General features: G+C 64.0%; 197 protein-coding genes and 3 pseudogenes (2 of these 200 cut by a window edge). 94 read left to right on the top strand and 106 right to left on the bottom strand.

Annotated elements, in window-relative coordinates:
* The 3 genes from ACX80G_RS01525 to ACX80G_RS01515 all read right to left on the bottom strand — a co-directional run.
* Positions 1-127, bottom strand: the 5' portion of a protein-coding gene (locus ACX80G_RS01525) for an MBL fold metallo-hydrolase (protein WP_459305208.1). Its footprint begins 515 nt before the window's first position; 127 of the gene's 642 nt are visible here — the first part of the coding sequence; it begins with the start codon at positions 125-127; its stop codon lies beyond the left edge, outside the window.
* Positions 128-223: 96 nt separating this feature from the next.
* On the bottom strand, positions 224-1285 hold the full coding sequence (locus tag ACX80G_RS01520) for a LacI family DNA-binding transcriptional regulator (RefSeq protein WP_459305207.1): 1062 nt from the start codon (positions 1283-1285) through the stop codon (positions 224-226).
* Positions 1267-2973, bottom strand: a complete 1707-nt coding sequence (locus ACX80G_RS01515; protein WP_459305206.1) for a glycoside hydrolase family 13 protein — start codon at positions 2971-2973, stop codon at positions 1267-1269. Before ACX80G_RS01515 ends, ACX80G_RS01520 begins: the two co-directional genes overlap by 19 nt.
* Positions 2974-3267: 294 nt before the next feature.
* Here ACX80G_RS01515 and ACX80G_RS01510 point away from each other — a divergent pair, with 294 nt between their 5' ends.
* Entirely contained in the window at positions 3268-3813 is a 546-nt protein-coding gene (locus tag ACX80G_RS01510; protein WP_459305205.1) for a sugar ABC transporter substrate-binding protein, read from the top strand.
* Positions 3814-3826: 13 nt separating this feature from the next.
* On the opposite strand, the gene ACX80G_RS01505 is transcribed toward ACX80G_RS01510, so the two are convergent.
* Both ACX80G_RS01505 and ACX80G_RS01500 read right to left on the bottom strand, forming a co-directional pair.
* Positions 3827-6637 (bottom strand): FAD-binding and (Fe-S)-binding domain-containing protein, encoded by a 2811-nt coding sequence (locus ACX80G_RS01505; protein WP_459305204.1) that lies wholly within the window; start codon positions 6635-6637, stop codon positions 3827-3829.
* Positions 6638-6654: 17 nt separating this feature from the next.
* Entirely contained in the window at positions 6655-7806 is a 1152-nt protein-coding gene (locus tag ACX80G_RS01500; protein WP_459305203.1) for a glycerol dehydrogenase, read from the bottom strand.
* A 166-nt stretch (positions 7807-7972) separates the two neighbouring features.
* Between ACX80G_RS01500 and ACX80G_RS01495 the strand changes: the two genes are divergently transcribed.
* The 3 genes from ACX80G_RS01495 to ACX80G_RS01485 all read left to right on the top strand — a co-directional run bounded on the left by ACX80G_RS01495 (position 7973) and on the right by ACX80G_RS01485 (position 9596).
* Positions 7973-8293: a putative quinol monooxygenase gene (locus ACX80G_RS01495; RefSeq protein ID WP_459305202.1), complete on the top strand. Its 321-nt coding sequence runs from the start codon at positions 7973-7975 to the stop codon at positions 8291-8293.
* 89 nt (positions 8294-8382) lie between these two features.
* Entirely contained in the window at positions 8383-9177 is a 795-nt protein-coding gene (locus ACX80G_RS01490; RefSeq protein ID WP_459305201.1) for an IclR family transcriptional regulator, read from the top strand.
* Between the two features lie 20 nt (positions 9178-9197).
* Positions 9198-9596, top strand: a complete 399-nt coding sequence (locus ACX80G_RS01485; RefSeq protein WP_459305200.1) for a hypothetical protein — start codon at positions 9198-9200, stop codon at positions 9594-9596.
* 12 nt (positions 9597-9608) lie between these two features.
* Here ACX80G_RS01485 and ACX80G_RS01480 read toward each other — a convergent pair whose 3' ends face one another.
* The 5 genes from ACX80G_RS01480 to ACX80G_RS01460 are packed head-to-tail and all read right to left on the bottom strand — an operon-like array spanning position 9609 to position 13535.
* On the bottom strand, positions 9609-9806 hold the full coding sequence (locus ACX80G_RS01480; protein WP_459305199.1) for a hypothetical protein: 198 nt from the start codon (positions 9804-9806) through the stop codon (positions 9609-9611).
* On the bottom strand, positions 9803-10270 hold the full coding sequence (locus ACX80G_RS01475) for a hypothetical protein (protein WP_459305198.1): 468 nt from the start codon (positions 10268-10270) through the stop codon (positions 9803-9805). Before ACX80G_RS01475 ends, ACX80G_RS01480 begins: the two co-directional genes overlap by 4 nt.
* Before the next feature lie 42 nt (positions 10271-10312).
* Positions 10313-11896, bottom strand: coding sequence for a GMC family oxidoreductase (locus ACX80G_RS01470; RefSeq protein WP_459305197.1), 1584 nt, complete (start codon positions 11894-11896; stop codon positions 10313-10315).
* Positions 11893-12495 (bottom strand): gluconate 2-dehydrogenase subunit 3 family protein, encoded by a 603-nt coding sequence (locus tag ACX80G_RS01465; protein ID WP_459305196.1) that lies wholly within the window; start codon positions 12493-12495, stop codon positions 11893-11895. The genes ACX80G_RS01470 and ACX80G_RS01465 overlap by 4 nt, the downstream gene beginning before the upstream one ends.
* A 2-nt stretch (positions 12496-12497) precedes the next feature.
* Positions 12498-13535, bottom strand: coding sequence for an NAD(P)-dependent alcohol dehydrogenase (locus ACX80G_RS01460; RefSeq protein WP_459305195.1), 1038 nt, complete (start codon positions 13533-13535; stop codon positions 12498-12500).
* Positions 13536-13891: 356 nt separating this feature from the next.
* Between ACX80G_RS01460 and ACX80G_RS01455 the strand changes: the two genes are divergently transcribed.
* Positions 13892-16723, top strand: coding sequence for an aconitate hydratase (locus tag ACX80G_RS01455; protein ID WP_459305194.1), 2832 nt, complete (start codon positions 13892-13894; stop codon positions 16721-16723).
* 136 nt (positions 16724-16859) lie between these two features.
* The gene (locus tag ACX80G_RS01450) at positions 16860-17528 is read left to right on the top strand and encodes a GntR family transcriptional regulator (RefSeq protein ID WP_459305193.1); all 669 of its coding nucleotides are present in this window, start codon (positions 16860-16862) and stop codon (positions 17526-17528) included.
* A 68-nt stretch (positions 17529-17596) separates the two neighbouring features.
* Here ACX80G_RS01450 and ACX80G_RS01445 read toward each other — a convergent pair whose 3' ends face one another.
* Entirely contained in the window at positions 17597-19150 is a 1554-nt protein-coding gene (locus tag ACX80G_RS01445; RefSeq protein ID WP_459305192.1) for a flavin-containing monooxygenase, read from the bottom strand.
* Positions 19151-19295: 145 nt separating this feature from the next.
* On the opposite strand from ACX80G_RS01445, the gene ACX80G_RS01440 reads away from it, so the two are divergent.
* Both ACX80G_RS01440 and ACX80G_RS01435 read left to right on the top strand, forming a co-directional pair.
* Positions 19296-20030: a glutamine amidotransferase gene (locus tag ACX80G_RS01440; protein ID WP_459305191.1), complete on the top strand. Its 735-nt coding sequence runs from the start codon at positions 19296-19298 to the stop codon at positions 20028-20030.
* Between the two features lie 114 nt (positions 20031-20144).
* Complete coding sequence (locus ACX80G_RS01435) at positions 20145-21416, top strand: glycerophosphodiester phosphodiesterase family protein (protein ID WP_459305190.1); 1272 nt, start codon at positions 20145-20147, stop codon at positions 21414-21416.
* A gap of 161 nt (positions 21417-21577) precedes the next feature.
* Here ACX80G_RS01435 and ACX80G_RS01430 read toward each other — a convergent pair whose 3' ends face one another.
* From ACX80G_RS01430 to ACX80G_RS01405, 6 genes are all read right to left on the bottom strand, one after another.
* Positions 21578-21898, bottom strand: a complete 321-nt coding sequence (locus ACX80G_RS01430; RefSeq protein ID WP_459305189.1) for a hypothetical protein — start codon at positions 21896-21898, stop codon at positions 21578-21580.
* A gap of 95 nt (positions 21899-21993) precedes the next feature.
* Positions 21994-22692, bottom strand: coding sequence for an SDR family NAD(P)-dependent oxidoreductase (locus ACX80G_RS01425; protein WP_459305188.1), 699 nt, complete (start codon positions 22690-22692; stop codon positions 21994-21996).
* Positions 22689-23453 (bottom strand): SDR family NAD(P)-dependent oxidoreductase, encoded by a 765-nt coding sequence (locus tag ACX80G_RS01420; protein WP_459305187.1) that lies wholly within the window; start codon positions 23451-23453, stop codon positions 22689-22691. Before ACX80G_RS01420 ends, ACX80G_RS01425 begins: the two co-directional genes overlap by 4 nt.
* Positions 23446-24825: an MFS transporter gene (locus tag ACX80G_RS01415; protein ID WP_459305186.1), complete on the bottom strand. Its 1380-nt coding sequence runs from the start codon at positions 24823-24825 to the stop codon at positions 23446-23448. Before ACX80G_RS01415 ends, ACX80G_RS01420 begins: the two co-directional genes overlap by 8 nt.
* A complete protein-coding gene (locus tag ACX80G_RS01410) occupies positions 24822-25712 on the bottom strand; it encodes a polysaccharide deacetylase family protein (RefSeq protein WP_459305185.1) in 891 nt (296 codons plus the stop codon). The genes ACX80G_RS01415 and ACX80G_RS01410 overlap by 4 nt, the downstream gene beginning before the upstream one ends.
* 3 nt (positions 25713-25715) lie before the next feature.
* A complete protein-coding gene (locus ACX80G_RS01405) occupies positions 25716-26783 on the bottom strand; it encodes an asparaginase (protein WP_459305184.1) in 1068 nt (355 codons plus the stop codon).
* 259 nt (positions 26784-27042) lie between these two features.
* Between ACX80G_RS01405 and ACX80G_RS01400 the strand changes: the two genes are divergently transcribed.
* Entirely contained in the window at positions 27043-28107 is a 1065-nt protein-coding gene (locus tag ACX80G_RS01400) for a LacI family DNA-binding transcriptional regulator (RefSeq protein ID WP_459305183.1), read from the top strand.
* Here ACX80G_RS01400 and ACX80G_RS01395 read toward each other — a convergent pair.
* From ACX80G_RS01395 to pxpA, 5 genes are all read right to left on the bottom strand, one after another.
* Entirely contained in the window at positions 28093-29082 is a 990-nt protein-coding gene (locus tag ACX80G_RS01395; protein WP_459305182.1) for a 5-oxoprolinase subunit C family protein, read from the bottom strand. The genes ACX80G_RS01400 and ACX80G_RS01395 overlap by 15 nt on opposite strands.
* Positions 29072-29974 (bottom strand): 5-oxoprolinase subunit B family protein, encoded by a 903-nt coding sequence (locus ACX80G_RS01390; protein ID WP_459305181.1) that lies wholly within the window; start codon positions 29972-29974, stop codon positions 29072-29074. The genes ACX80G_RS01395 and ACX80G_RS01390 overlap by 11 nt, the downstream gene beginning before the upstream one ends.
* Positions 29971-31332 carry an acetyl-CoA carboxylase biotin carboxylase subunit gene (locus ACX80G_RS01385; protein WP_459305180.1) on the bottom strand — a complete coding sequence of 454 codons (1362 nt, stop codon included), beginning with the start codon at positions 31330-31332 and terminating at the stop codon, positions 29971-29973. The genes ACX80G_RS01390 and ACX80G_RS01385 overlap by 4 nt, the downstream gene beginning before the upstream one ends.
* Entirely contained in the window at positions 31329-31568 is a 240-nt protein-coding gene (locus tag ACX80G_RS01380; RefSeq protein ID WP_459305179.1) for an acetyl-CoA carboxylase, read from the bottom strand. The genes ACX80G_RS01385 and ACX80G_RS01380 overlap by 4 nt, the downstream gene beginning before the upstream one ends.
* Positions 31569-31648: 80 nt before the next feature.
* Complete coding sequence (gene pxpA / locus ACX80G_RS01375) at positions 31649-32401, bottom strand: 5-oxoprolinase subunit PxpA (protein WP_459305178.1); 753 nt, start codon at positions 32399-32401, stop codon at positions 31649-31651.
* A gap of 94 nt (positions 32402-32495) precedes the next feature.
* Here pxpA and ACX80G_RS01370 point away from each other — a divergent pair, with 94 nt between their 5' ends.
* The 4 genes from ACX80G_RS01370 to ACX80G_RS01355 all read left to right on the top strand — a co-directional run bounded on the left by ACX80G_RS01370 (position 32496) and on the right by ACX80G_RS01355 (position 36391).
* Positions 32496-33980, top strand: coding sequence for a PucR family transcriptional regulator (locus tag ACX80G_RS01370; RefSeq protein ID WP_459305177.1), 1485 nt, complete (start codon positions 32496-32498; stop codon positions 33978-33980).
* Between the two features lie 62 nt (positions 33981-34042).
* Positions 34043-34981 (top strand): acetamidase/formamidase family protein, encoded by a 939-nt coding sequence (locus ACX80G_RS01365; RefSeq protein WP_459305176.1) that lies wholly within the window; start codon positions 34043-34045, stop codon positions 34979-34981.
* A 118-nt stretch (positions 34982-35099) separates the two neighbouring features.
* Entirely contained in the window at positions 35100-36116 is a 1017-nt protein-coding gene (locus ACX80G_RS01360; protein WP_459305175.1) for an iron-containing redox enzyme family protein, read from the top strand.
* On the top strand, positions 36113-36391 hold the full coding sequence (locus ACX80G_RS01355) for a CDGSH iron-sulfur domain-containing protein (protein WP_459305174.1): 279 nt from the start codon (positions 36113-36115) through the stop codon (positions 36389-36391). The genes ACX80G_RS01360 and ACX80G_RS01355 overlap by 4 nt, the downstream gene beginning before the upstream one ends.
* Here ACX80G_RS01355 and ACX80G_RS01350 read toward each other — a convergent pair.
* On the bottom strand, positions 36388-36939 hold the full coding sequence (locus ACX80G_RS01350; protein WP_459305173.1) for a GNAT family N-acetyltransferase: 552 nt from the start codon (positions 36937-36939) through the stop codon (positions 36388-36390). The two genes, ACX80G_RS01355 and ACX80G_RS01350, sit on opposite strands and share 4 nt — an antisense overlap.
* A 172-nt stretch (positions 36940-37111) precedes the next feature.
* Positions 37112-38200 (bottom strand): alkene reductase, encoded by a 1089-nt coding sequence (locus tag ACX80G_RS01345; protein WP_459305172.1) that lies wholly within the window; start codon positions 38198-38200, stop codon positions 37112-37114.
* A 105-nt stretch (positions 38201-38305) separates the two neighbouring features.
* Here ACX80G_RS01345 and ACX80G_RS01340 point away from each other — a divergent pair, with 105 nt between their 5' ends.
* Complete coding sequence (locus tag ACX80G_RS01340; RefSeq protein ID WP_459305171.1) at positions 38306-38638, top strand: ArsR/SmtB family transcription factor; 333 nt, start codon at positions 38306-38308, stop codon at positions 38636-38638.
* A gap of 48 nt (positions 38639-38686) precedes the next feature.
* Here the strand turns inward: ACX80G_RS01340 and ACX80G_RS01335 are convergent, their stop codons facing one another.
* A complete protein-coding gene (locus ACX80G_RS01335; RefSeq protein WP_459305170.1) occupies positions 38687-39520 on the bottom strand; it encodes an HNH endonuclease in 834 nt (277 codons plus the stop codon).
* 154 nt (positions 39521-39674) lie between these two features.
* Positions 39675-40253 carry a DoxX family protein gene (locus ACX80G_RS01330; protein ID WP_459305169.1) on the bottom strand — a complete coding sequence of 193 codons (579 nt, stop codon included), beginning with the start codon at positions 40251-40253 and terminating at the stop codon, positions 39675-39677.
* A 119-nt stretch (positions 40254-40372) separates the two neighbouring features.
* Between ACX80G_RS01330 and ACX80G_RS01325 the strand changes: the two genes are divergently transcribed.
* Positions 40373-42247, top strand: a complete 1875-nt coding sequence (locus ACX80G_RS01325; RefSeq protein ID WP_459305168.1) for a Na+/H+ antiporter — start codon at positions 40373-40375, stop codon at positions 42245-42247.
* An 82-nt stretch (positions 42248-42329) separates the two neighbouring features.
* On the opposite strand, the gene ACX80G_RS01320 is transcribed toward ACX80G_RS01325, so the two are convergent.
* Together ACX80G_RS01320 and ACX80G_RS01315 are read right to left on the bottom strand one after the other, a co-directional pair.
* Positions 42330-42995 (bottom strand): class I SAM-dependent methyltransferase, encoded by a 666-nt coding sequence (locus ACX80G_RS01320; protein WP_459305167.1) that lies wholly within the window; start codon positions 42993-42995, stop codon positions 42330-42332.
* Between the two features lie 7 nt (positions 42996-43002).
* Positions 43003-44019 carry an NAD(P)/FAD-dependent oxidoreductase gene (locus ACX80G_RS01315; RefSeq protein WP_459305166.1) on the bottom strand — a complete coding sequence of 339 codons (1017 nt, stop codon included), beginning with the start codon at positions 44017-44019 and terminating at the stop codon, positions 43003-43005.
* Between the two features lie 66 nt (positions 44020-44085).
* Between ACX80G_RS01315 and ACX80G_RS01310 the strand changes: the two genes are divergently transcribed.
* Complete coding sequence (locus ACX80G_RS01310) at positions 44086-44673, top strand: helix-turn-helix domain-containing protein (protein ID WP_459305165.1); 588 nt, start codon at positions 44086-44088, stop codon at positions 44671-44673.
* A gap of 180 nt (positions 44674-44853) precedes the next feature.
* Entirely contained in the window at positions 44854-46755 is a 1902-nt protein-coding gene (locus ACX80G_RS01305) for an L-lactate permease (RefSeq protein WP_459305164.1), read from the top strand.
* Between the two features lie 244 nt (positions 46756-46999).
* Here ACX80G_RS01305 and ACX80G_RS01300 read toward each other — a convergent pair whose 3' ends face one another.
* Positions 47000-47914, bottom strand: coding sequence for a LysR family transcriptional regulator (locus tag ACX80G_RS01300; protein ID WP_459305163.1), 915 nt, complete (start codon positions 47912-47914; stop codon positions 47000-47002).
* A 71-nt stretch (positions 47915-47985) separates the two neighbouring features.
* Between ACX80G_RS01300 and hisD the strand changes: the two genes are divergently transcribed.
* The 4 genes from hisD to ACX80G_RS01280 are packed head-to-tail and all read left to right on the top strand — an operon-like array spanning position 47986 to position 51697.
* Positions 47986-49332, top strand: coding sequence for a histidinol dehydrogenase (gene hisD / locus ACX80G_RS01295; RefSeq protein WP_459305162.1), 1347 nt, complete (start codon positions 47986-47988; stop codon positions 49330-49332).
* Positions 49329-50138: an ABC transporter substrate-binding protein gene (locus ACX80G_RS01290; protein WP_459305161.1), complete on the top strand. Its 810-nt coding sequence runs from the start codon at positions 49329-49331 to the stop codon at positions 50136-50138. Before hisD ends, ACX80G_RS01290 begins: the two co-directional genes overlap by 4 nt.
* Before the next feature lie 43 nt (positions 50139-50181).
* The gene (locus ACX80G_RS01285) at positions 50182-50835 is read left to right on the top strand and encodes an amino acid ABC transporter permease (RefSeq protein WP_459305346.1); all 654 of its coding nucleotides are present in this window, start codon (positions 50182-50184) and stop codon (positions 50833-50835) included.
* Positions 50828-51697, top strand: a complete 870-nt coding sequence (locus ACX80G_RS01280; RefSeq protein WP_459305160.1) for an amino acid ABC transporter ATP-binding protein — start codon at positions 50828-50830, stop codon at positions 51695-51697. The genes ACX80G_RS01285 and ACX80G_RS01280 overlap by 8 nt, the downstream gene beginning before the upstream one ends.
* 145 nt (positions 51698-51842) lie before the next feature.
* On the opposite strand, the gene ACX80G_RS01275 is transcribed toward ACX80G_RS01280, so the two are convergent.
* A complete protein-coding gene (locus tag ACX80G_RS01275) occupies positions 51843-53207 on the bottom strand; it encodes an FAD-binding oxidoreductase (RefSeq protein WP_459305159.1) in 1365 nt (454 codons plus the stop codon).
* Positions 53208-53528: 321 nt separating this feature from the next.
* Between ACX80G_RS01275 and ACX80G_RS01270 the strand changes: the two genes are divergently transcribed.
* Positions 53529-53777 carry a helix-turn-helix transcriptional regulator gene (locus tag ACX80G_RS01270; RefSeq protein ID WP_459305158.1) on the top strand — a complete coding sequence of 83 codons (249 nt, stop codon included), beginning with the start codon at positions 53529-53531 and terminating at the stop codon, positions 53775-53777.
* A complete protein-coding gene (locus ACX80G_RS01265; protein WP_459305157.1) occupies positions 53774-54994 on the top strand; it encodes a type II toxin-antitoxin system HipA family toxin in 1221 nt (406 codons plus the stop codon). The genes ACX80G_RS01270 and ACX80G_RS01265 overlap by 4 nt, the downstream gene beginning before the upstream one ends.
* A gap of 57 nt (positions 54995-55051) precedes the next feature.
* Here the strand turns inward: ACX80G_RS01265 and ACX80G_RS01260 are convergent, their stop codons facing one another.
* Genes ACX80G_RS01260 through ACX80G_RS01245 form a run of 4 tightly spaced genes read right to left on the bottom strand, consistent with a single transcriptional unit; the run spans position 55052 to position 58964 of the window.
* Positions 55052-55816 carry an SDR family NAD(P)-dependent oxidoreductase gene (locus ACX80G_RS01260; RefSeq protein WP_459305156.1) on the bottom strand — a complete coding sequence of 255 codons (765 nt, stop codon included), beginning with the start codon at positions 55814-55816 and terminating at the stop codon, positions 55052-55054.
* Positions 55813-56535: a FadR/GntR family transcriptional regulator gene (locus ACX80G_RS01255; RefSeq protein ID WP_459305155.1), complete on the bottom strand. Its 723-nt coding sequence runs from the start codon at positions 56533-56535 to the stop codon at positions 55813-55815. Before ACX80G_RS01255 ends, ACX80G_RS01260 begins: the two co-directional genes overlap by 4 nt.
* Positions 56513-57496, bottom strand: coding sequence for an NAD(P)-dependent oxidoreductase (locus ACX80G_RS01250; protein ID WP_459305154.1), 984 nt, complete (start codon positions 57494-57496; stop codon positions 56513-56515). Before ACX80G_RS01250 ends, ACX80G_RS01255 begins: the two co-directional genes overlap by 23 nt.
* Positions 57486-58964: a four-carbon acid sugar kinase family protein gene (locus tag ACX80G_RS01245; RefSeq protein ID WP_459305153.1), complete on the bottom strand. Its 1479-nt coding sequence runs from the start codon at positions 58962-58964 to the stop codon at positions 57486-57488. Before ACX80G_RS01245 ends, ACX80G_RS01250 begins: the two co-directional genes overlap by 11 nt.
* Before the next feature lie 164 nt (positions 58965-59128).
* Here ACX80G_RS01245 and ACX80G_RS01240 point away from each other — a divergent pair, with 164 nt between their 5' ends.
* A complete protein-coding gene (locus ACX80G_RS01240; RefSeq protein WP_459305152.1) occupies positions 59129-60616 on the top strand; it encodes a GntP family permease in 1488 nt (495 codons plus the stop codon).
* 95 nt (positions 60617-60711) lie between these two features.
* On the opposite strand, the gene ACX80G_RS01235 is transcribed toward ACX80G_RS01240, so the two are convergent.
* Both ACX80G_RS01235 and ACX80G_RS01230 read right to left on the bottom strand, forming a co-directional pair.
* Positions 60712-60939, bottom strand: a complete 228-nt coding sequence (locus ACX80G_RS01235) for a matrixin family metalloprotease (RefSeq protein WP_459305151.1) — start codon at positions 60937-60939, stop codon at positions 60712-60714.
* Positions 60915-61301, bottom strand: coding sequence for a hypothetical protein (locus ACX80G_RS01230; RefSeq protein WP_459305150.1), 387 nt, complete (start codon positions 61299-61301; stop codon positions 60915-60917). Before ACX80G_RS01230 ends, ACX80G_RS01235 begins: the two co-directional genes overlap by 25 nt.
* 540 nt (positions 61302-61841) lie before the next feature.
* Between ACX80G_RS01230 and ACX80G_RS01225 the strand changes: the two genes are divergently transcribed.
* Both ACX80G_RS01225 and ACX80G_RS01220 read left to right on the top strand, forming a co-directional pair.
* On the top strand, positions 61842-63353 hold the full coding sequence (locus ACX80G_RS01225) for an S-layer homology domain-containing protein (RefSeq protein WP_459305149.1): 1512 nt from the start codon (positions 61842-61844) through the stop codon (positions 63351-63353).
* 63 nt (positions 63354-63416) lie between these two features.
* The gene (locus ACX80G_RS01220; protein ID WP_459305148.1) at positions 63417-63866 is read left to right on the top strand and encodes a DoxX family protein; all 450 of its coding nucleotides are present in this window, start codon (positions 63417-63419) and stop codon (positions 63864-63866) included.
* Here the strand turns inward: ACX80G_RS01220 and ACX80G_RS01215 are convergent.
* Entirely contained in the window at positions 63856-64218 is a 363-nt protein-coding gene (locus ACX80G_RS01215; protein ID WP_459305147.1) for a hypothetical protein, read from the bottom strand. The genes ACX80G_RS01220 and ACX80G_RS01215 overlap by 11 nt on opposite strands.
* A 93-nt stretch (positions 64219-64311) precedes the next feature.
* Between ACX80G_RS01215 and ACX80G_RS01210 the strand changes: the two genes are divergently transcribed.
* Positions 64312-64842 (top strand): winged helix-turn-helix transcriptional regulator, encoded by a 531-nt coding sequence (locus ACX80G_RS01210; protein WP_459305146.1) that lies wholly within the window; start codon positions 64312-64314, stop codon positions 64840-64842.
* A 51-nt stretch (positions 64843-64893) separates the two neighbouring features.
* Here ACX80G_RS01210 and ACX80G_RS01205 read toward each other — a convergent pair whose 3' ends face one another.
* Positions 64894-65394 carry a hypothetical protein gene (locus tag ACX80G_RS01205; protein ID WP_459305145.1) on the bottom strand — a complete coding sequence of 167 codons (501 nt, stop codon included), beginning with the start codon at positions 65392-65394 and terminating at the stop codon, positions 64894-64896.
* Positions 65395-65809: 415 nt separating this feature from the next.
* Here ACX80G_RS01205 and ACX80G_RS01200 point away from each other — a divergent pair, with 415 nt between their 5' ends.
* The 7 genes from ACX80G_RS01200 (at position 65810) to ACX80G_RS01170 (ending at position 85886) form a co-directional block, all read left to right on the top strand.
* Complete coding sequence (locus tag ACX80G_RS01200) at positions 65810-66259, top strand: nuclease-related domain-containing protein (RefSeq protein ID WP_459305345.1); 450 nt, start codon at positions 65810-65812, stop codon at positions 66257-66259.
* Positions 66260-66740: 481 nt separating this feature from the next.
* A complete protein-coding gene (locus tag ACX80G_RS01195) occupies positions 66741-68603 on the top strand; it encodes an ATP-dependent nuclease (RefSeq protein WP_459305144.1) in 1863 nt (620 codons plus the stop codon).
* A gap of 123 nt (positions 68604-68726) precedes the next feature.
* Entirely contained in the window at positions 68727-71588 is a 2862-nt protein-coding gene (locus tag ACX80G_RS01190; RefSeq protein ID WP_459305143.1) for a helicase-related protein, read from the top strand.
* The gene (locus tag ACX80G_RS01185) at positions 71588-76198 is read left to right on the top strand and encodes an Eco57I restriction-modification methylase domain-containing protein (RefSeq protein ID WP_459305142.1); all 4611 of its coding nucleotides are present in this window, start codon (positions 71588-71590) and stop codon (positions 76196-76198) included. Before ACX80G_RS01190 ends, ACX80G_RS01185 begins: the two co-directional genes overlap by 1 nt.
* On the top strand, positions 76198-82563 hold the full coding sequence (locus tag ACX80G_RS01180) for a DEAD/DEAH box helicase (protein ID WP_459305141.1): 6366 nt from the start codon (positions 76198-76200) through the stop codon (positions 82561-82563). The genes ACX80G_RS01185 and ACX80G_RS01180 overlap by 1 nt, the downstream gene beginning before the upstream one ends.
* 1 nt (position 82564) lies before the next feature.
* A complete protein-coding gene (locus tag ACX80G_RS01175) occupies positions 82565-84850 on the top strand; it encodes a 3'-5' exonuclease (protein ID WP_459305140.1) in 2286 nt (761 codons plus the stop codon).
* Between the two features lie 43 nt (positions 84851-84893).
* On the top strand, positions 84894-85886 hold the full coding sequence (locus ACX80G_RS01170) for a protein NO VEIN domain-containing protein (protein ID WP_459305139.1): 993 nt from the start codon (positions 84894-84896) through the stop codon (positions 85884-85886).
* 47 nt (positions 85887-85933) lie between these two features.
* Here the strand turns inward: ACX80G_RS01170 and drmB are convergent, their stop codons facing one another.
* The 8 genes from drmB to ACX80G_RS01130 form a co-directional block, all read right to left on the bottom strand.
* Complete coding sequence (gene drmB, locus ACX80G_RS01165; RefSeq protein WP_459305138.1) at positions 85934-88021, bottom strand: DrmB family protein; 2088 nt, start codon at positions 88019-88021, stop codon at positions 85934-85936.
* A complete protein-coding gene (locus ACX80G_RS01160; RefSeq protein WP_459305137.1) occupies positions 88014-91214 on the bottom strand; it encodes a helicase-related protein in 3201 nt (1066 codons plus the stop codon). The genes drmB and ACX80G_RS01160 overlap by 8 nt, the downstream gene beginning before the upstream one ends.
* A complete protein-coding gene (locus tag ACX80G_RS01155; protein WP_459305136.1) occupies positions 91215-93029 on the bottom strand; it encodes a UvrD-helicase domain-containing protein in 1815 nt (604 codons plus the stop codon).
* Complete coding sequence (locus tag ACX80G_RS01150) at positions 93019-97677, bottom strand: DEAD/DEAH box helicase (protein ID WP_459305135.1); 4659 nt, start codon at positions 97675-97677, stop codon at positions 93019-93021. Before ACX80G_RS01150 ends, ACX80G_RS01155 begins: the two co-directional genes overlap by 11 nt.
* Positions 97678-97787: 110 nt before the next feature.
* Complete coding sequence (locus tag ACX80G_RS01145) at positions 97788-98894, bottom strand: DNA cytosine methyltransferase (RefSeq protein WP_459305134.1); 1107 nt, start codon at positions 98892-98894, stop codon at positions 97788-97790.
* A gap of 268 nt (positions 98895-99162) precedes the next feature.
* A complete protein-coding gene (locus tag ACX80G_RS01140; RefSeq protein WP_459305133.1) occupies positions 99163-100365 on the bottom strand; it encodes a GTPase family protein in 1203 nt (400 codons plus the stop codon).
* A complete protein-coding gene (locus ACX80G_RS01135; RefSeq protein WP_459305132.1) occupies positions 100365-100988 on the bottom strand; it encodes a hypothetical protein in 624 nt (207 codons plus the stop codon). Before ACX80G_RS01135 ends, ACX80G_RS01140 begins: the two co-directional genes overlap by 1 nt.
* 378 nt (positions 100989-101366) lie before the next feature.
* The gene (locus ACX80G_RS01130; protein WP_459305131.1) at positions 101367-101795 is read right to left on the bottom strand and encodes a hypothetical protein; all 429 of its coding nucleotides are present in this window, start codon (positions 101793-101795) and stop codon (positions 101367-101369) included.
* Between the two features lie 486 nt (positions 101796-102281).
* On the opposite strand from ACX80G_RS01130, the gene ACX80G_RS01125 reads away from it, so the two are divergent.
* Complete coding sequence (locus ACX80G_RS01125; RefSeq protein ID WP_459305130.1) at positions 102282-103565, top strand: M20 family metallo-hydrolase; 1284 nt, start codon at positions 102282-102284, stop codon at positions 103563-103565.
* Positions 103566-103625: 60 nt separating this feature from the next.
* On the opposite strand, the gene ACX80G_RS01120 is transcribed toward ACX80G_RS01125, so the two are convergent.
* Genes ACX80G_RS01120 through ACX80G_RS01110 form a run of 3 tightly spaced genes read right to left on the bottom strand, consistent with a single transcriptional unit; the run spans position 103626 to position 107961 of the window.
* Positions 103626-104900, bottom strand: a complete 1275-nt coding sequence (locus tag ACX80G_RS01120; RefSeq protein ID WP_459305129.1) for an ArgE/DapE family deacylase — start codon at positions 104898-104900, stop codon at positions 103626-103628.
* An 8-nt stretch (positions 104901-104908) separates the two neighbouring features.
* Positions 104909-106234: an MFS transporter gene (locus ACX80G_RS01115; protein ID WP_459305128.1), complete on the bottom strand. Its 1326-nt coding sequence runs from the start codon at positions 106232-106234 to the stop codon at positions 104909-104911.
* Positions 106235-106236: 2 nt separating this feature from the next.
* On the bottom strand, positions 106237-107961 hold the full coding sequence (locus tag ACX80G_RS01110; protein ID WP_459305127.1) for an amidohydrolase: 1725 nt from the start codon (positions 107959-107961) through the stop codon (positions 106237-106239).
* Positions 107962-108081: 120 nt separating this feature from the next.
* On the opposite strand from ACX80G_RS01110, the gene ACX80G_RS01105 reads away from it, so the two are divergent.
* From ACX80G_RS01105 to ACX80G_RS01090, 4 genes are all read left to right on the top strand, one after another.
* The gene (locus ACX80G_RS01105) at positions 108082-109275 is read left to right on the top strand and encodes a PucR family transcriptional regulator (protein WP_459305126.1); all 1194 of its coding nucleotides are present in this window, start codon (positions 108082-108084) and stop codon (positions 109273-109275) included.
* A 50-nt stretch (positions 109276-109325) separates the two neighbouring features.
* Positions 109326-109568 (top strand): hypothetical protein, encoded by a 243-nt coding sequence (locus ACX80G_RS01100; RefSeq protein WP_459305125.1) that lies wholly within the window; start codon positions 109326-109328, stop codon positions 109566-109568.
* 117 nt (positions 109569-109685) lie between these two features.
* Positions 109686-110903, top strand: coding sequence for an NRAMP family divalent metal transporter (locus ACX80G_RS01095; protein ID WP_459305124.1), 1218 nt, complete (start codon positions 109686-109688; stop codon positions 110901-110903).
* 29 nt (positions 110904-110932) lie between these two features.
* Complete coding sequence (locus ACX80G_RS01090) at positions 110933-111697, top strand: putative hydro-lyase (protein ID WP_459305344.1); 765 nt, start codon at positions 110933-110935, stop codon at positions 111695-111697.
* A 103-nt stretch (positions 111698-111800) separates the two neighbouring features.
* Here ACX80G_RS01090 and ACX80G_RS01085 read toward each other — a convergent pair whose 3' ends face one another.
* The 5 genes from ACX80G_RS01085 to ACX80G_RS01065 form a co-directional block, all read right to left on the bottom strand.
* Entirely contained in the window at positions 111801-112502 is a 702-nt protein-coding gene (locus ACX80G_RS01085) for a GntR family transcriptional regulator (protein ID WP_459305123.1), read from the bottom strand.
* A 34-nt stretch (positions 112503-112536) separates the two neighbouring features.
* Positions 112537-114300: an acetyl/propionyl/methylcrotonyl-CoA carboxylase subunit alpha gene (locus ACX80G_RS01080; RefSeq protein ID WP_459305122.1), complete on the bottom strand. Its 1764-nt coding sequence runs from the start codon at positions 114298-114300 to the stop codon at positions 112537-112539.
* A gap of 5 nt (positions 114301-114305) precedes the next feature.
* On the bottom strand, positions 114306-116081 hold the full coding sequence (locus ACX80G_RS01075; RefSeq protein ID WP_459305121.1) for a 5-oxoprolinase subunit B/C family protein: 1776 nt from the start codon (positions 116079-116081) through the stop codon (positions 114306-114308).
* Positions 116078-116836 carry a LamB/YcsF family protein gene (locus ACX80G_RS01070; RefSeq protein WP_459305120.1) on the bottom strand — a complete coding sequence of 253 codons (759 nt, stop codon included), beginning with the start codon at positions 116834-116836 and terminating at the stop codon, positions 116078-116080. The genes ACX80G_RS01075 and ACX80G_RS01070 overlap by 4 nt, the downstream gene beginning before the upstream one ends.
* 107 nt (positions 116837-116943) lie before the next feature.
* A complete protein-coding gene (locus tag ACX80G_RS01065; RefSeq protein WP_459305119.1) occupies positions 116944-118188 on the bottom strand; it encodes an MFS transporter in 1245 nt (414 codons plus the stop codon).
* Positions 118189-118374: 186 nt separating this feature from the next.
* Between ACX80G_RS01065 and ACX80G_RS01060 the strand changes: the two genes are divergently transcribed.
* The gene (locus tag ACX80G_RS01060) at positions 118375-119634 is read left to right on the top strand and encodes an MFS transporter (RefSeq protein WP_459305118.1); all 1260 of its coding nucleotides are present in this window, start codon (positions 118375-118377) and stop codon (positions 119632-119634) included.
* Here ACX80G_RS01060 and ACX80G_RS01055 read toward each other — a convergent pair.
* The 7 genes from ACX80G_RS01055 to ACX80G_RS01025 all read right to left on the bottom strand — a co-directional run bounded on the left by ACX80G_RS01055 (position 119615) and on the right by ACX80G_RS01025 (position 125166).
* The gene (locus tag ACX80G_RS01055) at positions 119615-120517 is read right to left on the bottom strand and encodes a putative Ig domain-containing protein (RefSeq protein WP_459305117.1); all 903 of its coding nucleotides are present in this window, start codon (positions 120515-120517) and stop codon (positions 119615-119617) included. The two genes, ACX80G_RS01060 and ACX80G_RS01055, sit on opposite strands and share 20 nt — an antisense overlap.
* 134 nt (positions 120518-120651) lie before the next feature.
* Positions 120652-122106, bottom strand: a complete 1455-nt coding sequence (locus ACX80G_RS01050) for an HNH endonuclease (RefSeq protein ID WP_459305116.1) — start codon at positions 122104-122106, stop codon at positions 120652-120654.
* Between the two features lie 173 nt (positions 122107-122279).
* On the bottom strand, positions 122280-123524 hold the full coding sequence (locus ACX80G_RS01045; protein WP_459305115.1) for a metal-dependent hydrolase family protein: 1245 nt from the start codon (positions 123522-123524) through the stop codon (positions 122280-122282).
* Positions 123525-123577: 53 nt separating this feature from the next.
* Positions 123578-123907 carry a type II toxin-antitoxin system PemK/MazF family toxin gene (locus tag ACX80G_RS01040; protein WP_459305114.1) on the bottom strand — a complete coding sequence of 110 codons (330 nt, stop codon included), beginning with the start codon at positions 123905-123907 and terminating at the stop codon, positions 123578-123580.
* Positions 123904-124128 (bottom strand): antitoxin MazE family protein, encoded by a 225-nt coding sequence (locus ACX80G_RS01035; RefSeq protein ID WP_459305113.1) that lies wholly within the window; start codon positions 124126-124128, stop codon positions 123904-123906. Before ACX80G_RS01035 ends, ACX80G_RS01040 begins: the two co-directional genes overlap by 4 nt.
* Before the next feature lie 77 nt (positions 124129-124205).
* Positions 124206-124601, bottom strand: coding sequence for a type II toxin-antitoxin system VapC family toxin (locus ACX80G_RS01030; RefSeq protein ID WP_459305112.1), 396 nt, complete (start codon positions 124599-124601; stop codon positions 124206-124208).
* Between the two features lie 202 nt (positions 124602-124803).
* Complete coding sequence (locus ACX80G_RS01025) at positions 124804-125166, bottom strand: hypothetical protein (RefSeq protein ID WP_459305111.1); 363 nt, start codon at positions 125164-125166, stop codon at positions 124804-124806.
* A gap of 43 nt (positions 125167-125209) precedes the next feature.
* Between ACX80G_RS01025 and ACX80G_RS01020 the strand changes: the two genes are divergently transcribed.
* Entirely contained in the window at positions 125210-125584 is a 375-nt protein-coding gene (locus tag ACX80G_RS01020; RefSeq protein WP_459305110.1) for a glycosyltransferase, read from the top strand.
* 240 nt (positions 125585-125824) lie between these two features.
* On the opposite strand, the gene ACX80G_RS01015 is transcribed toward ACX80G_RS01020, so the two are convergent.
* The 3 genes from ACX80G_RS01015 to ACX80G_RS01005 all read right to left on the bottom strand — a co-directional run bounded on the left by ACX80G_RS01015 (position 125825) and on the right by ACX80G_RS01005 (position 127881).
* Positions 125825-126202: a type II toxin-antitoxin system VapC family toxin gene (locus tag ACX80G_RS01015; protein ID WP_459305109.1), complete on the bottom strand. Its 378-nt coding sequence runs from the start codon at positions 126200-126202 to the stop codon at positions 125825-125827.
* Positions 126199-126447, bottom strand: a complete 249-nt coding sequence (locus ACX80G_RS01010) for a type II toxin-antitoxin system Phd/YefM family antitoxin (RefSeq protein ID WP_459305108.1) — start codon at positions 126445-126447, stop codon at positions 126199-126201. The genes ACX80G_RS01015 and ACX80G_RS01010 overlap by 4 nt, the downstream gene beginning before the upstream one ends.
* Before the next feature lie 153 nt (positions 126448-126600).
* Complete coding sequence (locus ACX80G_RS01005; protein WP_459305107.1) at positions 126601-127881, bottom strand: class I SAM-dependent methyltransferase; 1281 nt, start codon at positions 127879-127881, stop codon at positions 126601-126603.
* Between the two features lie 123 nt (positions 127882-128004).
* Here ACX80G_RS01005 and ACX80G_RS01000 point away from each other — a divergent pair.
* Positions 128005-128173, top strand: a pseudogene (locus ACX80G_RS01000) (LacI family DNA-binding transcriptional regulator); the annotation flags it as partial.
* Positions 128174-128361: 188 nt separating this feature from the next.
* On the opposite strand, the gene ACX80G_RS00995 reads toward ACX80G_RS01000, so the two are convergent.
* Positions 128362-129267, bottom strand: a complete 906-nt coding sequence (locus ACX80G_RS00995) for a hypothetical protein (protein ID WP_459305106.1) — start codon at positions 129265-129267, stop codon at positions 128362-128364.
* 387 nt (positions 129268-129654) lie between these two features.
* Between ACX80G_RS00995 and ACX80G_RS00990 the strand changes: the two genes are divergently transcribed.
* Positions 129655-129840 (top strand): hypothetical protein, encoded by a 186-nt coding sequence (locus ACX80G_RS00990; RefSeq protein WP_459305105.1) that lies wholly within the window; start codon positions 129655-129657, stop codon positions 129838-129840.
* Positions 129841-130020: 180 nt separating this feature from the next.
* Complete coding sequence (locus ACX80G_RS00985) at positions 130021-131004, top strand: threonine ammonia-lyase (protein WP_459305104.1); 984 nt, start codon at positions 130021-130023, stop codon at positions 131002-131004.
* A 296-nt stretch (positions 131005-131300) separates the two neighbouring features.
* Here the strand turns inward: ACX80G_RS00985 and ACX80G_RS00980 are convergent, their stop codons facing one another.
* Positions 131301-131726, bottom strand: a complete 426-nt coding sequence (locus ACX80G_RS00980; protein WP_459305103.1) for a GlcG/HbpS family heme-binding protein — start codon at positions 131724-131726, stop codon at positions 131301-131303.
* Between the two features lie 245 nt (positions 131727-131971).
* On the opposite strand from ACX80G_RS00980, the gene ACX80G_RS00975 reads away from it, so the two are divergent.
* The 4 genes from ACX80G_RS00975 to dhaK all read left to right on the top strand — a co-directional run bounded on the left by ACX80G_RS00975 (position 131972) and on the right by dhaK (position 135325).
* Complete coding sequence (locus tag ACX80G_RS00975) at positions 131972-132832, top strand: class II fructose-bisphosphate aldolase (protein ID WP_459305102.1); 861 nt, start codon at positions 131972-131974, stop codon at positions 132830-132832.
* Between the two features lie 6 nt (positions 132833-132838).
* The gene (locus ACX80G_RS00970; protein ID WP_459305101.1) at positions 132839-133633 is read left to right on the top strand and encodes an HAD-IA family hydrolase; all 795 of its coding nucleotides are present in this window, start codon (positions 132839-132841) and stop codon (positions 133631-133633) included.
* Positions 133630-134268 (top strand): dihydroxyacetone kinase subunit DhaL, encoded by a 639-nt coding sequence (gene dhaL / locus ACX80G_RS00965; protein ID WP_459305100.1) that lies wholly within the window; start codon positions 133630-133632, stop codon positions 134266-134268. The genes ACX80G_RS00970 and dhaL overlap by 4 nt, the downstream gene beginning before the upstream one ends.
* A 61-nt stretch (positions 134269-134329) precedes the next feature.
* Positions 134330-135325: a dihydroxyacetone kinase subunit DhaK gene (dhaK, locus tag ACX80G_RS00960; protein WP_459305099.1), complete on the top strand. Its 996-nt coding sequence runs from the start codon at positions 134330-134332 to the stop codon at positions 135323-135325.
* Between the two features lie 11 nt (positions 135326-135336).
* Here dhaK and ACX80G_RS00955 read toward each other — a convergent pair whose 3' ends face one another.
* A complete protein-coding gene (locus tag ACX80G_RS00955; RefSeq protein WP_459305098.1) occupies positions 135337-137262 on the bottom strand; it encodes a LuxR C-terminal-related transcriptional regulator in 1926 nt (641 codons plus the stop codon).
* A 217-nt stretch (positions 137263-137479) separates the two neighbouring features.
* Here ACX80G_RS00955 and ACX80G_RS00950 point away from each other — a divergent pair, with 217 nt between their 5' ends.
* On the top strand, positions 137480-138508 hold the full coding sequence (locus ACX80G_RS00950; RefSeq protein WP_459305097.1) for a 6-phosphofructokinase: 1029 nt from the start codon (positions 137480-137482) through the stop codon (positions 138506-138508).
* Between the two features lie 43 nt (positions 138509-138551).
* On the opposite strand, the gene ACX80G_RS00945 is transcribed toward ACX80G_RS00950, so the two are convergent.
* The 3 genes and pseudogenes from ACX80G_RS00945 to ACX80G_RS00935 form a co-directional block, all read right to left on the bottom strand.
* Complete coding sequence (locus tag ACX80G_RS00945) at positions 138552-139061, bottom strand: universal stress protein (protein ID WP_459305096.1); 510 nt, start codon at positions 139059-139061, stop codon at positions 138552-138554.
* A 119-nt stretch (positions 139062-139180) separates the two neighbouring features.
* Positions 139181-140018, bottom strand: a pseudogene (locus tag ACX80G_RS00940) (fumarylacetoacetate hydrolase family protein).
* Positions 140019-140057: 39 nt separating this feature from the next.
* Positions 140058-140798, bottom strand: coding sequence for a FadR/GntR family transcriptional regulator (locus tag ACX80G_RS00935; protein ID WP_459305095.1), 741 nt, complete (start codon positions 140796-140798; stop codon positions 140058-140060).
* 156 nt (positions 140799-140954) lie between these two features.
* On the opposite strand from ACX80G_RS00935, the gene ACX80G_RS00930 reads away from it, so the two are divergent.
* From ACX80G_RS00930 to manD, 8 genes are all read left to right on the top strand, one after another.
* Positions 140955-142247, top strand: a complete 1293-nt coding sequence (locus tag ACX80G_RS00930; protein ID WP_459305094.1) for an ABC transporter substrate-binding protein — start codon at positions 140955-140957, stop codon at positions 142245-142247.
* A gap of 166 nt (positions 142248-142413) precedes the next feature.
* Positions 142414-143361 carry a carbohydrate ABC transporter permease gene (locus ACX80G_RS00925; protein ID WP_459305093.1) on the top strand — a complete coding sequence of 316 codons (948 nt, stop codon included), beginning with the start codon at positions 142414-142416 and terminating at the stop codon, positions 143359-143361.
* 3 nt (positions 143362-143364) lie between these two features.
* Positions 143365-144252 (top strand): carbohydrate ABC transporter permease, encoded by an 888-nt coding sequence (locus ACX80G_RS00920; RefSeq protein WP_459305092.1) that lies wholly within the window; start codon positions 143365-143367, stop codon positions 144250-144252.
* A gap of 3 nt (positions 144253-144255) precedes the next feature.
* Positions 144256-144780, top strand: coding sequence for a gluconokinase (locus tag ACX80G_RS00915; protein WP_459305091.1), 525 nt, complete (start codon positions 144256-144258; stop codon positions 144778-144780).
* Positions 144770-145915, top strand: a complete 1146-nt coding sequence (gene dgoD, locus ACX80G_RS00910; protein ID WP_459305090.1) for a galactonate dehydratase — start codon at positions 144770-144772, stop codon at positions 145913-145915. Before ACX80G_RS00915 ends, dgoD begins: the two co-directional genes overlap by 11 nt.
* 70 nt (positions 145916-145985) lie before the next feature.
* Entirely contained in the window at positions 145986-146627 is a 642-nt protein-coding gene (locus tag ACX80G_RS00905; RefSeq protein ID WP_459305089.1) for a bifunctional 4-hydroxy-2-oxoglutarate aldolase/2-dehydro-3-deoxy-phosphogluconate aldolase, read from the top strand.
* A gap of 154 nt (positions 146628-146781) precedes the next feature.
* On the top strand, positions 146782-147723 hold the full coding sequence (locus tag ACX80G_RS00900; protein ID WP_459305088.1) for a sugar kinase: 942 nt from the start codon (positions 146782-146784) through the stop codon (positions 147721-147723).
* 44 nt (positions 147724-147767) lie between these two features.
* Positions 147768-148997, top strand: coding sequence for a D-mannonate dehydratase ManD (manD, locus tag ACX80G_RS00895; protein WP_459305087.1), 1230 nt, complete (start codon positions 147768-147770; stop codon positions 148995-148997).
* A gap of 17 nt (positions 148998-149014) precedes the next feature.
* Here manD and ACX80G_RS00890 read toward each other — a convergent pair whose 3' ends face one another.
* Positions 149015-149665, bottom strand: a complete 651-nt coding sequence (locus ACX80G_RS00890) for an NADPH-dependent F420 reductase (protein ID WP_459305343.1) — start codon at positions 149663-149665, stop codon at positions 149015-149017.
* A 57-nt stretch (positions 149666-149722) separates the two neighbouring features.
* Positions 149723-150091: a hypothetical protein gene (locus ACX80G_RS00885; RefSeq protein ID WP_459305086.1), complete on the bottom strand. Its 369-nt coding sequence runs from the start codon at positions 150089-150091 to the stop codon at positions 149723-149725.
* 213 nt (positions 150092-150304) lie between these two features.
* Here ACX80G_RS00885 and ACX80G_RS00880 point away from each other — a divergent pair, with 213 nt between their 5' ends.
* On the top strand, positions 150305-151033 hold the full coding sequence (locus tag ACX80G_RS00880; RefSeq protein WP_459305085.1) for a FadR/GntR family transcriptional regulator: 729 nt from the start codon (positions 150305-150307) through the stop codon (positions 151031-151033).
* 132 nt (positions 151034-151165) lie between these two features.
* Here ACX80G_RS00880 and rbsD read toward each other — a convergent pair whose 3' ends face one another.
* The 3 genes from rbsD to ACX80G_RS00865 form a co-directional block, all read right to left on the bottom strand.
* Complete coding sequence (gene rbsD, locus ACX80G_RS00875; protein WP_459305084.1) at positions 151166-151573, bottom strand: D-ribose pyranase; 408 nt, start codon at positions 151571-151573, stop codon at positions 151166-151168.
* Positions 151570-152538: a ribokinase gene (locus ACX80G_RS00870; protein WP_459305083.1), complete on the bottom strand. Its 969-nt coding sequence runs from the start codon at positions 152536-152538 to the stop codon at positions 151570-151572. Before ACX80G_RS00870 ends, rbsD begins: the two co-directional genes overlap by 4 nt.
* 77 nt (positions 152539-152615) lie before the next feature.
* Complete coding sequence (locus tag ACX80G_RS00865; protein WP_459305082.1) at positions 152616-152999, bottom strand: hypothetical protein; 384 nt, start codon at positions 152997-152999, stop codon at positions 152616-152618.
* Between the two features lie 193 nt (positions 153000-153192).
* On the opposite strand from ACX80G_RS00865, the gene ACX80G_RS00860 reads away from it, so the two are divergent.
* The 3 genes from ACX80G_RS00860 to ACX80G_RS00850 all read left to right on the top strand — a co-directional run bounded on the left by ACX80G_RS00860 (position 153193) and on the right by ACX80G_RS00850 (position 156860).
* The gene (locus ACX80G_RS00860; protein ID WP_459305081.1) at positions 153193-154698 is read left to right on the top strand and encodes a sugar ABC transporter ATP-binding protein; all 1506 of its coding nucleotides are present in this window, start codon (positions 153193-153195) and stop codon (positions 154696-154698) included.
* A gap of 13 nt (positions 154699-154711) precedes the next feature.
* The gene (locus tag ACX80G_RS00855) at positions 154712-155722 is read left to right on the top strand and encodes an ABC transporter permease (protein ID WP_459305080.1); all 1011 of its coding nucleotides are present in this window, start codon (positions 154712-154714) and stop codon (positions 155720-155722) included.
* A 145-nt stretch (positions 155723-155867) separates the two neighbouring features.
* Positions 155868-156860, top strand: coding sequence for an ABC transporter substrate-binding protein (locus ACX80G_RS00850; RefSeq protein WP_459305079.1), 993 nt, complete (start codon positions 155868-155870; stop codon positions 156858-156860).
* Between the two features lie 103 nt (positions 156861-156963).
* Here the strand turns inward: ACX80G_RS00850 and ACX80G_RS00845 are convergent, their stop codons facing one another.
* From ACX80G_RS00845 to ACX80G_RS00830, 4 genes are read right to left on the bottom strand one after another with little or no spacing between them, the layout of a single operon-like run.
* Positions 156964-157800 carry an amidohydrolase family protein gene (locus ACX80G_RS00845; protein ID WP_459305078.1) on the bottom strand — a complete coding sequence of 279 codons (837 nt, stop codon included), beginning with the start codon at positions 157798-157800 and terminating at the stop codon, positions 156964-156966.
* Positions 157797-158768 (bottom strand): aldo/keto reductase, encoded by a 972-nt coding sequence (locus tag ACX80G_RS00840; RefSeq protein ID WP_459305077.1) that lies wholly within the window; start codon positions 158766-158768, stop codon positions 157797-157799. The genes ACX80G_RS00845 and ACX80G_RS00840 overlap by 4 nt, the downstream gene beginning before the upstream one ends.
* Positions 158765-159088 (bottom strand): L-rhamnose mutarotase, encoded by a 324-nt coding sequence (locus ACX80G_RS00835; protein ID WP_459305076.1) that lies wholly within the window; start codon positions 159086-159088, stop codon positions 158765-158767. The genes ACX80G_RS00840 and ACX80G_RS00835 overlap by 4 nt, the downstream gene beginning before the upstream one ends.
* A gap of 4 nt (positions 159089-159092) precedes the next feature.
* Positions 159093-160412 (bottom strand): enolase C-terminal domain-like protein, encoded by a 1320-nt coding sequence (locus tag ACX80G_RS00830; RefSeq protein WP_459305075.1) that lies wholly within the window; start codon positions 160410-160412, stop codon positions 159093-159095.
* Positions 160413-160624: 212 nt separating this feature from the next.
* On the opposite strand from ACX80G_RS00830, the gene ACX80G_RS00825 reads away from it, so the two are divergent.
* From ACX80G_RS00825 to ACX80G_RS00810, 4 genes are read left to right on the top strand one after another with little or no spacing between them, the layout of a single operon-like run.
* Positions 160625-161521 carry a fumarylacetoacetate hydrolase family protein gene (locus ACX80G_RS00825; RefSeq protein WP_459305074.1) on the top strand — a complete coding sequence of 299 codons (897 nt, stop codon included), beginning with the start codon at positions 160625-160627 and terminating at the stop codon, positions 161519-161521.
* On the top strand, positions 161518-162300 hold the full coding sequence (locus ACX80G_RS00820; protein ID WP_459305073.1) for an SDR family NAD(P)-dependent oxidoreductase: 783 nt from the start codon (positions 161518-161520) through the stop codon (positions 162298-162300). Before ACX80G_RS00825 ends, ACX80G_RS00820 begins: the two co-directional genes overlap by 4 nt.
* A 1-nt stretch (position 162301) precedes the next feature.
* Positions 162302-163936, top strand: coding sequence for a fucose isomerase (locus ACX80G_RS00815; RefSeq protein ID WP_459305072.1), 1635 nt, complete (start codon positions 162302-162304; stop codon positions 163934-163936).
* Positions 163937-163969: 33 nt separating this feature from the next.
* Positions 163970-165481: an FGGY-family carbohydrate kinase gene (locus ACX80G_RS00810; protein ID WP_459305071.1), complete on the top strand. Its 1512-nt coding sequence runs from the start codon at positions 163970-163972 to the stop codon at positions 165479-165481.
* Here ACX80G_RS00810 and ACX80G_RS00805 read toward each other — a convergent pair.
* The 3 genes from ACX80G_RS00805 to sctO all read right to left on the bottom strand — a co-directional run bounded on the left by ACX80G_RS00805 (position 165478) and on the right by sctO (position 167789).
* Positions 165478-166188 (bottom strand): aspartate/glutamate racemase family protein, encoded by a 711-nt coding sequence (locus ACX80G_RS00805; RefSeq protein WP_459305070.1) that lies wholly within the window; start codon positions 166186-166188, stop codon positions 165478-165480. The genes ACX80G_RS00810 and ACX80G_RS00805 overlap by 4 nt on opposite strands.
* Positions 166189-166294: 106 nt before the next feature.
* A complete protein-coding gene (locus ACX80G_RS00800; RefSeq protein ID WP_459305069.1) occupies positions 166295-166768 on the bottom strand; it encodes a VOC family protein in 474 nt (157 codons plus the stop codon).
* A gap of 130 nt (positions 166769-166898) precedes the next feature.
* Positions 166899-167789 (bottom strand): type III secretion system stalk subunit SctO, encoded by an 891-nt coding sequence (gene sctO, locus ACX80G_RS00795; protein ID WP_459305068.1) that lies wholly within the window; start codon positions 167787-167789, stop codon positions 166899-166901.
* Between the two features lie 186 nt (positions 167790-167975).
* Here sctO and ACX80G_RS00790 point away from each other — a divergent pair, with 186 nt between their 5' ends.
* The 4 genes and pseudogenes from ACX80G_RS00790 (at position 167976) to ACX80G_RS00775 (ending at position 175017) form a co-directional block, all read left to right on the top strand.
* On the top strand, positions 167976-170021 hold the full coding sequence (locus tag ACX80G_RS00790; protein WP_459305067.1) for a putative bifunctional diguanylate cyclase/phosphodiesterase: 2046 nt from the start codon (positions 167976-167978) through the stop codon (positions 170019-170021).
* 104 nt (positions 170022-170125) lie between these two features.
* Positions 170126-172336, top strand: coding sequence for a catalase (locus ACX80G_RS00785; protein ID WP_459305066.1), 2211 nt, complete (start codon positions 170126-170128; stop codon positions 172334-172336).
* Positions 172337-172537: 201 nt separating this feature from the next.
* Complete coding sequence (locus tag ACX80G_RS00780) at positions 172538-173536, top strand: D-2-hydroxyacid dehydrogenase (protein ID WP_459305065.1); 999 nt, start codon at positions 172538-172540, stop codon at positions 173534-173536.
* Positions 173537-173631: 95 nt separating this feature from the next.
* Positions 173632-175017 (top strand): annotated as a pseudogene (locus ACX80G_RS00775) (MFS transporter).
* 5 nt (positions 175018-175022) lie between these two features.
* Here the strand turns inward: ACX80G_RS00775 and ACX80G_RS00770 are convergent.
* From ACX80G_RS00770 to ACX80G_RS00750, 5 genes are all read right to left on the bottom strand, one after another.
* Positions 175023-175898, bottom strand: a complete 876-nt coding sequence (locus ACX80G_RS00770; protein ID WP_459305064.1) for an SDR family oxidoreductase — start codon at positions 175896-175898, stop codon at positions 175023-175025.
* A gap of 55 nt (positions 175899-175953) precedes the next feature.
* On the bottom strand, positions 175954-177765 hold the full coding sequence (locus ACX80G_RS00765) for an ABC transporter permease (RefSeq protein ID WP_459305063.1): 1812 nt from the start codon (positions 177763-177765) through the stop codon (positions 175954-175956).
* A 9-nt stretch (positions 177766-177774) separates the two neighbouring features.
* Positions 177775-178788: an ABC transporter ATP-binding protein gene (locus tag ACX80G_RS00760; protein WP_459305062.1), complete on the bottom strand. Its 1014-nt coding sequence runs from the start codon at positions 178786-178788 to the stop codon at positions 177775-177777.
* On the bottom strand, positions 178788-179843 hold the full coding sequence (locus tag ACX80G_RS00755) for an extracellular solute-binding protein (RefSeq protein ID WP_459305061.1): 1056 nt from the start codon (positions 179841-179843) through the stop codon (positions 178788-178790). The genes ACX80G_RS00760 and ACX80G_RS00755 overlap by 1 nt, the downstream gene beginning before the upstream one ends.
* Positions 179844-179986: 143 nt before the next feature.
* Entirely contained in the window at positions 179987-180718 is a 732-nt protein-coding gene (locus ACX80G_RS00750; protein ID WP_459305060.1) for a YoaK family protein, read from the bottom strand.
* A 201-nt stretch (positions 180719-180919) separates the two neighbouring features.
* Between ACX80G_RS00750 and ACX80G_RS00745 the strand changes: the two genes are divergently transcribed.
* Genes ACX80G_RS00745 through ACX80G_RS00720 form a run of 6 tightly spaced genes read left to right on the top strand, consistent with a single transcriptional unit; the run spans position 180920 to position 188676 of the window.
* A complete protein-coding gene (locus tag ACX80G_RS00745) occupies positions 180920-182641 on the top strand; it encodes an ABC transporter substrate-binding protein (protein WP_459305059.1) in 1722 nt (573 codons plus the stop codon).
* A complete protein-coding gene (locus ACX80G_RS00740) occupies positions 182638-183591 on the top strand; it encodes an ABC transporter permease (RefSeq protein WP_459305058.1) in 954 nt (317 codons plus the stop codon). The genes ACX80G_RS00745 and ACX80G_RS00740 overlap by 4 nt, the downstream gene beginning before the upstream one ends.
* Positions 183591-184526 carry an ABC transporter permease gene (locus tag ACX80G_RS00735; RefSeq protein WP_459305057.1) on the top strand — a complete coding sequence of 312 codons (936 nt, stop codon included), beginning with the start codon at positions 183591-183593 and terminating at the stop codon, positions 184524-184526. The genes ACX80G_RS00740 and ACX80G_RS00735 overlap by 1 nt, the downstream gene beginning before the upstream one ends.
* 5 nt (positions 184527-184531) lie before the next feature.
* The gene (locus tag ACX80G_RS00730; protein ID WP_459305056.1) at positions 184532-186340 is read left to right on the top strand and encodes a gamma-glutamyltransferase family protein; all 1809 of its coding nucleotides are present in this window, start codon (positions 184532-184534) and stop codon (positions 186338-186340) included.
* Positions 186324-187994 carry a dipeptide ABC transporter ATP-binding protein gene (locus tag ACX80G_RS00725; RefSeq protein WP_459305055.1) on the top strand — a complete coding sequence of 557 codons (1671 nt, stop codon included), beginning with the start codon at positions 186324-186326 and terminating at the stop codon, positions 187992-187994. Before ACX80G_RS00730 ends, ACX80G_RS00725 begins: the two co-directional genes overlap by 17 nt.
* 34 nt (positions 187995-188028) lie before the next feature.
* Complete coding sequence (locus ACX80G_RS00720; protein ID WP_459305054.1) at positions 188029-188676, top strand: GntR family transcriptional regulator; 648 nt, start codon at positions 188029-188031, stop codon at positions 188674-188676.
* A 180-nt stretch (positions 188677-188856) separates the two neighbouring features.
* Here the strand turns inward: ACX80G_RS00720 and ACX80G_RS00715 are convergent, their stop codons facing one another.
* Genes ACX80G_RS00715 through ACX80G_RS00705 form a run of 3 tightly spaced genes read right to left on the bottom strand, consistent with a single transcriptional unit; the run spans position 188857 to position 190635 of the window.
* Positions 188857-190113, bottom strand: a complete 1257-nt coding sequence (locus ACX80G_RS00715) for a phospholipase D-like domain-containing protein (RefSeq protein WP_459305053.1) — start codon at positions 190111-190113, stop codon at positions 188857-188859.
* A 31-nt stretch (positions 190114-190144) separates the two neighbouring features.
* Positions 190145-190465 carry a hypothetical protein gene (locus ACX80G_RS00710; RefSeq protein WP_459305052.1) on the bottom strand — a complete coding sequence of 107 codons (321 nt, stop codon included), beginning with the start codon at positions 190463-190465 and terminating at the stop codon, positions 190145-190147.
* Between the two features lie 32 nt (positions 190466-190497).
* Complete coding sequence (locus ACX80G_RS00705; protein ID WP_459305051.1) at positions 190498-190635, bottom strand: hypothetical protein; 138 nt, start codon at positions 190633-190635, stop codon at positions 190498-190500.
* Positions 190636-190759: 124 nt separating this feature from the next.
* Between ACX80G_RS00705 and ACX80G_RS00700 the strand changes: the two genes are divergently transcribed.
* Complete coding sequence (locus ACX80G_RS00700) at positions 190760-192049, top strand: ATP-binding protein (protein WP_459305050.1); 1290 nt, start codon at positions 190760-190762, stop codon at positions 192047-192049.
* Positions 192050-192070: 21 nt separating this feature from the next.
* Here ACX80G_RS00700 and ACX80G_RS00695 read toward each other — a convergent pair whose 3' ends face one another.
* From ACX80G_RS00695 to ACX80G_RS00680, 4 genes are read right to left on the bottom strand one after another with little or no spacing between them, the layout of a single operon-like run.
* On the bottom strand, positions 192071-192790 hold the full coding sequence (locus ACX80G_RS00695; RefSeq protein ID WP_459305049.1) for a polyamine aminopropyltransferase: 720 nt from the start codon (positions 192788-192790) through the stop codon (positions 192071-192073).
* A 10-nt stretch (positions 192791-192800) separates the two neighbouring features.
* On the bottom strand, positions 192801-194615 hold the full coding sequence (glsA, locus tag ACX80G_RS00690) for a glutaminase A (RefSeq protein ID WP_459305048.1): 1815 nt from the start codon (positions 194613-194615) through the stop codon (positions 192801-192803).
* A 31-nt stretch (positions 194616-194646) separates the two neighbouring features.
* Positions 194647-195087 (bottom strand): PIN domain-containing protein, encoded by a 441-nt coding sequence (locus ACX80G_RS00685; RefSeq protein ID WP_459305047.1) that lies wholly within the window; start codon positions 195085-195087, stop codon positions 194647-194649.
* A complete protein-coding gene (locus tag ACX80G_RS00680) occupies positions 195084-195380 on the bottom strand; it encodes a FitA-like ribbon-helix-helix domain-containing protein (RefSeq protein WP_459305046.1) in 297 nt (98 codons plus the stop codon). Before ACX80G_RS00680 ends, ACX80G_RS00685 begins: the two co-directional genes overlap by 4 nt.
* 259 nt (positions 195381-195639) lie before the next feature.
* On the opposite strand from ACX80G_RS00680, the gene ACX80G_RS00675 reads away from it, so the two are divergent.
* From ACX80G_RS00675 to ACX80G_RS00660, 4 genes are all read left to right on the top strand, one after another.
* Positions 195640-196281, top strand: a complete 642-nt coding sequence (locus tag ACX80G_RS00675; protein ID WP_459305045.1) for an ABC transporter permease — start codon at positions 195640-195642, stop codon at positions 196279-196281.
* The gene (locus ACX80G_RS00670; protein ID WP_459305044.1) at positions 196274-197599 is read left to right on the top strand and encodes an ATP-binding cassette domain-containing protein; all 1326 of its coding nucleotides are present in this window, start codon (positions 196274-196276) and stop codon (positions 197597-197599) included. The genes ACX80G_RS00675 and ACX80G_RS00670 overlap by 8 nt, the downstream gene beginning before the upstream one ends.
* Positions 197596-198378: an ABC transporter permease gene (locus tag ACX80G_RS00665; RefSeq protein ID WP_459305043.1), complete on the top strand. Its 783-nt coding sequence runs from the start codon at positions 197596-197598 to the stop codon at positions 198376-198378. The genes ACX80G_RS00670 and ACX80G_RS00665 overlap by 4 nt, the downstream gene beginning before the upstream one ends.
* Positions 198379-198476: 98 nt before the next feature.
* The gene (locus tag ACX80G_RS00660; protein WP_459305042.1) at positions 198477-199451 is read left to right on the top strand and encodes a glycine betaine ABC transporter substrate-binding protein; all 975 of its coding nucleotides are present in this window, start codon (positions 198477-198479) and stop codon (positions 199449-199451) included.
* A gap of 27 nt (positions 199452-199478) precedes the next feature.
* On the opposite strand, the gene ACX80G_RS00655 is transcribed toward ACX80G_RS00660, so the two are convergent.
* Both ACX80G_RS00655 and ACX80G_RS00650 read right to left on the bottom strand, forming a co-directional pair.
* The gene (locus ACX80G_RS00655) at positions 199479-200621 is read right to left on the bottom strand and encodes an EAL domain-containing protein (protein WP_459305041.1); all 1143 of its coding nucleotides are present in this window, start codon (positions 200619-200621) and stop codon (positions 199479-199481) included.
* Complete coding sequence (locus tag ACX80G_RS00650; protein ID WP_459305040.1) at positions 200618-200794, bottom strand: DUF1059 domain-containing protein; 177 nt, start codon at positions 200792-200794, stop codon at positions 200618-200620. The genes ACX80G_RS00655 and ACX80G_RS00650 overlap by 4 nt, the downstream gene beginning before the upstream one ends.
* A gap of 244 nt (positions 200795-201038) precedes the next feature.
* On the opposite strand from ACX80G_RS00650, the gene ACX80G_RS00645 reads away from it, so the two are divergent.
* The 7 genes from ACX80G_RS00645 (at position 201039) to ACX80G_RS00615 (ending at position 209628) form a co-directional block, all read left to right on the top strand.
* Positions 201039-202076: a LacI family DNA-binding transcriptional regulator gene (locus ACX80G_RS00645; RefSeq protein ID WP_459305039.1), complete on the top strand. Its 1038-nt coding sequence runs from the start codon at positions 201039-201041 to the stop codon at positions 202074-202076.
* Positions 202077-202130: 54 nt separating this feature from the next.
* Positions 202131-203423, top strand: coding sequence for an extracellular solute-binding protein (locus tag ACX80G_RS00640; RefSeq protein WP_459305038.1), 1293 nt, complete (start codon positions 202131-202133; stop codon positions 203421-203423).
* 11 nt (positions 203424-203434) lie between these two features.
* Positions 203435-204385: a carbohydrate ABC transporter permease gene (locus ACX80G_RS00635; protein WP_459305037.1), complete on the top strand. Its 951-nt coding sequence runs from the start codon at positions 203435-203437 to the stop codon at positions 204383-204385.
* A gap of 169 nt (positions 204386-204554) precedes the next feature.
* Entirely contained in the window at positions 204555-205310 is a 756-nt protein-coding gene (locus ACX80G_RS00630) for a carbohydrate ABC transporter permease (protein ID WP_459305342.1), read from the top strand.
* 6 nt (positions 205311-205316) lie between these two features.
* The gene (locus tag ACX80G_RS00625; RefSeq protein ID WP_459305036.1) at positions 205317-206417 is read left to right on the top strand and encodes a glycoside hydrolase family 130 protein; all 1101 of its coding nucleotides are present in this window, start codon (positions 205317-205319) and stop codon (positions 206415-206417) included.
* The gene (locus tag ACX80G_RS00620; protein WP_459305035.1) at positions 206414-208522 is read left to right on the top strand and encodes a hypothetical protein; all 2109 of its coding nucleotides are present in this window, start codon (positions 206414-206416) and stop codon (positions 208520-208522) included. Before ACX80G_RS00625 ends, ACX80G_RS00620 begins: the two co-directional genes overlap by 4 nt.
* Positions 208523-208716: 194 nt before the next feature.
* Positions 208717-209628 (top strand): phosphodiesterase, encoded by a 912-nt coding sequence (locus tag ACX80G_RS00615; RefSeq protein ID WP_459305034.1) that lies wholly within the window; start codon positions 208717-208719, stop codon positions 209626-209628.
* A gap of 54 nt (positions 209629-209682) precedes the next feature.
* On the opposite strand, the gene ACX80G_RS00610 is transcribed toward ACX80G_RS00615, so the two are convergent.
* Positions 209683-211098 carry a stealth family protein gene (locus tag ACX80G_RS00610; RefSeq protein WP_459305341.1) on the bottom strand — a complete coding sequence of 472 codons (1416 nt, stop codon included), beginning with the start codon at positions 211096-211098 and terminating at the stop codon, positions 209683-209685.
* A 283-nt stretch (positions 211099-211381) separates the two neighbouring features.
* Positions 211382-212011 (bottom strand): DUF1684 domain-containing protein, encoded by a 630-nt coding sequence (locus tag ACX80G_RS00605; protein ID WP_459305033.1) that lies wholly within the window; start codon positions 212009-212011, stop codon positions 211382-211384.
* Between the two features lie 80 nt (positions 212012-212091).
* Between ACX80G_RS00605 and ACX80G_RS00600 the strand changes: the two genes are divergently transcribed.
* Positions 212092-212844: a sulfite exporter TauE/SafE family protein gene (locus tag ACX80G_RS00600; protein ID WP_459305032.1), complete on the top strand. Its 753-nt coding sequence runs from the start codon at positions 212092-212094 to the stop codon at positions 212842-212844.
* An 82-nt stretch (positions 212845-212926) separates the two neighbouring features.
* Positions 212927-214222, top strand: a complete 1296-nt coding sequence (locus ACX80G_RS00595; protein ID WP_459305031.1) for a cell division protein PerM — start codon at positions 212927-212929, stop codon at positions 214220-214222.
* Between the two features lie 100 nt (positions 214223-214322).
* Here ACX80G_RS00595 and ACX80G_RS00590 read toward each other — a convergent pair whose 3' ends face one another.
* Complete coding sequence (locus tag ACX80G_RS00590; protein ID WP_459305030.1) at positions 214323-214757, bottom strand: hypothetical protein; 435 nt, start codon at positions 214755-214757, stop codon at positions 214323-214325.
* 39 nt (positions 214758-214796) lie between these two features.
* On the opposite strand from ACX80G_RS00590, the gene purN reads away from it, so the two are divergent.
* Together purN and ACX80G_RS00580 are read left to right on the top strand one after the other, a co-directional pair.
* The gene (gene purN / locus ACX80G_RS00585) at positions 214797-215366 is read left to right on the top strand and encodes a phosphoribosylglycinamide formyltransferase (RefSeq protein ID WP_459305029.1); all 570 of its coding nucleotides are present in this window, start codon (positions 214797-214799) and stop codon (positions 215364-215366) included.
* A gap of 1 nt (position 215367) precedes the next feature.
* Positions 215368-216384 carry a magnesium and cobalt transport protein CorA gene (locus tag ACX80G_RS00580; RefSeq protein ID WP_459305028.1) on the top strand — a complete coding sequence of 339 codons (1017 nt, stop codon included), beginning with the start codon at positions 215368-215370 and terminating at the stop codon, positions 216382-216384.
* A gap of 4 nt (positions 216385-216388) precedes the next feature.
* Here ACX80G_RS00580 and ACX80G_RS00575 read toward each other — a convergent pair whose 3' ends face one another.
* Positions 216389-219097: an alpha-amylase family glycosyl hydrolase gene (locus ACX80G_RS00575; RefSeq protein ID WP_459305027.1), complete on the bottom strand. Its 2709-nt coding sequence runs from the start codon at positions 219095-219097 to the stop codon at positions 216389-216391.
* Between the two features lie 67 nt (positions 219098-219164).
* A complete protein-coding gene (locus ACX80G_RS00570; RefSeq protein ID WP_459305026.1) occupies positions 219165-220523 on the bottom strand; it encodes an MFS transporter in 1359 nt (452 codons plus the stop codon).
* A gap of 110 nt (positions 220524-220633) precedes the next feature.
* Here ACX80G_RS00570 and purH point away from each other — a divergent pair, with 110 nt between their 5' ends.
* The 3 genes from purH to ACX80G_RS00555 all read left to right on the top strand — a co-directional run bounded on the left by purH (position 220634) and on the right by ACX80G_RS00555 (position 224174).
* Positions 220634-222247 carry a bifunctional phosphoribosylaminoimidazolecarboxamide formyltransferase/IMP cyclohydrolase gene (gene purH, locus ACX80G_RS00565; protein ID WP_459305025.1) on the top strand — a complete coding sequence of 538 codons (1614 nt, stop codon included), beginning with the start codon at positions 220634-220636 and terminating at the stop codon, positions 222245-222247.
* A 26-nt stretch (positions 222248-222273) separates the two neighbouring features.
* Positions 222274-222831, top strand: a complete 558-nt coding sequence (locus ACX80G_RS00560) for a hypothetical protein (protein ID WP_459305024.1) — start codon at positions 222274-222276, stop codon at positions 222829-222831.
* A 110-nt stretch (positions 222832-222941) separates the two neighbouring features.
* Positions 222942-224174, top strand: a complete 1233-nt coding sequence (locus ACX80G_RS00555; RefSeq protein WP_459305023.1) for an NADP-dependent isocitrate dehydrogenase — start codon at positions 222942-222944, stop codon at positions 224172-224174.
* A gap of 140 nt (positions 224175-224314) precedes the next feature.
* On the opposite strand, the gene ACX80G_RS00550 is transcribed toward ACX80G_RS00555, so the two are convergent.
* The 5 genes from ACX80G_RS00550 to ACX80G_RS00530 form a co-directional block, all read right to left on the bottom strand.
* Positions 224315-225412: a Gfo/Idh/MocA family protein gene (locus tag ACX80G_RS00550; protein ID WP_459305022.1), complete on the bottom strand. Its 1098-nt coding sequence runs from the start codon at positions 225410-225412 to the stop codon at positions 224315-224317.
* Between the two features lie 75 nt (positions 225413-225487).
* On the bottom strand, positions 225488-226570 hold the full coding sequence (locus ACX80G_RS00545) for a substrate-binding domain-containing protein (RefSeq protein WP_459305021.1): 1083 nt from the start codon (positions 226568-226570) through the stop codon (positions 225488-225490).
* 51 nt (positions 226571-226621) lie between these two features.
* Positions 226622-227893: a multiple monosaccharide ABC transporter permease gene (gene mmsB, locus ACX80G_RS00540; RefSeq protein ID WP_459305020.1), complete on the bottom strand. Its 1272-nt coding sequence runs from the start codon at positions 227891-227893 to the stop codon at positions 226622-226624.
* A gap of 16 nt (positions 227894-227909) precedes the next feature.
* Entirely contained in the window at positions 227910-229448 is a 1539-nt protein-coding gene (gene mmsA, locus ACX80G_RS00535) for a multiple monosaccharide ABC transporter ATP-binding protein (RefSeq protein WP_459305019.1), read from the bottom strand.
* Positions 229449-229567: 119 nt separating this feature from the next.
* On the bottom strand, positions 229568-230686 hold the 3' portion of the coding sequence (locus ACX80G_RS00530; RefSeq protein WP_459305018.1) for an ROK family transcriptional regulator. The gene runs 84 nt beyond the window's last position; only the last 1119 of its 1203 coding nucleotides appear in the window; its start codon lies off the right edge, out of view; the stop codon is at positions 229568-229570.

Genomic DNA, 230686 nt, shown 5'->3' with positions numbered 1-230686 from the left:
GCAGGGCATCGTAGCCGCCCGGCATGCCCGGGTCGATCACGGCGGTGAACCCGGGGCCGCTCACCAGATAGCCGTTCGACCCCCTGGACTTTTCAAGCTGGTAGCAGTTTTCGGCTATGAGGCGCACTGTGGTTTCTCCTGGCGGTTGGTGTAGCGGCACCGGCAGCGGATCCTGGCAGCATATTCCGCCACCGGCACCGGCACCGGTACTGGTACTGGAAGCCTACCGGCGGGCTGCCTCCTGCGGCGGAGCGGTGGAGGAGCGGACGATGAAGTCGAGCGGCAGTGGATCGTCTGGCATGTCGGCGGTGTCTCCTGAAAGTTGCTGCAGAATCCAGGCGACAGCTTTGGCACCCTGATCGTGAGTGTGCTGGTCAATTGTCGTCAGACCAAAAGACTCGCCGTTCGGGTGGCCGTCAATGCTGACGACGGATAGCTCGGCTGGAACCCTAATGTTCAGTTCACGTGCCGCGAGGATTGCTCCCATAGCCATTTCGTCGGAGGCGCTGAAGATACCAGTGGGACGGTTGCGGGGTTCGGCCAGCAGATTCTTTGTCTGCTGATAGGCATCATTGAGGGTGAAATCAGCGATCAGGGAGTAGTCGGGGTCGGCGGGGATCCCTGCGGCCTGTAGGGCGTCGAGGTAGCCGGCGCGACGGTCGGTGGAGGGCTTGAATTGGCGCCCGTGTTCATGGACGCCGCCCAGGTGCGCGATTCGGCGATGCCCCAGACCGATGAGGTGATCGGTGGCACGGCGACCCGCGGCATGTTCGTCGATGTAGATCGAATCCACGCCAGCGATGCGCCCGCCAATGCCGACCAGGGGGATGCCTGCCGAGAACAATTGTTCGGTCTCGTGGTCGTTGAGATGCAGCGAGACGGCAATGGCAGCGTCGAGTCGTTTCCGGAGCAGGAAGTCAGTGAGTACGGTTTCGCGGTACTGATCTCCCTCGAAGTTGTAGAGCGACAGGTCATACCCGGCCTCGATCATTGCTCCGGCTGCCCCTTCGAGAACGGCGGAGAAATACCAGCGGTCAATGTAGGGCAGGACGATACCGATGGTGCGGCTGCGACCGGTCGCCAGACTTGATGCGTGGTAGGACATGACGAAACCCAGATCGCGGGCTGCCTGCTGCACCCGTGTCCGGGCCTTGGTCGACACCTGGCCGTTGCCGCTGAGCGCCCGGGAAACAGTCGCCGTGGACACACCCGCAAGGGCCGCTACGTCCTTGATGCGGGGCGGGCCCACGTCGGCTCTGCCGCGGGTTAGTCCAGGTGAAGCCATATGCATTCCTCCGAGGACAGCATACGGGAGGAGTCGGCGGCCGGGTTGGAGCGCAAAAGGATGGGTAGATCCGGGATCTCAAGGTCCGTAGGGCTCATATTGAGCAGGACGAGGACAGAGTTGTTGACATATCCAAGGCAACCCTCAGCGAAGTAGTCCTCTGCCCAGGCGAGCGACCCCGAGCCCAGCTGGTGCAGCCGGCGTTGAGCAAGCGCATTTTTGTACAGGGAAAGGACAGACCGAGGGTCCTTCTGCTGGGCCTCCCGGGACAGTTCGGCCCACCCCTCCGGCTGGGGGAGCCATGATTCCCCGGTATGGCTATATCCGAGGGAAGCCCCTTCAGTAGTCCAGGGCAAAGGCACCCGGCAGCCATCGCGGCCGAGCCTGTTTCCTTCGGTGCGGTGATAGGACGGATCTTGTCTGAAGTGATGAGGCATTTCCGTATGATCAGGGAGTCCCAGCTCCTCACCCTGATAGAGATAGACCCCGCCGGGTAGTCCGAGCATAAACGCCGATGCGGCAGTAGCCCGCCGTAATCCCAGCCGGTGGTCCGGTTGCTCGTCGTCGGGTCCGATGCCGTCGCCCTGCCGCCCCGCTTCTGTGGGGCCCTGACCGAGGCGGGTGGGATGCCGGACGACGTCGTGGTTTGACAGTACCCAGGTGGTTGGAGCGGCGACCCGGTCGAAAGCTTCCAGGGACGCGGTGATGATACGGCGCAGTTCAGTGGAATCCCAGGGCGCCGCGAGGTAGGAGAAGTTGAAGGTCTGGTGCATCTGGTCTTCGCGCACCCAATCGGCGAGCCTACTCAACGGGTCGACGCTGGCTTCGGCACACAGGATACGTTCGCCGTCGTACTCACCGAGAATCGACCGCCAGCGACGAAAAATGTCGTGGATTGCGGGCTGCCCGAACATGGGCGCTTCAGTGAAGGGGAATCCCGGGGTGCTGCCCCCGTCGGCCCGCCCGCCCCAGTCGGGTAATCCATCGGCCTTGATCAGTGCGTGGGCAACATCCACACGGAATCCCGCGACGCCTCGGTCCAGCCAGAAGCGGAGGATGCGTTCGAACTCATCGTGCACTGCCTGGTTGTCCCAGTTGAAATCCGGCTGGGAAGAATCGAACAGGTGCAGGTACCACTGGCCGGGACGCCCATCAGCTTCCACGACCTGCGTCCACGCCGGTCCGCCGAAGTGGGATTGCCAGTTGTTGGGAGGGAGTGTGCCCCCCTCGCCGCGGCCGTCCCGGAAGATGAAGACCTCGCGTTCAGGGCTGCCGGGTGCTGCCGCCAGGGCGTTCTTGAACAGCTGGTGTTCCTGGGAGCAGTGATTGGGAACGAGGTCGATGATGACGCGGAGGCCATGCGACGTCGCTTTGGTCACCAGGGCGTCAAAGTCTTCAAGGGTCCCGAAGATGGGGTCCACATCGCAATAGTCGCTGACGTCGTACCCACCATCGAGCTGCGGGGAGCAGTAGAAGGGTGATAGCCACAGCGCATCGATATCCAGCTCAGCAAGCTGGCCCAGTTCGGCGGTGATGCCCTTGAGGTCTCCGATGCCGTCACCGTTGAGGTCCCGAAACGACCGTGGGTACAGCTGGTAGATCACGGAGGAACGCCACCACTGCTGAACGTCGTCCCTTTCATGGAGAGGGGAGAGCTGGAGCTGATCGGTGATTGAACTTGAAAGCATGTCGACAATCTTAGGCCCGAAAGAACCCTCAATGGAACCGGTTGCGCAAATGACGACTCAGACAATGAATTCGCTACTGCACCATCGGTAGGTATTGCACGTCAGAACTGTAATCGCTTACAGTTCCGACCCATCACACGCTTTCGCAGGTTTACGGCTTCCACCCACTCCTTCGGATACGTTTCCTCCGGGTGTTCCGCCCCATCGGCCCCTACCTCATCCGCTTCCGGTGCGGCGTCCACTGAAGACGCACCGGCCGCAACGGGTGCCCCCGACCGCGGAGATGCGGACCTGGTGATCTGGGCCAATGGGCCATTCGTGCAGGCGATGCAGCCGATTGCGGACCAGTTCGGCGAGGAAAACGGCATCACCGTCGAGGTACAGACGGTGGCGACTGACCTGCAGACCAACTTCGTGGCTGCAAACGCCTCAGGGAATGGGCCGGACATTGTGGTCGGCGCGCATGACTGGATCGGCAATCTGGTGCAGAACAACTCGATCGACCCGGTGCAGATCAGCGCGGATCAGAAAGAGGCACTGATTCCTATCGCAGCCGAAGCCGTCACCTACAACGGGCAGACCTACGGGATGCCCTACTCCATTGAGTCGCTGGTACTGACCCGCAACACCGATCTGGCACCCGATGCGCCCTCAAGTGTGGAAGAGCTGCTGAGCATCGGCCAGGCTGCCGTCGACGCGGGAACCGCGGACAGGGCATTGAACCTGCAGAACAACCTTGGCATCTTCGCTGCGGGATCCGTGATGATCGCGGTGCTGCTGCTGTTCCTCTACCTCCAGCGGTTCATCGTCGGCGGGCTGACCTCCGGGTCGGTCAAGTAGCGGCACCAGAGGCCTACCGGCGGGTCGCCTCCGCCAGCAGTTCAAGGACATGCCGATAGTCCTCGCCAGTGGCTCGGGTCATCCCCAGTTCGCAGGTGCGGTTGCAGGAGGCGTGGGCGGAGGCGTCGAAGGTTGCGACGTCGGCGGCCTGCCGGTGGGTGGCCGAGGCGGTGAGCTCAGGGTGGAGCATCCCGCGGTCACCGGCGAAGGCGCAGCAACCCCAGTTTTCCGGAATCAGGACCTCTACCGCGACGGCGTTGGCCACCGCCTCCAGTGCTGGGTTGAGCCCCAACCGGGTTGACGAGCAGGTGGGATGCAGGGCCAGCGAGTCGAGTTGCCCGACCACACCCAGCAACGGCAGGACCCGCTCCGCCACGAACTGCACGGCATCCATCACCACCAGCGGCCGACGGCCGGTCGCTTCCAGCTCTCCGGAGGCCTCCCCGAGTGCGCCGATCAGCCCTTCGGTGCAGGAGGAGGCGTCGCAGACGATCGGGAGTTCGCCGTCGCGGGTGGCCTCCCGCAGCGCCGCGACGGTCTTCGCCCGCATCGTCGCCTCACCGGCAGCCATGCCCTTCGACGACCACGGCGTCCCACAGCATAGCCCGTCAATCCCGGTCGGCACCAGCAGCGAAAGCCCTGCGCGCTCGCAGAGCAGCGCGAAACTGTCCTGTACTCCCGAACCGTTCCCCGCGGGGCCGAACATCGCCCCCACACACGCCGGGAAGTACACGGCGTCGGGTGCCGCAGCGGGAGTCTGCCGTGCCCGGGCAGCCCCGCCCGACGGTAGATCCGAGGAATACAAGGGCACTGTGTCGTCGCCAAGGACGGTCCGCGCCAGTTTATTGGCTGGGACGACGACGGCGCTCGGAACCTTCGCGGCGGCGTCGAGCACCAGCCCGGCACCGCGGGTGACGAGCTTCCACCGGTGTGCGGCGCCCGCCCAGGCCAGGTTCTCCGCCCGCCCGGCGTCGTCGCGGCGCAGCCGTTTGACCAGGGACCCCGTGTTGATTTCGACGGGGCACGCGGTCTGGCACATGCCGTCGACGGCGCAGGTCTGTACCGACTCGTAGTCGTAGTCACTCTCGAGCTGTGCCGCCAACCCGGTGTCCCCGTCGAGCCGTGCCTGCTCAATGGCACGCAGGGTCACAATGCGCTGGCGTGGGGTGAGGGTGATGTCCTTGCTGGGGCAGACGGGCTCGCAGAACCCGCAGGAGACGCAACGATCCACCTCGGGAGCCACCAGTGGGGTGGTCTTGATGTGCCGGAGGTGGGCCTGCGGGTCGTCGTCGAGGATGATTCCCGGGTTCAGCATGCCGGCCGGATCGAACACCTGCTTGAGCTCCCGCATGATCGAGTACAGCTCATCGCCGTACTGCCGACGGACGTAGGGCGACATCATGCGGCCGGTTCCGTGCTCGGCCTTCAGCGACCCATTCTCGCCCAGTACCAGGTCCACCATGTCCTCGGTAAACGCCCGGTACCGTTCCAGCTCGTCAGGGGCCGCGAACCGATCAGTGAGCATGAAATGGATGTTCCCGTCTTTGGCGTGCCCGAAGATCACGCTGTTGCTGTACCGGTGTCTGTCGAACAGCCGGGTCAGCTCGGTGCAGGTGCGGGCCAGCGCCGGGACGGGCACCACCACATCCTCCAGGAGGGCCGTGGTGCCCGGCGGTCTGGCCCCGGACACCGAGGCATAGAGGCCCTTGCGTAGCTGCCACAGGCTGGCCCGGGTCGCCGGGTCGGTACTGAACCGGGTTGGCCCGCTCAAACCGAGGCCGCCCAGCAGCTCCTGGCTGCCGCCCTGCAAACCGTCAAGTTCCGCCGCCGAGCCCGCCGAGTATTCGACCAGCAGCGCCGCCTGGTCCTGGACCGTGAGCGAGCGGACGACGTCGGGGGTCCCCGTCAGGGTTTGTCCCACCTTCAGCGAGACGGCGTCCATCAGCTCGGCAGTCGCCGCTCCGGAGTCGACCAGGGCTGGCAGGGCCGCAGCGGCAGTCTCAAGATCGGGGAACACCAGCAGGCCGGTGGTCGCGAACGCGGGACGGGGAATGGTGCGAAATACTGCTTCGGCGATGAACCCGAGGGTACCTTCACTGCCCACGATCAGGTGGGCGAGCATGTCGGCGGGGGTGTCGAAGTCCAGCAACGCGTTCAGGCCGTACCCCATCGTGTTCTTCATGGAGAACTGGTGCTGCACCGTCCGCACCGACGACGGGTTGTCCCGCAGCCGCCGGGACAACCGCAGCAGACCGTCATGGAGATCGGGTTCGAGGGCACGCAGCCTGGCATCTGCGTCGGCGGCCCCGGTGTCGATCACGGTCCCGCTGGGTAGCACCACTGTCACCGATTCGAGGGTCCGGTAGGCGTTGTCGGTGGTGCCGCAGTTCATCCCCGAGGAGTTGTTGGCCACCACCCCGCCGATGGTGCACGCCGCTTCGCTCGCAGGGTCGGGCCCAAACTTCCGCCCGTACCGGGCCAGCCGGGCGTTCAGGGCCCTGACGGTGACGCCCGGCTGCACGCGCACCCGGGAGCCGCCGTCGAGCACCTCGATCTCACGGAAGTTCCGGCGCACGTCAACCAGCACGCTGTCGGTGACGGACTGACCGCTGAGGCTGGTGCCACCGGCCCGGAGAGTCAGTGGAATGCCCTGCGCCGCGCTGGCCTGCAGCAGGCGCCCCACCTCGGCGGCGTTGGACGGAACCACCACTGCCTGCGGGATGAGCAGGAAGTGCGAGGCATCGTGGGCGTTGGCATGCAGGTCGATGGCGCGGGTTTTGACCTGCGCAGGGTCGGCGACTGCCGAGCGCAGGGCATCGATCACCCGCGCCGCCCCGGTAGTCAGTGCTTCGCCCTGTACTGCACGGGTTCGGGCAGCCCAGCCCGGCTACGGATTCCGGCGGAGAGCCGCTCGATCGATTTCAGGGCGCTCGTCAGATCGTCGACGCCCACCGGGAAGGGCATATTGTGGATGGTTTCGCCCGGTACCGTGGCGGCTTCGGCTACCCGCCGGAGGTCCTCGTCGTCGTCGGGGGACAAGCCCACCTCCGTCAACGTGTTCGGCAGGCCCACCCGGGTGGTGAACTCGACAAAGTCCCTGATGTCGGCGCTGGGCGCACCCTCCAGGACCAGCTGGGTGAGGGAGCCGATGTTGACCTTCTGGCCGTGCGCCAGTCCGTGGGTCTGGGCGGCGGCGGTCAGGCCGTTGTGGATGGCGTGGGCGGCGGCCAGCCCGCCGGACTCGAATCCCAGCCCGGAGAGCAGCGTGTTGGCTTCCACTACCTTCTCCAGCGCGGGGGTGACCACGTTGTCGCGGACAGCGTCGAGCGCTGGGAGTGCGTTTTCCCAGAGCACGTCCCAGGACAGCCGGGCGAGGGCCGTGCCGGTCAGGGTGGGCAGGCCGCCCGCCATGGTGGCGGCAAAGGCCTGGCTGGTGGCACGGGCTTCCAACCAGGTGGCCAGGGCGTCGCCCACTCCTGCGGCAAGGAACGACGCCGGCGCATTGGCCACCAGCTGGGTGTCCACCAGGACCAGGTCAGGGTTGCGGGGGAAGAAGCGGTACTCCTCGAAGACGCCGTCGTCGGTGTAAATCACTGACAGGGCGGACGTGGGTGCGTCGGTGGAGGCGACGGTGGGTACGGTGACCCACCGGATCCCTGACGCGAATCCCGAGGCTTTGACGGCGTCGATGGTGCTGCCGCCGCCCACCGCCACAATCACGTCCGCCTGGTGTTCGGTGATGAGCCCGGTCAACCGGTTGACCTCGTTGGCGCTGGGAACACCGCCGAACCCCACCCGGGTGGTGGGCAGGCCAGCGGCAGTGAGGGAGGCTTCGACGTCGTGTGCGACGAAACCCCAGACCAGATCGTCGGCCACGATGAGCGGCTTGCTGCCCAGCGGCGTCAGGAACTCGCCAACCCGATGAATGGCCCCTTTTCCCTGGACATACCGGGCCGGGCTGATCATGGTGCGGACCTGCAGAGGATGACTCATCTCAATCTCCTTCGATAGAGGGCTGTTCCAATGTCAGCGTAGGCGTGTGCGGGGTGGATGACGCCGGGCATTCTCACGAGGCGAGAACCGGAGTTGGAGGCTGCGGTGATTAACGGCAGACTGCTGGAAACACCGCTTCATCCCCACCACCCAAGGCAGGCGCGCAGTGATCTTCATCGTCGTCAAATTCAACGTCAAACCCGACTGGACGGACCGCTGGCTCGACCTTACCCGCGACTTCACCGAGTCCACCCGGCAGGAGGCGGGAAACCTGTGGTTTGACTGGTCACGCAGCGTTGAGAACCCCAACGAGTTCGTTCTGGTCGAAGCGTTCCAGGACGATGCCGCCGGTGATCACGTCAACAGTGAGCACTTCCAGCAGGCCATGAAGGACATGCCGCAGGCGTTGGTGGAGACCCCGCAGATCATCAGCGAGAAGATCTCCTCGGACGGTTGGGGGCGCATGGGTGAGCTGACCGTCGAATAGCCGGGTGTCCCCGCTATTGCGGGGCGTGTTTGGCACAGGCCTGGCCCAGGTGTTTGGCATTGGGTTGACCGACCGGCGAAGATGGGGTCATGGGACGCAATGATGCCCTTACCGGCATGGCTTCGGTGCAGAAGGCTTTCGCGCTGCTCGACGTCGTCGCGGCCGACGAGCGTGGCCTGTCGGCCAAAGAAGTCGCCGCCGCCCTGGACATGCCGCTGCCCAGCGTGTATCGGCTCCTGAAAACCCTTGTCGAGTCACGGCATCTGGTCCATCTCAAGGATGAGAGTAGGTACGCGCTCGGCTACAAGTTGCACGCCCTGGATGCCTCCCTGCACCGGCAGGTCGGGACGCCGTCCGCAGTGGCCCGGCTGGTGCTCGAACTACATTCACGGGGCGACGCCGCCGCCTACTACGCGGTGCACCGCGGCGATCATATTGTGGTGGCGCACGTGGTGGACTCCCCGGCCCGACGGCGCATCACCCCGATGGGCTTCGGGTTCAACGACGCAGCGCACGCGACGGCGTTCGGGAAGATCCTGCTGGCCGGCATGGACCCGGCACAGCGCCGGGTGTTCCTGGGCAGGCATGGTCTGCCGGCCATGACCGACAACACCATCAGCACCTTGGAAGACCTGGAGCTGGAACTGGACCGGGTCAGAGAAGGCGGGATTGCCGTCGAGCGCGAGGAATTCATGATCGGATCTTCCTGTCTGGGCGCCCCGGTGCGGAATGCTGCCGGTCAGATTGTCGGATCCGTTGCCGTCTCGCTCGACGCAGCAGAGTTCGATCAGCGGTCCGCGCGGATCGCCGTGCTGCTGCGTGATACGGCCGACAAGGTGGGCCGGGCGCTTCGGGCCACGTCGGTGTTGCCGCAGCGTCAATAAATACTCGATAGCATCAAACTATGGAGAACCAGTCTCAGTTGTGGGGTGTGATTACTGAGGTACTGACGTGGGTGGGGCTCGTGCCGGGGATTCTGCTGATCCTGACCGCCTGGATTATCCGCACCTCGCAGCTCGGCTGGACCGCCACGCACGCGGTTGTTTTCGTGACCGGTGAAGGCATCGGCTACCGCTGGCACGACCAGGACTATGAGATCCGCGAGGCCCTGTTTTCCTTCAGGGAGGGCAAGGACCTGGTGCCGGGGACCGAATTCACCATCTACTACAACCGGCGCGATCCGGGACTGTACTCGCTGACCGAACCGGTGCCGCCGGCCCATGCTTTCAGGATCCTGGGCTGGGTGCTCACCGGGATCGGTGTGGCGGCTGCGGTGGTGGGGTTTGTGCTGATCTTCGTGTGATGCTCGCGCAACCTAGGGCTTCAGCCGGGAGGCAACTGTGGCGCGGACTGTCTCGGCTTCGGCCAACACCCGGGCGCTGGGGAGGGAGGCAACCATGATGGTTTCACCGCGCGACGGCAGCACCACGAGGTAGTTGCCAGATTTGATGTCGCGGGTAATGAGGTCGGACCCGATCACGCCTGGCCTGGCCGCCAGCTTTGGTCGTTTCAATAGCCCGGTGTTCGATTTATTGAAAAGTACTTTTTCAGCCATTCCTTCAACCCCTTTCGTCTAGTTCCAGTATCCGCTGCTGTCGGCTCGGTGTACACAATCCGCGCTGAGTTGTCCGGTTCGAGGGCTTCTCGATCGATCAGGGTGTCCTGAACCGTTTTTGCCACCAAATCCACAAGGATTTCGTCCTCGTCTCCGCAGAGATCGCTGATGGCTAGATGGTTCAGGACCGCCAAGCCGACCCGTTGCGTGCCCGGGTCGGCGTCCATCGCCTCATCGATCGCCCATTGGGTGCGTTTCCACCAGAGGTCTCTCCGGTCCGCCGTCCGACGCTGAGCCAGTGCGATCCACGCGACGGTGCCAGCGATTACTGCCGCCACGACCGTCGCTAGTGGCGCCCCGGCAGCAACGATCAGCAGCCAGTCCGGCACCACCGACGGGGTCGCTGCCGGGGCAGGGAACATTGTGCCTCCAGGCTACGCAGCGGACCAGAAGACCCTAGGGTCCTACAGGGCCGACGTCGCCAGCTGCTCCGCGATGTACTCCGCCTGCCGGATCGCCAGTGCCACGATGGTGAGCGTCGGATTCGCCGCCGCCCCCGTGGTGAACTGCGACCCGTCCGACACGAAGAGGTTCTTCACATCGTGGGTCTGTCCCCACTGGTTAACGACGCCGTCTTCCGGACGCTCACTCATCCTCGCGGTTCCCATGTTGTGGGTCGCGGGGTACGGCGGGGTGTGGTGTGAGGAAAGCGCGCCCACCGCCTCGTAGAGCAGCGACGCCTGCTGGTAACCGTGGTTGCGCATCGCCGTGTCGTTGGCGTGGTCGTCGAAGTGCACGTTCGGGACGGGCAGGCCGAGCCGATCTTTCACGCTGGTGTTCAGGGTGACCCGGTTGGTTTCCTGTGGCATGTCCTCGCCGACAATCCACAGACCCGCCGTGTTCTCGTAGTCGTCGAGCAGCGACGCGAAGTTCGGGCCCCAGGCTCCGGGGTCCGCGAAGCTGGCCAGGAACGCTGGCCCCAGCGCAATGGTCTCCAGGTAGTAGCCGCCGGAGAAACCACGGTCGACGTCGTGCCGGGACTCATCAGCCACCAGGCCGGCCATCGTCTCCCCGCGGTACATGTGGACCGGTTTGTCGAACTTTGCGTACACCGAACCGGTGGTGTGGCGCATGTAGTTCCGGCCCAGCTGGCCGGACGAGTTGGCTAACCCATCCGGGAACATGGGGGACCCGGAGAGCAGCAGCAGCCGCGGCGTCTCGATCGAGTTCCCTGCCACCGCCACGAGGCGGGCCTTCTGGCGTTGGAGGTTCCCGGCGTCGTCAATGTACATGACGCTGTCCACAGTGCCCTCGGGGGTGTGGGTGATCTGTACGGCGTGGCAGTTGGGCCGGAGATCGAGCTTGCCGGTGCGCAGCGCCTTGGGGATCTCGGAGACGAGGGTTGACCATTTGGCCTTGCTCTTGTCGCCCTGGAAGTTGAAGCCGTCCTGGACGGAGGCGGGCCGGCCGTCGTAGGGCTCCGCGTTGGTGCCGTACGGGCCGGTGGCGTAGTGCCGGTACCCGATGCGCTCGGCCCCCGCAGCAAGTACCTTGTAGTTGTTGTTGGCGGGCAGTGCCGGCCGGCCGTGGCGGTGGGTGCTGCCGATCTTCTGTTCGGCCTTGTCGTAGTACGGTGCCAGGTCCTCAAGGGTGATGGGCCAGTCCAGCAGGTTGGCGCCGTCGATCCGCCCGTAGGTGCTGCGGGTCTTGAACTCGTGCGCCTTGAACCGCGGGGTGGCGCCGGACCAGTGGGTGGTGGTGCCGCCCACTGCTTTCACAATCCAGGCGGGCAGGTTGGGAAAGTCGCGGGCGATCCGCCAGCTGCCCGACGTCGTCCGCGGGTCGAGCCAGGCCATCTGGTTGAACGACTCCCACTCGTGGTTGATGTATTCGTCGTTGGTGATGTGGCCGCCTGCCTCGAGGACCACTACCTTGATGCCCTTCTCGGTGAGTTCATGGGCGAGGGTCCCGCCGCCCGCGCCGGAGCCGATGATGACGACTACCGAGTCGTCGTCGAGGCCGAAGTGTGCCGATGTTTCGGTGCTCATATGGTTCGTGCTCCTTCAACTTTGTTCTGACCCTTGAAGAGGTCCTCGACCGGCTCTTCAGCCGTGCTGTCTGAGGCTTCCTGCACCCGCTGGGGTGCCTGCTGAGAAATGTCGTAGCCGAGCGGGCCGATCTCGGTGAGCGGTTCGTCGGCTTCCTCGATCCTGGGGCTGGGTAGCCAGTCCAGGTCGTCGAATCCGCGGTGCAGGTAGCCGCCCTTGGAGAAGGATTCCCCTTCGTAGCCGAAGACCCCCCACACCTCGGGGTCGTCGTAGAAGTTCAAGACCGTGGTCCGCCGGATGAAGCCAAAAAACTCCAGATCGGCGATGCGCTGCAGTACGGCCAGGGCGCGGTCGTCGGAGAGGTCTAGGAAATTCTCGCCGCCCTGCTGGTTCAGGGTCAGCAGGCCCTGGGTCAGGGCCACCCTGAACCAGGTGGACTCGTTGGATTCGGTGATGATCTTGTCGGCCATGCGCTCATAGGGTCCGTCCGGAATCTTCGGGTGCGGGAAGGCCACCCTGATGATCCGGACCAGGATCCGGCGGGCCTCCTCAGTGAGCTGGAGCTCGTTGAGGGTCGAGTATTTCGCGGGATACGCCATTGTTATCTCCCTTGGGTGAGGTTGGGGACGAGGATGCCACGGCCGACCAGCTTGCCGCTGTCCAGGTCATGCATGGCCTGGACAGCATCTTCGAGGTCGTACGTCTGGGTGTGGAGGGTGACTTTGCCCTGGGCGGTGAGGGTCATGAGTTCCACGAGGTCGAGGTAGGTGCCCACGAGGTTTCCGACGATGTTGATTTCCCGGGAGATGATCTCGATGGTGTCGATGTTCACCGCTCCGCCGTAGCCGATCGTGTAGTAGCTGCCCCGGTTACGCAGCGCGTTCAGTCCGAGCTCCTCGGTGCCGTGCTCCCCGACGAAGTCGAAAACCACGTGAGCGCCGCCCTCGGTGATCTCGAGGAGCTTCCCGCCGTCGCCAGCTTGTGACAGCGTGTGGTCGGCGCCGAGCGTCCTTGCCAGCTCAAGTGCCTCCTCGGAGGTGTCGACGACGGTGATCTGCGCCGCGGTGAGCGCCTTCAGGGATTGGATGCCGATGTGGCCCAGCCCGCCGCTGCCGATGACGACGGCGTGGGTTCCGGGGTGCAGCAGTGGTGCGGCTTTGCGGACCGCGTGGTAGGCGGTGAGGCCAGCGTCGGCGAGGGCGGCAATGTCAGCAGGCTTGAGGGATGGATCGAGTTTCACCACTGAGCGGGCGTTGGTCTTCATCACTTCGGCCATCCCGCCGTCGACGTTCAGCCCGGGGAAGGTGGAGTTTTCGCAGTGGGAGTCCTGTCCCTCGCGGCAGGCCAGGCACAGCCCACAGGTGACGATCGGGTGCATGATCACGGTGTCGCCGGGCTGGACGTTGGTGACGGCGGAGCCCACCTCGCGGACCCAGCCGGCGTTTTCGTGTCCGAGAACGTAGGGGAGTTGGGGGTGCTGGATAGCGTCCCACTGGCCCTCGATGACGTGCAGGTCGGTGCGGCACAGGCCTGCAGCGCCGATGTCGACGACCACGTCCCACGGGCCGGTTGCCGTGGGCTCCGGCACGTCGTCGATCAGCGGGTCTTCCTGGTAGCGGTGTACCCGAACGGCTCTCATGGTCCTCCTCAGCGATGACTGACGCGGGCAGGCTCCGACGGACGTCAGGCGCTCCCAGCGGTGAACGAGTGCTGATGCAAGTGTGCCCGGGCTCACACTCGTTGGGAAGAGAGTTTCTCGCCGGGTGAGAAAACCTCGCGGTTCCGGGTGGGCGTCGTTTGCCGGGAATCCTGCGCACGGAAAAGTGGCTGCCCTGCAGGTGAGTGGTGGCGCAACCACTTTGCCGCGGGGAAGCCACTTTTCTGGCCGTGAAATCTGGCCGCGTAATCGAATGTGTACGACTGTATACAGATTATTTGCGTTTCAGGATAGGATGGATCCAAAGGCTTCACTGATCCTCGAAGGGATACCTGCAAATGACTGCTGTGGACACATTCGGCTCCAAAGACATACTCGAGGTGGCGGGGGCTGAATATCAGATCTTCCGCCTCGACGCTGTAGAGGGATCGGAGAAGCTCCCCTACAGCCTCAAAGTTCTGCTGGAGAATCTGCTTCGCACCGAGGACGGCGCCAACATCACCGCCGACCACGTCCGTGCCCTGGCCAGCTGGGACCCCGAGGCTGAGCCCGACACCGAAATCCAGTTCACACCGGCCCGCGTCATCATGCAGGACTTCACCGGTGTGCCCTGCGTCGTCGACCTGGCGACCATGCGCGAAGCAGTGGTTGAGCTCGGCGGCGACCCCAAGCGCGTCAACCCCCTGGCACCCGCCGAGCTGGTCATTGACCACTCGGTGCAAATCGACTTCGCCGGCAACGCCGACGCCCTCGAACGCAACATCGAGATCGAGTACCAGCGCAACGGCGAGCGCTACCAGTTCCTGCGCTGGGGCCAGACCGCGTTCGATGACTTCCTGGTGGTCCCACCGGGGATGGGGATCGTGCACCAGGTCAACCTGGAGTACCTGGCCCGAACCGTGATGACCCGCGAGGTCACCAGCGGCGGCACCACCGCGCTCCAGGCTTACCCCGACACCTGCGTCGGCACCGACTCGCACACCACAATGGTCAACGGCCTGGGCGTCCTCGGTTGGGGCGTGGGCGGCATCGAAGCCGAGGCGGCCATGCTGGGCCAGCCCGTCTCCATGCTCATCCCTCGCGTGGTGGGCTTCAAGCTCACCGGCGAGATCCCTGCTGGCGCCACCGCGACCGACGTCGTCCTCACCATCACCGAGAAGCTCCGTAAGCACGGTGTGGTCGGCAAGTTCGTCGAGTTCTACGGCGAGGGCGTCAGCGCCGTCCCCCTGGCGAACCGCGCGACCATCGGCAACATGAGCCCCGAGTTCGGTTCCACCGCCGCAATGTTCCCGATCGACGACGTCACCATGGATTACCTGCGTCTCACCGGTCGCCCTGAAGAGAACCTCGCACTGGTCGAGGCGTACGCCAAGGCGCAGGGCATGTGGCACGATCCGAGCAAGGAGATTGCCTTCTCGGAGTACCTGGAACTGGATCTGTCGACCGTGGTGTCGTCAATCGCCGGTCCGAAGCGCCCGCAGGACCGTGTCGAGCTGACCAACGCCAAGCCTCAGTTCCGCAAGGACCTGGAGAACTACGTGCACCGCTCGGTCGAGGAGGAAGGCGCCACGGTCGACGAGACACTCGAAGAATCCTTCCCCGCCTCCGACCCGCCCTCCTACACCGAGGCCGACACGAAGGTTGTCGACGCCCCACACGAGGTGGTGACCGCCACTGAAGCCAACCGCGATTCCAGCCCGATCGAGGTGACTACCGCCGACGGCCGCAGCTTCACTCTCGACCACGGAGCAGTCACCATCGCCTCCATCACCTCCTGCACCAACACGTCGAACCCTTCGGTGATGATGGCAGCGGCGGTGCTGGCCCGCAACGCGGTCGACAAGGGCCTCATGTCCAAGGCCTGGGTCAAGACCTCGGTCGCCCCAGGCTCGAAGGTAGTCACCGACTACTACGAGAAGTCGGGCCTGATCCCGTACCTGGAGAAGCTCGGCTTCTTCGTGGTCGGGTACGGCTGCGCCACCTGCATCGGCAACTCAGGCCCCCTCGACGAGGAGATCACCCAGGCCATCCACGACGCAGACCTCGCCGTCACCGCCGTCCTGTCCGGTAACCGCAACTTCGAGGGCCGGATCAATCCGGACGTCAAAATGAACTACCTGGCCTCACCGCCCCTAGTGGTTGCCTACGCCCTGGCTGGCACCATGGACTTCGACTTCGACGCCGATCCACTCGGCCAGGACGACGACGGCATCGACGTTTTCCTGCGCGACATCTGGCCGAACCCCGTCGAGGTGCAGCAGATCATTGACGACTCCATCGACAAGGAGATGTTCAAGGCCAGCTACGACACCATCTTCGACGGCGACGAGCGGTGGCAGTCCCTGCCCACCCCGGCCGGCGACACCTTCGAATGGGATCCGGAATCGACCTACGTCCGGAAGCCTCCGTACTTTGAGGGAATGAAGGCCGAGCCGGAGCCCGTCACCGACATCGAGGGTGCACGCGTCCTGCTGAAGCTGGGGGATTCGGTCACGACCGACCACATCTCACCCGCCGGTTCCTTCAAGTCCGACACCCCGGCGGGCCGGTACCTGCTGGAGCGAGGTGTGGAGCGCAAGGACTTCAACTCCTTCGGTTCGCGCCGTGGAAACCACGAGGTGATGATTCGTGGCACCTTCGCGAACATCCGCATCCGCAACCAGCTCCTCGAGGACGTCGAGGGTGGTTTCACCCGTGACTTCAGCCAGGCCGACGCGCCACAGGCTGCTGTCTACGATGCCGCGATGAACTACCAGGCTGCGGGAACCCCGCTGGTGATCCTGGCCGGAAAGGAATACGGTTCGGGTTCGTCCCGTGACTGGGCAGCCAAGGGCACAGCACTCTTGGGTGTCCGCGCGGTCATCACCGAGAGCTACGAGCGGATCCACCGCTCCAACCTCATCGGGATGGGCGTGCTGCCCCTGCAGTTCCCTCAGGGCCAGAACGCCGAGTCGCTGGGCCTCACCGGCACCGAAACGTTCGCCGTGTCCGGCGTGACCGAGCTGAACAACGGCACCACCCCGAAGACCGTCACCGTCACAGCAACCCCCGAAGGCGGCGGCCAGCCCGTCACCTTCGATGCCGTGCTCCGGATCGACACTCCAGGCGAAGCCGAGTACTACCGCAACGGCGGCATCCTGCAGTACGTCCTCCGCCAGATCGCCGTCTAGCGGCACAATACCCGGCGTAGACGTCGACGCGTCCCACCCCCGTTCCATGAGTATTGTCCTAGCCCACACCCGTGGCTAGGGCGCCTACTGTGCAGGACCTACTTATAGGAGCACCCAGTGTCTGAACCGGTTGAAAGTGTCTGATCCGGCAGATTCGACGGGACGCGTCGACGGCTCGGTGGTCTTCCGCGTGCTCCGCAGCGAGATTCTGGCGGGGATTCATCCTCCCGGGACACCGCTGCGCGAGGTGGGACTCTCTGCGCGCTTCGGCGTCTCCCGGACCCCCATCCGCGAGGCGCTCAGCCGGTTGCAGCACGAGCGGCTGCTTGAGCGTGCCGCGCGGGGCCTGCAGGTCCCGCAGATCGACCCGCAGGAAGTTATTCAGATTTATGACCTTCGGGTGATGCTCGAGCAGGAAGCTGCCGGGCAGGCGTCCAGCAGCCGGGGCGTCACGGACATCATGCGGCTGGAGGCGCTCGTGGAGCGGGATCGGGAACTCGAAGCCCCGGACGACCAGACCCGTATCCGCTGCAACGTCGAATTTCATGCGGCGGTCAGCGCCGCCGCGCACAACCGGGTGCTCCAGGACCTCCTCGAACGGCTTTCCACCCATCTCATCAACACGCCGCGGTCCACGCTGTCGGTGGGGAACCGGTGGGACGATGCACTTGACGAACACGAGGCGCTGGTGAGGGCCATCATCGCGCAACGGGCCGACGACGCACGACAGATTGCCCGGCAGCACATGGAAACGGCCCGCGCCCTGCGGCTGGAGCTGCTGAAGTCGGCAGCGAAGACCGAGTAGCGGCCGGTTCTCGCGCCGAAAAAGTGCTGCACTCGCAGATACGCTGTGGGCCAACCACTTTCCTGCAGTTACGGCACGCTTCTGCCGGGTCCGGGTCCGGGTCCGGGTCCGGGGTGGGTGGGTCCGGGGTGGGTGGGGGCCGGGACTGGAACGGCGGCCGGCACGGGATCGAACGACATATGGGCCCCCACCTTCCCCAGCAGCACCGCTGGGGCATCGAGCAGATAGTTGGTGCCGACGGTCCACGGCCGTCCAGACCCCTGCCGGTGGAAGGCATCCGCCGCACGCTGCACGTACCCCGACGACAGGTCCAGCAGCGGCCGCCGTGACATTCCGGGAGCCGGCACCGGGATCGCTACGGAATGCCCGTGCCGGTTCATGTGGTTCAGTAACCGGCACACATACCGCGAACTCAGGTCCGCCCGAAGTGTCCACGAAGCATTCGTGTACCCCACGCAGTACCCCAGGTTGGGCACCCCGCTCACCAGCACCCCCCGGTACACCCACGCGTCACCCAGGTCCACGGGGACGCCGTCCATGGTGAGTTCAGCACCACCGAGCGGCTGGAGAGCCAGGCCGGTGGCGGTGACGACGACGTCGGCCGCCAGTTCCTGCCCCGACGCCAGCTTGATCCCATCCGGTGTGAACCGGTCAATCCGGTCGGTCACCACCGAGGCCCGCCCCGATGCCAGTGACCGGTAGAAGTCGCCGCCTGGCGCGACGCAAAGGCGCTGCTCCCACGGGTTGTAGGCCGGCGCGAAATGCTCGTCGACCTGCTGTTCATCGCCGAGGAGGTCGAGGGCCTGGCCACGCAGGAACACCCTCGCTATCCGGGGCCACCGCTTACACAACTGGTAGAACGCCTGCGGGTAGACCACGTTGCGGGCCCGGGCCACCCGATGCGCCGCGCGTGCGGGCAGCACCCGCCGGACGGCGTCGGCGAACCTGTCTCGGCGCGGTACCGACACGACGTAGGACGGCGATCGCTGCAGCATCGTGACGTGGGCTGCGGTGTCGGCCATTGCCGGAAGGAGGGTGACGGCTGTGGCGCCGCTGCCGATCACCACCACCTGTTGACCGGTGTAGTCCAGGTCCTCTGGCCAGAACTGGGGGTGGACCAGGTCGCCGGCAAACTCTTCCATGCCGGGGAAGTCCGGTTGGTAGCCCTGGGCGTAGCTGTAGTAGCCGGTGCAGGCATAGAGGAACGAGCAGGTGACAGTTCGGCGGTGCGCGGCGCCGTCGCTGCCGGTCTCCAGTTGCAGGGTCCAGCGCGACGTGGTGGAGGAGAAGTCGGCGCCCACCAGGCGGGTGTTGAAACGGATGTGAGGGCCCAGCCCCGATTCGTTGGCGGTGTCCTGAAGATAGCTCAGGATGGAGGAGCCGTCCGCGATGGAGTCCGGGTGGGTCCAGGGACGCCACGGGTAGCTCAAAGTGAACATGTCGGAATCCGACCGCACACCCGGGTAACGGAACAGGTCCCAGGTGCCGCCGATCGCGCCGCGCGCCTCGAAAAGGGCGAATGATTTGTCGGGGCACTCGGTCCGCAGCCGATGCGCCGCGCCAATCCCCGAGAGACCCGCCCCGATAATGGCGACGTCGAGGTGCTCTGCGGGAGGGGACATGACTTCATTATCGCGGTCGACGGGCTCCGGTAACCAACATAGTGGGTGACCCGCAGCCGCGGCGTTGGGCGACCGCTGTTGTGGGGCTCCGCCACTATTGTGCGGCTACGCCACTATCGTGGCCGACGGGCAGTAGTCTCGACAGGTGAAACCGTTTCTGCTGATAGCCACCCGTGCCGAGGACGACGCCGCCGACGGCGAGTATCAGGCGTTCTGCCGCTTCGGTGGCCTCAAGGGGGATCAGCTGCACCGGGTCCGGGCAGAGGCTGGGCCAGTGCCGCACATTGACCTCGCGAGGTATTCGGGGATCATCGTGGGAGGGAGTCCTTTCAACTCCTCCGACGCCGAAGAGGTCAAGTCCATCGTTCAACGGCGGGTGGAACGCGAGATCGGTGAGCTGCTTGACCGGGTCGTAGCGGCCGACTTCCCGTTCCTGGGCGCCTGCTACGGCGTCGGGACGCTCGGGCGCCATCAGGGAGCGCTCATCGACAGGACCTTCGCCGAACCCATCGGGCCGACGCCGATCACCCTGACCCCCGCCGGCGCAGCCGACCCGCTGCTGGCGGGCCTGCCGGCGTCGTTCGCTGCCTTCGTTGGCCACAAGGAAGCCTGCACCACCCTGCCAGAGGGGGCGGTGCTGTTGGCCTCCTCGGACGGTTGCCCGGTCCAGATGTTCCGCATCCGCGCGAACCTGTATGCCACCCAGTTTCATCCTGAGCTCGACGTCGACGGGCTGGTGCAGCGGATCGATGTCTACCGCAATGCCGGGTACTTTCCGCCGGAGGAGGCGGAGGACTACATGGCCCGTGCCCGGTCCTCCCGGGTGGAATGGCCGGCGGCCATCCTGCGGAACTTCGTGGACCGGTACGCGGTGGAGTAGCCCGCGGAGAGTTTCACGCTCCGTTTACCCGGTATTGATGTCGGGGATGCCCTGGTGCGGCAGGGTCTCTGAAGGAGGGGATCACGCCCCTCCACAACGAAGGGAACATCTTCTATGGCATCCCGTGTAGCCAAGACCCTCACCAGCACAACCCTCACCAGCAAGATTCTCAACAGCAAGACCCTGACCGGCGCAGCCGCCGCAGCGGTAGGACTCACCCTCCTGGCAGCACCCGGCGCGTCGGCGCAAGTTCCCGCGCAGGCTCCGCTGAACGAGGATGCATCACCCATCCTCATCGGACACCGTGGTGCCGCCGGAACCGCGCCGGAGAATACTGTTGCCGCGTTCAAGGACGGCCGCAAATCCGGGGCCGACTTCTTCGAAATTGATGTCCAGCTCAGCTCCGACGGTGTGCCGTTCATCTTTCACGACAACACCCCGGCACGCACCACCAACGTCGAGGACGTCTTCCCGGACCGTGCCACCGACCCAATTACGTCCTTCACCTGGGCCGAGCTGCAGCAGCTCGACGCGGGATCCTACTTCGACGACCAGTTCGTTGGCGAGCGCATTCCTCACCTCGACGACGCCGCGAAGGTCGCGACCACCAAAACCGGCGTGTACATCGAGATCAAGTCGCCGGTGAACTCGCCGGGCGTCGAGCAGCTGGTCGCCGACGAATTGCGCACCGACAAGACCTGGCAGCGCCTCGTGGCGGCTGACAAGGTGCAGGTCCTGGGCTTCGATGAGGCCTCCAACCGCACGTTCGCTGAGCTCGCTCCGGAGATTGAACTGCAGCAGCTCGCCGGGGTTGTCCCCAGCCCGGCAGTGCTGAAATCCTGGGCTACCTTCGCCGACTCGGTGGGGACCAACTATCGCGTGCTGACCCCGCAGAATGTCAGCGACGTCAAAGCGGCAGGACTGGTGCTCGGCGTCTACACTGTGAACTCGCCCGAGGCGGTCCAGGCATCGATCGATCTGGGTGTCGACGCCGTCACCACCGATTTCCCCATCCAGAACGCCCGGTACCTCGAGGGGGCGCCGGTGTTTCCAGGCAGCAGCGTGGAGATTGTCGATTCGGTGAACAACCCAGCCGGCGACGACGTCCAGCCCGAAACCGGCGAGCATGTTCTCCTGCGCAACACCAGCGACAGGACCATCGACGTCAGCGGATACCTCCTCCGGGACGCTGCCAACAACATCCTCACCGTGGGTGATGGCTACACGCTCGCAGCGGGCGCCGAACTGCGGGTCTACACCGGTCCGGGAACCAACTCCCCGGAGGCCTACTACAACGGCGGAACGGCATCGGTACTGAACAACGGCGGCGAATCGTTGGGTCTCTGGACCTCACGGGACAAGCTGCAGGACGTCTTCGCCAACTAAAGCGTCGCTGACCCGAAAGGATGTCCCTCCCGAAAAGTGCATGCAGTGCCTGCATTGCATGCACTTTTCGAATCCCGGGTGCATGCGTTGCATGCAGTGCATGCACCTTTAGGATTGTTACCCCGTCGGGAGCCAGGTCAGATCAGGAGTCAGATCGGCAGTCAGGTCAGATCGGGAGTAGCGAGGTAATACGGGGCGCTGAACCGGAGCCCGGCATTCACGACGCTCAGGGCGACACCCGTGTCAATCACGGTGCGGCTCTGCAGCCGGTGCTGCAGGCTGTCCCGATGGAGTGCCGCAGCGGGGTCCTGCAGGATGGCAGACCAGACGTCCGCGACAGTGGTGCAGTGGAGGACAGCGCCCGTGACGCCCCGCACCAGCCAGGTATCCCCGGCAGCCTGGACGCTGGGGATACCTGGCAGGCCGTGGCATAAGGCGTTGATGGTCTGCGCAGCGATCAGCCGGTGGCGGAGCGTGCTCACCGGTCCGAGCACCTCATCGGCAACGACAGTCCGGCCGCACACGCCACACATCTAGCTGCCGCACCTTTCGTCCACGAAGAACCGGTCAGTAAGAATCACTGCATCACGTCGCCGGAGTTGGGTCCCAGTGTCTGGCCGACGAAGAGGTTGCCGCCGGGGTCGCTGGCCAGTAGTAAGGCGACGGGGGCAACCTCGGCTGGCGTGCCGAAACGGCCCAAGGGAAGCTCCTTCCGTTTGGCAATCTTCCAGTCTTCGGAAATTTTCTCGACCAGCGGCGTCTCGATAGGTCCCGGAGCTATGCAATTGACCAACACATTGTCACCAGCCACCTCCAGGGCGAGGGACTTGGTCATACCGATGACGCCGGCCTTCGCCGCACTGTAGTGGCTGAGGCCGGTGCCGCCCTTGATGCCCAGCTGGGACGAGATATTGATGATCCGTCCCCACTTGTTCGCCCGCATGTCGGCGACCACCTCACGGCAGCACAGGAAGACCCCGGTCAGGTCGACCGAAATGGTTTCCTGCCACCGGGCCAAAGACATGTCCTGTAGTGGTGATTCGGTGAGCAGGCCAGCACTGTTGACCAGGATGTCGATCCGACCCAACTCGGTCCGCGCCGCGGCGAAACCAGCAACCACACTTGCCTCGTCCGCCACATCGACAGTGATCGAGTGGGGCGAAGGCGTCCGGTCCAGCAGCACCACCCGGGATCCGCTCGCCCGGAAAGCAGCGGCAATAGCTGCCCCGATGCCGCTACCGCCGCCGGTGACCACCACTGTCCGCGCGGTGCTCATGCCTTCATCTTGACGGTGAGGCCGCCGTCGACAATCAGTGATTGCCCGGTCACGTAGGCGGCGTCGGCCGAGGTGAGGAACCCGATCACGCTGGCTACCTCCTCCGGCCGGCCCACGCGACCCCACGGGATGTCCTGCCCCGCGCGTTCCAGACCGTCCGGGCCCAGCGAGTTCACGGGATCCAGGGACTGCGGGGTTTCGATCAGTCCGGGAATGACCACATTTGCCCGGATCCGGCGGGGACCCAGCTCGACGGCGATGCTCCTGACCAGCCCGAGGATTCCCGCTTTAGCCGCCGCGTAATGTGCGTGATCCTCCCAACCGTAGACTCCGCCCGCGATGGACGAGACGGCGACCATCGCGCCGCCGTCGTCCATCCGGGTGGAACCAGCGCGGAGAGTCCGTAGCACACCCGTCAGATCGACGTCGAGCATGTCGTTCCAGCGGGAGTCCGTGAGCTCATCCAGGGGTGCGTTGCGCAGGATACCGGCGTTGGCCACCGCGTAGTCCAGCCGCCCGAACTCGTTGAGCGCCCGGTCCGCGAAGGTCTCCACCGACTCGGTGTTCCTGACGTCCACCTCCTGGACGACAGCCTTACCCCCGGCCCGCTCGGCCAGGCGGAGCGTCTCCTCCGGGTCGTGCGGATCGCCGGGAAACGTGCCGATGACCGAGCGGACCCCGCGTTGCGCGTAATGCACGGCGAGAGCACGTCCAATACCGCTGGCGGCCCCGGTAATGATGGCGACCGGAGAATCAGACACTCGGGTCCTCCAGCAGCTCCTTCGGGATGGGCTTCGCCATCATCATGAGTAGGCCCGAAACGAGGGTGCCAAGGGCTCCGACCCACAGGGCCGCCGCCGTGGTTCCGGCCGCCGCGGTGACAATGGTGAACAGGGCGCCACCAAGGATGATGCCGGGCTGGCTCATGGCACCGATGAACGCGAGTCCGGTTGCCCGGCAGCTGACGGGGTAGCACTCGGCCATAAAATACTGGATGGCTGCGTAGGGTCCTACCAGGAAGAAAAGCCCGACGCCGTAGGTGAGGATGATGAGGAAAGGGGTGGAAGCGATGGGGCTGAGCATGACCGAGAAGGAAATACCCGAGATGATCCAGCCGATGATGATGGTCTTCTTCCGGCCAATGACATCGCCGAACCAGCCGTGGAAGACGTAGCCGAAATAGGCCAGTGCGTTGATGACGATCAGCATCCAGAAGGCGTCGGACAGTTCCACTCCGCGGGAGTTCACCAGCACCGAGGATCCCAGGATGCTGAAGACCATGATGCCGAAGAAGTTCACAATCCAGGCCAGGGAGAAGACGATGGTGTTGCGTCGCAGCTGTGGTTCCCAGATGCGCTTCAGGGGAGCCGTGGAGGAGTGCTGGACGCCGAAGGAACCGGCCAGTGCGTGGGCTTCGTCGACATTGCCGGACTTCTCCAGCTGGGTCAGTTTCTCGTGCAGTTCAAACTGGGGAGTCTCTTTGAGCTTCTTCGCGATCAGGTACACGATGATTGCCGCGGGGATGGCCGCCATGATGTAGAGCGCGCGCCAGCCGAGAGACGGCAGGAAGGCGAAGGCGAGGGCTGCGGCCAGCAGGAAGCCCAGTGGCCAGCCACCCTGGACGAAGGAGTAGTAGAAGCCGGGACGCTTACGCTTCTTCTCGTCTTCGGTGACCTGGAAGACCTCGTTCATGTAGGTCGCATTGACTGCCTGCTCGGAGAACCCGAGTCCACCGAAGGAGCGGACCACCACCAGCATGGCGTTGCTGATGAAGCCCAGTCCCGCAGGGATCACCGAGGTGAGAGCTGAGACGACGGCGGTGCCACCGACTGTGAGCATCATTCCCTTGCGCCGGCCGAGCCGGTCAATCACCGGTCCGACGCCGAAGCAGACGATCGCCGTACCAACGGCAATCCAGGTGTTGATCGCGTAGGCCTCGGTCTCCGTCCAGCCGAATTCTTCCTGCATGGCGGGAAGCAATGTGCCGAACAACCCGTAGTCGAAGACCGCGATGGTCCATGCAAGCAGTGCCAGGATCATTGCCGTGTTGGTGTTCTTTTTGCTGAAGATGGGCAGCGCGCGTTTTTCGCCGCCGGTGGGTGCGGATAGGTCGATGAGTGCCGGAGCCTTCATGAGTTGGCTTCCTTTCTGGGATTGTCGGACAGGAACTTGTCGGCGATCTGGTCGAAGGTTCGCCAGTTGACGCCGTCGTGCGAGTTGAAGTGCTGAATGAGGCGCTCGAGCATGAGCAGCACCTGGGGGCGGCCCGACACGTCAGGATGAATGGTCATGGTGAAGACGGCCTCGTCCATTTCCTGGTACACCCAGTCGAACTGGTCCCGCCACATCTGCTCGATATCACGCGGGTTGACGAATCCGTGGGAGTTGGGAGCGGCCTTGATGAACATCATTGGAGGCAGGTCGTCGAGATACCAGTTGGCAGGGATTTCGACGAGCTCAGTCTCGTGGCCGCGGACCAGCGGCTTCATCCAGGCCTCAGCCGGCTTGCTGTAGTCGATCTTCGTCCAGCTGTCGCCCACCCGCACGTAATACGGCTCAAAGTCGTTGTGCATCAGGGAGTGGTCGTATTTGATGCCCCGTTCGAGCAGAATTTCGTTGGTGATGGTCGAGAACTCCCACCACGGCGCCACATACCCGGTGGGTCGCTTCCCCGAGACCTGTTCGATGAGTTCGATCGACCGATCGAGGATGGCGGTTTCCTGCTCACGGGTCATCGCGATCGGGTTTTCGTGGGAGTAGCCGTGAACGCCGATCTCGTGACCGGCTTCCACCACCATCCGGGTCAACTCGGGGAAGGTCTCCAACGAGTGTCCCGGGATGAACCAGGTGGACGGAAGGTTGTACTTTTCGAAAAGCCGGAGGAGGCGGGGGCCTCCCACCTCACCGCTGAAGAGCCCACGGGAGATGTCGCAGGGGGAGTCCTCACCGCCGTAGGAGCCGAGCATGCCAGCAACGGCGTCGACGTCTACGCCGAATGCAAGCTGTATGTTTTTTGTCATGGGTCAGCCTTTCGAGGGGGTCAAAGCGGTCAAGGTGTCGCTCTCCTGCGGGACCAGCGGGCCCCGAACGTGGAATTGCTGTTCGATGAGGGGACGGCTCATCCGGAGGGTGAGGAGCAGTTGCAGTAGGATTCGCGCCTGCCCCGGCCGGAGGAGGCCGGAGGGGATGGCTCCCGCAGCGAGAAGGTCCTTTCCGCCACCGGTGCCATACACCGGCACCACAGGGCCGGCATGCACGCGCGTACTGGTGACGACGACGACGCCCCCGGATGTCGCGTCTGCCACCGCCGTGCACATGACGGGGTTCGCGTTGCCGATCCCGGTGGCCTCCAGCACGATGCCTGCCGCTCCCGCCGCCCGCGCCGCGTCGATCAGCACGGCGTCGGCGCCCGGGTAGGAGGTGACGACGTCGGTCCGGGGGAGACCGACGTCGTCACCGGTCAGAGAGCCCGGCGGGGGCAGGGGGTCGAAGCGTGCCGGGCGGGTGCCCATTGACACGTCGCCGGTTTCGGTGACGCTGCCAGCTGGGTGGGTATCAGGGCTGTCGAAGGCCGCGTGGGCGGTGGTGTGAACCTTCCGAACGCCTGCCGCATGGAATATTTTCCCGGCGAAGCTGACCAGGGCGCCGCGGCCGCCCGCTTCGGGGGAAGCAGCGACCGCGATAGCCCGCCGCAGGTTGTCCGGCCCATCGGGCGTGAGGTGATCGGCAGCCAATTGGGCGCCGGTGAAAACAACAGGCCGCCAGTCGTCATGGAGCAGGTCGGCCAGATACGAGGTTTCCTCGGTGGTGTCGGTTCCGTGAGTGACGACGACGCCGACCACCAGTGGATCGCTCAGCGCAGCTTTGACCTCCGAACAAATCTGAAGCATGTCCGGAAAGGTGAGCCGGTAGGAACCCTTCCGCATCACGTCGACCACCTTCACCGGGATCGACCCCGGACCGGTGCTGTGCAGGAGCGCCTCGCCTGAATCTTCAGCTATGGTTGCGCCCCCGGCTTCGGCGGAGTTGCGGGAGGCAATGGTGCCGCCGGTAGCCAGCAGAACGACGTACTGTTCCTCGCCAGCGTTCACGGTCACCTCCATTTCGTTCGACACACGTGTTTACACAATCGTTTGGGTAACCGGCAATTCACGTGCCGGCAGATCTTCCGACCGGTGTCGATCGCCCCAGTCGGCTAAGGTAACCCCTAGTGGTTCTGCAACCCAATCGTTTGGGTTGCGCTGAGGAACAGACTAGGATGTGATCTGGGTCTCGTCAAGAGGTGAGGCAAAAGTTTTACGTCTAAGACAATCGGTCTACCACGCGGGTGCTGGAAGAAGGGGGAGCTTCATGGACGCATCAGGATCAAGCCGTACGCCAATCACGTTGAAGGACCTGGCCAGTGAGCTGGGCATTCACCCGTCGACGGTGTCCAGGGTCCTGCACTCGACGTCGGATGTAGCCCGTGGTGCCGCGTCGTCCTCCACGGCCCAGAAGGTGCGGGACCTTGCCCGCGAGCGCGGCTACTCGCCGGACCCGCAGGCAAAGAGCCTCAGGACCCGGCGCACCCGGGCCCTCGGCGTCATCGTGCCACGACTTTCCGACCTGGTGCTGGCTACCATGTATGAGGGCATCGAGGAAGCGGCAGCCGAAAACAACTACTCGACATTCGTCATGAATTCCCATGACAGCACCGATGAGCAGCGCCGCAAAGCCGAGATCATGCTGGCCCGCCGCGTAGATGGTCTCATCCTCGGCGACGTGCACGCCGGCAGCGACCTGTTACCGGACCTTCGTGCCCGGCAGATCCCGTTCGTGCTGATGAACCGGCGGCACCCGGGGTTCCCGTCGGCAACCTGCGACGACGTCGTCGGTGGTGAGTTGGTGGCCGACCACCTCTGGCGGGCGGGCCACCGGCATGTCTCGCTCATCGCTGGCGAACCCTATGCGAGCACCGCCCTCGACCGCACCGCGGGCTTCCGGCAGCGCTGGCAGGTGCTCGGCGGCGCGCTGCCGGACAGCTCGGTGACCTGGTCGCGCTTCGACACCGAGGGCGGCAGGGAGGCGGCGGAAACCATTCTGGCGCAGCCCGGCCCGGCGCCGACAGCGGTCTTCGCGGTGAACGACTTCGCCGCGATCGGGGCCATGGGAACCTTCCGTGCCCACGGCCTGACGGTGGGCCAGGACATCGCTGTCGTCGGCTTCAACGACACCTCCCTCGCGCCGCAACTTCCCATTCCGCTGTCCTCGGTACGCTCGCCGATGTTCCAGATTGGCCGCCAGGCGATGCTGATGCTCCGGCGGATCATCAACGGGGAGAAGGTCGAGTCCGTCAGGATGACCCCCGAACTCTTCGTCCGCGAAAGCAGCGCAGCGGCCCCCCTCCACGAATCGCACCGTTCACTGGCCAGCTGACCCCCAGATCCGGGACCGGATTGCCTTCCCTTCCGCGCGGGCGGCGAGGGCTTCCTCCATGGTGACCGGCGTGAAGGTGGTCTGGGTTCCGGGAGCACTCCGTGCCAGCAAATCCATGTCGGAACTGATGACCGTGGCCACCATGGCGTAACCCCCGCCGGAAACGGCATCGCGGTGAAGCACAATCGGTTCCTTGCCGCCAGGAATCTGGATGGAGCCGATCGCGTAGCCAGCGTCAACGATGTTCGACGGATCGGATCCCGCACCGAACGGCTGAACCCGCGGCTTCCACGAGACGGACGGGCCGGCATACCGCAGACCCGTACGATCCGCGACAGGCGTCAGCTTCCAGGTGGCGCTGAACAGCGTCGCCAGCCCTTCCTCGGTCAGCCTGTGGTCGTAAAGACCGGGCAGGACCCGGACGGTGATCTCCTTGCCGAAGGTTGGCCGGAGCGACTCATCGATGAAATCCGCAGCCGATGCACGGCGCTCCGCCCCGACAGTCCCGACCGTCCCGACGTCGAGCGTGTCGCCTGCTGCGAGGGCGCGCCCCTTGAATCCGCCCATGGCACCCAATGCATAGGTGGAACGGCTGCCCAGTACCACCGGGACGTCGATTCCGCCCTGGACGGCGACGTAGTAGCGGGTTCCGGCGCGGATCATCCCGAAGGACACCTCATCGCCGGCGACCAGCTCAAGCCGGGTCCACTGCTCCCGGGGCGTCCCGTTGACGAGGACGTCCACCGGGGCACCGGCGACGGCGATGACGGCGTCGTCGTCGGTGGTGAACCGGGGTCCGATGTAGGTGCATTCCAGGACGGCCTCAGCTGGCGTGTTGCCGGCGAGGGCGTTGGCCATCTCCGCCGACAGCTGGTCCATTGACCCGCCCTGGGGGATGCCGACGTGGTAGTAGCCGGGTCGGCCCGTGTCCTGGACCGTCGTGGCCAGCCCGGGCTCGGTGATGCTAATGGCCATTGAGGTGCTCCATGATCTCCTGGTTGTATTCGGTGGGGTGGGCGAGCGCCTGCTCAAGGTCGAACACCACCGGCGCCTGTCGGTAGGTAAATGACCCGTCGGACACTTGTTGCTGGATGCGTCGGTATTCGGCTTCGTCAACCGGCGTGAACTTCACGATGTCCCCGGGTTTGAAGAAGATCATGAAGTCGTCGAAATCCGGGAGGCGCTGGGCAGGATCGAAGATCGGCGCCGCGGCGATCCCGAACATCTGGTACCCGCCGGCGCCGCGGACCGAGTAGATGCAGGCAAAGCAGCCGCCGTGGCCAACGGTCAGGGCTGGAGTGTCGGTGCGCGGGCTCAGATACTTGGGTACCTCGAGCTGTTTCTCCTGCGGGACAATCTGGAACATGAACGGCAGGCCGGCCACGAAGCCGACCATCGATACCAGCCACGGCGACTCATGATGGCGGCTGATGAACTCGGCCGGCGACGCCAGATTGTTCTCCTCGGCCGCGAAGTCGAGATCATTGCCCTCCGGGCGCTGGTGCCCCGAGCGGAAACGCGCCCCCGTTTCCCGGGTGTACGGATCGTCGTACCAGACGGGTACCTCGATGATGCGGGTCTGGAGGGTGTGCTGCGACATCTGCGCCACCTCGGCCTCGACGCCGCGGACCGCGTCTTCGAGGGTGTCGGGCGGCAGGTCGTCCGGGTTGAACCGGATCAGCAGGGACGCGTTGGCTGGGCAGATGTCGGTGATCCCCGGCAGGTCGCGGGATCCCAGGACCGCCGCCATCGCGTTGGCCTTGAAGTTGGCTGCGAGGCTCATCCCCTCGGCGATTTCGACGAACAGGAACTCGTCTCCACCCCAGGTGTAGCGGGCCGCGTCCAGGTGCAGGGCTGTGTCGCTCATGCACTCGCTCCTAACAGGTCGGGTGTTGTTTCAATGAATTTGGAGTGATGCTCGACGGCGGCCACTTCGCTCCGGGCGAGGACGGCCTTCAGCAGCGGGAGAGTGGTCTTCACCCCGTCGATGAGGACTTCGCCCAACGCTCCAGCGGACCGGGTCATTGCCTGTTCCCTGCTGGAATCCCAGACGATGAGTTTGGCCAGCAGGGAGTCGTAGAACGGCGCCACGGCGGATCCGGCCACGACGCCTGAGTCGATGCGGACGCCCGGCCCGCCGGGCCACTGGAGCCGTTCGAGGGTGCCCGGGCTGGGCATGAACCCGTTTTCGGGGTCCTCAGCGTTGATCCGGAATTCGAAGGCGTGACCGGTGAACCCGATGTCCTCCTGCGCGAGGCGAAGTGCGCCGTCGCGTGCCACCAGGATCTGCTCACGGATCAGGTCCAGACCGGTGATCATCTCGGTAACCGGATGTTCAACCTGCAGGCGGGTGTTCATCTCGATGAACGCTGCCTCCTGGGTGTCAGGGTTGTAGAGGAATTCGACGGTGCCAAGCCCGCTGTAGTTGCATTGGCGGCCGAGCTCGATGGAGGATTTCAGGATGGTCGCCCTGACGTCGTCCGGTAGTCCGGGTGCCGGGGCTTCCTCGACGATCTTCTGCTGTCGCCGTTGGAGGGAGCAGTCGCGGTCGCCCAGGTGGATGACCCGCTCGCCGTCGCCGATGATCTGGACTTCGACGTGGCGGGCGCGGTGGACAAACTGTTCAAGGTACACGGTGGGGTCTCCGAAGGCCGCCTGGGCTTCGGCCTGGGCGATCTCCACCGTGGACAGGAGGTCCTGTGCTGCGGTGACGAGGCGGATCCCCCTGCCACCGCCGCCTGCGGAGGCCTTGACCACGAGGGGATAGCCCACCGTCCCGGCGATGCCGAGGATGTCGCTGTCCGGGGTGAGAGCGCCGTCGCTGCCGCGCAGGGTGGGCACGCCCGCTTCCTTGGCTGCCTGCCGGGCGCGGGACTTGTTGCCCATGAGCTCGATCGCAGCGGCGGACGGGCCGATCCAGGTCAGCCCGCGATCGACGACGTCCTTCGCGAAGCCGGCGTTCTCGGAGAGGAAGCCGTAGCCGGGGTGCAGTGAGTCGCACCCCGTGGCTTCGGCTGCCGCCAGGACTGCTTCCGCATTGAGGTAACTCTTTCCGGCGGGGGCCGGGCCGATGACGTGGACCTCGTCAGCCAGGTGCGCGGCGTAGGAGTCTTCATCGGGCTCGCTGGCCGCCAGCACTGTTCGGATGCCCAGCTCGCGGGCGGCCCGGATGATCCGGACAGCGATCTCTCCCCGGTTTGCGACGAGCAGCTTCTCCACGGTCATCCCTCGGTCACCGTCGCAATGACATCGCCGGGGTTGACGGTCCCCGAATCTTCGATGGCGAAGCTTTCGAGGGTCCCCGAGACGTCGCTGCGCACCTCGGAGAACTGCTTCATGATTTCGACGACGCCGACCGTCTGGCCTGCCTCGATCCGGTCGCCAACGGTAGCGTAGGGCTCCTTGTCGGGGCCAGGCTTGCGGTAGAAGATGCCGGGAAGTGGGGAAATGATGTCGGTCATGGGTCGCCTTTCAGGGCTCTGCTCGGGACTGTTGGATGGACTGCTGGATGAACTGTGAGGATCGGGTGGAAACGGTGGAGCTACCCGGAAAGGGCGGCGCGGACGGCGGCGGCGACGTCGGGGGCGTTGGGCGCGTCGGAGTGCACACAGATGCTGTGGAACTCGATCTGCAGTTCGGTGCCGTCTGACGCCTCGACGATGCCGTCCGCCACCGCACGGCGTACCCGCGCGGCGGCCTTGGCGGGGTCGGTGGGTTCGGGGCGGCGCTGGATCAGCAGCTGGCCTGCCGGACCGTAGTTGAGGTCCACATACAGCTCGCTGACGAACTGCACCCCCAGCTGGTCGCAGACCGTCTGGTGTTCGGTGCCGGCCAGACCGTAGAACGGCACGTCGTAGAGGGCGGCGACCTTGGCGGCGGCGGTCATCAGGGCGCGGTCCCTGGACAGCATTCCGTACAGCGACCCATGGGGTTTGATGTGGTTCAGGGTCGCGCCGGCGGCGGTCAGGAAGGACTGCAGTGCTCCCACCTGGTACAGCAGGATGTTCTCCACCTCGTCGGGGGTCAGCTTCATCTCGCGTCGGCCAAAGCCCACGAGGTCCGGCAGCCCGGGGTGGGCGCCGATGCCCAGTCCCCGTTCGGCGGCAGCGGCAACGGTTGCCGCCATGGTGTCTGGGTCTCCGGCATGGAATCCGCACGCCACGTTGATGACGTCGACGGTGTCCATCAGCGCCAGGTCATTGCCGAAGGAGTGCAGGCCCAGCGACTCACCCATATCCGAGTTCAGGGTGGGGGTTGGCGTGCTGGTGGTGTGGGTCACAGCTGGCGAAGTCATGCGCTTCACACTAGTGGCCCCTACGGTGGCCGATATAGTGGACTTCCGCCCTCGAATAAACGGATTCGGTGGGCACTTGCACAGGTGGGCCTTGATGATTATTGCGGATCTGCTGTCCGAAGACACCTTGCAACTTCGGTTGCATACCCCCAGTTCGAGTGACCGGCTGGCACGGGAAATCAGCTGGTGCGCTCCCGCGGAAACCATCGATCCCACACCGTTCCTGAGCCGGAACGTCCTCCTCCTGACCAACGGAATTGGCTTGAATATCGAGGATGACCGCACCTGGTCGGCGTATGTGGAACGGCTGGTCTCCGTGCAGGTAGCCGCCGTCGCGTTTGGTACCGGATTTGCCCACCGCCTGATCCCGCCGGGGCTGGTGCGTGCAGCCGCAGTCCATGATCTGCCGCTGCTGGAGATTCCCAGGTCTGTTCCGTTTCTGCAGGTGCATCGCCATGTCACCAACGTGTTGCAGTCCGAGCGTTTCACGGCGATCACCAGGTCGTGGGAGCTGGCCCAGGCGTGCGCTGGTCTCGCGTCATCGGGTGCCGGACTCCCGGTCATCCTTGATGCTGCCGCTGCGGCGGTCCAGGGCGAGGTGGCAATTGTTGACGCCGTCGGTGTAGTGATCGCCAGGTCGCCGGAACGTTCAGCGTGGAGCCAGGAGGACCTGGAACGGGCAGCGTCGGCTGGGATGGACTCGATAGTTCCGTTGCCGATGGGGACCGGGGATTCTTTCCAGCTAGTGGTGCGGGACGCCGAAGTGGAACATCCCATTTCCACTCTGCTGGCGCCTGTCGCGTCGATCATTGCCGTGCAGTTGCAGTCCGCGTTGCTGACCACCACCTCCAAGCAGTCCGAGCTCGAAACGCTGCTGGGTCAGGTGTCCGACTGGAACGGAGTCGCGTTGGAGCAGTTCGCGAGGACAGTGGTATCCACCGGACTCCTCAGCGAGGAGGCAACAACCGTGATCGCCGTCCGCACGGGCCACGGCACCTTGTCGGATGCCTGGAAGACCCGGCTCATGCTGCAGTCAGTGTTCGACGTCGTCAGGGTCCAGGTGCGCGACGGCACGCTGTTCGCGTTCGCCCAGCAGCCGCGGAAAGGGAACGATCCGGGAGCGACAGCTCCGGAGTCGCTTCTTGCCTGGTTCACCGAAGAGATGCCAGACCAGGCGGTGGTGCTGAAGGGGCCGTGCGCGAGCACCGATGAGCTACGGCTCGGCGTCTACCAGTCCCAGGAATTGCTCGCGAACGTCACCAGGCCAACCCTTGCCCCCGAGTTGGCCATCAGCGCACTGATCGCGTCTACCGCCACCCATGGCGCGCGGGCAGGCGCACGGAAGCTACTGGCTCCGGTGATCGCCTACGATGCAACCCATTCCCTGGGCCTGCTCGACACTCTCGAGTGCTTTTTGGCCCACGACGCGCAACCATCCCGGGCCGCGGCGAGTCTTTACATTCATCGGAACACCCTGAGTCAGCGGATCGCCAAGCTCGAAGGACTGTTGAGATTGTCCCTGTCAACCCTTGAGGGGCAGGCGACCTGCCTGCTGGCGCTGCGGATCCTCAAGGGCTGACACCGCTCACGCCGGAACAAGGCTGACACCGCGCTCACGCCGGAACCTCGTAGGCTGAGCCAATGAGCATCCCCTTCCTTGAGCCCGGCCTGGCCACCACGACCCAGGTGTTCTCCCGCGACACCCCACCGGTGCTCACGGTCAACCCGGGGGACACCGTGCGGGTCCGCTCCCTCGACGCGTGGGGCCACCTGGAACGCCAGACCGTCCCCGGCGAAGACAAGCCGCAGCTCTTCACCGAACGGAAAGGCCATTGCCTGACCGGGCCCATCGCGGTGGCCGGTGCTAAGCCTGGGGACATGTTGACCGTCACCTTCGTCTCCCTGACGCCCGATCCGTGGGGATTCACCACCGCGGGCCGCAAGGATGATGCGTTCACTCGACTGCTCGATGTCGACGGCGGTGTCCCGCACTGGTTGCTCTGGGACATCGACGTGGAGCTGGGGAAGGCGACCAACCAGCTGGGCCAGAGCGTGTCGCTCAACCCGTTCCTCGGCGTCGTCGGCGTACCGCCGAACCGTCCCGGAGACTTCACCACCACCCCGCCGCGCGCCGACGGTGGTGGCAACATCGACTGCAAGGAACTGACCGTTGGGTCCACCCTCTTCCTGCCGGTGAGCGTACCCGGTGCACTGCTGTGCGTCGGCGACGGCCATGCGGCGCAGGGGGACGGCGAGGTGGGTGGCACGGCGATCGAGTGTGGGATGACCACTGAGCTGGTGCTCGACGTCGTGGTGGCTGCCCCGCTGCGGACCATCCACGCCATCACCCCGACGGCGAGGATCACCTTCGGGTTCAACGCCGACCTCAATATCGCGACAGCCGAAGCGCTTAAGGCGATGCTCACCTGGATGCAGGACCTTTACGGCGTGGAACGCACTCAGGCTTTAGCGCTCGCAAGCACTGTTGTCGACCTGCGGATCACGCAGATTGCCAACGACACCTGGGGTGTGCACGCGGTGCTGCGCCGCGACGCGGTGCAGGAGCCGGCGGACGTCTGACCGATGCGGCGACACCCACCCCGCCAAATAGCAAGTAGGCTGAGGACTAGTTCTGTCAAGTGTTTCGCTGCCCAACGATAGGGGTCCCGTCATGAAGCAACCTCAGCCTCGCGGCCCAGTGAGCACGCTGCTCCTGGACATCCTGAATGACCCGGAACGCAGCACCCCCGATACCGTGCACCCGGCCAACGATCTGACCGCAGCCGTGCACGACGCCATCGCGGCCACCCCCGATCTCGCTTTTGACGAAGACCTCCAGCTGACCCTGTTCTGCCTGTTTGAGCTGCATTACAGCGGCATCGATGCCACGGGCGGCGACTGGGAGTGGAGTCCCGAGCTGATCGCTGTCCGGCGACTGTTGGAGCGGGCCTACGAAGCGCAGCTGCGATCAGTAGTTACCCTTCCGGAGTTGCCGGACATCACCAGTGCCTGCGTCGCCGCAGGCCTGTTCGAGCTGACGGGCGCCGACGGCGGTCCGAGTATGTCCCGGTATGTGGCCAAGCAGGCGACCAAAGACCAGGTCGGCGAGTTCCTGATCCAGAAATCCGTCTACACGCTCAAGGAAGCCGACCCGCACACCTGGGCCATTCCCCGCCTCACCGGCCGGGCCAAGGCAGCCTTGGTGGAGATTCAGGCCGACGAGTATGGCGGTGGGGTGGCCAACCGGATGCACTCAGCCCTCTACGCCCAATCAATGAGGGAAGCGGGGCTCGACGACCGCTACGGCCACTACCTCGACGCCGTCCCTGCGATCACCTTGGCGTCGTCGAACCTGATGTCAATGTTCGGCCTCAACCGCCGCCTCCGGGGTGCGACTGTTGGCCACCTGGCGTCGTACGAGATGACTTCGTCGCAGGCGAACCGGCTGTACGCGCGGGGTTTCCGGCGCCTCGGATTCAGCGACGCGACCGCCGCCTACTTCGACGAACATGTGGAGGCCGATGCCGTCCACGAGCAGATCGCCGGAAGGGATCTCGCGGGAGGGCTCATTGAAGCCGAGCCGGACCTGCTGGAGGACGTGTTCTTCGGTGCCGTCGCGGCGATGACCGTTGACACGTGGATGACCGAGCACATCCTGAACGCCTGGAACGCGGGCATCTCATCGCTGCGTTCCCCGGCCACGGTCACGGCATGAGTGCCGTCATGGACGACGACGGCGACGGTGTCGCCGAAGAGGGTGCCGGAGACGAGGTCTCCGCGGTATCGACCGGACCGCGCCAGACGATCGTCGCTTTCCCTGATGGGCCGCTGCTGGTGCGCGGGGATTTCGACATCGTCGACCCGGATGGAAATCAGCTGCGCCGCAGTCGCAAAACCGTTGCGCTCTGCCGGTGCGGGGCCTCGGTGATCAAGCCGTACTGCGACGGCAGCCACAAGCTGATTGGCTTCAAGACCGAACCCGAAAGTTAGCTCCGCTCAGGCAGTGTCAGTTCGAGGATGAAGTCATTTTCGACGCCGGCGCCCAGGCGGAACGTCTTCACGCCCACCTTGGTGAAGCCGTGCTTTTCGTAGAATCGGACGGCGCGGTGGTTTTCGTCGTTGGTTCCCAACCAGACCGCCGCCCCGCCTTTGGTCGCCGCGGTCTCGAGGGTCGCCTGCATCAGGGTGGCGGCCTGACCGCGCCCGTGATGGTCCGGGTGGACATAGAACTTGCTGAGCTCGATGGTGGGGAACCTTGAGAGGGATGACCGCACCCCGGCATCAATGGGGTCGCCCTCGACGAGCATGCTGTAGGCAATGAGGCGGTCGCCGTCACGCAGGCACAGCAGCGTCTTGCCTGGATCGGCGACGTGCTCAAGGAACCGTTCCGGTGAGAGTTCGGTTGCGATGTGGTGCTTGATGTCCTCGGGTCGCGAGGAGGCAGGGCAGGCGAGCGGGAATGTGACGGCAGCCAGCTCAGCGAGCCGCTCTGCGTCGTCGGCGGTTGCCTGGTCAATGAGGAGATCCACGGGATCCATAATTCCATGCTCGCGGGCGCTTGCTGGTGCGAGCGGGCCTGCGGCCGCACTTTGTGACGGCTCGGCTCCGGGATCGTACGTGGTGCTTTTGAAAGGGCTAGGTAGACATCCCGCCCGCCTTCCGCCTGCCTTCCACCGCGCGGGAGCAGCAGAGGGCAGGCGGGGTGTGGTGCTAGGAACTGGTGACGAGGGTGGGGTAGTCGATGTAGCCCACCTCGGTGCCGCCGTAGAAGGTGCTGCCGTCCGCTTCGTTGAGGGGGGCGTCGGTGGCGAGCCGTTCCACGAAGTCGGGGTTGGCAATGAACATGCGGCCGAACGCAATGAGATCTGCGCCCCGTGCCAGCCACATGTCGGCGCGTTCCTTGTCAGCGGCGTCCTGGTTCTGGACGAGGGGGGACGGGTTGACGATGAGCGTTCCCTCCCACAACGCCAGAATGCGCTCGTTGACTTCGTCCTCGCGGGCTTCGATGATGTGAAGATACGCGGGGCCCAGCGGTACCAACTGCTCGAGGAGTGACGTATAGGTTTCCAGGACGTCGTCCTCGGAAATGTCATTGAAGTCATTGCCGGGGGAGAGGCGGAAGCCCACCCGTTCGGCGCCGATGGCCTCCACGACCGCCTGCATCACTTCGACCAGGAAGCGGGTGCGGGCGACGGGAGAGCCGCCGTATTCGTCGGTGCGCTGATTAGTGCCGCTCGCGAGGAACTGGTGGGGAAGGTAACCATTCGCGCCGTGGATTTCGACGCCGTCGAATCCGGCGTCGACAGCCTTGCGCGCAGCGGCGGCGTAGTCGGCGATGGTGTCGGTGATGTCCTGCAGAGTCATTGCTTGCGGGACCACGAAGTCCTGCATGCCGTCGGTGGTGAAGACCTGGCCGGCGGGGAGGACGGCAGAGGGTGCCAGCGGGGTCTGGCCGTTGGGGAGCAGGCTGGGGTGGCCGATGCGGCCGGTGTGCATGATCTGGGCGAAGATCTTACCGCCTTCAGCATGCACTGCGTCAGTGACGGAGCGCCAGCCGGCAACCTGCTCGGCGGTGTGCAGTCCGGGGGTGAATGGATAGCCCTGGCCCAGGGCGTTAGGCTGCGTGCCCTCGGAAATGATCAATCCGGCCGACGCGCGCTGCGCGTAATAGGTGGCCATCATGTCGGTGGGGACGCCGTCGTCGTCGGCGCGGGACCGGGTCATCGGCGCCATGACGGCGCGGTTGGCGAGCTCGATGCCCCCGACGGTTGCGGTGTCAAAAAGTGTGGTGTCAGCCATAGCGATGCCTATCGGTCGATTGGTTGGTACGATAAACAACGTACAACGATGGAAGCCTTAGTACAACTTTTGTCGTACTAGATGTCGATCCGAAGGAGCTCAGCCATGAGTGCAGAACCCCTCCCGCGGCACGTGGGGCACCCGCTGGTCGAGGAGCTTCGCCTGACCGAGGTGTTGCAGGCGCTCTCGGATCCGCTTCGGCTGAGTATCGTGGCAACGCTGGCGGAATCCGGAGCCGAGCTGTCCTGTAGCGCTTTTCACCTTCCGGTAACAAAATCGACCAGCACGCACCACTTCCGGGTGCTCCGCGAGGCCGGCATTGTGTGGCAACGGTATGAAGGGACAGCACGGATGAACAGTCTGCGCAGGGAAGACCTAGACGCCGTCTTCCCGGGGCTGCTCGCGTCGGTGCTCGCGTCGGCGGATCGGCAGGACTAGGGAAGAGGTCGGTCAGCCGGATCGCACGCCCGAAAATAGGTAACGGGGTCAGCTGGGTCCCAAAATCCGGCGGGCATCAGCTTGGGCCCGTAACTCCGCCGGGCTGACAACTGCGCCCTCCAGATGCACCGACCCGCGGATGAGCCGTCGAAGCTCGGCCGGTGAATAGGGGTCGGGTGTCCGCCGGTGGGCCATCGCATGACAGTTGGGGCAGAGTGGAACCAGATCGGTGACCGGATCCAGCACATAGTCCGAAGTGAGCTGCGATCCCGGCACGATATGGTGCACCTGGATGAAGCCGGCCCCCAGCTCGCCGTAGGTCTCCTCGAAGTTGAATCCGCAGACCGAGCAACCGGTCCCGTGGTGGGCAACGCAGAGCCGGCGCGCTTCGGGATCGCGCTCGTAACGGTTCGCCACGGTCCGCGTCAACGCGCTGGCGGGGAGAGTCCCGGGGATGGGGCTCACGGGATCGGTCACCGACGGCGGGACGTAGTCTGCCCACACCGCGCGCAGCAGGTGCTCATCGGTCGCGGCGAGCGGGGTTCCGGAAGCGGGCGGGGCATCCCCGACAAGATTCGGGACCCGGCTGAGCAGCACCGACTCGGGGATGTGTTCTCCGCGGGGGAGGAGCAGGTCGACGTCGACGGTCAGGGAGGCGCCGTCGTCGTCGGCTGACGTGGCGACGATCCCGTGACCGAGCAGACCGCGTTCGGTAGTCCCTTGCACAAGTATCCACGCGTCAGTGCCCGGAATCGCCCCGGAAGGGACAGGCCAGGTGACCGTCGCGAATCCGGTGACGTGCAGGGTATCGAGGATCGAGGTGTAGGCGAACTGCCACCCGTCCCGCCGATCCGGATCCCAGCCGAGCACGATTGCCGTCATGGCACTCATTGTGTCATTGGCCGATCAGACCAGGGTCCGTTAAAGCGGGCGGCTGATAAAGCCAGAGTCCGTTAAAGCCGGTGGACGTTAAAGCCACTGGCCGCACACCGGTTCCCCGGTGCACGGCCAGTGAAGGTACCAAACTGGTGCTCGGTTAGGCGGGGTCGGTGGAGCCCTCGGCTACCGGAGTGGTCGCCGACTCCGACTTTGCGTCGGCCGCCAGGGTCTGGCGACGACGGTACAGCTGGATGCCGATTGCCACGGGAATGGCTGCCAATGCGGTCGCGCGCATCCATGGCCGGTCCAGGACATGCCCGGTGACCGAATCCAGCGACACCGCGCCGGCTCCGGCAATCGCGAACGACGCCGCAGCGACGCCCAGCACAGCCGGGTACTCGAACCCACCATCCGTGGCAAAGAAGCCGTTGGGCGCATGAACGCTGGCAGCGACGCCCATGGTGGTTGCTGCGGCAGCACCGGCGACCGGGGTGCCCAGACCGACGGCGAGAGCCAGACCTGCGCCAGCCTCACCTAATCCGGCGAGGACGGCGCTGGTTTTGGCCGGGCGGAAGCCCATGGCGTCCATGCCCTTACTGGTGCCGTCGATGCCTCCGCCGCCGAACCAGCCGAACAACTTCTGCGAACCGTGGGCGACGAGGACGCCGCCCAGGCCAACCCGGAAGATGGTCTGCGCGGTGGTGGCCGCGACAGGTGTGTGTACGTGGTGCGTCATGGAATTCCTTCAGTGGGGGGTGCTGCTGCGTGCAACTCCTCTTCTACAAGGCACGAAGGAGCTGGTTTCTTCCCGCGGTCACAATTCCCGTTGATCGGCGGGACTGTCAGACTGTGAGCATGGACATCGCATTCGGTCTACTCGCCCTGGTTTTGGTGGTGTGCGCGGGTAGCGCCCTGGGCCGCCGACTCAACATCTCAGTTCCGCTGCTCCTGGTGCTGGTGGGCGTTATTGGTTCCTATCTTCCCTTCATTCCGCCGGTGGAATTGAATCCCGAGCTGGTGCTGATCGGCATCCTGCCGCCACTCCTGTATGCGGCGGCCCTGCGCACCTCGGTGGTCGACTTCCACGCCAACAAACGCAGCATCGGCCTGCTCTCCGTGGGTTATGTCATCTTCGGGACTGTCGCTATTGGGCTGCTGGTGTGGTGGCTGATTCCCGAGGTCCCCCTGCCGGCGGCGCTGGCGCTGGGCGCCGTCGTCGCACCGCCCGATGCGGTGGCGGCCACCTCCATTGCACGCCGGGTCGGGATGCCGCGACGGGTGGTCTCCATCCTTGAGGGCGAGTCGCTGGTGAACGACGCGACGGCGCTGGTGCTGCTGCGGACCTCGATTGCCGCACTCACCGGCAGCGTCACCCTGTTCGACGTCGCCACCGAGTTTCTGCTCGCGGTGGCCGGTGGGCTGGTGATCGGGGCCGCCGCCGCGTGGATCATGTTGCAGATCCGTACCCGGGTGCGCAACGTGGCAGTGAATACGTCGCTGTCGCTGGTGGCGCCCTTCGTTGCCTTTATCCCGGCCGAGGCGATCCACGCGTCGGGGGTACTCGCCGTCGTCGTTGCAGGCCTGATTCTGGGCACCAAAAGTCCGGCGATGCCGGGCGGAGCCTCCAGGGTGAGCGAACGCAGCAACTGGGCCACCGTGCAGTTCCTGCTGGAGAACTCGGTGTTCCTGCTGATCGGGTTGCAGGTGCGGTTCATCATCGAGGCGGTCAATGACGACTCGCTGGGGGCCGGCCGGATCTGGTGGACCTGCGCCGCGGTGGTGCTGGCGGTCCTGGTGCTCCGGCCCATCTGGGTGTTCCCGGCCACCTACCTGCCGCGGCTGATTCCCGCGGTGGGCAGGCGGGACCCAGCTCCCGCATGGCAGCTGCCAGCGATCGTTTCATGGGCCGGGATGCGCGGAGTGGTGACCCTCGCCGCCGTGTTCACCCTGCCCGAGGACGTACCCCACCGTCCGGTCCTGGTGCTCGCCGCGCTCAGCGTGGTGGCCGGGACGCTCGTCCTTCAGGGCTTCAGTCTGCCGTGGCTGGTGCGCAGGCTCGGCGTCCGGGGACCCGACCCGCAGGAGGACGCACTGACCCGCGCGTCCCTCATGCAGCAGTCCACCACCGCAGGGATGCAGCGGTTGGAGGCGCTCACGCTTCCCGACGACCCGCCCGAAGTGCTCGCCATGCTCCAGCGCCGCACCGAGGAACGGAACCTTGCGGCGTGGGAGCGGCTGGGCCGGCCCGAGGCCGAAGCCCGCACCCCCAGCCAGCGCTACGCCGAATTGCGGATCCAAATGCTTGAGGCCGAGCGTTCCAGGATCCTCGAACTGCGTCGCACCGGGACCTACGCGCACGAGGTGATCGACGGGGTGCTGAACCACCTGGATGTGGAGGAGTCCATCCTCGACTCAGTGCTCGACGACGACGGTCCCGGCACCGACGCCTCGCCAGCCGCCGCTCCGTCCGGCGACGGAGACTGCGTGGAGCTGAGGGCAGCCCCCGACGGTGATGCCCCTGGTGACCTGCGATGCCTTGACTGCATCGCCGAGGGAACCGAACCCGTGCACCTGCGGATGTGCCTGCAGTGCGGCAGGATCGGCTGCTGCGACTCCTCGGCCGGGCTCCACGCGTCGCGCCATGCACGCGACAGCGGACACCCGGTAATCCGTAGCGTGGAACCGGGTGAGGCCTGGAAATGGTGCTACGTCCACGAGCTGCTCGGGTAAGGCCGGCGCGCCCGGTCTAGGTGGCCGGTTTTGGTGCCCGGGCTTAGACCCCCGGTCTTGGACGTCCGGGCTAGGTGGCGGGTTACACCGTCCGTTGCGCGCGCAGGACGGTGTCGTGGATGGTGAGGCTGGCGCCGTCGTGATTCTGGGTCCTCTCGCGGGACTCGGTCGCAATCTCCCACTGCGCCGGATCGAGGAGGAGGGCAATCTCTTCGGCGGTATAGAAGAGGTCCGTCCGGGGTGGCCGGTGCGCGCCCGATTCCATGTCCGTCGGATGGTGGCCCACGATCAGCAACGTGCCGCCGGGTGCCACGGCTGCCGCCAGCCGGGTGAACAGCGGTTCACGCTCCTCCTTCGGGAGGTGCATGAACTGGGCCGAGATGAGGTCAAACGAGAACTCCGGCGGTGCCCACTGCAGCAGGTCCTGGCGGGTCCAGGTGATCCGGGCGGCCGACGCCTCATCCGTTGCAGCATGAGCAGCACCGCGGGTGAGGGCCACCTGCGAAATGTCGACGGCCGTGACCGTCCAGCCGCGGCGTGCCAGCCAGATGGCGTCGGCGCCCTCGCCGCTGCCGACGTCGAGCGCCGTACCCGGCGTCAGGTCAGCAACCTCGGTAACCAGCTGCGGGTTAGGTTGTCCGCTCCAGATAGAGGGGCGTTCGTTGTAGAACGCATCCCAATAGGTTTGGTCGAACTCGGGGAGTGCCTGCTCGTGGGCGTCGTGCGAATGGTGGTTGTGGGAGGTCATGAGGCGGTCACCTTTGTACGGTCGGGCAGGGTGGGGTCGGGTCGGTCTGGGCGAGGCCGCGGTGCGCAACGAGGTCGCGCTGCAGTTCCTCCTCCATGAGGTTCATGTTAATCATCGCGCCGGTCCAGGACCCATCAGCCGCCGACGCGAGCACCTGCAGGTGCATCTGCGCCGCGTTGCCGATGGCCCAGACGCCCGGGACGTTGGTGGCGCCGTCGCCGTCGCCGGTAGCAATCAGGGTTCCGAGGCCGATTTCATGCTCGACGGTGACCACGCCGAGGCCGGCGAAAGCCTCGGCGCGCGCCGTGAAGGTGGGCCCGACCACGAGGGCGGTCAGCGGAACAGTGCGGCCGTCGTCGAGCACGACGCCGCGCAGCAAGTCCTCCTCGATGCTGAGTTCCTTGACGGTGCCCTCGACCACGCGGGTGCCGCAGGCGGCGAGCTTCTCGAGCTCCTCGCCGGTGGGTGAGGGATTGGTGTGGAGGAAGAGGGTGATGTCGTCGCTCCATTGCCGGAAGAGCAGCGCCTGATGCACGGCCATCGGGCCGGTGGCGAGGACGCCGATCACCTGGTCGCGGACCTCCCACCCGTGGCAGAACGGGCAGTGCAGGACGTCGCGGCCCCACCGTTCGCTGATGCCCGGGATGGCGGGCAGACCGTCGACCAGGCCGATGGCGATCAGGAGCCGGCGGCCGGTGATCACCTGGCCGCTGGTCAGGGTGACGGTGAAGTCCCCGCCGTCGCGGCCCGTGCTGACGACCTGGCCGTCGACGATGGTGCCGCCGTAGGACTCGACCTCCGCCCTGCCGATCGTGAGCAGCTCGGAGGGCTTTATGCCTTCGCGGGTGAGGAAGCCGTGGACACCCTCGGCGGGAGCGTTGCGAGGCTCGCCGCCGTCGACGACGACGACGGAGCGCCGGCAGCGGCCCAGCATGAGCCCGGCGCTCAAGCCGGCGGCGCCACCGCCGACGATGACGACGTCGTACTTATCTGTGAATGGAGGTGTGCTGGTTCGTGTGGTCATGTTTTTCATCCTGAACCCGTTCGTGAGGTTACGCAAACATCTTTGCTGATATGGCAAACTGCGGTCATGGACAAAGCAATTGACGATGCGCTTGCCGCCGTCGGGCCACGCCTTAAGGCTCTGCGCCTCCGGCGGGACATTACCCTGACGGCGCTCGCCAAGGCGACAGGAATCTCCGTGAGCACCCTGTCGCGGATGGAGTCGGGGCAGCGGAAAGCCACGCTTGAACTGCTGCTGCCCCTGGCGAAGGTGCACCAGGTGCCGCTGGACGAACTGGTGGGTGCGCCCTCCACCGGTGATCCGCGCGTCCATCTGCGGCCGATCGAAAACAGATGGGGAACTGTGGTGCCGTTGACGCGACGGCCGGGTGGTATCCAGGCATACAAGCACATCCTGCCGCCCGGAAAAGCCATGGAAGAGCCAGACCAGCAAGTGCACGAAGGGTATGAGTGGCTGTACGTGCTGAATGGCAACCTGCGGTTGGTGCTCGGCGACAGGGATCTGGTGCTACCCGCAGGGGAGGCCGCCGAATTCGATACCCGGGTGCCGCACTGGTTTGGGCGGGCCGATACCGGGGCCGTCGAGTTCCTGAGCCTGTTCGGGCGCCAGGGCGAGCGGATGCACCTGCGGGCAGTGTCGGACGACGACGACTAACCTCCGGCAATTTCGGCCGCCTGCCGCTCGTCGCGCCAGAGCCGCACGCCGGCCCAACATGCCGGTGAACCATTGACTGAGCCTGTGGTCACACCTAGTGTCGTATTCACTAGAGGAAAATCTTATTCCACAATGTGGAATAAGATTCATGCGGGAATCACAGTCAAAGGGGACTGGATCATGGACAATCTTGCTGTACTGAGCCTGCTGGCGTTGGCCCCGATTCTGGTAGTGGGGGTGCTCCTAGCGGGATTCCGCTGGCCCGCGAAGTACGCGATGCCAGTCGGCTACGTTTTGGCAGTGCTGGTGGCGCTGCTGGTCTGGAAGATGGATTTCACCGGCATCATCGCGGCGTCGCTTGAAGGACTGATCGTCGCGGCAACCCTGCTCTATATCGTGTTCGGTGCGCTGCTGCTGCTCTCGACTCTCACCGTCGGCGGCGCCATGGCAAGCATCCGGGCCGGGTTCAACAACATCTCGGCCGACCGACGGGTACAGGCGATCATCATCGGCTGGTTGTTCGGTAGCTTCATCGAGGGTGCGTCGGGCTTCGGCACGCCGGCCGCCGTCGTCGCCCCCTTGCTGCTGGCGATGGGCTTCCCGGCGATGGCCGCGGTGATGGTGGGCCTGATCATTCAAAGCACGCCGGTGAGCTTCGGCGCGGTGGGCACGCCCATCCTCGTCGGTGTGACCAACGGGCTGGGCGGCGATCCGGCGGTGGAGGAGCGCATCGCGGTCCTCGGGTTGACGATGCCTGAGTTTGTCTCGAACATCGGCTTCCAGGTCGCGGCGATCCATGCGATTGTGGGCATCCTGATTCCGCTGATCCTGGTCTGCATGCTGACCGGGTTCTTTGGGCCGGAGCGGCGTTTCCGCGATGGACTGGCTGTCTGGCCGTTTGCGATCTACGCATCGCTCGCCATGACTGTTCCTTACGTCATCGTTGCGCGTTTCCTGGGCCCGGAGTTTCCGTCGCTCTTCGGCGGGCTGCTGGGGCTGATGCTGGTCATGTTCACCTCGAGCAAGGGCTTCCTGATGCCGAAGGACACCTTCGACTTCGGGCCACGGTCCTCCTGGTCCGACCGCTGGATGGGCACCATTGAGCCGTCCGAGGCGACCGACTCACGCACCCACATGAGCATCATCAGCGCCTGGTCGCCGTACGTGTTGATGGCGGCGCTGCTGGTCGGTACCCGGGTGATCGCCCCGTTGAAGGAATTCCTGACCGGCATTCAGATTCCCTTCGAGAACATCCTCGGCACCGGGATCACCACCAACGTGCAGCCGTTCTACTCGCCCGCGTTCTTGATGATCATCGCCGCCGTCTTCGGGTACCTCCTGCACAGGATGAACAAGCAGCAGATCGCCGAAACCATCAAGGTGTCCGGCAAGCAGCTCGCCGGGACCGCTGTAGCCCTGCTGTTCGCGGTTCCGCTGGTGAGGGTGCTCATCCAGTCGGGTCCGGACCTCAACGCCTCGGGCCTGTCGAGCATGCCGGTGACCCTGGCCGAGGGCGCTGCCGCCATCTCAGGTGTCTCCTGGCCGGTCATCGCGCCCTTTATTGGTGCGCTGGGTGCCTTCGTCGCGGGATCCAATACCGTCTCGAACCTGACCTTCGCCCAGTTCCAGTTCTCCACCGGCGTGGCCATCGGTGTGCCACCGGAGCAGGTAGTCGCCGCGCAGGCGGTCGGCGGTGCGGGTGGTAACCCGATTGCAATCCACAACATCGTGGCCGCCGCCGCGACGGTGGGGCTGCTGGGGCGGGAGGGTGACCTGCTGCGCAAGACCATACTGGTGACCCTGTACTACTGTCTGGCGGCCGGTGCCGTGGCCTCACTGTTCATCTTCGGCTTCGGCCTGAACCTCGGCACCTTTGTGCTGGTGGCTCTGCTGATCGGGCTGGTCTTCCTGGCCCGCTGGATGATGCGTTTCCAGGGTAAGGATGCGCTGTCGCTGGTCGGCGGCGGTCCTCGAGACGGTAGCGATGGTGGGGACAACGTCCGCAGCAGGGACGACGACGTCGATTTTCGGGGTAACGACATTGACGACATTGACGACGTCGATTCCCGAGACCGCGTCTAGACGCGACTCCCAGCTACTAGGGGCGGTCTCCCCAGACCCCGGATGCCGCCCCTAACCTCAGCTCCGCGCGTAGAAAAGCTCCGAAGGTGCAGGATCGTGGTTGGGCAACCACTTTCCTGTGGCAAGCCCACTTTTTTTGGGGTCCAAAGTGCAGTTCGGCCACTTTTCTGGCTTCGGGGCTGCGGCTCGGCCACTTTACTCAGCCCGACGCGAAAGCTTGGGCCGTGCTCCAGCGGGCGGATCGCTAAACGAGGCTGGTCAGCCCGCTCTGGGCGGCGACGGCGTGCTCCGCGAAGGCGGAGAACCGACGCGTGGCGGGTGAGAGGTAGCCGTTTTTACGTTGAATAAGGGCGATCGTGTCGAAGAGGGGCTCGGCGAAAGGGAAGCTCCGCACGTCGTCCTGGCGACGCAGTGAACTGAGGATGCCGCGGGCCATGAACGAGTCTCCTGCTCCGGCCGCCACGAGGCTGTACGCCGTCTCTGCATGTTCGACTTCCATCTGGGCCTCGATGGAAAGCCCTGCCAGATTGGCTCGGTCCCGCAGCTGGCGGCGCGTAGGATCCATCCATCCGGCGTGCGCGTCGTAGAGAACAAGTTTTGCAGCGGCCAGCTCCTGAATGCTCACCGGACCAGCATCGGCGGGCCTGGTCGATGAGATGTAATGCACCTCGTCACGCGCAAGATGTCGAATTTGAAGGTTGTCGCTGTCTACCGGAAGCACGACGAGGCCGCACTCGATTTCCCCGCTCGCTACCGATGCGGCCACGACGTGGGAATTCAAGCCGATCATGCGCACTCTCACACCGGGATACTTCTGGTTGAACTGGACGACAAGGTCCGCGAGATCATAGTTGGCGGCATATCGGAGAACGCCAAAAGTTGATACGCCACCGGTCAGCGTCTGTAGCGCCCGCACGGCTTCGACTCCGTGTCGAGCTGAATTGACGCATTCGAGGGCATGAGGGCGCAGTTCCTCCGCGGCCGGCGTCGGAGAGAGGCCTTTGGAGGTGCGAAGGAACAGCGACACCCCAAGTTCCTCCTCGAGACGCGAGATCAACTCGGATGCCGATGCCTGACTGATCCCCAATTCTCTCGCCGCGGCGCTGATGGAACGGCAGCTGTAGCCAGCGAGGAAGGCTCGCAACTGATTCAAGGTCATAGGGCAACCCTATATCTTCTATCGGCAAAGGGAGGGTTCCCCTATGCAAAAGCGTGTCCTAAGCTCGCCCAATGGAACTCAACGCGCACTACGCATCCTTCATTACGGGATCATACGAATGTCTGAAGAGCGCCGCCATCGGTGGAGTACCAGCACAGCGACTCCCCAAAGTGGTGGAGACGGTATCAGAGATGCTGTCGACCATCGAAAAAGGTGGGCGCGACGCCGTCGCCGAGTACTCGCAAGTCCTGGACGGCTGGGCGGGCGGCGACATCGAGATGGACGCCGACTCCCTCCGGCGGACCGGTGACGCACTGAAACCCAAACTACGGGCAGCCCTCGAGGCAGGGTCGGAACGCACCAAAAGGTTTGCGGGTCTGCAGCTCGAGCATTTGCAGGACTTCGAAACGGAGATGATGCCGGGGGTGGTCGTTGGCCAGCGATACATCCCGGTGAAGCGGGTCGGGGCGTACCTTCCCGCCGGTCGCTTCCCTATCCTCGCCAGTGCGTTTATGACTGTCGGTGTGGCGAAAACGGCTGGCGTGCCCACCGTGATCGCCTGCTCACCACCGACCTCGTCGACAGCTGGTAATCCGGCAGTGTTCTACTCGGCGTACTTATCGGGCGTCGACCGGGCGTTCGTCGTCGGCGGCGTTCAGGCACTGGCCGGCATGGCCTTCGGGCTGCTCGGCGAACAGCCAGTGGACATGCTCGTCGGTGCAGGCAACGCCTATGTCACCGAGGCGAAGCGGCAGCTTTTCGGTCGGGTCGGCATGGACCTGCTGGCAGGTCCGTCCGAGGTCGCCATCATCGCCGATGACACCGCCGACCCGGTCATTGTCGCCGCCGATCTGCTGGGGCAGGCCGAGCACGGCCCGCAGTCTCCTGCTGCACTCGTCACGACGTCGCGGGAGCTCGCCGTCGCAGTCATCGCCGAGGTTGATCGCCAGCTGATCGACCTGAGCACCCGGGATATCGCCGGGGCCGCCTGGCGGGACTACGGAACGGTTTACGTCACCGAGAACAACGCCACCGCCGTCGAGCTCATGGATATCCTCGCACCCGAGCATCTGGAGATCATCACCGCCGACGACGACTACTTCCAGAAGAACCTGACCAACTACGGATCGCTCTTCCTGGGGGAATGGTCAACGGTGGCCTATTCCGATAAGGGCATCACCGGAACCAACCATGTGCTACCTACCGGTGGTGGGGCACGATCCTCGGCTGGCCTGTCCGTGTCGCGGTTCCTGAAACCCCTGACGTTCCAGCGCATCGAGCGTGCAGCGACCATGGACCTGGCACCCCAGGTGTCCGAAATTTCCGCCTATGAGGAGATGGCAGCGCACCAACGTACCGCTGACCTCCGCATCACCCGATTTGAGACCGAAGCAGTATCAATCAAGGAGCAGGCATGAACAGCAAGCACACTAGAGCATCGTTCGTAGCGGGGGCCCTCGGGATCGCCCTCACCTTGGCAGCGTGCGGGGGAGGGTCATCCAGTGAGGGCGAGTCCGGGGGCGGGGAGGGCGAAGCCATCGAGACGATCACCATCGCCACCTCGAATGATGCACCCTTCTCGTTTACCGACGACGCCGGGGCGCTACAGGGCATCGACGGCGAAATGATCAACTGGATTGCGGAGAAGAAGGGCTGGGAGGTGGAGGTCTTCGTTTCCGAGTTCGCCACATTGATTCCGGCCATTCAGGCGGACAAGGCCGACGCCGTCGTCGACGCCATGTACATCACGGATGTCCGCAAAGAAGAGGTGAATTTCACTGACACCTGGTACCAGCAAGGTGAAGGCATGGTGGTGCCCGGCGATTCCACCATGACCAACCGTGACGATGCCAAGGGCACGGTCATCGGTGTCCAGACCGGCACCACCTTCATTGAGCTGGCAGAGTCGCTTGAGCCGAAGGAGATCAAGTACTTTGACTCGCAGGCAGCGCTGCTGACGGCGGTGGAGAACAAGCAGGTTGATGTCGTGTTTACCGACGCCGCTGTCGTCGCCTATAGCCTGGTGCAAAACCCGAACGATGCCATCAAGATCGTGGACCCGTATGAGCCTTTCTTCCCGGGCCTGATCGGCGCGGCCGTGCCGAAGGACAATCCACAGCTGCTGGAGGAACTGAACTCCGGTCTCGCCGAGCTGAAAGCCTCACCCGAATACATGGAGATCCTGACCAAATACGGGCTGACCGAAAGCAACGCCGTCGACTGACCGTTCCTGATTGCTCCACCCAAGTTGAAAGGGAGAACCGGCCATCGATTTCATCCAAGGCACGCTCAGCTACTTCCCACGACTCCTGGCAGCCTCGCCCATTGTGATCCAGCTTGCCTTGGGGGCGATGGTGCTGGCCCTCGTCCTCGGGCTGCTGCTCGCTCTCGCGCGGATCTCGAAGTCGAGGATCCTCCGGGGAATCGCACTGGTTTACGTCGAGATCATGAGGGGAACGCCGTTGCTCGTGCAACTGGTGTACATCTTCTTCGTCTTGCCGGCCATCGGCGTGAATATTGATCCGATACCCGCGGGGATCCTCGGCCTGGGCCTGAACTACGCGGCCTACCTATCCGAGGTGTTCCGCTCGGCCATCCTGTCCGTCGAGGCAGGCCAGACGGAAGCGGCGCTGTCGCTGGGCTACACGCCGAGCAAAGCGCTGTGGAAGGTCGTTCTCCCGCAATCCTTCATCGTGTCGCTGGGACCAATTGGCAACTACTTCATCGCGATGGTCAAGGACACGGCCCTGACCTCGGTCATCGCCGTGACCGAGATCCTGAAAACGGCGAACATCATCAACGCCCAGACCTTCGAGACGACACAGATCTATACGGCAGCCGCGCTGCTCTACCTGTTGATCAGCCTTCCGCTATCCCGCATTGTGAGCGCACTGGAGAAGAGAGCGAGGGTCCATGTCTGAGGAAGTGATCGTCAGTGTCCGGGATGTCCACAAAACGTTCACTGTGACCAAAACCCCCGGCCTGCTGCAGCGCCTCCAGGGGAAGCGGCGGGAGGTCAACAAGATCGAGGTCCTGAAGGGTGTCGATCTTGACGTCCACAAGGGCGAGACAGTGGTCATCCTCGGGTCCAGCGGCTCCGGCAAAAGCACCCTCCTGCGCTGCATGAACAAGCTGGAAACTATCGACGACGGCCGGATTTTGGTCAACGGACACCTCGTCGGTTATGAGGAGCGGGACGGGAAGCTGAAGGATGAAAAGGCGTCGATTACCGCGAAGAAGCGAACTGACCTCGGCATGGTCTTCCAGCAGTTCAACCTTTTCCTGAACAAGACCGCTCTGGGGAACGTCATGGCGCCGCTGCAGGACGTCAAGAAAATGTCCAAAAACGAGGCGCAGGAGCACGCACTGGAAAACCTGAAACGGGTTGGATTGCTCGATCGCAAGGACAACTATCCATCCCGACTGTCCGGTGGTCAGAAACAGCGCGTCGCGATTGCCCGAGCCCTCGCCATGGATCCGAGCGTCATGCTGTTCGACGAGCCGACGTCCGCCCTGGACCCGGAGCTCGTGGAGGAGGTTCTAACGGTGATCAAGCGCATTGCCGCTCAGGGCACCACGATGGTGATCGTCACGCATGAGATGCAGTTCGCGCGCGATATCGCGGACATTATTGTGGTCATGGATCAGGGCATTATCGTCGAAAAGGGCACGCCCGACGAGGTGTTCTTCAGGCCTCAGCACCCGAAGACCTACGCGCTGCTCAAGCGGTCCGGGCTGACCGTCGAACCTCCCGGAGGGAACGGCGCCGCCCCGCCTTCGTAGATCGTCGGCTCGACCCGTTGTCGCGGAAAAGTGCCGCAGGTGCAGGATCGTGGTGGGGCAACCACTTTCCTGCGGCTCGGGCACTTTTCTGGCGCCGGCCGGGCACCCCGTGGGGGCACCCAAGGCCGGGCACCCCCGGGGAGGGCTAGATGGCCTTGCCCGGGTTGAGGATCCCCTGGGGGTCGAGGGCGTCCTTGATGGACCGCATCACGTCGAGGGATACCTCGCCGAGTTCGGGCAGCAGCCAGTCGCGCTTCAGGAGCCCGATGCCGTGCTCGCCGGTCAGGGTCCCACCGAGGCTCTTCGCCAGATAGAACATCTCCCCGAGTGCCACCTTGGCCGGACCCTCCGTGACCGAGTCCTCAGGATTCAGGACGAGCATCGGGTGCAGGTTCCCATCGGAGGCGTGAACCACCGAGAAAATGCGAACTCCGGTGCGTCGGGTGATCTCCTCAAGCCCCACGGCCACCTCAGCGAGTCTGCCCCGCGGCACGCCGATGTCACCGATGGACACCCGGCCTAGCTTCTCCAGGCAGGGAATGGCTTCGCGGCGAGCGGTGATTAGCTGAGCGGCGTGTTCGTCGTCGGCAGCTTTCTCAATCGACGTGGCGAACGGCCTGATCGCCTCGATCAGCACATCCTGTTCGAGGTGGGCGCCGTACCCGTCGGTCTGGCCCAGCAGGAAGGCTCCGCCCTGGGAACGGTAGGTGGTGCCCATCGCCATGTCGATCGCCTCGAGCGTCTGCCCGTCGATCAGCTCCAGCATCGAAGGCTGGATCCGTGACGCAATGACGGCGGATGCTGCCGCCGCTGCGGTGGCGAAGTCGGGGAAGAACGCCGCGACGGTCGCCGTCGCCACCGGCAGCGGGCGGAGCCGCAGGGTGGCTTCGGTAACGACGCCGAGCGTCCCCTCGGAGCCGACGATCAGAGCATTGAGATCGTACCCGGAGACGCCCTTCATGGTTTCGCGGCCGGTCCGGAGTTGGCGGCCATCGGCGAGCACCACGTTCAGTGACAGCACCGCGTCCCGGGTGACACCGTACTTGGCACACCGCATCCCGCCCGCGTTGGTGGCCACGTTGCCGCCGATGGAGCAGATCGCAGTGCTCGCGGGGTCGGGTGCGTAGAATAGGCCGTATTCGCCGGCGGCGGCGTTCAGGTCCGCGTTCAGCACGCCCGGCTCGACGACGGCGAGCTGCTCCACCGGGTCGATCCGCAGGATCTTGTTCATCCGGGACACGTCGAGGACGATCTCTCCCGACCGCGCAGAGGCACCGGCGGCCAGTCCGGTACCTGCCCCGCGGGTCACGATCGGCGTGAGGTGGGCGGCGGCAAGCTTCAGGGTGGTGACGACGTCGTCGGTTGTTCGCGCGAAAACCACCCCATCCGGCACCGACTCTGCAACGTAGCCGGACCGGTCGGTGCTGGCGTCGAGACGGTCTGCTTCGGAGACCGAGGTGCCGCGGCAGCCGTCCAGAACGGCTGAGGTCGAGCTGGTGTGCAGTGACATGTCGTAGAACCCCTTCGTTATACGGACCAGCGATGACTTATTCCATCATCGAATCTCACATGGTGGAATAACACTTCTGCTGATTGGATAAAATTCTAGGGGGTCTCGCGAGGTGGGTCAATGGAGGAATATTGTCACCATCACCCGGGAGAGGTGCGATCGTGCCGATTTGGCCTACCGAGCACGGAAAATGACCATTTGTCCCTCGTTAGAATAGAGATCGGCGCGATCGTGCCGAATTAAGCCCCCGATACTTGATTACAACGATTCTACGCACCATACTGATGTCATAACGGCAAGATCGTGCCGGAAAGGATGGACATGGACTCGGGATTCGAGGTAAGGCTGGCGCAACGGGTGCGTACACGCCGTGTCGCCGAGCGTCTTACCCAGGCGGACCTTGCCGATCTCTCCGGAGTATCCGAACGGTTCATCCGATCCGTCGAACATGGAAAGGCGACTCTCCGCCTTGATTCCGTTTTGGCCGTCCTGCGAACCCTGGGCCTCACCCTGGAGGTGACATCACGTCACGGCGGCGCTGGTCAGCAGGAACCGGTACGCGACCCATGATGACACCCACGGGGTCATCCGACGCCGGCCAGCAGAATCGGCAGCGGGCGGACGTCTACAAACAGGGGGTGCTCGCAGCACGGCTGGAACGCCATGAGGGTGGCACCCGCTTCGGCTACCTCCCGGAGTACCTTGCGACACGCGGGCCCGCCGTAGCGACGACGCTCCCCTTGGCATTCGACCCGGTATTCGCCGCCAGCGGGTCTGTTCCGCCCTTCTTTACCGGGCTGCTCCCGGAGGGTCGGCGCCTCACATCCCTTCGTCGGGCTGTGAAGACCTCAGCCGACGATGAGTTGTCCCTGCTGCTCGCAGTCGGCGGCGATCCGGTAGGTGATGTGCAGATTGTGAGGCCGGGGTCGGTCCCCGCTGACACCCCCGCCGCGGTCCTGATCGATCCACGGGCCCCCCTTGATTTTGACGAAGTACTTGGGAGTATTGGCATCGATCCGAGCGCCCTCGCGGGCGTCCAGGACAAGGTCTCGGCGGGAATGATTACCGTCCCTGTTGAATCGTCCGGCCGACGGTTCATCCTCAAACTCGATCCGCCTGAATTTGCGCACGCAGTGGAGAACGAGTTCCTGATGTACTCGTACGCCCGGCGACTGAAGCTTCCAGTGAGTTCTGTGCGGCTTTTGCACGACGCCGGAGGTCGTCCCGGTCTCCTGGTGGAACGATTTGACCGCCTCGCCGGAGAGGCGAGAGAGCTTCGCCGGCTGGCAGTCGAGGATGGCACCCAAGTGCTAGGGCTCTACCCGGCGGACAAATACGACGTCCCGTATGAAACGGTCTGCACCCGGTTGACGACGCTGTGCGATGCCCCGCTTCCTGCACTCCGCAACATGGCACTCCAACTGGTGTTTGCCTGGTTGACGGGAAACGGGGATCTCCACGCGAAGAACCTCTCAGTGGTGGAAGGCGCAGACGGGAGAGTTTCTATTGCTCCGATGTACGACCTCCCCTCAACAGTGGTTTACGGTGACAAGTCCCTTGCGTTGCCGGTCGGGGGAAAACGGACAGGGATTTCCCGGAAACACCTGCTGGGGTGGATGGTTCAGCAAGGATTGCCGGAACGGGCCGCAGATCGTGTGCTTGCAGTTGCGCTCACAGCGACCCGGACCCTGATCGATGACCTAGCTGGCGGCGCGTCGCCCTTCCCTGACACCAAGACCGGGAGTTGGATCAAGGAGCTACGGAACCGGCGGCGGTTGCTGGACTAGCGGGTGCTTCATGGAGGAAGGCGCGGACCCGTAAACGGGTCCGCCCCTCATCAACTGCTAGGAGATCTGCAGCCCACCATTGATGTCGTAGGTGGCGGCGGTGATGTACCCGGCGTCGGGGCCCACCAGGAAGCAGATCAGGGCGGCGATGTCATCGACGGTGCCGACGCGTCCCATCAGGATGTCCTTGGACATGTCCTGCTTGCGTTCCTCCGTGAGGGTGCCGCCCATGATGTCGGTGTCCACCGGGCCGGGAGACACGGCGTTGACGGTGATGTTGTGCTCGCCCATTTCGCGGGCCAGCGCACGAGTGAAGCCGATGATGCCGGCCTTCGACGCACTGTAGGCTACCTTCGAGTAGGTGCCGCCGCCGCGCTGCGCCGAGATGGAGGAGATGCTGACCACGCGGCCAAGTTTCCGTTCGATCATCCCGTGTAGGGCGCGCTGCGTGACCAGGAAGGTGCCGGTCATGTTCACGGCGAACACCCGGTCCCAGGCGGCCTTGGTTTCCTGCATGAACTCGGTGGGGGAGCTGATCCCGGCCAGGTTCACGACGGCGACGATCGGCGGCACCGAGCTCTCGACAGTGGCGATCGCAGCGTCGACCGAGTCCTCGTCGGACACGTCCGCGGCGACGCCGACCGTCTGCACGCCGTGGCGCTGGGCAATATCGCCGGCAGCTTCTTTCGCGGCCACCCCGTCGATGTCGAGGATGGCGATGGACCAGCCGTCGCGGGCCAGTCGGTCGGCTGTAGCGCGGCCGATGCCGCGGGCCGAGGCTGCACCGGTGAGGACTGCTGTGCGTTCAATCGGAAAGGTCACTGGATCTCCTGCTGTTGTTTTTCTGGGTGAATGAAGTGCTCGTAGTCGTCGTACGTCTGGTTGATGTGGGCCTGCATCGCTTTGCGTGCGACCTCGGGGTTGCGGGTGCGGATCGCCTCCAGCACCAGCGAGTGATGCGCGATGGCGTGCTGCTGCACCTCGTGGAACGACGACGTTTCGCGCCGCATCGCATACAGCAGGTGGCTGAGCGGTCCGAGGATCACTGGCACAAAGGGGTTAGCCGAGGCGCGGAAGATCGCCTCGTGGAACGCGATGTCCGTGGCGGTGACGGCGTCGAGGTCCTTCGCCTCGTGGGCTGCCTGCAGCGCAAGGTTGGCTTCTTCCATCCGCGCGATGTCTTCGTCGGTGGCGTGCAGGGCGGCCAGCTCGGCGGCACCCGTTTCCACCATTCGACGGATTTCCAGGAGGCGCAGCGAGATGTCGGGGGAGTCGGCGGTGGTCGACGCGTACCTGACGATGGCCTGGAGATCGGTCCACTGGGCCGCGGGGTTCACATAGGTGCCAAGACCACGTTTGATCTGCACGATGTGTTGCGCCTGCAGTTGCTTGAGCGCCTCGCGCACCGTCAGCCGGCTCACGTCGAGGGATGCGGCCAGGTCGTTTTCCGGGGGGAGTGTTGCGCCGGGTGGGTAGGTGCCGTCGATGATCCGTTCCAGGAGGTCATCGAACACCGATTCAGCGAGTGGTTTCCGTGTCATCGGTGTCTCCTCCTAGGGCGTCCATTAAAGCGGTGTCCCTTCTAGCTGTGTCTGCCTTAGCAGTGCGCCGCTGCGGTGCGACCACCTTGATCACTGCCGAGTCGTCGGCGGTGCCCATGCCCTGCGTCTGGCCGAGGAGGAACAGCTGTTCGGCTGCCGCAGCCACGGGCGCGGCGAGCCCGGCGCTCCGCGTGGCCTTGCCCACAATGCCGAGATCCTTGACGAAGATGTCCAGCCGGCTCAGCACGTCGGCGTCGGCGTCGTACCCCTCGATCATCCGTGGCCCGCGGTTGGAGAGCATGAACGACGACGCCGCCCCGGTCTCCAGCGCGGCCAGCGCCAGCCGCTGGTCCAGTCCGAGCGCGTCGGCTAGAGCCAGTGCCTCGGCCGCTGCGGCGATATGCACGCCGCAGAGCAGCTGGTTCACCGTCTTCATGGCCTGACCGTCACCGGCCTTGTTGCCCACCACGGTCAGCGTCGAAGCAAGACGTTCCAGCACGGGTCGGGCTATCTCCAGCGCGGCCGGTTCGGCACCCACCACGATCAGCAGGTCACCGTCCCCGGCCCGCACCGGCCCGCCGGACAGGGGAGCGTCGACCAAAGCCACGCCCAGTTCGCCGAGCCGCCCGGTCCAGGAGCCGACGGCGTCCATCCCCACGGTGCTGGTCATCACTACGACGGCGCCCGCTGACAGCGCCGGCGCAATACCGTCCTTGCCGAAGAGGACGCCCTCGACCTGGCCTGCGTCGCGGACTGCGAGCAGCGCCAGCCCGGCACCGCTGACGGCGTCAGCGGCGGTCGAGGCGCAGCTGAGCCCGGTCTTCTCGGCCTTTTCCCGCGATGCTGGCATCGGGTCGTAGCCAGTAACGGTGAAGGCGCCGGCCAGGCGGGTCGCCATCGGCAGGCCCATGGCGCCGAGACCCAGAACCGCGACCTTCGCGGGATCAAAATTAGCGCTCATGGGAGGCACCCGTCATTGCAGCGGCAGTAGTCACGGGGGAGCGGAGGATGTCCACCACGTCGGCGAGGGAGTCGTCGGTGCCGACGTTGCCGGCGAACACCACGAACGGGATGGAGCGCGCAGGCCCGTCGGCTGGCTGCCAGAGGGAGACGATGCCGGGGAGCATCGGTCCGCGCACCAGTGCATGGCGGATAGATAGCCCGTGGGCGGCGACGTCCGAGGAGGTGATGCCGCCCTTGGCGATGACAAAGCGGACGGGCGCCGTCGCGATGGTGGAGCGGACGACGTCGACCACTGCCTGCGAAATGGTCCGCGCAATGTCGAGGCTTTGCTCCGGATCATCGGACCGGATCAGGGTGCGGCTGGTGTGTAGGATGACTTCGCCGGTGGGGAGGCCGTCGACGACGGCGCGCACCGCTTCGGCGACTCCAGTATCCCGGCGTGCGGGATCGAGGACGGCTTCGACGTCGAGCTCCACGAGCCGGGCCTCGGGGCGTCGTGCCACGAGCGCATCCAACTGTCGGGTGGTCAGTCCCACGTGGGAGCCCACGACAATCAGGCCGCCGGATTCCGGTGCGTCGAGGCCAGCGAACACTTCGTCAGCCGTCAGCGGCGGGCGTTCGCGCTGGCCAATCCGGGCCCGGACAAACGGGGGGCCTACCCGGTAGAGCAACTTCTTGCCGCGGCTTTCGGCTTCCTCGAGGCCCAGGGCCAGGGCGCGGAGATCGTCCTCGGTGACAGCGTCGACCACTATCGGGACGGCGTCGGACGCCACATCAAGGGCATCGGCAATGCCCTGCGCGCCACCGCGGATGATCGAGAGGTCCAGCCGGATCACGGCCTCCGCAGACCCGCCGGTCTTCTCCGCCACGTAATCGCCGAGGTCAGAGGACGTGAACCCGAAGGTGGCGTCCTTGGCGAACTCGGTATCGGCAACGGGGGTGAGCGCGCCGTCGTTCCCGCGCAGGTAGTGGACGCTGCCGATGGTGACGCGGCCGGCGTCGGGAAAGGCGGGAACCATGACGACGCCGTCAGTCTGCGCGCCGGTCGAGGACAGCAGGGTCTCGGCGATGACGTCGGTCTCCAGAGGGAAGTGGCCGCGGAGCGTGGAATCGCTTCGGCTGACGAACCCGATGGTGACTCCAGCCGCAGTGGCGGCGTCGAGGGAGTTGGTGACGATCTCCCGGTTGCGCGACGCGGTGGTGGCGGGGTCGAGGCTACGTGTGTTGGTGAGGACGTAGACCGCCGGTGCCGGTGCGCCGCCGATGCGCTGGGCGAAGGCCCACTCGAAGTCGCTCGGCTCCCAGGAGGTGAGGACCGGCAGATCGGCGACGGATTGGGTGCCGGTGGGGTCGTCGTCGAGGACCACCAGGATCCGTCCGGAGGCCTGGACGGCCGTTGCGATCACCTCCGGCGCGATGGCCTGAACAGTCGGGTAGCCGTTGAGCAACTCTTCTTCGAGTATCACGAGACCGCACTTTCATCACTGGGTGTTCGTCACTGGCACTTGTCAGATGTCATATGTCTTCTGCTAGTGTGACAGGCAGCACAGTGCCCGTCAAAGTACCGACCAGGCCGGTGTGAACCCCCTGAGATGGCAACGAGGCCTGCTCAGTGACCAAGGAGCAGTACGTGGATATACAACTTCTTTTGGCGCTTGTTCTGGGTATTGCCACCATTATTGTTTTGGTGCTGAGGACCCGGCTCGATGCGTTTGTAGCACTCTTGATTGCGGCGCTGGTGACCGGTTTGGTTGCCGGGCAGGCGCCACTGGAAATTGTCTCGTCGATTACGACGGGCTTCGGCAACACCCTGGCATCGATCGGTATTGTGATTGGCCTGGGCGTAGTCATCGGCAAGATCCTCGAGGTTTCTGGGGCTGCCAATTCGTTGGCTCTGGCCTTCCTGAAGCTTTTCGGCAAGGGGCGGGAGCCCTGGGCAATGGGAAGTGTGGGCGCACTCGTGTCCATCCCGGTGTTCTGCGACTCCGGCTATGTGATCATGAACCCGCTCGCGCGGTCCATCGCCCGGGTCAAGCGCGCCGGGTATATTACCCTCGCTTTGGCCCTCGGCTGTGGCATGACGCTGACCCACCACCTGGTCCCGCCCACGCCCGGCCCGTTGGCGGTCGCTGGCATTCTTGGAGCTGACCTGGGTGCGCTGATTCTGGTAGGTCTCATCTTCACCGTCCTCCTGCTGCCGATCGTGATCTTCTACGCCAAGTGGATCGGGCCGAAGATTGAACCCTCCATAAGCCAGGAAGTCCGCGAAGCCGTGTACGGTACGGTGCACGCACAGACCGGACATCGTAGCGGCGGTATCGCTGTTGCCGATCACGACGGCGGTGCTGATGACAGTGACGCGTCAAACCTCGACGTCGACAACCGCGTGCTCGGCACGCCTCCTGCTGATGCCAAGCCCCACAAGGTTGGCGCATTTGTCGGGTCGCTGCCGCTGCTGGTGCCACTGCTGCTCATCATCCTCAACACCGTCAGTGGCGCAATCGACCAGGAAAACCAGGGCGTAGTAGGCACCGGCGAGTACACGCCGTCGTCCTGGGCTGCCCCCTTGGCATTCATCGGTAACCCGGTGGTCGCGCTCGTGATCGGTGTCATCCTTGCCGTCTACGTGTTGCTGCCCCGGTGGACCCCGCGTTCGAAGGTGCAGGGCTGGTTTGCTGAGGCAGCTGCCTCGGCCGGTCTGATTCTCCTCATTACCGGTGCCGGTGGAGCACTCGGCCAGGTGCTGCGTAGCTCGGGTGTGGGCGACGCCCTCGCCGAGGCTATCGCCGGTACACCGCTGCCAGCCTTCCTGGTGCCGTTCCTGGTGGCCACCCTGGTTCGCATTGCGCAGGGTTCGGGCACTGTCGCCATGATTACCGCAGCCTCCGTGACAGCACCACTGGTCACCACGCTGGGCATCGACCCAATCGTTGCGGCCATGGCCTGCACTGCCGGTTCGATGGTGTTCAGCTACTTCAACGACTCCTACTTCTGGGTTGTCACCCGCTTCTCCGGCCTTGAAGGCATTGCAGCGCTCAAGGGCTGGTCAGGCATCACGACGGCGGTGTGGCTCGGTTCGATCCCGCTGCTGTTCGTCGCGAACGCGATCCTCGGCTAACCTAGCGAGTTTTTTCCAGCGGTGGCCGGGAGGCTCGGGTGTGAATCCGAGTCTCCCGGCCACTGCTGTTTTCAGGAAAGGCAATCCCTTGCCAGTTACAGCTGGGGAACGCAGGGACCGGCGCCCAGCAGGGCGAGGCCAGCTCTATCTCCGTCGCTAAGGGTGGTCAACCCGTTGGTTCCCTCGTGCATGAGCTGGGTCGGGTCGTCGACGTGATCGAGTCCGACGACGTGGGCCAGCTCGTGCACAATGATCGCCCGCACGTGATCGCGGCCACCCGGATACTGGATGATTTCGTTCAGGTGGGGTGCGTCGAGTTGCACCTGACCGGCAACGTAGACAAAGGGTTACCCGGTGTATGGGCGTGGGGGCTACCGCCAAGACCTGCGGTATCCCCCTCCAGTTCGGGAATTTCCGCCGGGCTGGTCCAGGTAACGAGGATCGGAGCCCATCGTTTGCCGTAGCGATCTGGTTGGTAGGTGTCCCGGTCTTCGCTGGGCGCCTCGGTAGTGATTCCCCGGTGGACGAAGGTCAGTCCGGTAGCAGCCGATATTTCGGCGACGGCTTCTTCAATCAACCCGTCCGTGCCAGCTGGCGCGAAGTCAGGCCGAACCACGTAATCCACGGGTCGGCAGGAATCGTACGCGACAAAGTCCTGTGAATCGTCGGGGGATTCCAGGAACACGAAAGACGTGGCCCCGTTGCTCGCCGGTGGCAGGCCAGTGGGACATCCGATGCATCGACGCCGCGAGGCGGCACGGGGGACCCGGGCAAATAGGGGAGCGCGGCGGCGAGGACGTACCGGTCGAGGATGGTCGGCGTTAGGTACAGACCCACCACGAGGGCAATGACTCCCACCGTGCCCATTCTCAATCCGCGGCCGGACCGTCGACGGCGTTGCCCGCGGACGCGCTTGGGTTTGGGTTTGGGTTCTTGTCCTTATAAAACCACTCACGATCCATCGCCCCATGGCATTGCTTCCCCCGTACTTTTTAATGTTCAAGGTTCAGCATTACCGAGGGCTCTTCGCGGACGGTGATTCTTTCGGCAATCCTGACGCAATGCTGTGCCAAGTCACCCGCTAGAAGGGTTGGGGCGCCCGTAAGCTTCAGTCACGAGCATGAGATGGGGGACATCATGCGCTGGGGGTCCAGGCGTTTAGGTTCTTCTACCTGTGTGTCGCGTTGTGCCATTTTTATCCGCGTTAGCACTCACTGGAGAACCTATGAAAACAATTAGAGCCGCCCTCATGATGCTGGCGGTGCTGGTGATCGGCGCCGGTACTCTGGTAGCCCCCACCCAGGTCAGCGCAGCCACGACTTTCCGGGACGTGCCGTCGACCAGCCAGTTCCATACCGAGATCACCTGGCTTGCCGATCAGGGCATCTCAAAGGGATGGTCAGATGGCACGTTCCGCCCGCTGCAGTCGGTCGCCAGGGACGCCATGGCGGCGTTCCTCTACCGGCTCGCTGGCTCGCCCTCCTATACGGCGCCGTCGCAGTCGTGGTTCACCGATGTGCCGGTGGGCACCCAGTTTTATAAGGAAATCCACTGGCTCGCTTCGCAAGGGATCACCACCGGCTACCCGGACAGGACCTTCAAGCCGCTCAACTCGGTCAACAGGGATGCCATGGCAGCGTTCCTCTACCGGTTCTCCGTCAAGCCCTCATTCACTGCATCGAAATCCAGCGCGTTCCGCGATGTACCCACCGCGAACATGTTCTATAAAGAGATCAGCTGGCTCGCGAACACTGGAATCTCCACCGGCTGGTCGGATGGCCGATTCCTGCCCCTGCAGCCGGTCAAACGTGATGCCATGGCGGCCTTCATGTATCGGACCAAGACCGAGCTTCCGCTGAACCGTCCGGCTGCCTACGGGTCGACGGCGGTCCAGGTGCTGCAGTCCATCCCCGTCAAGGGGCGTGCTCCCAAGACCGGCTACGACCGCGACAACTTTGGGCCCTCCTGGTTCGACACCGACAACAACGGGTGCGACACCCGCAACGACATGCTGACGCGCCAGCTCACCAACATCACCTACACCTCCGGAAACTGTCAGGTCGCTACCGGAGTTCTCAACGACCCCTACACCGGAACACTGATCAACTTTGTGCGGGGGACCACCACCAGCACCGCGGTCCAGATCGATCACGTTGTTGCGCTGTCCGATGCCTGGCAGAAGGGCGCGCAGCAGCTCAGCGCCGATCAGCGGCTGATGTTTGCCAACGATCCGCTGAACCTGCAGGCCACCGACGGTCCAATCAACGGACAAAAGGGCGACGGCGACGCCGCCACCTGGCTGCCGCCGAACAATTCCTATCGCTGTACCTATGTTTCTCGACAGATCTCGGCCAAGGCCATCCACGGTCTGTGGGTGACGCAGGCAGAACGCGACGCCATGGCCGGTGTGCTGAACAACTGCGCCGGCCAGCCTGCTGCAGTTACCCAGCCAGCCCCCGTCGTCATGACCCCGGCACCGAAACCCGCGCCAGCTCCTGCGCCCGCGCCGAAGCCGACGCCAAAACCGACTCCCAAGCCGACGCCGAAGCCCACCCCTAAGCCGACACCGCCTCCCAAGCCGGCTAACCCGGGAGACACCAAGAACTGTGGTGACTTCAGTACCTGGCGCGAAGCGCAGAACTGGTACGAGAAATACTTTCCGTACTACGGTGACGTAGCCCGACTCGACCAGGACAAAGACGGCATCGTCTGCGAGTCACTTCCGGGCGCTCCGTAACTGGCATCGGTAGCGCGGCGCCTGGGGATCCCGGTCTTCAGGCGCCGCTGTTAGGCTTCCGACGTGAGTGACCTTCCTGCCCTGTCCCCGTTCCGAACCATCGCCCGCATCGTGCTGGGGGCCTTTCTAATCTTCGCGGGAACGGCGCATCTGTTCTTTGCCCGTGAAGAATTCGCCGCCCAAGTTCCTGCGTGGATGCCGCTCGATACCGACTTTGTCGTCGTGGCGTCAGGCATCGTTGAGGTGGTTCTGGGCGCAGCGCTGGTTTTCCTCCCACGCTGGCGCGTCCACGTCGGTTGGATCGTGGCAGCATTTTTCGTAGCGGTCTTCCCTGGCAATATTGCCCAGTACGTCGACGGCGTCGACGCCTTCGGTTTGGATACCGACTCCGCCCGCCTCACGAGACTCTTCTTCCAGCCGCTCCTAGTGGCGTTGGCCTTATGGTCCACTGGCGCTTGGCGGGACCGCCGCATGCTTCGCTCCCGTCGAGGTGCTGGCTCGCCTAAGCAGTGATGTCTAGCGTGCGGATCAGCACGTCCTCCAGATCGAAGGTGTACTTCAGATCGACGGTTCCGCCGGGGAAGTTTCCGTCCAACCGGTTCCAGACGACATGGCGGTCTCCATGGCTCTCCGCCCGGAGGAACGTGGTGAACTCGAACTCAATGGTCGTCGTGGTGAGGAACCTCAGAAGATCCTGGCGGCCCGCATAGCGTGTTCCGTTGTCGGTCACCACTCCATCATCCGTAAAGGCACTGATTCCCTCAGCACCAGCGACGGGATCCAAGTAAGTAATGACGGCCGCAGGAAGCTGATCCCGAGCAGTTTCGGTGTCAGCAAGTAAGTCTGAAGCTGGCAGGTCAGGCATGAGAATCCTTCATATAGATGGTTTTATTAGATCACTTCTAATTTAGAAGTGAGTAGTGACTGCTAATCTAGCACTGACTTGGAGGAGTTGACTATGGCTGCAAAGATTCGCCTGGCAGATCGGGAGTGCCCGTTGTCGACGACAGTGGGTTTGATCGGCGAATGGTGGACCGTGCTGATCCTGCACGACGTCTTTGACGGGTTCACGCGCTTCGACCAGTTCCAGGAGAATCTGCAGATCTCGTCCAGCCTGCTGTCCTCACGGCTGAAGGACCTCGTGGCCGGCGGGGTGCTGGAACGTCGACAGTATGAGCTGCGCCCGCCGCGCTATGAGTATGTGTTGACCGACCTGGGCCGCTCCCTGCGCCCGGTGCTGATCGCCATGGCGGCCTGGGGAAACTCAAGGCTGGAGCCGGGGAAGCGTGCCATGATTCTGGTGGACGCGCAGACGGGCGCTGAGGTGGACCCGGTGATCGTGGACCGCGAAACCGGGCGCGAGCTCACTCCGGGCGACTTCCGCTTCGCCGATGGCCCAGCAGCCAGCGCAGTGATGCAGGCTCGATATCAACGGAAGCTCACTGTGGCTGCCGCGCTCCGGGAAGACGCCGGGCTCGCCGAAGCGTAGCGAGGGCAGGCCGTAAGGGGCAGGAGCCTACCGGGTCAGAAGACCCTCCACCTAGTTGATGATCCACCATGCGGCGCCGCCGAGTAGTTCGAGGTCGTCGACGTCGAGGGGGTGGAGGCGTCGGCCGCGCAGAGGGCATCGAACGCGGCACGCCAGTCGCCCTGGGCATGGGTCGACCGCCCGGTACTCAGGAGTGGCGACGACAAAGTGTTGCTCCAGCTCCTGCAGATGGTTGCGCATCGCCCGCAGCTCAGATCCGCCTGGGCCGCCCGCGAGGAACAGCAGGACTGGCTTCTCAACATCGAGGCCGCGCAGCATGATGCCGCGGTCCTTGCATCCGGTCTCCACCGTCGTGAGTTCGTTGATGCCGTTGGTCGCGGGTTCGCCGTCCGCGCTCGATCGGAGCCGTGCCGGCGGGGGAAGCGATGACGACCGCGAGCGCGATGAGTGCCACCCCTGTGAGGGCCGCAACAGCACGGCGGACGACGGCGCTGGCACCCGCCCGACGATGAACGCGAGGATGCCGTAGGGGCTCGTTGATATCTCGTCCACGGTGGGCCCCCGTCCGTGCCGATGCGCGTGAGTTCGAAGACGATGGCGAGGACCACAACGGGCGCGGTCACCATCGCCCACCGCGAGCGGAGGACGAATCTGGCGGCGCGGCTCACCAGTAGTCAGTGAAGCATCGTCTCGAGTAACTCCGTGGTGGTGAGGGGACCGCGGGTAGTCCGCTGGCCTAGCAGGAGGCTGCAGTTGGTCCGGCGCGCGCCTTCCTAATGGGGGCAGTCTGGGAGGACTGGCGGTCCCTGGGGAGCAGGCGGGCGGAGTCCCGGTCCGGAGTCGTGGTTGACTCAGGCGAAGGCCGCAGTGGTCCGCGTCCAACGTCAACGTTCGAGATCAGGTGTCGTGACTCCCCGACGGCGGCCTCGACGGTGGCCCCGGCGTTGACCAGAATGCTGGCTGGGCGATCACGCCGACGACGAGACCGACACCCGCGTGCATTGGCCGGGCTGGCAGGGCGAACATCGATCACCTCGCGGTCGGACCCGGCGGGATCCTGGTCATCGATGCCAAGAACTGGTCGTGTGATGTGGGTATTCTCAACGGGGAGCTGTGTCAGAACGGCTATGCACGGAGGCGTGAAACGCCGTCTCTGCTCCAGCAGTGCAGTGCCGTAGCCGTCCTGCTCGAGGCGCAGCATCGAACCATGGCGCAAGCCTGGATCTGCCTAGTGCAACACCCTGAGATCGACGGATCGACGGATCGACGGATCGACGGATCGACGAGCACGGGCGCGAGGGTCATCTGGATCGATCAGCTGGTGGGTGCTGTGCTCGCGTTACCCCCCCCGTACCCGAGGAGCCGTTCGTCACCGCGATTTATGTCTACCTCACTGAATCACTGGCCAGACCGGTAAGCCCGACAGTGGCCCCCGCTGCGCTGCTCGACCACTCGGGCGCTGTATCCAAGGCGCTCACGGCTCGGCAGGTGGTAGCGACGAGACCAGTACTCGTCCCTCCTCCTCAACCGGACCCGCGGCTGCGTTCGGCCCAGTCGGCCAGCCTTCGACGGCCAAGGAAGGAGTCGAGCCGCCTCGGAGCACTGTGGCGTCTTGTGCTGCTGGCCTGGTGTTCTCGTTTGCGGCCGGAACCTTGCAGTACGTTGGAGTTTTGCTCTCCACGCCGCCTTCGCCGCCCACCCTGAGCATCGAGCGCCCAGTCAGATGGCTGATGGTTAGCGCGGTCCGGCGTTCAATGCACGATCAGCCCCGCACCCAAGACTAGGGTTGATCAGGTCGGGGGCGTCACAGCGGAATTGCATGCGACATCTGAGATATATACTGCATTTTAAAAAGCAGCCGCGTTACCGGCGAGTAAGTGTGGCAGATAGACGACCGAGTGAGGCTGGAACTCGCGCCGAAGATCGAAACCGTACCAGGGGAGAAATTGAGTACTAGTAAAAACGCGTTGAGCGGAATGTTTCAATCTGCGGCATACGACTCGGCGATTCGCCACATTCGCTTCCCTCGATATAAGAATTTGACTCCGGGATTAAAGATCGAATTCACCTACCCGATTACCGCGTTGGTCGGGGGTAATGGCACGAACAAGACATCGATACTTCGAGCGATCGAAGCCTGTCCAGAGGGGCAGGACTTAGGAAACTGGTGGTTCTCCACTTCTATGGACCCAATTGCCTCCGGGGAGCAACCTCGTTACATCTACGGATACCGCAATTCTTCTTCGAAAAAAGTGGTCGAAGTCCGGAAAGTAAGGATTGAGCGAAAGGACCGCCACACAGACTATTGGGAGTCATCAAAGGCGGCGGACGGGATGGATCGAATGCCAGCAGTTGCTGCGGGCGCAACTAGAGAAGGTCGGTCCGGAACACGCTGGAACCCGGTGTCGAAGCCTGTCATTTACTTGGATTTCCGTGGCGAGCTGCCCGCATACGACAAGTACATGCGCAACCCGAGTGCGAAAGAATCAAGTCGTTCTTTAGCGGAAAGGAAGAATTGGATCCGCCAACGCTCGGTGAAGGTAAGAGCCGCGTTCGCTGGAAGCAAGAAGTCCTATTACGGTAAGGTTCGCGTACACGAAGTAGTCGCGTTGAATGCCAAGGAGCTTGCTGCTGTATCAAAGATACTGGGCCGTTCGTATAAGTCGGTCGAGATGGTTCTTCATGAATATTTTGATCGGGTGGGTTGGACGGTAAGTATGCGATCGGGCGCCTTATCCTATTCCGAAGCGTATGCGGGCAGCGGCGAGTTCGCTATAGTTACACTAGTTCACCAGCTTTCTTCGGCATTGCCCGGTTCAATGGTCTTGCTGGATGAGCCTGAAACTTCACTGCATCCCGCTTCACAGCAGCTCCTCATGGATTTCTTGGTGGAGCAGGTGAAATTGCTCCACCTGCAAGTGGTTATGGCAACACACTCCCCGTATCTGATTGCGGACCTCCCCTCGGACGCGATAAAGCTGCTGCAGCAAGATGCCTCTGGCGCCGTTGTCCTGGACAAGCAAGAAGCTTCGCAGACCGAGGCTTTTTTCCGACTTGGCGCACCGAAGAAAGATAAGTTGCAACTCATCGTCGAGGATAAACTTGCGGCTGAAATCCTTCACCGCGGGTTGAAGCCACTCGGCGAAGCCGCTTTGAAGCGGATGGATATATTGCCATTTCCTGGAGGATCCTCGACCATAATCTCTCGATTGGTTCCAAATTTAGCATTCACTGGAACTGTCTCAACCCTAGTATTCTTGGATGGTGATCAGCGGCCGAGCGAGGACGACCGAGTCCCCCTCGGCTCTGATGCGCAAGGGGAGACCAGGTTCGCAAAGACATCAAGCATCTCCGACGATGATCTAAATCAGGCGATTCATTCCTTGTTCCCGGGGACACCGAACCTTCAGATTCCAATGGACGGGGGAGATGATTCGGAAAGTAGTGCGAATCGTGTCTCGACTCTTCGGAGGACCCACTCTTGGATTTACGAGAACGTTCATTTTATGCCCGGTGAGAGCCCAGAGGAGTACGTGTGTGAAATGACAGGGTGCCCTCGGGGAAGCTCTAAGGCCGCAAAGGCGTTCTTGCTAGACAAGACGGCTCAGGAGCTGGACAAGGAACCTTGGGAGTTGCCCAGTATTTCGTCAGAGCAAATCTTTGCCACACAACAGCGCTTGTTGATTGACCTTCCGGTAAACGACCCCTCATGGGAGCACATTCGGAACGTGGTGAACAACAGACTCACTCAGCTACCCTAAGGCAAGGTCTCGGCAAGGACGGTTCAACGCACAAGATGTCCCTGCGGGGGTTTCGGAGGTTGCATAGAGGGTTTGGTCCTTGCTCCGGGGGCTTTGCGGAACTACGAAGCACAGGAGCAGGTCTTGACAGTTACAGCCGAAAACCGGGAACTCAACGTCGCGCCCGGTTCAGTGGTGCGTGTCCGGGACGAAGACTGGCTCGTCACAAGCGTCGAAAAATCGGTAGACGGCACCCTCATCAGGGTGCAGGGCCTCGGCGAGCTTGTCAGAGACACCACCGCGGCCTTCTACTCAGCGCTGGACACCATCGAAGTAGTGGACCCAGCCAAGTCCAAAGTGGTTGCTGACGATACGCCAAACTACCGAAAAGCGCGGCTGTTCCTTGAGACCACTCTCCGCAAGACCCCGACACCCCAGTCGGCGGAATACCTGACCGTCTCCACCCGGATGCTGTCGCGCAACCTCAAGTACCAGCAGATCGCCGTCGCGAAGGCCCTGGACACCAAGAACATTCGCCCGCGCATCCTAATCGCCGACGCCGTGGGCCTCGGTAAGACACTTGAGATCGGTATGATCCTCAGCGAACTGGTCAAACGCGGCCGGGGTGAACGCATCCTCATTGTCACCCCGCGCCACGTGCTTGAGCAGATGCAGCACGAGCTCTGGTGCCGCTTCGCGCTGCCGTTCGTCCGCCTCGACTCCGCCGGCATCCAGAAGATCCGGCAGAAGCTCCCGGCCACCCGCAACCCCTTCACCTACTACAAGCGCGCCATCATCTCCATGGACACGCTCAAGAGCCCCCGCTACCGGGCCCAGCTCGGCAAACTGCATTGGGATGCGGTGGTCATCGACGAAGCCCACAACGTCACCAATACCCAGGCAATGAACAACGAGCTCGCCCGCGTGCTCGCGCCGAACACCGAGGCCCTGATCCTGGCTTCTGCCACCCCGCACAACGGACGCAACGAGTCGTTCGCGGAGATCCTACGCCTGCTGGACCCCACCGCCGTCCGCCCGGACGGAACGTTCGACCCCAAACACGTGGAGAACCTCATCATCCGCCGGCACCGGCACAGCCCGGAGGTCGCCCAGGAAGTCGGCGCGGACTGGGCCGAGAGGGAAGAGCCGGACAACAGGCTCGTCTCAGCCTCCGCCGCAGAGAACTCCATCGCCGAGGAGCTCTCGGACGTATGGCTCCACCCCGAAGGCAAACCGGCACCGTATTCGGGGCAGAACGGTGCGCTGTTTTCCTGGACCCTTGCCAAGGCATTCCTCTCCAGCCCTGCTGCGCTGCTCGAAACGGTCACCGAGCGTCTCAGGAAGCTCGACGCCAATTCCCCCTCCGAGGCCAAGGAAGTCGACGCCCTCAAGCGGCTCAGCATGCTCACCGAAGCCGCCAACACCGGTGACTCCGCCAAGTACACCGAGCTTGTCAGCTACTTGAAGGGGATCGGCGTCGGCAAGGGCTCCCCGATGCGTGCAGTGGTCTTCGCCGAGCGCGTCGCCACGCTCAAGTGGCTGCAAGAGTCGCTCCCCAAGGCCCTCGGCCTCAAGCCGGAGAATGTCGGCCTCCTGCATGGTGGCCTCAGCGATGTTGAACAGCAAGGCATCGTGGACCAGTTCAAGCGCGGCAACAGCCCGCTGCGCGTACTGGTCACCGGCGACGTCGCATCCGAAGGCGTGAACCTCCACGCCGAATGCCACCACCTGATCCACTTCGACATCCCCTGGAGCCTCATCCGGATCGAACAGCGCAACGGCCGCATCGACCGATTCGGCCAGCGCCACAAACCGCAGATCACCACCCTGCTCCTGAACCCGCACAACACCCGATTCTCCGGCGACATCAAGGTCCTCACACGGCTGATGGAACGCGAACACGAGGCCCACACGGTCCTCAACGACGTCGCCTCCCTCATGGGGCAATACAGCGTCAAGCAGGAGGAAGACGCCATCCGCGACGTCCTGCTCCGTAAGAAGGACTTCGACGCCGTAGTCAGCAAGCCTGAAGCGGATCCAGACTCGGGTGACCTCTGGGACTTCCTCGACTTCGAGGCCCTGCAGAACGACGGGCAAACCGAGGCAATCCCTGTGGAGAAGCCATTCGGTCTCTACTCCACCGACCTGGACTTCCTCGACGAAGCCCTCAACGAGGCCTTCGGTGACCCGAGCAAGGTCCTCGGCTGGACCGTCCACACCGGCCACGGCCTCGCCGAGCTCAACCCGCCCGGCGACCTCCAAAATCGTCTGGGCAACCTTCCGCAGGACTACCTGTCCGAGCGGCGCGTCACCGAGCGCCTCAAGCTCGCCACGACCGTCGACGCCGGTACACGGGAACTGAACCGCGCCCGCGAATCCGACGACATGAGCTGGCCCGAAGCCCACTACCTCGGCCCGCTCCACCCCGTCCTGGACTGGGCCAGCGACCGAGCCCTGTCCTCGATGTCCCGCAGCGAGGTCCTCGTTATCCGCGGCGATGTGGACGCCACCCAGGTCCTGCTCATGGGCACGCTGATGAACCGCCGCGGCCAAGTGGTCTCCAAAGCCTTCATTGCGGTGGACTTCCCCGACCCGGCCAATCCCACGTTCTGTCTCAACGAACCCCTCGAGGATCTGGGCGAGCATCTGAGCAGCATCGGCGTCGATGCCAAGGCGACCAACCCCGGGCCAGTCACCATGGACGGGCTACAGGCCATGCTGCCGCAGGCAGTGGAGAGCGCCCGCCAGACCATGCAGCTCACCTTCGAGGCGGCTGAAGCGTCTGCCAACGAGCGCCTGCAGGCGTGGAAGGACCGGGCCACGGCCTGGACACAGCTGTCCTTCGATCTCGCCCAGCGCGCGGAAGTGAAAAAGCAACGCGAGCGTGTCAGCGAAGAGCAGCGCATCGCCGAGTCGCTCGCCCCGGCGCAACGCCTGGTCCGCCCTTTACTTATTGTCGTTCCTCGCGCAACCCCTATCGCTGTCCCGGAAGGTGCTGACCAGTAGTGCCGTCCTTTGATTCCATCGTTGTAGGCGAAGACTGGATCAGCGAACACTTCTTCACCACGGATTCCACCAAGGAATCCTTCCAAGCCGAGGTCGCCAAACTCCGCAGGAGCTGGGACGAGGCAGCGAAAGAAGGCCACTCAGCGACCCCGACCCGGTTCGCTGAGATTCGCGGACGCCTCCAGGTCCTCCTCGCCGGGCTGTCGGAAGACCCGGCGCGTGCGTCTCAGGCCTACGCCCTGCTGCGCGGCGCCCTCGGGTTTCAAGGCACGACGGCGATAGTCACGTTCGAACGAAGTGGGACCGAAACGCTCGTCCCCGGCGTGTGGGCCACGGAGAACTCCGAGGTCCTCTTCGTCGAGGCAGCCCCGGCGGACGGACTGGAAGACGTACTGTCCACGACTTTGCCGCTCGGGCGGGTTTTGGTGGACGGCAAAGAGCCTGACCCGGAGCTGACAATTGCGAAGGTCGTGTCCGAGGCCTACCTCTCGGACAAAGACCCGAAGTTCGTTGTCATCATGGCAGGCCGGTGGTTGGTGCTCACCGAACAGGAACGCTGGGCTGAGGGTCGCTATCTCGCAGCGGACGCGCTCCTGGTCGCGGACCGCAACGACACGAAGAAGAACGCCGAGACTGACCGGTTCCTGGCGCTCTACGGCCGCGACTCTCTCATGCCGTCACCGGACGGCTCCATCTGGTGGGACAGCATCCTCCAGGCCTCCGTCAAACACACCGTGGGCGTATCCCAAGACCTACGAGAAGGCATCCGCCGCTCCATCGAGATCATCGCCAACGACGTCCTGGATCGTCGCCGTGAAGCAGGTCTGGGCGTCGAGGACATCGACGGGCAGATCCTTGCGCGTCAGTCCCTGCGGTTCCTCTACCGGATCCTCTTCCTGCTCTACGCGGAGGCCTCCCCGGAGATGGGAGTCCTACCGGTGGGAGCGGGCGAATACAGTGAGGGTTATGGCCTTGACCGGCTGCGGGAATTGACCCTCATCAATATCGAGCGGCCGGAGTCTCGTCACGGCACGCACATCTACGAATCGCTCGCTCAGCTCTTCCACCTGGTCGACAAAGGCCACGCTCCAGCAGGGGCAAACCCCTCCGACGATGCTTCCGGCGAGAACGAAGGCCTGCTTTTTCAACCGCTCAAGGCCGACCTCTTCCACGACGCCGCAACCTCCCTGATCAATGATTCCAAGCTCAGCAACAGCGAACTTCAGCGCGTCCTGCAGCATCTGCTGCTCAGCAAGGAGGTCAGGGGCAAGGACCGGGGCTTCATCTCCTACGGCGAACTGGGTATCAATCAGCTTGGCGCCGTCTATGAGGGTCTCATGTCCTACACGGGATTCATTGCCGCGGAGCCCCTGCACGAGGTGGCTAAGGACGGGAACTCGGTCAAGGGTTCCTGGGTGGTCCCGGTGGACCGGTCCGAGTCCATCGATGCCAAGCATTTCGTGGTGGAGGAGGACGAACGGACGGGGGAGCGGAAGCCGGTTCTTCACCCTGCGGGCTCTTTCGTTTTCCGGCTTGCCGGCCGGGAGCGCCAGCAGTCGGCCTCCTATTACACCCCCGAGGTTCTGACCAAGTTCGTGGTATCCCAGGCGCTCGAAGAGCTGCTGGACCAGAACGGGCAGAGGACCGCCGCCGATGACATCCTGAAGCTAACGGTCTGCGAGCCTGCACTAGGTTCTGGCGCGTTCGCCCTCGAAGCTGTCCGCCAGCTCGCCGACGAGTACCTCAAGCGCAAACAGGATGAGTTGGACGTCCGAGTTCCTGCGGACGAGTACCCGCAGGAACTCCAGAAGGTGAAGGCCCAGATTGCCCTGCACCAGGTCCACGGTGTGGACTTGAACTCGACGGCGGTGGAACTCGCGGAAGTCTCGCTCTGGCTCGACACCATGGTGAAGGACCTGCAAGCGCCGTGGTTCGGCCTGCGCCTGCGACGCGGCAACTCACTGATTGGTGCCCGCCGGGCCACGTACTCCCGGCAGACTGTGAATGACAAGTCCTGGCTGAAGAGTGCCCCGCGGGACGCGCCCCTCACCGGGCTGGTCGAGGCCATGACTGGTGAAACGGACGATCCAGATGTGCTCGGTCGGATCCACCACTTCTTGCTCCCAGCGGAAGGTTGGGGTGCGGCCGCCGACGCTAAGGAAGTCAAGGACCTGGCAGGGGGGGCCCAGCAGCAGCTGAAGGCCTGGCGTATCAAGATCAGGTCCAAACCCAGCAAGACCCAGGTAGACCGGATGGTAAGCCTCGGGCGCAGGGTTGAATCGCTCTGGAAGCTCACACTCCGCAGACTGCAGGTCGCCGAGGCCGAGGCGCGCCGAGACATTGACTACTTCGGCAAGCAGCCCTCACCTGCTGAGACGGAGGATGCAAGCAATGCGGTCCAAGCCGTCACGCGGGAACAGATCGAGGAGACGCTCAACAACCCTAACGGCGCTTACCAGCGTCTCCGCAGAGTTATGGATGCCTGGAACGCACTGTGGTTCTGGCCGTTGATCGAGCGGGCGACTGGCGGGGCAACACCCCCCACTATGGAGGAATGGCTCGGCGGACTGGAAGCGATTCTTGGGCTACAGGGCAAAGAGTCGAAGATGGTGGGACAGCAGACCTTCGGTGCCGCATCGACTTGGGAAGAACTGAACGACGCCGAGCGGGTCGATCTTGAATTTACCCTGGTGTCCGATATCGAAATGGCCAAGAAGCAGCACTCCTGGCTGCAGGTGTGCGAGAACATCGCCGCCGACCAGGGATTCTTCCACTGGGAGCTGGACTTTGCGTCCATCTTCGGCCGCGGCGGCTTTGATTTGCAGGTGGGTAACCCGCCGTGGGTTCGGCCGGATTGGGACGAAGACGCGTTATACGCCGAGTTTGATCCTTGGTGGCAATTAAACGATAAGCAGACGCAGGCTCTAAAAACTGAAAAGCAAATCGAAGCCAAAGCGGATCATGCGCAGATTCAATTCATGTGTTCCCAGGCCGCCGGGATCGTAGCCTTGCGAGAGCTTTTGACGTCGCCTGCTACTTACCCTATTGTCGCTGGCCTCCGCCCCGACCTCTATCGTTCCTTCATGGAGCGGACATGGAGGTCCGCTTCCCTGACTGGAGTAGTAGCTCTGCTTCACCCGGAATCGCACTTTACCGAGAAGAAGGCAGCACACCTCAGGTCCGAGACGTACCGCCGCCTCCGCAGGCATTGGCATTTCCGCAACAAGCAGAAGCTCTTCGCCGATCTGACAGACCAACTTGAATTCGGCGTCCATGTTTACGGATCTTCACGCAACGAACCGGATTTCATCATGGCCGCGTCCCTCTATCAGCCCGAGACAGCAGAGCGATCGCTATTACACGACGGGTCTGGGGAAGCGCCAGCTTTGAAGACGGTCGACGGAGGATGGGATACTCGGCCACACGCCGAACGCATTGTTAGAGTTGACTCGCAAATCCTGAAAGTCTGGGCTGACCTTCTCGAAGAGGCAGGAACGCCTTCCGTTTCTGCACGCATGCTTTATCCCGTCAACCGTGCGAGTTCACGTGTCATGAGGATGCTCAGCAATGCGCCCCGGGTGCATGCCCTAAGGCTTCAATACTCGTCTGGATGGAATGAAACTTCTGATCGAAAAAAGGGTCTTTTTGAGGTCGGTTCCCGGGTCAATAATTCGTGGTACGACGTGATTCTCCAGGGCCCGCACTTCACCGTAGGCAATCCCTTTGTGAAACAACCGCGACAGGTGGTGAGAAGCAATAACGACTGGGACGAAACCGATGTGGAAGCGCTGCCAAGTGATTTCATCCCTCGGACCAGTTACCAACGGTCTGCACCGGCGGAGACGTTTGCCCAAGATTTCGGCTCTTGGCGGGGCGGAACTGGCAACCACGGCAGGATCATCGATGGGTATCGGATCGTGTGGCGCCAGATGGCTGCTATCGCCAGTCAAAGGACCCTCCACGTTTCGGTTATTCCGCCAGGCGCTACACAAATTTCTTTTACGCTAGGCGGAGCGGATGCGACTGAGCTTGCGAATGTCGCGGGTACATGGTCCTCCATCGTTCTCGATTTCTTGGTGAAGACAGCCGGGGTTGCGAATCTTCACAATTCATTTGTAGAAATGCTCCCTGTCCTCGAGAAGGGACCGCTGACCGCCCTGATCGTCGAGCGGTTTTGTAGGCTCACTTGCTTGACCCAGGCGTATGCCCAGTTCTGGGAAGAAGCAATGGGGAGTTCGTGGTCCGCGGAATCTGCTGAGAGGAACCCTGCCATGCGGCGGAGGCTGCTGGTTGAGATCGACGCAGTTACAGCGCTCGGCTTCGGTATAGGTATAGACGATCTGTGCACTATCTATCGAACCCAGTTTCCCGTTCTTCGAAGCTACGAACAGAATGATCTTTTTGACGGGAACGGGCGCAAAGTCCCTGGAGACATGAGCCGAGAGTATCGCAGGTTGGGAGAGTCCTTGACCCTGGAAGAACGCACCTGGACGCACCCGCAGAGCGGTGTCGAGTACGTCTTCGAGTTCCCGTTCCAGAGTTTCGACCGCGAAGAGGACATGCGGAAGGCATACGCCCACTTCTCGAACATGCTGGAGGAGAAGGACTGATGTCGGAGCTTCTACCCACCACCCAGGCCGGGGACCTGCGTCGGGGGCTCTCCGACTACCTCGCCACCACGTTTGCGCTCACCGACGGGAACGCCCAGTCCGCCATCAAGGACTTCCTTGCGGATCCCGATCAAGGACTCTTCAAGGGAGCCTACGTCCGGCTGCGGCTCCCCTTCGAAACTGCCGAGCCGGGTTGGCGCGATTGCCTCGACTGGTACGAGGGCTTCGAACCCTACGGTCACCAGGCCAAGGCATTCCAGCGGCTCAGCAGCAAGGGTGCTGGCGGGGCACCCCGCCGCCCGGAACCCACACTGGTCACCACCGGCACCGGTTCCGGAAAAACCGAGGCATTTCTCTACCCGATCCTGGATCACGTGCTGCGCGCCAAGCGCGACGGCATTACCGGCATCAAGGCACTCATCCTCTACCCGATGAACGCACTCGCCAATGACCAGGCCAAACGCCTGGCCGAGCTGCTGACCACTTACCCGGAGCTCTCCGGCGTCACCGCGGGCATCTATACCGGACAGAAGGACACCAACCGCACCAGGGTCGCCCGTGACGGTCTGATCAACGACCGCGACGTCTTCCACCAGGATCCACCGGACATACTGCTGACGAACTACAAGATGTTGGACATGCTCCTGCTCCGCCATACAGATGCACCCCTCTGGGAGAAATCTGCAACCAGCCTGCAGTACGTGGTCCTGGATGAATTCCACACCTACGACGGTGCGCAGGGAACAGACGTCGCCATGCTGCTGCGCCGGCTCGGACTGATGCTCAAGAGCTACTGGCCGGATGACTTGACCGACAGCCCCTACGGGCTGAGCGAGGAAGACCGGGCCCGGCCCCTCGGCCGGGCCACCCCCGTCGCCACCTCTGCCACCCTGGGCAGCAAAGGTGACCCGGACGCAATGCTCCGCTTCGCCGGAACCGTCTTCGGCGAGGTGTTCCCCCACGACTCCGTCGTCACAGAGTCTAGGCTCACCCAGGAGGCCTGGACAAAGCTCGGCACCGGAAACGTGCAGGGCCGAGACCTCAATGCCATCGCCCTTGACATCGCTGCGACCAACAACGCCGTCGCGGAACTGCGCGAGTCCGGCGGCACCCCCGAAGCAGTCCTCGGGCCCGTCGTAAAGACGCTCTTCGGTGAACGCCCCACGGACCTTCTGGACGCGATGCGGACGCACCCGCTGACCGTCGCCCTCCTGGAGCACGCGAGTACCGCCGTCGCGCTTGCGGACCTCACGAATGCCATTTTCCCGTCCTATTCGTTGCCCACCGACGTCCGGCCGGAAGCTGCGGAAGAATTCATCTCCCACGTCATCGCGGTGCTCAGCCACATCAGGGCCCGCGAGGGTCGGGCCGCGCTCACCGTCGAGACGCACCTGTGGATCCGCGAGATGTCCCGCGTGGATGCCGCCGTTGACACCTCACCGCGCTTTCGTTGGTCCGACGACGGGGTGGACCAGTCCCACGACCTGTTCCTTCCGGCGCTCTACTGCCGGCACTGTGGGCGCTCCGGCTGGGGCGCCGTCCTGGCCCCGACCGGCATGGACCTCGAGCTGGACGACTCCAAGATCCGTGAAGCTCGCGTCACGAACAACCCGCGCTTCCGCACCCTTATCTCCGCAGCTGCGGAGGCGGACATCATCGAATTCCGTCAGGACGGTTCGGAGGAGGTGCAAGGCCTGCACTGGCTCCACACCGTCAACCGGGGGCTCTCGGCTACACCACCGAAGGCCGACAGCGCCGACCTCGCCGAAGGGCGGATCATCCCCGTCCTGATGCTCACCGGCAAGGACGCGGACGACGACTCGAAGAAGGACGTGTGCCCGTCATGCCTGGCCAAGGATGGAATCGCCTTCATGGGCAGCGCCATCGCCACCATGCTCTCCGTGAGCATCTCCAACCTGTTCGGCGCCGAAGGGCTTAACGACGACGAGAAGAAGGCCCTCGTCTTCACCGACAGCGTCCAAGACGCCGCGCACCGGGCCGGATACGTCCAGTCCCGCTCCCACACGATGACGCTGCGCACTGCTCTGCGGCGCGCGCTCGGCGAGCAGCCCGCCACGCTCTCGGAACTAGTGGACACCGCGATCGCCCGCGCAGACACGCCCGGCGCGCGCTACCAATTGATCGCACCCGAATTCGTGGACCGACAGAGCTTCCGACCCTTCTGGGACCCTAAGGCCTCCCCAGGGGAACGCGTCCGCGCCAGGCGTTTCGCCAAACGCAGGCTGCAGTTCGATGCTCTTCTAGAGCTCGGCCTTCAATCGCGCACCGGCCGCACCCTGGAACTCACCGGATCCCTGGCCGTTGAGACCGACGCCGGTAACCCCACCCGCATGCTCTCCGTAGCACGGAAGGCCTATGAAGCCGCCCTTCACCAGACGATGATCGGTGAGACCGCACCCACGCAGCAGCAATTGCTGCACTGGATCCGCGGCACGGTGGAAAGGGTCCGGCTCCAAGGCGGCGTCCACCATGAATGGCTCAAGGGCTACATCGCGACCGACGGCAAACGCTGGCAGATTTGGGGCGGACGACCCAAAGGCGAAGGCATGCCTGCATTCCCTTCCGGCCGGCCCGCGCCAGTCTTCCCCCGGATCGGCAGCGCCGCCGCGGCTACCGACAACCTGGACGGAGTCACATCCTCAGCCTCCTGGTACGCGCGTTGGACAGCCCGCTGCCTTGGCGTCGCTCCCTCCGACAGCGGCTACTTAGCGAAGGCACTGATCACCGCACTAGCCGAGGACGGAACCTTCGGCAGCTCGAAGACCAACTCCGGCGCGGATGTCTACTGGCTTGACCCGGAGAAAATCGTGCTCTCCGTCCCGGATGCCAAGGATCTGGCCGAAGGACGGCACGCCGTCCAGTGCAAGGTCTGCCAGGCCATCACCCCTGGTAGCCTCACCGTCATCGACCAGCTGGTCGGGGGCCCCTGCACTCTGGTCCGCTGCAGCGGGACACTGCAGCGGCACGCCTCGGACGCCCGCAACTTCTACCGGGACCTCTATTCCTCGCGCGAGAGCAAGCGTGTGGTGGCCCGAGAACATACCTCGCTGCTCGACGACGCGACGAGGATCCTCTACGAGACGCAGTTCAAATCCGGCGCAGACAACCCCCAGGCTCCCAATGTGTTGGTGGCCACGCCCACGCTGGAGATGGGCATCGATATTGGGGACCTGTCCTGCGTCATGCTGGCTTCGTTGCCGACGTCCGTTGCCTCCTACCTCCAGCGGGTGGGCCGGGCAGGCCGTCTGACCGGCAACTCGCTGGTCCTCGCTTTCGTTCGAGGCCGTGGCGAACACCTGCCCAAGCTGAATGAACCGCTTTCCGTCATCAACGGGGAGGTCCGGCCACCCGCGACCTATCTGGACGCCGAAGAGATCCTGGGACGGCAGTACGTCGCCCACATTGCGGACCGCTTCGCTCGGACCGCGGGCCGGGCACATCCAGTCGATGCCATCCAGGCACTCGGGAGCGTAGCGCCCGGATCGTTCATCGGGGACCTGATCGAGGACGCTACGGCGAACGCTCAGACTTACCTCGTCGAATTCCTAGAGCAGTTCGGAGAAAGAATCACTGCGGACAGCGCGGCCCGCCTGACGGCCTGGGCATCACAGCAGGCCGACGGTGAGCCTAGCGACCTCGCCCGTCATTTGATCCGGGCGGCCGGGGAATGGAAGGCGGACGTTGATGAACTCGACACTCGCCGTAAGGAGATCGGCACCGCCCTGCCCGAGCTGGAGGAGGCCGCGGCCCTGGCTGACCGGCTGGACGACAAGACCTCCGACGCGCACCAGGCCCTTCGCACCGCCAAAGCCACCCTCAGAATGATCGGTGACCAGCTCAAGCAGCTCCGCGGCCAGTACTGGATATCGGTGCTGGAAGCCTATGGTGTGCTGCCCAACTATACGCTCCTCGACGACTCGGTGAGCCTGGACGTGGGGCTGTCCTGGAAGGATGCTGATACGCAGGAGTTCGTCACCGACACAGTGTCCTACAGCCGCGGTGCCTCGGTAGCCCTCAGCGAATTCGCGCCCGGTGCCACCTTCTATGCGCAAGGGATGGAGATCCTGATCGATGCTGTGGACCTCGGCCCCCAGCAGAGCCATATCCAGAAGTGGCAGGTCTGCCCGCACTGCGGCTGGATCAAGACCGACCTCGGTACGGCCGCGGCCGTGCAGAACTGTGTGCGCTGCGGCACGTCGGCGATCGCGGACATGGGTCAGGTCCTCGACGTCGTGGTCCTGAAGAAGGTCTCCGCCGAGGTCCGCCGGGACGAGGCCGCGATCAACGACCGCCGCGACAACCGCGTGCGGGAACGCTTCACGATCGTCGCCGCGGCGGACATCGACCCGCAGCACCTACAGAAGCGCTGGTTCGTCGAGGGCTACGACTTCGGGGCCGAGTACTTCAACCGGGTGGATATTCGATGGCTCAACACCGGAAGGACGGCTTCCAACGGAGGTACGCGGGTCATCGCGGGCGACGACGTGCGGACGCCCATGTTCAGGCTGTGCTCGTACTGCGGACAGCTGGACCAGTCCGCTAAGGAGAATCTGCCCACCGAACACCGGTTCTGGTGCAGGTACCGCAAAACATCACAGGAGAGCGTTAAGGAAGTGGTGCTCGCCCGGGAACTTAACACCCAAGGCGTTGTGCTCCATCTGCCCCTTGACGTGACCTACGGCGACGACTTCTCCGTGCCGAGCCTCCAGGCCGCACTGTTACTGGGTCTCCGCGAAGTCCTCGGTGGGGCACCGGACCACCTCGGTGTGTTGCGGATCAATGATCCTGCGAACGGTGGGAACCGGATCGCCCTCATGCTGCACGACAAAGTCCCGGGCGGCACGGGCTACCTCGCCGAGTTCGCAGATGCCGAACGCGTGTGGGAGCTGCTGCACGCTGCGTGGAGGACCGTGCGTGACTGCAGCTGTCGCTTCGACGACCGGTTGGCCTGCCATCACTGCCTGCTTCCCTTCGCCGAGCCGTGGACGGTGGACAAGGTGGCCCGGGCGAGCGCAGAGCGCCTGCTCGGCTTGCTGCTGCGCTCCGGTGAGGCAGCCACGGACGGCGCCGTCCCGCCGTCGTTCTCCGATTGGACTGTCACCGAGGATGCGCCCGACGCCGAGACCTCAATCGAGTCGCTGCTGGAGAAGCGGTTTCGTAAGGCCTGGATGGACCGGCTCAAGGCGGTGGGAGCACATACCAAGGTGACCCCGGGTGCGCTCGCCGACACCATTACCTTCCGGATCCCCGGGCAGCACTTCCAATGGCAGCTCATCCCGCAGGTGGATGTCGCCGGAACCCGTCCTGATTTCCTGCTCAAGGGACCGCCCGACCCCAACTTTCCTGTGCTCGCGATCTACACGGACGGCTTCACCTTCCACGCGTCCACGGAACACAACAGGATCGCGGACGACGCCACCAAGCGCGACAAGCTCCGACACAGCGCTGAACTATCCGGGGCCGCCGTGCCGTGGGCGGTGACCTGGCAAGACGTGGAAGCGTTCGAAGCCGGTCGCGACGCGGCTGTTGTGCTGCCTCCTTGGGCCAGTGCAAAGCTCAATGCACAGCTCATGGCCAACTACCCTGTGAATGCCGAGATCATGGACCTACTGGGGCGTGACGCGATGACGATGCTCTGGGAATGGGTCAACCGGCCAGATCCGGAGGCTTGGGCGGACTTCTCTGAGCTTGTGCCGCTCATGCTGATGGCGCAGCGGCCCGAGCCCGCCGACGCAGACGCGATGTACGCGCAAGCGTCGGCGTTAGCCCAGGGCGCGAATCCACCCCTTCCTGCCGGCACCGTCACAGCGTGGACGTACGGATCGGGGAGCCTCGGGTTCGCGGCGGCCGGGTCGCCCAAGAGCCTGTCGACGATCGCCGTCGGACTATGCCTGGACGACAGGGCGGAAGCAATCGGTTCTCCTTCGCACGAAACATCCTGGCGTGAGTGGCTGAAGCTCTCCAACCTCCTGGCGTTCAAACCAATCGGACTGACGATCGGGTCGGTGCTGTCCACGGTCAGTGCCAGCGGATCCGTCGACGAAGAGGTCGCGCGCCTAGTGATGTCAGACGGGCTCAGCCCCGCCTGGAATGAACTGATGTTGCAAGCCACGGACGATGAAAAGACTCTGCTTGTTGCTATAGCCAATGCTGACATCACCGTCCTACCGGAACTCGGGCTGGAAGTTGACGGCCTGCCTGTTTCAGTTGCCTGGCCGGAGTACCAAGTCGCGGTCGTGCTTGACGGTGACGAGGGGCAATCTGAGCTTGAGGCAGCCGGTTGGGTCACTGTAGGAACAGATGTGGACGATATCCGCGAACTATTGAAGACAAAGGGGGCTTGAGATGGCGCTAGTTACGTGGATCAAGCAAAAGGACAAAATCGACGGCACGATGAAGAATAAGGTGTATTCCTTTTTCGAGAAGCTTCAAAAGGATGACACCGCGCCGGGGTTGCACATCGAACCGATGCACAGTCCCGCGGATTCCCGTGTGCGGACAGGCCGGATTGACCTGAACTTCCGAGCAGTCCTTTTCAAAGTCGCCTTCGATGGCATCCCCCACTATTTCTACTACGGCGCCTGGCCCCACGACGAGGCAATCGATATTGCGCGCTCGAGCGTCCTCCAAGTGAACTCCGTCAACGGTGTCCTTGAAGTTATCCGGGCCTCCACGCCCGACGGCGGGCCGTCTCCCACTTCACATACCCCTCCTGCAGAGCCTCCTGCGACCCCGGATCCCGACGTCGAGCCCCCCATTTCGGCGGTCGAGAACAAAATGGCCCGGGAAGCACCTGCTAGTCCATGGAGCAACCCTCTCCTTGTTTGCGGCATGGATCCAACCGAATTGGTCTCTGAACTTGGCCTAGCCACAGATCTTGTGGGGCAGGCTTTCGCCGCTTCCTCGGACGAAGGCCTTCTAGACGTCTTGGATGGAGCGCCTGAATGGCAGGCGACAGCGCTCCTTGAGCTGGCTGCTGGCACTTCAGTCCAAGAGGTCCAGGACAAGCTCGCCTTGAGCCGCTACGTGGATGACCCACAGGCGACAGACGAGGAGAAAATTCGCAAGTCCCTCGAGCACCCAGCCACGAGGATGCAATTCACCTTCGTCGGTGACAACTCCGATGAACTCAAAAAGGTGATCGAAGGTGGGGACTTCGATTCGTGGCGGACGTTCCTCCATCCGGAACAGCGGGTTTACTCGGAACGCAACTACAACGGGTCCTTCCGCCTGTCCGGTGGCGCCGGAACCGGAAAGACGGTGGTCCTACTCCACCGCGCGCGGATGTTGGCTGTGGCCGACCCGACGTCGCGCATCGTCCTGACCACCTACACTACGACCCTTGCTGAATCGCTTGAGAGCGGCTTATCCAAACTGGACGCCGGGCTCACCCGGGCAGCTAAGCCGGGAGCACCGGGGGTTCATATCTCAGGCGTGGACTCACTCGTCAACAAGGTCTTCCGCGGTGCGCAGGAGACGGAACAGCGCCGGGCCATGAAGGATCTCTTCGGGCTAGAGGTTTCCGCACCCGGCAAAATTCTGGACGCGGACACCGCGCGTCAGCAATGGGAGTCAGCACTGGCTGACGTCGATCACCAGCTGGAACCGGAGCTAGCCAACGCGACATTCCTCCAGCAGGAGTACGAAACCGTGATCCTACCCAATTTCATCAGCGGCAAGGATGAGTATCTGAAGGTGCCACGCGCCGGCCGAGGCACGGCCTTAAACAGGGCGAAGCGTCTTGGAGTTTGGAAGATCGTAGAGGGCTACCGCTACTACAACAGGATCGAGATGCACGCATCGTTTGTGGAGCTGGCGCACCTCGCGGCCCTAGTGCTCCGCCAGCGTGCAGAGAACGGCGGGGCACATCTTATCGATCATGTTCTGATCGATGAAGCACAGGACCTGCACGCAGGCCACTGGCTGTTCCTCCGGGAGCTGGTCCAGCAGGGACCCAACGACCTTTTCATCGCCGAGGACTCGCATCAGCGTATTTACGGCCAGAAAGTCCCGTTGTCTCGCTTCGGCATTGGCATTGTTGGTCGTGCTCGCCGGTTGACGCTCAACTACCGCACCACACAGCAAAACCTGGCGTACGCCGTCGGACTCCTTAATGGTGCTCCTGTGACGGATATTGAAGGCGGGGAAGAGTCGATCAACGGATACACCTCGTCGCGGGTAGGGCCGCGGCCGGAGGAGATAGCTTCGGCTTCTATTCCTGAGGAACTCGACAACCTAGCCGACTGTCTGCGGAAATGGAAAGACGAGGGGGTTCCACTCGAGACCGTCGGAATCCTTGTCCGGTCCAATTTCCAGATCGGTAAGGTCATCAACGGGTTGAACGAACGCGACCTTCAAGCTAGAACGGCGGGTGCGGCGACGGTGCCCGGTGTGCCGTCAGTGATGACCATGCACCGATCGAAGGGCATGGAGTTCACGAGGGTTGTTCTTTTCGGTCTTTCGGACCAATTCTTGCCGGCCTCCTATCAGGTGGGGGGCCTGGCGCCAGCGGAGCGGGCCGATGCCATTCTTCGGGAACGGTCGCTGCTCTATGTGGCGGCGACACGCGCCCGCGATGGTCTGGTCGTGTCCTGGAGCGGTAAACCGTCGGAGTTGCTTGGTACAAAGTAGTTTCTAGAAGCGACATTTCAGATACAAGCAATTTGGGGGAGCTATGACCGTCCGTGCGGTGAGGAAGAAGGCTCGCTGGTGGGACGATGATGCTTCTCAGCGGTATTGGATGGAGGTGGTCTACGAGGAAAGGTTTGGGAGTCAGCTCATCGCTCCGGGGGCCAGTCGGCATGATCGGATGAATGATGTTCAGGTAGGCGATATCGTCATCCACTGGCTCAGCCGAAAGAATCCCATGCGTTGGAAACCAGGAGTGTATGGAGCTTCCGTTGTGGCAGGTGCTCTGCAGAATGGCCGTGGCGACTGGTTGGGTCAAGCCGCAGATGTGATCCCATTATCCAATTACACCGCGCTAAAGAATCCCTTGCTGCTGACCGAGTTAAGAGCGCATCACCAAGAAGACGTTCTCGGTGTCCTTAGGAACCTGACGGAAAAATTCAGCAGCCCAAAGCAGACGATATATTTCCCATTTAATAGACATCCGAGGGCGGGCCTAAAGCCGAACGAGGGCTACCTCTTCAAAATGCCAGAGCAGGTTGTGCGGCTGGTGCCGAGCATGCTCCCTGACAGCGATTGGGGTGGGTTCGACACCCCGCTCGTCTCGCCGCCCATCAGCGGACAGAACGGGGTGCGACAGCGGTACGCCGGCTTCTGTGCCGACCCGATTCTGAAAAAGGCTATCGAGATGCAGGCCGTCCGGCAGGCTATTGCGCATTACGAAGCCGACGGTTACTGCGTAGAAGACGTCGGTGCCTATCGGTCGTACGATCTACTCGCAACGAGAAGAGACGAGGAACGCCACGTCGAGGTGAAGGGCTCACAGGGCTACGTCGAGAAGGTCATCCTGACTCGGAACGAGGTCACCCATGCGAACGACTATGGACTGACCGACCTGGTTGTCGTCGCGGAGATCTCATGGGAACGGCATCTCGACGGTTCAATCACCACCGATGAGGGAACGATGAGCGTTTACCCGGACTGGCGACCTTCGCCGGAGAACTTGAATCCCCTGAGCTACGAATACTTCCTGGACTGAGACGGGGGACTTAGAGGGGGGTCGGTGGCCCGACCCCCCTCTAAGATTTAGTAGGCCCTATCCGCTAATTTATCCGCCAGGTCGCCGGGGGAGAAGTCGGCCGTGTGGTAGACCGTCCAGCCCTCCTCTGCCAGCCAGTCGTCGCGGTTCTCGTCTCTGTTCTCCAGAACTGCGACTCGTGCGCCCGGCCAGGAGAGGTCGATCTGCCACTGGTTGTCCGGACCGATGTCGGAACCCCAATCGCCCGGCTCGACGTCGGCGTCGACGAGCTCTGAGACGAGCTCACGCAAGGTCGGTCCGGATTCGGTGAATACCGTGAGCCAGGGACTTTGACGGACGTTTTCCGGAATTCCGTCATCGACGTCTCCGGCCGAGGTCGCGCCGTCGTTAGCCAGCGACTGCAGTGGATTCAACGTCGCCCAATCTCTGAAGCCGAGCCCGATCTGTCCGTGCACTCCGAACAGCGTTCCCCTATCGAGGTTCGAGTTGAACAGTTCGCAGCTGGTCTCCGGTACCAGCACACAGCAATGGCACGCGGCGAGATTACGAGCGTCGGTACCAGAGCCGCGAGACTCGATACATACAGGGTCTGCGGAACACCACGATGTCCGGAAGAGGCCTTCATCGAGTGCAGCGCCGAGCCGGCCCGGTCCTGCCTGGGCGGCGATGCCGCCCAGGCTCCCTGCCGAGTCGGAAGAAGCCGTGTAGAGCAGTACACCCACCTGGTCCTGTCCAACGTAGAGGCGCTCCCGAATGGACGACGACGGGTAGCCTGCATCGAGCGAGAGCTGATCGATGATGATATGCGACAACGTGTGAATCAAGGTCTCGGCAATATTCACCGGTACGGGATCCTGACCTCGTTGTTCAGCAGCACGCTTCGAGTTCTGCCTGAGAGTCTTTTCTCTTCCTGCTGCGAAGTCCGTCTTGGCCCATTCCTCGACCTGATGACGGTCGAGTGCGATGAACAGACCCTCGCCCAGGGTCTCGATCGCAGGCAACCAATTCTGTTTGTTGTCATCGGGGAATAGCGGGGACGGGGTCGCCTCTGGGTTGTCCTCACTGCGGGGATGCAATCGACTGAAGCCGTATAGAGCGCGAACCTCTCGGAGCCGCGTGACTTTTCGAGTGGCTTTGACCCAGTGCGAATGAGACTCGGGGACAGCAACTATCTCGGAAACGAAATCGGTGTCCGGACTGTCGCGGCGCCCATTGATCAACGCCATGAATTCCTGCTCGCGCAGCTGCTCTTCTGACAACTCTGTCTCGTTGTCGCCATGGAACTGCCGCCTGATCTCCGCACGCAACTCGTCAACAGTGAACCGTCCGTTGAAGCTCTCGGCGATCCCCTCTAGCACCCATGTTGACTCTGCATCGAGTGCCTGAGGTTTGGCGAGCTGCGCGGCGTTCGCCGTGACCACTTTCGCGAGAAATTCCGAATAGGGAGGGATAGAGATGGCAGAGCGGACGACAGGGAACCAGACGTTCGATGCGCCGCGCTGGACGGTCTTCGGAGGCTTTCCGCATTCCCGGTCACGGTAGCCCCAGCCGAGCCACGGCCGGTTGCCCTGACACTTCATTTCTTTGAGCGCGATCGAGTTGAACGCGTCAGCCATCGTTCGGGATTTGCCGCATGAGCAGCGGACTACCATATCGGCGAGCGACGACGTTCGGCCCTCGGACAGGAGGCTCAGTTTGTGCTCGGCGTCGTCGTTCGGCGAATAGCCATGAACCCAGTAGCCATAGGGGAAGTCATCGATGTGACCGTCCTCGCAGGCGATAACAAAACGGGACGGCGTCAATGGCGCCAGCGATTTGCACAGACCACATTTCGGGTCCTCGTACGAGGCCTGCAATTGCTTGGTCGTACCTATCCGATGGCAGACCGGACACACGAGCATGGAAGGAAAGCGCACTACCGGGATTTTGCCCCTCACACCTGCGGGTGGCAGCAAGAGTTGGGTCACGCCCAGACTTCGGGCCAAACGTGGTTCACTGACCGGCTTGAGGTGCTTTCTGTCCCACTGATCGATACTCGTGATCATGAAACTGTTGTTCTCGGCAGGGAAAAGACTTCCTACTCCGAATGTCGAAATCAGCTGACTGCGACGCGCAGCGTAGGTCTTCCTAGCCATTGAAGGCGTCCTTCCTCAAAGGTGCGGGACGGAGAGCGGTTTCGGCGTCGACGTCCCGCATGCTGCGCGGTGTCGGCCATGGGGTGGTGCTGGTGCTGTAGACGAAGTCAGGGTCCTCTAGGGCTTTGCTTGAATCGATGAGAAGGGCCTGTGGGCTGGTCTTCTTCTTCTGGTACGGGAGGTCGGCATCGTCCGAGGCAGCCTTTCGCCAGATATTCAGTAGGCGTTCGAGCTCATCTCGCGTTGCCCCAGCTTCCTCGTGGTCGATAGCCTCCACGCGGTCCCCGATGAGGGACATGACCTGGTCGACCAGATGGGACTCCACTCGCACCTGGCCAGCCTCCTCCCGCAGCTCCGGAACGAGCATTCGGAGAGCCGATACGAGAGTTGCATGAAGACCACGGTCGCGGGACCTGGCAGCGAAAGGTGTAGCGCTGGTGGCTTCCACAGCGCGGTACAGTGCACCGTGAAAGTCGTTGAAGGACTCGTAGTGCGAGCGGTCCCGCGTCCGTGCTGCGTTGAAGATCGTCACGACGAGTCCAGGATGCTGCCGTCCTACACGGCTGGTCGCCTGGATGTACTCGGCGCTCGACTGCGGCTGACCCATGACCGCCATGAGACCGAGCCTGTCGACGTCGAGACCCACCGAGATCATGTTGGTTGCGAGGACGACATCCTCGGGCGTGAGGTCGCTCATCAAGCTCTTCTCAAGCGCCTTAAGTGCCTCCGGGATCTTGTGGTTCTCCACGCGACTCGTTAACTCGCTCAGTTGGATGCTCCGTGACGAGTCGAGGCCCTCTCGTCTCGCCAGGAGCGAGAGGCGGGCACGTACGTCGTCGTACACCTGGAGGTAAGCAGAGCCCAGGACGCGGAGACTGTTGAAGTAACCCACCAGCGTCCAGTAGGGGTCACGATCCGTCTGCTCATTCGCATCGATGACGTTCGCCGAGTGCAATAGCGATGCGTACGTACGGACCATCAGCGTCGCGTGACTAGTGCCCGAAGCGAGTACCCCGACGTACTGCCGGGTGCCGAATCGGTCTGACGGAGCCCTTTCCGCAAAGAATGAGTCGTCAGGGTCGAGCCCGGGGGGTGGGAAGAGTCTGGAATCTCGATTGAACACGGAACGAATCTGCTGTTCAGCCCGGCGGATGGTTGCCGTCGAAGCAATGATCTTCGGCTTGCGTCCGTCCGAACCGCCGGGGCGATTGATTCCACCTGCCGCTAGATCGACAGCCGTCTCGAACAGGCCGACCGTCGACCCCAGTGGGCCCGAGATCAGGTGCAGTTCGTCCTGGATGATCAGGTCCGGCCCGAGATCGGACGCCGAATGTCGGCCGAAGAGAGTCGAAACCTCACCGCGCCACGCCATGCTGGCGAATTTGTCCACGGTCCCGATGACGAGCTCGGGACGCTCGCGGTAGACATCGGTGTCGATGATGTGAACCGGAAGCCCATCTCTGAACTGACAGTGCTCATTCGCGCAGTTCACCGTCATGCGGTCGTAGGGGACCTTAATGATCCGATAGTCGTCGACGGTCAGCCGCGTTCCACACCAGGGACATGCTTCGATCTGGCGCGGATTCCCCTCGACCACGTCCTCGTTCCGCTTGAGTTTGGCGAGGTTCGTCTTGGCGGTGCGGATGTCGTTGGGTGTGGCCCCACCTCCGACCCAGAGCCCGATGCCAAATGACTCTGCGCCGAGACGTTGTTCGTCCTGCTGGCGGACGGACTCGAGCGAACAGATGAGCATGGCAGCACGTTCGAACTGCTGGATGGTCAGGAGCCGTAGGGTGTATCGCATGATCACGGCGACCCCTCGAACGCTGCTGTCACGCAAGCGGCGAAGCAGGAGGAGATATGCGATTAACCCGAGGTAGGCCTCGGTCTTACCACCGCCGGTAGGGAACCACAGAAGGTCCGCTATGTCGCGCTCTTCGTCCTGATCATCAGTGACCGATGGCAGGTTGATGAGGATGAAGGCGATCTGGAACGGGCGCCAGGACTGCTTGCCGAGCTCGAACTCGGCCTGAGCACCTTTACGCACCCAGTCCTGACGTGCGCGCTGCATGTGCATCGCGCTGTTCGCCAGTTGGAAGGCTTCGAAGGCTACGTCGTTCTCAGCCAGAAGCTTTATACCCTTTGAGATTCTTCCGTGCGCTTCGGTAGCCTGCTCCATATGCTTCTCGCCGACGCCCCGAAGGTGCGAGGGGACATGGGATGGCCCGTCGGCGGACATCGATTTCGTGGTTGTCGTTATCCACGACGAGTAGTCCGTGGCCAGTTGAGTCAGTTGGGCGAGAACTTCCTTGCGAGTGCCGGTTCCCAGGAGCGAAAGTGACAGGTCTGCGGCGCTTTCGCCTGCCATCGAGCGAGGGACGTCCTGGCGAGGAATGAAGGTCGTCGTCACTCGGCGGCACCGTGGACTGTCGACGTCTGCGGGGTCCACTTCCACTGCGCAACCGTGACCAGCACCGAAGATCATGTGATTCCGGTAAAGCAATTCAGAAGAGGCAAGGTCGGCGTCCGCCGGAAGGTTTACCCGGAGCTTGGACCGATCGACCAGGGCTGCGTGCTCGGTGCTGACGGTCAGGCCGACCTGGAACCAGCAGGCGATGTCTCTATCATCGGAGCCGGGCGGTTTCGGTTGCGTGTTGCGCAGGACCACGGTGACTGTCACCACACCATTTTCCGCCGGTCGAGCCAATGCGTAGAGTTCGAGCGCACCGCCCTCGAGCAGGTGACGCTGCGGCCCGGGAGATATGAGATCGACCTCGATGTCTCCCAAGTCTGTCGGCTGCCGCTGCCAGTCGTAGACGTCTCGCCTCTTACTTCCGCTCTCTCGATCAGTCTGCACGGGCGTATAGCGTGCTGCGACCGGGTTCACGGTAAGCTTCGTTGCCAGTCGCGTATCGACGGAGACCGTCATACCCACGCTGCTCGGGTAGGTCAGCCGCGCATTTGCCACTGGGCTGTCGACTGAAGCTTCTCCGGCAACGGCGGATACGGACTCGGGTTCGTCCGGCGCCTCGACGTAGGTTTCGTCCTGAGCAGGCCACAGCACACCCGTGACGTAACGCTCGAGCGGGCGTTCCGTAATCAGCTCTTCCTCCGATCCAGGACCGTACAAGTCTGTCTCGAGGCGGTCCACCATTTCTCGGCGGAAGTCGTATTTGGCGTCCAGTGTCGACACTTATTGCTCCTGATTCGTGGTCCGCTTGATCAATCCGGTTAGTCGAGGGACCAACCACATGCCCGAGGATCCCAATCCCGTCAGTTTCGTCTCCTCCGGGTGACCTGTAGCGCACTCGATGGACGTGACGCGTGCACCGGTGAATCCCGCAGGCCATTGGAAACTACCGCCTTTTCTGAACCCCAAACTGTTCTTGAAGGCGTAGGCGAACGATGTGCTCGTCCTACCGATCACTTTGCCGTCATCGGTGGTGAGCTGGTATCGCGGCACTTCACCCGGCTCCGGTTCAAATTCCAACGAACCGGAGACAACCTGACCTAAGAGGTTCTCCAGAACGAGATTCTCTTGGACGGCTGTGGCCTCTCCGCTGGCGGGGTAATAGGGCGATACGTCATCGATGTCCGAGTTGGTGAACTCCATTCGAGCTGTGTACGGGCCATACTTTCCATAGGCCTTTTCCAGCCAGCGTCCTGTGGAGCCGTCGGCGCGTTGAAGGAGCTTCTTGGGAAGCTTCGTGGAGATGATCTCCTCCCGTGCACGGCTCAATGCTACGTACTTCTGCTTCAGCGTCGCCTCGTTCTCCTCAGCCGCCGGTGAGCCGAACTCGGGCTGCATGTAGAGGACGTTGGTGAATTCAAGGCCCTTCGCCCTGTGGACGGTAGAGACCACCAGGTCTGCGGTGTCCGCCACTGTTAATGTCAGTGGTACTGATCGGTTACGGAGACGTCGACTCAGTTGAGGAACATTGAGGGAGTCGTATGCAGCGAAAATCCCTTCAGCCGTTTTGAGTGCGAGCCAGAGGTCACCAGCGGAATCTCCGAAGAGTGTTGTCAGCCTGAACCTGATGTCGTCCGCATCGTAAGTGCGGTCTTCGAGATCCTTGAACACTGCATGCACCCATGGCGCCACGCTCATGTCCTGGGCTTTCCTCCGAACGAGATGCCGGTAGCCGTTCTGCCATAGAAGCTCACTAGCTACAAGAACCTCATAGTTGGTCGAACAAAGGAGGGCTGTTGTCTCACCATCGTTCGGACCTAAAGCTCCGGATTCGTTCAACACCGAGGTGCTGCTTACCTGCCTTCTAAACCCGTCGAGGAGTTGGTGAGCAGTCTTGGCAGTTGCATCGTCCAGCTTCCCGAGGCTTCGAATTTCCTCGCCGACAGTGATCAACTCTTTGGTGCGGTCGGTAAGAGCCCGATAGTGCTTCGACAGCGTCTCGTGCTCTGCGCTGAATTCCGTCTTTAATTTCTCGATAAGCTCGCCCGATGCCAATTTGGATGCAGACTCTTTGAGCTGGAAATCATATATGCCTTGTAGAGGATCCCCGAGCACGGTGAAGCCTATATCGTCGCCGAGCGCTACGAGCAGGGCGAGAACCAGTTCGGCGCGATCCCCTACGAGGTCCTGTGCCTCATCGATCAGAAGGTGCTTCAGTTGAAGAACCCTCTCAGGAGTGTCGTCCCCAGACACATAATCAGTGGCTTTCCTTATTCGTTTTTCGAAGCTGTCCCCCAGCACCTCCTCATCCATATCGAGCAAAATCTGTGCCGCAAAGGAGTCGAAAGTTCGAATCTGGAGTCCGTCGAGGTCATGGGCGCGTGCCCGCTTCCGCACGGCCTCGACAGCAGCTCGAGAGAAGCTCAGTACCAGTATCTCGTCCGCAGGGTTCAAGCCGTCCTCAACCAGAGTCTTCACCCGTGCGAGAAGCACCTCGGTCTTTCCTTGTCCCGCTGCGGCGGTGACGAACAGCCGCGCATCCGCTTCGGCTTCCGCTACCGCTCGCTGACTCTCATCGAGTTCGATGTCAGCGAGCACTTAAAGCCTCGCGATTCCAGAGGTAGTCGAACTTAGTAAATGCCAGTTCAGTCCCATACTGGTCCAAATTGTCCTTAACATTGACAATCAGCACCTCCTCACTCCCGCCGTTGAGAGGTCCTCGTAGACCGCGCCCGATCATCTGGATGTACTTATTTGGCGAGAACGTTGGGCGACAGACGTACACCGCGTCAACTTTTGGCGCGTCGAACCCCTGGGACAGCACATCGAAGTTTGTGAGAACTTGAATTTTGCCGCGGCGAAAGTCTTCGATGATGGATCGTCGATGGCTAAGATCCGTTTTTCCGGAAATGGCAGCTGCGGAGATTCCTTCAACTGAGAGCACTGCGGCTAACGCTTCGGCGTGTTCCACCGAAGCAGCGAAAACCAGCGTTGGCCCCGATGCTTGTTGATTTGTGAGGTGATCGAGGATGACTTCGTTCCGTGCTGAGCTTCCGGCAACCTGTTGAAGGTCAAGACGGGCTTCCAACATTGCGGTCTGGACGTCTTGGTCTTTTGCTGACCTGATATCCCTCAGCTGGAGCTCAATGCCGTTGAGTTCCGCATGCTTCACGTTTGCTAGAACCCCAAGCTCTTGGAGGTACTCGTGGGCCCCGGCAGCACCAAATTCATCTGGCTCGATAAGGTTTCGCCCGAAACGATTGACTAGTCTGTCGGTCTCCTTTTCGTCAGAACCCCGATAAGGGGTTGCTGATAAACCGAGCAATAGTTTTGACTTGTCAGTGTAGGAACGGCCAAACCACGTCAGAACAGGTGTATAGGACGTAGCGATCGCGCCATGCGCCTCGTCGATAATGACAAGGTCCGGGTCAGACATCCAGTCGTAAACTAGACGTCGGGATTCAACGATGCTCGCGAGGGTTTGAATTGTGGCTATAACCAGATGCAACTTAGCGTCCTCTGGCACCGCGGAATTCCCTCCCCAAAGCCTGCTAACAGCCATACGCTCCCCGGGAGGGCCAGCTGCTTGCCACACGTAGGACCAGGTCTCAATGGCTTGCTCACAGAGCTCTTCAGATTGAGCAATCCAAACGACCAGCTTCTTTTCTGATGTCGATACTAGGTGGCGAACTACGGACTCCACAGCAACGCGAGTTTTCCCAGCGCCAGTTGGAAGCTGTACCAGACCTCGTGTTGACTTAGTCCTGCCAGCGAGGAGCTCTGTGATTTTCCGGCTTGTTGATTCCTGGTAGACGTGGAGGGGGTTCATTCGAATCGGTCCAACGAATTCTTCGCGCTCCGGCTTCTTTCGTATGCTTTCTCCTGCCATTTCAGGGGAGAATCCGAGATCACGTACAAACTCTCTCGCGGACCTACTCCCACGGAATTGATCGGGAGTTTGAATGCCCGCTTCCTCGAGAGCGGGTTTCAATACTTTCAATAGGCTCGAGCCATGAAGATTGCTGACGATATCGAACATCCGCTGGTCGGTAAGCTCCTGACCTCGATTCGCCAGTAGATCTAGAACTGACTGCGGGATCAGGGCTTTCAAAGTTGGTCGGCCGACAAGTTCGGCCACCTTGCCCGCATCAGTCTTTTGTCGGCTGACTCGCTCGCGCCGCTCCTGCGCCTCGAACTCTGTCTTTAGCGCAGCCATGTTTGAGATGACAGAAGAAGGAGCTCGTTTGCTATCGAATGCTGCCAATACTGTCTCTACGCGAGGACGCTCGCCCTGTCCTACGCGGTAGTACAACACGTTCTGTTCAAGGTGCCATTCCTTTGGTACAACCTGGGTTCGGGAGTCAAAGCTATTTGTCTGTACTTCCTCGATGGACAAGCACGGCGTGCAGGTAGTTTGCGGCTTCGTCTCCGATGCGACCCGCTTTAGGAAGGGGTAGTGGACGCTGAGGAGGGCCGGCGGTACCTCGTCAGACAGTTTGAAGGTCAGTTCGGTGGAAAAGACTATCTCTCGAAGACTTAGTGCCCAATTTTCTGCCAAGGCGTCATCCAGGTCCCGGTGGCCGGTATGGATGACTGCCTCTCCAGCGGAACGTAGGTGACTGAAAGACTTGGAGTCCATTGCAACCTGGACATGCTTTGTGAGGTACCTAGTGCTGGTTTGATTCGGGAGTTGAACGAGCAGCTCTTTCGGAGCTTTGACCCCATTCTTTGCTAGAAGACCGTAAAGCTCGTGCACCTTCTCGATAGGAAGCCGCTTTTCGACAAGCGGCAGCACATAGCTCCAATTGACTCGTGTTATGTCGGTGTGTAGGCCGAGAGCGCGGGCTTCCTCGTCGCCCGCGAACGGGATGTATGCCTGGGGGACACCATTGATCTGTCCGGTACATTGCTTCGTATCGACCAGTCCCAATGAGGTTTCAAGTGATCCGTACTGCTTTACCCACCACAGGTCGGGGCCATCGATACTAAGAGCCGCTCTGTAGGAGGAACTGAACTCTACCTTGGCGGGATAGTGCGGTCTTGTCAGAAGTAACTTAGTGACCCGCGCTCGAGTCGCAATAGATGCAGAAGCTAGACGATCTAGGCCTTCCGTTGCCAGGGCTTTTGGAAACGCCAATCCGGCTGGCGACGTTGGGGCGGGACTGTCTCGTGTTTCCTCGGCAAGGCGAACCGATTCGGCGCTTTTCCACAGGTTGTAGGTTCCTCCCGCCTTACACATTTCCGCTTCGGGAAGGCCAGCTGGAATGCGGAGCATCCGAAGAAGGGCTACATCGTGCGAGTGGAATCTGTCGTCTAGAAGAAGATGTTCATCTCCGGACGTGTTGCCTGTGATGAGCGGTCCTGGAAGCCAGACCGAGGCCAGGGGGCGCCACTTACTGTCCCTGCAACGAACTAAAATTCGCTCGGGGAGCGTTCGCTCCTTCAAGATGGCGAAGGTTTCAGGAACAGGGAGTGATCGGGTTAAGCGCCATAGGGACTCTGCTAGTTGTATATTGTCCTGATCTTCCCCAACTTCTCGAGCAACGCGGTTGATTCGGCCGCGACCATCCTGGGCTTGCAGGTCAAGGGACCTCAGGTATTTGCTAGTCTCCCCATGGTGGAGGAGCTCATAGGAAACGAGATTCGCTGTCTCGTCACCCTCGTCAAGAGGAAGGAAGACTCTTGACGTTATTGGTGCTTCGACGCTTCCGTCCGCCATTAACACTATTCGGCTACGGCGCACTTTTTCCCGATAATCAGGATGAGATTTTTCCATCATGGACGCGATTTCCAGTGCGTTCTCGAAGTCCTGGAGGGTGCCCCCGATTGCAACTTCCTCCAGCCACTCCTCGATTGATGCGCGCTTGCGGTTAGCCTCCAGCAAGAGGCGCGCAACTTGGGCATCACGACCACGAGCAAGCGCTGTCTCATGCAACCAGGGCCTGTCCCGTCCGACCGCTGCATCCCATAGGCCAGTGAGCTTCGTCGCCTCATCCAAAGCGGGCTGTACTTTCAAATCCCCGATGGAGCGAAGCTTCCCTGATCGATCCGGTAAGGCAGGCACTGCAGCAATTGCTTTGAAAATTGGGGTATTTATGGTGCCGTCGGCCCAGTTTTCCTTTTCCTTTGCTCGCGACGGAAGGATATCCAAATAGGCCCCTGGGTCTTCGGACGTGGTTAGCTGCGGCAATGCTGCAGCGACCATTCGAGGAAGCGCTCTCGTCAGTATCTCCCGGTTATATCCAATCTCTAGCATGCTGTGCCGGTCCTCATTCATCTTGAATGCGGCATTGACTATGCCCCTCAAAGAGGTGAGATGCTGGGTCGGAAAATAATTCCAGAACCGGCCCATTTTACGGCGCGGGTTCCCGCCTTCCGGAACTGCCCATGTCAGTTCAATTTCATTGCGGGCGGCTATGCTTCCTGCTTCGACCGCTGCGGTTGCGCTCACTTCATGGATTGCTCGAAAAATCTTCCAACTGTCTCGAACATGGCCATCTGTGAGTACGACCTGGGTACCATTTCTGAAGGCCTTCCAAGATTTTTCTTGGGATTGTATTTTATCGACGAAATCTATACTGGTGATTTTGGGCGAGAAGAGAAGGAATTCGGGCGGAAATGCTTCCATCTCTTCCGAAAGCCATCGAAAATAGCCAACAAGAGGTAGTTTGACGATCGTCGATGCCCACTCTTGCAACTCAGCCAGGGTCGGATCCGATGCTGCTGCCGTAGTTATATCGACAGGCTCCGCGATTCGAAGTAGTGGATAAGATTCAAGGTCAGGGTATATGTTCTCCAACATCTCCCTGCTTCGGGTTTGACTCCATGCGATGGAACCGGTTTTGCTGAAGATCATCGGAGCGCTAGAGATTTGTATCACGGACTTGAAACCAAGACCGAATCTGCCAATTTGGTCGTCTCGTTTCTCGGATGAATGCGAGAGCATGAGTGTTCGATAGCCGGCCTCGGTGAAAGGGTTACCTTCGTTGGCACAGTAGAGGGCTTCATCGGTGAGGACAATCTCGATGCGTCCGCCTTGGACCGAGACGGCATCAGCAGCATTCTGTATCAATTCGTGGAGCTGTTTGCGACCATAGCCGCTTTGTGAAATCGCTGCCTCAATGTTGCTGTGCTCACGAATCAGGTCAGGTCGAGCCCTATAGGCTGCGAGAGCGCTTTCGGTTTCGGACGCAATGAACCGTCCAAGAGCTGAATCAGGTCGTGCCCATTCGTTTTGAACCGCCATTGGTCCGATTCCCCATCAGATAGTTGCTAGCGGCAAGCGCCGAGACCTTCATCATGGTAACCAGAAGGAACCATAATCTACTGAATCGGGTCGAACATGAGATCCAACCTTTACAAAGACTCAACTAGCTGTCGCGCAATCGCTGACCCAAGAGCGGTTGGCACCGCGTTGCCGATCTGCTTGGCAATGGCAGTCTTAGACCCTATCCACTGGTGATTGTCTGGAAACCCCTGAAGGCGGGCAGCTTCAAGATGGGTAATGGCTCGGTTCGCGATTGGATGGATGTATCTGCCCTTCTCCGGCTTGAAAAACTCGGTCCGGACGGTCACTGAAGGGCGATCCCAATGCATTCGTCCCATTACGTCGCCCGAGCCGCTGTTGTGATTTATCCAGCATTTAGCTTTTAGGCTTTCCGGCAGATCGAATCTGTTCCCCCCCTCCGGTATAACGCTGAAACGAGCAAGGGAAAGATCTGCGTACCTACGCCCGAGGTGAAGTTCGGTAGTGCTGAACGCCCCGGGCATCAGCCGGTTTCCTACTAGCTGTTTCCGATCCGGTAGATCAGTGCCGTCGGCGTCGACGTCGATCCCTTTGAATGCCTTCCGTACAGTCGAGTGACGTCCAATGTGAGTAGGAGGGGGGAAACCCGGAAATTGTAGGTCTCGGTGGTGACCAATTAAAATGGCTCGCTTTCGTGCCTGCGGTGCCCCGTAGTCGGCCGAGTTGAGAATATGCCATTGAAAGGCGTAATCCTCGATTAGTCCACCCTTAGATGTCGCATTCGTGAACTCCTGTAGCTGCTGGGATCGAGCAAACGCAGGTACGTTCTCCACCACAAAATACCTAGGGTTAGCAAGGGCCAAGGTTTCAGCATAGGACTCCCAGAGACCGTTCCGATCGTCTGACGAATCTCGCTTACCGAGCTGCGAGAAGCCTTGGCAAGGAGGGCCGCCAATCACTACGTCGGCCTCAGGTACTTGTTCCTCAAGCAACCAATCCTGAATCGGCCCCGCATAGACTTTGTCGCCGAAGGTTGCGGAATAGCTAGCCGCCGCTGCCGCATCGAACTCAACAGCCCGCTCGGTAACAACTCGCTTAGAGGCTCTATAGAAACCGTGCGTCAATCCGCCAGCCCCGGCGAACAAATCCAAAAGCCTGATGGAAGTGGATGTTCTTTGGCGAAGGTAGGGCGGTGGAGGAGCCGAGAAAGTGGTCATGACGTCCTCAGACTACGGGACCGCTGAAGGTCTGGGTGACATTTTCTGTTCTTGAAAACCGGTTCAATGCTAACCAAATCAATCCTCGCACCCCTACGAGGCCGGTGAAGGAGGAAGCTGACCGGCTGCCGGATGGGCGTGTTTCACTCGAAGCGCTCGCCGTCGGTACACCTGAGGGGGTTGTCGCCGGGACATTCATAGATGCGGTGGTTCGCTGTGATCACGTCGAGCGACCTCGCCTGCCTCTGGTCGGCTTCTAGATTGACTGTTATGACTTCATGATGCGTTGTTCGGTCATCTTGCGGATGACGTCGATGAAGCTCGGAGCGTATTCTCCCCAGGATTCAGCGACCTTGTCCAGATCAACCTTGCCGGTGTGGACTTGTTCGCACAGTCGCAGCCACCCCTCGCCGATGGCAGCCGTGAGTGCAAATGCAACGCTTGCGCTCACGACGCTTCCCGCCCCGGGGATCAACTTAAGGAAGCTACGCGCAAGCGCCTGCCCAGTGATCTGGGCGCCTAACTGCGCAAGCGCTCCCATGGAGAGCATGGTCGTGAGCTCGAGGTCATAGATAGCCGCGATTCGGCCCAGCATGGTCAGCTGGATCGGCGCCAGAATAGCGGCATCCGCGACCGGAACTGGGATCGCAGCCGTGGCAGCCGCTGCCGACGCGGCTGCCGAGATGATTGGGCGCGCCATTTCGCGCTTCCAGGGGAGGTTGAGTCGCTGAGCAATGCGAAAGGCGTCCTTCTCGCTCTCCGGTGAAAGCGTGAGGGTCTCCGTGACGAGTTCACCGAGGCCGTGCCCCATACCCTTCCCGTGCCTTCCGCTCGCTGAAGTCAATATGACCCGCTCGATGGGGATGGTGATCCGCGCGCCATTCTCGTCGACTGGGTCCTCGAGCCAGTCGCGGAACTCCTCGACATCCTTTGGCGCTGAGCGCTTGCCCGTCACCGGGTTCTTGATCCAATCAACCTTCGTAAGAACGAGCACGACCGGCAGCCCTGCTGCATCCATCTCCTTGATCATGTCGATGTCAGGGGATGTCAGACGCGGTAGTTGAGACAACACGCAGTACCAGACGACCGAGACCTGCTCGATGGCCGGTCTCTTCGAAATTGTCTTCAGGTGGTTTCGGAGGATGTCGGCTGGGGCGTCGCGTGACCCGATCTCGAAGCCTTCGAGATCCCAGATCCCAAGCGAGTCATCGTGGAAGTAATGCACACCGCGCGTTACAGGGAGGCCCTTCCCCACCCTCGCCAAGTCACGCCCAAACACAGCGTTGACGAGCGAGGACTTCCCAACGCCTGTTCCTCCCACGACCGCGAGGTTGAAACGGCCATACCGGCTCTTCGCCTGGGCGTTCGCCTCAAGAAAGGGCTGGTCGTCGATCTCGGGCGCGTGGGCTGCGGGTTGCTTTGGTTTCCTTGCCAATGTGGGATCCACTTTCTGTCCGTTGTCAGAGGTCATTATGCGAATTCGAATTCGAGGGCGGCATCCGGATTGATCGCTGTGATTATGTTTGTATAAAAGGTGCGGGCTTGTGTCTCCAGCACAGGGCGCAGGCCATCAACGTGCTCCGCTAAGGCATCGTCGGTGAGGATCTCCTGTGTCAGTTTTAGTGTGTCAATTTCCGGGGTCGCAAAACTGAGAACACCGTTCTCCTGGTTGACAACGGCAAAATTGGGGTCGGCCGTTCCAATGAGGATAAAGTCCGGGATCATCACCCGGAAGGAATTCTCACCGGTCGGGACGATGGAGACCTCGCGGCCCTCTATTCCTACCATTGTGTCGAACTCATACTGCAGCAGCAACGATCGGTCGCTCCACGGAATCACGAAACCATTAATGTCGTTGACCTCGCGTTCCGGCTTGAGGCCGGTGACCCCCGATCTCACCAGCACCACCTGCTCCTGAAGTTCAACTGATCTGATCACTTGGATTTCTCGTTCGTGCGCTGCGCCGAAGAATATGCCAGCCGCCACACCTGCACCGCCCGCCAGACCTGCAACCACCAGGATAAGGAAAACGAAGAGGAGGACCTTCGCCCATACGGGCGTCTTGCGTTTGACGGCGGTGGTGCGACCGATCATGTGATGGATTCCTGCTCGATAGTGACCAAATTGTCGTGTGGTGTGGGCTGTAGGTGGCGCCTGCGGCGGATGCCACTAGTTCAGCATCGCGTATGAGGACCTTGCCCAACAGGAGTTGCGGAGGAACCTGTTGCGTGTCGCTGTGAACTGCCATCCTGAGCGACATGTCTTCCTATTCCTGGCTCATACAGATTCGCGCAGGTATTGTGGCCGAAATACGCATTTGTCCGGAACTGGCGATATCTTCTGCGATTAGCGGTTGGCAGCCGAAGTTAGCTTGGACATTAGCTAATAGCAGGTGCTGGTACCTCGCGGAAGCCCCGTTGGGCGGGGCGCTTATGTGGTTCACTAGCGACTGCCGAATAGGAACTGGCCGGGCTAACGCCCCTCGCAACTCGCGTATGCATCCGCAGGCAACTCCAGCTTTGCCCGGATCTTTTGCGGAGTTCCCGCGGTGGTCGCCTGCGCCGCCGGGTCGATCCAGGCATTCCAGGTGGGAATAAACATTTCTTCGTTGGGTGCCGCCGCGATCTGATCAGTCGCCGCAACATCCCCGTAGATATTCTCAACGAGCGCTTCAATGTCGGGGACTACGATCTCTGGCCACAGGACATCGACAGAGCTGAGCTGGTCAATGGTGGACCGATACGCGTCCCTCGCCTCAGCCGCTTTGGCGTTTACAGCAGCTATATCGAGCGGAGTTCCGACGTCGATTGCTCCGTTCACTTCTTCAGATAACTCCGCTGCAGCTTCATTCGAGGGGCACACGCTATTGAGGTACATATCCCCGGCCGCTGTAATTGTCATTTCTAACGGGACTGTCGCAGTAGTCGAGGGTGAAGGCTGGACCGGCGAAGGCGACGGGGCCGTAAGGGGTCCTGATGAAGCCGATTGTAGGATAGTCGGTTCGCTTTGCGGCGTTTCAGAACTGCTGCACCCTGTGAGGATTAGCAATGCCATGCTCAGTGGTGCCACTAGTCTTTTCATCGTTTCCCCAGATGGTTCGGTGGTAATTTTTCGGCAGTGAGGCCGACGGCAATTCTATGTGGGATTGCCGATGGTGGATGTGACTTCGCGTCGCGGGATGGATCACTCCGGATTCGGCTGAGGAACAACGTTTTTCGCCAATCAGCCTGGGAGCTGAACCAATGTTTGCCTCTGCGTAGGTCGAGCATGCCCCGGTTGTGTAGGCACACAGCGTGCTCCATAGAAATGGTTGACGCAGGCCAGTGCCACTCGGGCGGGCCACTGCGAGGATTGAATAAACTTCCAATCAGTCAAAGGACCAGACAAATGAGCAACGGCGCCGTACCCAAAACAGACCCCTCCCACTTCGAGGGGGGAGACGCTTCGTTCCTCAAGGACTTCGCGACGCTAAGCACCTTCGGGGCCACCGCCGGCGGAGGAGTGGACCGGCAGGCCGGATCGACAGCGGACGGAGAGCAGCGCGCCTGGTTCACCCAGCTGCTCACTGATAGTGGATTTACGGTCAGATTCGATCAGATCGGTAACCAGTTTGGACTCCTGGAACTTGAAGCTGGCGAGCCGTACGTCGTCGTCGGATCACACCTCGATTCCCAGCCCACCGCTGGGCGCTATGACGGTGCCTATGGCGTCCTTGCTGCGGCGCACGCCGCGTTCAAGCTCGCCGCTGAGTGGCAAGCGAGCGGCCTCAGCCCTCGCTACAACCTCGCGGTCGTGAACTGGTTCAACGAAGAGGGATCCCGTTTCAAACCCTCAATGATGGGCAGCTCCGTCTACACCGGAAAGATGACCCTGGACGCGGCTTTCGCCACCACCGATCCGGCTGGCATCACCGTCCGTGAGGCGCTGGTATCCACCAACGCGCTCGGTGAAGGAACCGGACCGCAGGCAGCTTACTGCGCCGAGATCCACATTGAACAGGGCCGCAGCATGGAACGCGACGGCATAGCTATCGGCGTCGTCGACTCCAACTGGGCAGCCAACAAGTACGAGTTTGTGGTCCACGGCGAGCAGGCCCACACTGGGTCCACCATCATCGCCGACCGGCATGATGCTCTTCTAGGGGCCTCATTGCTCGTCGTCACTGCACGCGAAATTGCCGACCACTTTCCCGAAGGCGCCGTCCACACCTCCGTGGGCCAGCTGGATGTCTACCCCAACTCGCCCGTCGTCGTTCCCTCCCGCGTCACCCTGCTGTTGGATCTGCGCTCGGCCGACGAGACTCTGCTCCAGGAAGCAGACCAGATGCTGCACGAGCGGATCGAACAGATTGAACGTTCCGCTCAAGTCAAGATCGAGAAGTTCGGCGCCCACTGCTGGCCGGTCACGCCCTACCAAACCGAAGGTGTCGCCCTCGCGGAGAAGATTGTCGCCAACCGCGGCGTCAGCTACGCACGGGTGAAGACCCTTGCCGGGCACGACTCCACCAACATGAAAGACATCGTTCCGACGGTCATGCTCTTCGTCCCCTCGGTGGAGGGCATCTCCCACAATGAACACGAGTACACCACCGATCAGGACATCGTCACCGGGCTGCACGTCCTGACCGATGTCGTGCGCAGCTTGTGCGAGGGCGAACTCGACCCGCAGTAGGTACACAAACACAAAGAAGGGGACGTCCGGCCGGACCTCCCCTTCTTTGTGCTCAAAGACCTAGGCGGAGCGGGTCTCCGTCACCCCGCACCACTCGGCAATAAACAGTGCGATCGCCTTCGTGACCTTCCGGACCGACTCAACGTGCACCCGCTCATCAAACCCGTGAATCGCCTCCGACACCGGCCCATAAACCAGCGCCGGAATCCCGCCGTACAGCGTAAAAACCCGGCCATCCAGGTAGCCCGGCGTCGTGAACGACTCCAACGCCGACCCGAACACCTCCTGATGTGACGACGCCAGAACGCCCTCGGCGTCGGACCCCTCCTCCAGCACATAACCCTCCGAGAAGAAGCCGCTGCGCACCGCCGACACCTCGGCGCCGGACGTTGAGTCCCGCAGACAAGCCTCGATCTGCGACCACGCGTCGGCAGCCGTTACCCCCGGATACAGCGCCGCCCGCACATCAAACTCACACCACGACGGCACACTCGATGGCCAGTCGCCGCCGGAGATCATCCCGATGTTGAAGTTGATCGGATGATCCAGGTCCTCGAAGTACCGGTGGCTGCCCTTGTCGGCATTCCACTTGTCCTGCAGCTCCCGCAGATCACCCATCACCGTGTAGGCGGCGTCAATCGCGTTGAACCCGGTCGCCATCTCCCGCACATGGGTCGGCTTCCCGGAGACGCGCACCTTGAACCAGATCACTCCCACGTTGGCTCGCACCAGCATGTTCTCCTCCGGCTCCGGGATGACCACGGCCTCCGCCGTGTACCCGCGCTGCAGGGCGGCGAGCGAGCCGTTGCCGGTGCACTCTTCCTCCACCACGGACTGCATGTGAATAACCGCCGCCGGAGCAAGTCCGGCCGCCCGCAACGCATCAAACGCGAACAGGTTAGCGGCCAGACCGGCCTTCATGTCACCGGACCCCCGCCCATACATCCAGCCGTCCTTGATTTCGGCGTCCCACGGACTCCGCGACCAGGTGTCTTCCGGCCCGGTGGGAACGACGTCGATATGCCCGTTGAGGATCAGCGACCGTCCGGTGGCGGGCGCGGCAGGCGTGTACGTGCCGACCACGTTGGTGAGGTCCTCGAGCGCGACGGTCGTCGGCCCATAGCCCACATGCGCGGACAGGGTTTCCTCGTCGAGCTGCCATCGGTCCATGGTGAGCCCACGGAGTTCCATCTGGGAGAACATCAGGTCCTGCGCGCTTGCCTCCTCGGCCCGCAGCGACGGGTGCCGCACCAGCTCTGCGGTGAATTCGAGCTGACGGTCGAAGGCGGTGTCGACGGCGTCGGTAATCCGTTTGGTCATTTCTGGAGTCAACATATGGATCCTTACTGCACAATCGCTTTGTCTTTGAGGCGGAGCTTCTCGCCGAAGAACCCGCCTGCCGCTGTGATCAGCGAGACGGCCATCAGCAGCAGCGAAGCGGTCCACGACCCGCCGCCGGTAGCACCGAGCAGCGCTACAGCAATCAGCGGCAGGAACCCGCTCAGCGCACCGGCCAGGTTGTAGCCCAGGGCCACACCGCTGTACCGCAGGTGCGGTGGGAACAGTTCGGTGAGCAGCGCGCCGGTGACGGCGTACGCTAGGGAGACCAGCGCAATGCCGATGGTCACGGCAACGATGATGGCCGCAGGGTTGCGGGTATCGATCATCCAGAACAGCGGGAACGCACCCGCCGCCGTCGCCAATCCGCCGAAGAAGGTCATCCGACCCGGTCCAATCTTCTCGCTGATCCTGCCGACCAGCAGGACGACGCCGATCTGCACGACGGCGGCCACCAGGGTGGCATTCACCATCAGCTGGCGGTCCATGCCCAGGGTGGTGGTGCCGTAGCTGATCACAAAGGTGGTCATCACGTAGAACCCGCCGACGCCCAGGAACGCTGCGGCGATGGCGACGAGCAGCCGGCCCCAGGCCTGCTTGAACACGTCGACGGCGGGGATCTTGGCGCGCTCTTCGAGCTTGACCAGTTCACGGAAGATGGGGGACTCCTCGACCTGCAACCTGATGTACAGGGCGATGAGCAGCAGCGGGAACGCAGCCAGGAACGGCAGGCGCCAGCCCCAGGCGTCGAACGCCTCGGAGGGCAGCAGCAGCACCAGGGCAAACGCGCCCGAGGACATCAGCGTGCCGACCGGCGAACCGACCTGCACCAGCGCCGCGTACCTGCCGCGCTTCTCGATCGGGGCGTGCTCGACGGCGATCGTCATGGCGCCGCCCCACTCACCACCGACGGCGAGACCCTGCATCAGCCGCAGGACAGCCAGCATGATGGGAGCCGCGAGGCCGATGCTGCCGAAGTCCGGCAGGAACCCGATCAGCCCGGTGGCCACACCGATCATCACGATGGTGATCAAGAGGGCCGGTCTGCGGCCCACCCGGTCGCCGATGTAGCCGAAGAGCACGGCACCGATCGGACGGGCAGCGAAGCCGACGCCGAAGGTCGCGAACGCCGCGAGGGTCGCCGCCGTGGGGTCGAGCTCGGTGAAGAACAGCCGGTTGAACACGATCGCTGCCGCGGTGCCGAACAGGAAGTAGTCGTACCATTCCAGCGCTGTGCCAACGAAGGCGGCGCGGGCAATCTTGCCTGCGTCCTTGCCGCTGACGACCGGAATATCCGGCTTCTCTTCCTGGGTTGCCTCATGTGGTTGCATGCTCAAACTTCCTGCTTCTGAGTGATGGGTTCTTGCTCGGTAAGGGCGTGCTTTGTGGGACGGAAGGTCGGTGAAGTGTCGGTGAGAGAAGTGTCAAGGGTGTCGAGGTAGTCCTGACCGAAGACGCCGACGCCGTCGATCACCGTCGCGAGGACGGTGATGGCGCCGATCTGCTCGGGCGGGACGTCGGCGGGGTGGTCGGAGAGGATCACGAAGTCGGCTAGCTTGCCGGCTTCGAGGGTTCCGCGATGGGCTTCGTCGCCGGCCATCCAGGCGGTGTCGACGGTGTAGGCGCGGAGGGCTGTCTCGGCGTCGACCCGTTCTTCGGGGCCGAGGATCGCTCCGCCGGAGGTCTGCCTCAGCACCATCGACTGCATCCCGAGCAGCGGAGCGCCGGACGCCACCGGGCGGTCCGAGCTGCCAGGCACCCGCACCCCCTGGTCCAGGAAGGAACGGTGCCGGTAGACCCACGGTTCGCGGTCGACGCCGACGGCCTGCGCCATGGTGTCGCCCACTTCGTAGAGGAAATGCGGTTGCGGGACGGGGGTGACATTGAGGGCGGCGAACCGGGCTAGCTGGTCCGGCCTGACGATTCCTGCGTGTTCGATCCGGTGCCGGACGTCCTTGCGGGGGCGTTCGTTCTGGGCCACCTCGAAGGCGTCGAGGGCGACGTCGACGGCGGCGTCCCCGATGGCATGGGCGGCGACGGTCCAACCGGAGACGTGGGCGTTGATGATGCGGCGCGTGAGCTCGTCGATGGAGAGCTGGAAGCTGCCGGTGGAATGGTCATGGTCGCAGAACCCTTCGGTGACGGCTGCCGTCCGGCCGATCAGTGATCCGTCGACGAAGATCTTCATCGCGCCGAGGCGGATACGGTCATCGCCGAACCCGGTGGTCAGGCCCAGGTCCAGGCCGAAGCTGATCTTGTCATCCTCGGCGGCGGTCAGCGGGTGGAGGGCGTCGCTGGCGGCCATCAGCTGGACCCGGGTGGTGAGGGTGCCGCGGTGTCGGGCTTCGGTGTAGGCGGCGAGCTCCACCGGGCTGCGCCCGATCCAGCCTGACCCGATGCCGGCCTCGGTGACGTGGGTGAGGCCCTCGGAGGTGTAGACGGCGCTCGCCGCACCGATTGCGTCGGCGAGATCGGCGATGGGGTAGGGGACCACCAGCGCGGTGACCAGTTTCTGGGCCTGCTCCTCGAGGAGGCCGGTGGGGCCGGCGTCGTCGGTCACCACGGTGCCGCCCTCGGGGGTGGCCACGGAGCGGTTGAGGATGCCGGCGCGTTCCAGCACCTCGGTGTTCACCGTGCAGAGGTGCCCGGAGCGGTGCTTGAGCCAGACCGGGCGGCCGGGGGCGGCGGCGTCGAGCCCGTCCCGGTGCGGGTGGGCGCCGAGCACGGTGTCGTCGTAGCCGGAGCCGACCACCCAGGCGTCGTCGTCGAGGTTCTCGGCGAACTCGGTGACCGCTGCGTACAGCTCATCCAGAGTTGTGCAGGTGCTGAGGTCCAGCTCAGTGAGCGATTGGCCAAACCACGCCATGTGGTTGTGTGAATCCCCAAACCCGGGGACGACGACGGCGCCGGCGCAGTCGAGCGTGCGGGTGGCGGGGAGGTCGATGACGTCTTCATCGAAGCCGACGATGCGGCCATTCAGCACGCCCATGGCCGTGGCGGTGGGAGTGGCTTCGGCCAGCGTGAAGAGGCTGGCGTTGACGAGCTTCAAATCGAGCATGAACTTCCAAGGGGTTTGGGGGTGGGGGCCGGCTGACAGTGGCGGCACCTCCAATGGTGGTCTGGATCACGTCGGTAAACAATGGGTGAACACCATCGGCCATCCCGCTAGGATGGGCAGATGCCCAATGGTGAGCCTTTCACGTCCGAGAATGCCCCGGTCCGGTCAGTGGTGTCCGATGTTGTCTCTGACTGTCTAGCTGACATCGACAGTATTACCGACCAGTTTCTGCTGGATGTCCAGGAGATTGAGGGGTATGCCGGGTCGACTGTTGACGACCGCGATCTGCGGGAAACGGCCGTTGCGTCCCTCGAGTTGCTGCTGCGTCTGGTGGGGGAGTTGCCGCTGCCGGACCGTTTGACCGGGGTGTCCTTTGCCCTCGGTCATCGGCGGGCGCAGCAGGGTGTTCCGCTCGAGTCCTTGCTGAAGGCGGTCCGGATGGACTTTCGGCTGCTGTGGGTGGCGATGTTGGAGAAGGTGCCCGCCGCCTCCCTGCCGGACTTCACCCAGGACGCGGTGCGGGTGTGGGAAGCGGTCGAGTTTCACACGATCCGGGTGCACGCCGGTTATCTTGACGAGCTGGCCAGCATGGCGCAGGCGAAGGAGCAGCAGCGGGCATTCCTGTTGTCCCGGCTGCTGATTTCCGATGGGAAGGACCCGCAGTTGCTGGGGCAGGCGGCCCGGGCGCTCGGCGTGGATGCGGAGAGCCAGTTCATTGTGGCGGTGGCCGCCGACCACGCGCAGAAGGCGTTCCGGGAGCGGGTGTTGGCTGCCGGCGTCGGGCAGTATCTTCACGAGCGCGACGGCGCTCTGATCCTCATCATGGAAGACCTGCCGGCCCGTGCCGGCAAGGATCCGGAGGGGACCCGGCCGTGGCTGGACCCGCTGGGATGCTTCCTCGCGCCGCCGGCCCGGTCGCTGGCCGAGGTGCCGTTGATGCTGCGGATTGCGTTGCAGGCGGTCGAGTCGGTGACTCCGGAATCGTCCGGGCGGCAAACGATCCGTGACGCCTGGGGGTTTGTGGCGGCGACCCAAATGGGGGAGTTCGGGCCGGTGCTGGCCGACACAGTGTTGGGGCCCCTGGCGTCGATCTCGGATCATGAGCGGGAACGGCTGGTCGAGACGCTGCAGTCCTACTTCAGTTCGGGATCGGTGTCCGATACCGCCAAGGAGCTGTACTGTCACCGCAATACCGTGTTGAACCGGTTGGCCCGGTTCGAGCAGCTCACCGGGTATAGCCCGAGCCGGCCGGTGGATGCTGCAGCGGTGCTTGCTGCGCTGAGTGTTCAGGCTCCGGTCGGTGACGGCGGGTAGTCCTGCTGGAGCGGTGCTGAATTGTCGGTGCCCGGATCTAGCATGGCCGCATGAAACCTATTCAGAAGGCCAAGGTTACGCGCACCCGCAAATGCCCGGTCTGCGGAAGCGAATCCTGGCGGATAGCCTACGGAATGATTTTGCCGGACGCGCGGGAGCTGATGCCGAAAACGGTGTTTGCCGGTTGCTGTGTCTTCATGGACGAGCGACTCAATCTCCAAACGGGGGAGCGGGAGCTTGGCTCCCCCGACTGGGAATGCCAGAATGCCGAATGTCGGCATCAGTGGTGGTGAGCCCCGGTCAATCCCTTAAATTGTTGAACAATACCTTGCGCCGATTGTTCAACAACCTGTAGGGTCGTCTCAAATACAAAATGTGACTCCAATCACCTTGACGTAACGGACGGACCAATGGCAGATACCGAGAATAAACCGAAGCTGAGCTCCTCCGCTCGGCGCACCGCGCTCCTGGGAGCCATGTTCCTCATGGCGACCAGCGCCATCGGGCCTGGTTTCATCACCCAGACCACAGTCTTCACCGTTCAGATCGGCGCGGCGTTCGCCTTCGCGATCCTGGCGTCGATCCTCATCGACATTGCCGTACAGATGAACGTCTGGCGGGTCATCGGCGTCTCCGGCATGCGCGCCCAGGAACTCGGCAACAAGGTCATCCCCGGTGTCGGCTGGTTCCTCGCCGGGCTGGTCTTCATCGGCGGAGTGGTGTTCAATATCGGCAACATCGCCGGAACCGGCCTCGGCGTCAACGCCATGTTCGGAATGGACCCGAAAATCGGTGGTGCCATCTCGGCGGTGATCGCCATCCTGATCTTCGTCAGCAAGAAGGCCGGCATGGCGATGGACCGCATCGTGGTGCTGCTCGGTGCCATCATGATCCTCCTCATGATCTACGTGGCCATCGTCGCGGCCCCTCCCGTCGGCGAAGCACTCAAGAACGCGATCCTCCCCGAACAGATCGACTTCCTCATCATCACCACCCTGGTGGGCGGCACCGTGGGCGGTTACATCACCTACGCAGGCGCTCACCGGATGCTCGACTCGGGCGTCACCGGTCCCGACAACGTCGGAGAGATCACCCGCAGCTCAGTGATCGGCATCCTGGTTACCGGCGTCATGCGGGTGCTGCTGTTCCTGGCGATCTTCGGCGTCGTCGCCGGCGGTGCGGTCCTCACCAGCGACAACATGGCTGCCGAAGCGTTCGGCATTGCCGCCGGGGAAATCGGCATGCGGATGTTCGGTGTGGTCCTCTGGGCTGCGGCCATCACCTCGGTGATCGGCGCGGCATTCACCTCGGTTTCCTTCATCACCACCACGAAGACTCCCGAACGGAAGCGCAACCTCATCACCGTGGTCTTCATCGCCGGCTGCGCAATTGCCTACGTCTTCCTGGGTCAGGCTCCGCAGGAACTGCTGATCTTCGCCGGGGCGTTCAACGGACTGATCCTGCCGGTCGGCTTCGGTGTGCTCCTCTGGGTGGCTTGGCGTCGCCGCGACCTGCTGCACGGCTACGTCTACCCCAAATGGCTGCTGATCATCGGCATCATCACGTGGTTCCTCACCCTGTTCCTCGGCTACACCTCCATCACCGGGCTGGCGAAACTGTGGGGCTAGGTACTTCCCGCCCCGCTGACCCGGCCACGATGCTGCCAGCCGACGCGCGGGCTACGTTCCGCGCCGGACTGGTGAGCCCGACGTCGGGCTGGTCCCGCGGCTACGCTCAGGTGAACGTGCTGGCGATCCCGCGGGAGCAAGCGTTCGACCTGCTCCTCTTCGCGCAGCGCAACCCCAAACCGTGCCCCATCCTCGGGGTGCTGGAGCCCGGCGAAACCACCGGGCCGCTGCTGACTGGCGGGGACATCCGGACCGACGTCCCCAAGTACACCGTCTATCACGACGGCATCCTGGTGGACGAGCCCACCGACATCACCGCCCACTGGCGCGATGACCTGGTGACGTTCCTGTTCGGCTGCTCCTTCACCTTCGAGACGGCGTTGCAGAACGGCGGGGTTCGGATCGCGCACATCGACCAGGGTGTGAACGTGCCCATGTACCGGACGAACCGGGAGGCTGCGCCCGCCGGTGCCATGTCCGGGCCGCTGGTCGTCTCGATGCGACCGGTGCCGGCGGCCCAGGTGGCCGACGCCGTCCGCATCACCTCCCGCTACCCGGCCGTGCACGGCGCTCCCGTGCACGTGGGGAATCCGGAGGAGCTGGGTATTGACCTGGGGTCGCCGGACTTCGGCGACGCGGTTCAGATCCCGGAGGGTCATCTTCCGGTGTTCTGGGCCTGCGGGGTGACTCCGCAGGCGGCGGTGATGCAGTCACGGCCACCCTTGGCAATCGGCCACGCGCCGGGGCACATGCTGATCACCGACGCCCGGGACAGCGATTACCTGGTGCCCTAATCCGCCCGAAGACCATCGACTCAACAGAAGTAATCAAAATCCCGGCCGAAACCGGTCAAATGTGGTGACTCGATTGGGGGTGGTGGCCCAGGGGGGCGGTGTCTTAGAACGCTTGCTCCGAGGATGGTTCGTCGGCGAGGTGGCCTAGAAGTTCAGCCTCGGCGGAGTCGAGGTAGGCACGCAGGCCCGCAGCGGCTTCGTCGCGCTCCCCGGCCCGGAGCCGCTCAACCAATTGCACATTGCGGTCCACATAATGGCTGTGGAAGTCGGGGGCCGACGCCATCGCATAAAACACCAGCCGCATCTCCGCGAGCACCCGGTCCATCAGCGTGCGCAGCGACTCGCTGCCAGCCAGGCCGACGACGGCGCTGTGGAGCGCCTGGTTGGCGTTGGCCATGTCCGGGACCGACCCGGCGTCGCGCGCTGCCTGGGCCCGCTCCACGATGGCTTCCATGTTCTTGAGGACCTCGGGGGTGACCTCGCCCCACAGCGCGGCGGCGGGTTCGATCATCCGGCGCACACGGTAAATTTCGCGCACCTCCTCGACCCCCGGGGACGCCACAAACACGCCGCGATTGGGGATCCGCGTGACCATCGATTCGCCGGCCAGCGCGGAAAACGCCTCACGCAACGTGTTGCGTGACACGCCCAGCGCCGTCGATAGCGTCTGTTCGGACAGCTTCGACCCGGGCGTCAGCTCGCCGGCGGCAATCCGCCCCCGCAGCACGGAGGCGATCCACGCCGCCGTGTGCGCATGCTCGGCCGATCCCGATGCCCCGTTATCCAGCTTGGTTACAGCTGTCATCGTCATTTTCGTTCCCCCTTGTCATCAACAGATGTTAGCCGACCGTACTCAGAACATTGCCCAGTACCTCACCACGGGCGACGGCGGTACCCGGCTCCTGCCGGCCGCGGCTGAATGTCCCGGCTGCCGCGGCGAGCACCTCGGTTTCCATCTTCATCGCCTCCAGCACGGCGACCGGCTGGCCCCCGGTGATTGTGGCGCCGTCGTCGGCCAGCCACTTCACCAGGGTGCCGCCCATCGAGGCGGTGATGACGCCGTTGTCGTCGTTCGTGTCTGCGGATTGCGCGACGGCGGCTCCCGAGGTTCCATTGCCGTTGCCGCTGCCGTTCATCAGCGCGGCGAAGACCTCGGCTGGGAGGCCCAGCTGGACCGCCTTGCCGTCGATCTCCACGGTGAGGGTTTCCCGCCGGGCAACTGGGCCCGCGGTCCCACTCGACAGTGCGGCGTCGAGCCGGCCGGCGAAGGCATTCTCAATCCACGTGGTGTACACGCCGAGCCGTTCCGGGTTGGTGAAGTCCGGGTCCCGCACCACAGCACGGTGGAAGGGGATCACCGTGGGGAGGCCTTCGATCCTCAGCTCATCCAGGGCGGCGCGCGCACGGCGGAGGGCCTGCGGGCGGTCTTCGCCGTGGACGATGAGTTTAGCCATCAGGGAGTCGTACTCGGCGGGTACGCTGGAGCCGGAGCGCACCCCGGTGTCGACGCGGATGCCCGCGCCGGTGGGAGCCTCGAACACGTCGATCGGGCCCGGGGAGGGCAGGAACCCGCGGCCGGCGTCCTCGGCGTTGAGCCGGAACTCGATCGCGTGGCCCTGCGGCGCCGGGTCCTCGGTGATGCTGACGGGCAGGCCCGCGGCGATGCGGAACTGTTCACGGACCAGGTCGATGCCCGACGTCGCCTCGGTCACCGGGTGCTCCACCTGCAGGCGGGTGTTGACCTCCAGGAAGGAGATCACGCCGTCGGGCGCCACCAAGTACTCGACGGTGCCCGCGTTGGTGTAGCCGGCCTCGCGGCAGATGGCGCGGGCCGACTCGTGGATGCGGGTGCGCTGGTCATCGGTCAGGAACGGGGCCGGGGCCTCCTCCACCAGCTTCTGGTTGCGCCGCTGCAGGGAGCAGTCGCGGGTGCCGACGACGACGACGTTCCCGTGCGTGTCGGCGAGGACCTGAGCCTCGACGTGGCGAGGCTTGTCGAGGAACCGTTCCACGAAGCACTCGCCACGCCCGAACGCGACCGTCGCTTCGCGGACCGCCGAGTCGAACGCGTCGTCGATGTCTTCCATCCGGTGGGCGATCCGCATGCCGCGCCCGCCGCCGCCGTAGGCCGCCTTGATGGCGACCGGAACACCGTACTGTTCGGCGAACGCGCGGACCTCCTCGGCGCTGGCGACCGGCCCATCGGATCCGGGGACCAACGGGGCTCCGACCTTCACGGCGATCTCGCGGGCGGTGACCTTGTTGCCGAGGCTGCGGATCGCTGCCGGGGACGGGCCGATCCAGGTGAGCCCCGCGTTTTGCACGGCCGCCGCGAAGTCGGCGTTCTCGGAGAGGAACCCGTAACCGGGGTGTACGGCGTCGACCCCGGCCTTCGCTGCGATGTCGAGCAGCTTGTCCATGTTGAGGTACGTGTCGGCGCTGGCCGATCCGTACAGCGCGTAAGCCTCGTCGCAGAGGCGGACGTGGAGGGCATCGGCGTCGGGCTCGGAGTACACGGCCACCGAGGTCAGCTCCACATCCGAGCAGGCGCGGGCGATGCGGACGGCGATCTCCCCGCGGTTGGCGATCAGGACCTTCTTCATGGCAGCTACTTTCGCGAGCTTCGGGTGGTGATCGGGTGCTGTTTCAGGGGCTGCAGCGTTTCGGGGTCGACGGCCTCGAACCGCAGCGGGGTCCCGGGCGGCAGTTGGGCGGCGATGGGCAGGTCCTCGGGAACGACGACGCCGATCACCGGATACCCGCCAGTCACCGGATGGTCGGCGAGGAACAGCACCGGCAGGCCCGACGGCGGCACCTGCAGCGAGCCGGCGACGACCCCTTCGCTGGGGAGTTCGCCGTGATTCGTGCGTTCCAGCGGCTTGCTGGTCCCGTGCGATTCGGTGCCGCGGGCTGAAGCGCCGGTCTCTCCGGTCTTTCCCGTTTTTCCGGTGTCCGACGGTTCGCCGATGGTGAGGCGAACCCCGATCCGGTTCGATTCGGCGCTGACGGTCCAGGTTTGATCGGCCAGTGCAGTCTGGGATTTCTCGGTGAACCAGTCGTGGCGGGGACCGGTAGTGATGCGCAGGACTACCGGTTCGCGTGCCTTTGATCCGACGCCGCCCAGCCCGACGCCGCCCAGCCGGACGGCGCCCAGCTGGATGGCGTCGGGAAGCGTTGAGGTTTCCGGTGCGCCGACCGTGCGGCCCTGATCGACCGCCCCGATCGGCAGCACAGTTCCTGCTGCGAGGGGATCCGGTCCAATCCCCGACATCACATCGGTTGACCGGCTGCCCAACACTTCTGGCACGTCGATGCCGCCGCGAATGGCCAGATAGGTGCGCAGCCCGGCGTCGGGCTGGTCGAGTCGGAGGGTTTCGCCGTCGTGCAGGGCGAACGGTGAGCACATTGGCGCGGTGCGGATGCTGTCACTGCCGCTGATCTCGGCGGGGGTGATGGCCCCGGCCAGGGCGAGGGTGAGTTCGCCGTGGGCTTTGACGGTGAGGCCGCCGACGATGGTCTCAATCACCGCATCGCCCGGCACGTTCCCGACCAGCCGGTTGGCTTGCCGGGCGCTCGCGGTGTCGGCGGCGCCGGCTTTGGAGACTCCGACGTCGCCGAGGCCCGGCCGGCCCAGGTCCTGGATCAGTGACTGCAGACCGGGGGCGAGAATTTCAAGGGACATGCCGGGCTGATTCACCGTCCCCAGGCCCGGATGGGTATCCGGCGCCGTCGCGTCCACCTGGTCTGTCACCGTCACGGTGTCCCGCACTGCCACGTACTGGACGGCAGTGCCCGGGCGGAGAAGGGCAGGCTGGTCCCGCCCCAAATCCCAGAGCCGGGAGGAGGTCCGCCCGATCAGCTGCCAGCCGCCGGGGGAGCGACGCGGGTAGACGGCCGAGAAGTTGCCCGCCAGGGCCACTGCTCCGGCGGGGACTGCGGTGCGCGGCGACGTCCGTCGGGGGACGGTGAGGGATTCGTTCTCCCCGACCAGGTAGGCGAACCCCGGAGCGAAACCCCCAAACGCTGCAGTCCACAACTGGCCGGTGTGCGCAGCGATGACGCCGTCGGGGTCGAGGCCGGTGAGGCGGCCCACCTCGGCGAGGTCTTCGCCGTCGTACACCACCTCTATCCGCACCGGGTCGCCGGTCGCCGCGGTGTCGGCGGCGGGCGACGTGTCCAGGCTTGCGACGGTGGTCCATGCGGCGCGGGCGGCGGCGCCGGAATCGAAGACGGCCAGCACGGTCTGCGCGGCGGCGAGGACGTCGACCTGCCCGCGGAGCCGGTGCCGTTGCAGGTGGGCGTGCACCGCGAGGACCGAGTCCAGCGATTCCAACTGGATCAGGAGGGCACGCGGCCCGGCCCAGCGGATTCCGGGAGGGTTCACACGAAGCTCCGGATCCCGACGCTGGCTGCTTCGAGATCGCGGCGGACGGCAGCGGCCATGGACACGGCGCCGGTGGTGTCGCCGTGGAGGCAGATGCTTTCGGCGGACGTTTTGATGGTTGACCCGTCGCGGGCGATGATCGTGCCTTCGGTGGCGAGGCGGACCATGTTGGCGGCGACCTGGTGTTCATCGTGGAGGACGGCGCCGGGTTCGCGGCGGGAGACCAGGGTGCCGTCGGGGTTGTAGGCGCGGTCGGCGAACGCTTCGGCGACGCCGCGGAGGCCGGCCTTCTCGGCTTTGGCTAGCGCTACGGAGCCGGGGAGGAGCATCAGTGGGAGGTCGCCGCCGAACGCCTTGACGGCGTCGACCACTGCCTGGGCCTGCACCTCGTGGCTGACGATGGTGTTGTAGAGGGCGCCGTGGGGTTTGACGTACTTGATGGTGCCGCCGGCCGCCCGGGAGACCGCGTCGAGTGCGCCGAGTTGGTAGAGGACGTCGTCGGCCAGTTCGGTGGGGGAGCAGTCGAGGAAGCGGCGGCCGAACCCGGCCAGGTCCCGGTACCCGACGTGTGCGCCGATGGTCACGTTCGCGGCGACGGCGTCCCGGCAGGTCTGCGCGATGGTCGAGGGATCACCGGCGTGAAACCCGCACGCCACGTTGGCGCTGGAGACGGAGCGGAAGATGGCGGCGTCGTCGCCGATGGTCCAGTTACCGAACGATTCGCCGACGTCGCTGTTGAGGTCGATGTACACCATTGTGATCCTCGTCTCTCCTGTGTGGTTCTTCTAGGATGCACGAGTTTGCAGGATTGTTCAACAATTTGGCGTCAGGCGGGTCTTTCAGGCGCCACGACTCACGTGGGCTACGACGCGGTGGTGCTCTGTAGCCGCTTTTCGAGCTGGAACGCGACGAGCGCCGTCGCCGCCCCGGCCGCGGCGACCACTGCCGCAAGACTCCAGCCGACGCCGTCGGGAAAGTGGGTGAAGATGAACCCGAAGACCAGGGGGCCAAGAGTAGCCCCAAGGTAGGTGCCAATCTGGGTGATGCCGGTGGCGCGGGTGGTGTGCGGGTGGGAGGCGCGCGAGACCACGAAGTGCACCAGACCGTTCCAGCCCCAGCCCAGTCCGAACGCGATAATACTCCCGATACCATAGGCCACCGGGTGCCCGGAAGCCATGCCGATGAGGCCTACACAGCCGGTGCCCATCATGATGGCGACGGTTGCCATGGAGCCGCCGATGCCGCGGTCGGCGGCGATGCCGACCAGCGGCCGGGCGAGGATTCCCGCAACGCTTGCGGCGGCTAGCAGCAGCCCTGCGGTCGCTGCGTTGTACCCGGCGCCGACGGCCGAGGCCACCGTGAAGGAGCCCACCACGTTGGCCTGCGCCGATCCGAGCCCGCTGGCGACAGCGGTCATGAGGAGGAACGGTCGTAGTTCGCGGGGTAGCCGTGTCCTTACAGCTTTAGGTCTTGGCGCCCGTTTGTCTTTTGGTGCGCATTTGTCGCTCGGTGCGCGGCGTGGCAATGACCGCACCAGTGCCGGGACGAACAGGATGGCCAGTGCCGCGGCAATGGCGAAGGTCCACTGCCACCCGATGGTGAGGGCAATCAGGGGAACGGATAGCCCGGCGGCCAGAGTGGCTGCAGGGATGGCCGCCTGTTTGAGCCCAAACGCGAACGCCCGATTCCGAGTGTCCACCTGGTCCACGATCAGGCCGTTGGAGAGCGGCTGGCACAGCGCGTTGGCCGCTCCGGCGAACGTCAACCAGAGAATGAGCCAGGGCCAGCCGGGGGTGAGGAAGGCGATCCCTACCAGCGAGATCAGGCCCAGACACACTCCTAGCGGCATGCCTCGCCTCAGCCCAAGGGTGGTGGCGACGACGCCGGCGGACGCCGACAGAAGTGCCGAGACGCCCCAAAACACACCTACGACCACGCCCAGCGCGGACGGCGTCATCCGTAGGTCGGCCTCCAACTGGACGGCCAGACCGCCGATCAGGAACACCGGGAGTACGCCGACGACGGTGGTGAGTGCGGCCATGGCGGTCGCGAGGCGGCCGGGTCGACGTCGGGTAGGCGTTGAGGTTTCTAGCTGGGCGGTTGTCACGCCCTCAGCCTAGCCGGGGCCCACGCCGCCCCGTGCCCGGGTGTCTGCCTGCTCGCGGAGATCGATCTGGATACGGTACCTCGGTTCTCCACCTCGCCGAAAAGTTAGGTGTGGCGATTCAGAGGGCGTGGAAGTCGCCAGACTTCGCTCCTCGGCGCAAGCGTCGTTCCCGGCTACGCTCTTCCCATGACCAGCAGTGCGCATCAGAATCGCCAATCGACCTACCCTGCGGTTGACGTCGTCCAGGTCCAGCGGCGCACGGTCTGGGTGCTGATTGTGGGGCAGGTCCTCGGCGGAATCGGTATTGGGTCTACGGTATCCATCGGGGCGGTGATGGCTGCCAACATTTCCGGGTCGGACGCGCTCTCCGGTATGGCGACGACGTTGAGCACCCTGGGCGCTGCGGCGAGTGCCATTCCGCTGGCCCGGCTCGCTCAACGACTGGGCCGACGTCGCGCACTGACTACTGGTGCGCTTGTCGCTGCGACGGGATCGGTGGTCGCTATCGTCGCCGCCGCTCTGAGTTCGTTCCCGCTGCTGTTGCTCGCTTTCGCCTTCCTCGGCGTGGGTACCGCGGTGAATCTTCAGGCCAGATTCGCTGCCACCGACCTGGCGAGTCCGCAGCATCGGGGGCGTGACCTGTCTCTGGTGGTCTGGTTCACCACGGTCGGTGCGGTGCTGGGCCCCAATCTGATCGGGCCCGGCGAGGCGATTGCGTCGACGCTGCAGATGCCCTCGCTCACGGGGTCATTCCTGATCGCCGTGTTCGCCCAGCTGGCCGCGGCGACGGTCTACCTCGTGGCGCTACGTCCCGACCCCTATCTGTTGAGTAAGTCCAACGTCACCCAGAATGCGAATGCGGCACTCCCGGGCGCCATCCGCGGGCGGGAGTCGCTGGTGTTTGCCATTGGCGCGATTGCCATCAGCCACGCGGTGATGGTGTCGGTGATGTCGATGACGCCGGTACACCTGATCAATCATGGGGTCACGTTGACCATTATTGGTCTGACGATCAGTCTGCACATTGCAGGGATGTTCGCGCTGTCGCCGGTGTTCGGGTGGCTCAGTGACAGGGTGGGCCGGGTGCCGACCATCCTGATGGGACAAGGCCTGTTCGCGGTGTCGCTGCCGATCGTCGCCTTGGGCGAGGATGATCCGGTCCTGGTGACCGTGGGGCTGGTGTTCCTCGGTCTGGGCTGGAGCGCGTCGACCGTCGCGGGATCGGCGCTGGTGGCGGACCTGGTGACCGGTGCGGCCCGCACCCGGATACAAGGCCGGACCGACCTCATCATGAACCTTGCTGGCGCGGTCGGGGGAGCGACGGCGGGCGTCGCACTGGTGCTCATCGGCTATGCCGGGTTGGCTTGGGCAGCCAGCGGACTGGTGCTGGTGGTTGTGGTGGGTTCGCTCGCCGTCAAGTCCGGGGCTACGCGGGTAGCACCCTGATGGTGAAGGTTCTCCGCGCTGTTGCGCCGGTGTTGTCCTGAACCTCCACGGTAAACGTGAACGTGCCGGCTTGGGTAGGGGTGCCGATGACCCTGGTCTCCGGCCGGTTCTCCAAGGTATTTCTGACATAGCGCGTCCCATCCGGAACGGTTCCGGTGACGAGCTTGAACCTGAAAATCGAGGGTCCGGGAGGGTCGCTGCACACGATGTAGCCGAGATACACCTGGCCCACTGTGGCATCGGGCATTTGTGCCGGGGTCAGAAAAGTCAGTTGATCTGGGGCGGACACGGTCGCCGAAGCGGTGTTGGAGGCGCCGGATGTGTTCCCCGCGGCGTCGAAGGCGGCCACCGTGTAGGTGTAGGTTCCCCCACCAAGTCCCGAGTCGGTGAAGCTTGTTGCAGTGGTGGTTCCCACCGAGGTGCCGTTGCGGTGCACGCGATAACCGGTCACCCCAGTGGCATCCGAGCTGAGTCCCCAGCTGAGGCTGACTGTGGTGCCGGTAACGGTGGCGGTCAGGTTGGCTGGGACACTCGGGGCGGTAGTGTCAGACGACGGAGGCCGGGTGACGGTGCAGCCCGTCAACGTCCGGGTGGTGACGGTCGCGGAACCGTCCCTCAGATCCAGCGTGCAATCGGCGGGCGCCGTGTAGGGGTCGACGGCGATGCGGAACCTACCCGAGCTGTCACTCCGGCCCATCACAACGTTGTCCACGCTGATGTCCCGGGAGGCGATGGCGGTTCCTTCGATCCGAAGGGCTGATCCCGAGACTTCCGCCCTGATGACGGAAACGGCCGCAAGGGCTGGAGTCGCCGTCAGCATCCCGGGCAACATGACGCCCGCTATGACGGCTGCAATGATTGGACGTTTGCGATCCTCGAACATGCTGTAATCCTCAATCTTGGGCCATTGACCTGACGAAAGAAGACCGTTCCCTAGGACGGAATCCGTATCCCGAAATATACGCCCGATCATCTTTGGGTTCAATGGAAGGCCCAACTGCCGCACCCGCAGTCGCTTCAGAGGACCGGCTCCGGTCCGGGTATGGGCCAAGTTCCGGGTAGGGGTGGTGCGGTGGAGTTGTAGGTGTGGCCGGTGGGGGTGGTGATACGGAAGGTGTGCCGAGACCCTGTGCCTGTGCCTGAGTCGGGTCCGGGGCGTGGTTGTGCTGTCCAGCCGGGTTGTTCTTTGGTGTGGTTGCATGCCTCGCAGAGCCCCGCCGAATTCGGAATGGAGGTGGGTCCGCCGCGGTGCCAGGGGATGATGTGGTCGTAGTGGCGGATCGGCGCGTCACAGTACGGGGTGCGGCAGGTATCGTCCCGGACGGTGATGAACCGGCGTTGCGCCCGGGTGAAAAGCCGGGCTTTCGAATCCATGCCGACCAGCTCCCCGGTGCCCGGCGCGGTGTAGAGGCGACGCACCCACACGTCGAAGGCGGGACGCCCCGTCTCAAAGGCTTCAGCAGGTTCAGCGGATTCACCCGGGTTCAGGAGCTGCCGTGCCCAGGAGGAGGGGAGGATGCCGTAGCCGGGGATCCTGGCGGGTTCGCTATCGCCTTGGAGGAGGGCCCGGTCGGTGATGATGACCTGCAGTTCGACCCGGGACACACCACCGGGGGTCCCGGTGATCCGTTCGATCAGGGTGTCGGCCATCAGCTGACCCCTAGACCGGGTGTCCCCGCCCGCCCGGGCGGTATCGGCGTGCCGGGTCAACGCCGCGTAGGCCGCGACGGCGTTCTTCACGGGTAACAACGCGGTCAGGTACGCCATGGTGTCCGGTGCCGGCCGGATACTCACGAACCGTTCGCTGGTGGCGTGGGCGGCCCGGTTCACCACCGAGTGTGGATCCCGGCGGTACGCGGCAGCCCGAGCCGCCGTGATGATCGTTTTGTCTCCGCACCCGGTGAACGTCCCCGCATCGGGGTGGAGTTCCTCATCGACCGCGGACCGGTCGGCACTGGTAAGGCACGCGGTTTCCTTCACCAGCAGGGTCGCCCGCCACTCATTGAGCTGGCCGGTCTCCAGGGCCGCCAACGTGTGCGGCATCTCCGTCACCAGTGCCCGGGCTAATCCGAGCAGCCGGCTGCCGCGGGACGGGGACTCCCGCCGCGCCAACGCGACCTGCGCGCCAACACTGTTGCCCTGCTCCGTCGCGGGTACCCCGGCGTCGGCCTGAGCAGCACGTTCGGAAACGTCGAAGGCGACAGCGATCCGGGCCTGCACCCCCGCAATCGCGGATTTGAGATCCTCCAAGCCACGGAGCTGATCAATCAACCCCGCGGAGGTCATAGCCGGCCTCAGTGCCTTCAAAGCGTCGAGCAACACCCGGGTCCCACCATCAGCGACAGAACCAACCCCCGGAACACGGTAGGACCCCGGAACAGTGCTGGACCCGGCGCTAAATGCTCCACGCTGAGCCGTCCCCGGGAGGGGAAATCCCTTCCGAATCAACACTGGAGCTGCGCTTCCGTCCATACCTCAATTGTCCCAAACCGCCCCGACATTTCGGGGACTGACCGCCCTATGTGGACAAATCTCTCGAACCAATATTCGAATTAAGGAGACGCCCGGAGTGAGGCGTCAGACGAAGTCGGTTCCGTCCAGGTACCTCGGCCTCAGCAACCAGGGTGATCATGCCGAGGGAAGGGTCACGCCGTCGGAAACTGCAGTACGCCACCCTGATAAACCTGCCCGATCATGGATCGCAAACCAACCAACTGCCCCGCCGATTCCAGCAGGCCAGTGAGCACGACGACGTCGGCCAGGTGCCCCTGTACCAACCGGCCCACCGAGCCGACCGGCGTGATGAGTTCACCCGGCACCGACGTGGAAGCCGCCAGGACCTGATCAAGGGTCATGCCGGCGTCGGCCATCAGAGCGAGCTCCTCCAGGTTGTCGCCGTGCGCGCCGACCCCGGCGTCGGTGCCCATGCCGACCTTGACGCCGGCGGCGATGGCTCGGGCGACCGACCGGCGGTGGTCCTCCGCTACCCGTTGGGCCTTATCGATGACCTGCTGGGACAGGCCGCTGGTGCCGGATTCGCCCTTGCGGATCACGGCCAGCGGAGCCGAAAGGGTGGGAACCAGGTAAGCCTTGGTGTCCAGGAACAGTTGGATTGCCTCGTCGGTGAGGTAAATGCCGTGCTCGATGGTGCGCACTCCCGCCCGCAGCGCATTGATGATCCCGGCGGTGCCCTGCGCATGGGCCATCACGTACTTGCCCTGCATTTCAGCTTCCTCGACGACGACGGCGATCTCCGCGGGGGTGAACTGGGAGTGCCTCGGGTCGGTGGTCGGCGAAAGCACGCCGCCGGTGGAGCAGATCTTGATCTGGTCGGCGCCGGCCCGCAAGAGGGTGCGAGTGACCTTGCGGACCTCATCGGCGCCGTCGGCAATCCCGCTCGGTCGACCGGGATGAGGGCCAAAATCGGGGGAGTCGAGCCCCGAGGGGTGCCACAGATCGCCGTGCCCGCCGGTCTGGGACATGATGCTGACGGCGATGCGGAGCCGTGAACCCTTGACGAGTCCGGTCTCGACCGCCACTTTCGCGCCCAGGTCGGCGCCGCCAGCGTCGCGCACCGTGGTGACGCCGGCGCGCAGGGTGGCCTCGAGGTTCCGCACGGATTCGTAGAACTGCAGGGAGTAGGGCTCGACCATCGCCTGGATGGAGCCAGGGGTGGAGGTCATGACGTGAACGTGCAGGTCGATCAGACCGGGCAGGACAGTGCGACCAGCACAATCCACCACCGTGGCATCCGCATGAGCCCCGGCCAGGCCGGCGTCGCGGCCCACTGCTTCGATCATTCCGTCGCGGATGACGACGTCGGTTTGGCCGGGGAGGAAGCGTTCGCCGTCGAACACGTGGCCGTTCCTCAAAACTGTCGCAAGCGTCATTGCTGCCTTTCGCGGGTTGTGGTGACCTGGTTCACCTTACTAGCGCAATCCGTTCACCCGGCGAGCCCGAGAAACACCAGCAGACCCCGATCGAGTCTCGTCAGATCAGCATCGCTCAGCCGGCCGAGGTGATCACCCACGTTTGCTCGCGGCATGGTGACTACCTTGTCGATCATGATCTGGCTCGGTTGCTCAATCCCGTTACCGGCAGCAGGGTCCACGGAAATACGAATCAGTGGGGCCTCGATCGGATGGGTTGTTAGTGGGCACACGGTCACCGATGCTGTCGCGTCGAACCGATCGTCTTGAATGACTATCACCGGCCTTGGCTTGCCGGTGTAGGCGCCTCGAGCTGCGGCGATGACGACGTCGCCGCGTTTCATGCGTGAGGGTCCGCCTCAATGTCCCAGTCGGCAGTAACAGCGTCGACAAACGCCTGGTCCTTGGCTTCTTCCTCGCTCGCGGCCATGAGGAGCGACTGGCGATGCGCTTCTGCAGCAAATTCCAGTGATCGAACATCGGGCACCCACAGCTGAAGGGGTCGAAGCCCCTGTTCTCGCAACCGCTGTCGGTGTTCACGAACCCGATCACGCATCTCTGCCATAGATGAATGTTACATGTAACATTCTTCTATGGCAGAGATGCAACCTGCGTGATGGCCTCTTCGCCGCACTGCGGTGATTAACTGCCGGGCGATACTACGGAGAGTCCCGCGTCGACCGCAGCTGCCAATAGCTCGCCGTCGTAAGCGACCAGCAGGTCCGTCTGCAGCCGAAGCGCCACTGCCAGGTGAATCGCATCTGCGCTGCGCAGCCCACCGGACAACGCGGTCGAGAACATCGGGTCCGACCGTGTGCAGTCCGCGAGCGTGATTCCGCTGAGAACCATGTTGATCACGGTGGAAGGGATGCCCCGACGTCGCCGGGCCGCACAGTGGAGCTCGGTGTAAAGCAGCATCGAAGAGACGAGCTGGTCGCCCGCCTGGGCCGCTGTGGTGAGGAACTCGGCCAGGGCGCCGGACTCCCTTTCGTCGACGATCAATTTGAGTGCGGCCGATGTATCGACGTAGACGATCACCGGTCTCCCCGCAGATCGGCCAGGATTTCAGTGGTGTTCCCACCTGAGGTCCGGGGTATCAGACGGAAATCCACGCCGCCGTCGATGGCGGGCCTGGCCTTGCCTGAAAGGAGCAACTGCTCAAGTGGTGAAGCCGATGGCGCTCGCACTTACCCAATTCCCGGGAGTCATCATGGCATCGGTTCTTGTGTGTTCCAGTCCACTAGTCGGCCACGTCACACCGATGCTCGCGGTCGCCGCGGGCCTCGTTGACCGTAGGCACGATGTCCGGTTCCTCACAGGTCGGCGATTCGAGGATCGGGTGACCGGAACAGGCACCACGTTCATCGGATTGCCGCCGGAGACGGACTTCGACGACAGCGCACTTGACGAATTCTTCCCCGGCCGCGCAGGTCTCAAAGGCCCCAAAGGGATCAGGTACGACCTCAAGGAAATCTTCATGCGCCCCGGACGCGCACAATACCAGACCTTCTTTATGGACTGGCCCCGCGCTGCCGACCACCTCGTCCAGTTCACTGTTCCCGAGTTCGAGTACCCATGCTCCGACCTGCCGGCCAGCGTGCATTTCGTGGGTCCGTGTGTCCAGGGGTGGCAGGCTCGTGGGGGCTATGGGGACGGCGGAGCTCCCCGAATGGTGGGACGAGCTCGACGCCGGCCGCCCGCTGGTCCATGTCACCCAGGGCACTGTTGCCAATCGGGATTTTAGCGACCTGGTCCGCCCGACCATCGATGGCCTGGCTGACGACGACGTCCTCGTCGTCGTCAGCACCGGCGGACGCCCAGCGGGCTCACTCGACGGTCCGCTACCTGCAAACGTTCGAGTCTCCTCCTACCTGCCCTACGACGAACTCCTGCCGAAGACCGACGTTCTGGTGACCAACGGCGGATACGGTGGGGTGCACTTTGCGTTGCGCCACGGCGTGCCGTTGGTGGTTGCGGGTGAAACTGAGGAAAAAACTGAGGTGTCGGCCCGCGTTGCCTAATCTGGCACTGGAATTAACCTGCGCACAAATCGCGCCAAGCCTGCGGCCGTCGCCGTCGCCGTCGCCGTCCGCACCGTCCTCTCCGTTCCCTCATACCGGGAGGCCAGTCGGCGGATCGGCGCTTCGATCCGGGCATCGAGGGGCTGGTGGACCTGGTCGAAAGTGTGTACGGCGCTGGTCGACGGCCCGCGGGGCAATAGGAAGCTAGGACGGTCCATCAGCACCACTGGCATCGCGGTGTCAGAGGGGCCGCACCTCGACGACAGACTCAAGTCCGCTGAAGTCCGTGATGTTGCGCGTGTACAGGATCGCATTATGGGTCATTGCCGTGGCGGCGATGAGCAGGTCGAAGCTGCGCGCTTGGGGCTTCCTGCCCGATTCTGCGACCAGGTGAGATATCAACCCGTAGTTCCGGGCCACCTCGCTGTCGACTGGTAAGGCAGAAAACCGGCTCTCAATTGCAGCAAGCCGGCGGAGGCGTAGTGCGCGTTGCGCTTCGGTGGCAACCAATACGCCGTAGTGAAGTTCGGCGAGGCTGATCGTGCTGATACCGATTTCCTCGGGGACAGCCCGTACATCATTGGCAATCAGCAGGTTTGTGTCAAAGATGGCTTTCACTGCTGGGTCCATGGGTCGCGAGGCGGCTGATCAAATGCTCGCAGATCGTCTGCCCATTCCGGATCGGTCGGGGAGGAGAAGAGGTCTTGTACTTCGCTGAATCGATGCCAGGATCGCTCTGCTATTGGGCTAAGCACCGCGGCGTCCCGCCCGGATACGGTAATGGTCATCGTCTCACCAGCCTCGGCTCTCTTGATGACATCGCTGGCATGCTGGCGAAGTTCTTTCAGGCCAATATGTTTCATCAAACCACGGTAGCACTTGTGCTACTCATGCGGTAGGCGTCGCAGGGAATTGGTCCCGCAGAAACCCATCCGTTCTGAGTCCACCGAGGACCAGTACACCTGGGGTCTTCAGTGCTCGGGCACGGCGCCCCCCCATCGTGGGGGCGCGACGGGTCAGATGGTCCGCCGCGACGGCGGCTCGGCCCCGCCGGGTCGCTGCACCAGCACCTGGTTCACACCGGTCAGCCCGTTCTCGAACCCCAGTGCGCTGGTCGCCATATAGAGGCGCCACACCCGGGCCCGGCCCTCGCTGGTCAGGCCCACCGCTTCCTCCCAATGATCCTCAAGGTTTTGCACCCACGCCCGCAGGGTGAGCGCGTAGTGTCGGCGCAACGCTTCGACGTCGAGCACCTCGAACCTGGCCGATTCCAGCGCGCCGAGCATCACGGTGAGGCTGAGCATCTCGCCGTCGGGAAAGACATATTTCGGGATGAACGAATCGGGGTCCGGGCGCATGGTGTCCCCGGCATTCCATGAAATGGCGTGGTTGAGCAGCCGGCCGCCGGGGGCCAGCAGGCCGAACAGGTGGCTCGCGTACGCGGCGATCTGGTCGCGTCCGACGTGCTCGGACATCCCGATGGAACTGATTGCGTGGTACGGGCCGTCGTCGACGTCGCGATAGTCCTGCACACGGATCTGCACGCGCTCGCTGAGCCCGGCGTGGGCCACCCGTTTGCGGGCGCGCTCCGCCTGTTCGGTGGACAGGGTGACGCCGACGACGTCGGCCCCGTAGCGTTCCGCCGCGTGCAGGGCGAAACTGCCCCAACCGCACCCCACATCCAGCACCCGCATGCCGGCTTGTAGCCCGAGTTTCCGGCAGACCAGATCAAGTTTCGCCTCCTGCGCCGCGTCCAGACCGGTATCGGGGGAGTCCCAGACCGCGCAGGAATACACCATTGACGGGCCGAGGACGAGCGCGTAGAAATCGTTGCCGACGTCGTAATGGTGGGAGATGGCGGCGGCGTCGCGCCTCTTCGAATGTTTCCGGCCCGCCCGGTCGATGGTGATTTCCTCGGGCGGGGGAGCAGGGTTGAGACCGATGGCGCCCAGCCGGACGGCTGTGGTGAGCAGTTTTGCCCGCTCGCGGAGCGTTGGCGGGCTGAAGGGTTCGAGTTCGGCGAACTTCCCGACGGCGCTGAGGGCGGTGAAACTTTCGTAGAGGTCGCCGGGGGCGTCGATATCCCCGGCCACGTAGGCCCGGCTCAGGCCCAGCATGCCGGGGGACCAGAGCATGCGACGCAGCGCCCGTCGGGAACGGAATTCGATCACCGGAGCGGTCGGCGGGCCCGCCTCCGACCCGTCCCAGGCCCGGAGTCGGAGCGGAATTTCCTCGGTCCCCAGAACGATCCCGAGCGCCTCGGCCAACAATGCGGCGGCTCCCTGTGCTTTGCTCATAGCCATGTTTACTCCGGTTTCGGCTTCAGGGCCAGAGGCGTGCGTCACGAACCCAGGGGCCCGGCGACGGAGAGAGCCGTCAGGATGGCGGAAGACAGGGATCAAGGTCCGAAGGGATGCTAAATGGCGGGGATCACCAGTGCCGACGTGGCTCGTGAGAGTGGCGTCTCGCGCACCACGGTCAGCTATGTCCTGACCGGGCGCGAAGGCGTGAGCATTTCCGAGGAGACCGGCGGCGCGTCTGGGGTACGCGCCATCCGCCGCTGCGCGGGCGTTGAAGACCGGGCGCAGTGACCTGGTGCTGTGCATCCTTCCCGACTGGCCGATCGGACCCGTGATTGAAACTCTCATGGACCACCTCGCCGACGAAATGGCCGAGCGGGGGCTGTCGGTACTGGTGCGGACGATTCAGTCAAGGCCACGACATGGGTCGGGCAAAAGTTTCCTGGCCGCCCGAGGTTCTTGCCAGTCATGAAAAGCTCAGGTCCGGGACACCAAAAGGTGTGAGGAACGCTTGGGATCAGGCCTGGCACTGAGTCCTGCTGCACGGGCTTGTTCAAGACACCAGACGGAAACGCTGGCACCCAGCAGTGTTCTGAGAGACCCGATGTGCTTGACCCGTGGGGTTGCCGCCGAACCAAACAGGGCATGACTCACGGCTCCGTTAGGCGAAATTTTTGGGTCCGTCAGGGCCGCGTTCCACGCCCGCCCCAGGCCGTGGAGCACGGCGTGCGGTTCGTCGCCGACACCCTTCAGGTGCTCATCCAGATGGGTCATCATGACCTGGATTTCGGTGATCTTCGGTGCCTTGAGAGGCTCATTGGGTACGGTCGCCTTCTTCGACGTAGTCATTTCGCCGGGGATAGGAGTGTCCGCAACGAGGACGGGCGACGCCTGACCGGAAAGCAACTGTTCTGCGATCAGACGGGCCAGTTCACCGTGAAGGTCTGCGAGCTGCAGATGGATGTCAACAATTCGTTGCGCCCTATCTCCTGCGTGGTTGACCGGCCGGACGGTGAGCTTCCGTCGCACCGTTCGGGAGACCGCACAGCGGAACAGAACTGCGAGAGAATCCGCGAGATTGATGAGCGTCGCGGGGTCGGCAATGATCAGCGGAACGGGAATTTTTCGGTCCTCCCGCAGGAATTTCGCAAGATCGTCCAGGGAGCTGTGCGCCCGCCCGAACCGGAGGCGCTCGCGGGTGGTGTTCGGGTTGATTTGTGCGGCGTAGACGCATTGCTGGAGATTGACTTGAATGGCGTCAATAGACGGGAAAAAGCCGGGCTGCACGGCACCTCGAAGGACCGCACGTACTGCGTCGAGTTGCCGAGCCACTTGTTCGATTGGGTTGGCTACTTCCGAGCCATCCGCCAGGATCCAGGGCATCCCGGTGTCCTTCACCGCGACGACCGGCGATTGGAAGCCTTTCCACTCCGAAATAGTGAAGTCGCCCCGCCCTCGTGTTGTAGAACAACCAGTCCACTTCGGCGACCGGCTTCCCAGCCGCGTCCACCCTGCAGTTGCTGAAACCCCAGACGGAGTCGTCCAACAGTTGGGCCAGCCTGGTGACGTCGGCCGGCGCAGGCCGGTTCGCGGCGGTGTTGGTTGACGGGAAATGCAACAACTGCTGTTCTCCTGCGGCGCGGGACCCAGACGCTGATTGCCGACCGGCGCCCCACCACCGGTGAACATTCGCGCTGATGCGCTACGTAATCATCACGGGTTAGATGCCGTCACCGCAAGTGCCTGCGTCACAGCACCTCGCTCACTCTGTTGACCACCAATAAGATGTCGAGGATTCCCAGCACCCAGGACAGGGTGTTCCTCGAGTTGCGTCGGGTCACCCCGTCGCACCGCCATCAGCGCGACGCCGCCCCGCACCCGCACCCGGCGGCCGACGGCGGAGCGCCCTCCTTCTTCTCCCGTTTGGCCCTGGCCCCAGTCGGAAGCTCCAGATGACCAGGGCAATTCCCGCAACGAAGAGCCCACTGCGCGCCAGCCGGGAATTGAAAGAAGCCAGCCACTGTCGCGAGAAACACCACGATTCGGTCGACGCGCATCCTGCCGGGCGCCAACATCAGCCACAGCTGGCTGATCGGTGACAGGGGCTGGTGGAACGAGACAACGTAGGATCCACCTATGGATAATGCTCGCGCCAGCACCGCCACCCTGCTAGTTACCCTCAACGACATCAGGGCCGCAGCCGAGCGGATCCAGGACCTAGTGTTGCGCACGCCGATCGTCGCGCTCCCGCACCCGGACCGACCGTCCGACGTCCTCCACCTGAAGGCCGAATCCCTGCAGCCGACGGGTGCCTTCAAGCTCCGCGGTGCCTACAACACCATCTCCCAGGTGCTCGATGAGTCCCGCGACCGCGGCATCATCGCCCAGTCCTCGGGCAACCACGCGCGCGCTGTCGCCTGGCTCGCCAAACGGCTCGACCTGCACGCCGTCATCGTCATGCCCGACGCCGCCCCGGCCACCAAGATCGCCGCCGTCCGGGCACTGGGAGCCGAGGTGGTGCTGGTGCCGGCATCGGAGCGGGACAGCCGGACGCTTGAGCTCGCTGCCGAACACGGCTACGTCGAGGTGCCGCCCTACGACGACCTCCGCATCATCGCCGGCCAAGGCACCGTTGGGCTCGAGCTCATCGAGCAACTGCCCGACGTCGACGTCGTCCTCGTCCCCATTTCCGGCGGCGGACTGATCTCCGGGATTGCCACCGCCATCAAGTCGCTACGCCCGGAGGTCCAGGTGATCGGTGTTGAACCCGAACTCGCGGCTGACGCCGCGGAAAGCCTGCGCGAGCAGCGCAGGATCACCTGGGACACCACACTCACCTACCGCACGGTGGCGGACGGGCTGCGGACACCGGCCCTCGGCGTGCACCCGTGGGAGCACATCAGACGGTACGTCGACGACGTCGTCACCGTCTCCGAAGAGCAGATCCTCACCGCGGTGCGCCACATTGCTGTGGAGGGCCGCCTCGTCGCCGAACCGTCGGGCGCCGTCGCCACCGCAGCGTGGATGCATGACCTGGCGCCTCGCGGTGCCACCGTCGCGGCGATCGTCTCGGGCGGCTCCGTCGACCCCGCCCTGATGGCGCGGGTCATGGCCGGCTAAATATTGGCTTGGACTTGGGCATTCGTGTCCCGGACCATCGAACGCGCCTCGGCAGACGGTACTGCTCCGGAAAAGTGCAGGCAATGCATGCAGTGCATGCACTTTCGGCGGCCGGTGTGCATGCACTGCATGCATTGCATGCACACTTTGGTTGGCAGTAGTCCTCCAGACGCTAGTCATTCTCCCCGTCACCCCCTGCGGCCTACCTATGCCGCGGGTCGAGTCTTCCCCTTGCCGGGCGGCGCAGGAATCAAGACACCGCTACTTCGGCGAACGCAGCTACCCGGAGAATGCAGCTACCCGGCGAACGCAGCAACGCCCGCTTCGGCTACCTGCTGATCCTGTTCGATCGATCCCGTAGAGACGCCGATAGCACCGACGATGCTCCCGTCCCGCACCAGCGGAATGCCGCCGGGGAACACCACCAGCCGGCCGCCGTGCGCGTCGTTCAGGCCATAGATCGGACCGTCCGGCCGGGTCATCCCCTGCAGGTCGCCCGTCTCGCACTGGAAGGCGATGGCCGTGTACGCCTTATTGATCGCGATGGTGATGCTGCCGATATTGGCCCCGTCCATCCGGACGTGTGCCTTCAGATTGCCGCCGGCGTCGACCACCGCGATGTCCATGGGCTGCCCAATCTCGGTTGCCTTCGCAGCGGCGGCGTCGATCACGCGGCGGGCCTCATTCAGCGTGACGGTTTCCAGTACGGTTCCAGTTGCCATGAGTTTCCTCTTCCTCAATGTCAGTAAGCACAGCTCTGTGCTCAGGACAGCGTTGCTGCCCCGGTCATCCCTGCCAAGACGCGTTCTCGCCCTGTGAGAATGCGTCTGCAGGCTGGATGTGCCCCATAGACGACCGGGGAACCGGGCGTGGTGGTGATTACCCCCATGAGGGGGAGGGTGTTCCCTCATACCCATTCTTGAGGGTTCTCGCCTACCGTGTAAGTCAGCTAACAAGGAGGTTTGACGTGGGTGTTGTGCCCTTGAAGGACATTGTCGATCCGGCATTTTCGGCGCGCTATGGTGTGCCTGCCATTAACGTATTCAACGATCTGACCATGGAGGCGGTGCTCGCCGGCGCGGTGGAGTGCAATTCCCCGGTGATCCTGCAGACCTCAGTGAAGACAGTGCGCAGCATTGGTTCCCGGGTCCTCTTTGAGATGTGGGAGTCATTGACCCGCGGCATCGAGGTACCGGTCACCCTTCACCTCGACCATTGCCCAGACCGTGAGGTAGTCACTGAGTGCCTGAAGGCTGGCTGGAACTCGGTGCTGTTCGACGCTTCAGAGCTCCCGGTTGAAGAAAACCAACGCCAGACCATCGAGGTGGTCCGGGAGGCCCGCAGTTACGGCGCTCAGGTGGAAGGCGAGATCGAAGCAATCACCGGCGTCGAGGACGACCACGGCTCCGACGAAGTGTCCAAGCAGCAGAGTCTCGAGACGGCGCTGAACTTCATCGACGCTACTGGGATCGATGTTTTCGCTCCATCCATTGGCAACGCCCACGGCACGTACAAGGCCGCGCCTGTGCTGGACGTCAACCGGGTCACCGAAATTGTTGAAGCTCGTTCCATTCCCATCGCCCTGCACGGCGGTAGCGGGCTCAGCCCTGCACAGTTCCAGGACCTGATTGCCCGCGGCTGCGCCAAGGTGAACATCTCCACGGCGTTGAAGGAAACGTTCATGCAATCCAGCCTGACCTTCCTGAAGCAGGCCGAACACAACAACAAATGGGATCCGCCGTCGCTGTTCAAGCACACCCGCGGCGACGTGATCGACATGGTCAAGGTGCTGGCCGAGCAGTTCGGCAGCGCCGGGAAGGGCAGGTAGCCGCCCATGCCCACCCTGATCTTTGACTGCGACGGCGTGCTCGCCGACACCGAACAGTTTGGCCACCTCCCGGCCTTCAACCGTACATTCGAGGAATTCTCGGTACCCGTGCACTGGAGCGTCGATGACTACGCCGAGAAGGTGAAGATCGGCGGCGGTAAGGAACGTATGCGCAGCATCCTCACCGACGAGGTGAGCACCAAGTTGGGACTGCTCGACGACGCCGCGAAGGACGAATCGATCCTCGCCTGGCACAAACGCAAAACCGCCATCTACACGGATCTGGTGGACGGCGGTGTCATGCCGGCGCGGCATGGAATTGCCCGGTTGGTGCAGGAAGCGCACGACGCCGGCTGGGGCCTCGCGGTTGCCTCCACCTCCGCGGAGCCCGCAGTTCGCGCGGTGCTGACGCACGCCGTCGGGGGAGAACTCGCGGCAGGCTTCGCCGTCTTCGCCGGGGACGTGGTGCCACGCAAGAAACCGGCGCCAGACATTTACCTGCTGGCCCTGAAGGACCTCGGCCTCAGCACCGACGACGCCGTGGTGGTCGAGGACAGCTCGAACGGACTCCGCGCGGCAGTCGCCGCGGGCCTGCGCACTGTTGTCACAGTCAGCAGTTTCACGCGCTCCGAAGATTTCACCGGAGCGGCCCTGGTGGTCAGTTCGTTGGGAGATCCCGGCGAGCACGCCGAAGTGCTGGCCAACCCCCTCGGCGTTGAGGTAGCCGACGTCGTCTCCCTCACCACCCTGCGCCAGTTACTGGATTCACCGTCCGCCACAACCCATCCGGAGGCATCATGACATCCACCGACCTTGAGAACGTCGAATTTGTGGTCCGCTCCATCGCGCAGACGGCTGTGGATAAGGAGCAGGAATTTGGTGACCTTGACGCCGTCGTCGGCGACGGCGACCTGGGCTATTCACTGGCTCGCGGTTTCGAGAAAGTCCTGGCCGACTGGGACACCTTCAAACGCGATGACCCTGCCACTTTTCTGCAGCAGATTGCGCTGGCCATCTCGAGCCGTATTGGCGGGACCTCGGGCCCGCTCTGGGGGACAGCCTTCCTCAGGGCCTCGGCGGCGGCGAAGGCGTCGGGAATCATGGACGGCGCCACAGTCGTCGCCATGCTGCGCGGTGCGACCGATGGCATCAAAGCGCGTGGAAGCGCCGAGCTGGGGGACAAGACCCTCCTCGACGCGATCGTCCCAGCGACCGACGAGCTTGAACGCGAACTCGGCAAGGGAACCGACGCCGCCGGCTGTCTGAAGGTCTTCTGCGACACCGCCCGGGCCGCAGCCGATGCCACCAGCACCCTGGAAGCCAGGCGCGGACGGGCCAGCTATAGCGGAAAAAGAAGCATCGGCTCGCCCGACGCCGGCGCGGTGGCTGTAGCCATCATGATCGAACGACTCACCTCCGAATGGGCGGCACGCTAGCCCCTTCAGCGACCTGCTATCCAATCTGACCTTCAATTCAACACAACGATGTGGAGCCCCCATGAAAAAGTTCGTCAATGATCCCAAGCAGTTTGTTCCAGAAATGCTCGAGGGCCTGGCCCTGGCCAACCCCGAGACCCTGAAGTATGTGCCGGAATACAACCTCATCATGCGGTCGGACAGCCCCAACGAGAATAGGGTGTCGATCGTCCAGGGCTCGGGGTCGGGTCACGAGCCAGCCCACGTGATGGCTGTGGGCCAGGGCATGCTCGACGCCGCCTGCCCAGGCGACGTCTTCGCGGCGCCCCCGTTCGACTATGTGTTCGAAACCACCAAGCTGCTCGCCTCCCCCAAAGGCGTCCTGCTGCTGGTAAACAACTACACCGGCGACAAAATGGTCTTCGACATGGCCCAGGAGATGGCGGCCGCCGAGGGTATCAACGTGAAAACTCTCTTCATCGACGACGACGTGTCGGTGCAGGACTCCACCTACACCATCGGCCGTCGTGGCGTCGCGGGAAACTTCTTCGTGATCAAAGCAGTGGCTGCCGCAGCCGAACGCGGCGCCGATCTCGACGAGGTGATCCGGATCGGAGAGAAAGTGAACTCGGTGACGCGCACCATGGGTGTCGCCCTCACCGCGTGCACGCCGCCAGCCAAGGGAAGTCCGCTTTTCGAACTGGGCGAGGACGAGATCGAGGTCGGCGTGGGCATTCACGGCGAACCCGGCCGGCGTCGGGCCAAGATGATGCCAGCCAACGACATTGTGGATGAAATCCTCGAGCCGGTGGTCAGCGACCTGCCGTTCAAGGACGGCGACCGGGTGGCCCTGATGGTGAACGGCCTCGGCGGCACCCCGATCAGCGAGCTTTACCTGCTGTACGGGCAGGCCCACAAGCAGCTGGCCGCCAAGGGCATCACTGTTGGCCGTAGCTATGTGGGCGAGTACTGCACGTCGCTCGACATGGCGGGTGCGTCAATCACCCTGGTCCGGCTCGACGACGAGATTGAGTCGTTGCTGAGCGATCCCGCCGAGATTGCAATGCGGGTGTTCTAGCCGAATTCTCCTCAGGAGGATTTGGTTCGTAGCTGCGACCCCCGGCGGATGCCGGGGGTCGCAGCTACGTCCGGACCGGAACGGGGGAGCTCGGCGCCGCTCATGCTGACCAGCATGGTGCGGTTGCTGGCACCAGTCTTGCGGAGCAGGGACCCCACGTGTTTCTCGACGGTCTTCGCCGAGATCTGCAGTTCACGCGCGATCTGCTTGTCGGCCATGCCCTTGAGTACCATGTCACGCACCTGGCGCTCGCGCACCGTGAAATTGTCCAGTACGGGGTCTTCCGTGGCGGATGCCATGAGGGAATCGAAAATGTCGCCCTCCACCAGGGCCTGACCCTGGCCAGCTGCGACGATGACCCGCGCAATCGCCTCCCCGCCAGCTTTGCGGTTAATGAATCCCCGCACACCAGCTTGTTTGGCTGACCGTACCTGGTCGACCGTGGGATTATCCGTCAGGACCACGATGGCGGCGTGCGGATCGAGTTTCCGGACCCCCGCAAGTACCCCCGGATCGGTTTCCTGGATCATGTCCAGATCAACCACCAGGACGTCGGGGCGGAGCAGCTCGTAAGCATCCAACAGCTGCCCCGCGGAGCTGACCTCTGCCGCCACCTGGACCGCGGGCTCGCTCAGATGAAGCAGCCTGACCAGGCCAGCACTGATGAGGGGTTTGTCGTTGGCGATCAGTACCTTCCACCGCGGTTGGGGGTGCCCGCCCCGCTCCGGAACCTTGTCAGGCAGGGTAGCCCTGACCTTGGTGCCCCACCCGGGCATCGTATCGATCTGTAGGTCCCCGCCCAGATGGACCGCACGCGAGGTCATCCCATGCAGCCCCAGGCATCCCGAGGGCAGGGCGGAGTGGTCGCCGTGGGTAGTGGCCAGGTCAAACCCCCGCCCGTTGTCTTCCACCAGGACGGCTAGCGAATCGCTTTCATAGACGAGTCCAACCCGCACGCTCGTCGCCCGTGAGTGAGTTACCACGTTGCCCAGCGCCTCCTGGATGATCTTGAACGCCTGATGGGTAATCTCCGGAACCAGTGCGCGGGGGGTTCCGATGACGGTGAGCTGCGTTTCCGCCGCGCTCATCGACTCTGCCCAGGCCAGTTCCGCCGCGACCGCCACGTCGAGGTCCCGGCCCGCGAGCGACGCCGGGCCCATCCCGAGGACTGTGCGGCGTGTTTCCGCCAGGGCGTCATGGGCTATATTCCGGGCGGTTCCGATGTGCAGGGAAGCTGCGGCCTCCAGACTGTCCCGCCGGACCGCTTTGTCAGCATCATCAAGGCTGAGGAGCAGGCTCGCCAGGGACCGGCCGATGGTCTCGTGGACGTCCCGTACTGCTCGTTCCCGTTCCGCCCCGATCGCCGCTTCCTGCTCGCGTTCTGACGCGATGGCGTGCAGTTCGGAATTCTTTAGTGCTATCGCTGCATGGCTGGCGAACAGCTCAGCCAGCGCGGCGTCGTCGGGCGTAAACACCCGTTGCGGATCGGCGCCGAAAATGATGCAGGTGCCGATCACGCGCTCGTCCCACTGGATGGGTACCCCAATCACAGCGCAGTTCCAGCGCGGATCACCGGGGGAAATGTGGCCCTGTGCCACCTCGCTGTAGGTACGAAGGATCACTGTCGAGCGGTCCCGCACCACAAGACCGGTAACGCCTTCCGCCAGTGAGAACGTCTGCCCTTCCTGGCAGCCGACGCCGAAGTCAACCTTCTTGGCGTAGGTTCCGCTCGCTTCATTGACCAGCGAGAGGGAGCCCGATTCGCACCCCAACAGCGTGGCGGCATTCCCCAGGATCCGTTCGAGGAGCGGCTGAAGCTCAAATCGCCCGGCGAGGTCTCGCGCCAGTTCCGCGACAGTGTTCAGCCGCTCTTGCGCGCCATCCACCTGCAGCACGCCGTGAATCAACGGGTCCGGCCCCAGCCGTGAATCGGTCATTCTCGTCCTCTCTGACGAAACGAGCGCCAAACCGTCGTGCAGCCGGACACAAGTACGACGACACCATCGGTTCATGCATTACATCACGATGCGTGCTGGTTATCCCCCATGGGAACGGCGGGTAAGTCCTCATGGCAGGTCTAATGGATTGGTGGTTGCGTTGAGGTCAGCAGAGCGACAGTCCCTCACAGGACGGAACTACGGTTGGAGAAGCAGTATGGCTCGGATTGGAATCTTGACCAGCGGTGGGGATTGCCCCGGGCTGAACGCCGTGATCCGGTCCTGTGTGCTGAGGGGGATCCGCAACCATGGTGACGAGTTCATCGGATACATCGATGGCTGGCGGGGGCTGGTGGAGAACAACTCGATCATCCTGGACTGGATGAGCATCCGGGGTATCGCGAAACTTGGCGGAACTATCCTCGGCACCTCCCGTACCAGCCCTTTCGGCGAGGGCGGCGGCGTAGAGCACATCGAAGCCAATCTTCGATCCTTGGGGGTGGATGCGCTCATTGTGATTGGCGGCGAGGGAACACTCGCCGCCGCGAAGATTCTCAGTGACGACGGTGTACGGATTATCGGTGTCCCCAAGACTGTGGATAACGACCTGTCCGCCACCGACTATTCCTTTGGGTTCGACACCGCCGTGGAGATTGCGACCGAAGCGATCGATCGGCTGAAAACCACTGGCGAATCGCACCACCGCTGCATGATCGCGGAGGTGATGGGCCGCCATGTCGGCTGGATTGCACTCCACGCGGGAATGGCCACCAGCGCCCACGCCATTCTCATTCCGGAACAACGGCCCAGTATGGATGAGATCTGCGAGTGGGTGGAAAAACCCTTCCACCGAGGACGGACCCCGCTGGTGGTTGTGGCGGAGGGTTTTGTCTCAGCCGAGATGAGCCAACCCCACTCGGAGCGCGGCCTCGACGCGTTTGACCGGCCCCGGTTGGGTGGCATTGGCGAGCGGCTAGCGCCCATCATCGAACAGCGGACCGGAATTGAGACCCGCTCAGCCACCCTCGGGCATATTCAGCGCGGAGGTGCGCCGAGTGCGTCGGACCGGGTGCTGGCCACCCGGCTGGGGATGGCGGCGGTTGATGCTGTGCACGACGGTGCCTGGGGCACCATGGTTGCCCTGCGCGGGACCGACATCGTGCGGGTGAACCTCGAAGAGTCGGTGGCGCAACTCAAGACCGTCCCACAGTCACGCTATGACGAAGCGATGACGTTTTTCGGCTGATCGCCCTGTTCCCGAACGGCTGAGCTGCGGAAACGAAGGAACGTCACAGCAGGTCATACGGCTCCAGGGGGCGATTCTCGCGGTAACGGTCCCTCCAGCGGTGATGGACCTGCGGCTTACCGTCGTCGTGGACAACGAGGACAGGGCACGCCGCATGGGCAACGCAAGCGTTGCTCACCGACCCGAGATGCAGGCCGCGGAGGCCGCCATGACCGCGTCGGCCCACAATGAGCAACTGCGCCGCTGCTCCCGCTTCAACCAGTCGGGTGGAGGCCTGCCCGCGCACGACGACGCTGGTTAAGCCGGGAGGCGGTTCAGCGCCGTAAGCCTCCTCGATCGCTGCGACGAGGTGGCTGTTTGCAGCCTCCTTGAAAGCCTTGGGATCCGGTAGCAGGTATTCCTCATACATTTTCGGATAATCCCAGCAGGCGACGGCGTGTACTCGGGCCCCAAGGGCCGGAGCCAGGGTCGCGGCGAGCCTTAAGGCGAGAATGGAGGGCCCCGAGCCGTCGACACCGACGACTACCTGTGGGTCCTCCGGAATTTTATCCATCACAGTTCTCCTTGCGTTGTGCAGCATCACAAGGTGCTGCTGGGTGGGTTGTGGGTGATCCTCCTTCATCTCTGTGGTCTCCAATTTTACGCCCTGAGTGCTGATCTGGCGGGGAAAAGTCAGGACCCAACGACAAGCTGTTGCTGTTCGCCCAGACCCTCAATCCCGACCGTCATGGTGTCGCCGGGCCCCAGATAGGGGAACCTGCCGGAGAGGGCGACGCCTTCGGGAGTGCCGGTGTTCACCACATCGCCCGGGTCCAGCGCCATGTACTGGGAGAGGTCTCTGATGATCTCGGCGACACTGAACACCATGTCCGCTGTGGTGGAATCCTGTCGGGGTTCGCCGTTCACGGCTGAATACAGCCGTAGCGCCTGCGGGTCCGCCACCTCGGCAGCGGGCACCAGGGCGGGACCCATCGGGTTGAAGGTCGGCGCACATTTGCCCTTGGACCACTGACCGCCGGAATGGCCGATCTGGTAGTCACGCTCCGAGACGTCGTTGCTGATCGTGAATCCGGCGATACACTCGAGGGCCTCCTCGGTGCTGGCCAGATAGGAGGCCCGGTTGCCGACCACCACAGCCAGTTCCACCTCCCAATCCACTTTCTGCGCGCCCGGGGGGATGACGACGTCGTCGTACGCGCCGACCACCGTGTTGGGATGCTTGAAGAAAATAATGGGGGCCTTCGGTGGGAGGTCCCCGGTTTCGGCAGCGTGCGCCGCGTAGTTCTGGCCGACGCAGACGACGGCGCCGATGCCGGTCAGTGGCGCACCCACCCGGAGGGAAGCGGCGTGCTCCAGCTCCGGCCAGGGCTCCGCGCACTCGTCGGATTCCGTCGTCGCCGAGGAAAGCACCGTTGATGTCGGCGGGCAGCTTCCGGAGGTCGAAGGTGATGCCGCCGTCGCGCACCACCGGAATTTCCTGGCCAGGCTCGCCCAGTCGCATCAGTTCCATGTCGGATCCCTCTTTTTGCTCAGTGTGACGCCGCTGATCCTACTTGTGTGCCGCCTCGTTCCACAGTGTGCTCATTTCGGTCATGGCGCGTTCCATGATGGCGAGCATCGACTGGTGGGCATCGACCGGGTTGCCGCGCTGGATGGCGCCGGCGACGTCGACGTGCAGTTGCAGGGCTTCCTCGTGCGGGTGTTCGGGCATCAAGCCGTAGTGGGTTCGCCCGGTGAGAACCTCGGCGACCAGCGAGTTGAGCTTGCCGAACATTTCGTTGCCCGAACTTGAGAGGACCAGACGGTGGAACTGAATGTCGAGGGTCAGGAACAGCTCGGTATCCCCGTCCTGCCCGGCGGCCCACAGCTTCCCGGCCAGCCCCATAAGCTCGCTGGCATCGGCGAGAGGAGCCCGTAACGCGGCCAGCCGGGCGGCCTGGGGTTCAATGGCGGTCCGCAACTCGGTCAGCGACCGCAGCTGGGCCACCCTGCCCGGCGATGCTAGCCGCCACCTGATGACCTGGCGGTCGTAGAGGTTCCACTCAGTGGCGGGGAGCACCTGGACGCCCACCCGGCGTCGGGATTCGACCATGCCCATCGAGGCGAGGACGCGCAGCACCTCACGGATGACCGAGCGGGAGACACCGTAGCGCTCCTCCAGCTCCTCAATCCGCATTACCGATCCCGGGGCCCACTCACCCGCGCCGATAGCCAGTCCCATCTGGTCAATGACCGAAGCGTGCAGGCCAGGGGACACGACACCGGGGGAGAGGGGAGCGGTTGGCTGCATGAGGTGAAGCGTATCAAGAGCATCCCATTCACATAACGGGGTTGCATAAGTATGATCTTTGTCACTATTATCGTGGTTTATAGCAGATGTAAACCGATCATCTACTCCTGGCCCCGGTCAACGCGGGTGTCCTCAACGAAGAGAACTGGAGCAACAGTGCAGCGCAAAACTATGCGGGTAGCCGGACTGGCGGTCACGGCATTGCTGGGCGGAACCCTTGCAGCATGCGGCGGAGGCGCCGGCGGCGATGAAGCTTCCGACACTCTGCGGGTCACCCTCGCCAATCACGTGTGGACCGACAAAATCATTGAGGCCATCCCCGAATTCGAGGAAGAAACCGGTCTGACGGTGGAGCTCACGCAGCTCGGCGAAGATCAGCTCTCAGCCCAGTACAACGTGCAGCTCAACGCCGGCACCGACGAAATCGACGTCATGATGTACCGGCCGTTGCAGGAAGGCAAGCTGTTCGCCCAGAACGGCTACCTCGCAGACCTGACCGAGCGCGTCGAGTCCAACTCCGAGTGGGAATGGGCCGACTTCCAGAGTGGCCCCGTCGACTCCACGACCTTCGAGGACAAGGTGGTCGGCATCCCGACCATCACCGAGCGCGAAGTGCTGTACTACCGCACCGACCTCCTCGAGGCTGCGGGGCTTGAGGTCCCCGAGACCCTCGAGGAACTTGAAGCGGCTGCCCAGCAGATCAGCGAAGAGAACCCCGACGTCGCAGGCTTCGTTGCCCGCACCGGCAAGTCACCGGCGGTCACCCAGTTCTCCAGCTTCCTCTACAGCTTCGGCGGCGACTTCATCGATGAGGACGGCAACTCGGCCATCTCCTCACCGGAAGCCAAAGAGGCGTACGAGTACTACGGCCGCATGATCAACGAATACGGTCCGGAAAATGTCAGCACCGACATGAGCTGGCCTGAGGCGATGGCCATCTTCACCCAGGGTGGTGCGGCCTTCTACACCGAGGCCGACAGCCTCTACCAGAACGCCACCGACCCGGCCAACTCGCAGGTCGCCGAGAACGTCGGCTTCGCTCCACTACCTGCCGGCCCCGCCGGTTCCAAGCCCTACAACGTGCCGTCGTGGGGCCTTGGCATCAACGAGGCGTCCAACAACCAGGACAACGCCTGGAAGTTCCTCGAATGGGCCACCAGCAAGGAAATGGTCCTCGAGATCCAGCAGGAAGGCGTCCCCGGCCCCCGCACCTCGGTCTGGGCCGACCCTGAAGGCACCTCGACCTACCCCGAAGATCTCGCTGCGGCAATCGAAGCCAGCGCCGAAAATGGCGTCGGTTACGACCGCCCGCTCGTGATCAACGTTGCTGAAGCCCGCGAGGTGGTGGGCGATCCGATCGTCGTCGGCATCACCGGCGGCGACGTCGAGGAGGCCGCTGACGCTGCTAGCGAGTCCTTCCAGGCCTTCCTGGATGACGAACGCGAATAGCGGACGACGGCGGCTCCCGTAGTCTGCCCTGCGATGCGGCGCCGCCCGGCGGAGACAACCCCCGCCGGGCGGCGCAACACCGGCCGCATCACCCTCACTCGCTCCACTCCAGGCGCTCCACCCTCACGCGCTTCACCCCAGCCAGAACGGACCAAGGACGTTGAGCATGACTGTCGCCTCCCCACCGAGGACCAACCCGCCGAAGGACCGTAGGCCGGGGAACACCCGCTACAAGGCCTATTCCGACTGGGCAAACAATCACCGGAAGTGGCTGTTCGCAGCGCCGGCCATGATCTTCGTCGGCATCCTCATCATCTTCCCGCTCGGTTGGACGATGTACCTGAGCCTGACCGACTCCTCGGGGTCGGTCCGCGCCGAATCCGACTTCATCGGATTCGCCAACTACGCCGAAGTGCTCACCGACACCGAACGCTTTTGGCCCGCCGTCGGACGCACCTTTGCCTTCACCTCGGTGGCGCTCGCCGTCCAGATGATCCTCGGGATGGGCATTGCGCTCCTGTTGTGGCGCCCGTTCAAGGGCGAAAAATGGGTCCGCGTGGCCATCCTCCTGCCCCTGGTCGCCACCCCGGTTGCCGTCGGCATGATGTGGCGGCTGATCTTCGACCCGAACATCGGCTTCGCCAACCAGGTTCTCGGTTTCGTGGGCATTCCGCCCCAGCCCTGGCTCTCCGGTCAGGCGACCGCCCTGCCCACGGTAATCTTCATTGATATCTGGCAATGGACCCCCATGGTGGTCATCATCCTGCTCGCCGGCCTCACCTCCCTGTCCGAGGAGCCCGACGAAGCGGCCCGGATTGACGGCGCCAACGCGTGGCAGCGATTCCGTTACGTCACCGCCCCGCTGCTGATGCCGACCATCATCGTCGCCGTCCTCCTGCGCAGCATCGACGCGCTGAAGACTTTCGACCTGCTGTACGCCACCAAGGGCCGCGGCGGCGGATCCTTCAATGAGGTGGAGACGCTGAACATCTACGCCTACGGGCTCAGCTTCGACTACAACGACTACGGGTTGTCCTCAACCGTCCTGATCCTCTTCTTCCTCATCATCATTGCGGCCATGTGGGTTCTCACCCGACGCCGGAAGGACGTGTAGCTCATGAGCACGATCACCCCCCACCGCGCCCAGGGCAGTATCCGGCCCACCGGTATCCCGAAGCGCAGGAAGAAGCCCCTGCGCCGGCAGGGTTACAAGATCTTCCGCATTGTGGCGCTGACCCTCGTGGTCCTGGCGTTCATCGCCCCGCTGGTGTGGATGTTCCTTGCCTCCCTGAAGACCAACGTGGACATCTACGACGCGTCCAAGACCCTGGTCTTCACCCCCACCACCGCCAACTACGAGACGGTGCTGGGCCGCAACAACTACTTCTCGTTTGTGTTCAACAGCTTCTGGGTGGCGTTCGCGTCAACCGCGCTCTCGCTGATCATCGGTGTCCCGGCCGCCTATTCCATGAGCCGGTTCGCGATGCGCCGGTCGGCGCTGGTGGTCCTGATGGCCCGCATCATCCCGGGCGTCAGCCTGCTCGTGCCCTGGTACTACGTGTTCTCGAACCTGTCGCTGGTGGGCGGGTACGGGGTGCTGATCCTGTCGCACATGTTCGTGGCCCTGCCGCTGATCGTGTACATCATGATGTCCTACTACGACTCCATGCCTCTGGAACTCGAGGAGGCGGCCCGGGTGGACGGGCTCACCCACATCGGCGCCTTCCTGCGGATCACCCTGCCACTGTCCATCGGCGGCGTGGCGACGGCCGGGATCCTGTCCTTCATCTTCTCGTGGAACAACTTCATGTTCGCCCTGGTGCTCTCGGGTGCTGAAACGAAGACCCTGCCCGTGGCGATCTTCAACTTCGTTGCCTACGCCAGCATCGACTGGGGAGGACTGATGGCCGCCTCAGTGGTGGTCACTATTCCGATCATGGTCATCGCCCTGTTCACCCAGAAGTACATCGTGTCCGGCCTGACCGCCGGCGCGACCAAGGGCTAGACCATGGCACACATATCAACCCCACCGATCGTGGTGATGGGGGTGCAGGGCTCTGGCAAAAGCACCATCGGGTGCCTGCTCGCTGAACGTCTCGGCGTCGGATTCGTTGACGGCGACGACCTGCACCCTGTGGACAACAAGGCCCTGATGGCTGCCGGCACCCCGCTGACCGACGACAACCGGCTGCCCTGGCTGCACACCGTCGGCGCGGTGCTCGCCGACGGGAGCCCGGACGGCGTCGTCGTCGCCTGCTCGGCCCTGAAGCACGCCTACCGGGACCTACTCCGCGGCCATGCCCCGGAGCTGGTGGTCGTGCACCCGCACGGGACCATGGAACTGGTGGCCGCGCGGATCTCGGCGCGCGAGCACGAGTACATGCCGCCGTCGCTGTTGGCGTCCCAATACGAGAGCCTGCAGACCCTGGGCGACGACGAACGTGGCCTGACCGTCGACCTGTCCCTTCCGCCGCAGGCAATGGTTGACCACATTGTCGCGTACCTCACCGAAAGCACCATTCATGCGCATTAGCAGGATTGAAACCTTCCTGGTCCCACCGCGCTGGCTCTTTGTTAGGGTGGAGACCGACAGCGGCATCGTCGGGTGGGGCGAGCCCGTGGTGGAGGGACGGTCCGAGACGGTGCGGACCGCCGTCGAGCAGCTGTCCGAACTGCTGATCGGCGCCGACCCGCTGCGGATCGAGGACCACTGGCAGGTCATGACCAAAGGGTCCTTCTACCGTGGCGGAGCGATCCTGGCCAGCGCCGTCGCCGGCCTGGACCAGGCCCTGTGGGACATTGCCGGGAAGTCTCTCGGTGTGCCGGTGCACCAGTTGCTCGGCGGGCACGTCCGCGACCGGATCCGGATGTACGGCTGGGTGGGCGGCGACGAACCCGCCGAGGTAGCCGATGCCATCTCCGCGCAGCTTGAGGTGGGACTGACCGCCGTGAAGATGAATGCCAGCGGCAGGATGAGCCCGCTCGGCAGCGTCGCTGAGATCGACGCCGTGGTTGAACGGGTTGCCGCGGCCCGCGAGGTGCTCGGCCCGCACCGCGACGTCGCCGTGGACTTCCACGGCCGCTTCACCCTCGCCAACACGCGGCGGGTCGCGCCGCTGCTGGAACCGTTGCACCCGTTCTTCCTGGAGGAGCCGACGGTGCCGGAAAACTCGCACCTGATCGGTGGCCTCACCGGCTCGACCAGCATCCCGATCGCCACCGGGGAGCGGCTCTACAACCGGCAGGAGTTCCTCCCGGTGCTGCAGGCCGGGATCGCCGTCGCACAGCCGGACCTCTCCCACGCCGGCGGCATCACCGAGGTCCGCAAGATCGCGTCCCTGGCCGAAATCTACGATGTGCAGCTGGCGCCGCACTGCCCGCTGGGGCCGCTGGCGCTCGCCGCCTGCCTGCAGGTGGGCTTCGCCACCACGAACTTCCTGATCCAGGAACAGAGCATCGGCATCCACTACAACCAGGGCGCCGAGGTGCTCGACTACGTCCTCGACAAAACTCCGCTGAAGTTTATGGACGGGCATGTGGAGCGCCTCACCGGTCCGGGCCTCGGGATCGAGATCGACGAGGCAGCAGTCCGCCGGGTGGACAAGAGCGGTCACGCCTGGCGGTCACCCGTATGGCGGCACGACGACGGTTCCTACGCCGAGTGGTAGACCGGCCAGGTAAACCCGAGTGGATAAGCCGCGTGGCAACCGGCCTCCCAGCCCGACGAAAGGACCACCCATGTCTGACTTTCTTGCAGGACTTTCCAGATCCCGCCTGCTGGCCATTATCCGCGGCACCGACCGGGACGCCTCGATCCGCGTCGCCGTCGCCCTGGTGGAGGAGGGGATCCGCTACCTGGAGGTGTCGCTGAACACGCCCGACGCAGTCGACGTCATCGCCGCCGTGCGCGCCGAGGTTCAGGACCGGGCGACCGTCGGTGCCGGAACGGTCCTGACCGCCGACGACGCCGGGCGGGTCGCTGCCGCCGGCGGGCAGTTCGTGGTGACCCCGGCGGTGTCGGCGTCGGTGGCCGCGGCGGTGCGGCTCCAGGTGCCGGTGATTGCCGGTGCGTTGACACCCACCGAGGTGTTCACGGCGGTGGACCAGGGTGCCACCGGCATCAAACTCTTCCCGGCCTCCCTCGGCGGGCCGCGCTACCTCTCGGCCCTGCGTGACCCTTTTCCTTTGATTCCGTTTGTGCCGGTCGGTGGAGTGGACGAGGCTGCAGCGGCCGATTACCTGGCCCGCGGTGCCGTCGCCGTCGGGGTTGGCTCGCCGCTGGTGGGGGACTCGGCATCGGGTGGGGACCTCGCTGCGTTGCGCCAGCGGGCACGGCGGTACCTGGAGCTTGGCTTGGGGCGGCGGTTGCCGGATGAGTGAGGGCACTGACAGCGGTCCGTTCGGGGATGGTCCCGTCCCAGATGAGGGGGCCGGGCGAGGGAGGCCCTCAGGAAATGTGCAGGCAATGCCTGCACTGCATGCACCTGGGGAAGGCGAAAGTGCAGGCACTGCCTGCAATGCATGCACTTTAAAAATGGACGTGGTTACCTTCGGTGAAACGATGGCGTCCCTGCGCGCTGCTGGGTTGTTGCGGGCCGGGGGAGCGATGACCATGTCGCTCGGCGGTGCAGAAACCAACGTCGCGATCGGCCTGTCCCGGCTCGGCCACCGGGTGAGCTGGGTGGGTAGGCTCGGCGCCGACGAGGTGGGCACCTTCGCGCTGCGGACCCTGCGGGCCGAAGCTGTGGCGACCGACGGCGTCGTCATCGATTCTGCCCGGCCGACGGGGCTGATGCTGTTGGAGAAGCGGATCGCCGATGTATCACGTGCCGCCTACTACCGGGCGGGTTCCGCAGGGTCGGCGCTGTGCATCGACGACCTGCGGGCGTCGCTCGACGGGCACCCGCGGATCCTGCACCTGACCGGGATCACCCCGGCGCTGTCCAGCAGCGCCGCGGCGGCGACACTGTGGGCTGCGGTCGAAGCGAAGCGTCGCGGAATCCTGGTCAGTTTTGACGTTAACTACCGTGCAAAGTTGTGGACCGTTTCCGACGCCGCGGCAATCCTGGGCCCATTGGCGGAGCTGGCCGACTTCATCATTGCCTCCGACGACGAACTTGCCCTCGTGGCTCCCGGTGTCCCGGAAGCCGAAGCCGTGGCGGGCCTGCACCGGCGCGGGGTCAGGGAGGTCATCATCAAGCGGGGCGCGGCGGGCGCTTCCGCCTATGCCGCCGGGGAACCGGCGATCCACCAGGGTGCGCTACCGGTCCCCGTGGTGGACACGGTGGGAGCGGGGGACGCATTCACTGCCGGCTACCTGTCCGCCTTCCTGGACGGAGAACCGACTGCCGGGCGTCTGCTCCGCGGCGTCACTCTCGGGGCGTTCGCCGTCGCCGGTTCCGGAGACTGGGAGAACCTGCCCTACCGCAGCGAGTTGAGCCTGGCCGCGCAATCCGCCGGCAGCACCATCCGCTGAACAGTCCTGTTCAACTACAGCAGTTCGTACCAAGGAGATCCCAGTTGAAGATCAAGAGCGCAGAAGTGATCGTGTCGAGTCCGGACCGGAACTTCGTCACCCTGAAGATCACCACCGAGGACGGCCTGACCGGGCTCGGCGACGCCACCCTGAACGGGCGTGAGCTCGCAGCCGCCGCCTACCTTGAGCACCACGTGGCGCCGCTGCTGATCGGACGTGACGCGCACCGGATCGAGGACACTTGGCAGTTCCTGTACCGGGGAGCGTACTGGCGTCGAGGGCCGGTGACCATGGCGGCAATCGCTGCCGTCGACGTCGCACTCTGGGATATCAAGGCGAAGGCCGCGGGGATGCCGCTGTACCAGTTACTGGGCGGCGCATCCCGGGACGGTATCCGCGCGTATGGTCATGCGAGCGGACGGGACATTCCCGAAATTCTCGACTCGGTACGGGAGCACCTGGACCTGGGCTATAAGGCCATCCGCATTCAGACCGCCGTGCCCGGTATCGACGCGGTCTACGGGGTGGCAGCCCAGCCCAGCGCCGGTGGCACCCGGTACGACTACGAGCCGGCGCAGCGGGCAGCACTTCCCGCCGAGGAGGACTGGGATACCCGCGCCTACCTACGCCACATTCCGACAGTGTTTGAGGCGGTCCGCAGCGAGTTCGGCCCGGAACTGCCACTGCTGCACGACGGGCACCACCGGATGACGCCGATCGAGGCCGCGCGGCTGGGCAAGTCGCTGGAACCGTATGACCTGTTCTGGCTGGAGGACTGCACACCGGCGGAGAACCAGGAGGCGCTGCGGTTGGTCCGGCAGCACACCACCACGCCGCTGGCCATCGGCGAGGTGTTCAACACGGTGTTCGACTACCAGACCCTGATCCGTGAGCAGCTGATCGACTATGTCCGCTCGGCCGTCACCCACACCGGCGGGATCAGCGCGCTGAGGAAAATCCTCGACTACGCGGCGCAGTACCAGATCAAGTCGGGCATCCACGGGCCCACCGACATTTCTCCGGTCGGGATGGCCGCGGCGCTGCACCTGGACCTGGCGATCCACAACTTCGGGATCCAGGAGTACATGCGCCACGGTGACCTCACCAACGAGGTGTTCCAGCAGTCGTTCTCCTTCAAAGATGGCTACCTGCACCCGGGCGAGCAACCCGGGCTCGGCGTCGAACTGGATCTCGACGCCGCCGCGGCGCACCCCTATACGCCCGCCTACCTCCCCTTCAACCGGCTCAAGGACGGGACCATCCACGACTGGTAGCGGACCGGCGCTGGCTTCTAGCCCATGTCCGCGTAGCGTTTCGCCTGGGCGAGCGCATCCCGCAGTTGGCCGGCATCAAATGCTGGACCATAGCCCGGGGTGTCCCGCTGGAATCGCCAGCCCTCAGCCAACGCCCCGGCGTCGACAGTGTCGAAGCCGAACTCCGAGATCAGAGCGGCGACTGCCTGTTTGGCATCAGCCGAGTCGCCGGCGATGGGGAGTGCGCGGCGCCGCGGAGTTCCAGTCGGCGTGCCCTTGGAGGTGAGGTCGGAGGAGTAAATATTGTTGAACGCCTTCACTACGTGCGAGTGCGGCAGATGATCCTGCAGCAACTCACTGGTGGTGGTGGTTTCGGCGTCGAGCACGTCGATCTGCCCATCGCGCTCCGGATAATAGTTGCCGGTGTCAATAACGATCTTGCCGTCGAGCGGCTCGACGGGAACCGAGTCAATGTTTTTCAGGGGGATGGTCACGACGACGACGTCTCCGGCCGCCGCTGCCTCGTCAACCGTCCCCGCTCGGGCCGAGGTCCCCAGCTCGGCGATCAAGTCCGTAAGGGTTTCGGGTCCGCGTGAGTTGCTCAGGACAACGTCGTATCCCTGAGCCACGGCGAGCCGGGCCAGCTGTGAGCCGATGTTGCCGCTGCCAATCAATCCGATGGTTCTGATCTGGTTAGTCATGCACGGTACAACAGCCGCCGCGGCTGAGTATTCCTGATCCGCGATTCAGGCGGGGTATGCCGCTCGCAGTTCGCGCATGCTGAGCTTGCCGCACTGTTCAAGCGGCGGCAGGAGGCCCAGCACGGCGTCCAGGTCGTGGCGTTCCAGGCGGGACTTCAGTACCCCGGCCAAAGCGGCGAGCTGCTCGAGCCCAAGCATCTTGCTGGAGCTCTCAATACTGAGGATGACGTCCATCAGTCGGGCTTCGTCGCGGGCTTCGGCGGCACGAGTCAGCCGATAGAACCGCTGGTCCCACATACCGATGGAGATCTGGACGAAGGCCTGGCACGCCACCGGGTTCTCCAGTTCGCGCTCCAGCCGGTCCAGGGCGCGCGGCGAATGAAGAGGCAAAGCTTCAATGGCGTAGTCGATCATGGTGTCCTCTTCTTTCCCGTTGGATAACAGGCTAAAAGAACACAGCGGTGGTGTAACGAGTGGTGGCTACTCGATTCGGCGCCGCGCGGTACGCGGGTGAGTGCACAGTCAGCGCGGATGACGGCATTCATAGGCCATCCGAGATGGCGAAGGACGCGTGAAGTAGCACGCCTTGCGGACCTGGAAAGGTTTGCTGACGACTAGGATCTGTTTATGGCTCTCACCGACGACGCGATCACCAAAATCAAGGACATGATCCTTGGCGGGCAACTGTCGGCGGGCGACCGGCTTCCTCCCGAAAAGGAACTGAGCGAACAGCTCGGCCTCTCACGCAGTTCGCTGCGCGAAGCGGTCAAGGCGCTCGAGACCATCCGTGTGCTGGACGTACGCCGCGGCGATGGCACCTATGTGACCAGCCTCGAACCCAAGCTGCTGCAGGAGTCAGTATCGTTCATGGTGGAACTACACAGCGACACCTCGGTGATGGAGCTGCTGGAGGTACGGCGCATCCTCGAATCGTCAGCGGCCTTTATTGCCGCAAACCGGATCACAGCCGGCGATATCGCCCGGCTGGGCGCCGAGATTGACGACGTCGATGCCAGTTCGGTGGAGGACCTCCTCGACCACGACCTGCGGTTCCATGGAATCATCGCTGAGGCTGCTGGCAACGCGTATCTGGCGGGACTGCTCTCCGGGCTCAACAGCCGAACCGTGCGGGCCCGTATTTGGCGCGCACTCACGCAGCAGAACGCGGTCGAGCGAACCCTTGCCGAACATCGCGCCATCGCGGCCGCCCTGGAAAGTGGCGATGCGGAGCTGGCGCGGGCTGCTACGGTGGTCCACATCAGCGGCGTCGAGCAGTGGCTACGCGCGGCCCTCTTGGCGGACCCAACCCACCGGTCGGGCAATGCTGACTTCGACGAAACGAACCGGCCGGGCTAACGTCCCCACTGTTCACTTCTCCTCCGTGACCTTCTCTCGCCGCGAGGGCGGGGGACAGCCTGGGCCCGGGAGTACCTGGCAATCACGAGATCCACCCCCCCCCCCCCCGGTCAATCAGCTCGGCCTGGTGGATCACCCGTAGGCGACGCCCGCCTGAAGAATCACGTTGGCATAAGGCGTGAATTCGCCCGAGCGGACCGCGGCACGGGCAGCTACGGTCATTGCCTTGAAATCGGTGTGCGGTACGAACGAGGGTCTGACCCCCGCCGTTTCCAGCCGTTCGAGAATACGCTCGAGCAGCTCGGGACTGTGATCCTTGATTTCAGCGGCCAGAATTGCACCTTCGATCACCACCTCGGACAGTACAGCGTCGAGGACTTTCAGGAACGGTGGCTCTCCTGGGAGGTAGGCCAGATCCACACGTTCCACATTACGAGGGATGGGCAGGCCAGCATCGGTAACGACCAGGAGATCGGTGTGTCCCACCGCCGAGATGATCCCTGACAGTTGAGGGTTCAGGATTCCGGGATTTTTTCTCATGTGGATGCTCCATCCGGGTCAGTCTGCGTTGCAAGGAAGGCACCCACCTCGTCGGAGGTGGGAAGGCTGCTCGAGGCGCCGTATTTCGTGACAGCCAGAGCGCCAGCCGCCATAGCCCGCGCGATCGAGTCGTCGACACTCAGACCGGCCGCCAGCGACGCACCGAAATATCCGGAAAATGCATCTCCCGCGGCGGTGGTATCGACGGGGACGACCGAGTAGGCCGGGAAGACGGTCTCGCGGTCCTTCGCCACAAGGACTGCGCCGGCTGAAGCCATCGTGATGATGGCGTTCCTCACCCCCCGGGCCAGGAACCAATGCCCAGCTTCCACTGCTGACGCAAAATCAGTCACTTCAATACCCGTGATGAGGCTCGCCTCGGTTTCGTTTGGAGTCACATAGTCCACGTTGCCCCAGGCGTCCTCGGGGAGGACAGCCGCCGGTGCCGGGTCCAGGATGACGGTCAGCCCTGCTGCACGACCGGCACGGACTGCGTGAATAGCGATCTCCTGGGGGATCTCCAACTGGGTCAGCAGTACCGAAGCGCGGGACCTGAGACGGCCGATTGCGCCGTCAATTTGTTCCACGCTGAGGAGGCTATTCGCCAGCGGCACCATCACGATGTCGTTCTCACCTGACGCATCGACGCGGATGTGAGCGATACCGGTTGGAGCGTTCACCACCCGCAATTCGGAAGTGTCGACCCCATGAGTCCTCAACCCCCCACCGACGAGCTCCTGAAACAGATCGTTGCCAATGCAACCGACCATGAAGGAATCAGTTCCAGCAAGCCCACTGGAAACGGCTTGGTTGGCGCCCTTCCCGCCAAGCAGCAGGGTGAACTGATCGCCCAGAATTGTTTCTCCCCTCTTGGGGAGCCGCTCAGAAAACGTGGTCACGTCGGCTGTCACGCTCCCGACGATGATCACACCAGCATTCGGGGGGTCCGGCGGGTCCTTGGCCATGGGGTTCCTTCTTTTCGTCCTGCACGGCTATGCGTCGTTCGGCTACGGGTAGCTACGACCTAGTATAGGTCGGATGTTTAGTGCGGTTTGATGGATCTAACCGCCATCAATCGATCACGAATGTAACGGTTGGCGTGGGCTCCCAGCCCGGCCGAAGCGGTCCATAGGTTTTTCATGGCGCTGTAGATCACACCGCGGAGGTGGCTTGATTCCAGTTCGTGAACTATTTCCAGGCATCGTCCAAGCAGTGCCTCACCTGCGGCGACGACGTCGTCCTCGCTGCTTAGATCCGTAGCTGCGGTGAGCTCGAGTGACGCGGTTGCAGTCAGGCCGTGGCCGGCGAGAGATTTCTTGGTGGACGTGGTATCGAAATCCGCTTTAGCGGTCCGTCGGATCGAGTTCTCGATTGACGGGCCGTCCTGTGAGCAAGTCCAAACCAGTGCGTGGCATCCGATGAGCATGCGTCTCCTTATAACTATTTGCAAACATCCGACCAAAACTGTGCGCTACGTCATATTTACCCTTACTCTAGTTATGAATCATCTGAAGATACATCCAGATACAGGCCGCTCTCCCTGGGCCTGTCAGCAGGGGTACCTTCGGTTCGGGCGCGGAAGCGATCGAGAAGTGTCCTTCGATGAGGCAGGAGCGTCAGTGAGCGAAACACTGTTGAAGGTTGAGGGGATAAGCAAAAGCTTTCCCGGCGTGCAAGCGCTCAGTGATGTCCAGTTCGATGTGAACCGTGGAGAAGTCCTCGCGCTGGTAGGCGAAAACGGGGCCGGTAAGTCCAGTCTGATGAAGATTCTCTCCGGGATCTATGCAAAAGATGCTGGCACCATTTACCTGGAGGGGCTGCCGGTGGAGATCCACGGCCCCCGCGACGCTCAGGAACTGGGAATCATCATTGTTCATCAGGAGATGAACCTGATGCCCCACCTCACCGTCGCCCAGAACATCTACATCGGACGCGAACCACTCCGAATGGGACTGCTGGACGAACGCGGTCTCAACAGGCAGACCGAAGAGCTACTGCAACGGCTGGCGATCACCGAGATTGTGCCGGGGGACCTGGTGGAGGACCTGACGGTGGCCAAGCAGCAGATGGTCGAAATTGCCAAGGCTCTGTCCTTCGACGCGAAGATCGTCATTATGGACGAACCGACGTCGGCTCTCACCAGCGCGGAGACGGATACGCTCTTCCGACTGATAGGCGACCTCAAGGCCTCCGGGATAGGGATCATCTACATTTCCCATCGGATGGAAGAACTTAAGCGGATTGCCGACCGCATCACGGTCCTGCGGGACGGTAAGTACATCGGCACTCGGGACAAAGCAACGGTGGACCAGCACGAGATCATCAAAATGATGGTGGGCCGTGAGATTGATGAGAATGCGCGGCCTGCGAGCATCCAGCGGTCCAACGTCGACGACGTCGTCCTGCGGGTCGAGAACCTCAGTACCAAGAAGCTGCTGCGGGACGTGAGTTTTGAACTCCGGCGAGGTGAGATTCTCGGATTCTCTGGACTCATGGGCGCCGGCCGGACTGAACTTGCCCGGGCGATCATCGGAGCCGATCCCATCACCGCCGGAAAGATTTTCATCAACGGTGATGAGACCCGCATTAGCCAGCCAGCCGACGCTGTCCGCCAGGGCGTGGGTTACCTATCGGAAGACCGCAAGGCCCTCGGCCTGCTGCTCGACCGGGATGTCAACACCAACATACTCCTCTCATCCCTGGGCCAATACGCGAATCCGTTCGGGTTTATGCGGACCGGTCCAGGCAAAGGGACATCAAAGAAATACATCGAGCAACTCCGGATCAAGACTCCCTCGATGTTCGCCACCACGAAGAATCTCTCCGGTGGAAACCAGCAGAAGGTAGTCATTGCCAAATGGTTGGCGAGGGACTGCGACATCCTGATTTTCGACGAGCCCACCCGCGGGATTGACGTTGGTGCCAAGGAAGAGATTTACCGGCTGCTCAACGAACTTGCAGACCGCGGAAAATCGATCATCATGATCTCCTCCGAACTGCCTGAAGTGCTCCGGCTGTCCCACCGCATCATCGTGATGGCGTCCGGCCGTATCACCGGGGAGATGGACAGCGAAGGCGCCGATCAGGCCAAAATCATGGACTATGCCACGAGAATGACGCAGTAGGGAGCACATCAGAATGAGTAAAACTTCGACATCGGCGCCGTCAAGGCTGGCTCCGGGACGGCCAGGCGCCAGGCAGGCATCATTCCTGCGTCAGCGGCTACAGCAATCGCTGGCATTCGGCACCCTGCTGGTCCTGATGCTGTTCTTTTCGCTAGCCAGTGAAAATTTCTTCTCCTGGAGTAACATTTCCGGCATCCTGCTGGCAACGGCGGTGATCGGCATCCTGGCGTTCGGCACCACCCTGGTGATCGTCACCGCGGGCATCGACCTGTCTATCGGAACGGGCATGACCTTATGTGCCGTGGTGACCGGAATCTTGCTGGTCAATCTGGAGTTGCCACTGCTGGTGGGAGTGCTGGGCGGAATAGCCACTGGCGCCCTGATGGGATTCATCAACGGCGTCAACGTATCGATCTTCGGCCTGCCCCCGTTCATCGCCACGCTCGCCATGATGCTGATTGCCCAGGGTCTGGCGCTGGTCATTTCCGGCGTCCGCCCGATCTATTTCAGCAACGTGGAAGGTTTTCGGGACATCTCCCTGGGCCAGCTGGTACCCGGGCTGCCGAATGCGGTCCTCATCCTGTTCATCATGGGGATAGTGGCGTACCTGCTTCTGAGCAAGACACTTCTGGGCCGGTACACGTTCGCTATCGGCAGCAACGAGGAAGCAACAAAAATCTCGGGCGTGGACACGAAAAAATGGAAGATCCTCATCTACACCGTTGCTGGCGTGTTCACCGGCATCGCCGGAGTGGTCATCGCGGCCCGTCTCGACTCAGCTCAACCCCAGCTAGGCGTTGGATATGAGCTGCAGGCCATAGCCGCCGTCATCATCGGCGGCACCTCCCTCATGGGAGGCAGGGGGTCTATCCTCGGTACCCTGATCGGCGCGCTCATTATGAGCGTCCTGATCAACGGGCTGCGCATCATGTCCGTGCAGACCGAATGGCAGAACGTCGTCGTCGGCGTCGTGATTCTGGTCGCCGTCTTCACCGATTCCCTCCGGCGCCGCCGTGAGGTCTAACACCGTTGGCCAACCATCACGATGGCGCCCGAAAAGCTTGACAGCCAGGGCATCCAGCCATCACCTGTAGGCCGACACGATTTTACGTCTCACCCCACACCGAAGGTCGGCACCGATGCCAGCCGGACACGAAAATGGAGAAATCATGAAATTTGGAAAGAAAGCACTCGCGGCAGGTTTGATGGTCTCGGCCCTCGCACTGAGCGCCTGCGGTGATTCAGCTGGCAGCACCGATTCGGAACTCGACTCGGCAGGGACTGGCGACGAGCTTTACATCGCGATGGTTTCGAAGGGGTTCCAGCACCAGTTCTGGCAGGCTGTCAAACAGGGCGCCGAAGAGAAGGCAGAGGAACTTGGCGTCGAAGTGACGTTCGAGGGCCCCGCATCGGAAACCGAAGTAGATGCGCAGCTGCAGATGCTTCAGGCGGCCATCGACCGCGCCCCCGACGCCATTGCCTATGCGGCACTCGACCCCGAAGCCTGTGTTGCGTTGATGGATGAAGCCGAATCGGCGGGCATCCCGGTGGTGCAGTTCGATGCTGGCTGTGCGAGCGACTACCCGGTCAACCTGGCCCAGACCAACAGCAAGGACGCTGGGGCGCTCGCCGCAGACAATATGGCTGAGCTGATCGGGGGATCCGGCGAAGTCGGGATCGTCGGTCACAGCCAGATCAACAGCACCGGAGTGGAACGCAGGGACGGTTTCGTGGAACGGATGGAGTCCGAATACCCGGATATCACTGTTGTTGACATCCAGTACGGGGACGGCGACCACCTGAAATCAGCCGATATCGCGAAGGCCATGATCCAGTCCAACCCCGACCTCAAAGGCCTCTACGGCACAAATGAGGGCTCCGCGATCGGCATCGTCAATGGCGTCAACGAGCTCGGACTTGAACCGGGCGAGTTGAAGATCATCGGATTCGACTCGGGCAAGGCACAGACCGACGCCATCAAGAGTGGAGTGATGGCCGGTGCTATCACCCAGGACCCGATCGGTATGGGAGCCGCAACTGTTGAGGCCGCGATGAAGGCGATCGAGGGTGAAGAGCAGGAGCCCATCACGGATACCCCGTTCTACTTCTATAACGCAGACAACATCGACGATCCGGAAATCGCTCCGGTTCTGTACGAATAGGAAACAACGACCGTTGATGGCCTCCGCACCCGCGGGGGCCATCAAGGGTCAAGCCTCGATTGGCTCCGGCAATTCAGGGTCGCACTCCAGCTGAGGGGCGTTTCTACAGGGTGTTTCTCCGGTACGTGCGCGTGGCGGTTCCCGCAAGCACGGCCTCCTGCTCGGCGGGGCTCAACGAACCAATCAGAGTCTTCAGCACTTCCCACGTCGGCTGGTACCCACCGAAGGGTACGGTCATGGGCCAGTCTCCGCCGTACATCAGGCGGTTCGGGCCGAATAATTCCAGGGCCGTGGTGAAGACAGGCTCGAGCTGTTCAACACTGCACCCCGCGTGAGGAATCTGCAATCCCGAAAGTTTCGCCACGGTGTTGGGCGAAGCGGCACAGCGGGCCAGTTGCTCCCGCCACCTGTCCCAGGCGTCGGCGTCAACGGGTGGCGGCTTTCCTAGGTGGTCCACCACCACGGTTAGGTCGGGCAGTGCGGCGGCCAGCTCTGCCGTGGCAGAGAGGTGACGGGGGAACGCGTCGGGGACGTCCAACGGGAGCCCGGCCGCTGCCACCAGTGCAAGCGATCGCCGGACCTCCGGCAGCGCCAAAAAACCGTCCCGCGGGTCGTCGTGGACCAGGTGACGCACGCCGGTAAACAACGGATGGTCCATCCACCGCTCCAGCTGGGCGGCCGCCGTGCGGGAATTGTCCAGTCGGACCCACCCCACAACTCCGCGGATCCAGGTGTTAGCCTCCGCCGTAGCGAGCAGGAACGCGGTATCGTCGACCGAGTCGTCAGCCTGGACCAGGACAGCCTCCGCGATACCGGCCCGGTCCAACTCGTCTCGTGCCTGTGCTGCCGTGAAGTCGCGGTGCAGCGCACCAAGATCCGGTGTGATCCAGTCATAGCCGCCCCGGCTGAGGTCCCAGAGGTGGAGGTGCGCGTCGATCATGCGGTGCTGGACTCCGGAGGAACCAGGCCTTGAGCGGCGAGGTCCGCCCAGAGTGCTTCGGGTATGGCTGCGGCCATATTGGCGATATTGCTGGACATCTGATCGGCCCCGTGGGCACCAATCACCACACTGCACACGGCTGGGTGTCGCAGCGGGTACTGCAGGGCGGCAGCGGGTAACTCGACACTGTATCGGCGGCAGATGCCAGCCAACAGTCGCGCCCGGTGGAGCAGATCGGCCGGGGCCCGCTGATAGTTGTAGTGGGCCGTCTCCGGAACCGCGTGCCTCGCCAGGATGCCGGAGTTGAAGACCCCCGCCGCGACCACCCGCGTGCCCCGCTCCTCACAGAGGTGGAGCACGGTGCCGAGGGCATGCTGTTCCAGCAGCGTGTAGCGTCCGGCGAGCATCACGACGTCGAGCTCGGACTCGGCGAGCAGCGCGGCGACGGCTTCCGCCGAGTTGGAACCGACGCCGACCGCCTGGACCAGACCCTCGGCCTTGAGCTTCTGCAATGCCGGAAGCGCGGTCGAAAGGGCGGCTGCCAGCCCGTGCGCTTCCGGATCGTGCAGGTACAGGACATCCACCGAGTCGACGCCGAGCCGGGTAAGCGATTCCTCCAGGCTGCGGCGGATGCCCGCCTCCGAATAGTCCCACCGCCTGAGTGTGCGGGCCTCAACGTCGAAACCCTCGGTGTCCCTGTTCCCCGGCTGAAACTGGGGATTGTCGACCAGAAGGCGGCCAACTTTGGTAGAAAGCACGAAGTCTGAACGTGGTTTGGTTCGCAGGAATGCACCAAGCCGTTTCTCGGAGAGACCGAGCCCGTAATGCGGTGCGGTGTCGAAATAGCGAATGCCGCCGTCCCAGGCTGCGTCGAGCGTTGAGACGGCTTCGTCGTCGTCAATCCTCGAGTACAGGTTCCCCAGCGCGGCGGCTCCGTAGCCTAGGGTGCCCAGCGCAAGCGTGGTCATCGCTGACGTAGACCCCAGACCAGTGGAATGCCGCGGTCTTCACCGGAGTAGCTGTCCTCGATCTCCAGCAGCTCGGACATCCGGGCTTGCCAGGGGAGGTTGGCTGGGTGCTCCGCCAGGAACGTTCGCATGCGGGAATAGTCGTCGACCTCGATGACGTGGAACAAGTCCCGGCCGCTGCGCCAGATGCGCCAGTTGTGGACACCAATCTGGCGCATCGCCTCATCAAGTTCGGCTGGAATATGCTGGTGGATCCGGTCATAGTCCGCCTCTTTGCCCGGTTTGAGCCGGGTGTGCACCGCAATTGTTTCGCTTTTCATGATGTCACTTTGCCATAGTCAGGGTGGCGGTCGACCACACCGGTCCGTCAGGGAACGCAAACTCGACGAGGGAGGCTGCCTTCATCTCGCTACCGCCTCCCGGGACCAGCGGGGCCCGGTAGTGTCCATGGTGCAGCTCGACCGGGGCGATGAAGTGCTCGTGCAGGTGATCGACAAATTCGATCATCCGGTTCTCCTTCGTGCCGGACACTGCTACGAAGTCGAACATCGATAAATGCTGCACAGCTTCACACAATCCAACGCCGCCAGCGTGCGGGCAGACCCGTACTCCAAACTTGGCGGCCAGGAGCAGGATGGCAATGTTTTCGTTCACCCCCGCCACCCGCGCAGCGTCCAGCTGTAGGACTTCCAGCGACCCGGCCTGCAGCATCTGTTTGAAAATGATCCGGTTCTGCGCATGTTCGCCGGTGGCGACCGGAATTGGGGCGATGGCCTTCGCGATGGCCGCGTGGGCCAGAATGTCGTCGGGGCTGGTCGGTTCCTCCACCCACGCGATATCGGAATCCGCCAGGGCCTTGACCCAGGCGACGGCCTCAGCAGTGTCCCAGCGCTGGTTGGCGTCGATGGCAATCCGCATGGCGGGCCCGCATGCCGCGCGGGCTACTTTCAGCCGGCGAATGTCGTCCTCCAGGTGGGCACCAACCTTGAGTTTGATCTGGTGGAACCCTTCCGCCGCCGCCTCCCGGCACAGGCGGGCAAGTTTTTCGTCGCTGTATCCGAGCCAGCCCGGTGTGGTCGTGTACGCCGGGTACCCCTCGGCGAGCAATTCGGCTTCCCGCGCGGCTCGTCCGGGGTGGGCAGCACGGAGGATAGCAAGGGCCTCCGCCTCGGTGAGGGCATCGGTCAAATAACGGAAGTCCACCAGGGACACCAGCTCCTCCGGTGTCATCCGGGCGAGTAGTTTCCACAGGGGCAGGGCTGCACGCTTGGCCTTGAGGTCCCAGAGGGCATTGATCACGGCGCCGATGGCCATATGCATTACCCCTTTCTCCGGACCCAACCACCGGAGCTGGGAGTCGTACACCATGCTCCGGGATACAGCACCCATGTCAGCGAGGAGGTGCTCCGCGTTCTTGCCTTTGACGAACGGGACCAGGGCTGCCAGGGCGCCAGCCACGACGTCATTTCCGCGACCAATCGTAAAGACGAAGCCGTGGCCTTCGTGACCGTCCCCTGCGTCGGTCTCAATCCTGAGGTAGGCGGCCGAATAGTCGGGATCAGGATTCATCGCATCCGAACCGTCCAGCGACGTGGAGGTGGGGAAGCGGACGTCGCTGATCGAGACGGCTGTGATGGTACTCACTGACTTGACTCCCTTGCTGCGGCCCCGGACGATACCTTCTGGCGTGGCCCAGGTGCTCCTGAGACTAGACATCCGATGTCTACCTTGTCAACGTCGACAGATTCTGTATTCTGGATCATGACAGGCGACGGCGTCGCGAGGTGTCCCGGCAAGCGGCGCCACCAGGTTTGGTACACCAGGGTTCTAGGTAGGAAGAAGTTAGGGAGCAACGAGTGAAACTGATCAGAATCGGCGAGCCAGGCGTGGAGGCTCCTGCCGTCCTTAACACAGACTCGTCAGGGGTCGAAAAGACGTATGATCTATCTGGTCTGACTGCCGATATCGACGGCGGGTTCCTCGCGGATGACGGCATTGAACGAACCCGGCAGGCGTTGGCTGAGGGAACGCTGCCGGAGCTGCAGCACGCCGGCCGGATCGGTTCGCCCATCGCCAGGCCGCAAGCAATTATTTGTGTCGGCATGAACTACGCAGCACACGCAACCGAGTCAGGTTCGGAGCCGCCGACTCTACCCATTATTTTCCTGAAAACCCCCAACACCCTGGCAGGTCCCTACGACCCCACTGTCCTTCCACGGAACAGCACCACCACCGATTGGGAGGTGGAGCTCGGCGTCGTGATCGGACGGCGGGCAAGCTACCTGGAATCGCGCGAGCAGTCGGCCGATCATATCGCGGGCTATCTGGTAGCCAACGACGTTTCCGAACGGACGTTCCAACTGGAGGAATCCGGTGGTCAGTGGTCGAAGGGCAAGTGTGCACCCGGGTTTTCGCCGCTGGGACCCTGGCTCATCCCCGCTGATGAGGTGGATCCTGGCAGGTTGGGTCTCCGCTGTTGGGTCAATGGTGAACGGCGTCAGGATTCCAGCACGGCGGACATGATCTTCCCTGCCGATTATCTGGTGCACCACCTGAGCCAGTACCTCGTCCTTGAGCCAGGAGATGTGGTGCTTACCGGAACGCCTCAAGGAGTGGCGCTGTCCGGCAGATTCCCGTACCTGAAACCTGGTGACGTGGTGGAGGTTGAAATCGACGGGCTCGGACGACAACGGCAGGTAATTGCCGGCGTATCCCTGCTCGACGCGCCCGGAGAACCGGTGAGTGGGCGGTGACGGCGGATTTCACCGGTCTCGTCGCGTTGGTCACTGGAGGTGCATCTGGAATCGGTGCGTCGACGGCCGCCCGGCTCGCCGCCGACGGGGCTTCGGTTGCAGTGCTGGACCTGAACCCGGATGACGCGGCACCGGACCACCTGGCGCTGCAGTGTGATATCGCCGACGACGGATCGGTCCGCGCCGCTATCGACGCAGTGATCGGGAAGTTCGGGCGGCTGGATATCGTGGTGAATAACGCCGGAATTGGTGCCCAGGGCACGGTGGCCGATAACGACGACAACGAATGGCATCGCGTCCTCGACATCAATGTGTTGGGAATTGTGCGGGTGACTAGGGCGGCGCTGCCCTACCTGCGCGAATCGCCGTCGGCCGCCGTCGTGAACGTCTGCTCCATCGCCGCTACGGTGGGCCTTCCGCAGCGAGCCCTGTACAGCGCGAGCAAGGGCGCCGTCCTGGCTCTGACCCTCAGTATGGCCGCCGACCACGTGGGCGAAGGCATCAGGGTGAACTGCGTGAACCCCGGAACGGCGGACACCCCCTGGATCGGAAAGCTGTTGGCGAAAGCTGACGACCCCGCAACGGAACGTGCGGCGCTCAACGCCCGCCAGCCACACGGACGATTGGTCCAGGCAGATGAAGTCGCTGCCGCCATTGTGTACCTGGCGTCGCCGGCCGCCGGATCGACCACCGGAACGTCCCTAGCCGTCGACGGCGGAATGCAGGGTCTACGCCTGCGCCCTGCGGCGCCAACACCCGACCTATTCAAAGGAGAATGAGATGACCAGTTACACCTTTCCGAAAGAACTTGAATTGCCTGTCCTGCGGGACAAAACCGTGTACACGGTGGCCAGCGGTGACCTTCGCCTGAGCGCGAACACGGCGGGCTGGACTACCCAGCAAAAGCTTGAAGCAGACTTCGCCGGCGCCGTCGAGCGTTCCGGATTCGCCGTTCACCGCGGCCATGAGGTGAATCCCGAAACCGGGCACGGATTCATTGACAGCCAGCGCGCCGGCATGAACGTTTTTCGCAGCATTCCCGCCGAAGCGCCTTTGGTGGTGGTGGACGCAGTGTGGCAGTACAGCCACCACGTGTTGGCCGGGCTGCGGTCCCACCGCGGTCCGATCCTGGTGGTGGCGAACTGGGCAGGCGACTTTCCCGGGCTGGTGGGGCTACTGAACCTGACAGCCTCCCTGACAAAGGCCGGGATTGCCTATTCGTCGCTGTGGAGCGAAGACTTCACCGATACGTGGGCGCTCGACAAGGTAGCGGAGTGGTTGCGGACCGGAACTATCGTTCACGATCTCAGCCATGTACGCGATCTGGGCCAGCTGCCCCCGACACCTGAAACCAGACTGGGGCAGGCCCTTGCCCAGCAATTGTCAACGGAGAAGGCGATCATTGGAATCTTCGACGAGGGTTGCATGGGGATGTACAACGCCATCATCGACGACGAACTGCTCAATCCGCTGGGCATCTATAAGGAACGCCTCTCCCAGTCGGCGCTTCTGGCCGAAATGGGGAAGGTGTCCGACGAGGAGGCACAGGCTGTCCGCAACTGGCTCGACGAAGCACGATTTACCTTTCACTTTGGTACCGACGACGCCACTGAACTCACCGAGGCGCAGGTGCATGAGCAACTGAAAATGTATGTCGCAGCTGTGCGGATCGCCGACGATTTCGGCGCCGACGCCATTGGAATCCAATACCAGCAGGGTCTGAAAGATATGACCCCCGCCTCGGACCTGGTGGAGGGCCTGCTCAACAATGTCTCCCGTCCCCCAGTACTGTCCCGGAGCGGATCCCGCGAGCTCTACCCCGGCGCCGCACTTCCGCACTTCAACGAGGTCGATGAGGGTGTTGCGGTGGACGCACTGATCACCAACAGGATCTGGACGGCGATGGGCCTGGATCCGGCCAACACCCTCCATGACATCCGGTGGGGTGAGAAGTACAACGGTGAGTTCGTGTGGGTATTCGAAATTTCGGGTTCGGTGCCAGCATCGCATAACGGGGGGTACGAGAAGTCGTACGGAATGCGTCAACCGGCGGTGTTCTTCCCGCGGGGCGGCTCGACCTTGTCGGGCGTTTCCAGGCCCGGCGACATCGTCTGGTCCCGGGTGTTCATTATGGACGGCGAATTGCACCTCGACCTCGGTCGCGGGCACGTCGTGGAGCTTCCGGAGGAGGAGACTCAGCGGCGGCTCGACGCCACCGACAAGCAATGGCCCATCATGCACGCGGTACTTCACGGTGTGTCCCGGGACCAGTTGATGGCCCGGCATAAGGCCAATCATGTCCAGGTGGTCTACGCGCCGGATGCGGAGACAGCGGATAGGGCGCTCGTCGCGAAGGCGGCATTTTTCGCTGAGTTGGGCGTACACGTTCACCTCTGCGGGACGGTTGACCTGTAACCATGAAGCGGACCGGTCGGGAAGGGTTCTATAGTGGCTGACGTCGTCCTCGGAGTCGACATTGGCACCGGCAGCAGCAAGGGTGTCCTGGTTGCAATGGACGGGACGGTCCGGCGCACCAAGGTGATCGAGCATCGGGTGGAGCGCCCGTACCCGGGTTGGGTGGAGATGGATGCTCACATCTGGTGGGACGAATTCACCGCCATCTGCCGGGCGCTGCTGCTCGATTCCGTCAATGCTGACTCACCCGACACCGTCGTCGCCGTGGGCGTCAGCGGCATGGGCCCGTGCGTGCTGCTCACTGACGATCACGACCAGCCGTTGCGTCCGGCCATCCTCTACGGTGTGGACACCCGCGCTACCGCCCAGATTTCCGTGCTGACCAGTGAACTGGGTGGGGACCAGGCAATTCTGGACCGTTGCGGATCCGTGCTGTCCACGCAGGCGGTTGGCCCGAAGCTCGCCTGGATTGCCGAGCATGAGCCGACCGTGCTGGGGCGAGCCCGGAAACTGTTCATGCCATCGTCCTGGCTGGCGTTCAAACTGACCGGCGAATATGTTCTGGACCATCACTCAGCCAGTCAGTCCACCCCGCTCTACGACACCAATCTCCTCGACTGGTACCACCCGTGGTCGCAGCACATCGCCCCGGACCTGCAATTGCCGCGGCTGATCTGGCCGTCGGGTATCGCGGGGACGGTGTCTACGGGCGCGGCCCGCGAGACCGGGCTGCCCCCGGGAGTGCCGGTGATTGCCGGAACGATCGATGCGTGGACGGAGGCCGTCAGCGTGGACGCACAAAACGACGGCGACCTGATGCTGATGTACGGCTCGACCATGTTCCTCGTGCACACCGTCCCCGGGAAGGTTTTCACCCCGAACCTGTGGGGGACAATCGGCGCCTTTGAAGGGACGAGGAGCCTGGCGGGTGGCATGGCAACCTCCGGTGCGATCACCGGGTGGCTCAAGGAGCTTTTCGGCTCAGTGGATTACCCGGAATTGCTGGCCGAGGCAGAGCGCTCCGGGCCTGGGGCGGGCGGCCTGGTGATGCTGCCCTACTTCGCCGGGGAGCGCACACCCATCGCTGACCCGGATGCCCGCGGCCTGATCGCGGGGCTCACGTTGTCCCATGGACGCGGTGACCTCTACCGGGCAGCCCTCGAGGCGACGGCATTAGGGGTGCGTCACAACATCGAGCAGATCGAAGCGGCGGGAGGTGCGATCGAACGGATTATCGCCGTCGGCGGCGGCACCCAGGGGGACCTGTGGATGCAGATTGTCTCGGATATCACCGGTCTTCCGCAGGTGGTCCCGACCAACACCATCGGCGCCAGTTACGGCGCCGCCTATTTTGCGGCGCTGGCAACCGGCAATTCACACGTTGATATCCGGTCGTGGAATCCCACCGCCAGGGTTATTGTCCCGAATCCGGCGGTTAGGGACAACTATGATGAGCTGTACTCGCTGTATCGCGACCTGTATCCGGCCACCCGCGAGATAACCCATCACCTTGCGCAACGCCAGCACCTACTGTTCCGCGACTAACTGGCAAGTCCCCCGGCCGGGACCAGCCCATCCCGGCCGGAGGTGAACGCCCTCGCCTCGGATGGTGGCTCCTGGCCCAGATGGAGGGTGAGCGCCGACCCGGCGGCCAGCACCGGATCGATCACGGGAAGACCGTACCGGCGGCGCAGTTCACGGGAAACGCCCATGCTGGTCAGGCCGGTGCAGCCTTGAAGGATGACGTCGGCGCCGTCGTCGACCAGCCGCTCAGCCGCGAGGTACGTTTCGTACACCCCCGACGGCGTGAGCAGCTCCTGGGTGTGGGTGACGCCGTCGGGCGACTGAACCGTATGGAGGTGACGGCCCAGCACGTCGACGACGGCCGGGGGCGGGTCGGCGCTCAACGCCAGCACCCCGATCCGCGAGCCCAGTGTCAGGGCCGCCGCAGCGCCCGCCGAGCCGGCACCAACCACCGGAACGCCGACCAGGGCACGGACCTCCGCGAGGCCAGGATCGGACGAGCAACTGATCATGATGCCATCCACGTGCGGCGCCAGGTCGGCGGCGAGGGCCAGGACCTTCGGGGCTGCGGAGTCGTGGGTGTGCTGGTCGTAGACGCCCTCAGGCTGGTCGTGGACCGCGCGCGAAATTACCTCGACGCCGAACGCTTCCTGGAGGGCGCGGCCGTGGACGTTCAGCAGTCGTGGATCGCTGGCGGTGAGGACTCTGATGAGGCCGATGCGTGACATTGATTCCTCGGGGGAGGGCCGGGTGGTTACCTCAATGGTGACAGCGCCGGATTAACACCGGGTTTCGGGCGGATTAGCAGTAAAAGAGCACTCGGCCGTGGTTGAGCTAGCCGTGGTAGGCGCGCTCCAGTCCAGCAATGTCGATTTTTCGCATCGCGAGCATCGCCTGCATGGCGCGCCCGGCTCCCTCGGCGTCAGGACCGGACAGGAGTTCCCCGAGCCGGGTGGGGACAATCTGCCAGGACAACCCGTACTTGTCCTTCAGCCAGCCGCACCTCGATTCCTCTCCGCCGTCGGCGATCAACGCGGCCCAAAGCCGGTCGGTTTCTTCCTGCGACGTGGTGCTGACGGCAAGGGATACGGCTTCGGTGAAGGGAAACAGCGGACCGCCGTTGAGGGCCTGGAACGCGACGCCGTCCAGTTCGAACTGCACCATGATCGCCGTGCCGGCGGGCTGCGGGCCGCCGTCGCCATATCGGGACACGTCAACGATCCGCGACTTGCCGAAGAGGGAAACGTAGAAGGTAGCGGCCTCTTCGGCCTGCGCATCGAACCAGAGACACGGTGCTATTGCTGACATGGTGGACTCCTCGTGGCGTGGCGTGGCGTGGCGTGGCGTGGCGTGGCGTGGCGTGACTGGGGCTGGGCTGGGCGGTCGATGTTTGTAGTCTGGCCCGGCAGCGCCCGGCGCGCAAGGACCGCTGGCTCGGCTAGAGCAGCTTCTCAAGGTGGCGCCGCGCGCTGTCCACGGCGCGCTGTGCATTGCGGGCGGCGCGGACTGCGGCCGACTGTTCCCGTTCGGCGTCGTCGATGCGGGCGTCGAGGGTCGACAGGTCGGCCCTCAGCTCGGTGAGGCGGCGCTGCAAATCCTCAATCTCGGCGGTCAGGCCGGTGCGGCGGTTCTGAAACTTGGCGAGCCGGCGTCCTGCGTCCTCGGCGTCGTCGTCGGCATCGGTCAGGGTGCGTTCGGCGTCCTCAAGGTCGGCGCGGGCGTTCCCGGTCGCCTCGTCGTCGGCCCCGGAGTTCCCTGCGTTCCCGTCCCCTGCCCCGGTTGAGTCGGCTCCGGCACCGGTGGGTCGTTCAAACGGCCCGCCCACCGCGCCAGCGAGGTCGACGGCGTCCCAACCGCTGGCGCTCAGGGCGCGGAGGAGGCGTCCGCTCGAAACGGCGGCGGCGGCGTCGGGATCGGTCATCGCGGCGCGGAACGTCTGCTCCACTTCCGCTGCGACGGAGGCGCTCACACCGTGACCCAGCTCCGTGGCCACTGCGACGCTGTCCTGGCCGAGTGAAGTCAGGACCCGCTGCCGTTGCTGCCCGAGCTCCTTCATCAGTTTCTGGTCGAGACGATCCTGGGCGCTGCGCAGCGCGACGCCGAGTTCGAGCGCCTCCCTCATGGCACTCTGGTGCCGCTGAACGAGCATGTTCACTAGCCACCCGGCCATCGACGGCTTGGGCAGCCGTTTGATCTGCTCGGCAAGCGGCTTGTCTTCGGTACTTTTGGCTAGCGCGTTGCGTCCGGCGGTGAACTCCTCCAGCGGCAGACCATACAGGCGCGCAGCCGCCTCTCTAAGGGCTGGCTCCGGTAGCTGCCGATTGCTCACAACGTCCTTCCTTGAGACGGGTGGGTCTGGCCCCAATGTAGCGGTGGTGACGTACCTCTCACAATTGCCGCTACCATTCCTGTAGAGGAATCGGTCTGGGGAGACAGATCGGCGATTGCCCGGCAACGCTCTCCGGCGGTAGCAGGCGTGGGTGTGGGTGCCGAAGAACAACAAAGGATGAGTTGAATGGCGCTGAAGTGGGGACCCCGGTTCAAGGGGGAGGGATTGCCTGAGTCATTGTTTGCGCGGGCGCACGCGGCTACGTCTGAGGTCTCGTTGATCACCGATGCCCGCCAGAATATCCTCCACGTCTCGGATTCCTTCACGGCCATCACCGGGCATCGTCCAGAGGAGGTGCTCGGGCACAATTGCCGGTTGCTGCAGGGGCCGGGGTCCGATCCGGAGACCAAGCGTGTCATGCGCACCGCACTGGCTGCGGGGGAGGCCTTCCGCGGGGAGATCCTCAACTACCGCAAGGACGGGTCAGCGTTCTGGAATGACCTCAGTGTGGTTCCGTTGCGCGATGCCGCCGGTCACGTCACTCACTTCGTCAGTGTCCAACGGGACATCAACACGCGGATGGCCCTGCACGAGCAGCTGCGGTTCCAGGCGCTGCACGATCCGGTGACGGGACTGCCCAACCGGGTGGCGCTCGCCGAACGGTTCCAGGACGTATTCGCTCGAGGCGACCACAGTTACGTGACCGCAGCAGTGGGCATGATCGATCTCGACGATTTCCGGGCAGTCAATAACGCGTTTGGCCACGAAGCCGGGGACCGGGTGCTCAAGGAATGGGCTGTGCGCATGCAGGCCAACCTCCGCGACGGCGATTTCCTCGGACGGATGGGAGGCGACGAGTTCATTCTCGTGGTGAAGGACATTGACCGTGCCACAGCGCCAGAAGTGCTGGCCGGGATTCTGGACTCGCTGCATGACGCTGTGGAGCGGCCGTTCCTCGCCTCGGGGAAAAGTGTCAGGGTGGGGATGAGTATGGGACTGGCCCTGTATCCCCGAGACGGCTGCGACATGGCAACACTGCTGCGCAACGCCGATGATGCGCTGTATCAGTCGAAGAAGACAAAGAAGAAGCGTGACCGGTGGTGGACGCTCGCCGCGGTTGAACCTGCCGCCGAAGTTGGGTCGGACCTGACCTACCTGCAGGCAGGAATTGCTGACGCCGGCGGGCGCCCCGACAGTGCCGTCATCGAACGCTACCGGGCCCAGCTGCGCTCGGGTGGCCTCGAAGCTTTCATGCAGCCCGTGATTGACCTGCGCGACGGATCTGTTCACCTGTTCGAGGCGTTGGCCCGCCTGCGGATGCCCGACGGGCGCCTCGCGGCACCCGGTGAATTCCTGCCCTTTCTATCCGACGTCGAGCTGGACCTGCTATTTGTCGGGATGCTCGATCAGGCGCTCGGATGGGTGGCGCAGTGGGATCGGGAGGGTCTGCACGCGAACATCTCGGTGAATCTTCCCCCGAGCACCCTGCTGAATCCGGATTGCCTGGATCTAGTCAGTAATGCGTTGCGGCGTCATCATGTCTCCGCGGACCGGCTGGGACTGGAACTGCTCGAATCCCAGACCCTGGAGTGGGAAATACAGCGGGATGCCCTGGACCAGCTGGTGGGGCTGGGTGTGGGACTGGCGATGGATGACCTCGGTGCTGGCTACAGCAGCCTCAAACGGTTGTCGGCTCTCCCGTTCAACGCGATCAAGCTGGACCGCGAGCTTCTCACCGAGATCCGCAGGAAGCCCGTCGAGACGCTGAGTATGATCGCTTCCCTGATTCAGATGGGGAGGGACTTCGGAATGAACGTCGCGATCGAGGGGCTCGAGGATCTGGGCATCACCGAGGCCGCAATGATCCTTGGCGCCCCGCTCGGCCAGGGATACTACTTCACCCGTCCCTTGCGTGCCGGTGAGGCGGCGTCGTGGGCCGCCGGGTTTGTCATTGATGTGCACCCGGTCCGTCCGCGAACCTACCTGGGCGGGTTGGCCTATCACTGGCAGTTCGCCCGTCTGGGAGCCCCACATCCGCGGCCGCTCGGTGAATGCCCCCTCACGGGCTTGCTCGATAACAGTCCCGCCGTCGACGACGTAATGCGCTGGCACGCCCAGCAGCACGACCCTGATGCAAGCCATTCAGCAGCGGGCCGCCTGTTAGTGGACTGGCTGGTGCACGAGATTCGCCGAAAGGGTGGTGCCACCCCCGGAGCCTTCACCCCGGTCTAGGGTCGCTCAGCCATCACTCATATACAAAGCATGCTTAGTAGTGGGGGTAGGCTGGGAGGGTAACGGCGTGGTCACTGTCACTACCCAAGCGTTTGGAGCGATCGATGAGCAAAGAGAATTCCCCAGCCACCAACCCACCTATCCCCGGTGCGCCGTCGGTCGAACCGCCCAGCCTGGCGGAGCCGGTGGAACCCCGCGAGCCGCTGCCGCCCAAACCGGATCAGGATTCCCCCGAGACGGTGTCACCCACCGGCGCCCCCACCGGCGCCGCCAAATCGGTGAACTCCCAGAGCGGCCGGTTCCTCACCACCGCCCAGGGCACACGAGTGGCCGACACCGACCATTCGCTCAAGGCGGGCCCGCGGGGGCCGGTCCTGCTGCAGGATCACCACCTGCGTGAAAAAATCACCCACTTCGATCACGAACGCATCCCGGAGCGGGTAGTCCACGCTCGCGGCGCTGGTGCTCACGGCACCTTTGTGGCCAACGGTGCCGCAGCAGGCGTCACGAAGGCTGGCTTCCTCGCCAAAGACGTCGAGACGCCAGTCTTCGTGCGGTTCTCCACGGTGCTCGGCTCGCGGGGGTCGGCCGACGCAGTGCGGGACACCCGCGGCTTCGCCACCAAGTTCTACACGGACGAGGGCACCTACGACCTCGTGGGGAACAACATCCCGGTATTCTTCATCCAGGACGCGATCAAATTTCCCGACGTCGTCCACGCCGCCAAGCCCCACCCGGACCGTGAGATCCCGCAGGCCCAAAGCGCCCACGACACGTTCTGGGATTTCGTTTCCCTGCACAGCGAGGCGCAGGCGCACACCATGTGGAACATGTCTGATCGCGGCATCCCACGGTCGTACCGGACCATGGAAGGGTTCGGCGTCCACACCTTCCGGTTGCAGAACGAAGCAGGCGACACCACCCTGGTGAAGATCCATTGGAAGCCCAGGCAGGGCGTTCATTCATTGGTGTGGGAGGAAGCCCAGATCATCAACGGCATGGACCCCGACTTCCACCGCCGCGACCTGGCGGACTCGATTGAGGCCGGAGCCTTCCCGCAGTGGGACCTGGGCATCCAGACCTTCCCGGACACCGACGACGAAATGTTCGAGGGAATCGACCTGCTCGACCCCACCAAGTTTGTCCCCGAAGAGTTGGCTCCCGTCCAGATCATCGGCTCGATGACCCTGAACGCCAATCCGACCAACTACTTCGCCGAGACCGAGCAGATCGCGTTTCACCCGGGGCACCTGGTGCCGGGAATCGACGTCACGAATGACCCCCTGTTACAGGGCCGGCTGTTCTCCTACATCGATACCCAGATCAGCCGCCTGGGAGGCCCGAATTTCGCCCAGCTGCCGATCAACCGGCCGCACGCGCCGGTCAATGACATGCTGCGCGACGGCATGCACCAGACCGCGGTCCACGGGGGAGCGGCACCGTACAAGCCGAACTCCCTCGACGGTGGCTGCCCGTTCCTGGCCGGTGAGGACATGAGTGCCTACATCGACGTGCCGCAGGAGCTGCCGGCATCGCTCAAGGTGCGGGAGAACCCGGCCACGTTCGAGGACCACTTCAGCCAGGTACGGCTGTTTTTCAGATCCCTCACCGCGTTGGAGCAGGATCACGTCATCTCCTCTTACACGTTCGAACTGGGCAAGCTCTACGAAGAGAACCTACGGATCCGTCAGCTGCAGCACCTCGCCAACATCGACGAGCGCCTGTGCGCCGAGGTTGCCAACGGCCTGGGCCTGGCCGCCCCGGCGCCGACCGTCGAGGTTGAGGATCACGAGCCAAGCCCGACGGTGTCGCAAATCGGGGGCACCTGGCCGGTTGAAGGACGGATTATCGGCATCATCGCGGACCCGAACAGCGACGTCGCCGCCGTCGCCAGCCTCAGTTCGGCGATCAACGACGCCGCAATGGTGCCGCTGATCATTGCCCCCACGGGCGGGAAGCTCGACGGCGGCCTGGTGGTCCAGCGGACCTACCTGACCGCGCGTTCAACCGAGTTCGACGCCCTGATCGTCGCCGGTGCTGCGACACCGGGCGACGACGCAGCCAACAGCCGCGACGCGAAGGCCGGCTCGCCAAGAGCCACGATCGATCCGCGGGTTACGCTGCTCCTCTCCGAAGCGTTCCGGCACTCGAAGGCCATCGGCGGGATCGGCGACGTGTCCTCAGTGCTGGCTGCGGCCGGAATCAGCCCTGACGCGCCGGGCGTCGTCGTCGGCGACGCAACGCCGGTGCTCACCACGCTGACCGGGCTGCTCGCGAAGCACCGCGTCTGGGACCGCTTCCCCGTCCCGGCGTAGGGACGGGCGCCACCCCTACCCCGGCTCTACCTCTGCCCCCGGCTGCGCAGCTGTGGTGGGTGGTTTCTCGCATTTGCGCAGCAGTGGTGGGTTGGCGCGTGGTTTACCCACCACTGCTGCGCTTTTGTTGACGACGGCGGCCTCCCAAGCTGGGCACACCCGCCACAACTGCGCTCATCCGGACGTGGGAAGATGCTGACCATGAACTTCACCGAGCAGGCCGGCCGCAAACCCGTCGTTGCCGTGCTGGTGGGGGACCGGCCCGTGGTGGGACTGGATCGGGTGGCAGCAGTAGCGGACATCCGTGAGACCGACGCCCCTGGCCTGCCGTCGGCTCTCCGCGGAGCCGACGTGCTCTACCTGTGGGACTTCTTTTCTGGTGCGCTGGAGCCGGCCTGGAAACACGCGGATTCCCTGCAGTGGCTCCACGTCGCGGCGGCCGGCGTCGACAAGCTCCTGTTCCCTGGCCTGGTCGAATCTCCGGTCACCGTGACGAATGCGCACGGCGTGTTTGACCGGCCGATGGCCGAATACGTCCTGGGTGCGATGCTGTTCTCGGCCAAGGGCTTCGGCCAGACCCGCGACCAGCAGCACCACCGGGTCTGGGGGCGGCGGACCACCCGCAACATCGCTGGCGCCCGGGTACTCATCGTGGGAACGGGGAGCATCGGCCGGTGCACCGCACGCCTCCTCACTGCCGCGGGAGCCGACGTCGACGGCGCCGGCCGGGTGGCGCGGACGGCCGACCCCGATTTCGGCACAGTCCACAGCAGCTCAGACCTCGCCGCAGTGGTCGGCGTCTATGACTGGATGGTCCTGGTGGCGCCGCTCACCGCGCAGACCGAGGGGATGGTCAGCGCCGACGTGCTCGCGGCCATGGCGCCGTCGTCGTTCCTCATTAACGTGGGGCGCGGCCGGCTGGTGGACGAACCGGCGCTGGCCCGGGTCCTCGCCGACGGCGGGATTGCCGGGGCGGTGCTGGACACCTTCGCCGTCGAACCCCTCCCCACCAACAGCCCACTCTGGGGGATGGACCAGGTGCTCATCTCGCCGCACATGGCGAGCGACGCCGACTCCTGGCTGGAGGACCTGGCCCGTCAGTTCGAAACCAACTTCCTCCTCTGGCATGCGGGCGACCAGCTGCCCCACCCGGTGGACAAAACCCTCGGGTACGTGCCGACGTCGGGCTCGCTCAGCTAACCAATCCGTCCCCGTTACCGGCGGAATAGATCCTCTTCCTTCGGACGTTGCGGCTAGTAGGATTTCCCACCCGCACACCCTTCGAAGGATTCCCTGTGCCCCATAGCGCCCCGTCCGCCGCGGCAAACCCGCCCGCCGCTGGCCGGGAAGACACTGAGCACGCCAAACGCAACAGACTGGTCATCTCGCTGCTTCTCGTCTCAGCCTTCGTGGTGATCCTCAACGAGACCATCATGAGCGTTGCACTGCAGTCGCTGACCGTCGACCTCGGCATCACCGTCAGCGCCGGGCAGTGGCTGACCACAGCGTTCATGCTCACCATGGCGGTGGTCATTCCCGTCACCGGGTTCCTGCTGTAGCGGTTCCACACCCGGCCGGTCTTCATGGCCGCCATGTCCCTGTTTAGCCTGGGCACCCTCGTGTCGGCACTGGCGCCCGGCTTCGAGGTGCTGCTGGTGGGTCGGATCATCCAGGCCAGCGGAACCGCCATCATGATGCCCTTGCTGATGACCACGGTGATGACCCTGGTGCCGCCCGCCTCGCGCGGCCGCACCATGGGCAATATCGCCATCGTCATGTCGGTAGCGCCGGCGATCGGCCCTACCATTTCGGGCCTCATCCTCAGCGTGCTGGACTGGCGTTGGCTGTTCTGGCTGGTCCTGCCCATCGCGCTTGGCGCCCTGGCACTCGGCGCCACCCGCATTCAGAACGTCAGCACGCCGCGACGTCTCCCTATCGACATCCTTTCAGTGATCCTTTCGGCCCTGGCCTTCGGCGGGATCATCTACGGCCTCAGCCAGTTCGGTGAAGCAGCCGATGGTGGTGGAGCGGTGCCGCAGTGGCTGCCACTCGCCGTCGGCGGTGCGGTCCTGGTTCTTTTCGTCCTCAGGCAGCGCACCCTGCAGCGCGCCGACCGGGCTCTGCTGGACCTCCGGACGTTCACGTCCCGCACCTTCACCATCTCTATCCTGGTGATCTCGGTGAGCATGATGGTGGTGGGCCGCATCTTCGACAAGCGCGGCCCGCGGGTCCTGGTGGTGCCCGGCGCGATCATCGTCAGCCTGGTCTTCTGGGGACTGACGATGCTCAGCGAAACCACCCCCTTACTCATGGTCATGGTGGCTCACGTCTTCCTGAGCGTGGGCCTCGCGCTCATGTTCACGCCGCTGCTGACCCCGGCACTGGGCTCGGTCCGCCCGGCCCTGTACTCCCACGGCAGCGCGATCGTCGGCACCGTCCAGCAGCTCGCAGGAGCTGCCGGTACGGCCCTATTCATCTCGGTCATGACCATCCAGGCGACGGCCCTGCTCGACGACGGCGCCACCGAGGTTGCCGCCGAAGCCGGCGGCATCCAGGGCGCCTTCTTCGGTGGGGCGATCGTCTTCATCGTCGCCGCCTTCTTCATCAGGAAACCCGACGAGGTGCCGACCCACGGTGCCGAGGCCCCGCTCGACGGAGCTGGAGTGCCAGCCGTCCACTAGCCCTGTCAGGGGTGCCTGATCCCGTCCCCGTTGATGACGGCCAGGTACCCCTCCCGGAAGGTGGGATAGGCGAACGTGAACCCGGTGGCCCGCAGCAGAGAGTTGCTGAGCCGTTTCCCGCCGGACCGCGACGACGACGACCGCCCCACCGGCGGCGTGGGCAGGCCTAGTTGGGCCGCGAGGAACTCGAGCACTTCGCCCTGGTCGACTGGCTCGTTGTCGACGCCCACGTACACCGGTCCCGGATCGCTCACCCGGGTGGTCAGGTGCACGATGGCCGCCGCCGCGTCATCGCGGTGAATCCGGTTGGTCCACTGAACCTCTTCCGGCACGACGGCGGTCCCCGCCGTGAGCTGATCAATCAACCGGGTGCGCCCTGGCCCATAAATGCCCGACAGGCGAAGAATTGTGGTGTCCGGCCGCCGCGCCCGCAGGAGCTCTTCGGTGCTGGCCAGGATGCGCGCGGTGGCGGTCCCGGGCGCGACGGGAGTCGATTCGTCGACCCATTCGCCGTCGTCGCCCCCGAACACGGCGGTCGAGGACACCAGCAGAACATGGGCGTCAACGCCGTCGCGGTCCAGTGCATCGAGCACGTTGCCGGCAGGGGTGAGGTACGCCGAGCGGTAGGCGTCCTCGGTCCGGCCGTCGGCTGCGGTGGCCAAAACCACGATGCTGGTGTCCGCCGGGATCCGCGGCAGCTCGCCGGTGAGATCGACGGCGACTCCCTCGATCTCCGCCGGCAGCTTGTCCGCCGACCGCCGCCACCCGATCACCCGGTGCCCCGCCGCAGCGAACCTCAGCCCCGCCTCGGTGCCCAGATCCCCGCAGCCGGCGATCAGCACCGTACCTTGGATGTCATTCACTTCGCCCGACTGACCCACGTTGTACTCCTTCTCGCGCCGGCCAAAGGACCGTGAACGTCGAGCCTACAGGGGCTCAGCGGGTGGTCACCCGACCGTCGTCGTCGGGCTGCCTCTCCCGACCCACCTGGGTGGCGGGTTGATCCGGCGCCTCGGGCAGCACCACAGCGCGAGGACGCTTCTTCCGCCGCGCCGTCACCGACCGCCCATACACTGCGTACATGCTCAGGCCCATGATAATCATCAACAGGACCGTGTAGACCAGGGTCAGCACCATGGCGTCGCTGATGTTGTCGCCGTCGGTGCTGTTCTTGATCACAATCCCGAGCGGCTCATACAGCGGCGAGTAAAGGAACACGGCGGTGTCGTAGTCATCGAGGAGGCTGTTGAAATTCAGGGCGGTGATCGCCGCAGCGGTGGGCAGGACGATGGGCAGCAGCACCCGCCGGAACGTGTACAGGGACTTCGCCCCGAGAATCCTCGCCGCGTCCTCCACCGAATCGCTGACCGAATAGAACGCAGCCTTCAGCATCCGCAAGGTGAACGGGATCTTGATGATGATGTAGGCGACCAGCAGCACCCATACTGTTCCCGTCAGCACCTGCCCGCCGATCAGGGCATTGGGCCGGTCGAAGGTGAGGATCAGCCCCAACGCGATCATGGTCGACGGCAGGATCCAGGGGATGTGCAGGAGGTACTCGGCAACCGTGGTGGCAGCGTTCCTGTACTTTTGCAGGATCCGGGCGACGAACAGCAGCCCGCCGACGACGACGACGGCCGCCGCCGCGCTGTACAGGACGCTCACGATGAACGGCTGGAACGCGCTCTGGGTGGTGAACACGGTGATGTAGTTGTCCAGGGTGAACCGGTCCCAGGACAGGGTGGCCGTCTGGATGCTCGCGGAATCGGTGAACGAGAACACGACGATCAGCAGGATCGGCAACGTGTACACCACGAAGAGGGTGTAGGCGACGACGTGCACCACCGCGTTGGCCACCGGGTTGGTGATCTTTTGCTTCTGCATGGTCGCGGAGACCTTCGAGACCGAGAAGTAGGTGCCGCCGCGTTCCACCCGGCTCATCACCGCCAGCAGGATCATCGTGGCGACGCCGACGATCAGCGCCAGCAGGGCGGCGATGTCACGGGAGGTGGTGCTGCCGGAGAAGGTGAGGATGAGCGGGGTGACAGTCTGGAAGTCGGGACCGCCCAGCACCTGCGGGGCGGTGAGCGCGGTCAAGCCTCCCAGGAACACCAGGATCGTGATGGCGAACAGGATGGGACGTAGGACCGGCAGGACAATCCGCCACAGGACGGTCAGCGTTGACGCGCCCATGCTTTTGGCCGCCTCGATGGTCTGGAAGTCCACCTTGTTCAGGGCCGAGGTGAGGAACAGCATGTGGTACGACGTGCTGGCGAAGGTCATCACAAAGACCACGGCCAGGAACCCGGTGAACCATTCGGCGTTCATCCCCGGAAAGTAGTTCAGCAGCAGATTGGTGATGAACCCGTTCTGCCCGTAAATGAACTTGTACCCGGCCACGAGGACAATTCCGCCGTAGATCAAGGTGGTGGCGTAGCCCAGCCAAAGGATGCGCGACCCCACAATGTCGAAGTACTGGGTGACGAGCACAATGAAAATTCCGACAATGTTGACCGTCACGGCAAGGACAATCGCGAGAAGGAAACTATTGCCCAGCGACTTCATGGCCCGGTCGGAGCTCAGCAGTTTGTCGACCGAGCGGGGGGTGAAATCACCATTCGGGAAGAAGGTCGTGGCGAGCAGTCCCACGTTGGGGGCGATGAGGAAGGTGACAATGAACCAGGTCAACACCACCGAGGTCACCAGGACCATGGGGGAGCGGATCATTGACCGCAGCGACGTCTTCATGGTGCGGCCTCAGTACTGGAGCACGTTGTCGGGATTGATGTACAGGTCCACTGGTGCGCCGATGTGCAGTGTGCTCGGACCGTTCTCGGTGACCAGGGTCTTGATGCTGTTGCCGGCGACGTCGACCGTGTAGCGGCTGTGCATGCCGTGGTAGCTGCGGGCCGTCACCCGGCCGTTGACCTTGACCGCTGCTGCGCTGACCTGGTTGCGGTCCAGCCCCACCTTTTCCACCCTGAGGTAGGAACTCTTTGCCGGGTCGAGCTTCCGCATCGACACGGCGTTCAGCCGCTGGATCAACGCAGCGTCCAGCACATTGATGTCCCCGATGAAGTTGCAGACGAACTCTGTGGAGGAAGAGTCGTAGATCTGCTCGGGCGGTCCCACCTGCTCCACCACGCCCTTGTTGAACACGGCAATCCGGTCACTCATGGTCAGGGCCTCATCCTGATCGTGGGTCACATAGACGGTGGTGATCCCGAACTGGCTCTGCAGGTCCTTCAGCTGACCGCGCAGTTGCACGCGGAGCTTCGCGTCGAGGTTCGACAGGGGCTCATCCAGCAACAGGATCTTCGGTTGCAGCACCAGGGCGCGTGCAATGGCAACCCGCTGCTGCTGGCCGCCGGAGAGCTCGGAAATGTTCTTGCCCAACTGCTCGTCGGTCAGCTCCATTTTCTTTGCAATGTCGGCGACCAGGCGTTCGGTGCCGGCTTTGCTTTCCTTACGGACCTTGAGTCCGAAGGCGATGTTTTCCCAGACATTCATGCTGGGGAACAGGGCGTAGTTCTGAAACACCATGCCGATGCTGCGTTTGTCGCTGGACAGCTGGGTGACGCGCTTGTTGTCCACGTAGACGTCGCCCCGGCTGGGGTTGACGAACCCAGCGAGAGTCCGCAACGCGGTGGTCTTGCCGCAGCCCGACGGGCCCAGGAGGGTGAAGAACTCACCCTCCTTCACCTCAAAGTTGAGGTTGGGAATCGCGACGAAACCGTCGAACGAGACCTGAATATTCTCGTACCGAATCATCAGGGCATGTATTCGAGTTCGATTTTCTCAACCCACGGAGAAATGTTGTCCCTGATGAACTCCCAGTCCAGGTCCTGTGGAGGAAGAGATTCGTACTGCTCGAGGACAGCCGGATCCGCCATCTCGAGCGCGCCCTCGTTGGCGGGAAGAGTCGAGAATTCCTGGGCGAAACCGCCCTGGACCGCGGCGCTACCGAACCAGTCGATGAACCGCTGTGCCTCGTCCTGCTTGCTGGTGCCCTTGACCATCGCCACCTGTTCGACGGCGTAGGGGATTCCGACCGACGGTTCCACCACACCAGCAGCGATCCCGTATTCAGCCTCGCGAGCCGGCAGGCCGCTGATGGTCATCTGACCCAGGTCGACCGTGTCCGAGGCCATCCGCGCGAACAGGTCCTCGCCCTCGACGGCCGGTGAACCGCTTTCGAAGTACCCCTGGACCTGCGCCCAGCCCTCGTCTGAAATCCCCAGATCGCCACTTTCGTCCTGATAGCGGGTGAGGATGCCAGCCATCACAATTTGCTCCGTTGCGCCCTCAAGAGAGTTGACCGACTCGTAACGGTCCTGGAATCGTTCGTCTTCCCAGAGATCGGTCCAGTCCGACGGCGCCTCGCCCGCGGGAATGGCGTCGGAATTGTAGGCCAGTACGATGCCCTGCTGCACCAGCGGCCAGAAGGCTTCGCCGTCGCCCAGTTCGGGATCCACTTCACCCGACCAGGCGGGCGTATACGGCTCGAGGATGCCCTCCGCCTTGATCTGTTCGAAGAACATGTTGTTCAAACCGAAGACGACGTCGGCCACCGGGTTTCCTGCCTCGGCGATGATCCGGTTGGTTAGATCGCTTCCACCAGCGCCGACGATCTCCAGGCTGAACCCGGCTTCCTCAGCTTCGGCTTCAAGCCACTCGCCCTTGCCATCGGAATTCGAGTTGGTGTAGACCACCAGGGTCGCACCCTCGGTTGATTCGTCATTGCTGGTCTCGGTGGACCCGCCACCACAGCCAGCGAGGAGCAGTGCTGCAGCCAGGGTGGCTGTCACCGAAATAGTTCTACGCACGTCTTGTTTCCCTTCTCGCCCCCGGACGACGATCCGTGGAGGGCTGAGCCAACAGCTGGGCACGAATTGCGCCCGACTGACCATGCTCGTCCAGCCCGGTGGAGGGAATACAGCGCGTCAGTTAATTGCCGGTGAACTGCTGACTACCATTTGGCCAAGGCTTCGACGTCGTCAGTCCTCGCCGCAGCCTTGGCCTGCTTGTCCTTATGATGCCGGAGCTGGCCAGTGAGTGTCACCACCGAAGTGAGGACCGCGGAGAGCGCAATTCCCACCCAGAGGTCGACCTGCAGTGCCGCCGCCCCCACCAGGGCGCCAAGCAGAATCAGCGAGATCGCGAGGGCGCGGCGCACCCAGAACGGGCTCTTTCCTCCCGCGAGGCGCGAGTCGGAGGCCAGCCCGGTAATGGTGGACGTCACCACCACCGTGGTGATCTCGGCGACCTTGAGGCGCTTCGCCGTCGCCGCCTGAATGCCCATGGCGAGGGCTAGCGTGCTGGTGGTGATGCTGCCGAGCACCTCATCGGCGGTGACATCGATTAGGGCCGTGAAGAGGGACAGGCCGCCGATGAGCGCTGCCACCGTCAGGAAGGTCAACGAGGTCCGTCCGCTCCACCCTTCGGGGGCTTTGCGCAGCACCCGCCCGCCAATGACGGCGCCGACCATGAAGAAGAGTAGAGCCAGGGCCGGGCGAACCACCGGCAGGTCGCTGCCACCGGCGATGGCCATGCCCAACAGGACGACGTTACCGGTCATGTTGCCGGTAAAGACCTGGTCAAGGCCGAGGAAGCCGACGGCGTCGACCACCCCGGTGGAAAAAGTGAGGGTCAGCATGAGCCACAAGTGGAGTCGCTCGGTGGAGACGGGCTGACGCTTCATGGGATCCTCCGGTGTTTGGCGAACTGCTGTTATGCGCACTGCTGTTTCTGCGATCCGTTGTGACGCGATGCGTTGTTATACGAACTGTCATATTTCGGACTACATGTATACAAAATACACCTTACTGTTTATTGTTGTATGCAATCGGTCACATGAGACCTGCGCCACATGCAGCCCCCGCCTCCTGAATCAAGGATAGAAATGCCGCCCACACCCCGTACGCAGCCGGTCCTGCCGGACACGCGATCCCGGTCCCCGCTCAAGACAGCCGGCGTGTTTGCGGGTGCCGCCGTGGTGATCCTCGCGATGACCGCTTGCCAGCCCCTCCAGGCGCTCGAACCGGCTCCTGAACGTGAAGAAGTCACCACCGCGTCGCTTGAGGGCAAGACCATCGCCGAGGGAGGGGACCTGGTGATGGCTCTCTCCGCCGAACCCGATCGCCTTGACCCGACGACGTCGTCGTCGCTCTACACCCGCTATGTCATGCAGACCATGTGTCAGAAGCTGTACGACATCGATGCGGCAGGCGAACTCATCCCGCAGCTCGCCACCGGCCTTCCCGAGGTGTCCGACGACGGACTCACCGTGTCCATCCCGGTGCGGGAGGACGCCGTGTTCGCGGACGGCACCGCGTTCAACGCCGAAGCGGTCCGGAAGACCATCGACCGCCACCTCAACCTTGAGGGTTCCTCCCGGGCCAGCGAGCTGGGGCCGATCACGAGCATCGAAGCGACCGACGAATACACAGTCGAAATCACGTATGAGACCCCATTCGCTCCGCTGACTGCGGCACTCGCTGACCGGGCGGGCATGATGCTCTCGCCGCAGGCACTCGATACCGCTGGCGAAAACTTCGGTGACAACCCAGTCTGCGTGGGCCCGTTCAAGTTCGTCGACCGCGTCCCCCAGACCTCCATCTCCGTCGAACGGGATCCGCTCTATTACGACGCCGAAAACGTCCATCTGGACAGCATCACCTACCGGATCATCACCGACGCGAACATCCGCGCGGCGAATCTGCGGTCCGGCGATGTCCACGTGGCCGACACCATCTCGCCGCAGGACATTGACGCACTGACCCAGGAAGAGGGGATCGGCGTGTTGCAGGTCGGCTCCCTCGGCTATCAGGGCCTCACCATCAACGTCGGCAACACCGGCGGCGTCGGCGAACCGGTCGGCACCATCGACACACCGCTGGCCCAGGAGGCGGCCGTGCGGATGGCCCTGTCCATGTCGATCGACCGCGAAGCCCTCGTGAACACCGTGTTCAACAGCTGGTACCAGCCGGCCTGCTCACCCGTCTCCCCGGAAAGCCCCTTCACCTCCGAGCTGAGCGAGGAGTGCCCACCGTTTGATCCGGAAGGCGCCGTCGCTCTGCTCGAAGAAGCTGGCATCGAAACGCCGTACGAGATCGAGATGCAGGTCTCCAACGCACCCGACACGCTGCGCTTCGCCCAGGCCCTGCAGGCCGCGGTGTCCGAGGAGGGCGCGTTCAGCCTGACCATCGTTCCCGTGGAGTACTCGACCCTGCTGGACGTCCAGTCCCGCGGCGACTTCGAAATGCTGCAACTTGGGTGGTCCGGTCGCGTTGACCCCCACGGCAACATGTTCAACTTCCTCTCCACCGGGGGCGGCAACAACTACTCCGGGTACAGCGAGGACGACGTCGACGCCCTGCTTCAGCAGGCGGCCCAGACCATCGACGAAGGCGAACGCGCCGACCTGTACGGCCAGGTGATCGAGAAGGTCCAGGAAGACAACCCGCTCATTTACCTGTATCGGGTGCGCAGCCTCACCGCGTACACCACGGATATCGCGGGGGTGGAAACCTTCGCCGACGGCGTGGTGCATCTGAGCAATGTGGCGTTCGTCGATGCTTCAGCTGAGTCAGCCTCAGCTGAAGCAGCGGAGGTGACACCGTGATCCGCTACGTCGGCGCCCGGTTGTGGCAGTCGGCGCTGACCCTGCTCCTGGCATCGCTGGTGGTCTTCATCGGCGTCCGGCAGCTTCCCGGGGACCCTGCGCTGGCCATGGCCGGTGAGGAAGCCACCCCCGAGCAGGTCGAGGTGATTCGTGAACAACTGGGACTCAACGACACCCTGACCAGCCAGTACTTCACCTTCATCGGCAACATCATGCGTGGCGACTTCGGCGAGTCCACCCGTACCGGCACGCCCGTCACCGAGCTGATTGCCACCACCCTGCCCGTCACGCTGTGGCTGTCCGCCTACGCAATTGTGGTCGCCGTCGTCGTCGGGATCCTGTTCGGCGTCATCGCCGAGCGGTTCCGTGGGCGTTGGCCGGAATGGTTCGCCAACGGGTTTGCACTCGTCGGCCTGTCGGTGCCGAACTTCTGGCTGGGCATCCTCGCGATCCTGTACTTGTCGGTGACTCTCGGCTGGTTCCCGGCGTCGGGGTACGTGGATGTGGCCACCGACCCGTTGCGCGGGTTGTACTACCTAACCCTGCCGGCCGTCATTCTCGGCACCGGGCTGGCCGCCGTGATCATGCGGCAGACCCGGGCGTCGATGATCGAAACCATGAGCACCGACTATGTGCGGACCGCTAGGGCCAAGGGCCTGGGACGCGGCCGGGTGCTGATGCGGTATGGCTTACGGAACTCGCTGATCGTGGTGGTCACGATCGTTGGACTGCAACTCGGTGGCCTGATCTCCGGTGCGGTGGTGACCGAGCGGATCTTTGCGATGCCCGGCTTCGGGAAACTCACCCTCGACGCCGTGTTCACCCGCGACTACCCGGTGATCCAGGCAGTGGTCCTGATCATCACCATCTCCTACATTGTGATCAACCTGGCCGTGGACATCCTGTACTCAGTCGTCAACCCGAAAATCCGAGTCGGAGGAGCCAACTAATGGCCGCTACTGAAATTGCCACCAGGGGAACAGGCCCGGGCATAGGACCTGACGCGGCGGGCCTCGGGTCGGCACGCGGCCGGATCTGGCGTTCGCTGCGCCGGAACCCGTTGGGCATTGCTGGCGGCATCATGCTAGCGCTGGTGGTGCTGGCCGCTGTGCTGGCTCCACTGATCGCACCCTACGATCCCACCGAGGTCCACTTCGACGCTCCGTTCCAGGACCCGCTCACCGTGGGCTACCTGCTGGGAACCGATGACCTGGGCCGCGACATTTTCTCCCGGATGCTCTTCGGTATGCAGGCCTCGCTTCAGGTGGGCGCCCTGTCCGTGTTGCTCGCCGTCGTCGTCGGGACCCCGTTGGGGCTGTTGGCCGGCTACTGGAAAGGGTTCGACGCCGTCATTTCCCGTCTTACCGACGTCACTCTGGCCTTCCCGTTCCTGATCATCGCCGTCGGGCTGGCGGCGATCAGCGGGCCCAGCCTGTCGAACGCGGCCATTGCCCTGGGGATCGCGCAGATCCCGACCATGATCCGGGTGGTTCGCGGCGAAACGCTGCGGATCAAGGAGAGCGACTTTGTGCTCGGTGCCCGCACCATGGACGCGTCGGGGCTGCGGATCATGGCCCAGCATGTGCTGCCCAACGCGGCATCGGCGATCATCGTGCAGGCCACGGTGATCATGCCGGTCGCGGTGATCGGTGAGGCGCTGCTGTCCTTCCTCGGTCTCGGCATCCAGCCGCCCACCCCTAGCCTGGGTATCATGCTCTCGGATGCGCAGCAGTACATTTTCAGGTCGCCCACGGCCGCCATCTTCCCCGGTGTGGCGATCGCCGTGATCTGCCTGGCTTTCAACCTGTTTGGGGATGCCCTGCGTGACGCGCTCGACCCCACCAGTGCCTCAAGTTCCCGTTCCCGCAAAATGAACCGAAAGTGACGTCGATGAGCTACACACCACCCGCTTCCTTCACCACCCGGCCCACCCTCGAGGGCACCTTCGGGATGACAGCGTCCACTCACTGGCTGGCCACCGCGTCGGCGCAGGCAGTCCTTGAGCGCGGCGGGAACGCGTTCGACGCCGCCGTCGCCGGCGCGTTTGTGCTTCACGTGGTGGAGCCGCATCTCAACGGTCCGGGCGGCGACATGACCGGCGTGTTTGCGACGGCGGCGAACCCGTCCGAGCCCGTCGTCCTGATGGGGCAGGGCCCCGCACCGGCTGCCGCCACCCGTGAGCACTACCTGTCCGAGGGGCTGGAACTGGTGCCCGGTTCGGGGGCGCTCGCCGCAGCGGTGCCCGCCGCCGTCGACGCCTGGTTCCTGTTGCTGCGAGACCACGGCTCCTGGGAACTCGGTGACGTCCTGGAATTTGCGATCGGTTACGCCCGCAACGGGCACCCGATCGTGGGACGCGTTGGTGCGACGATCTCCGCCGTCGCTAACCTCTTCAACGACCACTGGCCGACGTCGGCAGCGCTCTGGCTGCCCGGGGGCCGCGCTCCCGAGGCCGGCGAGGTGATCACCAACGAGGCCTACGCTGCAGTGCTGGACCGCCTAATCGCGGCCGGTGCGCCCGAGGCCACCCGCGAGGAGCGCATCGACGCTGCCCGGCGCGAATGGAGCGAGGGCTTCGTGGCGCAGGCCGCCGTCGCCTTCACCGCCCAGCCGCACCGCCACTCCTCCGGCACCGACCATGCCGGCGTGATGAGCCTGGAGGACTTCGCCGGCTGCCAGGCCGGGTACGAGCCCGCCACCACCTTCGAGTTCCGCGGCCACACGATCGCCAAGACCGGCGCCTGGGGGCAGGGACCGGCCCTGCTGCAGACCCTCGCGATCCTGGCCAAGTACGACGACGAGCACCTGGACCCGTCCACGGCGCTCGGCGCCCACACCATTCTTGAGGCACAGAAACTCGCGATCGCCGACCGGGAAGCGTACTACGGTGACGCTGACGTCCCCCTCGACTACCTGCTTTCCGAGGAGTACTCGGCCGGACGCCGCGCGCTGATCACCGACCGGGCCTCCGCCGAGTTCCGGCCCGGCACCGTGCCGGGCCGCGAGCCGTTCATCCCGCCGCTGCGGACCGAGTACCTCCCACCGGCGCTCGCAGGGATCGGTGCGATGGCCGGCGTCGGCGAGCCGACTGTCTCCCGCAGCGGTGAAACCCGCGGGGACACCTGCCACGTCGACGTCGTCGACCGGTGGGGGAACATGGTCTCAGCCACCCCGTCCGGTGGCTGGCTGCAATCATCGCCCACCATCCCCGAACTCGGGTTCTGCCTGGGCTCACGGCTGCAGATGACCTGGCTGGAGGACGGCGCGCCGTCGACCCTCCGCCCGGGGAAACGCCCCCGCACCACGCTGACCCCCACCCTGATCCTCAAGGACGGGGTGCCGGTGGTGGCGCTGGGGTCTCCCGGCGGCGACCAGCAGGATCAGTGGCAGCTGCTCTACATTCTGCGGACCATCGTTGGCGGCTACTCGCCGCAGCAGGCGATCGACGCGCCGTCCCTCCACACGACGTCGATCCCGGGCTCCTTCTTCCCGCGGACCTGGGAACCGGGTGGAGCTGTGGTGGAGGACCGCCTGGGCGAGGACGTCATCACCAGTCTGGAGGCCCGCGGCCACGTGGTCACCCGGGCGGGTGACTGGGCGTTGGGCCGCATCTCCGCAGTGGTCAGCGACCCGGCGACCGGTGTGCTGAAGGCCGCCGCCAACCCGAGAGGAGCGCAGGGCTATGCAGCAGGGCGATGAAGTGAACGCAGGATCCAGGGAGGTCCTGCTGAAGGTCGAGAACCTGGAGGTGACGTTCGGCGACACCCCGGTGCTGCACGACGTGAGCTTCGAGCTGCGAAAGGGCGAGCGGGTGGCAATCGTGGGCCAGTCCGGCTCCGGCAAGTCCACCACCATCGGTGCGATCCTGCAGCTCCTCCCCGGAGACGGCTACATTTCCCGCGGGTCGATCCGGCTGGGCACTTCGGGTGACACCGTCGAACTGGCCGACGCGTCCGAGGCGCAGATGCGCACCATCCGCGGCTCGCGGCTCGGCCTGGTCCCGCAGGACCCCATGTCCAACCTGAACCCGGCCATGAAGGTGGGGCCGCAGATCGCCGACGCCCTGATGTCCAACCGGGCGCCGGGCAGCGAACGCCTGGATCGGGCACAGACGAAGGCACGCGCCGTCGGGTTGATGGCCGAAGCGGGGATTCCCGACGCCGCACGCCGGTACGGGCAGTACCCGCACGAATTCTCCGGCGGCATGCGCCAGCGGGTGCTCATCGCCATCTCGTTGGCGGGGGAGCCTGAGCTGCTGATCGCTGACGAGCCGACGTCGGCCCTCGACGTGACGGTGCAGCGGCAGATCCTGAACCACCTCCAGAATCTGGTGGACGCACGGGGTACCTCGCTGCTGTTCATCACCCACGACCTGGGCCTTGCGGCCGACCGCACCGACCGCATCATCGTGATGTCCGAGGGCCGCATCGTTGAGGTTGGCACGCCGCGCGAAATTCTCCTCAGCCCGCAGGAGGAGTACACCAAGGCACTCGTCGCTGCGGCGCCATCGGTGGCGGCCGTCCTGGGTCGGGAACCCGCTGGCGGCGGAATGTCGTCAATCGCCGGGCCCGAACCGATCCTCGTCATCCGTGACCTGTTCAAGGAGTTCAAGCTGCGCGGCCAGCGGGGCAGCACGGTGCAAGCCGTGAAGGATGTTTCCTTCAGCGTGCAGCGCGGGACGACGACGGCGGTGGTGGGCGAATCCGGGTCGGGCAAGACCACTGTGGCCCGGATCATCCTCGGCCTGGAAACCGCAACGTCGGGTGACGCGCTGATCGACGGCAAGACCATCACTGCCAGCCGCGGCCAGGAGCGCAGGGCACTACGGCGCATGGTCCAGCCGGTCTTCCAGGACCCTTATGGATCGTTGGATCCCACGTTCAGCATCGAACGTCTGATCGACGAGCCCCTGCGGATCTTTAAGGTGGGAGATAAAGGCGACCGCCGTCGCAAGGTGGCCGACCTGCTGGACCAGGTAGGCCTGGCGCACACCGTGGCGCAACGCCGACCCAACGAGCTCTCCGGCGGGCAACGCCAACGTGTGGCCATCGCCCGGGCGTTGGCACTGGAACCGGAGCTGCTCATCCTCGATGAGGCGGTGTCGGCGTTGGACGTGCTGGTGCAGGACCAGATTCTCCGGTTGCTCGCCGATTTGCAGGACCGGCTGGGGCTGACCTACCTGTTTATCAGCCATGACCTCGCCGTCGTCCGGCAGATTGCCGATAGTGTGGTGGTCATGAAGGCGGGCCAAGTGATGGAAGCGGGAACTGTGGACCAGGTCTATAACCGGCCCGAATCCGAGTACACCCGTGAACTGCTGGGAGCGATCCCCGGTGCCGCCTTTGCCGCCTGATCCGAAACCGGTGGATCCTGCCCCGAAACAGCGGGTGCAGGACGAAATCCGGCATGACATCATTTTCGGTTCCCTGCGGCCCGGCACCCGGGTCACCGAGGCTGCGCTTGCCGCCACCTATGGGGTGTCCCGGATCCCGGTGCGCGAGGCGCTGCGTGCGCTCGAGGCGGAGGGGTTCGTCGAGTCCAAGCCGTACGTAGGGTCGACGGTCTCGGAGATCCCGCTGGACGACGCCGACGATCTCTTCTCCGTACGCGAGGCGCTTGAGGCTGCGACCGCACGCCGGGCGGCGCGGCGGGCGGCCGCACAGTTCAGTGCCGGGGAGCCGAGCGCCGACTGGTGGAAGGCGCGGCGGTCACTCGCTGACCTGCTCGACGACGGCGACCGGGCCGTCGTCGGAGGGAACCTCGAGTCGCTGCCGGAACTGAACATCCGGTTCCATCTGGGGGTCGCTGATCTCAGCGGCAGCGCCTCGCTGACGGCCCTGCTGCGCCAGATTTCGGGCAAGATCGAGTGGCTCTACGCCACCGACGTCGACAATCGGGGGAAGCAGTCTTGGAGCGAGCACCGCCTGATCATGGCAGCGATCGACGCCGGCAACCCGGCCGACGCCGAACGCCTCATGGCCGGACATGTCCACCAATCCCGCGTGGGGTACCTGGACCGGTTCGCGGCCCCCTGAGCCGGGCTCAGAAACTGACGAGGGTAGGTCGGGCGTGTTCCTCGCCGGAAGTCGGGAACTTTTGCGCAGCTGTGGCGGGTAGGAGACGCTCGAACCCACCAATGCTGCACAATTGTTGAAGCCAAACCGCCAGAGCTGCGCAGATCATGCAACGGCGGAAGAGGGAAGGTGGGCGCTCGGCTAGAGGAGGGGGCGGAGGGGGGCGAGGATTGCCTCGCTGACGCGAGCGACGATGTGCCGGCGTTCCCATTCCTGGATCGTGAGGATACGGCTGTTGCCGCTGTCGATCGCGAAGATCTGCTCCATGCTGTGAGCCAGGCCCTCGTCGAAGATCTCGATGTTGATCTCGTAATTCCCGGTCAGGCTCAATCGGTCGATGTTGGCGGTGCCCACCGTTGACCATTGGCCATCCACGGTGGCGGTCTTCGCGTGAATCATCGCGTTTTGGTACAGCAGCACCTGGATCCCGTTCTCCAGCATTGACGTATAAAATCCGCGGGACAGCCAGTCGGAGAGCACATGGTTGGACTCCTCGGGAAGGATCACGCGGACGTCCACCCCGCGTTTGCTCGCCCGCAGGAGGGCGTTGAGGATCTGCTGGTCGGGGATGAAGTAGGCGGTGGTGATGTAGATGTGATGCTTGGCGCGGTTGATCGCGTCGAGATAGACGCCGCGGATCGGGAACACCAGGTTCGCCGGGATGTTGTTGACCGCACGCAGCCGCGGCTCCCAGAAGTCGGCGCTGATGTCATCGAGCCTGGGTCGGGACTTCGCCGCCGACAGGTTCCACACGCTGACAAACGCTTCCCGTAATTCCCAGACGGACGGTCCGGCGATCCGCAGGTGGGTGTCCCGCCACTTGGTGGCGTAGAGACTCCCGATGTTGTAGCCGCCCACAAACCCGACGGCTTCATCCACCACCAGCAGTTTGCGGTGATCGAAACCGGTGCCCCGGATATTGGTGAACAGCACTGAAGGACGCAGCACAGGGAACCTGAAAACCCGGACGTCGGGGTGGAACGAGTAGAACGACGGTCGGACCACCAGGTTCGCGAATCCGTCATAGATCACGTATACCTTCACGCCCCGTGCGGCGGCCTCACTGAGCGCATCCCGGAAGGTGCGCCCGACGTCGTCGCCCTTCCAGATGTACGTCTCCATCAGGATCTGGTGTTGCGCGGACCTGATCGCCTGAAGCATCGCCTCGTACAGGTCTTCGCCGTAGGTGTAGACGGTGGTTGTGGAGCCGGCCACGTGGCCCTCGAAGATGCCGGGTTTGGGGAACCCTACCCGCTTGGTCCTGATCTTCTTCTGCACAGCGTCGATGATCACCAGCGTCGCAGCAACGGCCGCCTGCAGTGCCGCGAGCGCCAGGGCCGCTCGACCAACAACTGTTCGGGCGAAGCCAAAAAGGTGCTTCGGGTGGTGTAGACGCATAATCAAGAGCCTAGCTGACCGGCGACGGCGGTCAGAGGTGGCGCAAATACCGGTCGGGCGCGTTCATGAAGCTCCGCCAGTTCATTGTCAGGTCCAGCTCCTCCCACGGCATCTCCCGGAACCCCCATGGCCCGATCTCCAGGATGGACGCCCCGGGTAAGGCGGCGAGAAGGGGCGAGTGGGTGGACAACAGCACCTGTGTCTTCCCATCGGCGAGCAAATCCTTGAGGATGCCGAGCAACGCCAGGCAGCCACCAAACGACAGGGCCGACTCCGGCTCGTCCAGCACCCACAGGCAGGGTCCGCGGAACCGGTCCACGGCGAGTTCCAGGAAAGATTCGCCGTGGGACATTGAGTGAAACTCGGAATCCTTCCGCGACATGCTCAGGTCGCCGCGCCCAGGCCCAGCCCGTCGCCCAGCAGTTGTGCCACGGGCGGCAGGGTCCCCGGCCACTGTCCTGGCGCCAGCGGGTTCGCCGGGTGGGCGGTCACGGGGCGGAGGGGAAACCGGTCGAGGTGCATCACAGCATCATGGCAGCCGCCTCAGACAGTCACAATCTCCGGTACCGTCCAGCGGTGTGCCATGATCAGCGCACGGCACGTTTTGCAGACGACACGATCAGCCCACGACGAAGGAGTCACCCGTATGACCGGTTGGAGAATCAGGGACTTTCACTCTGCTGACATGGACGCGATCCTGCACCTGTGGGAAGAATCCCGCAGCGCCGGCGTCGAACCGGTGTATGCCCTCGCTGAGGTTCTCGCCTCCTGCCAGAAGGACCACGCCGTCGTCGCCGTCCACGGCGAGACGGTGGTCGGCACGGCGGTGGCCCGCGCCGCCCACGACCAGGGCTGGATTGTCTTTTTCGCCATCGACGAGGGCTGGCGGAACCACGGGATCGGGAGTGCGCTGCTCGCCGCCATCGAGGGCAGGATGGCGCCGCATGGCCTGACCAAGCTCTCCACCCTGGTGCCCGACGCCGAACACCGGGTGGATGCACTCCTCAACTCGGGTTTCCAGGACCGCAAACACCTCAGGTACTTCGAACGGGACATCCCCGTGCAGCGGCAGGAAATGGGTCTGCTCAGCGAACTCGGCGGCCGGTTGATGCCGCGGAACCTGTGGAACAACGTGGGCGGGATGCAGCGGGAAAAGGAACTGCTCGAACGCCGGCTGGTCCTGCCGCTGGCCAACCCCGACCTCGCCGAGCAGTACGGGGTGGTTCCGCCCCGCGCTGTGATGCTGTTCGGTCCGCCGGGGACCGGCAAGACCACATTCGCGAAGGCCATCGCGTCGCGGCTCGAGTGGCCCTTCGTCGAAGTGTTTCCGTCGCGGCTTGCCGCTGACTCCAAGGGCCTCGCGGGCGCGCTGCGGGAGACCTTCCTCGAGATCGCCGACCTGGAACACGCCGTGGTCTTCATCGATGAGGTGGAGGAAATCGCCGCCCAGCGGCAGGGCGAGCCGCCGTCCCCGTTACAGGGAGTGACCAACGAACTGCTCAAGATCATTCCGGCGTTTCGGGAGCGGCCCGGCCGGCTGCTGGTGTGCGCCACGAACTTCATCCGGGCCCTTGATACGGCGTTCCTCCGCCACGGCCGCTTCGACTACGTCATCCCGATCGGCCTGCCCGACGAAGCCGCCCGCCACGCCATCTGGCAGCGCTACATCCCGTCCGAGGTGGCGGCCGACGTCGACATCGCCCGGCTGGTCGACACCTCCGACGGTTTCTCGCCAGCCGACATCGAGTTCGCGGCCCGCAAGGCGTCCCAACGGGCCCTGGAGCAGGCGGTCTTCGGGTCGGCGGACGGCGGCACGCCCGCCGCGGGGCCGTCCAGCGAGGATTACCTGACGGCGATCGCCGAAACGCGGACCACCGTGTCGGCATCCGTGGCGCAGGAATTCCGCGAGGACATCGAGCGGATTGCAAGGCTGTAACAGACCCGGGGGAGCGTCACGTTATCGGGGTTTGCGGCCCAGATACACGGTGTTGGTCGATTCCCTGCCCTGCAGCGGGTTGTCGAAACTGACCACCTCGGCGCGCACCTCGGTGAACACCTCGCCCAGCACGGCGAGGTAGTCGTCGTCGGGCGGGTCGTTGGACCAGAGCGCAAAAATCCCGCCCGGGTGCAGATGACCGGCGAGCCTCCGCGTACCCGCCGGATCATAAAACGCCGCATGGCTGGGGTGCAGCACGTGGCGCGGTGAGTGATCGACGTCGAGAATCACCGCGTGGAACAGCCGCGCCGGTGCGTTCGGGTCGAATCCCGCCGGCGACGCGGCCATCGCGAAGAAGTCCCCATGAACATACCGGCAGCGCGGATCCGCGGTCAGGGATTTGCCGGCCGGGATCAGCCCCGACTGATGCCACTCGATGACCTCGCCGAGCGCCTCGACGATCAGCAGCGTGCGGGCGCGCGGACTGTCGAGCACTGCCTGCGCCGTGTAGCCCAGGCCGAGTCCGCCGACGACGACGTCGAGCCCGTCCCCGGGCAGTTCGGCAAGGGCGAGGACTGTCAGCTCGATCTCCGCCACGGTGAAAAGGCTGGACATCAGGAAGTCGTCGTCGAGTTTGACCTCGTAGACCTCCTTATCGAAGGTCGGGTCCCAGCGGCGGCGCAGGCTGATCTCGCCCAGGCGGGTCTCGCGCCAGTCGAGCTCCTCGAACCGTGCGCTCATCAGTGTGTCACTAGTCGCGGACCCGGACAGCGGTCTCCCGCAGGTAGAGATCCACCCGCGTGTAGGCATCGCGGGTGAGCGCTTTCCACAGTTCGACGGCCAGTCGGGGGTCCTCGGTTTCGAGCAGGGCGATGGCGTCTGCGGTCAGCACCATGACCTTAACCTCGCCTTCGGCCTTCACAGTGGTTTCCTGCCGGTCGTCGCTGCCCAGCGCCAGTTCCCCGAAGGTCATGCCAGCGCTCAGGGTGGTCAGGCGAACCCGACCCCCGCTCGGTCCCGGGACCGAGGTGGTGATCTTCCCGGACAGGATGAAGAACACGCCGGCAAAACGTTGCCCGACGCGGCGAATCACGTGGCCGTCGTCGTACTCCCGCTCCTCCATCCGGCCCGCAAGCGCAGCCGCGTCCTCGCTGGTCAGCGGGCTCAGCGCAGGACAGTCGGTCACAGTGACCACCGAGGGGAGGTGCAGGTCATCGCCGTAGGCGGCGATCAGCCGGTCCTCGCACCACTCAACCGCAGCGGTGCGGGTGTCGAAGGTGGGGACCTCCCGGTCCACGTGCTCGAACGTGTCGGCGAGGGTGCCGTCGCTGTCGATCAGGACCAGTTCCCTGCCGTCGCTGACCAGGTTCTCCCGCGTTTCGGCGAGCAGACGCATTGATACGTCGGCCACTTCGTCAACCCGGCGCAGGTCGAGAATGACCAGTTCGACCGTCTGATCGAGGGAGCTTAGTTCGCGGATCATCGACTCGGTGCCGGCGAAGAGCAGATCACCGTTGAGCTCGATCACCCGGGCACGGTGGCCGTTGTCGCGGAGGATATCCATGGCTTCGTCGTTGCGGCGGATCCCCGAGGGCGACGCCGAGATGTCATAGGTGGACCTGATCGCCGATTTACCCGTCCGGGCGGCCCTGACGAAATGCAGTTCCATGTCCTGGGAGAGGCGCTGGCTGGTGGCCATGCCGCGGACGCTGCTGCCATGCTCGTCCAGGGGAGGGGAGTACACGGCGAGACCCACCTGGCCGGGAAGCACAGCGATGGTGCCGCCGCCCACCCCGCTCTTGGCCGGCATGCCGACGGTGCTGATCCAGGCGCCGGCGTCGTCGTACATGCCGCACGTGGTCATCACCGACAGCACCCGCTCGATCGGGCCGATTTCCAGGACCTCGCGGCCAGTGAGCGGGTTGCGCCCGCTGTTGGCCAGGGTCGCCGCCATCACCGAAAGGTCGAGGCAGTTCACCAGCACCGAGCACTGGCGAAAATAGTCCTCGATCACCGGCGTCGGATCGTCCTCGATGATGTTGAACGAACGCAGCAGGTGGGCCAGCGCCCGGTTGCGGTGGCCGTGCTTGAGTTCGGACTCGTAGATTTCGGTGTTGACGCTCAGCTGCCGGCCGGCGAACGCCGAGTACGTGTTGAGGATTCGCTTGAACCGGCCGTTGCCGCCCGACCCCTTAATCAGAGAGGTGGCGGTCAGGGCGCCAGCGTTGATCATGGCGTTGGACGGCCGCCCCGACCCCTCGGCAAGGGAAATCTCGTTGAACGAATCCCCTGACGGCTCGACGTCCACCTTCTCGTCGACCGCTTCCGTCCCCAGATCGGCGAGGGCCAGCCCGTAGGTGAACGGCTTGGAGATTGACTGGATGCTGAACTCGTCCCGGGTATCACCGACCTCGTAGATGTAGCCGTCTACGGTGGTGAGGCAGATCCCGAAATTGTTCGGGTCCACGTTCGCCATGGCAGGGATGGTGCTGTACGGCTTCCCGTCCTTGAGCTCCGAGATCTCCCGGTGGATACGCTTGAGATAGTTTTCAATGGGGGAGTCCATGACTGCAACACTAGCTGGATCCTGGCTGTACTCACCCTGCCTCGGCATCGGCAGTTGTATCCAACAGCAGCGGATGCAACTCAAGGTCGAGGCCCTGGTAGTCGCCGGACCTTCCTGTGACCAGCGGCATCCGAAACTGGCGACAGATAGCAGCCTGAATCAGCACTCCCAAGGGGTAGAACGAGCCGTTGGGATCCTGTGCGGTCGAAAGTTTCGCCAGGATTGATGCGCAGTCGGCGTCCAGGGGCAGTACCCTGCGGTGCAAGAGACCGCCAAGCAGCGTCTCCAGGGCACGCTCCTGAGCGAAATGCCTCATGGGATCGGAGCTGGCGTAAACCGCCGCAGTCACCTCGGCCACTGACAGGGAAGTGGTCTGGGGCTTCGATGGAAACTGCTTCACCCAGTCGGCGACCTCCTGGTCCTCAGTGGAACGGATGAGCGCCAGAAGAACGTCCGAGTCGAGAATGCTCATTGCCTGACCGTCCTCGGCATCTCCAGGTGCCTGAACTGGGAGCGTCGCACCGGCAAGGCAGTGTGGGTAACGCTGCCGATGTCCGTCCGGATGTGCCAGAGCTTGATGTACCACTCGGGCAGCGGTAGTGCCGCGATAGGAAGGAGGGCGCGGCGGGACTCGACCGGTAAGCTCACGAAGCGATTAACGAGCAGACGCAACTCCTGCTGCATTGATCGGCCATTCTGTGCTGCTATCACCTTGACCTGGTTTACGACGTCCGAGTCCACTTGGCGGATGGTGAGGTTCGGCATGGGTATCTCCCTTTTAAAAAGTGCATGCATTGATTGCACTGCATGCACTAAAAAAATGGGACACCGGTCCCCGCTATGTGCGTAAACCCACCGCTTTCACCACGCAGTCGCCACTTATCGACTGCCAATCGTGACCGTCGCGTGACGGTTCCTCAACATTGCTGTGGGTATCCTGTAAAGGAGGCCGATTCTTGGCGCCTCAAATTTTCGGATATTTGCTGCCGGGCTGACACGTAACCAATGTGAAGAGGGTATAGATTTGTTGGATTTCTTTGGAGACCGGCTGCCTCAGATCCTGTTCTCAAGTTGGCAGCACTTTTCCCTCGTCGTCCAATGTTTAATCCTCGGCACGGTGATTGCCGTAGTTATCGCAGCACTGGTGTACCGCAGCAGCCTCTTCAAGTCGCTCGCCAACAGCATCTCAGCGGTTGGGCTGACCATCCCCTCGTTCGCGTTCATCGGGCTGATGATCGCCCCCTTCGGGTTCGGCGTCACCCCGGCCGTCATTGTTGTGTCCTTCTTCGCGGCCCTGCCGATCCTCCGCAACGCGGTAGTGGGGCTGTCCGGGATCGACAGCGCAGTGGTGGAATCCGCCAGGGGGATCGGGATGAGCCGTATCCGCACCTTGCTGCAGGTCGAACTGCCCCTCGCCTGGCCGGTCATCCTCGCCGGTATCCGCGTATCCGCGCAGATGGTGATGGGCATCGCCGCGATCACCGCCTACGCGCTGGGCCCGGGACTGGGTGGCTTCATCTTCTCTGGGCTGTCCCGGCTCGGCGGCGCCAATGCCATCGAGTCGGTTGCCACCGGCGTCATCGCCGTCATCATTCTTGCCCTTGTGCTCGACGTCCTGCTCATCGGCCTCGGCCGACTAACCACCCCGCGAGGTATCCGTGTCTGAGACCATTCCCACAGCAACCATCACCCCTGACAGTGCGGGGAACGGCATCACCGGCGCCAGCATCCTGTTGGACAAGGTCACCAAACGCTACCCGGGTCAGGATTCCCCGGCCGTCAACGGGCTGACCCTCGAAATCCCGGCCGGCAAGATCGTCATGCTGGTTGGCCCGTCGGGGTGCGGCAAGACCACCACGCTGAAGATGATCAACCGGCTGATCGAGCCCACCGAGGGTCGCATCGTCCTTGACGACGACGACGTCACCGACATCAACGGGGACAACCTCCGACGCCGGATCGGCTACGTCATCCAGGCTGGCGGGCTGTTCCCTCACATGAGCGTTGCGGCCAACATCGGCATCGTGCCGAAACTGCTCGGCTGGAGCAAGGACAAAATCGCTGCACGGGTCGACGAATTGCTCGAACTGGTCTCACTGGATCCCGCGCAGTACCGTGACCGTTTCCCCAAGGAACTCTCCGGTGGGCAGCAGCAGCGCGTGGGAGTGGCCCGTGCCCTGGCTGCCGACCCGCCCGTCCTGCTCATGGATGAGCCGTTCGGTGCCGTGGACCCGATTACCCGGCAGCGGCTGCAGGACGAGCTGCTGAACATCCAGGCAGAGCTCCAGAAGACCATCGTCTGCGTCACCCACGACTTCGACGAAGCGGTGAAGCTCGGCGACTGGATCGCGATCTTCACAGACGGCGCGCAACTGGTGCAGTACGACACCCCCGAGCGGATTCTCGCCAACCCGGCGAACGAGTTCGTCGAGAACTTCATCGGATCCGGCGCCGGACTGAAGCAACTCACCCTTACCCGGGTCAACGAAGTGGTGCTGGCCGACGCCGTCGTCGCGCAGATCGGCGACCTGGGCAGCGACGTGCTGTCCCGGCTCGACGAGGCGAAGCACGACCACGCGGTGATCGTCGACGGGAAGAACCGCCCCATCCAGTGGCTGACCCGCCGCCAGCTCTCCCGCACCGACCGGGTCAGCGACGACTGGGACGCCAAACTCCCTGTCGTCGGCGACCGTGCCACCCTTAACGACGCCCTGGACACCATGCTCGTGTCCAGCGCCGGCGCCGCCCTGGTCACCGGGAAGCGGGACACCTTCCTCGGGGTGATCGACGTTGAAACGGTGATGGACGCGATCGGCCGTGCCCACGCCCACGCCCGGTCGGCGCACTCGTCGGGGCGACCGGTGGGCGTCAACACGGGCACTTTGCAGGCCGTCGAGGAGCAGGACACCCGCTACGACGACGCCGATCGCGACGACGACCGCGACGACGATTCAGCCGGTATCACCCCGGGGCACGGCCAGTGAGCGCTGCCGCACCCGCCCAGACTCCCCAGGTGATCGCCGCGCGGGCGGACAGCGCAGGGACCTCCTGGCGGCCGCTGGTCTACCAGCTCGCGGGCATCCTTGCGGCATTCGCCGTCCTGGTGGCCTGGGCGCTGACCGCAGACCTGTCGGAAGTTGAACTGAATACGCTCAACCCTGACACGCTGCTCGGCTACACGCTCGAACACCTCGCCCTGACAGCCGTGTCAGCAGTCCTCGTGCTTATCCTTGCCATCCCACTGGGTGTCCTCCTGACCCGTGGACCGTTCCGGCGGCTCACCGGACCGGTACTCGCCGTCGTCAACGTCGGGCAGGCCGCGCCGGCCATCGGTCTGATTGTGCTCCTCGCTTCCTGGCTGGGGTTTGGGTTCAACGCGGCCATCACCGCGCTGGTCCTCTACGCCCTGCTCCCGGTGCTGCGTAACACCATGATTGGTATCAACCAGGTGGACGACCGGCTCGTCGAAGCCGGGCGGGGAATGGGAATGAGTGCCGCAGCGGTCCTGTTCAAGGTGGAGCTGCCCCTTGCCGTCCCGGTGATGCTCGCCGGGATCCGCACCGCACTGGTGCTCCTGGTGGGCACCGCTGCACTCGCGGCATTCATTAACGGCGGCGGGCTGGGCATCCTCATCATCACCGGGGTGAACCTGAACCTGGTCAGCGTGCTGGTGATCGGCTCGGTCCTGGTGGCACTGCTCGCTCTTCTGGTCGACTGGATTGGGCGCGTCGTCGAGCACGTTGCCCGCCCGAAAGGACTCTGATGCACTCATCACCCTCCGCGCGAACAAGCTCCGCGCGAACACCTTCCGCCCGAGCAGCGACTGGCGGCCGGGCCCTGCGGCGCGTCGCAGGCGCTGCCGTGGTGCTCTCCACTGGTTTGCTGGCCACCGGCTGCGGGCTGCAGCCTGCCACCTCCTACGTTCCGCTGGCAGGACCGGGCAGCATCGAGGAAATTGTCGACGGCGAGCCGCTGACTGTCACCTCGAAGAACTTCACCGAGCAGCTGATCCTCGGTAAGATCGCCGTCCTGGCCGGTCAGGCCGCGGGGTTCGATGTCACCGACCTGACCAACGTTCCGGGCAGCCAACCCGTCCGGGAGCTGATGCTCGCCGGGCAGGCGGACATCGTCTGGGAGTACACCGGTACCGCCTGGCTGACCTACCTCGGTATGAGCGAAGGATTCCCCAACCAGGAGGAGCAGTTCGACGCCGTCTACGAAGCTGACCTGCCGAACGGGTTGACGTGGGGCGACACAGCACCCTTGAACAACACCTACGCGATCGGTGTGCGCAGCGAGGCGGTCGAGGAGCTCGGCGGGATCAGCTCGATCTCTGAAATCGCTGAACTGCCGGTGGAGGAGAGGACCTTCTGCGTTGAGGCTGAGTTCAACTCCCGGCCCGACGGCATGAACCCGATGCTCGCCCACTACGGGATGGAGCGGGGCGCCCCGGACGGTGTACCCGATGACAACATCAGCATCTTCGATACCGGTGCCGTCTACACAGCCACGGATAACGGGGACTGCAACTTCGGTGAGGTGTTCGCTACCGATGGGCGGATCGACGCCCTTGACCTGAGGGTCCTCGAGGACGATCTCGGCTTCTTCCCCGCCTACAACGCGGCGCCGGTCTTCTACACGGAGACCCTCGAGGCGCACCCGGAACTTGAGGACGTTTTCCGTGCGATCGCTCCCACCCTGACCGACGAAGCGTTGCGGGCGATGAACCTGCGGGTGGATGTCGAGGGCGAGGAACCCGCGGACGTCGCCTTCGACTTCATGGTGGAGCAGGGCTTCATCTCGGAGGCCGAGGGAGCGCTAGGCTCCGAAGACTAGGGGGCCGCCACGGCCTGATCCGGTCCGCTACGGCTCGGTTGCCGTGAGCGCGGTGATCATCCGTTCGAGTCGTGCGATCCCGGCGAACCGTCCGGCGTTGTCGATGACGAGGAGTGGCTCAAACCGGTAGACGGCCTCGCGGGTCATGGACCGGTCGAGGGCGTCAGCCAGGGGAGTGTCCAGGTTGGCACGCATACCCTGGCTCACCACTCCCAGGGACGCCGCATCGGGCGTGAGCAGTGAGATAGGCCGCAGGTCGGCGTCGATGAGGGCAACAGACCCCAGCCCTGGGTCCTGGTTAAATGCCTCGACCGCCTCAGCCATGCCGAGGACCGCAGGGGCCGGCTCGACGACGTCGCGCAGGACGGACTTCTGGGCAGACGGCTGCCGGGCGGCGAGGCGGTGGGCAAGCTCAAAGTCGATGCCCGCCCACGGTGGTGCCGGCCTGGCCAACAGGTAGCCCTGCACAAGGGGAACGCCGAGGCTGACCAGGGTGTCGAGTTCTTCCACCCGTTCCACGCCCTCCGCGAGAATCCAGGCGTCCACCCGGCTGGCGAAGATTCCGAGCATCTCAATCAGGGCACGCTTGGCTTCGTCGCGGTCAACATCCTGAATCAGCTCCCGGTCAATCTTGATCATTGACGGGCGCAACTGCAGCAGGTGCCGCAGCCCGGCGTAGCCCGCACCGGCGTCGTCGACGGCGATGAGCGCGCCCGCCGACCGCAGCTGGTGCAGATCGGGTTCCAATTCGAGGTAGGAATCGATGGGAGTCTGCTCGGTGAGCTCGACGATCAGCCCACCAAGGTCGCCCTCCTGGCGCCAGACGCTGCGGATGGCTTCCGAGGTGAGGAGTTCGGGAGAGACATTGAGCGTCAGGAAACTGTTCGTGGGCAGGTCCTGTCGCGCCCGCAGGGCGACCCGGAGGGCAGCTGACTCGAGGTCAGCGCCCCGGCCGTGCCGGCGTGCGGCAGCGAACCAGACCTCGGGGTTCTTCTCCTCAAACCCGGGGAACCGCGTCAGCGCTTCGTAGCCGACCACTGAGCCACGTGAGGTATCGATGATCGGCTGGTAGGCGGTAGCCAGGCCTTCGCCCCGGCAGGCGATCGTCAGCAGCTCCTCCCAGTCCGGGGCGGCGGTGGCCCCGGACTGGGACGGGCGTGCAGGAATCAACTAACTGGCTGAATGGCACCGTGGACAGAGTGAACCATACTGTCGGGCAACGACGTCAGCCCGTGAACTGCGGCGGCGTGGGCGCCAACCTGGGCCAGGATTTCGTCGTCCGAGCTGCACACCCATTTGGCGTCGCAACCAGGAACCACATCACCACATGCAAACGATTTCATCTGATCTCCTTGTAGTACGCCGTGTTCGGCGGTGAACCTGCATAACTGTACGTGTTTGAGCTCAATGCCCCAGAGCTAGATTCGCTCTGGGGCTCGTTAAAGATGGCTGCGCCACCCATCGAATCCGCTGTGAATTCGAGACATCCTTGACTATCGGCCACTGAACCGGTTTAGTTAAGTCTACTTAACCGGTTAAGTGACGCGCATCACTTTCTAACTCAGCAAGCGAAGGACGGCGACGGAGATGGCGGTAACGATCAGCGACGTAGCCCGGGCCGCCGGGGTAAGCAAAGGTGCTGTGTCCTACGCCCTGAACGGGCAGGCCGGGGTCAGCGAGGACACCCGTCGTCGGATCCTCAGCACCGCGGCCGCCCTGGGCTGGACGCCGAGCCTGCGGGCCAGGTCCCTGTCCTCCTCCAAGGCCTACGCGCTGGGTCTGGTGGTGGCCCGCGACCCCAGGCTGCTGGGGACGGATCCGTTCTTCCCCTCGTTCATTGCCGGCGTCGAGACCACCCTGGCCGACCGGGGCTATTCACTGGTCCTCACCGTGGCCACCAAAACAGGGGCAGAGGAAGCCAGCTACCGGCGTCTGGCGCACGAAGGGCGCGTGGACGGCGTCATCCTCAGCGACATGCGCACCAACGACTCCCGGATCGCCCTGTTGCTCGAACTGGGACTTGCGGCGGTCACCCTGAACCGACCCATCACGCCGTCCCCGTTTCCCGCGGTCTGCATGGATGACACCGAGGGCATCAGCCATGCCGTCCAGCACCTCGTCGACCTGGGCCACACCAGAATCGCCCATGTGGGCGGCTCCCAGCACTACATCCACGGTCTGAGCCGGCGTAACGCGTGGGCCAACACCCTTGAACTGAACGGGCTGGATCATGACCTCTTCATTGAGGCGGACTTCGGTGCCCTGGAGGGGGTGGCAGCGACGGCTGACTTCCTGGCGCGGGACAGCCCGCCCACGGCTATCGTCTACGCGAACGACATCATGGCGACGGCGGGTCAGGCCTATGCCCAGCAGCACGGGCTGCGGATTCCCGATGACCTGTCGATCACCGGCTACGACAACACCGAATACGCCCAGTACCTCAACCCAGCGCTGACCAGCATCGGCAGCGACCCGCTGCTGTGGGGAAGCTCCGCGGCGCAGGTACTGCTGAACCAGCTCGAAGGCACCCACGACGGCGACGACGTCGTCCTTCCTGCACCAGGACTTATTACCCGCGGGTCCACCGCGGCGCCCCACGGCCGGAGTACCACCGGCAGTAAATAACTCAGTAACCACAGTGACACCAAGCGCTGTGAAAGTGATCTAGGAGAAAACGCAATGACGCGATACACCAACCGAGCATTGGCCATCACGGCCACCGCCATGATGGGTCTGGGACTCGCCGCCTGCGGCGGGGGCGGCGGCGACGCGGCCGGCGATGGAGAGCTGACCAGCGGCCCCATCACCATCTGGTATTCGAACAACCAGCAGGAAGTGGCGTGGGGCGAGGCGATGGTTGAAGCCTGGAACGCAGACAACCCGGACCAGGAGGTGACCGCCCAGGAGATTCCCGCGGGCACCAGCTCCGAAGAGGTTATCGCGGCGGCCATCACCGCCGGCAACGCCCCCTGCATCGTGATGAACACGGCGCCCGTGGCGGTCCCGCAGTTCGAGGAAATGGGCGGCCTGGTTCCGCTGGACACCTTCGAGGACGGCGTCGAGTACGTCGAATCCCGCAGCGGCGACGTCGCCGAGCAATACAAATCGGCTGACGGCCAGTATTACCAGCTGCCCTGGAAATCCAACCCCGTGGTGCTGTACTACAACAAGGACATGTTCGAAGCGGCAGGCCTTGACCCCGAGAACCCGGCGCTCGGCACCCAGGATGAGCTCCTCGAAACGTCCCGCACACTCGTCGAATCGGGTGCCGCCGACTACGCCATGTGGCCGTCCCCGGCCGGCGAGTTCTACCAGTCCTGGTTTGACTTCTACCCCTTCTTCGCCGCAGCATCCGGCGGTTCACAGCTGGTGGCCGACGGCGAGGCAGCCTTCAACACCGACGAGGGCAAGGCTGTCGCGGGGATGTGGCAGACCATGTACGAGGAGGGCCTGTCCTCGCAGGAGGCGTACACCGGTGACTCCTTCGTCGATGGGAAGGCGGCCATCGCCATCTCCGGTCCGTGGGCCATCCCGGTCTACGGCGACGACGTCAACTGGGGCACAGCGCCTGTGCCGGGCCTCGCCGAGGGGGACGAGAGCTACACGTTCTCCGACGCCAAGAACATGGCCATCTACTCGGCCTGCGACAACAAGCAGACCGCCTGGGACCTGATGAAGTTCGCCACCAGCGAGGAACAGGACGGGGCGCTCCTCGAAGCGACCGGCCAGATGCCCATCCGCGCCGATCTGAGCGACGCCTACGCCGAGTACTTCGAAGCCAACCCCGCCTACACCGAATTCGCCGACCAGGCGTCGCGGGCGGTCGAGGTTCCCAACGTGCCGAACTCGGTCGAAATCTGGCAGACCTTCCGTGACGCCTACGGTGCGTCGGTGATCTTCGGCAATGAAACAGTCGACGACGCGTTCACCACCGCCGCCGAGGAAATCACCACCCTCGCCACCGAAGAGTAGGCGGACCGACGGTGACTGCTTCAACCACCGTCGGTAAGCCGCGGGATCCGGGCACCAGCCCGGGTCCCGCCCCCCGCCGGCGCAACAGACTGCTGGGACGCCAACCCCTTGGGCTCGCGTTCAGTGCACCCTACGTCCTCTTCATCCTCGCGGTGCTCGCGTTTCCCCTCGGCTACGCCGTCTACATCTCCTTCCACGACTTCTTCTTCACCGCGCCAGGTGTCGCCGTGGAACGCCCGTTTGTCGGGTTCGACAACTACGCGGCGGTGCTCACGGATCCCGACGTCGGCCGTTCGTTCGCGAACATCGGCGTCTTCCTGATCATCAATGTGCCCCTCACCGTCGTGCTGTCCCTGGTCCTCGCCAACGCGCTGAACCGGGTCACCCGCCTCCGCACGTTCTTCAGGGTCAGCTACTACGTGCCGTACGTGACGGCGAGTGTTGCCGTCGTCGGCGTGTGGCTGTTCCTGTTCTCCCAGAACGGCCTGATCAACTCGATCCTCGGCCCGCTGGCCCCCGACCCGTCGTGGCTCGTGAACTCCGGGCTCGCCATGCCGACCGTGGCACTGTACGTGACCTGGAAGCAGCTGGGATTTTTCATCCTGCTCTACCTGGCTGCGTTGCAGAATATCCCCGAAGAACTCTATGAGTCCGCCTCGGTGGACGGCGCCGGCAAAATCAGGCAGTTCTGGAGCATCACCGTCCCCAGCGTCCGGCCCGCCAGTTTCCTTGTGACGCTGCTCGCCACCATCACCGGCGCTAACCTGTTCACCGAGCCCTACCTCCTCACCGGTGGCGGCGGACCGGACGGCGCCTCGACGTCGCCCGTGTTCCTCATGTACCAGCAGGGGATCCTGCAGGGCAACCCCGATACCGCTGCCGCCCTCGGCGTCATCCTGGTGCTCGGCGTCCTGCTCCTGGCCTTCCTGCAACGCCGCTTTATCGGTGGAAAGGACGATTGACATGGCTAAGGACTTCCAGCCAACCCTCGGCACGACGTCGGCTGCGCCGGCCGTGACGCCGTCCCCGGCACCGCGGGCCTCACCGACCGAAAAGCAGCGCGGGCTGCGGCCGTTCAGCTTCATCCTGCTTGCCGTCGGTGCATTCGTGTTCCTGTTTCCGTTCTACTACATGTTCATCGGGTCGCTGCAGACCCAACCCGACACCTCGGTGGGAGGGGCGTTCCCGAACGTCGGAAACATCACCGGAGCCAACTACGTCCTGATCAACGAGTCGATCAACCTCATTCAGGGCCTGATCAACTCCGGGATCTTCACCGGCGGGGTGATCCTTTGCACCGTGATCTTCGGCATCCCGGTGGGCTACGCCCTGGCGCAACTGCAGTTCCGCGGCCGCGGGGTGGTGTTTGCCCTGCTGCTCCTGGTCCAGATGGTGCCGTTCCAGCTGCTGCTGATCCCGTTGTACGTGCTGATTGTGCGGGACTACGGGTTGGCGGACAGCTACCTCGGCATGATCCTGCCGTTTGCCATCAACTCCACCGCGGTGTTCGTTTTCAGGCAGTATTTCCTGCAACTGCCCGCCTCCTTGTTCGAGGCGGCGCGGATCGACGGGGCATCCGAGCTGCGCATCCTGCTGCAGATCGCCATTCCCCTGGTGCGGCCGGCGATCGTCACGGCAATCCTGCTCACGTTCATCGGGCCGTGGAACGAGTTCCTGTGGCCGTTCCTGGTCACCAAGGACACCGCGTTCCAACCGCTCGCCGTGTCCCTCGCCAACTACATCTCCAATGTTGCGGCCACCGCAGCCAACCCGTTCGGTGCCATCCTGGCCGGCGCGTGCGTGCTCGCGGCGCCCGCCGTCGCACTCTTCATCGTCTTCCAACGCCAATTCATTTCCACCAATATCGGATCAAGCGCAAAGGGTTAACCTTCAATGACTACGCAAACCACTGCTTCCACCACCACCCTGCTACCCACCGTGCCGTTCACGCTGACCCGTGCCGGCGTCATCATGAGCCCGGAGGAGGGCAACGACCTCGAAGCCGAAGGAGTCCTCAACCCGGCCAGCGGTCGCGGCCCGGACGGCGACCTGTACCTGCTGCCCCGCCTGGTCTCCAAGGGCAACGTGTCCCGGGTGGGGCTCGCCAAAATCATCATCGAGAACGGGGTCCCCACCGGCGTCGACCGGCTGGGCGTTGTGTTCGGTCCGGACGAGGGCTGGGAACGGGGCACCAACAACTCGGGCACCGAGGACCCCCGCACCACATGGGTGCCCTCACTCGGACTGCACCTGATGACCTATGTGGCGTACGGGCCGATGGGACCACGGATGGCGTTTGCCCATTCCACCAATTTGCGGTCCTGGCAGCGGCTCGGCCCCTGCTTCTTCGAGTACCGGGCCGAACTGTCCATGGACCTGAACCTGTTCCCCAACAAGGACGGTGTGTTTTTCCCCGAACCGGTCAACGACCCCGACGGCGTCCCCTCCTATGCGCTCCTGCACCGGCCCATGTGGGACCTGGGCTGGATCCGCGAGGGTGAAGGCGAGCACCTGCCCGCCGGGATGACCGACAGCCGACCCGGCATCTGGATCTCCTATGTCGCGGTCGAGGACGTCGAGAAGGACATCCGGAACCTGGTCCACATGGGCAAGCACACCCTCGTGGCGATGAGCGAGTTCGAGTTCGAGGAACTGAAGATCGGTGGCGGCCCGCCCCCCATCCGGGTCGACGAGGGCTGGCTCATCATCCACCACGGGGTGGCCGGTGCGCTGGAGAAGTCAGCGTTCGATCATCAACAGAAGGTCAACTATTCGGCGGCGGCGATGATCCTCTCCGCCGATGACCCGTCCATCGTGATCGCCCGCAGCCGGGAGCCGCTGCTGGCGCCGGAAACCGAGGACGAAAAGTCGGGGATCGTGCCGAACGTGGTTTTCCCCACGGCCATCGAGGAAGTCGACGGGCAGCTTTTCGTCTTCTACGGCATGGCCGACTCCAAAATCGGTGTGGCCCGCCTCGATCGGGTTGCGCCATGACCGCCCGGGCGGTACGCGTCCCGTGCCTTGCCGTCGGCGTCTCGCTGGCGATCGTCGGCGTCGGGATGGCGCCGGTGGCCGCTGCGCCGGCACCGGCAGTTCCCTCAGTTGTTGCGCCGGCTATCCAGCCCACCGCTACAGCACCACTGACCAACACGTCCCACCTGGACTGGTTGCTTGACGAGGTGCCGGTCCCTGACATCGCCGGGCACAGCACCTACCAATCCGGGGACCGGCCCACGGCGTTGGCACCCTGGACGTATGCCGACCGGAACGACGACGGCACCTACCGGAAAATCGGCGGTGGGAACCTGAACGCCGAAGGTGACTGGAGCCAGGGCGCCTACAACGCCGACGACATTTCCCGGACCGCTGTGGTCTACCTCAGGCACTGGCAGCAGACCGGGAGTGAGGCGAGCAGGGAGTCGGCCTTCCAGACCCTGCGGTCGCTGGCCTACCTGCAGACCACCGACGGACCCAACGCCGGCAACGTGGTGCTCTGGCAGCAAACCGACGGCGACCTCAACCCGAGCGCCGAACCCGTCGAACTGCCGGACCCCTCCGATTCGGCTGAATCGTACTGGGTGGCCCGCACTGTGTGGGCCCTCGGAGAGGGCTACGCAGCGTTCAGCGAGGCCGACCCCGAGTTCGCGGCGTTCCTCAAGGAGCGGCTGCACCTGTCGCTGGGCGCGCTCAACCGCCAGTCGCTGAGCCAGTACGGCCAGTACGACGTGGCCGACGGCGTAGCGGTTCCCGCGTGGCTGATCGCCGACGGTGCTGACGCGTCGGCCGAGGCGGTGCTGGGCCTGGCAGCGTATGTCGGCGCCGAGCCGTCGGATGAGGTGGCCCGGACGGCCCTCTCCCAGCTGAGTGAAGGCATCGCCGGGATGTCCGCGGGAGACACCCGGGCCTGGCCGTTCGGCGCCATCCTGCCGTGGACCAAGTCGCAGACGTTCTGGCACGCCTGGGGCGGGATGGCGCCGGCGGCCGTCGCGGACGCTTCGGTGGTGCTGGGCCGGCCGGAGCTGGCTGACGCAGCGGTCAAGGACACCGCCGGTTTCACCGCGCAACTGCTCGCCGCCGGCGGGCCGGACAACGCGTGGACGCCCACCCCCTCCGAACGGGTGCAGATCGCGTACGGGGTCGACTCGCGGCTGCAAAGCCTGGTGTCGACGGCTGAGGCGACCGGTGCCACCGGGCTCTATGAGCTGGCGGCGGTGATGGGCGGCTGGTACTTCGGCGCGAATCGCAGCGGCGAACCCACCTACAACCCGGCAACCGGCGTCACCTTCGACGGCGTGCAGGCCGACGGCACCGTGAATCGCAACTCGGGGGCCGAGTCCACCATCCACGGACTGCTGTCCATGCTGGTCCTGGACGCCCACCCCGGGCTGAAGGCGGACGCCCTGGGCATTAACCGGACAGTGGCGACGGATGGACTCACCGTGGTGGAAGCGGAAACCGGAACCATCCGAGGCGACGGCAGCATGGTCACCGCCGAGTCGGCGTGGACCGGGGAAGCGAATATTTCCGGCGGTGCGTACGCGCAACTGACTGCAGGCGCGCGCCTGCGCATCCCGGTGCCCGCGCATCAGCAGGACCGCAACGTGTACCCGATCGTGAACCGGACCATTGAGGAATCAGGGACCACCACCTGGTCCGGCAAGCGGAAGCTCGGCACCACCCCGAATGGCGGGGCGGGGGAGCAGGGCATCACCGACGCGCCGGGGCAGTTGCAGCCGTTCAGCCTGGAACGCGACCTGCGGCGGGGCGAGCGTAGTGTAAGCGCCGCCGTCGACGGTCCCGCTTCGATCGACGCGCTGCTGCTCCAACCGCTGATCTCCTCGGTGACAGTGGACGGGCCAGCGGGGGAGTCGACCATCTATGTGAGTGCCGCCGAGAAGAAGACGCTGCACCGAGTGGATGTGCCGCGCGGGTACTGGCTGGAACAGCAGGCCTACGACGCGGCCGGAAAGCCGGTTGCGCTGCCCGGAGGCAAGGGTAAGGGCACCGACCAGGACAGGAGCAAGGACAAGGGCCCTGACAAGGGCAAGGTGTATGTGGCGCCGGGAGGCTTCACCGAAACCTCGCTGATCCGCAAGTAGTCCGCAAACAGGCGGCAATTAGTCCGCAAGCAGGCCAGGAGGCCGTGCGGCCGGGAAACCCCCCGGCCGCGCGGCCACTCGTGAAGCGTTATCCGACTTGCCGGGCTGTGTTCACCGGCTATTAGTGTGATCTCTGCTTTGATGGAGGTCAATTAGGTTGTAAACGGTTACCGCCAGCTACCTAGAGGGTCACCATGAATTACCGGACGGCCGAGCATCCTCGGCCGCAGCAGTTTATCCTCCACCTCAGCGACACCCACCTGCTCGGTGGGCCCGGGCCACTGTACGGGGCGGTGGATAGCGAAGCCCGGTTACGCCAGATTTTTACCGAGTTGGAAGACTCGGGGGCCCGGCCGGAGGCGCTGGTCTTCACCGGAGACCTGGCCGACAAGGGTGAAGCCAACGCCTACGCAAAACTCCGTGCCATCGTTGAACCCGCAGCGGCGAAGCTCGGCGCCGACGTGATCTGGGCGATGGGCAACCATGATGACCGGGCCAATTTCCGGGTGGGGCTGCTCGATCAGGCTCCCGACGCTGCGCCGATCGACCGTAGTTACCTCGTCAACGGCTTGCGCATCATCACCCTCGATTCCACGGTGCCCGGCCACCATCACGGCGAGTTCAGTCACGAGCAGCTGCTCTGGCTGGCGAACGAACTTCTGACACCGGCGCCCAACGGCACCCTGCTTGCCCTGCACCACCCGCCGATTCCCTGCGTCCAGGACCTCTCGGTCCTGGTGGAACTGCGCGGCCAACGCCAGCTCGCCGACGTCGTCCGCGGTTCCGACGTTCGCGGCATCCTGGCCGGTCATCTGCACTACTCGACCACTGCCACCTTCGCCGGCGTTCCAGTGTCGGTGGCGTCGGCCACCTGCTACACCCAGGATCTGGGGTACGACGGCGGCGGCACCCGCGGGCAGGACGGTGCCCAGGCGTACAACCTGGTGCACGTCTATGAGGACACGATCGTCCACTCGGTGGTCCCGATCGGCGCATACCGGCCGGTGGGCGAGACGGTGCCGTTGCGTGAAACACGCCGCAGACTCGACGCCGCCGGGGTGCGGATCGCCGACGCAGCACCCGCCCGGCAGTTCACCGGCGCCTGACGCCCCGAGGCGTCAGACAGGCGCCCTACTACAACACCCGGGCCACTGCTCCGGTCATTTTTCCCAGGGCGCCTTGATGGGAAAGTACTTCTCCAGAAAGTCAGTGACCAGCCGGGCGCGCTCCTCGGCGGGAACCTCGGGGAAACTTCCATCATTGAGGCAGAAGAAATCGGTGTGCCGCTTGTCGAGCAGTTTGTTCAGGCCGCGCAGCCCTGACCGCATGGTGGTGTCGATGTACTGCACCTTCGCCGACTCCTGGGTCACGGCCCGGCCGGTCAGCAAAGCGTAGTAGTGGTACAGCGAGTTGGTGACCGAGATGTTGTCCTTGGCCCGGAACCGTGAGGCCGCGGTAGCGGCGAACTCGGCAGCGAACTCCTGTTCCATTTCCAGGAGCACACTGCGCCGCAGGGGCGCCGCCGTGTGTTCGAGGTGCCGGGTGGTGATCCTGCCGAACCGCTCATGCAACAGCCGCCGGTTGACCCGGGCGGCGTTCTCGAAGCCGCTGCGCTCGGCGTCGTTGTCGCCCAGTCCAATCCGGATGTCAGCCTGGATGAACTTGGTGATCCCGCCGGGGGAAAAGAACATGTCGGGGGACACCGGACGGCCGAAGAACATGTCGTCGTTCGAGTAGAGGAAATGCTCTGACAACCCCGGGATGTGCTGCAGTTGGCTTTCAACGGCCTGCGAGTTGTGGGTTGGAAGGACCGACGGGTCCTTGAAGTGTTCCTCAGAGCGGACCAGGGTCACCGAGGGGTGATCGGCCAGCCACTCGGGGGCGGCGGAGTCGGTGGCGATGAAGATCCGGCGGACCCACGGCGCGAACATGTACACCGACCGCAGGGCGTATTTCAGTTCGTTGATCTGGCGGAACCGTGCCTCGTGGTCGTCACCAGATCCCACCACTGCGCCCTGCATCCGGGCAGCCCTGGCCGCCTGGTACTCGGGTGAACTGCCGTCCACCCAGGAAAACACCAGGTCAATCTCAAAGTCGATGTCAGTGGCGTGATCGGCGAACATGTTGTCGATGGTTGGCCACATCAGGCCGTGCCGTTCCACGGACCCGCGGACCACCTCGGAGGAGGGGAGGGTGCGGCGGGTCAGGGAATTCTCGACGGGGAGTTCGATGGTGTCGCCGTCGAGCTTCCACAGTTCAATCTGCACTCCAGCGGACGGCCCGAAGGCGAGCCCGCCGATCGGTTCGATCCGGGGGCGGAACAGGCGGAAAATCCGGGCCTTGGCGCTGTGGGACAGGGAACCGTCCGTGACGAGGAGGGTGGTCCGGCGTTTGGTGTCCACGGTGCGGGAGTAGAACGGTTCGGTCTCGCAGGCCGCCACCAGGGCGTCCCGCAAGCGTTCACGGTGCTTGAGGTCAATAGCGATCACCGGACGCTCGTCATTGCCGCGCACCAGCAGGTACTCAATGGCGGCGTCCTCGAGTGCGGCGCGGATGAACAGCAGATCCTCGACCATCGCCTGGTGCGGTGTGACGCTCTGGTTGATCAGCGTGAACCGGCGTTTGACGGTGGTGATGTCGGTGCGATCGGTGAAGCGTGCGACGGCGGCGCGCGACGCCGACTCGAGGACTTCGGCCTCGTTAACGGGTTCGGGCGCGCCGAAATAGATATCGTGTTGGGCGGCAGTATCCGTAATGTGAGCCTCCAAGGGGGGTACCAGGTGTCTTAGCTCCATGATAAAGCCTGCTTCGCACCGAGCGTCCCGCCCCCTGACCCCCGGCGGCGTCGTCGTTCGCCCTTCAGTACGTGGAGTACAGCTCGCCGACGCGGAGCTCGACGTCAACCCGGTTGTCCACCCCCGGCAGAGGGCAGGCCCACGCCTCGTCATAGGCACACGACGGGTTGTACGCGAAGTTCAGGTCGAGGATGAGCCGGTCACCGACCACCCCGAGATGCGAACCCTTGACGGTGTCCAGCAGATAACGCCCGCCCCCGTAGGTTCCGCCGGGCTGGCCTGCGGAGCCGTCGCGCACCGGCAGGAACAGCCCGCCCCCGTAGGAGGCGAGCCGCCACAGGGCCAGCCGCCCGACGCCGTCGAGCCCCACGGTGCCGAGCCGCTGGAACGTCACTGTCCCGTCCGTCCCGGTGGGGACGGTCATCTCCTCGCCCACACCGTCGTCGTCGATCACTGCCTCAAACCGGTAGTCCGACTGGTACCCGGCTACCGCGAGGCCGACGAAGGAGGCGGCCGCCGTCGCATCCAGCGGCGATGCGGGATGGGTGGCGAACAGCCGGTCCCGTCCTGCACGCCACAGGGTATGCGCCGACGACGGCGACCCGGACTGCGCGCGAGCACGCACCTGCGCATAGAGGTCGAAAACCTGCTGTCGCCAGTCGGCAATCTGGAGTGCTGTAGTGGCTGTAGGCATCCTCCAAGCCTAGTGGCCCACGCTGGGGGCGCCCGTCACGGACAACCGGAAAACAGTTGCCCCAGCGTACTGTGTCACCTGTGACCACCGGCATCTTCTTCATCGTTCTGTTCTCCATTCTGCTCGGTGCCATCGCGCAACGGATCGCCGGCCTGGGTTTTGCCCTGCTGATTGCGCCGTTCCTGGTCATCATCCTGGGCCCGCACGAGGGAGTGGTGCTGGTCAACATGTGCGGGGTGGTGTCCTCGGCCCTGATCGTGGGGCGGGTCTGGAAGGACATTGACTGGAACATGTTCCGGTGGATGGTGATCCCCTCCGTGTTCGGCTCGGTCCCCGGGTCCATCGCCGCGGTGATGCTGCCGTCCGCACCCTTGTCGGTGACAGTGGGCGGCGTCGTCCTCGTCGCGCTCTCGGTGTCACTGGTACTGCAACGCTCGTCGGTGGTGGTGCGCGGCAATACGCCCAAGGCCATCGCGGGGTTCGCTGCTGGCCTGACCAATTCCATGGCCGGGGTCGGCGGTCCGGCGGTCAGCGCGTACGCACTGTTGTCCCGCTGGCCGCAACGGCCCTTTGCCGCCACCCTGCAGCCGTTCTTCGTGGTGATCGGGCTGGTCACCCTGGCGGTCAAACTCAGCCTCGACCCCTCGGACGCCCCAGCGCTGCAATGGTGGATGTGGACTGCCATCGGCGTCGTGATCGTGACCGGGATCTTCGCCGGCGAGAAGCTCTCCCGGTTCATTAAGGACGATCACGCCCGTTTCTTTGTGATTGTGATCGCTTTCGTTGGTGCCGCAGCCGCATTGGTCAAGGGATTGCTGGATCTTCTTGTCTAACGCGGGGTCCGTGTCCTCGAACCGGGCGGCCGGGCCGCGTCGCTGAACGTCGGAGGCTGCAGCCGGTGGCACCATTGAGGAGATGAAACTTCCACTCCGTATGCCCGGTCGGCGTGCCCTGCCCATGCCCCTGTGGCTGCAGGGTGTGTTCGAGTTGGCGCAGTCAGCAGTGATCTCCGGGCTGCTGATCCTGGTCCCCCTGGCCGCTGTCTGGGTAGCGGGTGGGTTCGCCGACCGTACGGCCACCGCGATGCTGCACCTGGTTGGGCAGGCTTGGCTCCTGATCCACGGGGTACCCCTTGAAATCGCTTTTTCCGCGGCAGACCCGGACGGGACCGGTGTCACGGGACTCCTCGCCGTCGTGCCGCTGGGGCTCACCCTGATCCCTTTCCTGCTGGCGTGGCGGGCGGGCCGACGCCTTGCCCGGGCGTCGTACTCCGACCAACTGTGGCAGGCACTGCTTGGAGCGCTCGGAATCTACTCGGTGATCGGGGCCGGCGTTGCCTACCTCTCCACCACTGCTGAAGTGACCGTTCCGCTGGCCGGCGGTGCGCTGATCCCACTCGTGTCGGCGGGCCTGGGACTGGTGATTGGTGCCTACCGGGAGGCAGGGGAGTGGAGCCGGTTAATCGGCGTCGAACGCGCCGCCTGGCTCGCGAAGACCAGCCAGCACTCCCGGTGGGCCGGATCCTACGCCTGGTCGGGTGTGCGGGCCGGTTTCGTGGCGCTCACCGTCTCCCTCGGGCTGTCAGCGCTGCTGCTGGCGGTGACGTTCGGGCTGCGGTGGGCGGAGCTGGCGGCCGTCTACCAGCGCCTTGACGCGGGGATTGTCGGTGGGAGCGCCCTGACCCTCGGGCAGCTCGGCTTCCTGCCCAACCTGGTGGTGTGGACCCTCGCCTGGGCATCCGGCACCGGCTTCGCGCTCGGCTCCGGCAGCGCTATTACCCCGCTGACCACCAGTGCTGGCCCGTTGCCTGCCCTGCCGGTCCTTGCCGCGGTGCCGCCGGGCACCCTCGAATACGGGTTGGCGGCGCTCGCCATTCCCGTCCTTGCGGGTCTGCTGGCCGGCTGGTGGTTCTTCAGGGAAGGCGAGAATCACTTCGACGAGTGGCTGGAAATCAAGATGGAGGCGCGGTGGTTCACTGCCAGCATCTCCACCCTGGCAGCCGCAGTGCTGATCGGCGTCACCGCCGGTGTGGCGGCAGGGGTGCTCGCGTGGGTGTCCCGCGCGTCGCTGGGCCTCGGGCGGCTGGTGGATCTGGGACCCAACCCGGCGTGGGTGGCACTCCTGATTGCCGCTGAGGTGGCGGTCGGCGCCGTCATCGGCTACGCGGCGGGCCCGCTGCTGGAGCGGGAAGGCCGCCAAAACAGTGGCTGACCCGCAAACGAGTGGCTGACCCGCAAACAAGTGGTGGGGCAACCGCTCAGGTGCGGGGCCGCTACTCAGGTGCGGGGCCGCCACTTTCCTGCGGCAGAATCTAGGAGCCCGGGAGGAGCCCGCCAAGGTTCATCAGGTCATCCTGGCACGCACTCTGCGCCGCGTTGGTGAGCGCCGTGCTCATGCAGTCCTCGTAGTCGGCGGTGACCGGCCACAACGCCACCTGGGCGCCGGTTCCGACGACCAGGAATGCCGTTGCTACCAGCCCGATCACCGTGGTGACACGCAGCATCCCCGGGAGTTTGTCCCGCACCGCCCGCACCAGGGCGAAAATCCCGAGTACCAGAGCGGCCAGACCGAAAACCAGGCCAAAGACCTTCCACGGCAAGGGGAGCGTGCCGGTCAGGATGGCACCGAGCATCGCCAGCAGGAACCACCTGAAGTAGGTCCGCGTCCTGGCCAGCTCTTTTTCCCCGGGCGACCCGGGGCCGGGCGTGGCGGGAGCTGGCTTGGCGGGGCGGGGGCTCTCGTTCATGGTTTAACCCTAGGGTAGAGCGCAGCCTATGGTTGACCCATGCGCATCGTAGTCCTGGTTTCCGGCACCGGATCCAACCTTCAGGCGGTCATCGACGCCGTGAACACCGGCACCCTTGACCTCACCATCGCCGCCGTCGGAGCCGACCGCCCGGACACCTACGGGGTGGAGCGCTCCACCGCTGCCGGGATCGACGGGTTTGTGGTGGACTTCAGGTCCTTCGACCGGCGCGCCGACTGGAACGCGGCTTTGACGGAGAAGGTCGCGTCCTATGCACCGGACTACGTGGTGTCCTCGGGGTTCATGCGGATTGTCGACCAGGGCTTCCTCGACGCCTTCCCCCACCGCTACCTGAACACGCATCCCGCCCTGCTGCCCAGCTTCCCCGGTGCCCACGGGGTGCGGGACGCCCTGGCTTACGGAGTCAAGGTGACCGGGTGCACGGTGATGATCGCAGACGCCGGCGTCGACACTGGGCCCATCCTTGCGCAGGCCGCCGTCGAGGTGCTCGACGACGACACCGAGGCGTCCCTCCACGAACGCATCAAGGTGAAGGAGCGGACCCTGCTCATCCAGACCCTCCGCCGACTCAGCCAGGAACAGGGCTGATATGGCACTCATCGACAACGCCGTCTACGTCGATGGCAAGAGAGAACCAAACCCGGATTCCCTCGACGATACCTTCGAAATCATGCGCGCCAGCGGTGGTATGGCATGGATCGGCCTATACCGACCGGACGACGAGGAGCTCACCACGGTCGCCGACGAGTTTTCCCTCCACCACCTAGCGGTTGAAGACGCCCTGAAGGGTCATCAGCGGTCCAAACTGGAACGCTACGGGTCAACCCTGTTTGTGGTGCTGCGCCCGGCGCGCTACCTCGACGATGAGGAGAAAGTGGAGTTTGGGGAGCTCCACGTGTTCATTGGCGAGGATTTTGTGGTCACCGTCAGGCACGCCGAATCACCCAACCTGGGAAGGGTCCGCAACCGGCTGGAGGAGAGCCCCGAACTGCTTTCGCTGGGGCCGGCCGCGGTGCTCTACGCCATCCTCGACGAGGTGGTGGACGAGTATGAGCCGGTGGTGAACGGGCTCGAGAACGACATCGACGAGATCGAAAACGAGCTCTTCGGCGGCGACCCGGGGGTCTCCCGGCGTATCTACGATCTGCACCGCGAGGTGATCGAGTTCCAGCGGGCCACCCAGCCGCTGCAATTCATGGTGGAGAATCTTCAGCGCGGTTCCGAGAAGTACCATCTTGACCCTGAGGTGAACCGTCGGTTGGGTGACGTGCTGGACCATGTGATCCGGCTGATTGAACAGGTGAACACGTTCCGCACCCTGCTGCAGAACGCCCTCACCGTTCACTCGACACTCGTTGCCCAACGCCAGAATGAGGAGATGACACGGTTGACCGAGACGTCCCTGGCACAGAATGAGGAGGTCAAACGGATCTCCTCCTGGGCCGCGATTCTCTTCGCCCCCACCTTGGTGGCCGCCATCTACGGCATGAACTTCGACGTGATGCCAGAATTGCACTGGGCCTTCGGCTACCCGTTCGCCCTGGTGCTGATGGCAGCCACAGGTGTCGGCCTCTACCTGGCGTTCAAGCGGAACCGCTGGTTGTAGCGCGCTATCCGGTGGTCACCAGCTTGGTCGCGTGGTCGTAGGTGAATGTCACAGCCCCACCCGGATGGTCGAGCACGATGTTGTTGCCGCCCCTGACACCGCCGGCGCCATAATTTTCGTCCCAGCTGCGGTTCAGCGCCGCCTTGAATTGGTACGATCCGGCCGGAAGATCGGCGACCGCCAGTTTCCACAGGGAATCCGCCGGATCCAGGCTGAGCTGCGCCTCAGCACAGTCCGGTAGCCAGTCGCCGTCGCACCCCAGTGCGGCATTGAAGCTACCCGGAACCGAGACAGCCTCCGGTGGAGCGACCTGCGCCGGACCGACCGTCACGGTTCTGATGTCGCTGGCTACCCCGTCGAGCAGCGCCCGGTACCTGAGTTCGGTGCCGTCGGGGAGTTCCTGGGCGGAGAGGTCATCCACCGCCGTGTAGGCGGGGGACGAATCATCCGAGCCCAGCGGCAGCCAGTCGCCGCCGACGCTGCGCTCAAAGTCGACCACGTGGGACGGCTTCTCGGGATCGACTACCGCGCTGAGGCGTACCTCGCCCTGTACGTTGCTGCCCTCGGCGGGCGACGTGATGGTCACCTTCGGAGCGGGGACTACCGCGGTACGGGTCGAGCTGGCAGCGGTGTGCCCGCCGTTGTCCAGCACCGCGGCCCGGTACTGCACGTCGGTGCCCGGCTCCAGTGCGCTGGTGTCGTGGAACACCCGGTACGGGGCATTGTCGTCGGTACCGATCGGTGTCCACCCCCCGTTTGCCGTCCGCGCCTCAAAGCTCACCTGATAGAACGAGGATCCCTCGACGTCAACTCCCACTTCCATCCGGCCGTTGTCATCAGCGGCCGGCACCGGCTCGCGCAAGGTGACGGCGGGCGCCTCGTCGGAGCGGGGAATCCGCCCGGAAGACTGATAGACCACCGTGGACAGCGCGGGTACCTCAACGGTCAGGGTGCCGGTCCCCGAGCTCTTCACCTTCCGGTCCGCATTGCCGTATACCTTCTGGAATGATTTACCGGCGACATAGGTGGGGATCTGCGCGGTTTGCGGCTCGGTGCTGTTGTTCAGCGCCACCACGTACTCGCGCTGACGTTTCGCGTCGATCCGTGAGAACGCGTAGATACCCTGGCCCTCCGCTGCGTAACGGTTCTGGTGGGCGCCGTCGCGCAGCGCCGGGTGCTTCTCGGTGATCGCGGCGAGTTCGCTGATCTTCCGGTACAGCGGATGTCCGGTAGCGAAGTTGTCGGTGGCGTGCGTCGCGTCGGTTCCCAGCAGGTCGTCGTCCAGGTAGTCCGGCACCTGGCTGGCGAACAGGGTCTGCCGTGCGTCCTGGTCACCGCCCGGACCGGTGAAGCCCTGTTCATCCCCGTAGTAGATCACCGGGTTGCCCCGGGAAAAATACATCAGTTCGTGGGCGAGCTCACTGCGGTCGAGCCACTGCGCGTCCCCGGCGTCGGGGTTGTCGGCGGTGATGAAGCTGCCGATCCTGCCCATGTCGTGGTTGCCCAGGAAGGTGGGCAATGAGTAGGCGTTCGAGTCGGCGTCGGTGTACCAGTCGTCCCCGACGAAGAACTCACCGAGCGCCGAGGCGTCAGTTCCCCGTGACGCGAAATTCCGCGCCGCTTCCTGGAACGGGAAGTCCAGCACCGACTGCATCTTGTTGCGGGTGGTGAACTGGGAGGTGAAGCTCTTGGTGGTGTCGAACACCTCGCCGAACATGAAGAACTCGTCCTTGCCCTCGTCCTTGGCGAATTGCAGGACATCGGGGCCGAACTCCTGCCAGAACTCGTCGTTGACGTGCTTCATGGTGTCGATCCGGAAGCCGTCGACGCCGAAGTCAGCAATCCACGTCTGGTAGATCTCCTTCATCCCGTCCACCACCGTGGGGTGTTCGGTGAAGAGGTCGTCGAGGCCGAAGAAATCCCCGTAGAAGGAATCCTCCCCGGCAAAGGTGGTGTCGCCGCGGTTGTGATAGAGCGCCGGGTCGTTGAGCCAGGCCGGAACCTTGAGCGTCTCCTCGCCCGGTTCGAGAACCGGGCTGTACGGGAACGACGACGCCGGGTCCAGCTCGGGAAAGGTCCCGGTGCCAGCGAAGTCCCGGTCATCGAAGGTGTCACCGTCGGCCGTGGTGTAGGGCGCCGCATCCTTGGAGACGTAGGGCATCCGGGCGCCCTCTTCATAGCCGATCACGTCAGCGGTGTGGTTGGTGATGATGTCGAAATACACCTTCATGCCACGGCTGTGTGCTTCGTCGATGAGCGCTTTGAGGTCGTCGTTGCTGCCGAGATGCGGGTCGATCTGGGTGAAATCGGTAATCCAGTACCCGTGATAGCCCGCCGAGTTGTCCTCGGGCTGGACCGCCTTGTTCTTGAAACTCGGAGTCAGCCAGATGGACGTGGTGCCGAGGCCTTCGATGTAGTCGATCTGATCGAGCAGACCGGCGAGGTCGCCGCCGTTGTAAAAGCCCTTCCGGGTGGGATCGAAGCCGGACACCATCGGATCGGAGCCGAGTCCGCCGTCGTCGTTGGCTACCTCCCCGTTGGCGAAGCGGTCCGCCATCACGAAATAGAAGTTCTCGTCGGTCACGGGCCCGCGCACCGAGTTCAGGCCCCGGGGGGAGTCTGGATCGGCGGTCCTGGCCTGGGTGGGGGCGGCGGCAGTACCCGCGGCAAGGAGAGTGGCGAGGGCGACGGCGGTGGCGCGGCGGGCGAACATATAAACCTCCGGGTTGACTGATCCTCATTTCAGCGTGGTGCACGTCACACCCGGTGTCAATGCCTGCCTAGCCGTCTGTCAACGCCCTGCCGCGTGTCTCCGGCGCGTTGAACGCCATCCACACCACCGCCACCAGCACCAGCAGCCCGGTCGCAGCGAAGGTGAGCGGCAGTCCCAACACGGGCCAGAGCAGCGAACCGAAGATCAGCGGCACCAGCCCTGCCCCGACGCGGGACACTGTTGACGCCCAGCCGAACCCTGAGGCACGGAGCTCGGTGGGGTAGAGCTCCGATACGTACGTGTACAGCACCGGGATGGCGACCTGGATCAGGAACCCGAACAGCAGCAGCCAGGCTGTCGCGACGGCGGGTAGCTCGACTGTCAGGGCGAAGATCACCAGCACGACGGCGGACAGCGGGCCCGAGACGGCGAGGACCCATTTGCGGCCCACCCGCTCCACGAGCAGCGCAGCAGCGACGACGCCGAAGAAACCTACGGCTGTCATCCCGGCGGTGGTGAGGAAGGCAACCGACTGTTTGTAGCCTGCCTGCACTAGAATCTGGGGCATCCAGGTCAGGGCGCCGTAGTAGACCAGGAGGATGCTCAGGAAGAGACCCCACGCGGCAAGGGTGATCCGCCAGTCGAACCGCCACAGCGCGGGAAGCTGCCCGGAGATTGAGCCGATGGACAGTTTCGGCGCTTCGGCGGGGGTGGGAAGCCGCCACGGTGTGCGGGCGGCACCGGTGCGGTCCACCAGATCGTTGATGACCGCCTCCGCCTCGGCCCGTCGGCCTTTCTGGACCAGGAACAGCGGGGACTCGGGCACCGAGCGGCGGACCCAGAACACCAGCAGAGCGGGCAGCACCATGACGAGCATCAGGTAACGCCAGTCGCCGAAGGCAGTCATCAGCAGAGCCGAGACCACCCCGCACAGGGCAGCCCCGATCGGCCACCAGGCGTCCATCGCGGTGAGCACGCGGCCCCGGTGTTTACGCGGCGTGAACTCACCGACCAGGGCGTAGTCCACCGGGATGCAGCCGCCCAGCCCGAACCCGGCCATGAACCTGAAGACGCAGAACCAGATGAAGTCGGGAGAAAATGCACCCAGGACGGTGAAGATGGAGAAGATCAGCAGGGTGAGCGTGAACGCCCGCTTCCGGCCGATGATGTCGGCTATGGACCCCCACGCGAACGCGCCGATGGCCATGCCGATCAGGTTGGACGTCGCCACCCACGCAGCTTCGCCCGGCGCGAGGTCCCAGTAGTCCGACAGCAGAGGGATCAGATACCCGTTGAGGGTCACATCCCAGGCATCGAACATGAAGCCGAGGCCGCCGATGAGGAAAATCTTCCCCTGCACCCTCCAGCGCCACGGCAATTCCTGCACCACCTGGTCTCCGGTGGGTACTTCGGTTTCGGTGCTCACGGGGACACTGTACCGCCGGAGCATCGGGGTCGACGAGAGCTGGGGGCAGTAGGCCCCGTGACCTAGACTAAAAGCGATCCCACCCGCAGCGAAAATCCTGGAGCCACCGCGTGAGCCTGAACCATCTTGACCAAGTTCCCATCCGCCGGGCACTGATCTCGGTGTACGACAAGACGGGGTTGGAGGAGTTGGCCAGGGGGCTGCACCGCGCCGGCGTCAGCATCGTCTCCACCGGGTCCACAGCCAAGCGCATCGCCGCCGCGGGAGTCCCCGTGACCGAGGTGTCCGAGCTGACCGGCTTCCAGGAATGCCTCGATGGCCGGGTCAAGACACTGCACCCGATGGTGCACGCCGGAATCCTGGCGGACCGCCGCCGCGAGGACCACGTCGAGCAGCTCCGCCAGCTCGAGGTGGAGCCCTTCGATCTCGTGGTGGTAAACCTTTATCCCTTCGTCGACACGGTGAAGTCCGGGGCTGGCGAGGACGACGTCGTCGAGCAGATCGACATCGGCGGGCCCGCCATGGTGCGCTCGGCGGCGAAGAACCACCCCTCGGTGGCTATTGTGGTGGACCCGGCGCGGTACGGCGACGTGGTGGCCGCCGCCGACGCCGGTGGGTTCGACCTCAGCGCACGACGCCGGTTGGCTGCGCTCGCGTTCTCCCACACCGCCGCCTATGACAACTCGGTGGCCGCCTGGACCGCCTCCCAGTTCGGGGACGGCACCACCGACGGCGACTCCTGGCCCGCCTACGCCGGTATCGCCCTGGAACGTTCCGAGGTGCTGCGCTACGGCGAAAATCCGCATCAGGACGCCGCCCTGTACGTGGAGAAGGGCGCCACCCCGGGCATCGCCCAGGCTGACCAGCTGCACGGCAAAGCCATGAGCTACAACAACTACGTAGACGCGGACGCCGCCCTGCGCGCTGCCTTCGACTTCGACCAGCCCGCGGTCGCCATCATCAAACACGCCAACCCGTGTGGTGTGGCGGTCGGCGCAACCGACACCGACGACCCGATCGCTGACGCGTACGCCAAGGCGCACGCCTGCGACCCGGTGTCGGCTTTTGGCGGCGTCATCGCCGCCAACCGGACCGTCACCGCCGCCATGGCCACCGCAGTGAAGGACGTTTTCACTGAGGTGGTCATCGCCCCCGACTTCGCCCCCGAAGCCGTCACCATCCTGTCCGCCAAAAAGAACATCCGCCTGCTGACCCTGCCTGAGGGGTACCGGCGGGACCCGGCGGAGATCCGGCAGGTATCCGGTGGAGTGCTGGTGCAGCTGGCCGACACGGTGAAGGCCGACGGCGATGCACCGGAAACCTGGACCCTCGCCGCGGGACCCGCCGCCGATGAGCGCACCCTCGCCGACCTCGCGTTCGCCTGGACCGCTTGCCGGGCCGCTAAATCCAACGCCATCCTCCTCGCTGACGGTGGGGCGGCCGTGGGGGTCGGCATGGGCCAGGTCAACCGGGTCGATTCCTGCAGGCTCGCCGTCGAACGGGCGAATACCCTGGCCGGCGACGGGGTCAACCGCTCACGAGGCGCGGTGGCGGCGTCGGACGCGTTTTTCCCCTTCGCTGATGGCCTGCAGATCCTGCTCGACGCCGGCGTGCGCGCCGTGGTGCAGCCGGGCGGGTCAGTGCGGGACCAGGAGGTGGTCGACGCGGCGACTGCGGCAGGCGTTACCATGTATTTCACCGGCACCCGGCACTTCTTCCACTAGCCGGCATAACAGAGACGGCGGGGCCCATGGAGATCGCATCGATTCTCACCCTTGCGGCAGGGATGGCGCTGATCGGTTCGGCTTTCGCGCGCGGAGTGTCGCCGGGAACCCGGATGATCTCCGCCTTCCTCGGTCTGGCTGTGGTGCTGTTCGCCGTCTTGACGTTGTTCCTGGGCGCCACGCCGGGAGTGTTCCTGTGGATTATTGCCGGCGTGTTTGCCGTCAGGAACTTCCGCGCCGCGAGCCGGCACCAGAAGAAGGTGGACGCCGGGCTGGACCCGGTGCGCCACCCCAATCTGGCGGATCTGCGTCCGCTCAACCTGCCCGCCTGGGCGCCGCAGGTCCCCGGAATGACCCGACCCGGGACTCACGGACTGCCCGCCGCGCTCACCCCAAAAGCCTTTCGTGGTCAGGCGGCGTCTTACCCGACCGCCGGTCAGGCACCCGGCCACAATCCGGCGCCCGATACCCGCGGGCTGCGGCCCGCCCCTGCCACCGACCGGTGGGGAAAAGCAATCGCACCCGGCGCCATGATGGACCGCTGGGGAAATATTGTTCGAGCCGAAGGGCTGCCCCCCATTTAGGGCACCAATAGTGGCCTGTGGCATAGTTGGGCAGGATAAAACCAGTACAAATCGCGGGCCGAGCCGCGTCCATCACAATGGCCGCCGGCCCACCATCGCAAGGAGACCGTGTGACTGACGCGCCTGCAACGAAAATCAAGGTTCAGGGTTCGGTTGTCGAACTCGACGGCGACGAGATGACCCGGATTATCTGGCAGTTCATCAAGGACCGCCTGATCAACCCGTACCTGGATATCGACCTCAAGTACTACGACCTCTCCATCCAGAACCGCGACGCCACCGATGACCAGGTGACCATCGACGCCGCGAACGCCATCAAGGAGCACGGTGTGGGCGTCAAGTGCGCCACCATCACCCCCGATGAGGCACGCGTCGAAGAGTTCGGCCTGAAGAAAATGTGGGTTTCGCCCAACGGCACCATCCGCAACATCCTGGGCGGCGTGGTCTTCCGCGAACCGATCATCATCTCCAACATTCCGCGTCTGGTGCCGGGCTGGAACAAGCCCATCATCATCGGCCGCCACGCCCACGGCGACCAGTACAAGTCCACCAACTTCAAGGTGCCGGGTCCCGGCAAGGTCACCATGATGTTCGAGCCCGCCGATGGCTCCGAGCCGATGAAGTTCGACGTCGTCACCATGCCTGAAGAGGGCGGCGTGGCCATGGGCATGTACAACTTCAACGAGTCGATCCGTGACTTCGCCCGGGCGTCCTTCGCCTACGGCCTGCAGCGCCAGTACCCGGTGTACCTCTCCACGAAGAACACCATCCTGAAGGCCTACGACGGCCAGTTCAAGGATCTCTTCCAGGAAATCTTCGACGCCGAATTCAAGGACCAGTTCGAGGCTGCCGGCCTCACCTACGAGCACCGCCTGATCGACGACATGGTGGCCTCCGCCATGAAGTGGGAGGGCGGCTACGTCTGGGCCTGCAAGAACTATGACGGCGACGTCCAGTCCGACACGGTCGCCCAGGGCTTCGGCTCGCTGGGTCTGATGACCTCGGTGCTAATGACCCCGGACGGCAAGACCGTCGAAGCCGAGGCAGCTCACGGCACCGTGACCCGTCACTTCCGCCAGCACCAGCAGGGCAAGCCCACGTCCACGAACCCGATCGCGTCGATCTTCGCGTGGACCCGTGGGCTGATGCATCGCGGCAAGCTGGACAACACCCCCGAGGTCATTACCTTCGCTGAGACCCTCGAGGATGTGGTCATCAAGACCGTCGAGGCCGGTCACATGACCAAGGACCTCGCGGCTCTCGTCGGCCCGGACCAGGCGTACCAGACCACCGAGGACTTCCTTGCGACCCTCGATGACAACCTGAAGGCACGCCTGAGCTAGTACTTGCTCGGACAGGCACGCTTGAATAGACACGTTTGAATAGACACAGAGAGACCCGGCGGAAATCCGCCGGGTCTCTCTGGTTTCAGGGTCGGCTGCGTCTGTGCCCCGCTGCTTCTCATGCCCGCCGTATCTCGGAGCTACTCCCCGTCGCCGTCCCCGTCGTTGGCGTAGCGCAGCCCCAGCTGGTCCCGGACTCCGTCGAGGAGCCGCATGGTGTTCAACGTGTCGGCCCACGGCATGGTGGGGCTCTCCGTGAGTCCCTGCTGGATGCAGCGGGTGGTTTCGCGCAGCTCATAGACGTAGCCGCGGCCGGCCTGCTCAAAGGTTTCCACCCGTTGCTCGCCCTGATGCGGCTGAATGGTCAGCTCCCGCGGGTTGTGCAGTACCGACCCGGTCCGCAACCAGCCGGCCGAACCTGACACGGTCGCCTGGCCGGGGCCGGAGGACACCAACGACGACGTCAGCTGGGCCTGCGCACCGTTCCGGTAGGTGAGGGTGAGCCCGTTCTGGGTGTCGATGCCGTCGTCGTTCAGGACAGCGGTCGCCGTCACCGCTGAGGGGAAGCCGAGCGCGCCGAGCGCCCAGGTCAGCGGGTAGACGGTGAGGTCGAGCAGTGCTCCGCCGCCGGCGGCCGGGTCCCACAGCCGGTGGTCGCGCCCGTGGTCGGAGGGGAAGCCAAGATCGGCCTGGACCCACTGGATGTCGCCGAGCTCTCCGGAGTGGATGATTTCCCAGGCCCGGTTGACGCTCGGCAGGAAGCGGCTCCAGAGGGCTTCCATGAGGAAGAGGTTGCTGGCGCGGGCCAGGTCGATCAGCTCCGCGGCCTCCCGCGCGTTGACAGTGAACGCCTTCTCGCACAGGACGTGCTTTCCCGACTCGAGGGCGGCCTTGGCCACCTCGTAGTGCTGGGCGTGGGGCGTCGCGATGTAGGCGACGTCGACGTCGGGATCGTTGAAGAGGTGCTGGTACCCGGTGACGCCGTCGGCGTCGTGGTAGCTCGACACGAAACCGAACTGCTTGGCGAAGGCCTGGGCTGACGCCTGGGACCGGGAGCTGACCGCCTGCAGGACGCTGTCTTCCAGCCCCGCAAGATCATGCGTGACATTGCTGGCAATGCGCCCGGTGGCGACGACTCCCCAGCGGAGCGGTTCGCCGGTGGCTGCGAACGGATCGGCGGCGCCGGGTGCGGCGCAGGGCGGTTGGGGGATCTGCCGGGCAGGTTGGAGGGAGTTCATCGTTCTATCTTTGCCTGCCTGCCGGCAAAAAAGTAGCCCGGCCCCATCGGGACCGGGCTACTTAAGACAAGCTGGTTACTCGTTGACGATCTCGGAAAGCGTTGGATCGTTTTCGTAGGCTGCAGCAGCGTTTTCCTTGGTGACGATCTGTGGTTCCAGCAGGTACGCGGGAACAACCTTGACGCCGTTGTCGTAGGAATCGGGATCGTTGATCTCGAGTTCCTCACCTGCGCCGAGTCCCTGAACCATTTCAATGGAGTGGGCGACGAGGGCGCGGGTGTCCTTGTTGATGGTGGAGTACTGCTCGCCGGCCATGATGGAGCGAACCGATTCGACCTCGGAGTCCTGCCCGGTCACGACGGGGAGGTCCTTGCCGCTAGCCTGAACCGACGTCAGGATGGCGCGGGCCAGGGTGTCGTTGGGGGAGAGGACGCCGTGGAGTTCCTCGGAACCGTAGGTGCCGGTGAGGAGGGTGTCCATGCGGGTCTGCGCGTTGCCGGCTTCCCAGCCCTGGGTGACAGCCTGGTTGAATTCGGTCTGACCGGAGGTGACGACGACGTTGCCGGATTCGATCTCAGGCTCGAGGATGCTCATTGCACCGTCGAAGAAGACCTGGGCGTTGGCGTCATCGGGTGAGCCAGCGAACAGCTCGATGTTGTACGGGCCTTCGCCGCGCTCAGCCATGCCGTCGAGCAGTGCCTGGCCCTGCAGCTCGCCCACCTGGAAGTTGTCGTAGGCCACGTAGTAGTCGACGTCTTCCGTGTTGGTCAGCAACCGGTCATATGCGATGACGGTGATGCCGGCTTCCTTCGCCTGGGCCAGCTGGGTTCCCAGCTGGGCGCCGTCAATGGCTCCCACAATCAGAACCTCGACGCCGTTGGTAATCATGGAGCTGATCTGGTTCTGCTGCTCAGAAACGCCACCGTTGGCGAACTGAACATCGGGGTCGTACCCGGCGTCGGTCAGACCATCGTTGAACAGGCCCTCAGCGAGCACCCAGTTCTCCGACGTCTTCTGGGGCAGGGCGACGCCGATCGCTGCGCCGTCCTCAAATCCGCCTTCTCCTTCGGTTTCGGTCCCGGCATCGCGGCCGCAACCAGAGATGGCCAGTGCTGAAATCGCGGCGATTGCCGCTAGTGAACGTGCGTACTTGCGCATTACTGCTCCTTTAGTGAACTAAGTGACTAACTGCTGAAGTGTTGGTTTGGGTTAGCGGGCCGAGACGTCATTGGAAATGACCGTCTCGGTGGCTGTCGGCAGTTCGGGTTTCCCCTTGTTGCCGAAATTCTTCATGATCATGCCGGTGATGGAGGGCTTGCCCTGGCTCTTGTTGTAGACGTCAAAGGCGACTGCGACCAGCAACACGAGGCCCTTGATGATTTGAGTCAGGTCGGCGCCGACGCCGAGCAGTTGCAGACCGTTGTTCAGCACAGCCATGACGAGCCCGCCAATGACTGACCCTACGACCGTGCCCACACCACCGGTGACAGCGGCGCCGCCAATGAACACCGCGGCAATGGCATCGAGTTCCCAGCCGACGCCGTCAAACGGTCCCGATGCTGTGGAACGTCCGACGAAGATCATGCCGGCCAGTGCGGCCAGGATGGACATGTTCATCATGACGAGGAAATCGACCCGACGGCTACGGACCCCCGACAGTTTCGCGGCGTGGCGGTTGCCACCGACTGCGTATACATGGCGGCCAATGATGGTTTTGGTGGAGATGAAGCCATAGATGATGACGAGCGCACCGAGGATCAGCCCGGGGACGGGGAACGAGGTACCGGGGTTACCGGTGGCGAACAGGTAGGTCGCGTACAGGATGACCGCCGACAGCAGGAACATTTTGACGACGGAAACCCAGACGGGGGGTGCTTCGGCGCCGATCTTCGCGAACCGGCGGCGGGTGCGTACTTCGTTGTAGATCACCGCGGCGACGAGGGCAAACCCGAGCAACAGGGTCAGGTTGTTGTACCCGAAGCTCGGCCCAATTTCCGGCAGGTACCCGGCACCGATGAACCGGAACTCCTGAGGGACGGGAACGGTGTTGGACTGGCCGACAAACTGGTTGGCGCCCCGGAAAAGCAGCATGCCCGCCAGGGTGACGATGAAGGCTGGAATGCCGACATACGCCACCCAGAAGCCTTGCCACGCCCCAATCAGCGCGCCCAGGACCAGGCCGACGACGATCCCCAGGTACCAGGGGAAGTCCCAGTCCCGCATCACCAGGGCGACGACGATCCCGGCGAACGCTGCGATGGAACCGACCGACAGGTCGATGTGGCCGGCGATTATCACCAGCACCATCCCGATCGCGAGGATCAGGATGTACGAGTTGCCGTTGAAGAGGTTCATCATATTGCCGGAGGTGAGAGTCTTTCCGCCGGTCATGATCTGGAAGAAGACGACCAGGGCGAGCAGGGCGAAGATCATCCCGAATTGCCGCGTATCGCCGCCAAAGAGTTGTTTGAGGGAGGTCATGGGGTGGTCCTAAAAGCTAGGCAGTCTTCCTGCGGGCGGTCATAAGTTTCATCAACGATTCCTGGTCGGCTTCGCCACGGGCTAGTTCGCCCGTGATGGCTCCCTCGAAGATGGTGTAGATACGGTCTGAGATGCCCAGGAGTTCCGGCAACTCCGAGGAGATGACGATCACTCCCTTGCCTTGATTGGCGAGTTGCTGAATGATCCCGTAAATCTCGTACTTGGCGCCCACATCGATCCCCCGGGTGGGTTCGTCGAGAATCAGCAGGTCTGGGTCGGTGAACATCCACTTGGCGAGAACCACCTTCTGCTGGTTACCGCCCGAGAGCTTCGAGACCCCTTCGTTGACCGACGGTGTCTTGGTGCGCAGGGACTTGCGGTATTTTTCGGCGACGACGAATTCCTCGTCGTTGTCGACCACCAGTCCGCGGGTGATCTTCTTCAGCGCCGCAGATACGGTGGTGGTTTTGATGTCGTCGAGCAGGTTCAGCCCGAGGGTCTTCCTGTCCTCGGTGACGTAGGCCAGCCCGTGTTTGATGGCGGACGGTACCGATTTGAGGGTGACCTGCTCGCCGTCTTTGTAGATTTCGCCGGAGATGAAGTTACCGTAGGAGCGTCCGAAGATGGAGCGGGCGAGCTCGGTGCGTCCTGCGCCCATCAGTCCCGCAAATCCAACGATTTCGCCTCTGCGGACCTTGAAGCTGGAGTCCTTGCAGACCAGCCGGTCGGCAACAGCCGGGTGGCCGACAGTCCAGTTGCGGACCTCAAAGAAGGTCTCGCCGATCTTCGGGGTGTGGTCGGGGAAGCGTGATTCAAGGGATCGTCCCACCATGCCCCGGATGATCCGGTCCTCATCGACGCCGTCGTTCTTCACATGCAGCGTCTCGATGGTTTTGCCGTCGCGGATGATCGTGATGGAGTCGGCGATCTGCTCGATCTCGTTGAGCTTGTGCGAGATCATGATGCAGGTAATGCCCTTGGAGCGTAGCCCGGCCATCAGGTCAAGCAGGTGCTGCGAGTCGGATTCGTTCAATGCTGCGGTGGGCTCGTCCAGGATCAGCAGCTTCACTGATTTGCTGAGGGCCTTGGCGATCTCTACCAGTTGCTGCTTGCCCACACCGATGTCCTTGACCGGGGTGTTGGCTTCCTCGCGGAGCCCCACCCGGGCCATCAGCTCAAGCGTTTGCGCGTTCGCGGAATCCCAGTCGATGACTCCGCGTTTCCCTGGTTCGTTGCCAAGGAATATGTTCTCGGCGATCGACAGTTCGGGGATGAGCGCGAGTTCCTGGTGGATGATCACGATGCCAGCTGCTTCGCTGGACCGGATGTCCTTGAATTCCACCTCTTCGCCCTGGAAGATGATGGCGCCGTCGTAGGTGCCGTGCGGGTAGAGACCCGAGAGGACCTTCATCAGAGTGGACTTGCCGGCTCCGTTTTCGCCGCAGATGGCATGGATTTCGCCAGCCTCGACGGTGATGGAAACCTGGTCGAGGGCTTTGACACCCGGGAATTCTTTGGTGATTGAACGCATTTCTAGGATCTTGTGATGCTCCATACGCATCCTCCCGAGTGACGGCATTGACTCTCCCTGACCCTGACAGGCCAGAATAGGAAGTTAACCCTGCCCAGCCGTTTGGAGTCAAGTCTTGAACACAGAACGGCTTTCATTGGTAGCTAAACGTTATGAAGGTGCGGTTGCGAGAGGACGACGGCGGCGCCCCCGAGCGCCTCGGTGCGGTCTCCAAGGGCTGACATGAGCACCGCGGTCGACTCGCCCACCACGGGGACTGCATGACGGAGGAGGCCTCGGCGGATGGGTTCGAGCAGGATGTCGCCGAGCCTGGTCAGCGGGCCGCCGATCACCACGAGTTCCGGGTTGATCAGGTTTGCCACGTTGGCTACCGCCTTGCCCAGGGCGAGGCCGGCATCATCGATCACCCGGAGCGCGGCGGTGTCACCGGCCAGTGCGAGGTTCACCAGTTCGTCGACGCTGATCGGGCCCTCGGCGCGGCGGCTCAGGAGGTCCACCATCGTGCTGGTCGACGCGACAGTCTCCAGACAGCCTCGGTTGCCGCACCGGCAGACGAGGCCGTGTTCGACGATGGTGCTGTGGCCCAGTTCGCCGGTGATGCCGACGTGGCCGTAGTAGACCGTGCCACCGAGGATGAGCCCAGCGCCGATGCCGGAGCCGACCTTGAGGAACATCAGGTTTTCAATCGCACCGTGCGGCCCCCAGGTGACCTGTGCGAGGGCGCCCAGATTGGCGTCGTTGTCAATGAAGACGGGGAATCCGAGCCGTTCGCCGAAGGTGGCGAGGATGTTGATTCCCACCCACTCGGGCAGGATGGCGCCCTGCACCACGGTGCCGGTGCGGCGGTCGATGGGGCCGGGTATCCCCACCCCGGCGCCGAGCACGGAGGCGCGGCTGGTGCCCGCACGCAGGAGGAGCTGGTCGAGGAGGCGTTCGGCGGCGTCGAGCCCTTCCCTGGCGCAGTGCCCCAGCGGCAGAGCGGTCGCTTCATCCTGCATCACCTGGTAATTCAGTCCCGCCAAGACCACCCGGACGTGGCGGCGGCCGATGTCGATGCCCACCGCAAGCGACCCGTTGTCGTTGAGGATCACAGACAGCGCCCGGCGTCCCGAACTGGTGGTGGGTGCGGTGGTGGCGAGGCCGACGTCGACCATTGCCTTGACGATGTTGGAAACCGTCGCCGTGGAGAGGCCTGTTTGCCGTGCCAGCTCCGCTTGGGTCTGCGGGCCGCCCGCGAGGACACTGATGATCCGTTGCTGGTT

This window comes from Arthrobacter glycogeni, assembly GCF_054510815.1.
Note: the sequence above shows the minus strand (reverse complement) of the source record. Positions and strands in the feature narration are given on the sequence as shown.

Coding starts and splice junctions, on each gene's coding strand:
- ACX80G_RS01140 (WP_459305133.1), bottom strand. CDS start 100,365: ATGACCTCTGACAACGGACAGAAAGTGGATCCCACATTGGCAAGGAAA.
- ACX80G_RS01325 (WP_459305168.1), top strand. CDS start 40,373: ATGGACATCGCATTCGGTCTACTCGCCCTGGTTTTGGTGGTGTGCGCG.
- ACX80G_RS01500 (WP_459305203.1), bottom strand. CDS start 7,806: ATGAGTCATCCTCTGCAGGTCCGCACCATGATCAGCCCGGCCCGGTAT.
- ACX80G_RS00715 (WP_459305053.1), bottom strand. CDS start 190,113: ATGCGTCTACACCACCCGAAGCACCTTTTTGGCTTCGCCCGAACAGTT.
- ACX80G_RS01050 (WP_459305116.1), bottom strand. CDS start 122,106: ATGGACGGAAGCGCAGCTCCAGTGTTGATTCGGAAGGGATTTCCCCTC.
- ACX80G_RS00610 (WP_459305341.1), bottom strand. CDS start 211,098: ATGGTCGAGGATCTGCTGTTCATCCGCGCCGCACTCGAGGACGCCGCC.
- ACX80G_RS00980 (WP_459305103.1), bottom strand. CDS start 131,726: ATGGCAACTGGAACCGTACTGGAAACCGTCACGCTGAATGAGGCCCGC.
- ACX80G_RS01515 (WP_459305206.1), bottom strand. CDS start 2,973: ATGCTTTCAAGTTCAATCACCGATCAGCTCCAGCTCTCCCCTCTCCAT.
- ACX80G_RS00920 (WP_459305092.1), top strand. CDS start 143,365: ATGAGCACGATCACCCCCCACCGCGCCCAGGGCAGTATCCGGCCCACC.
- rbsD (WP_459305084.1), bottom strand. CDS start 151,573: ATGAGAAAAAATCCCGGAATCCTGAACCCTCAACTGTCAGGGATCATC.
- ACX80G_RS01090 (WP_459305344.1), top strand. CDS start 110,933: ATGCTGCCAGCCGACGCGCGGGCTACGTTCCGCGCCGGACTGGTGAGC.
- ACX80G_RS01290 (WP_459305161.1), top strand. CDS start 49,329: ATGAACAGCAAGCACACTAGAGCATCGTTCGTAGCGGGGGCCCTCGGG.
- ACX80G_RS01250 (WP_459305154.1), bottom strand. CDS start 57,496: ATGAGCGCTAATTTTGATCCCGCGAAGGTCGCGGTTCTGGGTCTCGGC.
- ACX80G_RS01180 (WP_459305141.1), top strand. CDS start 76,198: ATGTCGGAGCTTCTACCCACCACCCAGGCCGGGGACCTGCGTCGGGGG.
- dhaL (WP_459305100.1), top strand. CDS start 133,630: ATGACATCCACCGACCTTGAGAACGTCGAATTTGTGGTCCGCTCCATC.
- ACX80G_RS01345 (WP_459305172.1), bottom strand. CDS start 38,200: ATGGCTGACACCACACTTTTTGACACCGCAACCGTCGGGGGCATCGAG.
- ACX80G_RS00765 (WP_459305063.1), bottom strand. CDS start 177,765: ATGAAGACGTCGCTGCGGTCAATGATCCGCTCCCCCATGGTCCTGGTG.
- ACX80G_RS01305 (WP_459305164.1), top strand. CDS start 44,854: ATGGACAATCTTGCTGTACTGAGCCTGCTGGCGTTGGCCCCGATTCTG.
- ACX80G_RS01465 (WP_459305196.1), bottom strand. CDS start 12,495: ATGGCGTATCCCGCGAAATACTCGACCCTCAACGAGCTCCAGCTCACT.
- ACX80G_RS01350 (WP_459305173.1), bottom strand. CDS start 36,939: ATGGATCCCGTGGATCTCCTCATTGACCAGGCAACCGCCGACGACGCA.
- ACX80G_RS01175 (WP_459305140.1), top strand. CDS start 82,565: ATGGCGCTAGTTACGTGGATCAAGCAAAAGGACAAAATCGACGGCACG.
- ACX80G_RS00935 (WP_459305095.1), bottom strand. CDS start 140,798: ATGCAGCCAACCGCTCCCCTCTCCCCCGGTGTCGTGTCCCCTGGCCTG.
- ACX80G_RS00785 (WP_459305066.1), top strand. CDS start 170,126: ATGAGCAAAGAGAATTCCCCAGCCACCAACCCACCTATCCCCGGTGCG.
- glsA (WP_459305048.1), bottom strand. CDS start 194,615: ATGGACTCCCCCATTGAAAACTATCTCAAGCGTATCCACCGGGAGATC.
- ACX80G_RS00845 (WP_459305078.1), bottom strand. CDS start 157,800: ATGATCGACGCGCACCTCCACCTCTGGGACCTCAGCCGGGGCGGCTAT.
- ACX80G_RS00780 (WP_459305065.1), top strand. CDS start 172,538: ATGAACTTCACCGAGCAGGCCGGCCGCAAACCCGTCGTTGCCGTGCTG.
- ACX80G_RS01225 (WP_459305149.1), top strand. CDS start 61,842: ATGAAAACAATTAGAGCCGCCCTCATGATGCTGGCGGTGCTGGTGATC.
- ACX80G_RS00590 (WP_459305030.1), bottom strand. CDS start 214,757: ATGAACGAGAGCCCCCGCCCCGCCAAGCCAGCTCCCGCCACGCCCGGC.
- ACX80G_RS01395 (WP_459305182.1), bottom strand. CDS start 29,082: ATGGCCATTAGCATCACCGAGCCCGGGCTGGCCACGACGGTCCAGGAC.
- ACX80G_RS00905 (WP_459305089.1), top strand. CDS start 145,986: ATGTCTGACTTTCTTGCAGGACTTTCCAGATCCCGCCTGCTGGCCATT.
- ACX80G_RS00730 (WP_459305056.1), top strand. CDS start 184,532: ATGAGCTACACACCACCCGCTTCCTTCACCACCCGGCCCACCCTCGAG.
- ACX80G_RS00915 (WP_459305091.1), top strand. CDS start 144,256: ATGGCACACATATCAACCCCACCGATCGTGGTGATGGGGGTGCAGGGC.
- ACX80G_RS01085 (WP_459305123.1), bottom strand. CDS start 112,502: ATGACAGCTGTAACCAAGCTGGATAACGGGGCATCGGGATCGGCCGAG.
- ACX80G_RS01425 (WP_459305188.1), bottom strand. CDS start 22,692: ATGAGCACCGCGCGGACAGTGGTGGTCACCGGCGGCGGTAGCGGCATC.
- ACX80G_RS00850 (WP_459305079.1), top strand. CDS start 155,868: ATGAAATTTGGAAAGAAAGCACTCGCGGCAGGTTTGATGGTCTCGGCC.
- ACX80G_RS00745 (WP_459305059.1), top strand. CDS start 180,920: ATGCCGCCCACACCCCGTACGCAGCCGGTCCTGCCGGACACGCGATCC.
- ACX80G_RS01265 (WP_459305157.1), top strand. CDS start 53,774: ATGATGACACCCACGGGGTCATCCGACGCCGGCCAGCAGAATCGGCAG.
- ACX80G_RS00955 (WP_459305098.1), bottom strand. CDS start 137,262: ATGACCGATTCACGGCTGGGGCCGGACCCGTTGATTCACGGCGTGCTG.
- ACX80G_RS01125 (WP_459305130.1), top strand. CDS start 102,282: ATGAGCAACGGCGCCGTACCCAAAACAGACCCCTCCCACTTCGAGGGG.
- ACX80G_RS01115 (WP_459305128.1), bottom strand. CDS start 106,234: ATGCAACCACATGAGGCAACCCAGGAAGAGAAGCCGGATATTCCGGTC.
- dhaK (WP_459305099.1), top strand. CDS start 134,330: ATGAAAAAGTTCGTCAATGATCCCAAGCAGTTTGTTCCAGAAATGCTC.
- ACX80G_RS00700 (WP_459305050.1), top strand. CDS start 190,760: ATGACCGGTTGGAGAATCAGGGACTTTCACTCTGCTGACATGGACGCG.
- ACX80G_RS00695 (WP_459305049.1), bottom strand. CDS start 192,790: ATGAGCGCACGGTTCGAGGAGCTCGACTGGCGCGAGACCCGCCTGGGC.
- ACX80G_RS01470 (WP_459305197.1), bottom strand. CDS start 11,896: ATGAGCACCGAAACATCGGCACACTTCGGCCTCGACGACGACTCGGTA.
- ACX80G_RS01475 (WP_459305198.1), bottom strand. CDS start 10,270: ATGTTCCCTGCCCCGGCAGCGACCCCGTCGGTGGTGCCGGACTGGCTG.
- ACX80G_RS01210 (WP_459305146.1), top strand. CDS start 64,312: ATGGCTGCAAAGATTCGCCTGGCAGATCGGGAGTGCCCGTTGTCGACG.
- ACX80G_RS00650 (WP_459305040.1), bottom strand. CDS start 200,794: ATGAAATCGTTTGCATGTGGTGATGTGGTTCCTGGTTGCGACGCCAAA.
- ACX80G_RS01055 (WP_459305117.1), bottom strand. CDS start 120,517: ATGTTCGAGGATCGCAAACGTCCAATCATTGCAGCCGTCATAGCGGGC.
- ACX80G_RS01010 (WP_459305108.1), bottom strand. CDS start 126,447: ATGAAACATATTGGCCTGAAAGAACTTCGCCAGCATGCCAGCGATGTC.
- ACX80G_RS01070 (WP_459305120.1), bottom strand. CDS start 116,836: ATGGTGTACATCGACCTCAACAGCGACGTCGGCGAATCGTTCGGTAAC.
- ACX80G_RS01080 (WP_459305122.1), bottom strand. CDS start 114,300: ATGAAGAAGGTCCTGATCGCCAACCGCGGGGAGATCGCCGTCCGCATC.
- ACX80G_RS01455 (WP_459305194.1), top strand. CDS start 13,892: ATGACTGCTGTGGACACATTCGGCTCCAAAGACATACTCGAGGTGGCG.
- ACX80G_RS01100 (WP_459305125.1), top strand. CDS start 109,326: ATGAAACCTATTCAGAAGGCCAAGGTTACGCGCACCCGCAAATGCCCG.
- ACX80G_RS01025 (WP_459305111.1), bottom strand. CDS start 125,166: ATGCACGCTGGCCGGCAGGTCGGAGCATGGGTACTCGAACTCGGGAAC.
- ACX80G_RS01170 (WP_459305139.1), top strand. CDS start 84,894: ATGACCGTCCGTGCGGTGAGGAAGAAGGCTCGCTGGTGGGACGATGAT.
- ACX80G_RS01370 (WP_459305177.1), top strand. CDS start 32,496: ATGATTATTGCGGATCTGCTGTCCGAAGACACCTTGCAACTTCGGTTG.
- ACX80G_RS00750 (WP_459305060.1), bottom strand. CDS start 180,718: ATGAAGCGTCAGCCCGTCTCCACCGAGCGACTCCACTTGTGGCTCATG.
- ACX80G_RS01130 (WP_459305131.1), bottom strand. CDS start 101,795: ATGACAATTACAGCGGCCGGGGATATGTACCTCAATAGCGTGTGCCCC.
- ACX80G_RS00925 (WP_459305093.1), top strand. CDS start 142,414: ATGACTGTCGCCTCCCCACCGAGGACCAACCCGCCGAAGGACCGTAGG.
- ACX80G_RS01380 (WP_459305179.1), bottom strand. CDS start 31,568: ATGACCGACATCATTTCCCCACTTCCCGGCATCTTCTACCGCAAGCCT.
- ACX80G_RS01385 (WP_459305180.1), bottom strand. CDS start 31,332: ATGACCGTGGAGAAGCTGCTCGTCGCAAACCGGGGAGAGATCGCTGTC.
- ACX80G_RS00605 (WP_459305033.1), bottom strand. CDS start 212,011: ATGCCTACAGCCACTACAGCACTCCAGATTGCCGACTGGCGACAGCAG.
- mmsB (WP_459305020.1), bottom strand. CDS start 227,893: ATGACCTCCCTCAAACAACTCTTTGGCGGCGATACGCGGCAATTCGGG.
- ACX80G_RS00985 (WP_459305104.1), top strand. CDS start 130,021: ATGGATAATGCTCGCGCCAGCACCGCCACCCTGCTAGTTACCCTCAAC.
- ACX80G_RS01330 (WP_459305169.1), bottom strand. CDS start 40,253: ATGACGCACCACGTACACACACCTGTCGCGGCCACCACCGCGCAGACC.
- ACX80G_RS01400 (WP_459305183.1), top strand. CDS start 27,043: ATGGACGCATCAGGATCAAGCCGTACGCCAATCACGTTGAAGGACCTG.
- ACX80G_RS00620 (WP_459305035.1), top strand. CDS start 206,414: ATGACCGCCCGGGCGGTACGCGTCCCGTGCCTTGCCGTCGGCGTCTCG.
- ACX80G_RS01020 (WP_459305110.1), top strand. CDS start 125,210: ATGGGGACGGCGGAGCTCCCCGAATGGTGGGACGAGCTCGACGCCGGC.
- ACX80G_RS00685 (WP_459305047.1), bottom strand. CDS start 195,087: ATGAGCATTCTCGACTCGGACGTTCTTCTGGCGCTCATCCGTTCCACT.
- ACX80G_RS00870 (WP_459305083.1), bottom strand. CDS start 152,538: ATGGCCAAGGACCCGCCGGACCCCCCGAATGCTGGTGTGATCATCGTC.
- ACX80G_RS01120 (WP_459305129.1), bottom strand. CDS start 104,900: ATGTTGACTCCAGAAATGACCAAACGGATTACCGACGCCGTCGACACC.
- ACX80G_RS01415 (WP_459305186.1), bottom strand. CDS start 24,825: ATGAAGGCTCCGGCACTCATCGACCTATCCGCACCCACCGGCGGCGAA.
- ACX80G_RS00550 (WP_459305022.1), bottom strand. CDS start 225,412: ATGAACTCCCTCCAACCTGCCCGGCAGATCCCCCAACCGCCCTGCGCC.
- mmsA (WP_459305019.1), bottom strand. CDS start 229,448: ATGGAGCATCACAAGATCCTAGAAATGCGTTCAATCACCAAAGAATTC.
- ACX80G_RS01365 (WP_459305176.1), top strand. CDS start 34,043: ATGAGCATCCCCTTCCTTGAGCCCGGCCTGGCCACCACGACCCAGGTG.
- ACX80G_RS01300 (WP_459305163.1), bottom strand. CDS start 47,914: ATGACCTTGAATCAGTTGCGAGCCTTCCTCGCTGGCTACAGCTGCCGT.
- ACX80G_RS00805 (WP_459305070.1), bottom strand. CDS start 166,188: ATGTCACGCATCGGCCTCATCAGAGTCCTCACCGCCAGCGATCCACGA.
- ACX80G_RS00725 (WP_459305055.1), top strand. CDS start 186,324: ATGCAGCAGGGCGATGAAGTGAACGCAGGATCCAGGGAGGTCCTGCTG.
- pxpA (WP_459305178.1), bottom strand. CDS start 32,401: ATGACTTCGCCAGCTGTGACCCACACCACCAGCACGCCAACCCCCACC.
- ACX80G_RS01040 (WP_459305114.1), bottom strand. CDS start 123,907: ATGAAACGCGGCGACGTCGTCATCGCCGCAGCTCGAGGCGCCTACACC.
- ACX80G_RS01035 (WP_459305113.1), bottom strand. CDS start 124,128: ATGGCAGAGATGCGTGATCGGGTTCGTGAACACCGACAGCGGTTGCGA.
- ACX80G_RS01520 (WP_459305207.1), bottom strand. CDS start 1,285: ATGGCTTCACCTGGACTAACCCGCGGCAGAGCCGACGTGGGCCCGCCC.
- ACX80G_RS00640 (WP_459305038.1), top strand. CDS start 202,131: ATGACGCGATACACCAACCGAGCATTGGCCATCACGGCCACCGCCATG.
- ACX80G_RS00835 (WP_459305076.1), bottom strand. CDS start 159,088: ATGAAAAGCGAAACAATTGCGGTGCACACCCGGCTCAAACCGGGCAAA.
- ACX80G_RS00900 (WP_459305088.1), top strand. CDS start 146,782: ATGGACGTGGTTACCTTCGGTGAAACGATGGCGTCCCTGCGCGCTGCT.
- ACX80G_RS00580 (WP_459305028.1), top strand. CDS start 215,368: ATGGCACTCATCGACAACGCCGTCTACGTCGATGGCAAGAGAGAACCA.
- ACX80G_RS01060 (WP_459305118.1), top strand. CDS start 118,375: ATGACCAGCAGTGCGCATCAGAATCGCCAATCGACCTACCCTGCGGTT.
- ACX80G_RS00575 (WP_459305027.1), bottom strand. CDS start 219,097: ATGTTCGCCCGCCGCGCCACCGCCGTCGCCCTCGCCACTCTCCTTGCC.
- ACX80G_RS01105 (WP_459305126.1), top strand. CDS start 108,082: ATGCCCAATGGTGAGCCTTTCACGTCCGAGAATGCCCCGGTCCGGTCA.
- ACX80G_RS01355 (WP_459305174.1), top strand. CDS start 36,113: ATGAGTGCCGTCATGGACGACGACGGCGACGGTGTCGCCGAAGAGGGT.
- ACX80G_RS01255 (WP_459305155.1), bottom strand. CDS start 56,535: ATGACACGGAAACCACTCGCTGAATCGGTGTTCGATGACCTCCTGGAA.
- ACX80G_RS00970 (WP_459305101.1), top strand. CDS start 132,839: ATGCCCACCCTGATCTTTGACTGCGACGGCGTGCTCGCCGACACCGAA.
- ACX80G_RS01390 (WP_459305181.1), bottom strand. CDS start 29,974: ATGAGCGACACAGCCCTGCACCTGGACGCGGCCCGCTACACCTGGGGT.
- hisD (WP_459305162.1), top strand. CDS start 47,986: ATGGAACTCAACGCGCACTACGCATCCTTCATTACGGGATCATACGAA.
- ACX80G_RS00545 (WP_459305021.1), bottom strand. CDS start 226,570: ATGCGCAAGTACGCACGTTCACTAGCGGCAATCGCCGCGATTTCAGCA.
- ACX80G_RS00995 (WP_459305106.1), bottom strand. CDS start 129,267: ATGCCCTGGATCCTGGCGGATGGCTCGGAAGTAGCCAACCCAATCGAA.
- ACX80G_RS01340 (WP_459305171.1), top strand. CDS start 38,306: ATGAGTGCAGAACCCCTCCCGCGGCACGTGGGGCACCCGCTGGTCGAG.
- ACX80G_RS01460 (WP_459305195.1), bottom strand. CDS start 13,535: ATGAGAGCCGTTCGGGTACACCGCTACCAGGAAGACCCGCTGATCGAC.
- ACX80G_RS01310 (WP_459305165.1), top strand. CDS start 44,086: ATGGACAAAGCAATTGACGATGCGCTTGCCGCCGTCGGGCCACGCCTT.
- ACX80G_RS00645 (WP_459305039.1), top strand. CDS start 201,039: ATGGCGGTAACGATCAGCGACGTAGCCCGGGCCGCCGGGGTAAGCAAA.
- ACX80G_RS01320 (WP_459305167.1), bottom strand. CDS start 42,995: ATGACCTCCCACAACCACCATTCGCACGACGCCCACGAGCAGGCACTC.
- ACX80G_RS01110 (WP_459305127.1), bottom strand. CDS start 107,961: ATGCTCGATTTGAAGCTCGTCAACGCCAGCCTCTTCACGCTGGCCGAA.
- ACX80G_RS00595 (WP_459305031.1), top strand. CDS start 212,927: ATGAAACTTCCACTCCGTATGCCCGGTCGGCGTGCCCTGCCCATGCCC.
- ACX80G_RS01280 (WP_459305160.1), top strand. CDS start 50,828: ATGTCTGAGGAAGTGATCGTCAGTGTCCGGGATGTCCACAAAACGTTC.
- ACX80G_RS00735 (WP_459305057.1), top strand. CDS start 183,591: ATGGCCGCTACTGAAATTGCCACCAGGGGAACAGGCCCGGGCATAGGA.
- ACX80G_RS00790 (WP_459305067.1), top strand. CDS start 167,976: ATGGCGCTGAAGTGGGGACCCCGGTTCAAGGGGGAGGGATTGCCTGAG.
- ACX80G_RS01150 (WP_459305135.1), bottom strand. CDS start 97,677: ATGGCGGTTCAAAACGAATGGGCACGACCTGATTCAGCTCTTGGACGG.
- ACX80G_RS01490 (WP_459305201.1), top strand. CDS start 8,383: ATGGGACGCAATGATGCCCTTACCGGCATGGCTTCGGTGCAGAAGGCT.
- ACX80G_RS00680 (WP_459305046.1), bottom strand. CDS start 195,380: ATGCCGAACCTCACCATCCGCCAAGTGGACTCGGACGTCGTAAACCAG.
- ACX80G_RS00855 (WP_459305080.1), top strand. CDS start 154,712: ATGAGTAAAACTTCGACATCGGCGCCGTCAAGGCTGGCTCCGGGACGG.
- ACX80G_RS00615 (WP_459305034.1), top strand. CDS start 208,717: ATGAATTACCGGACGGCCGAGCATCCTCGGCCGCAGCAGTTTATCCTC.
- ACX80G_RS00800 (WP_459305069.1), bottom strand. CDS start 166,768: ATGTCAGCAATAGCACCGTGTCTCTGGTTCGATGCGCAGGCCGAAGAG.
- ACX80G_RS00560 (WP_459305024.1), top strand. CDS start 222,274: ATGGAGATCGCATCGATTCTCACCCTTGCGGCAGGGATGGCGCTGATC.
- ACX80G_RS01410 (WP_459305185.1), bottom strand. CDS start 25,712: ATGACAAAAAACATACAGCTTGCATTCGGCGTAGACGTCGACGCCGTT.
- ACX80G_RS01145 (WP_459305134.1), bottom strand. CDS start 98,894: ATGACCACTTTCTCGGCTCCTCCACCGCCCTACCTTCGCCAAAGAACA.
- ACX80G_RS00950 (WP_459305097.1), top strand. CDS start 137,480: ATGGCTCGGATTGGAATCTTGACCAGCGGTGGGGATTGCCCCGGGCTG.
- ACX80G_RS01485 (WP_459305200.1), top strand. CDS start 9,198: ATGGAGAACCAGTCTCAGTTGTGGGGTGTGATTACTGAGGTACTGACG.
- ACX80G_RS00865 (WP_459305082.1), bottom strand. CDS start 152,999: ATGCTCATCGGATGCCACGCACTGGTTTGGACTTGCTCACAGGACGGC.
- ACX80G_RS00885 (WP_459305086.1), bottom strand. CDS start 150,091: ATGATCGACTACGCCATTGAAGCTTTGCCTCTTCATTCGCCGCGCGCC.
- ACX80G_RS01435 (WP_459305190.1), top strand. CDS start 20,145: ATGGCATCCCGTGTAGCCAAGACCCTCACCAGCACAACCCTCACCAGC.
- ACX80G_RS01005 (WP_459305107.1), bottom strand. CDS start 127,881: ATGAGCAAAGCACAGGGAGCCGCCGCATTGTTGGCCGAGGCGCTCGGG.
- purN (WP_459305029.1), top strand. CDS start 214,797: ATGCGCATCGTAGTCCTGGTTTCCGGCACCGGATCCAACCTTCAGGCG.
- ACX80G_RS01445 (WP_459305192.1), bottom strand. CDS start 19,150: ATGTCCCCTCCCGCAGAGCACCTCGACGTCGCCATTATCGGGGCGGGT.
- ACX80G_RS01135 (WP_459305132.1), bottom strand. CDS start 100,988: ATGATCGGTCGCACCACCGCCGTCAAACGCAAGACGCCCGTATGGGCG.
- ACX80G_RS01275 (WP_459305159.1), bottom strand. CDS start 53,207: ATGTCACTGCACACCAGCTCGACCTCAGCCGTTCTGGACGGCTGCCGC.
- ACX80G_RS01270 (WP_459305158.1), top strand. CDS start 53,529: ATGGACTCGGGATTCGAGGTAAGGCTGGCGCAACGGGTGCGTACACGC.
- ACX80G_RS00710 (WP_459305052.1), bottom strand. CDS start 190,465: ATGTCCCACGGCGAATCTTTCCTGGAACTCGCCGTGGACCGGTTCCGC.
- dgoD (WP_459305090.1), top strand. CDS start 144,770: ATGCGCATTAGCAGGATTGAAACCTTCCTGGTCCCACCGCGCTGGCTC.
- ACX80G_RS00815 (WP_459305072.1), top strand. CDS start 162,302: ATGACCAGTTACACCTTTCCGAAAGAACTTGAATTGCCTGTCCTGCGG.
- ACX80G_RS01315 (WP_459305166.1), bottom strand. CDS start 44,019: ATGACCACACGAACCAGCACACCTCCATTCACAGATAAGTACGACGTC.
- ACX80G_RS00625 (WP_459305036.1), top strand. CDS start 205,317: ATGACTACGCAAACCACTGCTTCCACCACCACCCTGCTACCCACCGTG.
- ACX80G_RS00630 (WP_459305342.1), top strand. CDS start 204,555: ATGTTCATCGGGTCGCTGCAGACCCAACCCGACACCTCGGTGGGAGGG.
- ACX80G_RS00705 (WP_459305051.1), bottom strand. CDS start 190,635: ATGCACCTCGACCGGTTTCCCCTCCGCCCCGTGACCGCCCACCCGGCG.
- ACX80G_RS00840 (WP_459305077.1), bottom strand. CDS start 158,768: ATGACCACGCTTGCGCTGGGCACCCTAGGCTACGGAGCCGCCGCGCTG.
- drmB (WP_459305138.1), bottom strand. CDS start 88,021: ATGGCTAGGAAGACCTACGCTGCGCGTCGCAGTCAGCTGATTTCGACA.
- ACX80G_RS01045 (WP_459305115.1), bottom strand. CDS start 123,524: ATGACGCTTGCGACAGTTTTGAGGAACGGCCACGTGTTCGACGGCGAA.
- ACX80G_RS00945 (WP_459305096.1), bottom strand. CDS start 139,061: ATGGATAAAATTCCGGAGGACCCACAGGTAGTCGTCGGTGTCGACGGC.
- ACX80G_RS01215 (WP_459305147.1), bottom strand. CDS start 64,218: ATGCCTGACCTGCCAGCTTCAGACTTACTTGCTGACACCGAAACTGCT.
- ACX80G_RS00760 (WP_459305062.1), bottom strand. CDS start 178,788: ATGATTCGGTACGAGAATATTCAGGTCTCGTTCGACGGTTTCGTCGCG.
- ACX80G_RS01335 (WP_459305170.1), bottom strand. CDS start 39,520: ATGACGGCAATCGTGCTCGGCTGGGATCCGGATCGGCGGGACGGGTGG.
- ACX80G_RS01095 (WP_459305124.1), top strand. CDS start 109,686: ATGGCAGATACCGAGAATAAACCGAAGCTGAGCTCCTCCGCTCGGCGC.
- ACX80G_RS00880 (WP_459305085.1), top strand. CDS start 150,305: ATGGCTCTCACCGACGACGCGATCACCAAAATCAAGGACATGATCCTT.